The organism is Streptomyces spongiicola, assembly GCF_003122365.1.
GTDB classification, from domain to species: Bacteria; Actinomycetota; Actinomycetes; order Streptomycetales; family Streptomycetaceae; genus Streptomyces; species Streptomyces spongiicola.
In genome coordinates, this window is the sequence record NZ_CP029254.1 from 575193 (window position 1) to 805878 (window position 230686).

The 230686-nt window shown below is 73.6% G+C and carries 182 protein-coding genes, 1 tRNA gene, 4 pseudogenes and 1 riboswitch (2 of these 188 only partly in view); of the genes and pseudogenes, 71 read left to right on the forward strand and 116 right to left on the reverse strand.

The window, feature by feature from the left end; all coding sequences use genetic code 11:
* Positions 1-325, forward strand: partial view of an MFS transporter gene (locus DDQ41_RS02435; RefSeq protein ID WP_109292975.1) — the 3' portion only. The gene continues 983 nt to the left of window position 1, outside the view; only the last 325 of its 1308 coding nucleotides appear in the window; the start codon falls outside the window, past its left edge; it ends in the stop codon at positions 323-325.
* Here DDQ41_RS02435 and DDQ41_RS02440 read toward each other — a convergent pair.
* A complete protein-coding gene (locus tag DDQ41_RS02440) occupies positions 315-692 on the reverse strand; it encodes a cupin domain-containing protein (RefSeq protein WP_109292976.1) in 378 nt (125 codons plus the stop codon). The two genes, DDQ41_RS02435 and DDQ41_RS02440, sit on opposite strands and share 11 nt — an antisense overlap.
* Before the next feature lie 168 nt (positions 693-860).
* Between DDQ41_RS02440 and DDQ41_RS02445 the strand changes: the two genes are divergently transcribed.
* The 4 genes from DDQ41_RS02445 to DDQ41_RS02460 all read left to right on the forward strand — a co-directional run bounded on the left by DDQ41_RS02445 (position 861) and on the right by DDQ41_RS02460 (position 5245).
* Positions 861-1760, forward strand: a complete 900-nt coding sequence (locus DDQ41_RS02445; protein WP_245991241.1) for a C39 family peptidase — start codon at positions 861-863, stop codon at positions 1758-1760.
* A gap of 178 nt (positions 1761-1938) precedes the next feature.
* On the forward strand, positions 1939-3174 hold the full coding sequence (locus DDQ41_RS02450) for a hypothetical protein (protein ID WP_262508333.1): 1236 nt from the start codon (positions 1939-1941) through the stop codon (positions 3172-3174).
* Between the two features lie 197 nt (positions 3175-3371).
* Positions 3372-4280 (forward strand): pseudouridine-5'-phosphate glycosidase, encoded by a 909-nt coding sequence (locus DDQ41_RS02455; protein ID WP_109292977.1) that lies wholly within the window; start codon positions 3372-3374, stop codon positions 4278-4280.
* 47 nt (positions 4281-4327) lie between these two features.
* Positions 4328-5245 carry a carbohydrate kinase family protein gene (locus DDQ41_RS02460; RefSeq protein ID WP_162602607.1) on the forward strand — a complete coding sequence of 306 codons (918 nt, stop codon included), beginning with the start codon at positions 4328-4330 and terminating at the stop codon, positions 5243-5245.
* Between the two features lie 426 nt (positions 5246-5671).
* Here DDQ41_RS02460 and DDQ41_RS02465 read toward each other — a convergent pair whose 3' ends face one another.
* Positions 5672-6430 carry a winged helix-turn-helix transcriptional regulator gene (locus tag DDQ41_RS02465; RefSeq protein ID WP_109292978.1) on the reverse strand — a complete coding sequence of 253 codons (759 nt, stop codon included), beginning with the start codon at positions 6428-6430 and terminating at the stop codon, positions 5672-5674.
* 102 nt (positions 6431-6532) lie between these two features.
* Between DDQ41_RS02465 and DDQ41_RS02470 the strand changes: the two genes are divergently transcribed.
* Positions 6533-7744: a pyridoxal phosphate-dependent aminotransferase gene (locus DDQ41_RS02470; RefSeq protein WP_109292979.1), complete on the forward strand. Its 1212-nt coding sequence runs from the start codon at positions 6533-6535 to the stop codon at positions 7742-7744.
* A gap of 303 nt (positions 7745-8047) precedes the next feature.
* Here DDQ41_RS02470 and DDQ41_RS32855 read toward each other — a convergent pair whose 3' ends face one another.
* The 4 genes from DDQ41_RS32855 to DDQ41_RS02495 all read right to left on the reverse strand — a co-directional run bounded on the left by DDQ41_RS32855 (position 8048) and on the right by DDQ41_RS02495 (position 14960).
* Complete coding sequence (locus DDQ41_RS32855) at positions 8048-8689, reverse strand: chaplin (RefSeq protein WP_316681177.1); 642 nt, start codon at positions 8687-8689, stop codon at positions 8048-8050.
* 482 nt (positions 8690-9171) lie between these two features.
* Positions 9172-10563, reverse strand: coding sequence for an SWIM zinc finger family protein (locus tag DDQ41_RS02485; protein ID WP_109292981.1), 1392 nt, complete (start codon positions 10561-10563; stop codon positions 9172-9174).
* Positions 10560-13394, reverse strand: a complete 2835-nt coding sequence (locus DDQ41_RS02490; protein WP_109292982.1) for a DEAD/DEAH box helicase — start codon at positions 13392-13394, stop codon at positions 10560-10562. Before DDQ41_RS02490 ends, DDQ41_RS02485 begins: the two co-directional genes overlap by 4 nt.
* A gap of 618 nt (positions 13395-14012) precedes the next feature.
* The gene (locus tag DDQ41_RS02495) at positions 14013-14960 is read right to left on the reverse strand and encodes a slipin family protein (protein ID WP_109292983.1); all 948 of its coding nucleotides are present in this window, start codon (positions 14958-14960) and stop codon (positions 14013-14015) included.
* A 190-nt stretch (positions 14961-15150) separates the two neighbouring features.
* On the opposite strand from DDQ41_RS02495, the gene DDQ41_RS02500 reads away from it, so the two are divergent.
* Positions 15151-15486 carry a hypothetical protein gene (locus tag DDQ41_RS02500; protein WP_109292984.1) on the forward strand — a complete coding sequence of 112 codons (336 nt, stop codon included), beginning with the start codon at positions 15151-15153 and terminating at the stop codon, positions 15484-15486.
* 289 nt (positions 15487-15775) lie between these two features.
* Complete coding sequence (locus tag DDQ41_RS02505; RefSeq protein WP_109292985.1) at positions 15776-16051, forward strand: DUF6343 family protein; 276 nt, start codon at positions 15776-15778, stop codon at positions 16049-16051.
* 3 nt (positions 16052-16054) lie between these two features.
* On the opposite strand, the gene DDQ41_RS02510 is transcribed toward DDQ41_RS02505, so the two are convergent.
* The 4 genes from DDQ41_RS02510 to rpsA form a co-directional block, all read right to left on the reverse strand.
* Positions 16055-16417, reverse strand: coding sequence for a tetratricopeptide repeat protein (locus DDQ41_RS02510; RefSeq protein ID WP_109292986.1), 363 nt, complete (start codon positions 16415-16417; stop codon positions 16055-16057).
* A gap of 196 nt (positions 16418-16613) precedes the next feature.
* Positions 16614-17213 carry a dephospho-CoA kinase gene (gene coaE / locus DDQ41_RS02515; protein WP_109292987.1) on the reverse strand — a complete coding sequence of 200 codons (600 nt, stop codon included), beginning with the start codon at positions 17211-17213 and terminating at the stop codon, positions 16614-16616.
* A gap of 173 nt (positions 17214-17386) precedes the next feature.
* Entirely contained in the window at positions 17387-18325 is a 939-nt protein-coding gene (locus DDQ41_RS02520) for a PAC2 family protein (RefSeq protein WP_109292988.1), read from the reverse strand.
* A gap of 238 nt (positions 18326-18563) precedes the next feature.
* A complete protein-coding gene (gene rpsA / locus DDQ41_RS02525; RefSeq protein WP_109292989.1) occupies positions 18564-20057 on the reverse strand; it encodes a 30S ribosomal protein S1 in 1494 nt (497 codons plus the stop codon).
* 384 nt (positions 20058-20441) lie between these two features.
* On the opposite strand from rpsA, the gene DDQ41_RS02530 reads away from it, so the two are divergent.
* Together DDQ41_RS02530 and hrpB are read left to right on the forward strand one after the other, a co-directional pair.
* On the forward strand, positions 20442-21272 hold the full coding sequence (locus DDQ41_RS02530; protein WP_109292990.1) for a class I SAM-dependent methyltransferase: 831 nt from the start codon (positions 20442-20444) through the stop codon (positions 21270-21272).
* Position 21273: 1 nt separating this feature from the next.
* Positions 21274-23859 (forward strand): ATP-dependent helicase HrpB, encoded by a 2586-nt coding sequence (gene hrpB, locus DDQ41_RS02535; protein WP_109292991.1) that lies wholly within the window; start codon positions 21274-21276, stop codon positions 23857-23859.
* A 37-nt stretch (positions 23860-23896) separates the two neighbouring features.
* Here hrpB and DDQ41_RS02540 read toward each other — a convergent pair whose 3' ends face one another.
* The 3 genes from DDQ41_RS02540 to DDQ41_RS02550 all read right to left on the reverse strand — a co-directional run bounded on the left by DDQ41_RS02540 (position 23897) and on the right by DDQ41_RS02550 (position 27143).
* Positions 23897-24943: a DUF3068 domain-containing protein gene (locus DDQ41_RS02540; protein ID WP_162602608.1), complete on the reverse strand. Its 1047-nt coding sequence runs from the start codon at positions 24941-24943 to the stop codon at positions 23897-23899.
* Between the two features lie 22 nt (positions 24944-24965).
* Entirely contained in the window at positions 24966-25106 is a 141-nt protein-coding gene (locus DDQ41_RS02545) for an SPW_0924 family protein (protein WP_109292993.1), read from the reverse strand.
* Positions 25107-25265: 159 nt separating this feature from the next.
* Entirely contained in the window at positions 25266-27143 is a 1878-nt protein-coding gene (locus DDQ41_RS02550) for a lytic transglycosylase domain-containing protein (RefSeq protein WP_109292994.1), read from the reverse strand.
* Between the two features lie 224 nt (positions 27144-27367).
* Here DDQ41_RS02550 and DDQ41_RS02555 point away from each other — a divergent pair, with 224 nt between their 5' ends.
* Positions 27368-28216: a DUF4184 family protein gene (locus DDQ41_RS02555; RefSeq protein ID WP_109292995.1), complete on the forward strand. Its 849-nt coding sequence runs from the start codon at positions 27368-27370 to the stop codon at positions 28214-28216.
* 521 nt (positions 28217-28737) lie between these two features.
* On the opposite strand, the gene polA is transcribed toward DDQ41_RS02555, so the two are convergent.
* Positions 28738-31395 (reverse strand): DNA polymerase I, encoded by a 2658-nt coding sequence (gene polA, locus DDQ41_RS02560; RefSeq protein ID WP_109292996.1) that lies wholly within the window; start codon positions 31393-31395, stop codon positions 28738-28740.
* Positions 31396-31609: 214 nt separating this feature from the next.
* On the opposite strand from polA, the gene DDQ41_RS02565 reads away from it, so the two are divergent.
* Positions 31610-33889 (forward strand): FdhF/YdeP family oxidoreductase, encoded by a 2280-nt coding sequence (locus DDQ41_RS02565; protein WP_109292997.1) that lies wholly within the window; start codon positions 31610-31612, stop codon positions 33887-33889.
* Between the two features lie 63 nt (positions 33890-33952).
* Positions 33953-34444, forward strand: coding sequence for a PaaI family thioesterase (locus DDQ41_RS02570; protein WP_109292998.1), 492 nt, complete (start codon positions 33953-33955; stop codon positions 34442-34444).
* Between the two features lie 15 nt (positions 34445-34459).
* Here the strand turns inward: DDQ41_RS02570 and DDQ41_RS02575 are convergent, their stop codons facing one another.
* Positions 34460-36472: a Xaa-Pro dipeptidyl-peptidase gene (locus DDQ41_RS02575; RefSeq protein WP_174720249.1), complete on the reverse strand. Its 2013-nt coding sequence runs from the start codon at positions 36470-36472 to the stop codon at positions 34460-34462.
* A 945-nt stretch (positions 36473-37417) separates the two neighbouring features.
* On the opposite strand from DDQ41_RS02575, the gene DDQ41_RS02580 reads away from it, so the two are divergent.
* From DDQ41_RS02580 to DDQ41_RS02600, 5 genes are all read left to right on the forward strand, one after another.
* Positions 37418-38650 (forward strand): branched-chain amino acid ABC transporter substrate-binding protein, encoded by a 1233-nt coding sequence (locus tag DDQ41_RS02580; protein WP_109292999.1) that lies wholly within the window; start codon positions 37418-37420, stop codon positions 38648-38650.
* A 99-nt stretch (positions 38651-38749) separates the two neighbouring features.
* Entirely contained in the window at positions 38750-39679 is a 930-nt protein-coding gene (locus DDQ41_RS02585; RefSeq protein WP_109293000.1) for a branched-chain amino acid ABC transporter permease, read from the forward strand.
* Positions 39680-39684: 5 nt separating this feature from the next.
* Positions 39685-41511 carry a branched-chain amino acid ABC transporter permease gene (locus DDQ41_RS02590; RefSeq protein ID WP_109297495.1) on the forward strand — a complete coding sequence of 609 codons (1827 nt, stop codon included), beginning with the start codon at positions 39685-39687 and terminating at the stop codon, positions 41509-41511.
* A gap of 2 nt (positions 41512-41513) precedes the next feature.
* Positions 41514-42776, forward strand: a complete 1263-nt coding sequence (locus DDQ41_RS02595; RefSeq protein WP_109293001.1) for an ABC transporter ATP-binding protein — start codon at positions 41514-41516, stop codon at positions 42774-42776.
* Positions 42776-43492 carry an ABC transporter ATP-binding protein gene (locus tag DDQ41_RS02600; RefSeq protein ID WP_109293002.1) on the forward strand — a complete coding sequence of 239 codons (717 nt, stop codon included), beginning with the start codon at positions 42776-42778 and terminating at the stop codon, positions 43490-43492. The genes DDQ41_RS02595 and DDQ41_RS02600 overlap by 1 nt, the downstream gene beginning before the upstream one ends.
* Positions 43493-43618: 126 nt before the next feature.
* On the opposite strand, the gene DDQ41_RS02605 is transcribed toward DDQ41_RS02600, so the two are convergent.
* Positions 43619-44284: an ANTAR domain-containing response regulator gene (locus DDQ41_RS02605; protein WP_109293003.1), complete on the reverse strand. Its 666-nt coding sequence runs from the start codon at positions 44282-44284 to the stop codon at positions 43619-43621.
* A 93-nt stretch (positions 44285-44377) separates the two neighbouring features.
* Here DDQ41_RS02605 and DDQ41_RS02610 point away from each other — a divergent pair.
* Both DDQ41_RS02610 and DDQ41_RS02615 read left to right on the forward strand, forming a co-directional pair.
* Positions 44378-44461, forward strand: a tRNA-Leu gene (locus DDQ41_RS02610).
* Between the two features lie 79 nt (positions 44462-44540).
* Positions 44541-45329 (forward strand): hypothetical protein, encoded by a 789-nt coding sequence (locus DDQ41_RS02615; protein ID WP_109293004.1) that lies wholly within the window; start codon positions 44541-44543, stop codon positions 45327-45329.
* Positions 45330-45533: 204 nt separating this feature from the next.
* Here the strand turns inward: DDQ41_RS02615 and pyk are convergent, their stop codons facing one another.
* Positions 45534-46970 carry a pyruvate kinase gene (gene pyk / locus DDQ41_RS02620; RefSeq protein ID WP_109293005.1) on the reverse strand — a complete coding sequence of 479 codons (1437 nt, stop codon included), beginning with the start codon at positions 46968-46970 and terminating at the stop codon, positions 45534-45536.
* A 267-nt stretch (positions 46971-47237) separates the two neighbouring features.
* Here pyk and DDQ41_RS02625 point away from each other — a divergent pair, with 267 nt between their 5' ends.
* Positions 47238-49034 (forward strand): bifunctional metallophosphatase/5'-nucleotidase, encoded by a 1797-nt coding sequence (locus tag DDQ41_RS02625; RefSeq protein ID WP_109293006.1) that lies wholly within the window; start codon positions 47238-47240, stop codon positions 49032-49034.
* A 274-nt stretch (positions 49035-49308) separates the two neighbouring features.
* Here DDQ41_RS02625 and DDQ41_RS02630 read toward each other — a convergent pair whose 3' ends face one another.
* From DDQ41_RS02630 to DDQ41_RS02650, 5 genes are all read right to left on the reverse strand, one after another.
* Positions 49309-50736, reverse strand: coding sequence for a lysine N(6)-hydroxylase/L-ornithine N(5)-oxygenase family protein (locus tag DDQ41_RS02630; protein WP_109293007.1), 1428 nt, complete (start codon positions 50734-50736; stop codon positions 49309-49311).
* Positions 50733-52151 (reverse strand): pyridoxal phosphate-dependent decarboxylase family protein, encoded by a 1419-nt coding sequence (locus DDQ41_RS02635; RefSeq protein ID WP_174720250.1) that lies wholly within the window; start codon positions 52149-52151, stop codon positions 50733-50735. The genes DDQ41_RS02630 and DDQ41_RS02635 overlap by 4 nt, the downstream gene beginning before the upstream one ends.
* Positions 52152-52786: 635 nt before the next feature.
* On the reverse strand, positions 52787-55285 hold the full coding sequence (gene pepN / locus DDQ41_RS02640; RefSeq protein WP_109293008.1) for an aminopeptidase N: 2499 nt from the start codon (positions 55283-55285) through the stop codon (positions 52787-52789).
* A 45-nt stretch (positions 55286-55330) separates the two neighbouring features.
* On the reverse strand, positions 55331-55666 hold the full coding sequence (locus DDQ41_RS02645) for a chorismate mutase (protein WP_109293009.1): 336 nt from the start codon (positions 55664-55666) through the stop codon (positions 55331-55333).
* A 514-nt stretch (positions 55667-56180) separates the two neighbouring features.
* The gene (locus tag DDQ41_RS02650; protein WP_109293010.1) at positions 56181-56960 is read right to left on the reverse strand and encodes a S1 family peptidase; all 780 of its coding nucleotides are present in this window, start codon (positions 56958-56960) and stop codon (positions 56181-56183) included.
* Positions 56961-57230: 270 nt separating this feature from the next.
* On the opposite strand from DDQ41_RS02650, the gene DDQ41_RS02655 reads away from it, so the two are divergent.
* Positions 57231-58130: a hypothetical protein gene (locus DDQ41_RS02655; protein WP_109293011.1), complete on the forward strand. Its 900-nt coding sequence runs from the start codon at positions 57231-57233 to the stop codon at positions 58128-58130.
* A gap of 1379 nt (positions 58131-59509) precedes the next feature.
* Here the strand turns inward: DDQ41_RS02655 and DDQ41_RS33200 are convergent.
* Together DDQ41_RS33200 and DDQ41_RS02670 are read right to left on the reverse strand one after the other, a co-directional pair.
* A pseudogene (locus tag DDQ41_RS33200) lies at positions 59510-60117 on the reverse strand (SDR family NAD(P)-dependent oxidoreductase); the annotation flags it as partial.
* 199 nt (positions 60118-60316) lie between these two features.
* Positions 60317-61060, reverse strand: a pseudogene (locus DDQ41_RS02670) (SDR family oxidoreductase); the annotation flags it as partial.
* Positions 61061-61126: 66 nt separating this feature from the next.
* Here DDQ41_RS02670 and DDQ41_RS02675 point away from each other — a divergent pair.
* The 5 genes from DDQ41_RS02675 to DDQ41_RS02695 all read left to right on the forward strand — a co-directional run bounded on the left by DDQ41_RS02675 (position 61127) and on the right by DDQ41_RS02695 (position 66994).
* A complete protein-coding gene (locus tag DDQ41_RS02675; RefSeq protein ID WP_109293012.1) occupies positions 61127-61870 on the forward strand; it encodes an enoyl-CoA hydratase family protein in 744 nt (247 codons plus the stop codon).
* Positions 61871-61873: 3 nt separating this feature from the next.
* Positions 61874-62725 (forward strand): CoA transferase subunit A, encoded by an 852-nt coding sequence (locus DDQ41_RS02680; protein ID WP_109293013.1) that lies wholly within the window; start codon positions 61874-61876, stop codon positions 62723-62725.
* A complete protein-coding gene (locus DDQ41_RS02685) occupies positions 62722-63471 on the forward strand; it encodes a CoA-transferase subunit beta (RefSeq protein ID WP_109293014.1) in 750 nt (249 codons plus the stop codon). The genes DDQ41_RS02680 and DDQ41_RS02685 overlap by 4 nt, the downstream gene beginning before the upstream one ends.
* Complete coding sequence (locus tag DDQ41_RS02690; RefSeq protein WP_109293015.1) at positions 63468-64523, forward strand: NAD(P)H-dependent flavin oxidoreductase; 1056 nt, start codon at positions 63468-63470, stop codon at positions 64521-64523. Before DDQ41_RS02685 ends, DDQ41_RS02690 begins: the two co-directional genes overlap by 4 nt.
* A 371-nt stretch (positions 64524-64894) precedes the next feature.
* The gene (locus DDQ41_RS02695) at positions 64895-66994 is read left to right on the forward strand and encodes a HelD family protein (RefSeq protein WP_109293016.1); all 2100 of its coding nucleotides are present in this window, start codon (positions 64895-64897) and stop codon (positions 66992-66994) included.
* Positions 66995-67406: 412 nt separating this feature from the next.
* On the opposite strand, the gene DDQ41_RS02700 is transcribed toward DDQ41_RS02695, so the two are convergent.
* The 5 genes from DDQ41_RS02700 to DDQ41_RS02720 form a co-directional block, all read right to left on the reverse strand.
* A complete protein-coding gene (locus DDQ41_RS02700; protein WP_109293017.1) occupies positions 67407-69143 on the reverse strand; it encodes a DEAD/DEAH box helicase in 1737 nt (578 codons plus the stop codon).
* A gap of 89 nt (positions 69144-69232) precedes the next feature.
* The gene (locus DDQ41_RS02705; RefSeq protein WP_017947512.1) at positions 69233-69436 is read right to left on the reverse strand and encodes a cold-shock protein; all 204 of its coding nucleotides are present in this window, start codon (positions 69434-69436) and stop codon (positions 69233-69235) included.
* A gap of 248 nt (positions 69437-69684) precedes the next feature.
* Positions 69685-70842, reverse strand: coding sequence for an acetyl-CoA C-acetyltransferase (locus tag DDQ41_RS02710; RefSeq protein ID WP_109293018.1), 1158 nt, complete (start codon positions 70840-70842; stop codon positions 69685-69687).
* Positions 70843-71053: 211 nt separating this feature from the next.
* The gene (locus DDQ41_RS02715) at positions 71054-71668 is read right to left on the reverse strand and encodes a TetR/AcrR family transcriptional regulator (RefSeq protein WP_109293019.1); all 615 of its coding nucleotides are present in this window, start codon (positions 71666-71668) and stop codon (positions 71054-71056) included.
* A gap of 268 nt (positions 71669-71936) precedes the next feature.
* A complete protein-coding gene (locus DDQ41_RS02720) occupies positions 71937-72725 on the reverse strand; it encodes an SDR family oxidoreductase (protein WP_109293020.1) in 789 nt (262 codons plus the stop codon).
* Between the two features lie 49 nt (positions 72726-72774).
* Here DDQ41_RS02720 and DDQ41_RS02725 point away from each other — a divergent pair, with 49 nt between their 5' ends.
* Both DDQ41_RS02725 and DDQ41_RS02730 read left to right on the forward strand, forming a co-directional pair.
* Positions 72775-73926, forward strand: a complete 1152-nt coding sequence (locus DDQ41_RS02725) for an acyl-CoA dehydrogenase family protein (RefSeq protein ID WP_109293021.1) — start codon at positions 72775-72777, stop codon at positions 73924-73926.
* Positions 73927-74237: 311 nt separating this feature from the next.
* Positions 74238-75407, forward strand: coding sequence for an acyl-CoA dehydrogenase family protein (locus DDQ41_RS02730; RefSeq protein ID WP_109293022.1), 1170 nt, complete (start codon positions 74238-74240; stop codon positions 75405-75407).
* Positions 75408-75709: 302 nt separating this feature from the next.
* Here DDQ41_RS02730 and DDQ41_RS02735 read toward each other — a convergent pair whose 3' ends face one another.
* Positions 75710-75940 (reverse strand): DUF7848 domain-containing protein, encoded by a 231-nt coding sequence (locus DDQ41_RS02735; protein WP_109293023.1) that lies wholly within the window; start codon positions 75938-75940, stop codon positions 75710-75712.
* Positions 75937-76134, reverse strand: a complete 198-nt coding sequence (locus tag DDQ41_RS02740; protein ID WP_109293024.1) for a hypothetical protein — start codon at positions 76132-76134, stop codon at positions 75937-75939. Before DDQ41_RS02740 ends, DDQ41_RS02735 begins: the two co-directional genes overlap by 4 nt.
* Positions 76135-76290: 156 nt before the next feature.
* On the opposite strand from DDQ41_RS02740, the gene DDQ41_RS02745 reads away from it, so the two are divergent.
* A complete protein-coding gene (locus tag DDQ41_RS02745; protein ID WP_109293025.1) occupies positions 76291-77013 on the forward strand; it encodes a GntR family transcriptional regulator in 723 nt (240 codons plus the stop codon).
* A 529-nt stretch (positions 77014-77542) separates the two neighbouring features.
* Here the strand turns inward: DDQ41_RS02745 and DDQ41_RS02750 are convergent.
* From DDQ41_RS02750 to DDQ41_RS02760, 3 genes are all read right to left on the reverse strand, one after another.
* Positions 77543-79003 carry a glutamate synthase subunit beta gene (locus DDQ41_RS02750; RefSeq protein WP_109293026.1) on the reverse strand — a complete coding sequence of 487 codons (1461 nt, stop codon included), beginning with the start codon at positions 79001-79003 and terminating at the stop codon, positions 77543-77545.
* Complete coding sequence (gltB, locus tag DDQ41_RS02755) at positions 78996-83609, reverse strand: glutamate synthase large subunit (RefSeq protein WP_109293027.1); 4614 nt, start codon at positions 83607-83609, stop codon at positions 78996-78998. The genes DDQ41_RS02750 and gltB overlap by 8 nt, the downstream gene beginning before the upstream one ends.
* 564 nt (positions 83610-84173) lie before the next feature.
* Positions 84174-84902, reverse strand: coding sequence for a VIT1/CCC1 transporter family protein (locus DDQ41_RS02760; RefSeq protein WP_109293028.1), 729 nt, complete (start codon positions 84900-84902; stop codon positions 84174-84176).
* Between the two features lie 233 nt (positions 84903-85135).
* On the opposite strand from DDQ41_RS02760, the gene DDQ41_RS02765 reads away from it, so the two are divergent.
* The 6 genes from DDQ41_RS02765 to DDQ41_RS02795 all read left to right on the forward strand — a co-directional run bounded on the left by DDQ41_RS02765 (position 85136) and on the right by DDQ41_RS02795 (position 93339).
* On the forward strand, positions 85136-86131 hold the full coding sequence (locus DDQ41_RS02765; protein ID WP_109293029.1) for an ADP-ribosylglycohydrolase family protein: 996 nt from the start codon (positions 85136-85138) through the stop codon (positions 86129-86131).
* Between the two features lie 623 nt (positions 86132-86754).
* Positions 86755-88290: an ADP-ribosylglycohydrolase family protein gene (locus DDQ41_RS02775; protein ID WP_262508334.1), complete on the forward strand. Its 1536-nt coding sequence runs from the start codon at positions 86755-86757 to the stop codon at positions 88288-88290.
* A 73-nt stretch (positions 88291-88363) separates the two neighbouring features.
* On the forward strand, positions 88364-89530 hold the full coding sequence (locus DDQ41_RS02780) for an ADP-ribosylglycohydrolase family protein (RefSeq protein ID WP_109293030.1): 1167 nt from the start codon (positions 88364-88366) through the stop codon (positions 89528-89530).
* On the forward strand, positions 89527-91020 hold the full coding sequence (locus DDQ41_RS02785; protein WP_109293031.1) for an ADP-ribosylglycohydrolase family protein: 1494 nt from the start codon (positions 89527-89529) through the stop codon (positions 91018-91020). Before DDQ41_RS02780 ends, DDQ41_RS02785 begins: the two co-directional genes overlap by 4 nt.
* A gap of 271 nt (positions 91021-91291) precedes the next feature.
* Entirely contained in the window at positions 91292-92542 is a 1251-nt protein-coding gene (locus tag DDQ41_RS02790) for a CaiB/BaiF CoA transferase family protein (RefSeq protein ID WP_109293032.1), read from the forward strand.
* Positions 92539-93339: an HpcH/HpaI aldolase/citrate lyase family protein gene (locus DDQ41_RS02795; RefSeq protein WP_109293033.1), complete on the forward strand. Its 801-nt coding sequence runs from the start codon at positions 92539-92541 to the stop codon at positions 93337-93339. Before DDQ41_RS02790 ends, DDQ41_RS02795 begins: the two co-directional genes overlap by 4 nt.
* Positions 93340-93941: 602 nt before the next feature.
* Here DDQ41_RS02795 and lgt read toward each other — a convergent pair.
* From lgt to hisI, 11 genes are all read right to left on the reverse strand, one after another.
* A complete protein-coding gene (gene lgt / locus DDQ41_RS02800) occupies positions 93942-94991 on the reverse strand; it encodes a prolipoprotein diacylglyceryl transferase (RefSeq protein WP_109293034.1) in 1050 nt (349 codons plus the stop codon).
* Between the two features lie 694 nt (positions 94992-95685).
* Positions 95686-96519: a DsbA family protein gene (locus DDQ41_RS02805; protein WP_109293035.1), complete on the reverse strand. Its 834-nt coding sequence runs from the start codon at positions 96517-96519 to the stop codon at positions 95686-95688.
* Between the two features lie 107 nt (positions 96520-96626).
* Entirely contained in the window at positions 96627-97463 is an 837-nt protein-coding gene (trpA, locus tag DDQ41_RS02810; RefSeq protein WP_109293036.1) for a tryptophan synthase subunit alpha, read from the reverse strand.
* Positions 97460-98764, reverse strand: a complete 1305-nt coding sequence (gene trpB / locus DDQ41_RS02815; RefSeq protein ID WP_109293037.1) for a tryptophan synthase subunit beta — start codon at positions 98762-98764, stop codon at positions 97460-97462. Before trpB ends, trpA begins: the two co-directional genes overlap by 4 nt.
* Positions 98765-98833: 69 nt before the next feature.
* The gene (gene trpM / locus DDQ41_RS02820) at positions 98834-99049 is read right to left on the reverse strand and encodes a tryptophan biosynthesis modulator TrpM (protein WP_109293038.1); all 216 of its coding nucleotides are present in this window, start codon (positions 99047-99049) and stop codon (positions 98834-98836) included.
* 8 nt (positions 99050-99057) lie between these two features.
* Positions 99058-99867, reverse strand: a complete 810-nt coding sequence (gene trpC / locus DDQ41_RS02825) for an indole-3-glycerol phosphate synthase TrpC (protein WP_109293039.1) — start codon at positions 99865-99867, stop codon at positions 99058-99060.
* A gap of 173 nt (positions 99868-100040) precedes the next feature.
* Positions 100041-100616 (reverse strand): DUF2752 domain-containing protein, encoded by a 576-nt coding sequence (locus DDQ41_RS02830; RefSeq protein ID WP_109293040.1) that lies wholly within the window; start codon positions 100614-100616, stop codon positions 100041-100043.
* Between the two features lie 85 nt (positions 100617-100701).
* Positions 100702-100962 carry an HGxxPAAW family protein gene (locus tag DDQ41_RS02835; RefSeq protein ID WP_109297497.1) on the reverse strand — a complete coding sequence of 87 codons (261 nt, stop codon included), beginning with the start codon at positions 100960-100962 and terminating at the stop codon, positions 100702-100704.
* A gap of 301 nt (positions 100963-101263) precedes the next feature.
* Entirely contained in the window at positions 101264-101914 is a 651-nt protein-coding gene (locus DDQ41_RS02840) for a TIGR02234 family membrane protein (RefSeq protein WP_109293041.1), read from the reverse strand.
* A gap of 7 nt (positions 101915-101921) precedes the next feature.
* Positions 101922-103472, reverse strand: a complete 1551-nt coding sequence (locus tag DDQ41_RS02845) for an anthranilate synthase component I (protein ID WP_109293042.1) — start codon at positions 103470-103472, stop codon at positions 101922-101924.
* Between the two features lie 11 nt (positions 103473-103483).
* Positions 103484-103843 carry a phosphoribosyl-AMP cyclohydrolase gene (gene hisI, locus DDQ41_RS02850; protein WP_109293043.1) on the reverse strand — a complete coding sequence of 120 codons (360 nt, stop codon included), beginning with the start codon at positions 103841-103843 and terminating at the stop codon, positions 103484-103486.
* An 84-nt stretch (positions 103844-103927) separates the two neighbouring features.
* On the opposite strand from hisI, the gene DDQ41_RS02855 reads away from it, so the two are divergent.
* Positions 103928-104560, forward strand: a complete 633-nt coding sequence (locus DDQ41_RS02855; RefSeq protein ID WP_109293044.1) for a TIGR03085 family metal-binding protein — start codon at positions 103928-103930, stop codon at positions 104558-104560.
* A 341-nt stretch (positions 104561-104901) separates the two neighbouring features.
* On the opposite strand, the pseudogene DDQ41_RS32185 reads toward DDQ41_RS02855, so the two are convergent.
* The 9 genes and pseudogenes from DDQ41_RS32185 to hisD all read right to left on the reverse strand — a co-directional run.
* A pseudogene (locus DDQ41_RS32185) lies at positions 104902-105159 on the reverse strand (ABC transporter ATP-binding protein); the annotation flags it as partial.
* Between the two features lie 403 nt (positions 105160-105562).
* Positions 105563-106333, reverse strand: coding sequence for an imidazole glycerol phosphate synthase subunit HisF (hisF, locus tag DDQ41_RS02865; RefSeq protein WP_109293045.1), 771 nt, complete (start codon positions 106331-106333; stop codon positions 105563-105565).
* Positions 106330-106728, reverse strand: a complete 399-nt coding sequence (locus tag DDQ41_RS02870) for a RidA family protein (RefSeq protein WP_109293046.1) — start codon at positions 106726-106728, stop codon at positions 106330-106332. The genes hisF and DDQ41_RS02870 overlap by 4 nt, the downstream gene beginning before the upstream one ends.
* Positions 106725-107453 (reverse strand): bifunctional 1-(5-phosphoribosyl)-5-((5-phosphoribosylamino)methylideneamino)imidazole-4-carboxamide isomerase/phosphoribosylanthranilate isomerase PriA, encoded by a 729-nt coding sequence (gene priA / locus DDQ41_RS02875; protein ID WP_109293047.1) that lies wholly within the window; start codon positions 107451-107453, stop codon positions 106725-106727. Before priA ends, DDQ41_RS02870 begins: the two co-directional genes overlap by 4 nt.
* Before the next feature lie 2 nt (positions 107454-107455).
* Positions 107456-108097 carry an imidazole glycerol phosphate synthase subunit HisH gene (hisH, locus tag DDQ41_RS02880; RefSeq protein ID WP_109293048.1) on the reverse strand — a complete coding sequence of 214 codons (642 nt, stop codon included), beginning with the start codon at positions 108095-108097 and terminating at the stop codon, positions 107456-107458.
* On the reverse strand, positions 108094-108258 hold the full coding sequence (locus tag DDQ41_RS31560; RefSeq protein ID WP_167450231.1) for a hypothetical protein: 165 nt from the start codon (positions 108256-108258) through the stop codon (positions 108094-108096). The genes hisH and DDQ41_RS31560 overlap by 4 nt, the downstream gene beginning before the upstream one ends.
* Before the next feature lie 2 nt (positions 108259-108260).
* Positions 108261-108854 carry an imidazoleglycerol-phosphate dehydratase HisB gene (gene hisB / locus DDQ41_RS02885; RefSeq protein WP_109293049.1) on the reverse strand — a complete coding sequence of 198 codons (594 nt, stop codon included), beginning with the start codon at positions 108852-108854 and terminating at the stop codon, positions 108261-108263.
* Positions 108851-110020: a histidinol-phosphate transaminase gene (locus tag DDQ41_RS02890; RefSeq protein ID WP_109293050.1), complete on the reverse strand. Its 1170-nt coding sequence runs from the start codon at positions 110018-110020 to the stop codon at positions 108851-108853. The genes hisB and DDQ41_RS02890 overlap by 4 nt, the downstream gene beginning before the upstream one ends.
* Positions 110021-110496: 476 nt before the next feature.
* Positions 110497-111807 (reverse strand): annotated as a pseudogene (hisD, locus tag DDQ41_RS02895) (histidinol dehydrogenase); the annotation flags it as partial.
* A gap of 317 nt (positions 111808-112124) precedes the next feature.
* Between hisD and DDQ41_RS02900 the strand changes: the two are divergent.
* From DDQ41_RS02900 to ybaK, 4 genes are all read left to right on the forward strand, one after another.
* Entirely contained in the window at positions 112125-113732 is a 1608-nt protein-coding gene (locus DDQ41_RS02900) for an oxidoreductase (RefSeq protein WP_109293051.1), read from the forward strand.
* A 770-nt stretch (positions 113733-114502) separates the two neighbouring features.
* On the forward strand, positions 114503-115579 hold the full coding sequence (locus DDQ41_RS02905; RefSeq protein WP_109293052.1) for a hypothetical protein: 1077 nt from the start codon (positions 114503-114505) through the stop codon (positions 115577-115579).
* Positions 115580-115584: 5 nt separating this feature from the next.
* Positions 115585-116325, forward strand: coding sequence for an LON peptidase substrate-binding domain-containing protein (locus DDQ41_RS02910; RefSeq protein WP_109293053.1), 741 nt, complete (start codon positions 115585-115587; stop codon positions 116323-116325).
* A gap of 31 nt (positions 116326-116356) precedes the next feature.
* Complete coding sequence (ybaK, locus tag DDQ41_RS02915; RefSeq protein WP_109293054.1) at positions 116357-116869, forward strand: Cys-tRNA(Pro) deacylase; 513 nt, start codon at positions 116357-116359, stop codon at positions 116867-116869.
* 1150 nt (positions 116870-118019) lie between these two features.
* Here ybaK and DDQ41_RS02925 read toward each other — a convergent pair.
* The 4 genes from DDQ41_RS02925 to DDQ41_RS02940 all read right to left on the reverse strand — a co-directional run bounded on the left by DDQ41_RS02925 (position 118020) and on the right by DDQ41_RS02940 (position 122101).
* Complete coding sequence (locus DDQ41_RS02925; protein WP_245991230.1) at positions 118020-118643, reverse strand: ABC transporter permease; 624 nt, start codon at positions 118641-118643, stop codon at positions 118020-118022.
* A gap of 48 nt (positions 118644-118691) precedes the next feature.
* Positions 118692-119525 carry an ABC transporter permease gene (locus DDQ41_RS02930; protein ID WP_109293057.1) on the reverse strand — a complete coding sequence of 278 codons (834 nt, stop codon included), beginning with the start codon at positions 119523-119525 and terminating at the stop codon, positions 118692-118694.
* A gap of 295 nt (positions 119526-119820) precedes the next feature.
* The gene (locus DDQ41_RS02935; RefSeq protein ID WP_172607710.1) at positions 119821-120795 is read right to left on the reverse strand and encodes an ABC transporter ATP-binding protein; all 975 of its coding nucleotides are present in this window, start codon (positions 120793-120795) and stop codon (positions 119821-119823) included.
* A 37-nt stretch (positions 120796-120832) separates the two neighbouring features.
* Positions 120833-122101, reverse strand: coding sequence for an NYN domain-containing protein (locus DDQ41_RS02940; RefSeq protein ID WP_109293058.1), 1269 nt, complete (start codon positions 122099-122101; stop codon positions 120833-120835).
* A gap of 223 nt (positions 122102-122324) precedes the next feature.
* Between DDQ41_RS02940 and DDQ41_RS31565 the strand changes: the two genes are divergently transcribed.
* Positions 122325-122480 (forward strand): hypothetical protein, encoded by a 156-nt coding sequence (locus tag DDQ41_RS31565; RefSeq protein WP_167450299.1) that lies wholly within the window; start codon positions 122325-122327, stop codon positions 122478-122480.
* Positions 122481-122763: 283 nt separating this feature from the next.
* Here the strand turns inward: DDQ41_RS31565 and dnaE are convergent, their stop codons facing one another.
* Positions 122764-126303: a DNA polymerase III subunit alpha gene (dnaE, locus tag DDQ41_RS02945; protein ID WP_109293059.1), complete on the reverse strand. Its 3540-nt coding sequence runs from the start codon at positions 126301-126303 to the stop codon at positions 122764-122766.
* Between the two features lie 293 nt (positions 126304-126596).
* Between dnaE and DDQ41_RS02950 the strand changes: the two genes are divergently transcribed.
* The 4 genes from DDQ41_RS02950 (at position 126597) to DDQ41_RS02965 (ending at position 131808) form a co-directional block, all read left to right on the forward strand.
* Positions 126597-127922, forward strand: a complete 1326-nt coding sequence (locus DDQ41_RS02950; protein ID WP_109293060.1) for a DUF2252 domain-containing protein — start codon at positions 126597-126599, stop codon at positions 127920-127922.
* A 283-nt stretch (positions 127923-128205) separates the two neighbouring features.
* Positions 128206-128886 carry a hypothetical protein gene (locus DDQ41_RS02955; protein WP_109293061.1) on the forward strand — a complete coding sequence of 227 codons (681 nt, stop codon included), beginning with the start codon at positions 128206-128208 and terminating at the stop codon, positions 128884-128886.
* A 69-nt stretch (positions 128887-128955) separates the two neighbouring features.
* The gene (locus DDQ41_RS02960) at positions 128956-129768 is read left to right on the forward strand and encodes a DsbA family protein (protein WP_109293062.1); all 813 of its coding nucleotides are present in this window, start codon (positions 128956-128958) and stop codon (positions 129766-129768) included.
* Positions 129769-130107: 339 nt separating this feature from the next.
* Entirely contained in the window at positions 130108-131808 is a 1701-nt protein-coding gene (locus DDQ41_RS02965) for an alkaline phosphatase D family protein (protein WP_109293063.1), read from the forward strand.
* 263 nt (positions 131809-132071) lie between these two features.
* On the opposite strand, the gene DDQ41_RS02970 is transcribed toward DDQ41_RS02965, so the two are convergent.
* Positions 132072-132662 carry a dienelactone hydrolase family protein gene (locus DDQ41_RS02970; protein ID WP_109293064.1) on the reverse strand — a complete coding sequence of 197 codons (591 nt, stop codon included), beginning with the start codon at positions 132660-132662 and terminating at the stop codon, positions 132072-132074.
* A gap of 23 nt (positions 132663-132685) precedes the next feature.
* Here DDQ41_RS02970 and DDQ41_RS02975 point away from each other — a divergent pair, with 23 nt between their 5' ends.
* Entirely contained in the window at positions 132686-133777 is a 1092-nt protein-coding gene (locus DDQ41_RS02975) for a mechanosensitive ion channel family protein (RefSeq protein ID WP_109293065.1), read from the forward strand.
* Positions 133778-134087: 310 nt separating this feature from the next.
* Here the strand turns inward: DDQ41_RS02975 and DDQ41_RS02980 are convergent, their stop codons facing one another.
* The 5 genes from DDQ41_RS02980 to DDQ41_RS03000 all read right to left on the reverse strand — a co-directional run bounded on the left by DDQ41_RS02980 (position 134088) and on the right by DDQ41_RS03000 (position 139645).
* On the reverse strand, positions 134088-135674 hold the full coding sequence (locus DDQ41_RS02980) for a Na+/H+ antiporter (RefSeq protein ID WP_109293066.1): 1587 nt from the start codon (positions 135672-135674) through the stop codon (positions 134088-134090).
* A gap of 423 nt (positions 135675-136097) precedes the next feature.
* A complete protein-coding gene (locus DDQ41_RS02985) occupies positions 136098-136613 on the reverse strand; it encodes a GNAT family N-acetyltransferase (protein WP_109293067.1) in 516 nt (171 codons plus the stop codon).
* Positions 136610-137551: an RluA family pseudouridine synthase gene (locus DDQ41_RS02990; protein ID WP_109293068.1), complete on the reverse strand. Its 942-nt coding sequence runs from the start codon at positions 137549-137551 to the stop codon at positions 136610-136612. The genes DDQ41_RS02985 and DDQ41_RS02990 overlap by 4 nt, the downstream gene beginning before the upstream one ends.
* Before the next feature lie 109 nt (positions 137552-137660).
* Positions 137661-138221 (reverse strand): signal peptidase II, encoded by a 561-nt coding sequence (gene lspA / locus DDQ41_RS02995; RefSeq protein WP_109293069.1) that lies wholly within the window; start codon positions 138219-138221, stop codon positions 137661-137663.
* Positions 138222-138325: 104 nt separating this feature from the next.
* Entirely contained in the window at positions 138326-139645 is a 1320-nt protein-coding gene (locus DDQ41_RS03000; RefSeq protein WP_109293070.1) for a TraR/DksA family transcriptional regulator, read from the reverse strand.
* A 578-nt stretch (positions 139646-140223) separates the two neighbouring features.
* Between DDQ41_RS03000 and ileS the strand changes: the two genes are divergently transcribed.
* Positions 140224-143379, forward strand: coding sequence for an isoleucine--tRNA ligase (gene ileS / locus DDQ41_RS03005; RefSeq protein WP_109293071.1), 3156 nt, complete (start codon positions 140224-140226; stop codon positions 143377-143379).
* A gap of 466 nt (positions 143380-143845) precedes the next feature.
* On the opposite strand, the gene DDQ41_RS03010 is transcribed toward ileS, so the two are convergent.
* The 16 genes from DDQ41_RS03010 to rsmH all read right to left on the reverse strand — a co-directional run bounded on the left by DDQ41_RS03010 (position 143846) and on the right by rsmH (position 162108).
* Positions 143846-145024 carry a DivIVA domain-containing protein gene (locus DDQ41_RS03010; protein WP_109293072.1) on the reverse strand — a complete coding sequence of 393 codons (1179 nt, stop codon included), beginning with the start codon at positions 145022-145024 and terminating at the stop codon, positions 143846-143848.
* Between the two features lie 49 nt (positions 145025-145073).
* Positions 145074-145370: a YggT family protein gene (locus DDQ41_RS03015; RefSeq protein WP_109293073.1), complete on the reverse strand. Its 297-nt coding sequence runs from the start codon at positions 145368-145370 to the stop codon at positions 145074-145076.
* Positions 145371-145448: 78 nt separating this feature from the next.
* The gene (locus DDQ41_RS03020; RefSeq protein WP_109293074.1) at positions 145449-146093 is read right to left on the reverse strand and encodes a cell division protein SepF; all 645 of its coding nucleotides are present in this window, start codon (positions 146091-146093) and stop codon (positions 145449-145451) included.
* Positions 146094-146227: 134 nt separating this feature from the next.
* Positions 146228-146947, reverse strand: a complete 720-nt coding sequence (locus tag DDQ41_RS03025; RefSeq protein WP_109293075.1) for a YggS family pyridoxal phosphate-dependent enzyme — start codon at positions 146945-146947, stop codon at positions 146228-146230.
* Entirely contained in the window at positions 146944-147669 is a 726-nt protein-coding gene (gene pgeF / locus DDQ41_RS03030; RefSeq protein WP_373995467.1) for a peptidoglycan editing factor PgeF, read from the reverse strand. The genes DDQ41_RS03025 and pgeF overlap by 4 nt, the downstream gene beginning before the upstream one ends.
* A 28-nt stretch (positions 147670-147697) precedes the next feature.
* A complete protein-coding gene (gene ftsZ, locus DDQ41_RS03035) occupies positions 147698-148900 on the reverse strand; it encodes a cell division protein FtsZ (protein WP_109293077.1) in 1203 nt (400 codons plus the stop codon).
* 280 nt (positions 148901-149180) lie between these two features.
* The gene (locus DDQ41_RS03045; RefSeq protein ID WP_109293079.1) at positions 149181-149981 is read right to left on the reverse strand and encodes a cell division protein FtsQ/DivIB; all 801 of its coding nucleotides are present in this window, start codon (positions 149979-149981) and stop codon (positions 149181-149183) included.
* 21 nt (positions 149982-150002) lie between these two features.
* Positions 150003-151091, reverse strand: a complete 1089-nt coding sequence (gene murG, locus DDQ41_RS03050) for an undecaprenyldiphospho-muramoylpentapeptide beta-N-acetylglucosaminyltransferase (protein WP_109293080.1) — start codon at positions 151089-151091, stop codon at positions 150003-150005.
* 6 nt (positions 151092-151097) lie between these two features.
* Positions 151098-152558: a putative lipid II flippase FtsW gene (ftsW, locus tag DDQ41_RS03055; RefSeq protein WP_109293081.1), complete on the reverse strand. Its 1461-nt coding sequence runs from the start codon at positions 152556-152558 to the stop codon at positions 151098-151100.
* Between the two features lie 62 nt (positions 152559-152620).
* Positions 152621-154204, reverse strand: a complete 1584-nt coding sequence (gene murD / locus DDQ41_RS03060; RefSeq protein ID WP_109293082.1) for a UDP-N-acetylmuramoyl-L-alanine--D-glutamate ligase — start codon at positions 154202-154204, stop codon at positions 152621-152623.
* Entirely contained in the window at positions 154201-155271 is a 1071-nt protein-coding gene (gene mraY / locus DDQ41_RS03065; protein WP_109293083.1) for a phospho-N-acetylmuramoyl-pentapeptide-transferase, read from the reverse strand. Before mraY ends, murD begins: the two co-directional genes overlap by 4 nt.
* Positions 155268-156704 carry a UDP-N-acetylmuramoyl-tripeptide--D-alanyl-D-alanine ligase gene (locus tag DDQ41_RS03070; protein ID WP_109293084.1) on the reverse strand — a complete coding sequence of 479 codons (1437 nt, stop codon included), beginning with the start codon at positions 156702-156704 and terminating at the stop codon, positions 155268-155270. The genes mraY and DDQ41_RS03070 overlap by 4 nt, the downstream gene beginning before the upstream one ends.
* 4 nt (positions 156705-156708) lie before the next feature.
* The gene (locus tag DDQ41_RS03075) at positions 156709-158256 is read right to left on the reverse strand and encodes a UDP-N-acetylmuramoyl-L-alanyl-D-glutamate--2,6-diaminopimelate ligase (RefSeq protein WP_109293085.1); all 1548 of its coding nucleotides are present in this window, start codon (positions 158254-158256) and stop codon (positions 156709-156711) included.
* A 185-nt stretch (positions 158257-158441) separates the two neighbouring features.
* Positions 158442-160406, reverse strand: a complete 1965-nt coding sequence (locus DDQ41_RS03080) for a peptidoglycan D,D-transpeptidase FtsI family protein (RefSeq protein WP_174720251.1) — start codon at positions 160404-160406, stop codon at positions 158442-158444.
* Positions 160407-160410: 4 nt separating this feature from the next.
* Positions 160411-161067 carry an FtsB family cell division protein gene (locus DDQ41_RS03085; protein ID WP_394342120.1) on the reverse strand — a complete coding sequence of 219 codons (657 nt, stop codon included), beginning with the start codon at positions 161065-161067 and terminating at the stop codon, positions 160411-160413.
* Between the two features lie 60 nt (positions 161068-161127).
* Positions 161128-162108 (reverse strand): 16S rRNA (cytosine(1402)-N(4))-methyltransferase RsmH, encoded by a 981-nt coding sequence (rsmH, locus tag DDQ41_RS03090; RefSeq protein ID WP_109293087.1) that lies wholly within the window; start codon positions 162106-162108, stop codon positions 161128-161130.
* 303 nt (positions 162109-162411) lie between these two features.
* Here rsmH and DDQ41_RS03095 point away from each other — a divergent pair, with 303 nt between their 5' ends.
* The 4 genes from DDQ41_RS03095 (at position 162412) to DDQ41_RS03110 (ending at position 168229) form a co-directional block, all read left to right on the forward strand.
* On the forward strand, positions 162412-162954 hold the full coding sequence (locus DDQ41_RS03095) for a beta-class carbonic anhydrase (RefSeq protein ID WP_109293088.1): 543 nt from the start codon (positions 162412-162414) through the stop codon (positions 162952-162954).
* Between the two features lie 453 nt (positions 162955-163407).
* Entirely contained in the window at positions 163408-164460 is a 1053-nt protein-coding gene (locus DDQ41_RS03100) for an AAA family ATPase (protein ID WP_109297500.1), read from the forward strand.
* On the forward strand, positions 164460-165815 hold the full coding sequence (locus DDQ41_RS03105; RefSeq protein ID WP_109293089.1) for a DUF58 domain-containing protein: 1356 nt from the start codon (positions 164460-164462) through the stop codon (positions 165813-165815). The genes DDQ41_RS03100 and DDQ41_RS03105 overlap by 1 nt, the downstream gene beginning before the upstream one ends.
* Entirely contained in the window at positions 165812-168229 is a 2418-nt protein-coding gene (locus DDQ41_RS03110) for a transglutaminase TgpA family protein (RefSeq protein ID WP_174720252.1), read from the forward strand. The genes DDQ41_RS03105 and DDQ41_RS03110 overlap by 4 nt, the downstream gene beginning before the upstream one ends.
* 443 nt (positions 168230-168672) lie before the next feature.
* On the opposite strand, the gene DDQ41_RS03115 is transcribed toward DDQ41_RS03110, so the two are convergent.
* The 3 genes from DDQ41_RS03115 to DDQ41_RS03125 all read right to left on the reverse strand — a co-directional run bounded on the left by DDQ41_RS03115 (position 168673) and on the right by DDQ41_RS03125 (position 171004).
* Entirely contained in the window at positions 168673-169065 is a 393-nt protein-coding gene (locus tag DDQ41_RS03115) for a DUF3040 domain-containing protein (protein ID WP_109293090.1), read from the reverse strand.
* Positions 169066-169344: 279 nt separating this feature from the next.
* A complete protein-coding gene (locus DDQ41_RS03120) occupies positions 169345-170121 on the reverse strand; it encodes a methyltransferase (protein WP_109297502.1) in 777 nt (258 codons plus the stop codon).
* A gap of 307 nt (positions 170122-170428) precedes the next feature.
* Positions 170429-171004: an SAV_6107 family HEPN domain-containing protein gene (locus DDQ41_RS03125; RefSeq protein ID WP_109293091.1), complete on the reverse strand. Its 576-nt coding sequence runs from the start codon at positions 171002-171004 to the stop codon at positions 170429-170431.
* A 546-nt stretch (positions 171005-171550) separates the two neighbouring features.
* Here DDQ41_RS03125 and DDQ41_RS03135 point away from each other — a divergent pair.
* Positions 171551-172495, forward strand: a complete 945-nt coding sequence (locus DDQ41_RS03135) for an MASE1 domain-containing protein (protein ID WP_109293092.1) — start codon at positions 171551-171553, stop codon at positions 172493-172495.
* Between the two features lie 65 nt (positions 172496-172560).
* Here the strand turns inward: DDQ41_RS03135 and DDQ41_RS03140 are convergent, their stop codons facing one another.
* The 5 genes from DDQ41_RS03140 to DDQ41_RS03160 all read right to left on the reverse strand — a co-directional run bounded on the left by DDQ41_RS03140 (position 172561) and on the right by DDQ41_RS03160 (position 178690).
* Positions 172561-173538 (reverse strand): TniQ family protein, encoded by a 978-nt coding sequence (locus DDQ41_RS03140; protein WP_109293093.1) that lies wholly within the window; start codon positions 173536-173538, stop codon positions 172561-172563.
* Positions 173535-174593 (reverse strand): TniB family NTP-binding protein, encoded by a 1059-nt coding sequence (locus tag DDQ41_RS03145; RefSeq protein ID WP_109293094.1) that lies wholly within the window; start codon positions 174591-174593, stop codon positions 173535-173537. Before DDQ41_RS03145 ends, DDQ41_RS03140 begins: the two co-directional genes overlap by 4 nt.
* 39 nt (positions 174594-174632) lie before the next feature.
* On the reverse strand, positions 174633-176330 hold the full coding sequence (locus tag DDQ41_RS03150) for a transposase (protein ID WP_262508336.1): 1698 nt from the start codon (positions 176328-176330) through the stop codon (positions 174633-174635).
* Between the two features lie 372 nt (positions 176331-176702).
* On the reverse strand, positions 176703-178040 hold the full coding sequence (locus tag DDQ41_RS03155; RefSeq protein WP_109293096.1) for an MFS transporter: 1338 nt from the start codon (positions 178038-178040) through the stop codon (positions 176703-176705).
* On the reverse strand, positions 178037-178690 hold the full coding sequence (locus tag DDQ41_RS03160) for an ArsR/SmtB family transcription factor (protein ID WP_172607709.1): 654 nt from the start codon (positions 178688-178690) through the stop codon (positions 178037-178039). The genes DDQ41_RS03155 and DDQ41_RS03160 overlap by 4 nt, the downstream gene beginning before the upstream one ends.
* Positions 178691-179017: 327 nt before the next feature.
* On the opposite strand from DDQ41_RS03160, the gene DDQ41_RS03165 reads away from it, so the two are divergent.
* The 4 genes from DDQ41_RS03165 to DDQ41_RS03180 all read left to right on the forward strand — a co-directional run bounded on the left by DDQ41_RS03165 (position 179018) and on the right by DDQ41_RS03180 (position 184710).
* Positions 179018-179896, forward strand: coding sequence for an ATP-binding cassette domain-containing protein (locus DDQ41_RS03165; RefSeq protein ID WP_109293098.1), 879 nt, complete (start codon positions 179018-179020; stop codon positions 179894-179896).
* Positions 179868-181955, forward strand: coding sequence for a YhgE/Pip family protein (locus DDQ41_RS03170; RefSeq protein ID WP_109293099.1), 2088 nt, complete (start codon positions 179868-179870; stop codon positions 181953-181955). The genes DDQ41_RS03165 and DDQ41_RS03170 overlap by 29 nt, the downstream gene beginning before the upstream one ends.
* A 28-nt stretch (positions 181956-181983) precedes the next feature.
* The gene (locus DDQ41_RS03175; protein WP_109297503.1) at positions 181984-182592 is read left to right on the forward strand and encodes a TetR/AcrR family transcriptional regulator; all 609 of its coding nucleotides are present in this window, start codon (positions 181984-181986) and stop codon (positions 182590-182592) included.
* Positions 182593-183168: 576 nt separating this feature from the next.
* Positions 183169-184710, forward strand: coding sequence for a phytoene desaturase family protein (locus DDQ41_RS03180; protein WP_174720253.1), 1542 nt, complete (start codon positions 183169-183171; stop codon positions 184708-184710).
* Positions 184711-184900: 190 nt separating this feature from the next.
* Here DDQ41_RS03180 and DDQ41_RS03185 read toward each other — a convergent pair whose 3' ends face one another.
* The 6 genes from DDQ41_RS03185 to DDQ41_RS03210 form a co-directional block, all read right to left on the reverse strand.
* On the reverse strand, positions 184901-186106 hold the full coding sequence (locus tag DDQ41_RS03185; RefSeq protein WP_109293100.1) for a hypothetical protein: 1206 nt from the start codon (positions 186104-186106) through the stop codon (positions 184901-184903).
* A 51-nt stretch (positions 186107-186157) separates the two neighbouring features.
* Positions 186158-187075 (reverse strand): methylenetetrahydrofolate reductase [NAD(P)H], encoded by a 918-nt coding sequence (gene metF, locus DDQ41_RS03190; protein ID WP_109293101.1) that lies wholly within the window; start codon positions 187073-187075, stop codon positions 186158-186160.
* Between the two features lie 76 nt (positions 187076-187151).
* Entirely contained in the window at positions 187152-187802 is a 651-nt protein-coding gene (gene thiE, locus DDQ41_RS03195) for a thiamine phosphate synthase (protein WP_109293102.1), read from the reverse strand.
* Between the two features lie 199 nt (positions 187803-188001).
* Entirely contained in the window at positions 188002-188367 is a 366-nt protein-coding gene (locus DDQ41_RS03200) for an Rv2175c family DNA-binding protein (RefSeq protein WP_109293103.1), read from the reverse strand.
* Positions 188368-188679: 312 nt separating this feature from the next.
* Complete coding sequence (locus DDQ41_RS03205) at positions 188680-189864, reverse strand: NAD(P)/FAD-dependent oxidoreductase (RefSeq protein ID WP_262508638.1); 1185 nt, start codon at positions 189862-189864, stop codon at positions 188680-188682.
* 85 nt (positions 189865-189949) lie between these two features.
* Positions 189950-190291, reverse strand: coding sequence for a hypothetical protein (locus tag DDQ41_RS03210; RefSeq protein ID WP_109293105.1), 342 nt, complete (start codon positions 190289-190291; stop codon positions 189950-189952).
* A gap of 52 nt (positions 190292-190343) precedes the next feature.
* A riboswitch (TPP riboswitch) is annotated at positions 190344-190456 on the forward strand.
* Here DDQ41_RS03210 and thiO point away from each other — a divergent pair.
* The 5 genes from thiO to DDQ41_RS03240 all read left to right on the forward strand — a co-directional run bounded on the left by thiO (position 190454) and on the right by DDQ41_RS03240 (position 195786).
* The gene (thiO, locus tag DDQ41_RS03215; RefSeq protein ID WP_109293106.1) at positions 190454-191629 is read left to right on the forward strand and encodes a glycine oxidase ThiO; all 1176 of its coding nucleotides are present in this window, start codon (positions 190454-190456) and stop codon (positions 191627-191629) included. (Overlaps the previous riboswitch by 3 nt.)
* A gap of 101 nt (positions 191630-191730) precedes the next feature.
* On the forward strand, positions 191731-191925 hold the full coding sequence (thiS, locus tag DDQ41_RS03225) for a sulfur carrier protein ThiS (protein ID WP_109293107.1): 195 nt from the start codon (positions 191731-191733) through the stop codon (positions 191923-191925).
* 5 nt (positions 191926-191930) lie between these two features.
* The gene (locus DDQ41_RS03230) at positions 191931-192728 is read left to right on the forward strand and encodes a thiazole synthase (protein ID WP_109293108.1); all 798 of its coding nucleotides are present in this window, start codon (positions 191931-191933) and stop codon (positions 192726-192728) included.
* A gap of 264 nt (positions 192729-192992) precedes the next feature.
* Positions 192993-194918, forward strand: a complete 1926-nt coding sequence (gene pknB / locus DDQ41_RS03235) for a Stk1 family PASTA domain-containing Ser/Thr kinase (RefSeq protein ID WP_174720254.1) — start codon at positions 192993-192995, stop codon at positions 194916-194918.
* A 4-nt stretch (positions 194919-194922) separates the two neighbouring features.
* Complete coding sequence (locus tag DDQ41_RS03240) at positions 194923-195786, forward strand: deoxyribonuclease IV (protein ID WP_109293109.1); 864 nt, start codon at positions 194923-194925, stop codon at positions 195784-195786.
* A gap of 569 nt (positions 195787-196355) precedes the next feature.
* Here the strand turns inward: DDQ41_RS03240 and DDQ41_RS03245 are convergent.
* Complete coding sequence (locus DDQ41_RS03245; protein ID WP_109293110.1) at positions 196356-196988, reverse strand: sulfite oxidase-like oxidoreductase; 633 nt, start codon at positions 196986-196988, stop codon at positions 196356-196358.
* A gap of 155 nt (positions 196989-197143) precedes the next feature.
* Between DDQ41_RS03245 and bfr the strand changes: the two genes are divergently transcribed.
* Complete coding sequence (bfr, locus tag DDQ41_RS03250) at positions 197144-197623, forward strand: bacterioferritin (protein ID WP_109293111.1); 480 nt, start codon at positions 197144-197146, stop codon at positions 197621-197623.
* Positions 197624-197717: 94 nt separating this feature from the next.
* On the opposite strand, the gene DDQ41_RS03255 is transcribed toward bfr, so the two are convergent.
* Both DDQ41_RS03255 and DDQ41_RS03265 read right to left on the reverse strand, forming a co-directional pair.
* A complete protein-coding gene (locus tag DDQ41_RS03255) occupies positions 197718-197999 on the reverse strand; it encodes a (2Fe-2S)-binding protein (protein WP_109293112.1) in 282 nt (93 codons plus the stop codon).
* Between the two features lie 257 nt (positions 198000-198256).
* Positions 198257-199609 (reverse strand): class II 3-deoxy-7-phosphoheptulonate synthase, encoded by a 1353-nt coding sequence (locus DDQ41_RS03265; protein ID WP_109293113.1) that lies wholly within the window; start codon positions 199607-199609, stop codon positions 198257-198259.
* Between the two features lie 102 nt (positions 199610-199711).
* Here DDQ41_RS03265 and DDQ41_RS32970 point away from each other — a divergent pair, with 102 nt between their 5' ends.
* Positions 199712-199768 carry a trp operon leader peptide gene (locus tag DDQ41_RS32970; protein ID WP_138057791.1) on the forward strand — a complete coding sequence of 19 codons (57 nt, stop codon included), beginning with the start codon at positions 199712-199714 and terminating at the stop codon, positions 199766-199768.
* A 97-nt stretch (positions 199769-199865) separates the two neighbouring features.
* Positions 199866-201797, forward strand: a complete 1932-nt coding sequence (locus tag DDQ41_RS03275) for an anthranilate synthase family protein (protein ID WP_109293114.1) — start codon at positions 199866-199868, stop codon at positions 201795-201797.
* Between the two features lie 679 nt (positions 201798-202476).
* On the opposite strand, the gene DDQ41_RS03285 is transcribed toward DDQ41_RS03275, so the two are convergent.
* The 4 genes from DDQ41_RS03285 to DDQ41_RS03300 all read right to left on the reverse strand — a co-directional run bounded on the left by DDQ41_RS03285 (position 202477) and on the right by DDQ41_RS03300 (position 206464).
* A complete protein-coding gene (locus DDQ41_RS03285) occupies positions 202477-203505 on the reverse strand; it encodes a 6-phosphofructokinase (protein ID WP_109293116.1) in 1029 nt (342 codons plus the stop codon).
* Positions 203506-203682: 177 nt separating this feature from the next.
* A complete protein-coding gene (locus DDQ41_RS03290; RefSeq protein ID WP_109293117.1) occupies positions 203683-204372 on the reverse strand; it encodes a response regulator in 690 nt (229 codons plus the stop codon).
* Complete coding sequence (gene macS / locus DDQ41_RS03295; protein WP_109293118.1) at positions 204369-205673, reverse strand: MacS family sensor histidine kinase; 1305 nt, start codon at positions 205671-205673, stop codon at positions 204369-204371. The genes DDQ41_RS03290 and macS overlap by 4 nt, the downstream gene beginning before the upstream one ends.
* Before the next feature lie 38 nt (positions 205674-205711).
* Entirely contained in the window at positions 205712-206464 is a 753-nt protein-coding gene (locus tag DDQ41_RS03300; RefSeq protein WP_109293119.1) for a lysophospholipid acyltransferase family protein, read from the reverse strand.
* A gap of 188 nt (positions 206465-206652) precedes the next feature.
* Here DDQ41_RS03300 and DDQ41_RS03305 point away from each other — a divergent pair, with 188 nt between their 5' ends.
* Together DDQ41_RS03305 and DDQ41_RS03310 are read left to right on the forward strand one after the other, a co-directional pair.
* Positions 206653-207432, forward strand: a complete 780-nt coding sequence (locus tag DDQ41_RS03305) for an alpha/beta hydrolase (RefSeq protein ID WP_109293120.1) — start codon at positions 206653-206655, stop codon at positions 207430-207432.
* On the forward strand, positions 207425-208036 hold the full coding sequence (locus DDQ41_RS03310; protein WP_109293121.1) for a hypothetical protein: 612 nt from the start codon (positions 207425-207427) through the stop codon (positions 208034-208036). Before DDQ41_RS03305 ends, DDQ41_RS03310 begins: the two co-directional genes overlap by 8 nt.
* Before the next feature lie 1070 nt (positions 208037-209106).
* On the opposite strand, the gene DDQ41_RS03315 is transcribed toward DDQ41_RS03310, so the two are convergent.
* The 6 genes from DDQ41_RS03315 to DDQ41_RS03340 all read right to left on the reverse strand — a co-directional run bounded on the left by DDQ41_RS03315 (position 209107) and on the right by DDQ41_RS03340 (position 214416).
* Positions 209107-209976 carry an endonuclease/exonuclease/phosphatase family protein gene (locus DDQ41_RS03315; RefSeq protein ID WP_262508337.1) on the reverse strand — a complete coding sequence of 290 codons (870 nt, stop codon included), beginning with the start codon at positions 209974-209976 and terminating at the stop codon, positions 209107-209109.
* Between the two features lie 357 nt (positions 209977-210333).
* The gene (locus tag DDQ41_RS03320; RefSeq protein WP_109293122.1) at positions 210334-211275 is read right to left on the reverse strand and encodes an ROK family glucokinase; all 942 of its coding nucleotides are present in this window, start codon (positions 211273-211275) and stop codon (positions 210334-210336) included.
* 61 nt (positions 211276-211336) lie between these two features.
* A complete protein-coding gene (locus DDQ41_RS03325) occupies positions 211337-211837 on the reverse strand; it encodes a DUF5304 domain-containing protein (RefSeq protein WP_109293123.1) in 501 nt (166 codons plus the stop codon).
* A gap of 58 nt (positions 211838-211895) precedes the next feature.
* Positions 211896-213128 carry an ArsA family ATPase gene (locus tag DDQ41_RS03330; RefSeq protein ID WP_109293124.1) on the reverse strand — a complete coding sequence of 411 codons (1233 nt, stop codon included), beginning with the start codon at positions 213126-213128 and terminating at the stop codon, positions 211896-211898.
* An 11-nt stretch (positions 213129-213139) separates the two neighbouring features.
* Entirely contained in the window at positions 213140-213589 is a 450-nt protein-coding gene (locus tag DDQ41_RS03335; protein WP_109293125.1) for an SRPBCC family protein, read from the reverse strand.
* A 65-nt stretch (positions 213590-213654) separates the two neighbouring features.
* On the reverse strand, positions 213655-214416 hold the full coding sequence (locus DDQ41_RS03340; RefSeq protein ID WP_167450232.1) for a metallophosphoesterase family protein: 762 nt from the start codon (positions 214414-214416) through the stop codon (positions 213655-213657).
* 237 nt (positions 214417-214653) lie between these two features.
* On the opposite strand from DDQ41_RS03340, the gene DDQ41_RS03345 reads away from it, so the two are divergent.
* Positions 214654-216450: an AMP-dependent synthetase/ligase gene (locus DDQ41_RS03345; protein WP_109293127.1), complete on the forward strand. Its 1797-nt coding sequence runs from the start codon at positions 214654-214656 to the stop codon at positions 216448-216450.
* A gap of 42 nt (positions 216451-216492) precedes the next feature.
* Here the strand turns inward: DDQ41_RS03345 and DDQ41_RS03350 are convergent, their stop codons facing one another.
* Positions 216493-218133: a GMC oxidoreductase gene (locus tag DDQ41_RS03350; protein ID WP_174720349.1), complete on the reverse strand. Its 1641-nt coding sequence runs from the start codon at positions 218131-218133 to the stop codon at positions 216493-216495.
* Positions 218134-218769: 636 nt separating this feature from the next.
* The gene (locus DDQ41_RS03360; protein ID WP_109297507.1) at positions 218770-219912 is read right to left on the reverse strand and encodes a glycosyltransferase family 4 protein; all 1143 of its coding nucleotides are present in this window, start codon (positions 219910-219912) and stop codon (positions 218770-218772) included.
* Positions 219913-220034: 122 nt separating this feature from the next.
* Here DDQ41_RS03360 and DDQ41_RS03365 point away from each other — a divergent pair, with 122 nt between their 5' ends.
* Complete coding sequence (locus DDQ41_RS03365; protein ID WP_262508338.1) at positions 220035-221357, forward strand: glycosyltransferase 87 family protein; 1323 nt, start codon at positions 220035-220037, stop codon at positions 221355-221357.
* 745 nt (positions 221358-222102) lie between these two features.
* Here DDQ41_RS03365 and DDQ41_RS03370 read toward each other — a convergent pair.
* From DDQ41_RS03370 to DDQ41_RS03390, 5 genes are all read right to left on the reverse strand, one after another.
* The gene (locus tag DDQ41_RS03370; RefSeq protein WP_394342121.1) at positions 222103-223428 is read right to left on the reverse strand and encodes a hypothetical protein; all 1326 of its coding nucleotides are present in this window, start codon (positions 223426-223428) and stop codon (positions 222103-222105) included.
* A 52-nt stretch (positions 223429-223480) separates the two neighbouring features.
* A complete protein-coding gene (locus tag DDQ41_RS03375; protein ID WP_109293130.1) occupies positions 223481-224509 on the reverse strand; it encodes a C40 family peptidase in 1029 nt (342 codons plus the stop codon).
* Between the two features lie 359 nt (positions 224510-224868).
* Complete coding sequence (locus tag DDQ41_RS03380; protein ID WP_109293131.1) at positions 224869-225897, reverse strand: C40 family peptidase; 1029 nt, start codon at positions 225895-225897, stop codon at positions 224869-224871.
* Between the two features lie 322 nt (positions 225898-226219).
* Positions 226220-227578: an NYN domain-containing protein gene (locus DDQ41_RS03385; protein WP_109293132.1), complete on the reverse strand. Its 1359-nt coding sequence runs from the start codon at positions 227576-227578 to the stop codon at positions 226220-226222.
* 43 nt (positions 227579-227621) lie between these two features.
* A complete protein-coding gene (locus DDQ41_RS03390) occupies positions 227622-227864 on the reverse strand; it encodes a hypothetical protein (protein WP_109293133.1) in 243 nt (80 codons plus the stop codon).
* 126 nt (positions 227865-227990) lie between these two features.
* On the opposite strand from DDQ41_RS03390, the gene DDQ41_RS03395 reads away from it, so the two are divergent.
* Both DDQ41_RS03395 and DDQ41_RS03400 read left to right on the forward strand, forming a co-directional pair.
* Positions 227991-228716: a rhomboid family intramembrane serine protease gene (locus DDQ41_RS03395; protein WP_109293134.1), complete on the forward strand. Its 726-nt coding sequence runs from the start codon at positions 227991-227993 to the stop codon at positions 228714-228716.
* Positions 228713-228994 carry an Lrp/AsnC family transcriptional regulator gene (locus DDQ41_RS03400; protein ID WP_031069742.1) on the forward strand — a complete coding sequence of 94 codons (282 nt, stop codon included), beginning with the start codon at positions 228713-228715 and terminating at the stop codon, positions 228992-228994. Before DDQ41_RS03395 ends, DDQ41_RS03400 begins: the two co-directional genes overlap by 4 nt.
* Positions 228995-229380: 386 nt before the next feature.
* Here DDQ41_RS03400 and DDQ41_RS03405 read toward each other — a convergent pair whose 3' ends face one another.
* Positions 229381-230686, reverse strand: the 3' portion of a protein-coding gene (locus DDQ41_RS03405; RefSeq protein WP_394342122.1) for an aminotransferase class V-fold PLP-dependent enzyme. The gene runs 365 nt beyond the window's last position; only the last 1306 of its 1671 coding nucleotides appear in the window; its start codon lies beyond the right edge, outside the window; it ends in the stop codon at positions 229381-229383.

A 230686-nucleotide genomic window follows, 5' to 3' on the forward strand; every position in this document is an offset into this window, starting at 1 on the left:
GAGCCACGGCCGTGTCGCGGCGGGCCTGTTCCTGCTCGGCCTCGGCTGGTCCGCGGGCCTGGTCTCCGGTTCCGCCCTGCTGACCGACTCCGTGGAGGGGCCCGCCCGCGCCGCGGTCCAGGGCCTTTCGGACCTGACCATGAACGCCGCCGCGGGCGTCGGCGGGGTGATGGCCGGGCTGATCGTGGCGCGGGGCGGCTACGGTCTGCTCAACCTCGTCGGTGCCGTTCTGCTGCTGCCGCTCGCGGCCCTCGCCGTCCGCCGCGCCGCCGCCGGGAACGGCGCTGAGCGGGACCGGCCGCCCACCGACGCCGTCACCGGCTGATGTGGTAGGCCTTGCGCAGCGTCTCGTGCACCGTCCACGTCGTACGGTCTCCCTCCCGCAGGACACAGGCGTCGCCCGGCCCGACCTCCAGCGTCGCGCCGCCCTCTACCTCGACCGTGGCCCGCCCGCCGACCACGACGAACAGCTCGTCGGCCTCCGTGTCGGTGACGACCCCGGGAGTGATCTGCCACAGGCCCCGCAGCTGCCGACCGTCCTCGGACTGCCACAGCACCCGGCCCGTGACCACCGGGTCGCCCGAGACGATCCGCGCGGGGTCGAGGGGTTCGGGCTCCAGCTCCACGTCCGGGATGTGCACGACGAACGAAGGAGAAGAGGGCCCGGCAACTGAGTGATCAAAGGTCGTCATGGCGGCTCACCTCAGCGGGCGAAAGATCCGCGGCACGCGGCGAGCCGCCTCGGGCGGCACCCGGGCAGGGGGCACGGTCGTGGTACGCCCACGGCTGCCACGCGCGACGGCGTGCGACACCCACGGCAGCGCTTGCCCGAGTTCCCCCTCGTACAGGAGCGACCACCGATGTCAGCAGTGCGCACGGGGCGTCGTATCGCCCTCATCACGGCCGTCTGCCTCCTCTCCGCCCTCACGGCGGCCGGACCGGCCACCGCCGGGGAGACGGCCGGGACCCGCACGACGGCGGGGCATGACACCGACCCGTTCCCCGGCTCCCTGCCCGGATCCGACTTCCGGCGGGCACCCGGCGCCCTCTACAAGCAGGTCCTCGACACCCTGGGCCCGCAGCGGCTCACCGCCGAGCAGCACCGGACCACCGTCCGGAAGGAGGCGTCGGCGTCCGCGTGGTCCCGGCGCCCCGCCGTCCGCGCCCAGCGCGCCGGCTACGTCGTCTCGGGCGGGCTGCACCAGGCCCAGCAGACGTCGTACTGGTGCGGCCCGGCCGCACTGGTCATCACGCAGTCCGCGCACGACGAGGTCGGCGGGCGCTCCCAGCGGGCGGCGGCGGACCTCCTGGAGACCGACTCCAGTGGCACGGCCTGGTACGGGGTGGGCATCGACGTCCCGAAGCCGACCGGCTATCCGATGGCCGACGCCCTCAACCACCGCCTCCCGGGCGCCAACTACGTGCCCCGGGCGCTGCCGTACAGCCCGACAGCGGCCGATGTGGCGGACTTCCGCAGGCACATCGTCCACAACACCGACCACGACTACGCGATCGCCGGCAACGCCTGGGAGGTGCCGGGCGGACCGCACCTGGCCGGACACCCGAACATCGAGATCTTCCACTGGGTCGCCATCGACGGCTACAACAGCGACACCGACGCGCGGCAGGTCCGCTACCTGGACCCGGTCGGCGGGGTGAGCACCAGCATGATCTCGTGGGCCGGCGGAGTCCCCAAGTCCGCCAGGATCTCCGCGGACGCCATCACGACGATCATGGGTGGCCGTGGCTACGTCTGGTAGGTCCGGGCGGGAGCCCCTGCCCGGCGGGGGGCACCCGGAGGGTGGAACGGCACCGGACCGGGCGGTCCGGGAGGGCGGGCTCCGGGGCCGGGCAGGGGTACGGAAGGGCCCGGCGGACGGACGGAACGCCCCCGCGGGCGGACCCCGGGGCCGGGCGGGCGCGACGCTGGTCTCTGCCGTGCTGGGTTCGGCCCTGCTGGTGTCCGCGGGCCTCGGCTGCTCACCGGCCGACAGGTCCGGCCCCGCACAGCCCACGGCCGCCCCCGTCTCCTCGTCGTCCGCCCCGGCCCGGCCCACGCCCGTCCGGGCGGCCTGCAGGACGCCGCTGCCCGAGAGCTGGCGGGCGGCACTGGACGCGGGCGAATTCCGCGCGCCTAGAGGCCAGCGCGCGGTGCTGACCGAGGTCGGCCCCCGGGCCCGCTGGACCGTGGTGCAGCTCTCCGACGGGCAGAGCCGCCGGGCGGCCGTCGTCGAGGACGCCGAGGCTCCGCGCACGCTGCTGACGTTCGCCGACCCCGTCGAGCATCAGCTCCTGGCCGCCGATGTGTCGGCCGACGGGCGCTGGACGGCGTTCGCGGTGCTGGAGGGCCGCACGCTCGACAGTCCTTGGTCGCTCTACGTCCAGGACGCCGAGGGCGGTATGCGCCGGCTGGCGCGGTCCGCCGTCCCCGGGCCGCTCCCACAGCCCGTCGTCCGGGACGGCGCGGTCTTCTGGGCGCAGGGCACGGGCCGGGGACGGGCCACGATCTTCACCAGTCCGGTGCGGCCGCCCGGTTCCGGGGACACGGCGCCCGCGCCGCGCGCCCTGCACTCCGGTGTGATCGAAGCCCCGTTCGCCGCGGGCGGGCTGCTGGCCTGGCGGGAGGCGAGTGCGGACGGCCGGTCGACGAAGCTGTCGGCGCTGTCCTTCGCCACCCTGCGCCCGGCCGGGCTGCCGGGCCCCGTCGCCGCGCTGCGGGGTCTGCGGTCGCCCGCCTCCGACGGCACCACCTGGGCCTGGGTCGAGGACGGCGCGGACAGCGCGGACAGCGCGGACGGCGCAGACGGCGCAGACGGCGCAGACGGCGCAGACGGCGCAGGCGGCGGGGATCCGCGGCTGGTGGTCTGGCGGCAGGGGCAGCCGGCACCGGTGGCACGGCTCTCCGGGGCCCCGGCGGCCGAGGGGCTCGACCAGCTGCGGATCAGCGGTGAACTGATCACCTGGCGCACCCCGGAAGCCGCCTACGCCCTGGATCTGCGGTCCTCCGCTTACACGCGGATCACCCCGCGGTACGGATACGCCCAGGCCAGAGCGGGGGCGCTGGCGGTCGCCTATCACAAGGACCGGGCCAAGGGGCCGGACGCGCGGACCGTGATCCAGGTCGTACGTGCGGACCGGCTGCCCCGGCTGCCGACACCGCGGGACTGCGGCTGACGACCCGGTACACCGCTCGGGTGCGCCGTGCGGTGTACCGGGCCCGGGCCTGCGGAGGGGGCCTGTCCAGGGGTGGCGGAGTCGGCGGCGCGGGGGCCCGGATCCCGCAGGGCCTTGGCGGTCCGGATCCCGCAGGGCCGCGGCGGTCCGGCAGCCGAAACGTTTGCGCACGCCCCTGCCGTGCCAGGGATGTGGACATGCCCGAGACCACGCTGATGCCGTCCGAAGAGGTGCGGGAGGCGCTCTACGCGCGTCGGCCCGTCGTCGCCCTGGAGTCCACCATCATCGCCCACGGACTGCCGCGGCCACGCAACCTGGCCGTGGCCGAGGAGTTGGAGTCCCTGGTCAGAGAAGCCGGCGCGGTCCCGGCGACGGTCGCCGTACTGGACGGCCGGGCACGTGTCGGCCTGGAGAGGAGCGACCTGGAGCGCATCGCGACGGACCCGGAGGTACGCAAGTTCGGGCACCGCGACCTGGCCCCCGCCCTCGCCGCCGGGGCCAGCGGGGCGACGACGGTGTCCGCCACGGCCTTCCTGGCGGCACGCGCCGGGATCCGGGTCTTCGCCACGGGCGGGCTCGGCGGAGTCCACCGGGAGTGGACCGTCTCCCAGGACGAGTCGGCGGACCTGCGGCTGCTCGCCGGGACGGGGATCACCGTCGTCTGCGCCGGGGTGAAGTCCATCCTCGACGTCCCGGCGACACTGCAGCGCCTGGAGACCCTCGGGGTCGCCGTCCTCGGCTACGGCACCGGCTACCTCCCCGGGTTCTACCTGTCCTCCTCCGGGCTTCCGGTCGACTGGACGGTCCGCACCCCGGAAGAGGTGGCGGACGTGATGCGGGCGCAGCGCGCGCTCGGCGGACCGGAGACCGCGCTGATCGTGGCCCGGCCGGTGCCGGAGGACGAGCAACTCGACCCCGCGCTGCACGACCGGGTGCTCGCGGAGGCCCTGGACGAGTGCCGGGAACGGGGCATCGACGGCCAGGCGGTCACCCCGTTCCTGCTGGACCTGCTGGTGAAACGCACGGGTGGCGCCTCGCTCGAGGCCAATCTGGCGGCGGTCCGCGGCAATGTGCGGCTCGGGGCGCGGATCGCGGCGGCCCTGTGAGGACGCCCTCGGGACGGGAGGAGCCCTCAGGACGGGAGGAGACCTCGGTGCCGAGCGGAGGCGGGGCGCTGCTGGTGGTCGGCGACGTGGCCACGGACGTGGTGGCCCGGCACACCGGGGCGCTCATCCGCGGGACGGACACCGCGGCGGAGATACGGACGCTGCCGGGCGGAGCCGGCGCCAACGCGGCCTGCTGGGCGGCGCACTCGGGTTGCTGCGACGTGAGGCTGCTCGGCCGGGTCGGGGCCGGTGCCGCGGACTGGCACGCGACACTGCTGCGGGGCTCGGGAGTCCTCCCGATGCTGGTCCCGGACCGGGAGGCGCCGACGGCCACCGTCGTCGTACTGGTCGACGCGGAGGCGGAGCGGACCTTCCTCACCGACGGCGGAGCGGCGCTGCGGCTGTGCCCCGGCGACTGGTCGGCACGGCTGCTGGACGGGGTGGCCAGGCTCCATCTGTCCGGGTACCTGTTCTTCTCCGAGGCCAGTCGCGAGCTGGCATGCCTGGCACTCGCGGACGCGCTCGAACGGGGTGTTCCGGTGAGTGTCGACCCGGCGTCGGCGGGGTTCATCGCCGGCTTCGGTGCCGACCGCTTCCTCGCGGCGACGGCGGGTGCCGCCGTACTTCTCCCCAACGCCGACGAGGCCCGGCTCCTCACCGGACTGCCCGATGCGGCCGGTGCCGCGGCCCGGCTGAGCCGCCATGTCCCGCTCGTCGCCGTCACGCTCGACGCGGGCGGCGCGCTCGTGGCGGAGTCGGGCGCGGTGACCGCCAGGATCGCCGCCGTCCCCGCGGCACCGGTCGACTCCACGGGCGCGGGCGACGCCTTCACCGGCGCCTTCCTGGCGGCCCTGCTCGCGGGCGCGACCCCGGCCGCCGCGGCTTCGGCGGGATGCCGGGCCGGGGCCCATGCGGTCACCGTCCGCGGGGGCCGCCCGCCGGGGAGCACCGCGGCACCGGTGTAACCGCAGGCCCGGGGCACGGGGTGGGCGGGACGGGCCCGTACACCGCCGGGGAGTCCGCGAGCCGCTCGCCCCCGGCCAGGGCGGCAACCGGCGCCCTCGCCCGGGCAGAGCGACCGGACCGGCTCGCACCGGAGCGGCTCACACCGGAGCGGCTGGCACCGGAGGCCCACACCAGAGACCCACAGCAGAGACCCACAGCAGGGCGGCTCACACCGGCCGACGGTCCGCGGACGGCCGCCTCAAGGGCCGGCCGGAACCCGCGCCGTCAGGCCCGGAACGCGGCCGGCGGACCGCACCCCACCACCGCCGGAGGACCCTCATGCCGCGGAGCGCCGGCCCGCCATGGCGGCCGGGGCAGCCCGACGGCCTCGTCAGCCGTTCCCGGGCGATCCGTTCCCGGGCGACCGGTTCCCGTCGGCCGGCCCGTCAGCGCCCCTGGCCGCTGCCCTGGCCGCTGCCCTGTTCCGCCGCGCCTCGCGACGGGCCGCCGGACGCGTCGACGAGCACGCGCGCGTCCCGGGCGGCGCCCGGCGGCTCCGTCGCCAGCGTGACCGCCAGGGTCCCGCCGCCGGAGACGCGGATGTGCCCGTCTCGTACGCCCTCCTCGAGGCCGATGTCCCCCCGGCTGACGGCGAGGCAGGTCCCGCCGTCCAGCTCAAGCCGGGTGACCGGGCCCTGGGTGGGCGCCGGGCCGTCCCCGTAGCCGGCGGCCCTGCTCCCGTCCGGCGCGGGGCGCAGATGGAACTCCCCCTCAGGAAGGCTCACTTCGACGGTGTCCGTCACACCCGCCGCCTCCAGACGGCGCAGCAGCGGGACGGCGAACCAGTGGGCCCGGACCGCGTCGGTCGGCCGGGGCCCGTCGAGCACGGGCGCGCCCCATTCGGCCAGCGCCCCGACGAGGGGCAGCAACGCCCCTCCGCGTGCGGTGAGTTCGTACACATGGGCCGACGCCGGGGCTGGCAGCCGGCGCCGGGTCGCCAGCCCGTCTCGCTCCATGTCCTTGAGCCGGGAGGCGAGGACGTCCGTGCTGACTCCGGGCAGATCGGCGTGCAGGTCGGTGTACCGGCGGGGGCCGGACAGCAGTTCCCGCACGATCAGCAGCGTCCAGCGGTCGCCGACGGAGTCGAGGGCGCGCGCGACGGCGCAGAACTGGTCGTAGCTTCGGCGGCGCGGAGGACGGGGCATGGGAGGCAGTCTAGACCCGTTGTTGGACTTTCCAAGCTCTCACTTGGTAAAACCAAGTGCCATCGGGTACCACCGTCACGCCAGCCCTGGGGAGGCCTCCACATGGAGTTCCGGCAGTCGAGCAAGCTCAGCGAGGTCTGCTATGAGATCCGCGGCCCGGTGATCGAGCACGCCGACGCGCTGGAGGAAGCGGGCCACAGCGTGCTGCGGCTGAACACCGGCAACCCCGCGCTGTTCGGCTTCGAGGCCCCGGAGGAGATCGTCCAGGACATGATCAGGATGCTCCCGAAGGCCCACGGCTACACGGACTCCCGCGGGATCCTCTCCGCGCGGCGGGCCGTTGCCCAGCGCTACCAGGCCCTCGGGCTGACGGACGTCTCCGTCGACGACGTGTTCCTCGGCAACGGCGTCTCCGAGCTTGTGTCCATGGCGGTGCAGGCGCTGCTGGAGGACGGCGACGAAGTGCTCGTTCCCGCACCCGACTTCCCGCTGTGGACCGCCGTCACGACCCTCTCCGGGGGAAAGGCCGTCCACTACCTCTGCGACGAGTCGGCGGACTGGTACCCCGACCTCGGCGACATGGCATCGAAGATCACCGACCGGACCAGGGCCGTGGTGATCATCAACCCCAACAACCCCACCGGTGCGGTGTATCCGAGGGAGATCGTCGAGGGGATCCTGGACCTCGCTCGCCGCCATCGGCTGATGGTCTTCGCGGACGAGATCTACGACCAGATCGTCTACGACGACGCCGTCCACCACACCGCGGCCGCCCTCGCCCCGGATCTGGTCGTCCTCACCTTCGGCGGCCTGTCCAAGACATACCGGGTCGCGGGCTTCCGCTCCGGCTGGCTGGTCGTCACCGGTCCCAGGCAGCACGCGCGCAGCTATCTGGAGGGGCTCACGATGCTCGCCTCGATGCGGCTGTGCCCCAACGCGCCCGCCCAGTACGCCATCCAGGCCGCACTCGGCGGACGCCAGTCGATCCACGAGCTGACCGCACCGGGCGGACGGCTGCGCGAGCAGCGCGACCGCGCCTGGGAGCGGCTGAACGAGATCCCGGGCGTCTCGTGTGTGAAACCCAGGGGGGCGCTGTACGCCTTCCCGCGCCTGGACCCCAAGGTGCACCCCGTGCACGACGACGAGAAGTTCGTGCTGGACCTGCTGCTGCGGGAGAAGATCCAGGTGGTGCAGGGCACCGGTTTCAACTGGCCCCGGCCGGACCACTTCCGCATCCTGACCCTGCCGTATGCCGACGACCTCGACGCAGCGATCAGCCGGATCGGGCGCTTCCTGAGCGGCTACCGCCAGTAGACCGGACCGAGGCCCACCGGGTCGGAACTCCGGGCACCGCCTGACGGGCGGCACCGGAATGACCGGCGGCACCGGAATGACCGGCGGCACCGGAGTGACCGGCGGCACCGGAGTGACGGGCGGCGGCGTCCGGGGTGAGGGGCACGGCAGGGGCGGGGCACGGCGAGGGCTGGGTACGGCGAGGGCACGGGCTGGGGCGCGGCATCCCGGGGCGGGTATCCGGCCCGGCGTGCGATCCACGGCCCCGGGGACACCGGACGGGACGGGCAGGGGCGGCGCATCCGGTCCGGAACGTATCCGCCGCTACGCCATGGCACGGGCCCGGCGGTACAGCACGGCGCCACCGAGGACGAGGGCCGCGCCGGCCGGGATGGCGAGGCCGAGCGCGGACGGCGTGCCGGTCTCGGCCAGGTGGACGGGGCCCTGCTGGGGCTCCAGACCACGCGTGGCGGGACGGACCTCCGACGGCGTGGTCACCGCCGGAGGGGTCGCCGGCCGCGGCCGGGCCGGCGGGCCGGCGGAGTTCGAGGAGGAGTTGCCGACCGCCGGGTTGCCGACACCGACGACGTTCACGGAGTTGCCGGTGACGTTCACCGGGACGTCGACGGGCAGTTGGACGGCGCTCCCGGAGAGGATCCCGGGGGAGTCCTCCGCCTGCGTCACGGCGAGTGCGCCGCCGGCAGCGGTACCGCCGCCGGTGCCGTCCCCTTCGTTCGCACAGGAGTTGCCGGCCGCGGGGTTCAGCAGACCGATCACGTTCACCGTGTTGCCGCACACGTTCACCGGCACGTGGACCGGGACCTGCACCGTGTCGCCGGAGATCAGACCGGGGGAGCCGACGGCGCTCCCCTGCGCGCCCGAGTCGGCGTACGCGGCCCCGGCGGCGGCCAGCGCGCCACCCGTGACCATCGCCGCGACCAGGCCTGTTCGGCGAAATTGCCTCATGGATTCCTGCCTTCCGGTGGATGAACACGGGTGCTCACCCGCACCGGAGACAACGGACACGGAGCCGACCGGGTTATGGCCGCACACGGTTTCACCCCTTCGGGTGGGGGACGGAAGAACTGTTCAGCGCCGTCCGCGCGTTCGGCTGCCGGAACCGTGACCGCGAGCAGGCGCCCGGGTGCGCCAGGGGCCCCCGGGTGCGCGAGGGGCCCCCGGGTGCGCGGCGGGACGCCCGGGTGCGCGAGGGGCGGCTGGGAGGGGCTCTTCGCGCGCGGGAGAGTCCTGCGCCCGTCCCCGCCGGCCCACGTCCGGGCCGCCCGGACCGTACCCGGGCGGCAGCCGGTCGGTCCGGCGGGCGCCGGTCGGGTACGGTCCGGGCGGCAGCCGGTCGGGCGACATCCGGTCGGGCGGCGGGGCGGCGGGCCCGCCACCGGACTTCCCCCGGTGGAGAGCAGGCGGTGCCGGGTGCCCGGCGGCGGGCATCAGCGACGCAGAAGGGTCGTGAGCGCGCCGACCGGGTCCTCGTCCGGTGTGCCCCGCGGCCACCAGTCGTCCCGGCCGGCGTCGGACTCGTACCCGTACCACAGTCCGTCCCGCCCCAGGCGCAGTTGGAGGGACGGGGTGGAGAGGCGATTGCGCCGGGGGCGGAAGTGCGGGAAGTCCGCGGCCGCGAGGGCGGGACGCGCCCGGTCGAAGGGGCCGGCGGGCGGATCCCACTCCTCCTCCAGGGCCGCCAGGCCGGCGAGCCCGCCCTGGCGCCAGGCCGCCACGGCACGTGCCAGTTCGGTGGGGGTGCGGCCGCCCGCCCGGGCCAGCGCGGTGTAGAGCGCCCGGGTGGAGGCGGTCAGCCCCGATCCGGGGTGGGCGGCGGCGAGCCGGACGGCGTCCTGCCAGACGTCGAGCCCGCCGACCGGGTCCGCGCCCGTGTGGAGGATGGCGTGCGCACGGGCAGCCGCCTCGGTGGCGAGGAGATCGAGGGCGAGCGGGTCGGGGGCGCCGTCGGCCTGCGGGTACACCGGAGGGCGCCCGGGCTGCGGCGGCACCGTCAGCGGGGGTGGGAGCGGGGGTCGGACACGCCGGGTGAGGGCGTCGCGTGCGCGGACCGACGCGAGCGCGGGAGCCGTGCCGCTCCCGCCGTCACCGGGTCGCGGTGCCGTGGCGGGTGCCCCGCCCCGGGCCGCGCCGTCCTCTGCGGCCGCGAGGGCGGCGTTGCGCCGGGTGAGTTCGGCCAGGACCTCCTGTTCGCCGCGGCCGCGCATGAGGAACAGCACGAACGGGTCCTCGTCGAGGATCCCGGCGGTCTGGTAGCAGAGCGCGGCCGCGTGCTTGCAGGGGAGTCCGTCGTCGGGGCACGAGCAGTCGGGGACCAGGTCGCCGGGCGCGGGCAGCAGGTCGGCGGCGGCCGCGAGGGCGTGCGGGACGTCCTTGTCGAGCAGGGCCGCGATGTGGTCCGGGCGGGCCGCCGCGGCGTCCAGCAGCCGCTCCCAGTCGTCCTCGCCGAGGGTGCGCAGCCGGATCTCCGCGCGGTAGGGCCGGGGGCGGGAGCCGTGGACGTATGCGGTGACCCGGCCCGGCGTCACCGTGATCGCGTCGACATGGCCCTGTCCCGCGTACGCCCGGCCGCGGGCGAGACGGGCCGGGTCGAGGGCGCTGCCCTCCAGGGCGTCCACCCAGGCGTTGCCCCACCAGGAGGCGGCGAAGCCGTCGTCCCCCGGCCCACCGGCAGACGCAGACGCAGACGCAGACGCGGGTGCGGGTGCGGGTGCGGGGAACGTGCGGCGCCGGTCGTCCGGCCGGCGCGGGGCCTCCCGGCCTGGCCGCTCGGTGCGGCGCGGCACGGCCGGCCCGCCGGGGCGGTGCCGGGCGGGGCTCACGACGGCCTCCTCAGGGACACCAGATCGGCAAGCTCCCGGTCGGTGAGCTCGGTCAGCGCGGCCTCGCCGGAACCGAGGACCGCGTCGGCCAGCGCCCGCTTCGACAGCAGCAGTTCGGCGATGCGGTCCTCGACCGTGCCCTCGGCGATCAGCCGGTGGACCTGGACGGGCTGGGTCTGCCCGATGCGGTGGGCGCGGTCGGTGGCCTGGTCCTCGACCGCCGGGTTCCACCAGCGGTCGTAGTGGACGACGTGTCCCGCCCGGGTCAGATTGAGTCCGGTGCCCGCCGCCTTGAGGGAGAGGACGAAGACGGGGACGGAGCCCGACTGGAAGCGGTCCACCATCCTGTCCCGCTCCGGCACGGGGGTGGAGCCGTGCAGCAGCTGGGAGGGGATCGCACGGGAGGACAGATGGCCGCAGATGAGCCGCGCCATCGCCACGTACTGGGTGAAGACGAGTACGGATCCGCCCTCGGCCAGGATCGTGTCGAGCAGTTCGTCCAGCAGGGCGAGTTTGCCGGAGCGCGCCGTGAGCCGGGGGCGGTCCTCCTTGAGGAACTGCGCCGGGTGGTTGCAGATCTGCTTGAGCGAGGTGAGCAGCTTCATGATCAGGCCGCGGCGGGCGATGCCCTCGGCGGTCTCGATTCGGGCCATCGTCTCCCGGACGACCGCCTCGTAGAGCGAGGCCTGCTCCCGGGTGAGCGGGACGGGGTGGTCGGACTCGGTCTTCGGCGGGAGCTCGGGCAGGATGCCGGGATCGCTCTTCTTCCGCCGCATCAGGAAGGGCCGGACAAGCCGGGCGAGACGCTCCACCGCCTCCTCGTCGCCGACGTGCTCGTGGTTCTCCACGGCGCGGGCGTGGCGGGAGCGGAAGGACTTCAGCGGGCCGAGCAGTCCCGGGGTGGTCCAGTCCAGGAGGGACCACAGCTCGGAGAGGTTGTTCTCGACGGGGGTGCCGGTCAGGGCGACCCGGGCCGGGGCGGGGATCGTGCGCAGGGCCCCGGCGGTGGCGGAGAAGGGGTTCTTGACGTGCTGGGCCTCGTCGGCGACGACCATGCCCCACTCGCGGGCGGCGAGTTCCCCGGCGCTGGTGCGCATCGTGCCGTAGGTCGTCAGGACGAACTCCCCGGGGCCGGTGCCGAGGCTGCGCTGCGGACCGTGGAAGCGGTGGACGGGCGTTCCGGGCGCGAAGCGCGTGATCTCGCGCTGCCAGTTGCCGAGCAGGGACGCCGGGCAGACGACGAGCGTGGGGGCGGTGACGGCCCGGTGCTCGGCCCGGTGCAGATGGAGTGCGATGACCGTCACGGTCTTGCCGAGGCCCATGTCGTCGGCCAGGCAGCCGCCGAGCCCGAGTGAGGTCATCTGGTCCAGCCAGGCGAGTCCGCGAAGCTGGTAGTCGCGCAGGGTGGCGGCGAGGGCCGCGGGCTGGGCGACGGCGGCGGGACCGCGGGTGAGCCGGTCCCGCAGGGCGGCCAGCGCGCCCTCGGGGACGGCCTCGACGGTCTCGCCGTCGACCTCGGCGGTGCCGGTGAGTGCCACGGCCAGGGCGTCCACCGGTTCCAGCAGGCCGAGTTCCCGCTTGCGGGCCTTGCGCACGAGGGCCGGGTCGACGACCACCCACTGGTCGCGCAGCCGCACGATGGGCCGGTGGGACTCGGCGAGCACGTCCATCTCCTGCTCGGTGAGCGGGTCCCCGTCCAGCGCGAGTCGCCAGTCGAAGCGCAGAAGCCGCTCGCCGTCGAAGAAGGGTGTGCCGTTTGCGGCCGAACCGGGAGCGGGCGCCCGGACGACCGCCGTCGCGGTCAGGCTCCTGGCGAGCTCCCTGGGCCAGTGCACGGCGATCCCGGCGTCGGCCAGGCGGGTGGCGGCCGGGCCGAGCAGCTCGTACAGCTCGTCCTCGGTGACCGGGAGGACGTCGGGCACCTCGCGGTCGAGGAGCCGGCCGAGCGGCGGCCAGACGCGGGCGGCACGGCGCAGGGCCAGCACGGTGTCGATGCGGGCGCGGGGACCGAAGTGCCCGTCGCTCCTCCCCTCCCCCGCCCACAGCCCCGCGGCGTCGACCACGAGCGTCGGGTCGGCGAGGCTGTGCACCTGGACGAGGGCGGCCGCGGCCTGTCGTTCACCGCCGCCCTCCGCGGACACGTCGAACAGCTCGTGTGCGGGCAGGTCGAGCCGCAGGGAGATCCGCACGCCGGCGTCCATTCCGGCCGCGGCCTCGGCCGCCCATGCGCGGGCGCGGGGCAGGTGCTGCGGCGCCGTCGCGGCGAACGGCCCGCCCGCGGCGTACGCGGCCGCCGGGGTGCGGGGCAGGCTGTCCGCGACGGCGTCGAGGAAGGCCCTGATCAGCGCCTCGGGCTCGGGCAGCCGCAGCGGCCGCGGGCCGGGGAGCGGTGCGGCGTGCGCCTCGTACGGCATGGCGGCCGCGATGGCGCGGAGTTGGGCGATGTCGTCCGCGTCCAGCGGTCCGGCGCGCCAGGCGTCGTGGTCGGACGGCGTCAGACCGGGCAGCATCCTGCCGCGTGCGACGAGCTGAAGGGCGTGCAGGGCGGCAGCACCCCAGCACGCCGCGGCTGGATGGGCCGCCGTGTCGTGCCGGGCGGCGGCGAGCAGCGGGACGGCGCCGGCGACGGGCAGCACCAGCGCGGGCACCGTACGGCTGCGGACCCCGGTTCCGTGCCCGCGGACGACGGTGATCCGCGCCGGGGCGGCGGGGGCGGGCGCCCCCGCCGCGGTGCCGGTGGGCAGGGGCCGCCCGTCGGGGCTCCAGAAAGCGACGCTGCCGTCGCGGGGCAGTGCCGCCGGGAGGAACACCGCGGCAAGGGTGTGCAGCATGCCGGGTCGCCGCCTCCCTTCAGCTCGGTCGTACGAGCGGCGTGCGCCTTGGACGCCTTGGACGCCTTGGATGAACGACCATACGGGGAGGGTCTGACATCGAGGCGCGGCCGGTTCCGGTGGTCGCGGCTCAGGCCCTGGGGCACAGGGCCCGCGTTCCGGCCTGGCACCGCCGCGGAGGCGCGGGTGCGCGGGTGCGCGGGTGCGCGCCGGCGGTGCCCGCACCGGACGGCCGCTGCTGCCGCGGGTGCGCGGGTGCGCGGGGCACAGGCCCACAGCCCACAGGCCACAGGACGCAGGCCACAGGGACGCAGCACCGGGCGGGATGGAACCCTCCGGTGCGCGGACACCGGACGGGTTCACCGACGGGCACACCGGACCGATCCGCCGGACCGATCCGCCGGGCCGGCGCCCTGGGTCTGCCCCACCGGTGCGGGACGGTGCGGGACACGCGGGCGCGGACGGCACCCGGACGCAGCAGGATCCGGGCACCGGAACCGGCCACCGGGCGCGCAGTGCGGGAAACGGCCGGCTGTCCGCGCCGGGCCGGTGCTCCACCGTCCGCGGGCACGACACGGGGAGCGTCCGGTCGGAAGCGCTATGCGAACCGCCGGAGTCTCACACCCTCCCGTCGTCCAGCGACTCATGGCCGCCGTGCGCCGGGTCGCTCAGGGCCGCGGGGCTCTCCGGTACCACCGGCATCGGGAGGTCCGGCATGGCGGGCACGGCCGTGGCGTTGGTCACCGGCGTGTTCAGCGGCGGCTTCACCGAATGCGGCTCATGGTGGAACTCCTCTTCCCGGGTGGGGTCCGAACCGCGTTCGAGGAAGCGCAGGAGCTCCACCGGGATCGGCAGGACCAGGGTGGAGTTCTTCTCGGCGGCGACCGCCATGACGGTCTGCAGCAGGCGCAGTTGCAGCGCCGCCGGGGTCTCCGACATCTGGCGCGCCGCCTCGGCCAGCTTCTTCGACGCCTGGAGTTCCGCGTCCGCGTTGATCACGCGTGCCCGGCGCTCCCGGTCGGCCTCCGCCTGGCGTGCCATGGAGCGCTTCATCGTCTCCGGCAGCGAGACGTCCTTGATCTCCACCCGGTCGACGCTCACGCCCCAGCCGAGGGCCGGGCTGTCGATCATGAGTTCGAGGCCCTGGTTGAGCTTCTCGCGGTTGGACAGGAGGTCGTCCAGCTCGCTCTTGCCGATGATCGAGCGCAGCGATGTCTGGGCCATCTGGGAGACGGCGAAGCGGTAGTCCTCGACCCTCACGATGGCGTCGGCCGCGTCGACCACCTTGAAGTAGACGACGGCGTCCACCCTGACGGTGACGTTGTCCCTGGTGATTCCCTCCTGGGCGGGCACGGGCATCGTCACGATCTGGAGATTGACCTTGTGCAGCCGGTCCACGACCGGAACGATCATGGTGAACCCGGGCTCGCGGACCCGGTCGCGCAGTCGGCCGAGGCGGAAGACCACACCCCGCTCGTACTGCTTGACGACCTTGGCCGCGGCCATGGCATAGGCGAGGCACGCGGCCCCTGCCGCGACACCGAGCGCCACGAGATCCACATCCATCACGGCACCCCCTGCCGTTTCACACGTCCGGGAGTCTCGGTCTGTGCTTCAACGGTATTCCTGTCCGGTGCGGCGGTCGAGCGCCGTGCGGGGGCGGGCCGTCCCCTGAGCGGGCGCATCCGGCGTGCGGACCCCCGAGGAGTTCCGGCAGGGTCTGAACAGGAGTCCGCACCACAGACGGGGACCAGTCATGGCCGATCACCGGCGCCTCGGCATCGCCGCCGGGGCAGTGCTTCTGACCGCCGCCCTCACCGGCTGCTCCGGCCTGGGCCGGACCGCCGTGGGCACCGTCAACTACGAGGCCGGCGCCTTCCGCGCCGTCACGGTGTCCAACCCGGTGGTGACCGGCTGCCACAGACTGCTGCCGGCCGGTGCGGTGCGCATCGAGAACGCGACGCTGATCGACCTCATCGCCTACCGGACACCGGACTGCACCGGCGGCGACACGACCTACATCGCGACGACGCTGTTCGACAACATCGCTCCCGGCACCCAGCCCTGGCTCAGTTACCGCTGGGTCCACTGAGCCACCGCGCCGGTTCCTCCCGGCGCCCGGCCCCGGCCCCGCCGTCCATCCCCCGCCCGGGTTCGCCGCCTCGCCCCGCCGTCCTTCCCGCTCGGGCCTCCTGCTCGGGCCTCCCGCTCAGGCCTCCCACTCCGGCCCGGCACCGCACCCCCGCATCCTTCCCCGCCTCAGCCCGGCCCCCCGGGCCTTCTCCGGAGCCGCCCCGGAGCCGCCCCGGGGCCGCCCCTCCGCACGCGCCCTACCGGTCCCCGCGGTCCGGGTGGATGCTGGAGGGGAAGGGACGAGGCCCATGCGTACGGGAAACGAACCGGCCACGGCCCGCAGTCCGCTGCGGATGCGGTTCTGGCTTGGCGTCTGGGGGCTGCTGTGGGCGGTCTCCGGGACGGCCGTCTTCGCGCTGGCGGAACGCCCCGGGTGGGCGATCACCTGCGCGGTGCTGAGCCTGGTCGTCATGACCGACCTGATGATCGTGGTGCACCGGCTCCACCAGGGACCGCACTTCCAGCCCGGTCACGGCGTCCCGCCCTACGAGCCGGACCGCGGGAACGACCGGCGGCGCCGTTAGGGCTCAGGAGTCGAAGCGCGCGGCTTCCAGGTACTCCGGCCTGGGATCGAGCGCGGCGGCGAGCCGGAAGTGCCGCTGTGCCCGGTCCGGGCGGCCGGAGCGCTGGAAGGTGCGGGCCAGCGCGAAATGAGCGAAGGCGTTGTCGGGTTCGTGGTCGACTATGTGCTGGAACTCGCGCTCCGCCGCACGGAGTTGCGCGGACGCGAAGTAGGCGCGCGCCCGCATCAGCCGGGCCGCCCCGCTCTCCGGGTGGGCGGCGATGACCGAGTCCAGGAGCTTGATCGCCCCGCGCGGATCCCGCGAGGCGAGCAGTCGCTCGGCCGCGCGGAAGCCGATGACGTGGGTTTCCGGGTTGGTCTCGGGCACGCTCGCATCCTTCCCCGCCCCTGCCCTGTTCAATGTTCCGCCTTCGATGTCCCCCGTTCGGCATCCCCGGTCGCGGGCTTCCCCGTGCGCGCGCGACGGACCCGGCGCGCGGCGTGCCGTCCCCGCGGTCTGCGCGCCTCCGCCACCCGCGCGTGCCCGGCCTCGCGAGCCGGGAGGGACTCTCGCACGCCCCTGGCTAGGCCCCCGCGCGCCCCCTCAGCTCGGCCCAGACCTCGCGGACCCGGGGCTCCAGTGCCTCCAGCGGCCCGTCGTTGTCGATGACCAGATCGGCGACGGCCCTGCGCTGCTCGGGTTCCGCCTGCGCGGCCATCCGGGCACGCGCTTCCGACTCGGTCATGCCGCGCAGCCGTACGAGCCGGTCCAGCCGGGTCTCGGGGGCCGCGTCCACGACGACGACCAGGTCGTACAGGGGGGCGAGGCCGTTCTCCGCGAGCAGCGGCACGTCGTGGACGACCACCGCGTCCGGGCCTGCCGCGGCCTCCAGTTCGGCCGACCGCGCCCCGACCAGCGGATGCACGATGGCGTTGAGCCGGGCCAGCCGTTCCGCGTCGGAGAAGACGATCGTGCCGAGCCGGGGCCGGTCGAGGGTGCCCTCCGGTGTGAGGACATCGGGTCCGAACTCCTCGACGACGGCGGCCAGGCCCGGTGTGCCGGGCTCGACGACCTCTCGGGCGATCCTGTCCGCGTCGATCAGCACCGCGCCGTACGACACGAGAAGCCGTGACACTTCGCTCTTGCCGGCGCCGATACCGCCGGTCAGGCCCACCTTCAGCATGGGCGGAAGCATAGGCGCGCACCGGGGGCGACGGTCCGCCGGGCCCGATCCGAAGACCCCGACCCGAAGACCCCGACCCGAAGACCCCGACCCGAAGGCCGCGACCCGAGGGCATACGAGTCGCCCTGACGAGGGCGGTGCGGGCGGCGGTGGGCAGGGCCCGGCCCGCGGGCCTACGAGTCGCCCTCGCGTTCGGCCAGGAACCGCTCGAACTGCCTGCCGATCTCGTCGGCCGACGGGAGATCCACCGGCTCGGCGACCAGACTGCCCCGGGTGTCGGCACCGGCGATGGCGTCGTACTGGTGCTCCAGCCCTCTCACCAGCGCCGTCAGCTCCTCGTCACCCTCGCCGATCTGGCGTTCGATCTCGGTCTGGGTGCGCTGGGCACGGGCGCGCAGGGTGTGCGCGATACCGGGGAGCACCAGCCCGGTCGCTGCGGTGACCGCTTCGAGGGCGGTCAGCGCGGCGTCCGGGTACGCGGAGCGGGCGACATAGTGCGGCACATGGGCGGCGACGCCGAGCACGTCATGACCCCACTGCGCCAGGCGGTACTCGACCAGGGACTCCGCGCTGCCCGGTACCTGGGCCTCGTCGAAGGGACTGCGGTGACCGGGCATCAGGTCCGTCCGGGTGCCGTGCGGGGTGATGCCCACGGGACGGGTGTGCGGCACGCCCATGGGGATGCCGTGGAAGTTCACGGACAGGCGCACACCGAGCCGCTCGACGATCTGCCGTACGGCCGCGGCGAACAGCTCCCACTCGACGTCCGGCTCGGGACCGGACAGCAGCAGGAACGGTGCGCCGGTGGCGTCCTGGACCAGCCGGACTTCCAGCGAGGGGGTCTCGAAGGCGGTCCAGCGGTCCCGCCGGAAGGTGAGCAGCGGGCGGCGGGCCCGGTAGTCGACGAGCCGGTCGTGGTCGAAGCGGGCGACCACCTGGTGGGGCAGGGATCCGAGCAGGGCGGTGACGAGCTGCTCGCCCGTCTCGCCCGCGTCGATGTACCCGTCGAAGTGGTACAGCATGGCGAGCCCGGCCGACTCCTGTGCCAGCGCCACGTCGACGACCGCCAGGCCCTTCGGCTCCCACTCGTACAGACTCTGCGGATCTCGCACCGTTACCGCCCCTTCTCCGTGTCTGAGGTATCAACCCCGCACCCGCTGCGATCATTCCCGGCGGTGCCCGGGTCGCACCGCGGAGCCGGTCGGGCGGGGCATCGGCGCGTTCGCTCGGGGTCGGGGGCGCGTTCGCTCGGGGCGTGTTCGGTCGGGGCGCGTTCGGAAAAGGGCGGAGGCCCGCCCCCCGTGAAGGGGGCGGGCCTCCGCACCGGTTGCCCGGTGGCCGGCGGGAGCCTCAGCTCTGGCCGCCCGCCAGCTTCTCGCGGAGCGCGGCGAGGGCCTCGTCCGACGCCAGGGCGCCGGAGTTGTCGTCCGACTCCGAGGAGTACGAACCGCCCTGCGGCGCGGCGGCCGGAGCGGCCTGCCCGCCCTCGGCAGCGGCCTGCTCGTCGGCCTCGCGGGACTTGATGACCTGCGCCTGGTGCTGCTCGAAGCGCTGCTGCGCCTCGGCGTACTGGCCCTCCCACTCCTCGCGCTGCTTCTCGTAGCCCTCGAGCCAGTCGTTGGTCTCGGGGTCGAAGCCCTCGGGGTAGATGTAGTTGCCCTGGTCGTCGTAGGACGCGGCCATGCCGTAGAGGGTCGGGTCGAACTCGACCGCGGCCGGGTCGGCGCCGAAGGACTCGTTGGCCTGCTTGAGGGACAGCGAGATCCGGCGACGCTCGAGGTCGATGTCGATGACCTTGACGAAGATCTCGTCGTTGACCTGGACGACCTGCTCCGGGATCTCCACGTGGCGCTCGGCCAGCTCGGAGATGTGGACCAGACCCTCGATGCCCTCGTCCACGCGGACGAACGCGCCGAACGGCACCAGCTTGGTGACCTTGCCCGGGACGACCTGGCCGATCTGGTGGGTGCGGGCGAACTGCTGCCACGGGTCTTCCTGCGTCGCCTTCAGCGACAGGGAGACACGCTCGCGGTCCATGTCGACGTCGAGGACCTCGACGGTGACTTCCTGGCCGACCTCGACGACCTCGGACGGGTGGTCGATGTGCTTCCAGGACAGCTCGGAGACGTGCACCAGGCCGTCGACGCCGCCCAGGTCCACGAAGGCACCGAAGTTGACGATCGAGGAGACGACGCCGGACCGGACCTGGCCCTTCTGCAGGGTGGTGAGGAACGTCTGGCGGACCTCGGACTGGGTCTGCTCCAGCCAGGCGCGGCGGGACAGGACCACGTTGTTGCGGTTCTTGTCCAGCTCGATGATCTTCGCCTCGAGCTCCTTGCCGACGTACGGCTGGAGGTCGCGGACACGGCGCATCTCGACCAGGGAGGCCGGGAGGAAGCCGCGGAGGCCGATGTCGAGGATGAGACCACCCTTGACGACCTCGATGACGGTACCGGTGACGATGCCGTCCTCTTCCTTGATCTTCTCGATGGTGCCCCAGGCACGCTCGTACTGGGCGCGCTTCTTCGAGAGGATCAGGCGGCCTTCCTTGTCCTCCTTCTGGAGGACGAGGGCCTCGATCTCGTCACCGACGGCGACGACCTCGTTGGGGTCGACGTCGTGCTTGATCGAGAGCTCGCGGCTCGGGATGACACCTTCGGTCTTGTAACCGATGTCGAGCAGGACCTCGTCCCGGTCGACCTTCACGATGACGCCGTCGACGATGTCGCCGTCGTTGAAGTACTTGATCGTCTCGTCGATCGCGGCGAGGAAGGCTTCCTCGTTACCGATGTCGTTGACCGCAACCTGCGGGGTGGTGGCGGTGGTCTCGGTGCTGCTCGTCATGTGGGAAAGGGCTCCGGTACGGACATTGAAGTCGTAGGTACTGCTACGCCGTGAGCCCGTATCGCAGCTGCAGAAGCCGGACAGCCAAGGAAGCGCCAACCCCAGCAGGAATGGCGCCTCGACAACCGAGGGGACATACAGCAGATGCGAGCGCGGCCTGCTCCGTCTGAGGCGCGCAAGCCCGCAGCGCAACCTTTAGCATACGGGGGCGGCAGGGCACGGTCAATGCGCGAAGGCCCCCACCCGGGGCGGAACTCCGCATACCCGGCACAACCAGGGTTCGCCGAGGCCATGACGGCCGCGCCTCGCTCCCCGCGACACGGCCCCAGGGGGCCCTCGCGGCACTTCCGGGCGAGGCACCGGCAACGTACAACGACGGGCGAGATGATCCAAGAGCACGAACCGCAGGCGACCCGGCGCCCCACCGGCGGTGCGGAGAGCAGCCGCGCCAGCCGCGGCTGGTGGGACCGCAACGCCGACGAGTACCAGAGCGAGCACGGCTCCTTCCTCGGGGACGACCGGTTCGTCTGGTGCCCCGAGGGCCTGGACGAGGCCGAGGCCCGGCTGCTCGGTCCGGCGGAGTCCCTGCGGGGCGCCGACGTACTGGAGGTCGGCGCCGGAGCGGCCCAGTGCTCCCGCTGGCTGCTGGCCCAGGGCGCGCGTCCGGTGGCCCTGGACCTCTCGCACCGCCAGCTCCAGCACGCCCTGCGGATCGGCGCCGGCTTCCCCCTGGTCGAGGCGGACGCCCGCGCGCTGCCCTTCGCCGACGGCTCCTTCGACCTGGCGTGCTCCGCGTTCGGGGCCGTGCCGTTCGTGGCCGACCCGGTGCGCGTGTTCCGGGAGGTGCGGCGGGTCCTGCGGCCCGGCGGGCGGTGGGTCTTCTCGGTCACGCACCCCTTCCGCTGGGCGTTCCCCGACGAACCGGGCCCCGAGGGGCTCGGAGTCTCCGCCTCGTACTTCGACCGCATCCCGTACGTGGAGCAGGACGAGGACGGCCGGGCCGTCTACGTCGAGCACCACCGGACGATCGGGGACCGCGTCCGCGACGTGGTGGCGTCCGGCTTCCGGCTGGCCGACCTGGTGGAGCCGGAGTGGCCGGCCTGGAACAGCCAGGAGTGGGGCGGCTGGTCCCCGCTGCGCGGGAACCTGATCCCGGGGACGGCGATCTTCGTCTGCGAGCGGAGCGGGACCGGCCCCCTGGACGGGGCGACCTGACGTGGTCCGCGAGGAGGCCCTCGGCCTGCTTCCCGTAGGCACGGCCCTCCCCGCGCTGCGACGGGCCCTGGACACCCGCGGCGCCGCCGTGCTGTGCGCGCCGCCCGGCACGGGCAAGACGACACTCGTGCCGATCGCGCTCGCCGGACTGACGGACGACGCCGGCGCCGGCGCCCGGGGCCGGGTGGTGGTCGCCGAGCCGCGGCGGATCGCGGCGCGGGCGGCGGCACGGCGGATGGCGTGGCTGCTCGGCGAGAAGGCGGGCGGCCGGGTCGGCTTCACGGTGCGCGGAGAGCGGGTCGTCGGACCGGACACCGCCGTCGAGGTCGTCACCACGGGCGTGCTGCTCCAGCGCCTCCAGCGCGACCAGGAACTCCCCGGGGTCGGCACCGTGATCCTCGACGAGTGCCACGAGCGGCACCTGGACGCGGACACCGCGGCGGCGTTCCTGCTCGACGTGCGCGAGACCCTGCGGCCCGAACTGCGGCTGGTGGCGGCGTCGGCCACGACGGACGCGGAGGGCTGGGCCCGGCTCCTCGGCGACGCTCCGGTCGTCCGGGCCGAGGGCACCGCCCACCCGGTCGAGGTGGTGTGGGCGCCACCCGCCCGCCCGGTGCGCCCGCCGCACGGCACCCGGGTCGACCCGGCGCTGCTCGCACATGTGGCGTCGGTGGTCCGCGGGGCGCTGGCCGAGCGGACCGGGGACGTGCTCTGCTTCCTGCCGGGGGTGGCCGAGATCGCGCGGGTCGCCCGGCTGCTCGGGGACACCGGGGCGGAGGTGCTCCAGGTGCACGGGCGGGCACCGGCGGCCGTGCAGGACGCGGCGCTCTCCCCCGGACGGCACCGCAGGGTGGTGCTGGCGACCTCGGTCGCGGAGTCGTCGCTGACCGTGCCGGGCGTGCGGGTCGTCGTGGACGCCGGACTCGCCCGGGAGCCGCGCACCGACCACGCCCGGGGCCTCGGCTCGCTCACGACGGTACGGGCCTCCCGGGCCGCGGCCCGGCAGCGGGCGGGCCGGGCGGGGCGCGAGGCTCCCGGCACGGTCTACCGCTGCTGGGCCGAGGCGGAGCACGCCCGGCTGCCGCGATTCCCCGCGCCGGAGATCCGGGTGGCGGACCTGACGGCGTTCGCCCTGCAGGCGGCGTGCTGGGGCGATCCGGACGCGGCCGGCCTCGCCCTGCCGGATCCGCCGCCCCCGGGCGCGATGGCGGCGGCCCGCTCGGTCCTCGCGGCCGTGGGCGCGGTCGGCCCGTCGGGGCGGGCGACCGGCCGGGGGCGGCGGATGGCCCGGCTCGGACTCCACCCGCGGCTCGCGCGAGCCCTGGTCGACGGCGCGCCGGAGGTGGGTCCGCGGCGCGCCGCCGAGGTCGTCGCGCTGCTGAGCGAGGAACCCCCGCGGGAGTACGGGGACGACCTGGCGGCCGCCTGGCGCACGGCCCGTAGCGGCCGCGACGGCTACGCCGCCCGCTGGCGCGCGGAGGCGGACCGGCTGACCCGCTCGCTCGGCGGGGCGGGGGACACCCCGGCCGGCACCGCCGCCCCGGCCGACGCCGGGGACGACCTGGCCGCCCCCGGCCCCGGCCATGCTTCCGCTTCCGCCTCCGCCTCCGCCTCCGCCTCCGCCTCCGACGACACGGTCGCCGGGTTCGTGACCGCGCTCGCCTTCCCCGAGCGCATCGCGCGGGTGAGGAGCGGCACCTCGTACCTGATGGTCTCCGGGACCGGCGCGGAGCTCGGCGAGGGCTCACCGCTGCGAGGCTCCACCTGGCTGGCGGTGGCGGTGGCCGACCGGGCGGCGCAGGCCGCGTCCGCGCGGGTGCGGCTCGCCGCCGCCGTGGACGAGGGGACGGCACGCGCCGCCGCTGAGCATCTGCGCTCCCTCGGCGAGGAGGTGCGCTGGGCGGGCGGCGACGTCGCCGCCCGCCGGGTGGAGCGGCTGGGCGCGGTGGAGCTGTCCGTACGCCCGCTGCCGGAGCCGGCGGCCGGGCTGGTCCGGGACGCGCTGCTGGAGGGACTCCGGCGCGAGGGCCCGGGGCTGCTGGGGTGGTCGCGGGACGCCGTGGCGCTGCGGCAGCGGCTCGGTTTTCTGCACCGGGTACGGGGCGCCCCCTGGCCGGACATGTCGGCCGCGGCCCTGCTGGACCGCGCCGGTGAGTGGCTGGAACCGGAGCTTTCCCGGGCCCGCCGCCGGGCCGATCTGGCGGGGATCGACGCCGGGCCGTGCCTGCGACGGCTGCTGCCCTGGGCCACAGGCGAGGCGGCCCGCCTCGACGAACTGGCCCCGGAGCGGATCGAGGTGCCCAGCGGGTCGCGGATCCGGGTGGACTACACGGGCGAGCAGCCCGTGCTGGCCGTGAAGGTCCAGGAGTTGTTCGGGCTCCTTCAGACACCGCGCCTGGCGGGGGTGCCCGTGCTCGTCCATCTCCTCTCCCCCGCGGGGCGTCCCGCGGCGGTGACCGCGGACCTCGCCTCGTTCTGGCGCGACGGCTACCGGGCGGTGCGGGCCGAACTGCGCGGGCGCTACCCGAAGCACCCCTGGCCGGAGGACCCGGCGACGGCGGAGCCCACGCGGGGTGTGAAGCGCTGACGCCCGCCCCGCGGACCGGGAACCGCGGCGGTGCTCCTCACGCCCCGGCCGGCCCGGGCTCGCGGTCAGGCGCGCCGCCCTCGCCGCGACCCGGCGTGCCGTCGCCGTGGCGATCGGGCGCGCCGCGGCCGGCGCCGCCGGGTCGGCGTGAGCGTGCTTCGAGGAGGAGGGAGACCGCGAGGAGGCCCGCGCCGAGGCCCAGGAAGGTCCACGGCAGGCGGGAGACCAGCAGCAGCACGAGCCCGCGCTGGGACGACACCTGGGCGACCGTGCGGTCCACGTAGTCCTCGCGCATCCGGACGTGCCCGGAGAACGCGGTCACCCGGTCGCGGCCGCCGAGCAGCGAACCGCCGCGCAGTTCCTCGGTGTGGATCTCCTCGCCGTTGACGGGTGCCCCGGTGACCGGCTCGACCCAGAACATGCGTGTGGTGGTGTACCAGCGGGTGGTGCCGGTCCGCTCCTCCAGCGTCGCCGCGTCGATGCCGGGTATCGGCATCTTCTTCGGGTACGGCACCCGTGTCCACGGGACCGTCTGCTCGAAGTAGTAGACCTCCAGTCCGCGGAAGGTCCGGGTCCCCCTGTAGTGGATGGGGGCGGAGGTCCTGGTCTGGGCGTCGAAGTACGCGTAGTCCCGCTTCTCGGTGAGGAAGGGCCACTTGAACTCGATGCCCTCGCGCCGGACGGGGTCGCCGTCGACCATCTCCCCCGGGGCGTGCACGGGTGCCTGGGTGTGGGCGTCGAAGATGTACCGCTCGGGGATCTGGGAGACGGTCTTCCCGTCCGGCCCTTGGACGTGGGAGAGCGAGTCCCAGACCACCACGTCCCGGCCCGTGCGGCGCCCGATCCGCTCCGACTCCTCCACGTTGCCCCTGAGGGTCTGCACGATGGTGACCTTCTCCACCCGCTCGGCCCGCATGGTGTCGTACCGCAGCAGGGTCGCCGGTCTCGCCTCCAGCACCGTCTCCTGGTACAGGCCCGGGGGGATCTTGGCCAGTTGGGGGAAGGCGTACCAGCGCAGCACCGGCGCCAGCGCAGCGAAGAAGACGGCGAACGACAGGAGCACGAGACTTGCTCTGCGGCGCACGGCGGCTGCCCCTCCCGCTACTTCAAGACTTCAAGGGTCCGGGGACCGTGGTGAGGAGGGGTCTGGGCGAGGTCTGCCCGGGCGGCGCGTCGAGGACGGCGAGGAGCAGCACGACGAGCAGCACGGGGGCCAGCCCGGCGGCAACGGCGACGAGGGCGCGCATGGTCGGCCTCCCGGGTACGCGGACTGATGGTGCGTCAGGGCAGCGGGCGGGGGCACCGTAGCAACGGGGCATCGAGAAGAGAACACGTCGCACCGCACACGGCGCCGCCCCTGCGCGGGGATACACGCGGAGGGGCGGCGCGGTCTGCGGCCCGCCGGGTCAGGCGGCGGGGGATTCCGAGGCTGCCGGGGTGTCCGAGGCTGCCGGGGTGTCCGAGGCTGCCGGGGTGTCCGGGGCGGCGGGGGTGTCCGGGGCGGCCGGGGTATCCGTGGTGTCCGGGACGGCGACCCGGAGTTCGAGGGTCAGCACGGCGCCGCCCTCGGTCGTCAGGCGCAGCAGGAACGTGCCGGACCGGTCGTCCGAGAAGATCCGCGGCAGCACCAGCATGCCGTCGGCGTCGGTCCTCAGCTCCGTGAGCGTGCGGACCGGATCGCCCTCGGCGTCCTTGAAGTACGGGCCCCCGGGGTTCTCGTCCGGGTCGTCGGCCGCGCCGGCCATCGTGGCCGTGACGGCCACACCCGCGGCCGTCGCGCCCTTGAACGTGGCGGTGACCTCGACCGCGTGGGCGAACTCGGAGGACGGCGAGGCCGTCAGCTCCTCGTCGCCGGTCCGAGCGAGGGCGTCCGCCTGGCGGGGGGTGACGGTCGCGGTGTAGTCGAGCCGGGGCAGGGCCCGGCCGGCGACGGTCACCCGGATGGTGAAGTCACCGGTCTTCTCACCGGCCTTCAGCGCGGGCGCGGCGGCCAGGCCGCCCTCACCGGTGCGCACGACCGCGCTCGTGCGGTCACCGGAGAAGCGGGCGTCGGTCTCGCCGACGAGTTCGAAGACCAGGTCGGCGCCCACGACCGGCCGACCGGAGCGGCTCTTCGCGCGGACCTTCGGCAGCTCGGCGAAGTCCTCGCCGGCGGTGGCGGTGGGACGTCCGCCGCCGGCGTTCTCGATGCCGAACACCGTCGCGGACGTCGGAGGGGACGGGTGGGACGGCTTCGCCGGGGTGGTCGGGGTGGTCGGGCCCGGGGACGGCGTGCCGGGGCCCGGCTTCGCCGGGGGAGGCTTGGGGCTCCCGGTCGGGCCGCCGGGTGCCGAGGGGGACGGCGACGGCGCGGGAGCGGTGCCCGGTGTGGTCGGCTTGGCCGGTGCGGCGGGCACGGCCGGTGCGGTCGGCTTCGTGGGAGTGACGGGCGTGGTCGGCGTGACGGGCGTGGTCGTGGAGCCGCTGCCACTGCTCTCGACGGGCAGGACACCCGATCCGTCGGGGACCTCGTGGGTGCCCCGCTGGTAGTACTCGAACCAGGACAGGACCGTCCGCAGGTACTCCCTGGAGCGGTTGTAGCTCAGGATCGCCCTGTCGAGGTCCTCCTTGACGGACAGGTCGCGGCCGCCCGCACAGAGGTACTTCGCGGCGGCGAGCGCCGCGTCGTGGATGTTGTTCGGGTCCCTGCGGCCGTCGCCGTTGGCGTCCTGGCCCCAGGTGGCCCAGGTCGACGGGATGAACTGCATCGGGCCGACCGCGCGGTCGTGGGTGCGGTCGCCGTCGTACGCGCCGCCGTCGGTGTCGGGGATGTCGGCGAACCCCACCCCGTTCAGCACCGGGCCGAGGATCGGGGAGAACGTCGTGCCGTCGGCGTCGACCCGCCCGCCGCGCGCCTGGCCGGACTCGACCTTGCCGATCGCGGCGAGCAGTTGCCAGGGGAGGCGGCAGCCGGGATTGCTCGCGGCGACGGTCTGCTCGGCCTGCTTGTACGCGCCCAGCACCGTGGCCGGGATCCCGGCCTCCGCCTCGCCCGTCACGGGCAGCGGGGGCGAGGCACCGGGCTTGTTGGGGCTGTTCAGCGGCGGCAGGTCCGTGTGGTAGGGGGAGTCGCCGGTCGCCGAGGAGCCCGCGGGCGGGGTCGCTTCGGAACCTCGGGCGTCACCGCCGGTGGCGGTCGGCACGACACCCGGCGCCTGCGACGCGGAGAGCGCGGCCACGGCGACCGCCGCCACCGCCGTGGTGGTGGCCCCCTTGCGCAGCCGGCGGCCGAATTGCGCTGCCATACCCCTGGTCCCCTCCCCGTAGGCCGCTGTTCGCGCTCGCGCGCGATGTACCGTGCGACACTACGGCAACCCCCCGCACCGCGACACAGGCGCCCCGGCCACTCTCGCCGGGTGTTCACCCCGCGTCCACAGTCGGCATGCGGGCGTCCGGATCGCCCGGCGCACCGCCGGATTCCCGCATACTGGTTGGCATTTGCCCGAGCAGTCTCACGAGGCGGCCGACCATGCCTTTCACACTCAGCCACGCGGCGGCGGTACTGCCCTGCATCCGCAGGGACGGCACGGCGCGGGGGCCGCTGGTGGCCTCGGCGCTCGTCGCGGGCTCGTTCGCACCCGACGCGACCTACTTCACGGCCGGTGTGCTGCCCGGTGCGATGCGGTTCGGCGAAGTGACGCATGGCCCGCTGGGGGTGCTGACGGTCGACGTCGCCGTCGCGGCGGGGCTGGTGGGGCTCTGGCTGATGGTGCGTGAACCGCTGCTGGCCCTGCTCCCGCGGCGCCTTCAGGCACGCGCCCACGCCGTCGCGCGGGGCGGCGCCCGGCACGACCGGAGCCGGGCGGCACTGGCGCTGTGGTTCTGCGTCTCGGCGGCGATCGGTGCGGCGACGCATGTGGTCTGGGACGCGTTCACCCACCTCGACCGCTGGGGCACGCGGGCGCTGCCGGTGCTCGCGGAATCCGTTGCCGGAATCCCCCTCTACACGTACACGCAGTACGGGAGTTCGATCCTGGCGCTGGTGGCGCTGGGCTGGTTCACCCGGTCCGCGTGGCAGCACGCTCCGGGGAGCGCCGGCCCGGTGCCCGTGCCGTCGGTCGGCCGGCGGGGGCGGTGGGCCGCGGTGGTCCTGCTGACGCTGTGCGTACTGGCGTCGACGGTGCATCGCTGTGTGCGCTTCTACCACTACCGGGGCGGGATCGACACGCCCCTCGACATCGTTCCGACCGTGTGCTTCGGGGTGGGGGCCGGGCTCGCGGTGGGCGTGGTGCTGTACGGCGCGGCGGTCCGGGTGCGGTCGCGGCGGAGCACGGGCCCGGACACGGCGCCCCCGCCGGAGCGGGCGGGTGTGTCCTGACGGCCCCGGCCAACGGAGAGCCGGTCGAGTCCGGGCCGGTGCGGGCTCACGCCTACCGGACGCCGCATCGGGCACGAGCCCCAGCCCCGCAACGCCCCCGCGAGAGGGCCGGACCGGCCGAGGTCCCGGCCGGCGCCGGAACGCCCGCACCGGACGCCGCGTCAGGCACCCGCCGTCACCCGCGGCACCCGCGTCACCCACGGCACCCGCAACGCACGCGGCACCGCACGGAAACGCCGGCCCGGCGAAGGCCGCGCGGGATCAGCCGCCCATGGCGGCAGCGGCCCCCCGCAGCGCCCGCGCGGGAACGCCGGCCCGGAAGACGCGACGCCGGGCGGCTCACGCCCCGGTTCGCAGTCGCCGGACGAAGGGGCGACGCCGCGCACGCACGCCGGGTCCACCGCACCCCGGGCGCACAGCACGCCGGGCCCACCGCGCGGCGCCGCACGATCACTCGGCGCGCCCCGTGCCCGTCCGCGGCGCCCGCCCCGGTGGTGTCCCGCGGCCCCGCCCCGGTGGTGTCAGTGGGCGGCGGACTCCCAGTCCGGGCCGACGCCGACCGAGACGTCCAGCGGTGCGCGCAGCTCCGCCGCCGCGGACATCTCACGGCGGACGAGTTCCTCGACCCGCTCCCGCTCGCCCGGGGCGATCTCCAGGACGATCTCGTCGTGGACCTGGAGCAGCATCCGGGAGGTGAGCCCCGCCGCCCGCAGCCCCTCGTCGACCCGCAGCATCGCCATCTTGACGATGTCCGCCGCCGTGCCCTGGATCGGCGCGTTCAGCGCCATGCGCTCGGCCGCCTCGCGGCGCTGGCGGTTGTCGCTGTTGAGGTCCGGGAGGTACCGCCGGCGGCCGGACATCGTCGCCGTGTACCCCGTGGCCCGCGCCTCGTCCACGACACGGCGCAGATAGTCGCGGACCCCGCCGAACCGCTCGAAGTAGGTGTCCATCAGGGTCCGTGCCTCGGCCGCCTCGATGTTCAGCTGCTGGCTGAGGCCGAACGCGGAGAGGCCGTAGGCCAGTCCGTACGACATCGCCTTGGTCTTGCGGCGCATCTCCGCGTCGACCTCGGACCGGTCCACGCCGAAGACCTGGGAGGCCACCGTCGTGTGCAGGTCCTCGCCCGAGGTGAACGCCTCGATCAGGCCCTCGTCCTCCGAGAGGTGGGCCATGACGCGCAGCTCGATCTGGCTGTAGTCGGCGGTCATCAGCGACTCGAAGCCCTCGCCGACGACGAAGCCGCGGCGGATCGCCCGGCCCTCGTCCGTGCGCACCGGCACGTTCTGCAGGTTCGGGTCGGTGGAGGAGAGCCGTCCGGTCGCGGCCACCGTCTGGCTGAAGGTGGTGTGGATCCGGCCGTCCGCGGCGATGGTCTTGATCAGGCCCTCGACGGTGGAGCGCAGCCGGGCCTGCTCGCGGTGGCGCAGCATGATGACCGGCAGCTCGTGGTCGGTCTGGCCGGAGAGCCAGGCCAGCGCGTCGGCGTCGGTGGTGTAGCCGGTCTTGGTCTTCTTGGTCTTGGGGAGGTTCAGCTCCCCGAAGAAGACCTCCTGGAGCTGCTTGGGCGAGCCGAGGTTGAACTCGTGGCCCACCGAGGCGTGCGCCTCCTTGACGGCCTGCTGCACCGCCCCGGCGAACTGCTGCTCCATGGCCTCCAGATGGGCCCGGTCGGCGCGGATGCCGTGCCGCTCCATCCTCGCCAGGAGCAGCGACGTGGGCAGTTCCATGCCGTGCAGCAGCTCGCCGGCGCCGACCTCCTCGAGCTTCCCGCCGAAGGCCTCGCCCAGGTCGAGGACCGCACGGGCCTGCGCCATCAGGGCGTCGGCCTCGGCCTGCTCGTCCTCGGTGCCGAAGGCCAGCTGCCCGTCGGCGGCGGCCGGGGCCAGCTCGCGATGCAGGTACTCCACGGAGAGGGCGTCCAGCGCGAAGGACCGGCGGCCGGGCTTGACCAGGTAGGCGGCGAGGGCGGTGTCCATGGCGATGCCCCGCAGGTCCCATCCGTACTCGGGGAGGACCCTCAGCGCCTCCTTCGCGCTGTGCACGACCTTCGGCCGGTCCGGGTCGGCGAGCCAGGCGGCGAGGGCCCGCTCGTCGGCCTCGTCGAGCCGGGTCGTGTCGAACCAGGCCGCCTCTCCCCCGGCGGCCGCGAGCGCGATCTCGCTGACGCTGCCGACGCCCAGCGCCCAGGCGGCGACCGAGGCGACACCGAGGGGCTGTCCGCCGTGCCGCTCCAGCCAGGGCGCCAGCTCGCCGGGGCCGAGCACACTGCCGTCCAGCTCCACGCCGGCGGCCGGGGCCGGGACGTCGTCCTCGGCGGCGCCCGGGTCGACGGCGAGCAGCCGCTCGCGCAGGCTCGGGTTGCGGATCTCCAGGACCTCCAGGAAGCCCTTCAGCGCGGTCCGGTCGTACGGCGCGCGCCCGAGGTCGGCGACGGACTTCGGCAGCTCCACGTCACGGACCAGTTCCGTCAGGTGACGGTTGAGCCTGACGGCCTCCAGATGGTCGCGGAGCGCCTGGCCGACCTTGCCCTTGACCTCGTCGGCGCGCCCGACCAGCTCCGCGAACGAGCCGAACTGGCTGATCCACTTGGTGGCGGTCTTCTCGCCGACGCCGGGGATGCCCGGGAGGTTGTCGGACGGGTCGCCGCGCAGGGCGGCGAAGTCCGGGTACTGGGAGGGGGTCAGCCCGTACTTCTCCTGGACCTTCTCCGGGGTGAAGCGGGTCAGCTCGCTGACGCCCTTGGTCGGGTAGAGCACCGTGACGTGGTCGGAGACCAGCTGGAAGGAGTCCCGGTCGCCGGTGACGATCAGCACCTCGAAGCCCGCGGCCTCGGCCTGGGTGGCCAGGGTCGCGATGATGTCGTCGGCCTCGAAGCCGTCCACCGCGAACCGCACCGCGTTCATCGTGTCGAGCAGCTCGCCGATCAGCTCGACCTGGCCCTTGAACTCGTCCGGGGTCGAGGAGCGGTTGGCCTTGTACTCGGGGAAGTCCCGGGACCGCCAGGTCTTCCGGGAGACGTCGAAGGCCACGGCGAAGTGCGTGGGCGCCTCGTCGCGGAGCGTGTTCGCCAGCATCGACGCGAAGCCGTAGACCGCGTTGGTCGTCTGGCCGCTCGCGGTGGTGAAGTTCTCCGCGGGCAGGGCGAAGAACGCCCGGTACGCCAGCGAGTGCCCGTCCATGAGGAGCAGGCGCGGACGGGTTTCCTCATGGGTCTTCTTCGACGCTGTCTCAGCCACGCCCCCGATCCTGCCACGGCCCACCGACAGTGCCGCCCGTGCCCGCCCCCGGACGGGCACGGGCCGACGGCCGCCCGCCCGGGACCGGCGCCTCGTGACAGGATCGAAGGGTCACGTCACGTCCTCCCCCGACCGTCCGCGCCCGAAGGAGAACACGATGGCCACCAAGCCGCCCGAAGGCGACCCGGTGCAGGACGCGCCCCGGGTCGACGCCCCCCGGCACAGCGCGGCCGGCCTTCCCGCGATCGGGCACACACTCAGGATCGCGCAGCAGCAGATGGGGGTGGCGCGCACCGCCCGCACCCTGCTCAAGGTCAACCAGAAGGACGGCTTCGACTGCCCCGGCTGCGCCTGGCCCGAGGGCGAGCGCCGCCATGTGGCGGAGTTCTGCGAGAACGGCGCGAAGGCGGTGGCCGAGGAGGCGACGCTGCGCCGGGTCACACCGGAGTTCTTCGCCGCGCACCCGGTGTCCGACCTGGCCTCCCGCAGCGGGTACTGGCTGGGCCAGCAGGGCCGGATCACCCGGCCCGTGTACCTCGCGGAGGGCGCGGACCACTACGAGCCGGTGACCTGGGAGCGGGCCTTCGAGATCATCGCCGGGGAGCTGCGGGCGCTGGACTCCCCCGACGAGGCCGTCTTCTACACCTCGGGCCGCACCGGCAACGAGGCCGCCTTCCTGCTGCAGCTCTTCGCCCGCGAGTTCGGCACCAACAACCTGCCGGACTGCTCCAACATGTGCCACGAGTCCTCCGGCTCGGCGCTGACCGAGACGCTGGGCGAGGGCAAGGGCAGCGTCCTGCTGGAGGACCTGCACCGGGCCGACCTGATCATCATCGCCGGGCAGAACCCGGGCACCAACCATCCGCGGATGCTGTCCGCGCTGGAGGAGGCCAAGCGGTCCGGAACGAGGATCATTTCGGTGAACCCGCTGCCCGAGGCCGGACTGGAGCGGTTCAAGAACCCGCAGACCCCCCGGGGCCTGATCAAGGGCGTCCCGCTCACCGACCTCTTCCTCCAGATCCGCATAGGCGGCGACCAGGCCCTGTTCCGGCTGCTCGGCAAGCTGGTCCTCCAGGCGCCGGACGGGGTCGACGAGGCGTTCGTACGGCAGTACACGCACGGCTACGAGGAGTTCGCCGCCGCCGCGCGCGCCGCGGACTGGGACGAGACGCTCGCCGCGACCGGCCTGGACCGCGCGGACGTCGAGCGCGCGGCGCGCATGGTGCTCGCCTCCGAGCGGACGATCGTCTGCTGGGCGATGGGGCTGACCCAGCACAAGCACGCCGTCGCCACCATCCGCGAGGTCGTCAACCTGCTGCTGCTCCGCGGCTGCGTCGGCCGTCCCGGCGCCGGGGTGTGCCCGGTGCGCGGCCACTCCAACGTCCAGGGCGACCGCACGATGGGGATCTTCGAGCGCCCCTCGGAGGGCTTCCTGGACGCCCTTGAGCAGGAGTTCGGCTTCGCCCCGCCGCGGCACCACGGCCTCGACACCGTGCGGGCCATCCGGGCGCTGCGGGACGGCGAGGCGAAGGTGTTCTTCGCCATGGGCGGCAACTTCGTCAGCGCCACGCCCGACACCGGGGTCACGGAGGCGGCGATGCGCCGGGCCCGGCTCACGGTGCACGTGTCGACGAAGCTCAACCGCTCGCACGCGGTGACCGGGAAGCGGGCGCTGATCCTGCCCACGCTCGGCCGGAGCGACCGGGACGAGCAGCGGGGCGGCCGGCAGTTCGTGACGGTCGAGGACTCCATGGGCATGGTGCACGCGTCCCGCGGCAACCTGCCGCCGGCGAGCGGGCACCTGCTGTCCGAGCCCGCGATCGTGGCGCGGCTGGCCCGCGCGGTGCTCGGCCCGACCTCCAGGACCCCCTGGGAGGAGTTCGAGAGCGACTACGCCGCCATCCGGGACCGGATCTCCCGGGTCGTGCCCGGGTTCGAGGACTTCAACACGAGAATCGCCCGCCCCGGCGGTTTCACCCTCCCGCACGCCCCGCGCGACGAGCGCCGCTTCCCCACGGCGACGGGCCGGGCGAACTTCACCGCGGCGCCGGTGGAGTACCCGAAGGTCCCCGAGGGCCGGCTGCTGCTGCAGACGCTGCGCTCCCACGACCAGTACAACACCACGGTCTACGGACTCGACGACCGCTACCGGGGCGTCCGGGGCGGCCGCCGCGTCGTCCTGGTCAACCCGGAGGACGCGGCGGCGCTGGGGCTCGCGGACGGCGCGTACGCCGATCTCGTCGGCGAGTGGACGGACGGCGTGGAGCGGCGGGCGCCCGGCTTCCGCGTGGTGCACTACCCGACCGCGCGGGGCTGCGCCGCCGCGTACTACCCGGAGACCAACGTGCTGGTGCCGCTGGACGCCACCGCGGACACCAGCAACACCCCCGCCAGCAAGTCCGTCATCGTACGTCTGGAACAATCACCGACCGACTGAGCGTCCGCTCAGGCGGCGGAGTGCCCCCGCACACCGCAGACGCACGACGATCGGAGCCGGCCCATGGGTGAGCAGACGACGGTGAAGTTCCCGCAGGAGGTCGTCGACGAGTACGCCGCACTCGGCGTCGACCTGCCCGCGCTGTTCTCGGCGGGGACGCTCGGCAACCGGATGGGCGTGCGGATCGTCGAGGCCTCGGCGGAGCGCGTCGTGGGCACGATGCCGGTCGAGGGCAACACCCAGCCGTACGGGCTGCTGCACGGCGGGGCGTCGGCGGTGCTGGCCGAGACGCTCGGCTCGGTCGGCTCCATGCTGCACGGCGGCAGTTCGAGGATCGCCGTCGGTGTGGACCTCAACTGCACACACCACCGGGGGGTGCGCTCCGGACAGGTGACGGGCGTGGCCTCGCCCGTGCACCGGGGCCGCTCCACCGCCACCTACGAGATCGTGATCACCGACGAGCAGGACCGGCGGGTCTGCACGGCCCGGCTGACCTGCCTGCTCAGGGACGTCCGCCCCCAGGACGCCGGCCACGTCCCGGGGACGGCGGGCTGACGCGCGGCCGCCGCGCTACCCGGCGACCGGCAGGGTGACGCTGCTGACCCCGGCCCGGACGGCCAGCTCCGTCCCGGCCGGGTGGCGCAGGGTGTGGTCGTGGTCGGTGGAGATCAGCACCACGCCCAGCCGGTGGCCCTTCTCGAAGACGTGGTCCTGGGGCTGCATCGCCCACTCCAGCCGGTACTCGCGGCCCTCGACGACCCTGCTCTGCCGCTCCACCGAGTGCCGGTTGCGGATGTCCAGCCAGCCACGCGAGACGATCTTGAAGTCGGCGGTCTCGGTGCGGTGCCGGGTGCGGTAGGCGCATCCGGTGTCCCCGGGGACGCCCTCGCCGTAGCAGACCTGCCGGCTGATGTCCGTGACCGTGCCGGCCGTCGCCCGGGTGTCGGTCCCGTAGTCGACCAGCAGCGCGGTCACATACGGTGACGAGCCGTCGAGCGAGGCCCGTACCGACAGCTCCGGCACGCCGTTGACCCTGAGGTCGGCCGGCAGCGGGCCGGTGGTGTACGCGAGCCGGTCCGGCCGGGCGGTGCCCGGGTCCGCGACGAGGTCCTCGGCGGGTACGGTGCGGCCCCGGTCGGTCGCCGTCTGCCGCACGGGCCTCCCGGGCAGCGGGCCGAGCCCGCCCTCGTTCAGCCACAGCCGGACGTCGCGGGTGCCGCGGGCGGGCCAGTCGGACTGCCGCCGCCAGCTGAAGTCCGACTGCTCGACCTCGACGGGCGGTTCGGCGAGCGCGCCGTTGTCCAGCCCGTACAGCCAGTGGTCGAACCAGAGGTGCAGCCGGTCGAGCCACTCCTCCATGCGCAGCGGCATCGGGTTGACGTGGCCGGCCTGATGGAGCCACAGCTTCCGCGGGACGCCGTGCTTCTTCAGCGCCTCCCACAGCTGCCCGAAGTGCCCCGTCCGCACGTTCCAGTCGTTGCCGCCGTGGACCAGGAACACGCCCGCCTTGATCCGCCCGGCGTCGCGGAGGTAGTCCCGCTCCTGCCAGAAGGGGGTGAAGTCGCCCGTCACCCGGTCCTGTTCGCGGGTGAGCCGGTCGATGACGGGCCGGCAGACCTCCCGGTCGGCGCGGGTGTGCACGTACTCGGCCAGGACGTCGGCGTCCTCGCCCTGGTAGCCGCCGGGCGCCACCACACCGCCGCCCGCGCGGTAGTAGTCGTACCACGACGAGATCCCGGAGATCGGCACGATCGCCTTGAGCCCCTCGACGCCCGTCGTGGCGACGGCCGTCGGCAGGGTGCCGTTGTACGAGATGCCCATCATCGCCGTGTCGCCCGTCGACCAGGCCGCGCCCACCGGCCTGCCCTGCGGATCCCAGCCGCGGGCGCGGCCGTTCAGCCAGTCGACCGCGGCCTTCGCGCCGAGGGTCTCGTTGCGGCCGCCGGAGGTCGGGCAGCCCGTCGAACCGCCGGTGCCGAGACTGTCGACCTGGGCGACCGCGTAGCCGCGCGGGAGGAAGTAGTTGTCCGTGTAGCCGGGCCAGGGCACCGAGCCGGCCGCCTGCCCGGCGGCCGGCTGCCGCTGGTGCGCGGCCGGCCGCCCCTCGTACGGGGTCACCAGACCGGGGACCCGATCGCCGCGCGGCGGCCGGACCCCCGACGGCAGCCCGTCCACCTCCACGTCCACGTCGTGGTACCGGACGTCGTTGCCCCCCGCCCAGTAGGGGCTGGCCTCGACGATGGTGGCGACCTTCAGCCCCGCGTCGGTCTCCCGGGGGCGCAGAATCCGCATCCGCACGGTGTCCGGCCGGCCGTCGCCGTCGCTGTCCGCCTCGGTCTCGACGTCGACCTGCTGGTGCACCGCGTCGGCGCGGGAGAAGACCGGCTGGGTCCGGTCGTCCACGACGCTCAGCGCCGGCGCCGGGTCGTCCGCCCGCGCCACCGGTGCGGGCAACGCCGACAGCAGCGACACGGCCAGCAGGGCGGTGCCCCAGCCGTACGCCGTGCCGGGACTCTTGGCGCGGGCCCGTCCGGTGCGCGCACGCGCCGTTCCGGAGCCGCCTGTTCGGTCGGATCTCGCCATTCGTGCCCTCCAGGGACGGGGTCGTTGACGATCTGGGGACGGTCGCGCGATGGCACGGACACATTCCACCCTGTGCGCACCCGCGGCACCAGACTCAACACCCCTGCCGCCCGCACCCGTTGCCTCCCCCGGACCGGTTCGCGGCGCCCCGTACCGCCGTTCGGGTGGCGGTGCGCCGGCCCCGTTCGGGTGGCGGTGCGCCGGCCGGACCGGGCCGACGCACCGCCACCCGCGGCCCGCCCGGGCCGGGGCGGGGTGCCGCGGCCGGACACCCGCGGCGGTGTGCGCACTCGGCGGACTCCGTACACGGGGGTGTGCGCACGCGGCGGACTCCGTACACGGCGGTGTGCGCCCGGCCGGCGGGCCTTCGGCGGCGCACGGGCCGCGGGGCCGCGCCGCGGGAATCCGGACGGGGCGCCGCGGGGCGGGCCGTCGGGCCGTCGGGCCGTCGGGCCGTGCCAACCGGACCCGCGCCGGCCGTGCGGAGCACGAAGTGGCGGCATCGCCGGACCATCCCGTTTACGGCCGGAAAAGGCGAGTTGTGCGCACACGGCTCATCGCCGCCTCGCACGACCGTGAAAAGAGGGTCACGAAATGCCGGATTCCCATTCCCGAAGTAGCGCTCCGTAATGGGCATCCAAAACGAGACAGGAGCGCACCCTCCGGGGCACCGCACACCGGACCCGGCCCGGCCGGGAACGACTACGGGGAGCAACCACCACCGCTGTCATGACCAAAAGGCCGGACAGTCATGCACTCCACGCCGCAAATCAACTCGGGATAACAAGAGCGTCACAGCCTCAGTCAGACCAGTGCTTTGTTTCCATTTAGGCCCTTAGAGTCACCGCCAGTCACCGCGCCACCGGATTCCTTGCCAGTAAGGCTCCAGCGCTCGACTCGGCGCTCCATGGAGGAGCAGCCGTGCCAGGTGAAAGGACCAGATTCGTGCGTCAACGTTCGCTCATAGCCATGACCGCTGCTCTTGCCGCGGGGGCACTCACCCTCACCGCCTGTGGCTCGCGCGACGACAAGGGCGGAGACTCGGCGGCCGGTGGCGACACCACCGTGGTCATCGGTGTCGACGCGCCGCTGACCGGCGACCTCTCCGCGCTGGGTCTCGGCATCAAGAACTCCGTGGACCTCGCCGCCAAGCAGGCCAACGAGAAGAAGCACGTCAAGGGCGTCACCTTCAAGATCGAGGCTCTCGACGACCAGGCCCAGCCGTCGTCGGGCCAGCAGAACGCCACCAAGCTCGTCGCCGACAAGGACGTCCTCGGCGTGGTCGGCCCGCTCAACTCCTCCGTCGCGGAGTCGATGCAGAAGGTCTTCGACGACGCCAAGCTCGTCCAGGTCTCCCCGGCCAACACCAACCCGGCGCTGACCCAGGGACCGAACTGGAACACCGGGGACAAGAACCGCCCCTACAAGGCGTACTTCCGCACCGCCACCACGGACGCCATCCAGGGCCCGTTCGCGGCGCAGTACATCGTCAACAAGGCCAAGAAGACCAAGGCCTTCATCATCGACGACAAGAAGACCTACGGAGCGGGCCTCGCCGCGACCTTCAAGGCCGAGTTCGAGAAGCTCGGCGGCAAGGTCGTCGGCACCGACCACGTCAACCCCGAGGCGAAGGACTTCAGCGCCGTCGCCACCAAGGTCAAGAACTCCGGCGCGGACGTCGTCTACTACGGCGGCGAGTACCCGGCCGGCGGCCCGCTCAGCAAGCAGATCAAGGACGCGGGCGCCAAGGTCGTCATCGCGGGCGGCGACGCCCTCTACAGCGGCGAGTACATCAAGCTCGCGGGCGCCGGCTCCGCAGGCGACATCGCCACCTCCGTCGGCGCGCCCATCGAGGAGCTCGACTCCGCCAAGGAGTTTCTGGCCAACTACAAGAACGCCAACTACAAGGAGGCGTACGAGGCCTACGGCGGCTACGCCTACGACTCCACCTGGGCGATCATCGAAGCGATCAAGAAGGTCGTCGAGGACAACGACGGCAAGCTCCCGGAGGACGCCCGCGCCAAGGTCGTCGAGGCCATGCAGAGCGTCTCCTTCGACGGTGTGACCGGCAAGGTCTCGTTCGACGAGTTCGGCGACACGACCAACAAGCAGCTCACCGTCTACACGGTCGAGGGCGGCAAGCACAAGCCCGTCGAGTCCGGCACGTTCACCGGCTGACCCAGCACATCCCACTCCGCACACCCCTGGCCGCGCGGGGCGCTGCACCCAGCGCCCCGCGCGGCCTCACACCCGTCCACAGTCTCGGAGGACAATGCGGTGAACGAACTGCCGCAGCAGCTGGTCAACGGCCTGCTCCTAGGATCCATGTACGGGCTGGTCGCCATTGGCTACACGATGGTCTACGGCATCGTCCAGCTCATCAACTTCGCCCACGGCGAGATCTTCATGACCGGGGGCTTCGGCGCCCTCAGCGTCTGGCTGATCCTGCCCGGTGGCACCACCATGTGGGTGGCCCTGCCACTCATGATCATCGGCGCCGTACTCGTCGCCACCACCGTCGCCATCGGCGCCGAGCGCTTCGCCTACCGGCCCCTCCGCGGCGGCCCCCGGCTGGCCCCCCTGATCACCGCGATCGGGCTCTCCCTGGCCCTCCAGCAGGCCGTCTGGGCCTGGTACCCGGAAGCCAAGTCCGCGCGTACCTTCCCCCAGCTGTCCGGCGGCCCCTTCCACATCGGCAACGTCACCATCCAGACCGGCGACGTCTTCCTGCTGATCGCCGCCCCCGTCTGCATGGCCGTCCTGGCCTACTTCGTGAACCGCACCCGCACCGGCCGCGGCATGCAGGCCACCGCCCAGGACCCCGACACCGCCAAGCTCATGGGCGTCAACACCGACCGCATCATCGTGATCGCCTTCGCCCTCGGCGCCGTGTTCGCCGCGGTCGGAGCCGTCGCCTACGGCCTCAAGTACGGCATCGTCGACTACAAGATGGGCTTCCTCCTCGGACTCAAGGCCTTCACCGCCGCCGTCCTCGGCGGCATCGGCAACATCTACGGCGCCATGATCGGCGGCCTGGTGCTCGGCATCGCCGAGACCATGGCCACCGCCTACATCAACCACATCCCCGGCATGCAGCAGCTCGGCGGCCAGTCCTGGGCCGACGTCTGGGCCTTCGTACTCCTCATCCTCGTGCTCCTCTTCCGGCCCCAGGGTCTTCTGGGCGAGCGCGTCGCGGACAGGGCGTGAGCACCATGACCACACAGACCAGCACCACCGCCCCCGCCGACACCCGCCCGCTGCCCGAGCGCACCGCCCTCGTCCCGCTGCCCGAGCGCACCGCCCGCGCACTCGCCACCGCCGGCGGCGCCCTGACGGTACTCAGCGCCTTCCTCGCCTGGACGTGGACGGCCGCCTTCCCCGGAGACCTCACGGTCTACGGCTACCCCGGCGGGCTCCAGTGGCAGGTACTCGTGGCCGGTGCCCTCACCACCCTGTTCGCCCTGGCGTCATACGGAGTCAAGGGCACCCGCTGGCTCGCGCCCGCCGGTACCGACGCCGCCCTCCGGCTCTCCGCCCTCGCGGCCTTCGGCACCGCCTGGTACACCATGGCCGCCATCAGCATCCAGCTCGGCGGACCGATCAACCTCGAACCCGGCGGCGCCGTCGCCGGCGTGGCCACCCTCATCGCGCTGGTGGGCGCGTTCGCCCTGCCCTTCGAGCGGCCCGACCTGCACCCCGCCGACCCCGAGGACACCGGCTGGGACCGCTTCACCCACCACCTGGGCAACGGATGGAGCGTCTTCCGGGCCACCCTCTCCGCCGGGGCCCCGAGCCCCCTGCGCCCCCTGCCGTCGCACCTCGAGATCCTGATCATCACCGGGGTCCTCGCCCTCGCCCTCGGCGTCTTCACCTACGGCATCGGCACCGAGTACGACGAACTCTTCATCGGGTTCCTGATCACCGCCGGCTTCGGGTTCGCCGCCCTCACCAAGGCGGGGCTGATCGCGCGCGCGACCCAGCTCACCGGCAAGCACCAGAACCTCACCATCGCCGGGGCGTTCATCGCGGCGGCCCTCTTCCCCTTCACCCAGAGCGACGACCAGTTCGCCACCATCGGCGTCTACATCCTGATCTTCGCCACCGTCGCCCTCGGGCTGAACATCGTGGTCGGCCTGGCCGGTCTCCTCGACCTCGGCTACGTCGCGTTCCTCGGCGTCGGCGCCTACGCCGCCGCCCTCGTGTCCGGAGCCCCGACGTCGCCGTTCGGCGTCCACTTCCCGTTCTGGGCCGCCATCCTCGTCGGCGCCGGCGCCTCCCTCGTCTTCGGCGTCCTCATCGGCGCCCCGACACTGCGGCTGCGCGGCGACTACCTCGCCATCGTCACCCTCGGCTTCGGCGAGATCTTCCGCATCACCGTGATGAACACCGACGGCACCTCCGGGCCCGACATCACCAACGGCTCCAACGGCATCGCGTCCATCCCGAACCTCAACATCCTCGGGTTCGACTTCGGCGCCGAGCACACCATCGCCGGATTCACCATCGGACGGTTCGCCAACTACTTCTTCCTGATGCTCCTGATCATGGCCGTGGTCGTCCTCGTCTTCCGGCGCAGCGGCGACTCCCGCATCGGCCGGGCCTGGGTCGCCATCCGCGAGGACGAGACCGCGGCACTCGCCATGGGCATCAACGGCTTCCGCGTCAAACTGATCGCCTTCGCCCTCGGAGCCTCGCTCGCCGGTCTCGCCGGCACCGTACAGGCACACGTCACCTACACCGTGACGCCCGAGCAGTACCTCTTCGCCTGGCCCGTCCCGCCGAACTCGGCGTTCCTGCTGGCCGCCGTCGTCCTCGGCGGCATGGGCACCATGGCCGGCCCGCTCGTGGGCGCCGCCCTGCTCTACCTCATCCCCAACAAACTCCAGTTCCTCGGCGACTACCAGCTGCTCGCCTTCGGAGTCGCGCTCATCCTGCTGATGCGCTTCCGCCCCGAGGGCCTCATCCCCAACCGCCGCCGTCAGCTCGAGTTCCACGAGAACGAGGAAGCGCCCGCCACCCTCACCAAGGCAGGTGCCTGAACATGACCACCGACACGACCACCAGGGCGACCGCGTCCGCTCCCGCGGGTGAGACGGTCCTCGACGCCCGGGGCGTCACCATGCGGTTCGGCGGCCTCACGGCCGTGCGCTCCGTCGACCTCACCGTCAAGAGCGGCGAGATCGTCGGTCTCATCGGCCCCAACGGAGCCGGCAAGACCACGTTCTTCAACTGCCTCACCGGCCTCTACATCCCCACCGAGGGCGAGGTCCGGTACAAGGGCACCATCCTGCCGCCGAAGTCCTTCAAGGTCACCGCGGCGGGTATCGCCCGCACCTTCCAGAACATCCGCCTCTTCAGCAACATGACGGTGCTGGAGAACGTCCTGGTCGGCCGGCACACCCGGACCAAGGAGGGCCTCTGGTCCGCCCTGCTCCGCGGCCCCGGCTTCCACCGGGCCGAAGCCGCCTCCCGCAAGAGGGCCATGGAACTCCTCGAGTTCGTCGGCCTCGCGGGCAAGGCCGACCACCTCGCCCGCAACCTGCCCTACGGTGAGCAGCGCAAGCTGGAGATCGCCCGGGCACTCGCGAGCGAACCCGGACTGCTCCTCCTCGACGAGCCCACCGCCGGCATGAACCCGCAGGAGACCCGGGCCACCGAGGAACTCGTCTTCGCCATCCGCGACATGGGCATCGCCGTCCTCGTCATCGAGCACGACATGCGCTTCATCATGAACCTCTGCGACCGGGTCGCCGTGCTCGTCCAGGGCGAGAAGCTCGTCGAGGGCGACAGCCAGACCGTGCAGAGCGACGAGCGCGTCATCGCCGCCTACCTGGGCGAACCCTTCGAGGGCGCGCCCGGCGCGGAGGAGGCCGAGGAGGTCGCACGGGCCGAGGCCGCCGCCGAATCCACCACGGCGGAGCCGGAGGCCGGCCGTGCCGGGGCGGAGCCGGAGCCGCAACCCGCCGACCGGACCGAGACGTCCGCGGACGGCGACCCGGACGCAGCCCCGGACGCAGCCCCGGACGGGCAGACGGACGGGCAGACGGACGGACCGACGGACGGACGATCGGACAAGGCCACCGGCGTGCCCGCCGACCAGGCCCGAGCCGCCGACCGTGCCGAAGCCGCCGACGGCACAGAGGACACCGACGGGGACAGCGACGGCGGCAGCGGCGGGGACAGCGACGGCGGCAGCCACGGCGGGCCCGGCGACGAGGCGGCCGCACCCCGCGCCGACGCTCCGGAAGCCACCGGCGACGGCGGTACCGGCACCGCCTCCGGCACCCGCAAGGAGAACGACTGATGACCGCACTTCTCGAGGTCGAGGACCTGCGCATCGCCTACGGCAAGATCGAGGCCGTCAAGGGCATCTCGTTCAAGGTCGAAGCGGGCGAGGTCGTCACCCTCATCGGCACCAACGGCGCCGGCAAGACCACCACCCTGCGCACCATCTCCGGGCTCCTCAAGCCCGTCGGCGGACAGATCAAGTTCAACGGCAGGTCGCTGCGCAAGGTCCCCGCCCACCAGATCGTCTCGCTCGGGCTCGCCCACTCCCCCGAGGGCCGGCACATCTTCCCGCGCATGACGATCGAGGACAACCTCCTCCTCGGCGCCTTCCTCCGCAACGACAGGGAGGGCATCGCCAAGGACGTCCAGCGCGCCTACGACCTCTTCCCCATCCTGGGCGAACGCAGAAAGCAGGCGGCCGGCACGCTCTCCGGCGGTGAGCAGCAGATGCTCGCCATGGGCCGGGCCCTGATGTCCCAGCCCAAGCTGCTCATGCTCGACGAGCCCTCCATGGGCCTCTCACCGATCATGATGCAGAAGATCATGGCCACCATCGCCGAACTCAAGGCCCAGGGCACCACCATCCTGCTCGTCGAGCAGAACGCCCAGGCCGCGCTCTCCCTGGCCGACCACGGCCATGTCATGGAGATCGGCAAGGTCGTCCTGTCCGGCAGCGGACAGGACCTGCTCCACGACGAGTCCGTCCGCAAGGCCTACCTCGGCGAGGACTGACCCGCACCGGGAACACCGGAGGCCCGCACCCCCGGGGGGGTGCGGGCCTCCTCCGTTCACCGCCCCGGCCGCGAGCGACCGGAGGCCGCGGGCGGGCGCCCCGACAGCCCCGACAGCCCCGACGGACTACTGCCCGTCCTGGCCCCTGGCGGCCTTCTTCTCCTCGGCGTCCGCGATGACCGCCTCCGCGACCTGCTGCATCGACAGCCGGCGATCCATCGACGTCTTCTGGATCCACCGGAACGCGGCCGGCTCGGTCAGCCCGTACTGCGTCTGCAGCACGCTCTTCGCCCGGTCCACCAGCTTCCGCGTCTCCAGCCGCTGGGCGAGATCCGCGACCTCCTTCTCCAGCGCACGCAGCTCGGCGAACCGCGACACCGCCATCTCGATGGCCGGCACCACGTCGCTCTTGCTGAACGGCTTCACCAGGTACGCCATCGCGCCGGCGTCCCGCGCGCGCTCGACGAGATCGCGCTGGGAGAACGCGGTCAGCATCAGGACCGGCGCGATGGACTCCTCCGCGATCTTCTCGGCCGCGGAAATCCCGTCGAGCACCGGCATCTTCACGTCGAGGATCACCAGATCCGGCCGCTGCTCGCGGGCCAGCTCGACGGCCCGCTGCCCGTCCCCGGCCTCGCCGACGACCGTATAGCCCTCTTCCTCGAGCATCTCCTTCAGGTCGAGGCGGATCAGGGCCTCGTCCTCTGCGATGACGACACGGGTCGTCATGGGCGGGACGTGCGAAGCGTTGCCGTCGTCGGCGACGGGCTGGGGCGACTCGGGGGCGGTCACGGGAGCTCCTCGGTGCGGGGCCGGTGCTGCACGGGAAAGCCTACCTAGCTGAGACCTCCGCCCTTCACCCGGTACACTCCCAGCAGCGGCCTCGCCGGGTTGGCGGAAGTGGCAGACGCTGATGTCTCAAACACATCTGCCCGAAAGGGCGTGCGGGTTCGAGTCCCGCACCCGGCACGACAAGCGGATGCTCACGTTCTCGTGAACATCCGCCTTTCGTCACCCATCGCGATGGGCCATCGCGCATTGTAGTCACATGAAGCTCCATGGCACGGAGGTACGACTGAAGGCGCTGGCCCTGCTCAACGCCGGCGCCCGCAACGCCGACGTGGGCCGTCTGCTCGGGGTTCCGGCCGGCACCGTGGCGTACTGGCGGCACCAGGACCGGGCGGAGCGAGACGAGTGCCCCGGGAGGCACGCGCCGCTGTGCCCGAGATGCGACGGCCGGGCGCTCGACGGAGCCGCCTACGCCTACCTGCTCGGCCTGTACCTGGGCGACGGGCACATCATCCGGTACTCCGGCCACCGCGTGCCCAGCCTCATGATCACATGCGCGGATCAGTGGCCTGGCCTCATGGACGAGTGCGAGACCGCGATGCGGGCTGTTTTTCCGGACAACTCCGTTTGCCGGGCACGGAAGCAGGGCTGCCGCAACGTCAAGGTGTACTCGAACCACTTGCCGTGCCTCTTCCCCCAGCACGGCCCCGGCAGAAAGCACGAACGACGGATCGCCCTGGAACGGTGGCAACGGGAGATCGTGGACGCCCACCCGTGGAGCTTCGTCCGCGGGCTGGTTCACTCCGACGGGTGCCGGAACATCAACTGGACGACGCGGCTCGTCGGCGGTGTACGCAAGCGCTACGAGTACCCCCGCTACTGGTTCACCAACGTCTCCGACGACATCCGGCGTCTCTACACGGACACACTCGACAGGCTCGGAGTCGAGTGGAAGGAGTGCACACGGCACGGCAGGTCGTACAACATATCCGTCGCCCGGCGGGAGTCCGTCGCGCTCATGGACGCGCATATCGGCCCCAAGTACTGACCGGTCCCGGGTACTGAGCGGTCCCGAAACGCGAGCGGTCCCGAAACGCGATCGGCGGCGACGGGCACCGGGAAACCTGTTCGACGAAGACGCTGTGGCGCCGCAGGACGACGTGAAGCCGCTCCCCGCCGCCGCCGACCGGAGCGCGTTCCGCGTCCGGCGGGGCGCCGCGTGGGACACCGGGTCGCGGCGGAGCGGCCGCCGTCAGGTGCGCTGGATGTCGTCCTCGCCGATGTGGTGGACGCGTACGAGGTTGGTGGAGCCGGAGACTCCGGGCGGGGACCCGGCGGTGATGACGACGGTGTCGCCGTGCCGGCAGCGGCCGATGCGGAGGAGTTCCTCGTCGACCTGGGCGACCATCGCGTCGGTCGATTCGACGCGGGGGCCGATGAAGGTCTCGACGCCCCAGCTGAGGCTGAGCCGGGAGCGGGTGGCGGGGTCGGGCGTGAAGGCGAGCAGCGGGATGGGTGAGCGGTAGCGGGAGAGGCGTCGTACGGTGTCGCCGGACTGGGTGAAGGCGACGAGGAATCGGGCGTCGAGGAAGTCGCCGATCTCGGCGGCGGCCCGCGCGACGGAACCTCCCTGGGTGCGGGGTTTGCCGCGCACGGTCAGCGGGGGAAGGCCGTTGGCGAGGATCTCCTGTTCGGCGGCTTCGACGATGCGGCTCATCGTGCGGACGGTCTCGACGGGGTACTTGCCGACGCTGGTCTCGCCGGAGAGCATCACCGCGTCGGTGCCGTCGATGACGGCGTTGGCGACGTCGGATGCCTCGGCGCGGGTGGGCCGGGAGTTGTCGACCATCGAGTCGAGCATCTGGGTGGCGACGATGACGGGCTTGGCGTTGCGCCGGGCGAGCGTGATGGCGCGCTTCTGGACGAGGGGGACACGTTCCAGGGGCATCTCGACGCCGAGGTCGCCGCGCGCGACCATGATTCCGTCGAAGGCTGCGACGATACCGTCGATGTCGTCGACGGCCTGGGGTTTCTCGATCTTCGCGATGACGGGGAGGCGGCGTCCTTCCTCGTCCATGATGCGATGGACGTCCTCGATGTCGCGTCCGCTGCGGACGAAGGAGAGGGCGATGATGTCGGCGCCGGTTCTGACGGCCCAGCGGAGGTCGTCGACGTCCTTGCCGGAGAGGGCGGGGACGGAGACGGCGACTCCGGGGAGGTTGAGGCCCTTGTGGTCGGAGATCACGCCGCCTTCGACGACGGTGGTGTGGACACGGGGGCCGTCGACCGCGGTGACCTCCAGCGAGACGCGGCCGTCGTCGACGAGGATGCGCTCTCCGGGGCTGACGTCCTCGGCCAGGCCGGCGTAGGTGGTGCCGCAGATCTCGCGGTCCCCTTCGAGGGGTTCGACGGTGATGGTGAACGGATCGCCGTGTTCAAGGAGTACAGGGCCTTCGCGGAACCGTCCGAGGCGGATCTTCGGGCCCTGAAGGTCGGCCAGGACTCCGACGCTGCGGCCGGTTTCGTCCGAGGCCTTGCGGACGTGCCGGTAGCGCTCCTCGTGGTCGGCATGGGTGCCGTGGCTGAGGTTCAGGCGGGCGACGTCCATTCCGGCGTCCACGAGTGCCTTGATCTGCTGGTACGAGTCGGTGGAAGGCCCAAGTGTGCAGACGATCTTTGCTCGGCGCATGGCTTGAGCCTATGTCTTACCGGCCGGTAGAGAATTGGTCGGGCGTGACTACTCAACGACGGTTCCGTGAAACCTTGTTGACAAGTATTGAATTGTGCGGGAGGCCGCTCTTCTGAGCGTTCGGGCATGCCCCGGCCGGCGCCGCGGACCCTCTTCCGCCGAGACGCCCATCAGCCGGTCCCCGGCACTTCTCCCCGGGGTCGCCCTGAGGCAGACTCTACGCGCGTTGTTCCACGCGCGTAGCACCATCCGGACAAGGGAGACCACATGCCGCTCAACCGCAGGGCGTTGCTGGGCCGTTCGGCCGCCGTCGGGGCCGGAGCCGCGATCGCGGGCGGCCTCGCCGCCCCCGCCGAGGCCCACGGCCGCCCGGGGAAACGGCGAGAGCGGTACTCGTTCACCGTGATGGGGACCACCGACCTGCACGGGAACGTCTTCAACTGGGACTACTTCACCGACCGGGAGTTCGACGACAAGGCCCACAACGACGTCGGCCTGGCCAAGATCTCCACCCTGGTGAACCAGGTGCGCGAGGAGAAGGGGCGCCGCAACACCCTGCTGATCGACGCCGGTGACACGATCCAGGGCACGCAACTGTCCTACTACTACGCCAAGGTCGACCCCATCACCGCGCACCGCGGGCCCGTGCACCCCATGGCTCAGGCGATGAACGCCATCGGCTACGACGCGGCCGCGCTCGGCAACCACGAGTTCAACTACGGCATCCCGGTGCTGCGCAGGTTCCAGGAGCAGTGCGACTTCCCGCTGCTGGGCGCCAACGCCCTGGACGCGAGGACACTGCGACCGGCGTTCCCGCCCTACAGCATGCACCGGCTGCGCACCCCGCACGGACGGGATGTGCGGGTGGCTGTGCTGGGGCTGACGAACCCGGGCATCGCGATCTGGGACAGGGCCAACGTCAGCGGGCAGATGGTCTTCCCGGGGCTGGAGGAGCAGGCCGCGAAGTGGGTGCCGAAGCTCCGCTCGATGGGCGCGGACGTCGTGATCGTCTCTGCGCACTCGGGTTCGAGCGGCACCTCCTCGTACGGTGACCAGCTCCCGTACGTCGAGAACGCGGCTGCGCTGGTGGCCGAGCAGGTGCCGGGGATCGACGCGATCCTGGTGGGGCACGCGCACACGGAGATCGCCGAGTACACGGTCGCCAACCGGCGGACGGGCGCACCGGTGGTGCTGTCCGAGCCGCTGAAGTGGGGCCAGCGGCTCACCCTGTTCGACTTCGACCTGGTGCGGGAGCGGGGCCGGTGGACGGTGGCGAGGGTGGGGGCGAAGGTCCTCAACTCCAACACGGTCGCGGAGGACCCGAGGATCACGAGGCTACTGGGTGACGAGCACGAGAAGGTCGTCGCGTACGTCAACCAGGTGATCGGCACGTCCACGGCCGCGATGACGACGGCCCTGGCACCGTGGCGGGACGAACCGATCATCGACCTGATCAACCAGGTGCAGACGGAGACGGTACGCGAGGCGCTGGCGGGCGGGCGGTGGGCGGCGCTGCCGGTGCTGTCGCAGGCTTCGTGCTTCTCGCGCTCGGCGGCGATCCCGGCGGGCGAGGTGACGATCCGGGACGCGGCCGGGCTCTATCCGTTCGAGAACACGCTGGAGGCGCGGCTGATGACCGGCGCCCAGTTGAAGGACTATCTGGAGTACTCGGCGCGGTACTACGTGCAGACGCCGGCCGGGGCGCCGGTGGACACGGCGAAGCTGACGAACGCCGACGGCATACCGGACTACAACTACGACGCGGTGTCGGGCCTGACGTACGAGATCGACATCGCCAGGCCGGCCGGCTCGCGGATCGTGGACCTGTCCTTCGAGGGCGGGCCGGTCGACCCGGAGGCGCGGTTCGTGCTGGCGGTGAACAACTACCGGGCCGCCGGCGGCGGTGCCTTCCCGCATGTCGCGCGGGCCGAGCAGTTGTGGTCGAACTCGGACGAGATCCGCAACACGATCATCCAGTCGGTGCGGGCGAAGGGGACCGTGGACCCGGCGGCGTTCGCCTCGGTGGGCTGGAGGCTGACCCGGGACGGTGATCCGGTCTTCTGAGGGCTGCCCCGCCCGCCCCCGACTGCCCTGCGTGTCCCTGCGTGTCCCTGCGTGTCCCTGCGTGTTCACGCCTCTCCCCTGCGGATCGGCACGCGGCGTCGGACGCGGTGCGTCGCGAGGCGAAGCGTCGTCCTCCTACCGGGCGTCTGCGGGCTACCGGGCGTGTGCGGGCGATCCGGCGACGCCGAGAGGTGCCGCAGCCGTCGCCGCGCGCCCGCCGGCTGTCGGGGACAGGCCGCGGTGCCTCGACGGGGCAGGCCCGCCGCGAGGGGTGCTACAGCCGCTCCTCGAGCGGGGTGAGCCGGGGCGCCTGGCCGGGAATGCCGGGCGCCTCGCCCCGTTCGAGTCCGAAGCTGGTGAAGGCGGCGCGGGCGGGCAGCGGGTAGGGGTCCTTGCCGGTGAGGGAGTTGAGGATGGTCGCGCTGCGCCAGGCGGCCAGTCCGAGGTCGGGTGCGCCCACTCCGTGGGTGTGCCGCTCCGCGTTCTGCACGTAGACGGATCCGGTGACGGCGGGGTCCATGACGAGCCGGAAGTGCTCGTCGATGCGGGGCCTGCCGGAGGCGTCGCGCCGCATATAGGGGTCGAGGCCGACGAGGAGCCGGTCGAGGGAGCGCTCGCGGTAGCCGGTGGCGAGGACGACGGCGTCGGTGGTGAGCCGGGAGCGGACGCCCTGCCGGAGGTGCTCGAGGTGCAGCTCGACCCTGGTGGTGGCGACCCGGCCGGCGGTGCGGACCCGCACACCGGGGGTGAGGACGGCGTCGGGCCAGCCGCCGTGCAGGGTGCGCCGGTACAGCTCGTCGTGGATGGCCGCGATGGTGCCGGTGCCGATGCCCTTGTGGAGTTGCCACTGCCGGGGGACGAGGTCGTCCCGCACGGACTCCGGCAGTGCGTGGAAGTAGCGGACGTAGTCGGGGGTGAAGTGCTCCAGGCCGAGCTTGGAGTACTCCATGGGTGCGAACGCCTCGGTGCGCGCCAGCCAGTGGACCCGTTCGGCTCCGGCGGGCCGGGCGCGCAGTACGTCGAGGAAGACCTCGGCGCCCGACTGGCCGGAGCCGATGACGGTGATGTGCCCGGCGGCCAGGAGCCGTTCGCGGTGCTCGAGGTAGTCGGCGGAGTGGATCACGGGGACGCCGGGTGCGTCGACCAGGGGCTGGAGCGGTTGGGGCACATGGGGCTCGGTGCCGATGCCGACGGCGATGTGCCGGGTGCGGGCCCGGCCCGGTGACTCCGCTCCTGCTTGCGGGTCGAGCCGGGTGAAGTCCACTTCGAACACGGAGTGTTCCGGGTTCCAGCGGACGGCGTCGACCTGGTGCCCGAAGTGGAGGCCGGGCAGTCGGTCGCTGACCCAGCGGCAGTAGGCGTCGTACTCGGCGCGCTCGATGTGGAACCGCTCGGCGAAGTAGAAGGGGAAGAGCCGGTCGTGGTCCTTGAGGTAGCCGAGGAACGACCAGGGGCTCGCGGGGTCGGCGAGGGTGACGAGGTCGGCGAGGAACGGGACTTGGAGGGTGGTGCCGTCGATGAGCAGCCCGGCGTGCCAGTGGAACGCGGGGCACTGGTCGTAGAAGGCGGTGGTGAGGCCGTCCGCGGTGCTCCTGGTCCGCAGTCCGTGGGCGAGGGCGGCGAGGGAGAGGTTGAACGGCCCGATGCCGATGCCGACGAGGTCGTGGGGATGGTCGGTGCGGGGGGTGGGGGTGCCGGTCATCGGGTGCTGTGGCCTTCCACGAGTGCGATGAGGGTGTCGAGGTCGTCCGCGGTGGTGTGGGGGTTGAGCAGGGTGGCCTTGAGCCAGAGCCTGCCGTCCGCGTGGGCCCGGCCGAGGACGGCGCGGCCGTCGTGCAGGAGCCGGCGGCGCAGGCCGGCGACGGCGGCGTCGCTCGCGCCGCGGGGCCGGAACAGGAGCGTTGACAGTACGGGTCTGCGGTGGAGTTCCAGGCCGGGATGTCTGCCGATCAGGTCGGCGCAGTCCCGGGCGGCGGCGAGGGTGCGGTCGACGAGGTCCGCCAGGCCGTCGCGGCCGAGGGCCCGGAGGGTCACGGCGATCTTGAGGATGTCGGGCCGGCGGGTCGTCCGCAGCGAGCGTCCGAGGAGGTCGGGCAGCCCGGCCTCGGTGTCGTCGTCGGGGTTCAGGTAGTCCGCGGTGTGGGCGAGGGGTGCGAGCCGGGCGCTGCCGGGGACTGCGAGGATGCCGGCGGCGATCGGCTGCCAGCCCAGCTTGTGCAGGTCGAGGGTGACGGAGTGGGCGCGGTCCAGACCTCGCAGCAGGTTCCGGTGGCGGTGGCTGAACAGCAGCGGCCCACCGTAGGCCGCGTCGATGTGCAGTTCGGCTCCGTGGCGTTCGCAGAGGTCCGCGATGCCGTCGAGGGGGTCGACGAGCCCGGCGTCGGTGGTGCCGGCGGTGGCCGCGACGAGCACGGGGCCGTCGTGCAGTGCGGTGAGGGCGTCGTCGAGGGCGGTGAGGTCGGTGGTGCCGTCCGGGGCGGGGACGGTGACGGGCTCGGGCAGCCCGAGGAGCCAGGCGGAGCGGCGCACGGAGTGGTGGGTGTTCGCGCCGCAGACGATCCGGACCGGTCCGCGGTGCTCGCGGGCGAGGAGGACGGCGAGTTGGTTGGCCTCGGTGCCTCCGGTGGTGACGAGGGCGTCGGGGCTCGCGGCTCGCGGATACACCTCCGCGGCCAGGGCCCGGCTCACCTCGGCCTCCAGTGCGGAGGCCGCGGGCGCCTGGTCCCAGGAGTCCAGCGACGGGTTGAGCGCGGACGCGGCGAGGTCGGCGGCGACGGCGACGGCCAGGGGCGGTGTGTGGAGGTGCGCGGCGCAGCGGGGGTCGGCGGGGTCGGCAGCGCCGTAGGCGAAGGCCTCGACGAGGCTGCGGAGCGCTTCCTCGGCGCCGCGGCCGCGGTCGGGGATCACGGGGGTGACGGTCTCCGCCACGGAGCGGCCCAGGTGCCGTGGGCCGCCGGGCGGCAGCGGACCGCCCCGCGCGACGGCCCCCGTGCGGAGCGCGTCCAGGACCGTGTCGAGGAGGGGCCTGAGCGCGTCGGGGCCTTCCCTGCCTCCGGCGAGCGGGGGGAGTTCCCCTCCGGGTCTGCGGCTCGACGTCGGGCGCGGCGGCGTGGTCATGCGGGGTCCTCCGGGGACGTCGGCGTCGGCCCTGCGGGCGCGGAGGGGCCTCCCGCCAGGGTGTACGGGGTCGGGGTGGACTACCCGCAGAGTTCAACGATCCGGACCCGAAAGTGGTACGCGCCCCCTGCCGCGGGGCGGCCGTCGCGCCGGGTGGGTGGGCAGGGGACGAAAGGCACGAACGGCCTCGGCACGGGAAGGCACAGGAAGAAGAAGAGAAGGAGGGCACGGGAGGACACGCGAGGACACGGGAGGGCACAGGAGGGCGCGAGCCGGGACGACACGACCGGTCATGGCACGGGAAGGCACAGGAAGGCGCGAGCCGAGACGGGGCCGCGAACCTCCTCGGCACAGGAAGACGCGAGCCGGGACGACACGACCGGTCATGGCACGGGAAGGCACAGGAAGGCGCGAGCCGAGACGGGCGACGAACCGCCCCGGCACAGGAAGACGCGAGCCGGGACGGCACGACCGGTCATGGCACAGGAAGACACGGGCAGGCACAGGAAGACACGGGCAGGCACGGGAGGGCACGGGAGGGCGCGAGCCGGGACGGGGCCGCGAACCGCCCCGGCACGGGCTCTCCGCGGCACTCGACGGCGCGGCACTCGGCGGCACCGCCCGGGGCCTCCGCCCTACGCCCCGCGTACCCGAAGGGCCCGGCGCAGGTCGTCCAGCTGGTCGACCAGCTTGCGCCGCATGAGGGGGATCATCTCCGAGTCGCGCAGGCACTCCTCACCGAGGCGGAGTGTCTCCGCGTCCACGGCGTGCAGCGGGAAGGCGTGGCGTCCGGCCGCCTCCGCGATCGCGGGCCCGCGCCGGTCCGCGAGTGCGACGGCCGACGGGTAGAAGCGCGGCACGTACGCGCGGACGAGTTCGGCCTGTTCGGGCTGCCAGAAGCCCTGCGCGGTGGCGGCGAAGAGGTAGTTGGACAGGTCGTCGGTCTCGAAGAGCCGGGACCACGCTGCCGCCTTGGCCTCCGCGGTGGGCAGCGCGGCTCGGCAGCGGGCCGCGCCCTCCTGCCCGGTGGCGCTGGGGTCGCGGGCGAGTTCGGCGGCGATCTCGGCGTCGCCGGTGGCGCCGAGGACGGCGAGCCGGCCGAGGACGCGCCAGCGCAGCTCGGCGTCGAGGCCGGGCCCGCCGGGCACACTGCCGTCGGCGAGCCAGTCGTGCAGCCCGTTGGGGTGCGCGGCGGCGTCGATGAAGTGGCGTACGGCGGTGAGGCGCAGGCCGGGGTGGCTGCCGTCCTCGGTGCGGCGGATGAGGTCGCGGGTGAGGTCGGTGAGCAGGGCCAGCGCGGCGGGGCGGTCGCCGGGGGCGAGGTAGCGGTCGGCGATCTGGGTGCGGGCGAAGGCCAGGACGCCCTGGACGACGGCGAGGTCGTGCTCGTGCGGGAGGTGGGCGCGGGCGGTCTCCAGATAGGCGGCGGGTTCGAGCCCCCCGTCGCGGACGGTGTCGCGGAGGCTGTTCCAGACGACGGCGCGGGTGAGCGGGTCGGGGATGCCGGAGAGGCCGCGCAGCGCGGGTTCCGCGGACTGGGCGTCGAGCCGGATCTTGGCGTAGCCGAGGTCGCCGTCGTTGAGGACGACGAGGTCGGGGCGGCGGCCGGTGCGGACGGTGCCGCCCGGGCCCTGGGGGACGTCGACCTCGAAGCGTTCTCGGAGCACGAGCGCGCGGCCGTCGACGGGGTCGCGGTCGTAGGTGCCGACCGCTATGCGGTGCGGGCGGCTGCCGTCGCGGTCGATGTCGAGGCGCCAGGTGCCGGTTTCGGCGGTGATCCGCGGGGTGAGGGTGTCGACGCCGGTGGTGCGCAGCCAGGCGGCGGCCCAGGTGTGCACGTCGCGGTCGGTGGCCTCGGCGAGGGAGTCGATGAAGTCGGCGAGGGTGGCGTTGCCGAAGCGGTGGCGCGCGAAGTGGGTGTTGATGCCGGCGAGGAAGTCCTTCTCGCCGAGCCAGGCGACGAGTTGGCGGAGCGCGGAGGCGCCCTTGGCGTAGGAGATCCCGTCGAAGTTGAGCAGTGCGGAGGCGGTGTCGGGGACCTTGTCGGGGTCGGGGGCCACGGGGTGGGTGGAGGGGCGCTGGTCGGCGTCGTAGCCCCAGGACTTGCGGCCGATGCCGAAGTCGGTCCAGGTGTCGGTGAAGCGGGTGGCCTCGGTGAGGGTCTGGTAGCCCATGTACTCGGCGAAGGACTCGTTCAGCCAGATGTCGTCCCACCAGCGGAGGGTGACGAGGTCGCCGAACCACATGTGGGCCATCTCGTGGGCGATGACCATGGCGCGGGTCTGGCGTTCGGTGTCGGTGACCGCGGAGCGGTAGACGAACTCGTCGCGGAAGGTGACGAGGCCGGGGTTCTCCATGGCGCCGGCGTTGAACTCGGGTACGAAGGCCTGGTCGTAGGAGTCGAAGGGATAGGGCTCCTCGAACTTCTCGTGGTAGCGGTCGTAGCACTGCCGGGTGACGTCGAGGATCTCGTCGGCGTCCTCGTCGAGGTGGCGGGCGAGGGAGCGGCGGCAGTGGATGCCGAAGGGGAGGCCGCGGTGCTCGGTGCGGACGGAGTGCCAGGGGCCGGCTGCGACGGCGACGAGGTAGGTGGGGATGCGGGGGGTGGGGGCGGCGGTCCAGCGGCCGTCGCCGTGGTGGGTGGTGATGCCGTTGGCGAGGACGGTCCAGCCCTCGGGTGCGGTGACCGCCAGTGCGAAGACCGCTTTGAGGTCGGGCTGGTCGAAGGCGGCGAAGACGCGCTGCACGTCGTCCAGGAAGAGCTGGGTGTAGACGTATGTCTCGCCGTCCGCGGGGTCGGTGAAGCGGTGCATGCCCTCGCCGGTGCGGGAGTAGTGCATGGTGGCTTCGATGCGCAGCTCGTGTTCGCCCTCGGTGAGTCCGGTGAGCGGAAGCCGGTTGCCGTCGAGCCGCTCCGGGTCGAGGGGCCGTCCGTCGAGGGTGGCGGAGCGCAGGGTGGCGGGCTTCAGCTCGACGAAGGTGTCGCCGGCGGCGCGGGCGGTGAACCCGATCACGGTGCGCGACTCGAAGGTGTCGCCGGTGGTGAGGTCGAGTTCGACCGAGTAGTGGCGGACGTCCAGGAGCTGGGCTCGGGTCTGCGCTTCGTCGTGCGTGAGTACGGGCATGGGGGCCATGCTGCCCGATGGCCCCGGTCCCGTACACGGGGGTATCCGGATCGATCAGCCTTTGCCGGTTGTGCCGGGTGCGTCGGCGATGCCCTCGTGGTGGCGGATGACCTCGGCGATGATGAAGTTCAGCAGCTTCTCGGCGAAGCCGGGGTCGAGCCGGGCGCTCTCGGCGAGTTGCCTGAGCCGGGCGATCTGGCGGGCCTCGCGGGCCGGGTCGGCGGGCGGGAGGTGGTGTTCGGCCTTGAGGTGGCCGACCTGCTGGGTGCATTTGAAGCGCTCGGCGAGCATGTGGACGACGGCCGCGTCGATGTTGTCGATGCTCTCGCGCAGCCTGGTGAGTTCGGCCAGGACGGAGTCGTCGGTGCCGCTCGTCTCGCTGGTGGTCATGGAGTGGGAGCTTACGTCGGCAGGCGGGGTGGCGGTCAGGGCGCTCGGGATCCGGTACGCGGCCGCTCCGGCCGCCTGGGCCGGTTTGCGTTCTGGCGGGGCGCGCGTGGGGGCGTTCGGGATGCGGGAGCGCGGCGGGGCGCGCGTGGGGTCGTACGGGGTGCGGGAGCGGTCCCTCCGGGCGCAGCTGCGGTCGAACGGGTCCGGTGCCGGTCCCTCCGGGTACGCGTGGAGGCGTCCGGGGTGCGGGAGCGGTCCCTCCGGGCGCAGCTGCGGTCGAACGGGTCCGGTGCCGGTCCCTCCGGGTACGCGTGGAGGCGTTCGGGATGCGGGAGCGGTCCCTCCGGGCGCAGCTGCGGTCGAACGGCTCCGGTGCCGGTCCCTCCGGGTACGCGTGGAGGCGTTCGGGATGCGGGAGCGCGGCGGGGAGGAGGTGCGCCCGGGGTGGGTGTCGTCCCCGCCGCGTTCGCGGTTCAGTGCGCTGCCGGTGCGCCGCGAGGGGCGCGAGGCGGGATTACAGTGTCGCCGCGGCGGACTTGATCGCCGAGGCGAAGGTGGACACCTCGGTGTAGACACCGGGGTAGTCGGGCCGTGCGCAGCCCCTGCCCCAGCTGACGATGCCGACCTGGATCCAGGCGCCGGCGTCGTCGCGGCGGAACATGGGCCCGCCGGAGTCGCCCTGGCAGGTGTCGACGCCGCCCTGCGGGAAGCCCGCGCAGATCTCCTCGCCGGCGATCAGGCTCGGGTAGGACTGCTTGCAGGAGGCGTCGGGCACGAAGGGGACCTGTGCCTTGAGCAGGTAGCGCTGCTGGGCGCCGCCCTCGCGGGCCGCGCCCCAGCCCGCGACGGTGAAGGTGCCGTTGTCGTAGGCGGTGCTCTCGGCGATGTTCAGGGTCGGCAGGTTGATGGGCTGGGCGAGTTTGACGAGTGCCCAGTCCTTGCCGTTGCCGTTGTAGCCGGGGGCCCGGAGGACCTTGGTGGACCGGACCTTGACGGCGCTGGAGCTCTGGAGGTCGACGACGCCGGCGGTGGCGGTGATGCCGGTGTTGTTGCCGGAGGCGCCGACGCAGTGGGCTGCGGTGAGGACGATCTGCTGGGTGAGCAGGGAGCCGCCGCAGCCCATGGAGAGCCGGACCATGAAGGGGAACTCGCCCTGGGCGGCGCGGGTTCCGCCGACGACGGGCGGGGCGGCGGCGGAGGCGGCGGTGGCGGAGGCGGGCTGCAGGCTGGCGGCCGCGAGGATGACGGCACCGGCTGCCGCGCATCTCTTGAGGGCGCGAACGAGTGTGTTCAAGTTCTGCCTTCTTTCGTGGGGGGGGGTGGTGCGTGTGCGCGCGACGGGCCCGCGCCGTGGGTAGTGACATGAGCCCGTCAAAGCGTGGTCGGATTATGAGGAGCACCCCCGCGGTCCCACAAGGAGCACATCTCGGCCAGACACGGCGCCCGCGACGGCACCCCGGACAACCGTCGGGGCGCGTCGGCGCGCCGTAGAGTCGGGAGGGTCCGGCCGTCCTCCCGACCGGTGGCGAACCGGCCGGGGGCAGCACCCACAGGGGGTTCCGGCGTGGCGAACGGCAGCGAGGTCGTGCACGGCTTCCCGCATCTCGACACGGTGCGGGCCGCGATCACGGCGCTGCACAAGCGGCTCTCGTACGACGGCGTGCGGGCGTACGGGAGCAGCGTCCCGCCCGCGGACGTCGCCTTCGCCGACGGCGAGGACCTCCACCTCGGGGCGCAGCGGGTGGCCCGTGCGCTGGTCCGTCAGCTGCGGCTGCCGGATGCCCGGATGATCGTCGGCTTCCGGGAGATGCACCACGCCGCGAGCGTCGAACTCACCGCCGGCCCGGAGTACTTCATCGAACTCAACGACCGGTTCCGCCGCCATCGCCGCGACATCGGGGCGGCCCTCGCGCACGAGATCACCCATGTGCTGCTGCACCGGCTCGGGCTGGAGTTCCTCGGACTGCGGGACAACGAGATCCTCACGGACACGGTGACGACGTACCTCGGGGCGGGCTGGCTGCTGCTCGACGCCTATCGCGAGGACGGGGTTTCCAGCCAGAAACTGGGCTATCTGACCCCGGAGGAGTTCGGTTACGTCCTGGCCAAACGCGCACTGGTATTCGGCGAGGACCCGTCGGTCTGGTTCACCAGCCCGCAGGGCTACACCGCGTACACCAGGGGCAGGGACCGGGCGCTGCGGGACGGCCGGCAGCCCCCGCTCGCGGCGGCGGGGTGGAACGGGCGGCGCCGATACGCCAAGGACCGGCGGTACGCCGTGGAGCATCCGGGCTCGGCGCGGCCGGGGCACGGCTCCCCGTACGCCTTCGAGCACGCGCCGGGCGGCGGGCTGCGGGTGTCGTTCCCCTGCCCCACCTGCCACCAGCGGATCCGGGTGCCGGTACGCGGCCGGGTGAGGGCGCGGTGCGGACTGTGCCGGACGGTTCTCGAATGCGACACCTGAGGGGGCTTCCGCAGGGCGCTTTACACGAGCACCGTGGAGACCGAGGACGTCGGCAGACCGGTCCCCGGCCCGGCCGGAGAGCTCTTCGGGGGCTGTAGGGCGGCGACGCCGACGCGGTGGTGCGGGCGCCGCGGGCGGGAGCCCCGGCCGACGCGGTGGCGCGGGCGGGAGCCCCGGCCGACGCCGTCGACGGGGACGGCCTGACCGCGCTGTACACCGCCGCCGCCCGGGACCGGCCGGTCATGGTGCGTTGCTCTGCTGCGGGCGCGCCCGACCAGCGTCCGACGGGCCGGAGCTGCGCTGTGCGCGCTGCTGCGGCACGGCGCGGGCGCGGAGGACGCGCTGCCGAGCACGCGCGGCGGCGTCGACTCGAGGAGGAGCTGCGCGACCCGGCGAGGGCACGCGCGGAGCACGGGACGCTCGCGCCGGTGAGCCGCGTGCGGCGGTGGCGGAGGACGCGGGTCACGTGGTCCGGCTGCCCCGGACGGCGGCCGGGTCACCGGAGCCACAGCAGCGGCGCGCCGTGGGCGCTGCCGAGGAGGGCGGGACTGCGGAACCCGCGACGTCTGCGAGCGCGCCTGCGCACGGGACCGGACCGGGCACTGGCGAGCCGTGGCGGCCTCCAGCGCCGGCGGCGAGGAGTCTCCGCGCGGCGCCGCGGTGGGCGTGAGGACCGGCTGCGCAGTGCTCGCGCCGAGGCTGCCGACGACACGGATCGCCGGGCAGCCGTGCTGCGGAGCTGTCGCGAGCCCGCCACCCGAGGTGGACCGCGCGGTGGCGCGCTCGGCAGCACCGACCGGCGGGTACGCCTCGGCATCGCACCGGATCGAGGTCGCTTCACAGTGCGCGTGACGGGCTGGCCCGCGCACGCCGGACGGGTCGGCGTCATCGGGTGGGGCCCCGACGAGGGTCAGGCACCGACGCCGTCCTGCCGATTGACGAGGACCCCGCGATCCGGGCGCCGCTCCCGCGCCTGGACGAACGCCGTACCGCACGGCGGGTCAGCGGCGGCCCTGCGATGCGTCAGGCGCCGGGAGCCGCGCTGGCCCGCACTGGAGAGCGAGGCCCGCGGCACGCGTACTCACGACTCCCCGCGGTACGTGCACGACGGTGCGCGCGGTTGAGCGACTCCGAGCGTGACGCCGCGCGGAGGGCCCCCGGCCGCCGGGGCACAAGGCCCGCCCCAGTGCGCAAGGGCCGCAGGCCGCAGGCGAGGACGGCGGGCCGCAGCGCGCCCTCGCAGATTCCGGCGTGCGTCGGGGGGTCGCGCCCGCGCGTGGGCCCGCGCCGCCGCATACGATCGGACGAGACCCGGCCGCCGCTGCGAGCCGCGACCCAGCCCACCACCGCGCGCCGTTTCCGCGCCATCGCGCGAAGCCCGTCCGCGCGCCGCATAGCCTCGGCGAAGTCGCCTCCGTCATGCGCGCGGCCCGGGCGATCGCGTCACCCAGCCGAGCGGACAGCCCGCCGCGCGACGAGGTCAGGCCCAACACCGGCTGGCCGCGCGTCAGTTGCCTGCCGAGAACCAGCAGACGGCCCGCGACGTGTGACGACGGCGGCGGCCGCCGTCCCGCGGTCTCGGCCCGCCAGTGCGCCGCCGCGTGCTTCAGCGGCAGGAAGTGCCCCTTCAGATGGACCCGCACCACGCGTCCCAGTCGTCCTCGTCGAGGTTGACCAGCATCCGGTCGCGCAGGAAGCCCGCGTGTTGCCCGAGCGTGTCGAGCCGCCCGAAGGGCCGAGGCCGTCGCCACCAGCGAGGCGCGCCCCTCGGACGAGGCCACGTCGCCGGAGTGGCCACCGCCTCGCCGCCTCGGGCGCGGATCTCCTCGACGACGAGTCGGCCGGGCCGTCCGCCGGGCGTACCGTCCGGCCCGACGCCCAGATCGTTGACACGACCCGTGCGCCCTCCGCCGCGAACGCCAGCGCACGTGGGCGCGCCCAGCCCCCGGCCCGCACCCGTCACGGCCACGACCCGGCCCCGGCAGATCCCGGCATATGCGCTTCATCTCGCCCTCCTTGCGATCGGTGATGCCCGTGGGACCCGCGTGGGAGCCCGTGGGTGCGCCGGCCGGCGACCGGGGGAGCCTCCGTCGCGGCCGCGTCGCCCACCACCTCCTTCGCCGCCCCCGCCCCGTCGCCGTCGCGCCGCCGGTCGCCACAGCCCCTCCCGCCGCGCCCGCCGCGGCCGCGGCGCCGAGGTACGCGGGGCGCTCCCCTCCCCCGTGGACCAGCAGGGACGCCCCGCTGATGTAGGCGGCCCGGTCGGACGCGAGGAACACCGCCGCGTCGCCGATCTCGTCCGGCTCCGCGACACGGCCCAGCGGCACGGTGCGGCCCACCGCCGCGACACCGTGTTCGTCGCCGTAGTGGAGGTGCGACAGTTCCGTGCGGACCATGCCGGGCACGATCGTGTTGACCCGCACCTCGGGCGCCCACTCCACCGCCATGGTCCGGGCCAGGCTCTCCAGCCCGGCCTTGGCCGCCCCGTAGACGGCCGTCCCGGGTGACGGCCGGGTCCCGCTCACGCTGCCGACCATCACGACGCATCCGCGGGACGCGCGCAGCAGGCCGCGGGCGGCGAGCGAGGCGGTCAGCGGCGCCGTCAGGTTCAGCTCCAGCACTCGCGCGTGCCGCGCCGGGCCGCCGTCCCGCAGCAGCCGGTACGGCGCGCCTCCCGCGTTGTTGACCAGGACGTCGAGCCGGCCGTGGCGGTGGGCGACCCGGGCGAAGAGGTCCTCGACCGACGCCGGGTCCCGCAGGTCGACGGGCAGGAACCGGGCCGTGCGGCCGGCCGACCGGACGGGCGCGTCCGGTGGCCTGCGGGCGCAGACGACGACGTCCGCCCCGGCCGCCAGGAACGCCCGTGCGATGCCCGCGCCGACACCGCGGGTTCCGCCGGTGACGACGGCGACCCTCCCGTCCAGCTCCATCGGCTGCTACCTTCCTGACGAACAGTCACCTAACAAACGTTTGGTGGAAAGGTAGCTGATCCGGTGATGGGTGTCTCCACCGCGACCCCGGAGCGGGGCGTGTCCGTCGTGACGGCGGACTTCCCGCCCGTCAACGCCCTCCCCGTCCAGGGCTGGTACGAACTCGCCGGCGCCGTGCGCCGCGCGGGCCGGGACCCGGACGTCCGCTGTGTCGTCCTGGCCGCCGAGGGCCGGGGCTTCAACGCGGGCGTCGACATCAGGGAACTGCAACGCGACCCCGGGCACCGGGCACTCATCGGCGCCAACCGGGCCTGCCACGAGGCCTTCGGGGCCGTCTACGCGTGCGAGGTCCCCGTCGTCGCCGCCGTCCACGGCTTCTGCCTGGGCGGCGGGATCGGCCTCGCCGGGAACGCCGACGCCGTCGTCGCCTCCGACGACGCCGTCTTCGGGCTGCCGGAGCTGGACCGGGGAGCCCTCGGGGCCGCCACCCACCTCGCCCGCCTCGTCCCCCAGCATCTGATGCGCACCCTCTACTACACCTCCCGCACCGTGACGGCCGCCGAACTGCACGCCCACGGCTCGGTGTGGCGGGTCGTCCCGCGCGACGGGCTCCGTGCCGCGGCCCTGGAGCTGGCGCGCGAGATCGCCGCCAAGGACGGCCTTCTCATCCGGCTGGCCAAGGCCGCCATCAACGGCATCGACCCCGTGGACGTGCACCGCAGCTACCGGTACGAGCAGGGCTTCACCTTCGAGGCGGCCCTCGCCGGGACCGCGGACCGCGTCCGGGACACCTTCGGCAAGGAGGCATGACCCGTGGCGGACAAGACGATGACCGCCGACGACGTCGCGGGACGGCTGCGCAGCGGCATGACCCTCGGCATCGGCGGCTGGGGCTCGCGGCGCAAGCCGATGGCCCTGGTGCGGGCGCTGCTGCGGAGTGGGGTCACCGACCTGACCGTGGTCTCCTACGGCGGCCCGGACGTGGGGATGCTGTGCGCGGCGGGGCGGGTCCGCAGGCTCGTCGCACCGTTCGCGACACTCGACTCGGTGCCGCTGGAGCCCCACTTCCGGGCGGCGCGCGAGGCGGGCGCGATCGCGATGACGGAGCTGGACGAGGCGATGTTCATGTGGGGGCTGCACGCCGCCGCCAACCGGCTCCCCTTCATGCCCGTGCGGGCCGGACTCGGCTCCGACGTCATGCGGGTCAACCCGGAGCTGCGCACGGTCCGTTCACCGTACGGCGACGGCGAGGAGTTCGTCGCCGCCCCCGCGCTGCGCCTGGACGCCGCCCTCGTCCACCTCAACCGCGCCGACCGCCTCGGCAACGGCCAGTACCTGGGGCCCGACCCCTACTTCGACGACCTCTTCTGCGAGGCGGCGGACGAGGCGTATCTGTCGTGCGAGCGGCTGGTGGAGACGGGCGCGCTGACCGCTGACGCCGCCCCGCAGACCCTGCTCGTCCCGCGGCACGGCGTCTCGGGCGTCGTCGAGGCCCCGGGCGGGGCGCACTTCACCTCCTGCGCCCCCGACCACGCCCGCGACGAGGCCTTCCAGCGGATGTACGCCGCCACGCCCTGGGACGGGTTCGCCGGACGCTTCCTGTCCGGTCCGGACGAGCACGCCTACACCCGCGCGGTGCGGGCCTGGCACGAGGAGCGGCGGTGACCGCCGCCCGGCCCCCGGTCCCGGCGCCGTCCCGGGCCGAGTACTGCGTGATCGCCTGCGCCGAGGCGTGGCGCGACGCGGGGGAGGTACTGGCGAGCCCCATGGGGCCGATCCCCTCGCTCGGGGCCCGCCTCGCCCGGCGCACCTTCTCCCCCGACCTCCTGCTCACCGACGGCGAGGCGCTGCTCGTCGGGCCCGGCGGCGAGGTGGAGGGCTGGCTCCCGTACCGCCGCCATCTCACCATGGTCACCGGCGGCAGGCGGCACGTCATGATGGGCGCGAGCCAGCTCGACCGCCACGGCAACCAGAACATCTCCTGCGTCGGCGACTGGGCCCGGCCGGCGCGCCAGCTGCTCGGTGTGCGCGGCGCACCGGTCAACACACTCAACCATCCGGTCAGCTACTGGGTTCCCCGGCATTCGCGCAGGGTCTTCGTCGAGCAGGTCGACATGGTCTGCGGCGTCGGCTACGACCGGGCGGAGGGAGCGCGCTTCCACCGCATCCCGCGCGTCGTCACGAATCTGGGCGTGTTCGACTTCGAGACGCCGGACCGTTCGATGCGGCTGCGCTCCCTGCACCCGGGCGTGACCGTGGAGGAGGCCCGGGAGGCGACCGGCTTCCCGCTCGCCGTCTCCGGCCGCGGGCCCGTCCCGTGCACCCGCGAACCCACCGCCGAGGAACTGCGGCTCGTCCGCGAGGTACTCGACCCGGACGGACGGCGCGAGGGGGAGGTCGGTGCCCGATGAGGACGGCGCTCACCGAACTCACCGGTGCCCGCTTCCCCGTCGTCCAGACCGGCATGGGCTGGGTGGCCGGCCCCCGGCTGGTCTCGGCGGCCGCGAACGCCGGCGCCCTGGGCATCCTGGCCTCCGCGACGATGACGCCGGCCCGGCTGCGGCAGGCGGTCCGCGAGGTGAAGGGCCGCACGGACGCCCCGTTCGGGGTCAATCTGCGGGCGGACGCCGGGGACGCCCGGGAACGGGTGCGGATCATCGTGGACGAGGGCGTACGGGTGGCGTCCTTCGCCCTGGCCCCCTCCCGGGAGCTGATCGCGGAACTCAGGGACGCGGGCGTGGTCGTGATCCCCTCCGTCGGTGCCCGCCGCCACGCCGAGAAGGTCGCCGCCTGGGGCGCGGACGCCGTGATCGTGCAGGGCGGCGAGGGCGGCGGGCACACCGGGGACGTGGCGACGACCGTGCTGCTGCCGCAGGTGGTGGACGCCGTGGACATCCCCGTGGTCGCGGCGGGCGGTTTCCACGACGGGCGCGGCCTGGTGGCGGCGCTCGCGTACGGGGCCGCGGGCATCGCCATGGGCACCCGATTCCTGCTCACCTCCGACTCGACCGTGCCGGACGCGGTGAAGGCCCGCTATCTGGCGGCGTCCGTCGGGGACGTCACCGTCACCACCGCCGTCGACGGCCTGCCGCACCGGATGCTCCGCTCCGAACTCGTCGAGACCCTGGAACGGGCGGGCCGCGCCCGCGCCCTGCTGCACGCGCTGCGCAGGGCCGCGGGCTTCCGCGAACTCTCCGGTCAGTCCTGGCGGGAGACGGTCCGCGACGGCCTGGCGCTGCGGCACGGCAGGGATCTCTCCTGGAGCCAGGTGCTGCTCGCCGCCAACACCCCGATGCTGCTGCGGGCGGCGATGGTCGAGGGCCGCACCGACCTCGGCGTGATGGCGTCCGGCCAGGTCGCGGGCGTGATCGAGGATCTGCCGAGCTGCGCCGAACTGGTGGGCCGGGTGATGGCGGAGGCGGAGGGAGTGCTGCGCGGGCTGGACCCGGGGTCCACGGGCTGAGCCGCCCGGGCCGGGCGGCATACGCCGTGACCCGCTCGCCGCCCCTGGCCCGCCGCAGGGCCCCGGACCGGAAAGGCCCCGCGGGCCGTCCGGCTTCCCCGTCCGGTAACCCGTCCCCCCGCCCGGTTTCCCCGTCCCCCCGCCCGACTTCCCCGCCCGGTATCCCCGTCCCCCCGTCCGGCTTCCCCGTCCGGCTTCCCCGTCCGGGCCGGGACGGCCACGGCACCACTGCCCCGGGGCGGACGTCCGGCCTCGGCCGAGACCCGGAAGGGCGCTCGGGCGGCCGACCCGGACAGGTAAGTCAAGCCTTACCTTTCAGGCGACCTGCCCGCATAGTGGAAGGCCGGGCCGGGCCGGAAGGAGAACCACCCTTGTCGCAGTTCCATGCGGATGCCGTGCAGCAGGTCGAGAGGGAGCAGACACAGGTGACCGCCGTGTACGGGTTGCTGGACGAGCGGCTGACGGAGGTACGGGCCCAACTGGCGGACGTGCTCAGGTCGCCCGCCGCCGGCGCCGGCGAGGTGTACGCGCGCGAAGTCGCAGCGGAGCGCCTGGCGCGACGGCTCCGCCTGCTGGAGGGTGCCGAGGAAGGGCTGGTGTTCGGCCGGATCGACGGCGCCGACGGAACCGTCCTGCGCATCGGACGGATCGGCCTGCGCACGGGCGGGCAGGACCTGCCGCTGCTCGTCGACTGGCAGGCCGAGGCCGCACGGCCCTTCTACGCCGCCACGGCCGTCCACCCGATGGGGCTGCGGCGACGCCGTCATCTGCGCGTCGAGGACCGCCGGGTACGCGCGGTGAGCGACGAACTGCTGGACGGTTCCGCACCCGTCGCCGGCGACATCGTCGGCGACGGCCCGTTGGCGGAGGCGCTGGAGGCGCGGCGCACGGGGCGGATGCGTGCGGCGGTGGCGACGCTGCAGGCGGAGCAGGACGCGATCGTCCGCTCTCCGCACCAGGGGGTGACGGTGGTGCAGGGCGGCCCCGGCACCGGCAAGACCGTCGTCGCCCTGCACCGCGCGGCGTACGTGCTGTACGCGTCACCGAACGCCGCTGGGCGCGGTGTGCTGGTGCTCGGGCCGAACGCGCGGTTCCTCGACTACGTCTCCCGGGTGCTCCCGTCGCTCGGTGAGAACGACGTGGTCCTGACGACGTGCGGGGAACTGACCGGGGTGGTGCCCGCGGCGGTGGAGCCGTCCGATGTCGCGCGCCTCAAAGGGCGTTCGGAGCTGGCCGGGGCGCTGGCGGGACTGGTGCGCTCCCGGCAGGCACCGGGCGGAGGGCTCGCGATGCGTGTGGGGCGGGAGCGGGTCCGCCTGAAGGGCGCGGACGTCGCAGCGGCGCGGGAGGCCGCGGTGGCGAGCGGCCTGTCGCACAACCGGGCACGGGAGGTGTTCAAGGACCATCTGATCGGCGCTGTCGTGGCCGCGCTGCGGCGCGGCGCCGTCGAGGCCCTGGCGCACATCGACGCCGAGGTCGCCGAGAGCACGGGCGTGGATCTCGATGCCGCGGCCGAGGCCGACCTGCGGGCTCTCGGCTTCGACGGCGGGCCTGCCGTGGACCCGGCCGAGATGTTCGACGCGGACACGCTCCGCGACGGCCTCGTGGGCGACGCCCACGTCGAACGCGCGGTGGAGTCGCTCTGGCCGCGACTGACACCGGAGGCGGTCGTCAGCGCCCTGCTGACGGACCCTCACACGCCCGCCGGGTGTCTGCCGTCGTTCACGAGTGGCGAACGCGCCCGGCTGACGCGCTCCCCTGATGCCCCGGAGTCGTGGACCGATGCCGACGTACCGCTGCTGGACGAGGCGGCGGACCTGGTCGACGGGCCTGAGGAGGCAACGTTCGGGCACGTCGTCGTGGACGAGGCCCAGGAACTCACCGCCATGCAGTGGCGGATGGTGATGCGCCGCTGTCCGGCCAGGTCGATGACGCTGGTGGGCGACTTCGCCCAGGCGGGCCCCGCGACGACGGCGAGCGACTGGTCCCAGGCGCTGGGCCCGCATCTCGGCGGCCGGTTCGCCCTGCACACCCTGACCGTCGGATATCGCACGACCCGGGAGATCCTGGCGACCACCCACGGCCTGCTCGCGCGGATCGCCCCCGGTCAGACGCCGAGCCGGTCGATCCGCCGCGGCGATGCCCCCCGCAGCCTCACCGCGTGCCCGCGGACACTCGCCGACACCGTGGTCGAGGAACTCCGGGCGCAGTCGGCGGCACACCCGGGCGAACTGCGGGCCGTGATCTGCGCGGACGGCCTGGTCGGGGAGATGGCGTCCGCGGGCGTCGAACGGTGGGCGCGCCTCGTGCCGGCTTCCGAGGCCCGGGGCCTGGAGTTCGACGCGAGCGTGGTCGTCGGCCCGGAGGAGATCGTCGCGGCCCACCCCGGCGGCGAGCGGGAGCTGTACGTCGCCCTGACGCGTGCCACCAAGAGACTGTGCACGATCGCCGTGGCCGTCCGTCCCGCCTGACGGGCCGGACCGCCTCCCCGCCCGCCTCCCCGCCCGGCTCCGAGGCCGGCCCGCACCACGCGGGAGATCGGGGAGGGAGGGCATCGGGGACGCAGGACGTGCGGACGCGACGTGCGGACGCGACGTGCGGACGCGACGTGCGGACGCGACGTGCGGACGCGACATGGGGACGGGGGGCATGGGGACGAGGCATGGGGACGGGGCATCGGGGACCCGGCGCGGGCGCCCTGCGGCGGCCGACCCGGCACGGTCCCGGGTGGCTCGCCGCCCCTCGACCGGCCGCAGGGAGCCGCGGCACGAGGGACGGCAGGCGCCCCGACCGCCGGTAAGCCGCGTCGGGCGACGTTCCGCCCCGTCGCGACGTTCTCCCCGCCGCGCCGCCGCCGACGGGCAGACCCCGCCTGCCGCGGCGCTAGCGCGCCGCGGCCCTGCCACCCCTCGTGCCGCCCCTCGCCGCGCCCTGCGGCCGGTCCACGGCGCGTCCGTGCTTCTGCCGTGCGCCGTCCCCGGTACGCCCGGTGTCGCCGGCACGTCGGGCCTCCCCGGTACGCCCGGTGTCGCCGCGGGCCGCACGCCCGGTTCCGGCACGCCCGGAGTCGGCTGATCCGCCGCCCTGCTTGCGGCCGGCCCGTCCGGTATCGGCGGCGCCCCGCCGCCGGCCACCGGCCTCGGCGCGCCCGCCGTCACCTCGTCCGCCCCCGGTACGCCCGCCGGTGTCCTCGCGGACCGCCTCGGCGCGGCCTCCGCCGCCCCGCGGACGCCTGCGCTTCGGCCGGGACTTCGCGGCGGGAGGCTGCGGGGTGGGAGGTGCCTCGACCGTCACCGCCACACCCGACGGCTCCCGGGCTCCGGTCAGCCGGGCCAGCTCCTCGTCGCCGGACCTGACCGCGACGGTGCGCGGGGAGATTCCGGCGTCCGACATCAGCCGGGTCATCTCGCGCTTCTGGTCCGGCAGGACCAGGGTCACCACGCTGCCCGACTCGCCCGCCCTCGCGGTCCGGCCGCCTCGGTGCAGATAGTCCTTGTGGTCCATCGGCGGATCGACGTTGACGACCAGATCCAGATCGTCGACGTGGATGCCGCGGGCTGCGACGTTGGTGGCCACCAGTGCGCTGACCTGACCGTTCTTGAACTGGTCGAGGGTGCGGTTGCGCTGCGGCTGGGACCGGCCGCCGTGCAGACCGGCCGCTCGTACGCCGCTCGCCAGCAGCCGCTTGACCAGACGGTCCACGGAGCGCTTGGTGTCGAGGAAGAGGATGACGCGGCCGTCCCGGGCCGCTATCCGCACCGTGACGGCCTTCTTGTCCGTCTCGTCGGCGACGTGCAGCACATGGTGCTCCATGGTGGTGACGGCGCCGGCGGACGGGTCGACCGAGTGCACCACGGGGTCGCTCAGGAAGCCCCGTACCAACCGGTCGATGTTCCGGTCCAGGGTGGCCGAGAACAGCATGCGCTGCCCACCGGGCTCCACCTGCTTCAGCAGGGCGGTGACCTGCGGGAGGAAACCCATGTCGGCCATCTGGTCGGCCTCGTCCAGCACCGTGATCGCCACCTCGCCCAGGCGGCAGTCGCCGCGGTCGACGAGGTCCTGCAACCGTCCCGGGGTCGCCACCAGCACCTCGGCGCCGCGCCGCAGGGCACCGGCCTGCTTGCCGATCGACAGTCCTCCGACGACGGTCGCCAGGCGCAGGTTCACCGCGGTCGCGTAGGGGGTGAGGGCGTCCGTCACCTGCTGTGCCAGCTCCCGCGTGGGAACGAGCACCAGGGCGAGCGGAGCCCCCGGCTCCGCCCGGCGCCCGGCGGTGCGGGCGAGCAGCGCCAGCCCGAAGGCGAGGGTCTTGCCGGAACCGGTACGCCCGCGCCCGAGGAGGTCGCGGCCCGCGAGCGAGTTCGGCAGCGTCGCGCCCTGGATCGGGAACGGCGCCGTCACGCCCTGCGCGGCGAGGGCCTTCAGCAGCGCCGCCGGCAGGCCGGTCAGCTCCTCGAAGGCCAGGACGGCGGGCAGGGCGGGGACACGGGGCTCCGGGACGGTGAAGTCCTGCGGGGCCGTCGCGGGGCGGGCGCCGCCGGGCCTCTTCGGGGCCCGCTTCGCGGTGCGCTCGGCCGGCCGCCCGCGGGCGGGGCGTGCGGGGCGTGCGGAACGAGTCATGAATTGCCTTCCTGGTGCTGGGCACAGCACAAGCCGGGGCCCGCACCGCGAGGGTGCGGGCCCCGGCCGCGTGGTACGCGTCCCGAGGGTCAGGCGGGGACGATGTTCTCCGCCTGCGGGCCCTTCGGGCCCTGCGTGACGTCGAAGGTGACCTTCTGGCCCTCCTGGAGCTCACGGAAGCCCTGGGTGGCGATGTTGGAGTAGTGGGCGAAGACGTCGGCGCCGCCGCCGTCCTGCGCGATGAAGCCGAAGCCCTTTTCCGAGTTGAACCACTTCACGGTGCCGGTGGCCATAGTCATTCTCCTGAACAGGTAGGAGGCCCCATCCGGAGATGCCGGTGAAAACAATAAAAACGCCTGCGGATCATTCCCGTCAGGCGCGCATAAAGTTCATGGGTACCAAACTGCAACCCCCACAACGTAGCATGCTTCGGCGCGCACCCCCGGCTCCCGCGCACGGTGTGTCCCGCCGGGGGCGGCCGATCGCGGGCCGGGACAGGCCCGCGATCGGCCCCGCGCGGGAGCCCGGGCGCGATCCGGTCCTACACCCGTTCGATGATCGTCACATTCGCCTGACCGCCGCCCTCGCACATCGTCTGGAGCCCGAACCGGCCTCCCGTGCGCTCCAGTTCGTGCAGCAGCGTCGTCATCAGCCGGACACCGGTGGCGCCCAGGGGGTGCCCGAGGGCGATGGCGCCGCCGTTGACGTTGACGCGGGCCGGGTCGGCGCCCGTCTCCTTCAGCCAGGCCAGCACCACGGGGGCGAACGCCTCGTTGATCTCGACGAGGTCGATGTCGCCGATGGCGAGGCCGGTCTTCTCCAGCGCGTGCGCGGTCGCCGGGATCGGCGCGGAGAGCATCCGCACGGGGTCCTCGCCCCGCACCGAGAGGTGGTGCACCCGGGCGCGCGGGGTCAGCCCGTGCACCCGTACGGCGCGTTCGCCCGCGATCAGCATCGCCGCCGCGCCGTCGGACACCTGGGAGGAGCAGGCGGCGGTGATCGTGCCGCCCTCGACCACGGGCGGCAGGGCGGCCATCCGCTCCAGGGTGGTGTCGCGGCGCGGGCCCTCGTCCGCGGTGACACCGCCGCAGGCGACGGTCTCCCGCGCGAAGCGGCCCTCGTCGGCGGCGCGCACGGCCCGCCGGTGGGAGGCGAGGGCGTACTCCTCCATCTCCCGCCGGGAGACGCCCCACCTGCGCGCGATGAGTTCGGCGCCGTGGAACTGGTCGACGGGCGCGTCGCCGTACCGGGCCCGCCAGCCCTCGCTGCCGGCGAAGGGGCCCTCGGCCAGCCCCAGCGGCCCGACCGCCTGCCGGGAGGCGAACCCGATGGGGATCTGCGACATGTTCTGCACACCGCCGGCGACGACCAGGTCCTGGGTGCCGGACATCACGCCCTGCGCGGCGAAGTGCACGGCCTGCTGCGACGAGCCGCACTGGCGGTCGACGGTCACGCCGGGCACCTCCTCGGGCAGCCCCGCGGCCAGCCAGCTCGTCCGGGCGATGTCGCCCGCCTGCGGGCCGACCGTGTCGAGGCAGCCGAACACGACGTCGTCCACGGCCGCCGGGTCGATCCCGGAGCGGTGGAGCAGGGCCCGCAGGACATGCGCACCGAGATCGGCGGGGTGCACGGCCGCGAGACCGCCCCCGCGCCGGCCGACCGGGGTACGGACCGCTTCGACGATGAACGCCTCGGTCATCGGATCTCCGTAGGTTGTCAGGCGGCCCGGGAGGGCCGGATGCGGCTGGTCGGGTCCTGCCGGTCGTGGCTTCGGAGAAGTGGCCGTCCGGCTCCCCGATCACGCGGACCGCTTGACCTCGTCATCGAGACTCGTTCGTGGACGCCCCGGGCTCCGGGCCGGAGTGGGGGCGGGCTCCGGTCGCGTTCCCGGAGCCCCGTGGACGGGCGGGTCAGTCCCTCACGGCGATACCGTCCAGGACCATCGACAGGTACTGCCGGGCGATCTCCCCGGGGCCGTGGTGCCCGCCCGGCCGGTACCAGGACGCGGCGACCCAGACCGTGTCGCGGAGGAAGCGGTAGGTGAGCCGGACGTCCAGGTCGTCCCGGAAGGCACCCGACGCGGCCCCGCGCTCCAGCGTCCCGAGCCAGGCCTCCTCGAACCTCTGCCGGGAGTCGGCGAGGTAGCGGAAGCGGGGGCGGGCGGAGAGGTGCCGGGACTCCTTCTGGTAGATGGCGACGGCCGCACGGTGCCGGTCGATCTCCCGGAATGACTCGGTCACGAGCGCCTCGAGGGTCTCCCTGGGCCCGAGCCCGGCGGCGAGGACGGCGTCGTATCCCGTCCACAGCTCGTCGAGGAAGGCGGAGAGGATCTCGTCGACGATCGACTCCTTGGAGTCGAAGTGGTAGTAGAGGCTGCCCGCGAGCATCCCCGCCTCGTCGGCGATCCTGCGGACGGTGGTGGCACTGTAGCCGTGGGCGGCGAACACCTCGGCGGCCGTGCCGAGCAGTTCGCGGCGCCGTTCGGGCGAAGCGCTCACCTGGGTCTTCTTCTTGGTCGTGGCCACGTGTCCATTCTGGTCCCGCCGGGTCCCGCCCGGAGCCGCCCGCGGCGTCCGCGGCGTCCGCGGCGTCCGCGGCGTCCGCGGCGTCCGGCCGGGCCCGGACCCTCGCGGCGCCGGGTCCGGGGCGGATACCGCGCAGGCCCGGCCCGCGCCGGGCGGGCGTCGCGGCCGCTTCCGGCCCCGCGCACGCGCGATCCGGCGCGGGGGCCCCGGACAGCGCGGGTGCCTCGGGCACCGTGGACACCGTGGACACCGTGGACATCCCGGGCCCCTACGGGTGCTGGGAGCTGACGGACACGGTCTCGCCGGTCATGTACGAGGAGTACCCGCTGGCGAGGAAGACGATCACGTTGGCGACCTCCCAGGGCTCCGCGTACCGGCCGAACGCCTCGCGGGCGGTGAGGTCCCGGAGCAGTTCGGCGGACGCGGCCCTCACCAGGTGCGGATGCATCGCGATACTGGGGGCCACGGCGTTGACACGGACCCCGAACTCCGCCGCCTCGACGGCCGCGCACCGGGTGAGGGCCATCACCCCGGCCTTGGCGGCCGCGTAGTGGGCCTGCCCTGCCTGGGCCCGCCAGCCGAGGACGGAGGCGTTGTTGACGACGACGCCCCCGCGGCCGGAGTCCCGGAAGGCGCGCAGTGCGGCCCGGGTGCAGCGGAAGGTGCCGTTCAGGGTCACGTCGAGGACGCGGGACCACTGGTCGTCGGACATGTCGACCAGCGCGGCGGTCCCGCCGAGCCCCGCGTTGTTGACGACGACGTCGGGGCCGCCGTGCAGGCGCGCCGCTTCGCCGAACAGGGCCCGCACCTGGGTCTCGTCGGTGACGTCGCAGAGCAGTGAGGCGACGGCGTCCGGACCGAACTCGGCCGCGAGCGCCTCCTCCGCCTGCCTCAGCCGGCGGGCGTGCGCGTCGGCGATGAGGACGCGCGCGCCCTCCTCCAGCAGGCGCCGGGCGGTGGCTCCGCCGATCCCGGCCCCGGCCGCCGCGGTGACGACGGCGGTCCGGCCGGCGAGGAGGGCGTGCCCCGGGACGTACTGAGCCTTGTTGTCCGTCACATCGGCACGTTAACCTACCAAACACTTGTTAGGGAACCGAGGTGCGCTGATGGACCTGACGCACACGGCGGACGAGGACGCGTTCCGCGCCGAGGCCCGCGGCTGGCTGCACGCGCACGTCCCGGACACCCCGCCGCCCTCGCTGGAGACCGAGGAGGGCTTCGCCGCGCACCGCGCGTGGGAGGCGGAGCTGCAGGCCGGCCGCTGGTCGGCGGTGGCGTGGCCGGAGCGGTACGGCGGCCGGGGCGCGGACATCTTCCACTGGCTGGTGTTCGAGGAGGAGTACTACGCGGCGGGCGCTCCCGGCCGGGTGTCCCAGAACGGCATCGGCCTGCTGGCCCCGACCCTGTTCGAGCACGGCACGGAGGAGCAGCGGGCCCGGATCCTGCCGCCCATGGCGAGCGGTGAGGTGGTCTGGGCCCAGGCCTGGTCCGAGCCCGAGGCCGGCTCGGACCTCGCTTCGCTGCGTTCCCGCGGGGTCCGCACGGCGGGCGGCTGGCTGCTGTCCGGGCAGAAGACGTGGTCGTCGCGGGCGGCGTTCGCGGACCGGGCGTTCGGCGTCTTCCGCACCGCGCCGGACGGGGAACGGCCCCACCGGGGCCTGACGTATCTGATGTTCGACCTGCGGGCGCCCGGGGTCACGGTCCGGCCGATCAACCGGCTGGACGGGAAGCCCGCGTTCGCCGAGGTGTTCCTCGACGAGGTGTTCGTCCCCGACGAGGACGTGATCGGCGAGCCGGGGCAGGGCTGGCGGATCGCCATGTCGACGACGGGCAACGAGCGCGGCCTGACGCTCCGCTCCCCCGGCCGCTATCTGGCCGCGGCACGGCGCCTGGTCGGGCTGTGGCGCGCCACCGCCGACCCGTCCGACACGGCGCTGCGCGACCGAGTCGCGGACGCGGTGATCGGGGCGCGGGCGTACCAGCTCTTCACGTGCGCCGGGGCCTCCCGCTTCGCCGCGGGCTCGGCGATCGGCGCGGAGTCGAGCCTGAACAAGGTGTTCTGGTCCGAGTACGACATCGCCCTGCACGAGACGGCCCTCGATCTGCTGGGCGCGGAGGGCGAACCCGCGGACGGACGGGACGGCTGGGCCGAGGGGTACGTCTTCTCCCTCGCGGGACCGATCTACGCGGGTACGAACGAGATCCAGCGCGACATCATCGCCGAGCGGTTGCTGGGCCTGCCGAAGGGGCGCCGCTGATGCGGGGCGTCCCGCGCGGGCGCGGGCGCGGTCCCGTTCCGCGTACCGGGTGGGGGACGGGGCGTCCCGCGCGGGCGCGGGCGCGGTCCCGTTCCGCGTACCGGGTGGGGGACGGGGCGCCCCGCGCGGGCGCGGGCGCGGCACGAACCAGGCTCCGGCCGGCCGGCAGCTCGCGACGCGTCCCGGGCGGCCGCGGTGGTGCGGCCCACCGGGCGCCGGACGGCCCCCGGGGCGGCCCACCGCACCGCGCGACCGGCAGGACCGTGCGACCGGCAGGACCGTGTGACCGGCCGGGGAGAGGGAGGCGCACCGTGAGGTTCCTGCCGACGGACGAACAGCGCGCGTTCACCCGGTCGTTGCACACGATGCTGACGGCGGCCCGCCCACCGGCGGCCGCCCGCGCCTGGGCGGCCGGGGACCCCGCACCGGGGCGCGCCGTCTGGACCGGCCTCGCGGAAGCGGGAGTGTTCGCGCTGGCCGTACCGGAGAACCACGGCGGCCTCGGCCCGCTCCCGGCCGAACTGGCCCTCGCGTTCGTGGAGCTGGGGCGCCACGCGGTACCGGGTCCGGTGGTCGAGACGGTCGCGGCGGCGGCGCTGCTGACGGCCCTGGGAGACCCGGCACCGGCGGAACGGCTGCTGCCGGGCATCGCGGCGGGCGAGGTCATGACCACCCTGCGGCTGCCCGGCACCGGACCGTACGCCCTGGACGCCGACGCGGCGACGAGCGTCCTGGTGGTGGACGCCGCCCCCGCCGTCCCCGGGCCCGGTTCGCCCGGCGACAGCGACGCCGACGCCGACGCCGACGTGAAAGGACACGCAGACGCAAGCGAAGGCGCACACGGCGGCGACCACGCCCGCGACAGGAACGGGAAGGGGACCGGGAAGGGGACCGGGAACGGAGCCGGGGACGCGTCCCGCCCCGGACCGAAAGCCACCCGCCCGCCGACCCTGCGGATCGCGCCCGGCCACGGCCCGGTCCGGGCGTCGGCGGACCCGGTGCGCCGGCTGTCCGTGCCGGAGGGGGGCGGTGAGGTGCTGGCCGCCGGCCCCGGCGTGGCGGCCGCGGCGGCCCATGCCGAGGACTGGGCCAGGCTGGCCACCGCCGCCCAGGCCCTCGGCGCGGGGCTTGCGCTGCTGGACCGGACCGTGGAGCACGTCGGGCGGCGCGCCCAGTTCGGTGTGCCGATCGGCTCCTTCCAGGCGGTGAAGCACCGGCTGGCGGACACCCTGATCGCCCTCGAGTTCGCCCGGCCGCTGGTCCTCGGCGCCGCCGTCACCATGGCCCGCGCCGACATCGCCGCGGCGAAGGTCGCGGCCGGGGAAGCCGCGTACGGTGCCGCCCGTACGGCCCTCCAACTGCACGGCGCGATCGGCTACACAGAGGAGCTGGACCTCGCCCTCTGGCTGCGCAAGGCACGGCCGCTGCGGGACGCCTGGGGGACCCCCGCGCAGTGCCGGGCTGCGGTCCTGCGGCCGTAGGGGCGCGTCGCGGGCGTCCCACCCGTCAGTGAGCGTCCGGCACGCACTCCCCCGTGCCCCTACGGGAAAGGAGGGTCTGCAAGGTTGAGCGGTACGGAGGTGTCCGCGGGCCCGGCGGGTGGGTGACGCAGCGTGTCCGCAGCCGTTGGTTGTCGGCATGACGAAGGCCGAACCCTTACAAGAACCGGACCATCCGTCTATTCGGCACATCCGACACCGGTGACGCCTCGACGACCCACCCACCGCGGCTGTCGTCCGCTGACGTTGCCGTCAGCCAACCCAGAAGGGCCGGCGACGGGTTTCTACTCCGCTCGGGTGACCTGGGCGTGGTCGGTGAAGACCCGTCTGAACAGGTCGTGGCCGGTGCGTCCGGAATGGCGGAGTGCCCAGTCCTGTGCGGCTTCCTGCTCGGCGTGGGGTCCGGATTCGGCTCCGCAGTTGGCAGCGGTGCAGAACGCCTCGTAGGTGATGCCGCCTTCGGGCGCGTGGCAGATGGTGTGAACGACGTGCCGGTATACAGCGCGGGGGCTCATTGGTGGCCCTCCGGGTGGCGTCGCAGGTAGACGTTGCAGTCGCTGACGGTGGTCATATCGCCGACCACGCGAGCCCGGTCGCGCACGTTGGCCAACTCCGCGCACCCCGCACAGCCCTCTACGGGTACCGGCTCCACCTCCAGGCGCAAGGGGAGTTCAACTGGCGGGGTCGAGTACCTGGTCGGCTCCGTCACTGCACATCGCCACCTCTCGAACATCACATGGCCGACCTCTTGACAGTTCGGCGCTCTAGTTCAGTATTCGAGTGACCGAAGCACTCCCGCTACAGTTCGCAGTGCACTAGTGTGCCCTCACTGACATCACGTCAACTCGACAGAAGGGCAAGCCTTATGCCCAGTCCCAAGACGTTCACGAAGATCGCGGATCACTTCCGGGAGCGCATCCTGTCGGGAGAGCTTGAGCCCGGCGCCAAGCTGCCGACGAACCGGGAGATCGCCGGCCAGTGGCAGGCCGCGGCCGCCACGGTCTCGCGGGCCTTGCAGGCTCTCCAGGTGGAGAACTTCATCCGCACCACCCCCAGGGGCACCTACGTCGCCGACGACCCTCGCTGGACGTTGTCAGCGCGGGACCGGCTGACCCGGGTCCAGCGGGTGAAGTCGTTCCTGGCCGAGGGCGAGACGAGCCGGGTGACGGCCGCCGAGCTGATCATCCCGCCGCTGTACGTGGCGGAGATCTTCGATCTGGAGGCCGGGGATCAGGTGGTGCGGCGCGAGTGGCTGGCGGGCCGGGGCAAGACCCGGACCGTGTTCGCGGTGACCTGGTACCCGGCCCCGTTCGCCGCCCTCGTGGCGGATCTGCTGAACACGGCCCCGGGCCGCAATCACGGACTGTCCACCCGGGTTCTGGAAGCCACCGGGCGCACGATCACCCACGCCCGCGACGACATGCACGCCCGCCCCGCCGACGCCCGAGAGGCGAGCGCGCTGGGGCTGCCGGTCGGCTCTCCGGTCCTGGCCGGCGTCCACCGCTGGTCGGACACAGAGGGGATCATCGAGTACGGGGAATGGTGCCTGCCGCCCCGCTTCACCATCGGCTACGACTACCAGCCCTGACCGATCCACACGAAGCGCCCCCGGAAGCCGGCCTGCGACCTTCGGGGACGCCGTCGCGTGGATGTCCGCGACGGTCAGATTGCAGGTCGTCTGGTGCTGGGCGAAGGAGCGGTTCTGCCGTATCTGGGTGGTCGACTCGTCGTTGCCGAGGAGAGTCATGCCCGGCTTGAGGGCTCCGGCTTCTATCCATTGCTCTTCCGAAGGGCTCCAGAACGGGTGGTCGTAGGCTGCCGTGAGCTTGCGCGGGCCGGCCGCGGGTGGGAATCGTCAGCTTCAGCTCGTTGAAGCGCTTGTCGTCCTGGGTGATGATCTGGCCTGTCACCTCTCGGACGGCTGTGCGCCGCGTGGCCGGTCGGCGGAGACCTCCCACGGGCGGTGATGCTACGTGCGCGTACCGTCACTGCCGGAGATGCCGCGACGCCCGCCCATCATCCGGTCGGGGACGGGGGCAGGCGCCGCGTCTGTTCCGTACGCCTTTGTACGGGACGTCTATGGGGGACCGTCAGCGCGGTCCGCGGTGTTCGCCGGGTCAGACCGTCAGGGCGCGGTCCGTCGGGCGGATGGGGGCGGGCAGTTCGCTCGCGCCCGTGAGGTAGCGGTCCACCCCGCGTGCCGCGGAGCGGCCCTCGGCGATGGCCCAGACGATGAGGGACTGGCCGCGGCCCGCGTCGCCGGCGACGTAGACGCCGTCGATGTTGGTGGCGAAGTCCGCGTCACGGGCGATGTTACCGCGCTCGTCCAGTGCCAGGCCGAACTGGGTGACCAGGCCGTTCTCGACGTCGGTGCCGGTGAAGCCCATGGCGAGGGTGACCAGCTGGGCGGGGATGGCCCGCTCCGTGCCGGGCTTCGGGGCGGGCCGGCCGTCGGCGAACTCGACCTCGACGAGGTGCAGCGACCGGACGTCGCCGTTCGCGTCGCCCTCGAAGTGGGTGGTGGAGACGGAGTAGACCCGCTCGCCGCCCTCCTCGTGCGCGGACGTCACCTTGTAGAGCATCGGGAACGTCGGCCAGGGCTGGCCGGTGCCGCGCTCCTCGCCCGGGCGGGGCATGATCTCCAGCTGGGTGACGGAGGCGGCGCCCTGGCGGTGGGCCGTGCCGACGCAGTCGGCTCCGGTGTCGCCGCCGCCGATGACGACGACGTGCTTGCCCTCGGCGGTGATCGGCGGGGTGACGAAGTCGCCTTCGACGACCTTGTTGGAGAGCGGCAGGTACTCCATCGCCTGATGGATGCCGTTCAGTTCGCGGCCGGGCACCGGCAGGTCGCGCGCGGTGGTGGCACCGGCGGCGATGACGACCGCGTCGAAGCGCTTGCGCAGGTCCGTCGCCGTCAGGTCGCGGCCGATCTCGATCCCGGTGCGGAACTTGGTGCCCTCCGCGCGCATCTGCTCGATACGGCGGTTGATGTGCCGCTTCTCCATCTTGAACTCGGGGATGCCGTAGCGCAGCAGACCGCCGACGCGGTCGGCGCGCTCGTACACGACGACGGTGTGGCCGGCGCGGGTCAGCTGCTGGGCGGCGGCGAGGCCCGCCGGACCCGAGCCGATGACCGCGACGGTCTTGCCGGACAGCCGCTCCGGCGGCTGCGGTGTCACGTCACCCGTGTCCCACGCCTTGTCGATGATCGAGACCTCGACGTTCTTGATGGTGACGGCGGGCTGGCTGATGCCGAGGACGCACGCCGCCTCGCAGGGGGCGGGGCAGAGCCGTCCGGTGAACTCCGGGAAGTTGTTCGTGGCGTGCAGCCGCTCGCTCGCCGCCTGCCAGTTCTCGCGGTAGGCGTAGTCGTTCCACTCGGGGATGAGGTTCCCGAGCGGGCAGCCGTTGTGGCAGAACGGGATACCGCAGTCCATGCAGCGCCCGGCCTGCTTGCTGATGATCGGCAGCAGGGAGCCGGGGACGTACACCTCGTTCCAGTCCTTGACGCGCTCGGCGACGGGCCGGGTCTCGGCGACCTCGCGGCCGGTGGTCAGGAAGCCCTTGGGGTCAGCCATGGGTCGCCGCCTCCATCATCTTCTCGGTGGTCTCCCGCTCGGAGAGACCGGCGAGCTCAGCGGCGTCCTTGGCGGCGAGCACGGCCTTGTACGTGATCGGGATGATCTTGCTGAACCGGTCCGCGGCGGCGGGCCAGTCGGCGAGGAGCTTCTCGGCCACGGTGGAGCCCGTCTCCTCGTGGTGGCGGCGCACGACGTCGTGCAGCCACTCCCTGTCGGCCTCGCCCGGGGTCTCGACGGCGTCGGCGTTGCCGGCGTTGACGTTGTCCTCGTCGAGGTCGATGACGTAGGCGACACCGCCGGACATGCCGGCCGCGAAGTTGCGTCCCGTCTCGCCGAGGACGACGGCGTGGCCGCCGGTCATGTACTCGCAGCCGTGGTCGCCCACGCCCTCGGAGACCACCAGCGCACCGGAGTTGCGGACGCAGAAGCGCTCTCCGGTGCGGCCGCGCAGGAACAGCTCGCCGCCGGTGGCGCCGTAGGCGATGGTGTTGCCCGCGATGGTCGAGTACTCGGCCAGGTGGTCGGCGCCGCGGTCGGGGCGGACGACGATCCGGCCGCCGGAGAGGCCCTTGCCGACGTAGTCGTTGGCGTCGCCCTCCAGGCGCAGTGTGACGCCGCGCGGCAGGAAGGCGCCGAAGGACTGGCCGGCGGAGCCGGTGAAGGTGATGTCGACGGTGTCGTCGGGCAGGCCGGCGCCGCCGTACCTCCTGGTCACCTCGTGGCCGAGCATGGTGCCGACGGTCCGGTTGATGTTGCGGATCGCGACCTGTGCGCGGACCGGCTGGGCCTCCTCCGCGGTGGCGGCGGACAGCGCGTCCGCGGCCAGCCTGATCAGCTCGTTGTCCAGGGCCTTCTCGAGGCCGTGGTCCTGCTCGACGAGCTGGTGGCGGACGGCGCCCTCGGGCAGGTCCGGCACGTGGAACAGCGGTGCCAGGTCCAGGCCCCGGGCCTTCCAGTGGTTCACGGCCCGGGTGGTGTCCAGCAGCTCGGCGTGGCCGACGGCCTCGTCGAGGGTGCGGAAGCCCAGCTCGGCGAGCAGTTCGCGGACCTCCTCGGCGATGAACTCGAAGAAGTTGACGACGAACTCGGCCTTGCCGGTGAAGCGCTCGCGCAGGACGGGGTTCTGCGTGGCGATGCCGACCGGGCAGGTGTCCAGGTGGCAGACGCGCATCATGATGCAGCCGGAGACGACGAGCGGCGCGGTGGCGAAGCCGAACTCCTCGGCGCCCAGCAGCGCGGCGATGACGACGTCGCGGCCGGTCTTCAGCTGGCCGTCGGTCTGCACGACGATGCGGTCGCGGAGGCCGTTGAGCAGCAGCGTCTGCTGGGTCTCGGCGAGGCCGAGTTCCCAGGGGCCGCCGGCGTGCTTCAGCGAGGTGAGCGGCGAGGCGCCGGTGCCGCCGTCGTGGCCGGAGATGAGGACGACGTCCGCGTGGGCCTTGGAGACGCCCGCGGCGACCGTGCCGACGCCGACCTCGGACACCAGCTTCACATGGATGCGGGCGGCCGGGTTGGCGTTCTTGAGGTCGTGGATCAGCTGCGCCAGGTCCTCGATGGAGTAGATGTCGTGGTGCGGCGGCGGGGAGATCAGTCCGACGCCCGGGGTGGAGTGCCGGGTTTTGGCGACCCACGGGTAGACCTTGGGGCCGGGCAGCTGGCCGCCCTCGCCGGGCTTGGCGCCCTGGGCCATCTTGATCTGGATGTCGTCCGCGTTGACCAGGTACTCGGACGTCACGCCGAAGCGGCCGGAGGCGACCTGCTTGATGCTGGAGCGGCGCGCCGGGTCGTACAGGCGCTCCGGGTCCTCGCCGCCCTCACCGGTGTTGGACTTGCCGCCCAGCTGGTTCATGGCGATGGCGAGGGTCTCGTGCGCCTCCTTGGAGATGGAGCCGTACGACATGGCGCCGGTGGAGAAGCGCCTGACGATCCCGGCGGCCGGCTCGACCTCGTCGAGGGGGACGGGCGGGCGGCCGGACTTGAAGCCGAACAGGCCGCGCAGCGTCATCAGGCGCTCGGACTGCTCGTTCACCCGGTCCGTGTACTTCTTGAAGATGTCGTACCGCCTGGTGCGCGTGGCGTGCTGCAGGCGGAAGACGGTCTCCGGGTCGAACAGGTGCGGCTCGCCCTCGCGGCGCCACTGGTACTCGCCGCCGATCTCGAGCGCACGGTGCGCCGGGGCGATGCCGCTGGCCGGGTAGGCCTTGGCGTGCCGGGCGGCGACCTCGGCGGCGATCACGTCCAGGCCGGCGCCGCCGATCTTGGTGGCGGTGCCGTCGAAGTACTGGGCGACGAAGGCGTCGTCGAGGCCGACGGCCTCGAAGACCTGGGCGCCGCGGTAGGAGGCGACGGTCGAGATGCCCATCTTGGACATGACCTTGAGGACGCCCTTGCCGAGGGCCTTGATCAGGTTGCGGATCGCCCGCTCGGGCTCCAGGCCGTCGATGAAGGTCCCGGCGCGCAGCAGGTCCTCCACGGACTCCATCGCCAGGTACGGGTTGACCGCGGCGGCGCCGTAGCCGATGAGCAGCGCGACGTGGTGCACCTCGCGGACGTCGCCGGCCTCGACCAGCAGGCCCACCTGGGTGCGCTGCTTGGTGCGGATGAGGTGGTGGTGGACGGCGGAGGTGAGCAGCAGCGACGGGATCGGCGCGTGCTCGGCGTCGGAGTGCCGGTCGGAGAGCACGATCAGCCGGGCGCCGCCGTCGATGGCGGCGTCGGCCTCGGCGCAGACCTCGTCCAGCCGGGCGGCGAGGGCGTCGCCGCCGCCGGAGACCCGGAAGAGGCCGGACAGGGTGACGGCCTTCATGCCGGGCATGTCGCCGTCGGCGTTGATGTGGATGAGCTTGGCCAGCTCGTCGTTGTCGATCACCGGGAACGGCAGGGTTACCGAACGGCAGGACGCCGCGGTCGGCTCCAGCAGGTTGCCCTGCGGGCCGAGGGAGGAGAGCAGCGAGGTGACGAGTTCCTCGCGGATGGCGTCCAGCGGCGGGTTGGTGACCTGCGCGAACAGCTGGGTGAAGTAGTCGAAGAGCAGCCGCGGGCGCTCGGACAGGGCCGCGATCGGCGAGTCGGTGCCCATGGAGCCGATCGGCTCGGCGCCGGTGCGGGCCATCGGCGCGAGCAGGACGCGCAGCTCCTCCTCGGTGTAGCCGAAGGTCTGCTGGCGGCGGGTGACCGAGGCGTGGGTGTGGACGATGTGCTCGCGCTCGGGCAGGTCGCCCAGCTCGATGATCCCGGCGTCGAGCCACTCCTCGTAGGGGTGCTCGGCGGCCAGTGCGGCCTTGATCTCGTCGTCCTCGATGATGCGGTGCTCGGCGGTGTCGACGAGGAACATCCGGCCGGGCTGGAGGCGGCCCTTGCGGACGACCCTGGCGGGGTCGATGTCCAGGACGCCGACCTCGGAGGAGAGGACGACCAGGCCGTCGTCGGTGACCCAGTAGCGGCCGGGGCGCAGGCCGTTGCGGTCGAGGACCGCGCCGACCCGGGTGCCGTCGGTGAAGGTGACGCAGGCCGGGCCGTCCCAGGGCTCCATCATCGTGGAGTGGTAGCGGTAGAAGGCGCGCCGGGCCGGGTCCATGGAGTCGTGGTTCTCCCACGCCTCGGGGACCATCATCAGCACGCTGTGGGGCAGCGAGCGGCCGCCGAGGTGCAGCAGTTCCAGGACCTCGTCGAAGGAGGCGGAGTCGGAGGCGTCCGGGGTGCAGACCGGGAAGATCCGCTCCAGGTCCCTCTCTCCGAACAGCTCGCTGACCAGCTGCGACTCCCGGGCCCGCATCCAGTTGCGGTTGCCCCTGACGGTGTTGATCTCACCGTTGTGCGCCACGAAGCGGTACGGGTGGGCGAGCGGCCAGCTCGGGAAGGTGTTGGTGGAGAACCGGGAGTGGACCAGGGCCACGGCGGTGGCGAAGCGGCGGTCCGAGAGGTCCGGGAAGAAGGGCTCCAGCTGGCCGGTGGTCAGCATGCCCTTGTAGACGACGGTGCGGGCGGAGAGCGACGGGAAGTAGACGCCCGCCTCGCGCTCGGCGCGCTTGCGCAGCACGAACGCCCTGCGGTCGAGGGCGAGGCCGCTGATCCGGCCTTCCGCGGAGCCTTCCGCGGAGCCTTCCGCGGAGCCTTCGGCCCGGGAGGCGGCGCCGCTCACGAAGAGCTGACGGAAGACGGGCATCGTGGAGCGGGCGGTGGCGCCCAGCAGCTCGGGGGCGACGGGGACGTCGCGCCAGCCCAGGACGTCCAGGCCCTCCTCGGCGGCGATCGTCTCGATCCGCGAGACGGCCTGGTCCTCGGCGCCCTGGGGGATGAAGGCGATGCCGACGGCGTACGAACCGGCCTCGGGGAGTTCGAACCCGGCGACCTCGCGCAGGAAGGCGTCGGGGACCTGGAGCAGGATGCCCGCGCCGTCGCCCGAGTCGGGCTCGGAGCCGGTGGCGCCGCGGTGCTCGAGGTTGCGCAGTACGGTCAGCGCCTGCTCGACCAGCTCATGGCTGGCAACACCGGTGAGGGTGGCCACGAACCCGACACCGCAGGCGTCGTGTTCGTTACGGGGGTCGTACATCCCCTGCGGGGCGGGGCGACCGTCCATGGGCGACCAGGCGTCGGAACGCATCGGCTCTCCCGTCGTCGTCGTGGCATATGGCGGTGCCGAGGGACGACGTTGGCCCTCCGCTGAAATTTCGTGCAGGTTACATGATGGAGTGCTTCTCGGGAAGCGGACAACCCATTCCAGCATGCGGACACCGCGCAATGGGATCTGGTAGCGGCGCGGATGGGGCGGGTGCGGACGGATCGGCTTGGGATCGGTGTCCGCGGGCCCGGATACAGAGCAGGCGTCGTTGCCCGCAGCGCTTGTGGCTCATGCCCGGCGGTCATGGATTCGAAACCGCCGGGTAACGGCCCATGATGTGTGGCCAAGGACAAGTGTCGCATCTCACGGCCCGATAGGGGAGCAGGGCCGCGACGAGAAACACGTCACGGCCTCCGGAAGGATCTCCCGGAGGCCGCGGGCACGGTCCGCCCGTCGGGGAGCGGTGCCCGGCGCGGTGCATCGCCGGGCGCCGGACCGGCCTCGTGACGGGCCTACTCGGCGGTTCGGCGGCACACGTCCCACCGGGCCGGCCGCGCCCGGCACCGCGACGGGGCGGACGCTGCCCGACCCGGCACCGGACAAGCGCTACACGGCGGCCCCGACCAGGCTTCCGATCCCGTATGTCACGGCCGCGGCGGCACCGCCCAGGGCCAGCTGCCGGAGCCCGCTGGACCACCAGCCGCGGGCGGTCACCCTGGACACCAGCGCCCCGCAGGCGAACAGTCCCAGGAGCGCCAGCAGCACCGCCGGCCACAGCGACGTCGCACCCAGGAGGTAGGGCAGGACCGGCAGCAGCGCACCCAGGGCGAACGACACGAAGGACGAGACGGCGGCGACCGTCGGTGAGGGCAGGTCGTCCGGGTCGATGCCCAGCTCCTCGCGGGCGTGTATCTCCAGTGCCCGCTCCGGGTCCCTGGACAGCTGCACGGCCACCTCGCGGGCGAGCCGGGGCTCGACACCGCGCGCCGCGTACAGCGCGGCCAGCTCCTCCATCTCGTCGACCGGGTGCTTGTGCAGCTCGCGGCGCTCGACCTCGAGTTCCGCCTGGACGAGTTCGCGCTGCGAGGCGACCGAGGTGTACTCGCCGGCGGCCATGGAGAAGGCACCCGCCGCCAGACCGGCGAGACCCGTGATCACCATGGTCTGCGGGGACGCGGAACCGCCCGCGACACCGCTCATCAGGGCGAGGTTGGACACCAGCCCGTCCATCGCGCCGAACACCGCGGGGCGCAGCCAGCCGCCGTTGACGTCCCGGTGCGTGTGGTTGTCGCGGTGCGCCTCGTGCAGCGCCGCCTCGGTCTCGATGATGGACACGGTTCTCCCCTCGCTCCCGGGGCGGTCCGCGTCCGCGCCCCGCCCCCGTTTCCGCTCCCGAAAGTACGCGCAATGTAAGGGGCGCGCCAGCAAGGCAGGCTTTACTTACCTGGTCAGGGCGGTGGGCTCCGCCCTGGTCCGGATGTATGAACCGGGGTTTCCCGCGCCCGCACCCGCCGTCCCGCGTGGGACAGATCGGGGAACGGGCCCGCAGGGGCGTAAGGAGTGGCGCGGTGGACTGGACTGCATGCGATCGGGCCCGCGGCGCGCTCCTGGGGCTGGCCGTGGGCGACGCCCTCGGCGCACCGGCGGAGAACATGCGGCCCTCCGAGATCCGCCGCCGCTGGGGCCGTATCGAGGGCTTCGTGACCGACAACCCCGCGGGCACGGACGACACCGAGTACGCGATCTTCTCCGGGCTGCTGCTCGCCCGCCACGGATCGGCGCTCACCGTGGCGCACGTCGAGAAGGCGTGGCACCACTGGATCGCCGACCTGGACGAGGGCCCGTTCCGGGGGGCCGGCTTCAGCGAGCGCGGCACGCTGGAGAACCTGCGCCGCGGGCTGGCGGCGCCCATCACCGCGCAGCACCGGCACGCCTGGAGCGACGGGCTCGCCATACGGGCGGCGCCGTTCGGGGTGTTCGCCGCGGGCTCCCCCCGCGAGGCGGCCCGGCTGGTGGCCGTCGACGGTTGCGTGAGCCACGACGGCGAGGGCATCTACGGCGGGCAGGCGGTGGCGGCCGGGGTGGCCGCCGCGATGGCGGGGGCCGGTCCGGCGGGAGTGATCGGCGCCGCCCTCTCCGCCGTGCCCCTGGACTCCTGGACGTCGCGCTCCATGCGCCGGGCGGTCGTCGCGGCGGAACGCGCGGGAACGGATCCGCTCGGCCGGGAACGGACGGTCCGTTCCGCGGTCGTCGTCGGCGGCTACCCGTGGACCGACCTGGCGCCCGAGGCGGTCGGACTGGCCTTCGGCGCGTTCGCCGCGGCCCGGGGCGACTTCCGCACATCGGTGCTGACCGCGGTCAACATGGGCCGCGACGCCGACACCACCGCGGCGGTCGCGGGCGCGCTGGCCGGGGCGATGTCGGGCGCCACCGCCATCCCGCCGGACTGGGCCGCCGCGATCGGCCCGGTCCGGGGCAGCTGCCTCCCCTCCATGCGGGGCTACCACGTCCTCGACATCGCGGACCTGCTCACTCCGTACGACGACACCGAGGCCCCGTCATGACCCCCCGCCCACTCGACTCCACCAGTGCGGACCAGCCCGCTCCCGACTCCCCGGAATCGCCGCCGGACCCGGCACCGGACCCGGCACCGGACACCCGGGACGCCCCGGGCGACGGGCCGGGGGCGGTCGCACCCGGCGCGGGGCGGGCCCCGGGCCGGGAAACGCGACCGGAGCCGGAGAAGACCCCGGAAGAGGAGACGCGACCGGACCACGAGAAGACCCCGGACGCGCGGCAACCGCGGGACCCGGCGGACGCGGGCGCGGCCGGGCCCGGCCCGACCCACGCGCCCCGGGCCGAGCCCGCAAACACGAACACGAACGCAGACACGAACGCAGGCACGGGCACGGGCACGGGCACAGGCACGGGCACAGGCACAGGCACAGGCACAGGCACAGGCACAGGCACAGGCACAGACGCAGACACAGACACAGACACAGACACAGGCGCGCACGTGCACGCGCGCCCGGACCACGCCGCACGGAACCGGTCCGGCCCCGACGACTCCCCCGCGACCCCCCGGCCCCCGGCCGCCCCCGCGGGCGCGGACCCCGCCGCACGGCACCGCCCGGACCGGCCGGAGCACTCACGCCCGGCGGGGCGGCCGGAGTACGGGGCGGGACGGATGCCACTCCGTCCGCAACCCAGCGGCCGGGAGTCCGCCGCGGCGGCGGACGGCGGCACGGCCGCCGCGCGGACCCGGCGCCCGGACTCCCCCCGTGCCGGGGCCGGGAGCCTCGGCCCCGGTACGGGGTGGGGGTACTCGTGCCGGCCGCACCGCGCGGCGGCCCGCCCCGGCGAGTCGGCCTCCACGGGCACGCGCACCGCTTCCCGTACCCGCGACGGATACCGCAAACGGCTCGAGGGGCTGCTGCTCGGGCTCGCCGCCGGTGACGCCGCGGGGTGGCCGGCGGCCCGGCACCGGGCCGCGCGGATGCCCGAGTGGACGCGGCGTCTCACCCGTGAACTCGACACGTTCGCCGAGCAGAACGCCACGACCACGCTGCCGGTCCCGATCGCCCTGAACCAGCCCCCGGAACCTCTGCGCCTCGGCCCGTCCGACGACGCGGAGTGGGCCGCCTTCGCCGCCGAGACGGTCCTCGCCTCCGCGGGTGAGCGGTTCGACGGCCTGGCCCCCGGCCGCCGGGTGCGTACCGCGGTCGACCTCGCCTGGAACACCCTCGCCGGAGAGATCGCCGCGGCTGAGGCCCGGGCACCGGAGGTCGAGGCGGCCGTGCCTCCCCTGCGTGCCCGGATCTCCGTACGCGCGGGGCTGGGCAATCTCGCCACCGGACTGCGCCCGCCCGCCACCGGCCACGACAACCCGCACTACTTCGACGACGCCGCCTGCGTGCGCGCCGCCGTGCTCGCCGCCGTCCACCCGGGCGACCCCCGGGCCGCCGCCGAGCTGGCCGAGTTCGACGCGCGCTACACCCAGGACGGCGACGGTGTGCACGGCGCCCGCGCCATGGCGGCCGCGGTCGCCGCGGCGCTCGGCGGCGCGACCGCGGACGCGGCTGTCGGCGCCGCCCTGGCCGAACTCCCCGAGGCCACCGAGATCGGCCGCAACGCCCGGCACGCCCTGGTGCTCGCCCGCCGCGCGGAGGACGCCTTCTCCCTGGTGCCCCTGCTGGAGCACCAGATCGTCGACCACGTCTACAGCTACGGCATCGCCGCGGCCGAGACGGTGCCCGTCGCCCTCGCGTTGGTGACGGCGGCGCGCGGCCGGATGAGCGGGGCCCTGCCCGCGGCCGCGTGCCTGTCACGGGTCGCCGACTCCGCGCCCGCCCTCGCCGGCGCGCTGACCGGGGCCCTCGGCGGGGCGGCGGCCGTGCCCGCGGCCTGGCGGGACGCCTGCCGCACCCTGGCCGGCTGCGCCCTCCCCCGGCTCGCCGGCACGGACCTGGTGGAACTCGCCGGGCTGCTGGCCCGCGTCACCCACCCGACGGACGCCGCCCCGGCCGCGCCGCACACCCCGCCGTCCTCCGCCTCGGCGGCCCCGGCGACCTCGGCGACCCCGGCGGCCTCGGCGACCCCGGCGGCCTCCGCCGCTGCTCCCGCTCCCGCTGCCACCGCCGCTGCCACCGCCACCGCCACCGCCACCGCCGGAGCAGGAGCAGGAGCAGGAGCAGGAGGTGCCGGCCGGACCGCGGGTCCGTAACTCGCCTCTCCCGGACGCGAATCCCCGACGCCGCCTGCCTCACCCGCGCCCACCCCGGGTGGACAATTCCGGCATGACACTCTCAGCGCACGCGGTCGCCACGCTCGACGACCGGATCACCGGCTCCCTCGTCGGCGCCGCGGTCGGCGACGCGCTCGGCGGGCCGGTCGAGGGATACACCCCGGAGCAGATCGTGGAGCGCCACGGCGGCCGCGTCCGGGGGGTCGTCGGCCCCTGGCACGGCGGCGACTGGCGCACCGCCCGCCCCATCGCGCCGTACCACAAGGGGGACGGGCACGTCACCGACGACACCCTGATGACACACGCCCTCGTCCGCGTCTACGCCGCCGTCCGGGACCACCTCGACGCCTACTCGGTCGCCGACCACCTCGTACCGGACCTCGTCTCAACGCCGCGCTGGATCCCCGAACTGGAGGCCGAGGCCCTGCCGCTCCAACGGGTGTTCCTCGCCGAGAAGTGGCTCGCGGCCCGGCTGCACTACGGCCATGTCGACCCGCGCGAGGCCGGCACCGGGAACATCGTCAACTGCGGTGCGGCCATGTACATGGCCCCGGTCGGGCTGGTCAACGCGGCCAACCCGGCCGCCGCCTACGCGGAGGCCCTGGACGTGGCGGGCGCCCACCAGTCCTCGTACGGACGTGAGGCCGCGGGCGTCCTCGCCGCCGCCGTCGCCGCGGCCTGCGCACCCGGGGCGAGCCCGGAGTCCGTCATCGAGACCTGCCTCTCGCTCGCCAAGGACGGCACCCGCTCGGCGATCGAGGCGGTGTCCGAAGTCGCGTCCCGCCACGACGACTTCGAGCCCGCGCTCCGTCCGCTCCGGGAGGCGGTCGCACCGTTCGACACCGTCGGGCCCGACTACCGCGCCCCATCCCTGGCCGCCCGCCGCCCCTCCCGGCTGCACTCCGTCGAGGAACTCCCCGTCGCGCTGGGCATGCTCCTCATCGGCGGCGGCGACTACCGCAGGACCGTGCTGGGTTCCGTGAACTACGGCAGGGACTGCGACTCGATCGCCACGATGTCCGGGGCGCTCGCGGGCGCGCTGCACGGCGAGGGACCGGTCCCGGCCGACTGGGTGAAGACCGTCGCCGAGGCCAGCCGCCTCGACCTGCACGCCCCGGCCAGGACGCTGACGGAGGTCGCGTACGAGATCTTCGCCCGCGACACCAGGCGCCGCCGGGCGCACGAGGCCGCCTTCGCCGGACTGGCGGACGCCCGGTGAACCTCCGGCTCACCTGGGTCCAGCCCGAGGACCTGGTCGGCCACGAGCTGCGCCAGGCCGCCGAGGACGGCCGGGACGCCTCGGCGGTCGCCCACCGCTGGCGGGCGGCGGGCGGCACTCCGGCGCCCCCGGCCGCAGGCGCATCGCCGCGGCCCGCCCCGCCGCGGCTGCGAGCGCTGGCGACCCGGCTGCTGGACGAACTCGACGCGCTCCCCGCTCCGTTCGCCGACCGCGAGCCGACGGGCCTGCCCGCCATCAGGGCGGCGTGCCCCGACTGGCCCGTTCCGCGGCCGCGGGACCTGCCCGGGCGGGAGGGGCACGGCACGGACGACCGGACCCGGCGCGTCCACCGGCACGGCACGGACGGCGCGCCGCGGACCGGGCTCGGGCACGCGACGAGCAGCCCGCCGGAGCAGCGACTGCACGCCGCCTGGCTCGGCCGGGCGGCGGGCTGCCTGCTCGGCAAACCCGTGGAGAAGCTCCCCCTGCACGCCATCCGCGCACTCGCCCGCGCGGCCGGCAACTGGCCGCTGTCGACGTGGTTCACCGCGAAGGGCGTGCCTCCCGGGCTGCTGGCCGCCCACCCCTGGAACCGCCGCTCGGCCGCCACCTCGCTCGCCGAGAACATCGACGGCATGCCCGAGGACGACGACCTCGACTACCCACTGCTGAACCTGCTCCTCCTCCAGCGGTACGGAAGGGACTTCGGCACCGCCGACGTCGCCCGGCTCTGGCTGGACGAACTCCCCGCCGGGCGTACGTTCACCGCCGAACGGGTGGCGTACCGCAACCTCCTCCAGGGTGTGGAACCGCCGGAGACCGCGACCCGGCACAACCCCTTCCGGGAGTGGATCGGCGCCGCCATCCGGGCCGACGTGCACGGCTGGACCCACCCCGGCGACCCGGCCGCGGCGGCCGAGCAGGCCCATCGCGACGCGGTGCTCACCCACACCGCGAACGGCGTCCACGGGGCCATGTTCGTCGCGGCGGCACTGGCCGTCGCGGCCGGCGGGGCCGCGGACGTGCACACATGCCTGCGCGAGGGGCTCCGTGTCGTCCCGCCCCGCTCACGGCTCGCCGCGGCCGTCCGCCACGGCATCGCCACCGCCGCCGCGCACCACGACTTCGACACCGTCGTGGACCGGCTGCACTCCGCGTACGGTGCCTACCACTGGGTGCACGCCGTCCCCAACGCGGCGCTGCTCGCCGCCGCGCTCACCCACGCGGACGGCGACTTCACCGGCAGCATCTGCCGTGCCGTGTCGGGCGGCTGGGACACGGACTCCAACGGCGCCACCGCCGGCTCGCTGACCGGACTGCTCGCCGGGAGCCCCGGCCGCCTGCCCGAGTCCTGGACCGCTCCGCTCGACAACCGTCTCGCCACCACCGTCGGCGGGTTCGACGGCGTCGGCTTCGACACACTCGCCCGCCTCACGTACGCCCACTCCACCGATGCCGACGCAGACGCAGACGCCACCCGGACCCCCTGAACCACCCGAACCGCCCGAACCACCCGAACCACCCGAACCACCGAGGCCACCCGGACCCCCTGAACCACCGAGTCCACCCGAGCCATCGACGCCAACCGCACCGCCCGCACCGCCCCTACCGACCGCACCGCCCGTACTCACCGCACCGACCGCACCGACCGCACCGACCGCACCGCATGAGCCCTGCGCCCCCGCACCCCCGCGAAGCCCCCGCACCCCCGCGAAGCCGCCGCACCACGCACGACCCGCAGGAGACTCGCAAGGAGCCCCCATGCACCACCCCGACACCACCGGTGCCGCCGCCCGCCCCTCCGTCCCGGCCGATGCGCCCGCCGCGAGCGGGCCGCTCGCCGGGCTACGCGTCCTCGATCTGGCCACCCTCTTCGCCGGGCCGCTCGCGGCGACGATGCTGGGCGACTTCGGCGCCGATGTGATCAAGGTCGAGCACCCCCGCAGAGCCGACCCGTCGCGCGGCCACGGCCCCGGCAAGGACGGCATCGGTCTGTGGTGGAAGCTGCTCGGCCGCAACAAGCGGACCATCACGCTCGACCTGTCCGCCCCCGGCGGCCGCGAGACGTTCCTGACGCTCGCCGCCACCGCGGACGTCGTCATCGAGAACTTCCGCCCCGGCACGCTGGAGCGGTGGCGGCTGGGCTGGGAGGAGCTGAGCGCCGCCAGTCCCCGGCTGGTACTGGCCCGGGTCACGGGCTTCGGCCAGTTCGGCCCGTACTGCCACCGGCCCGGTTTCGGCACCCTCGCCGAGGCCATGAGCGGGTTCGCCGCGCTCACCGGTGAACCGGACGGCCCGCCCACGCTGCCGCCCTTCGGTCTCGCCGACTCCATCGCGGCGCTCGCCACCTCCTACGCCGTGATGACCGCGCTCACCGCCCGTTCCGCCACCGGTCGCGGCCAGGTCGTCGACATGGCCATCATCGAGCCCATCCTCACCGTGCTGGGGCCGCAGCCCATCTGGTACGACCAGCTCGGCTACGTCCAGCCCCGCACCGGCAACCGCTCACGCAACAACGCCCCCCGCAACACCTACCGCGCGGCCGACGGCAGCTGGCTCGCCGTCTCCACCTCCGCGCAGTCCGTGGCCGAACGCGTGATGCGGCTCGTCGGCCGACCTGAGCTGGTGTCCGAGCCGTGGTTCGCCTCGGGCAGCGGCCGGGCGGAGCACGCCGAGGTTCTCGACGAGGCCGTCGGCGCCTGGATCGCCCGCCACACCAAGGAGGAGGTCGTCGCCGCCTTCGACAAGGCCGAGGCCGCGGTCGCCCCCGTCTACGACGTAAGGGACGTCATGGCCGACCCCCAGTACCGGGCACTCGGCAGCGTCACCGAGGTCCCCGATCCGGAACTCGGGCCCATCCGCATGCAGAACGTCCTCTTCCGCCTCTCCGAGACCCCGGGCGGCATCCGCTGGGCCGGCCGTCCGCACGGAGCGGACACCGACTCCGTACTCGGGGAACTCGGGCTCACCCCCGGCAGAATCGCCGCCCTGCGCGCGGAAGGCGCCCTGTGACCCCGCTCACCTGGCTGTACGCACCCGGCGACCGGCCCGAGGTGGTCGGCAAGGCGCTCTCCTCGGGTGCCGACATCGTGATCGTCGACCTGGAGGACGCGGTCGCGCCGCACCGCAAGGCGTACGCCCTCGCGGCCACCGCCGAAATGCTCTCCTCCCCTCAGCCCGTGCCGGTCCACGTCCGCATCCACACGGAACGGGACATCGCCCCGCTGGCCCGCCTGCCGGGCCTGGCGGCTCTGCGCATCCCCAAGGTGACACACGCCACCGACATCCGGGGCCCGGCGAGACTGGCTCCCGGCAAGGGGCTGTACGCGCTGCTGGAGTCGGCGGGCGGGGTGGAGCACGCCTTCGCCATCGCGACGGCCGACCCCGCGGTGCGCGGCATCTCACTCGGTGAGGCGGACCTCCGGGCGGACCTGGGAGTACGCGACGACACCGGACTGGACTGGCCGCGCAGCCGCGTCGTCGTCGCCGCCCGCGCCGCGGGGCTGCCCCCGCCGACGCAGTCGGTGTTCCCCGACATCCGCGACCTGGACGGCCTGGCTGCGTCCTGCGCCCACGGCCGCTCCCTGGGGTTCCTCGGCAGGGCCGCCATCCACCCCCGGCAGCTCCCGGTGATCGAGCGCGCCTACCTGCCCAGCGCCGAGGAGGTGGAGGCGGCCGAGGAGGTCGTCAAGGCGGCTGCGGCGACGGACGCGGGCGCCCTGGCCCTCCCCGACGGCCGCTTCGTGGACGCGGCGGTCGTCGCCGCGGCCCAACGCACACTCTCCCTCGCCGGCCGCGACGGCGCGTGACGCACCGGCGGTCGGGCGCCCCGGCCACCGGTGCCGCCCCGGCGGCCCGCGGGCTGCGGGCTGCGGGCTTGCGGGCTTGCGGGCTGCAAGGGCGGCGGCGAACCGCAGACGGGGCCGGCACCGCGGGGGCCGGGTGGCGGTTCCCCACGGCACGACTCCACCGCACGACTCCGCAGCGCGGTCCGGCAGAGGCGGTCACGCACCGCGTCCTCGGGGTCCCCGGGACGCCCGGGACGCCCGGCCTTCCCGCCCCTGCGGACCGCTCCAGGCCGCGGACCGGCACGACGGGATCCCCCGGTCATCGCGCGCAGAGCCGGAGGGACGCCGAAGCCCCGGGGCACTCGGCCGTGGCGGCCGGGCGGCCCCGGGATCGCGTCCCGCCGGGTGGTGTAGGGGATCAGGACGGCGGAAGCCGCAGGTCGGAGACGGTGACTCGGCCGGATTGGATGTTCAACCCGTTTCAGCGGGACGCTTCGTGGGTTGCCGTCCCCACGGAGATCGCCATGGGCCTCGAACCGGAACGTGAAGCACCTGATCACCTACACCACATCGCGGGGCACGACCTGGTCCGGGGCACTCGGCGCACGGGGCCGTGCCCCCGGTCAGTTCCTGTTCGCGGACCCGGAGTCGGCCGGGTCGCCCTCGGCTTCCCTGCCCGGTGACGGCGTCCCCGAGCCGGGAGTCCCGCCGGAGTCGGACGAGGAGTCGGGGTCCGCGCCGGCCGCGTCGCCCGGAGTGTCCCCGGTACCGCCCCCGCCCTTCTCGCCGTCCTCGTCCTTCTGGCCGTCCTCGTCCTTCTGGCCGTCCGCGCCCTTCTCGCCGTCCTCGCCCTGCCGCACAGCCGCGGGCTCGACGGTCTCCTCGCGGCCCGGGCGAAGCCGGGCGGAGACCACGATGTAGACCACGGCCAGGACGAAGACCAGCATCGCCGTCCAGACGTTCAGCCGGAGGCCGAGGACGTGGTGCGCCTCGTCCACACGCATGTACTCGATCCAGGCCCGGCCCGCGCAGTACGCGGCGACGTACAGCGCGAACGCCCTGCCGTGACCGAGCCGGAAGCGGCGGTCCGCCCAGATCACCAGCAACGCCGTACCGACACACCACAGCGACTCGTAGAGGAACGTCGGGTGGTAGAGCCCGGCCTCCCGGTTCACACCCTCGCTGATCTCGAGGGCCCACGGCAGGTCCGTCGGCCTGCCGTACAGCTCCTGGTTGAACCAGTTGCCCCAGCGGCCGATCGCCTGTGCGAAGGCGATGGCGGGCGCGATGGCGTCGGCGTACGCGGGCAGCGGGATACCGCGGCGGCGGCAGCCGATCCACGCACCGACCGCGCCGAGCGCGATGGCGCCCCAGATGCCGAGGCCGCCCTCCCAGATCTTCAAGGCGTCGACCCAGTTCCGGCCCTCGCCGAAGTACAGCTGGTAGTCGGTGATCACGTGGTACAGGCGGCCGCCGACGAGGCCGAAGGGGACGGCCCACACGGCGATGTCCGCCACGGTGCCGGCTTTGCCGCCGCGGGCGATCCAGCGCTTGTTGCCGTACCAGACGGCCACGAAGACGCCGATGATGATGCAGAAGGCATAGCCGCGCAGCGGAAGCGGTCCGAGGTGGACGACACCGGTGGACGGGCTGGGAATGTAGGCAAGGTCCATGGCAGGTCCGACGCTACCCTGCCGGGCCCCGGGCACGGCAACCGACCGCGCAACGTCTGCATAACAGGCCCCGCGGCCCGCGCGGGCGCCGTCCGAGGGGCCCCCGCGCGACCGGCCCGCGCGCACACCGCCGCCGCGTGCAGCCCCTGGGGGTAGAGGGAAGCGCCCGGGACCGGCCCGCGCGCACGCGGCCGCCGCCCACGGGCCTGTGCGCACACCAGCGGGGCCGGACTCGACCGGCCGACGCCGCCGAAACCCCCGAAGCGGAGCCACGGGACACTCGACGGAACGCTGGGGGACTCCGGGGGACGCCGGGGGGACGTACAGCCTTCCGGACGCACGAACGCCCAAACGCACAACGCACGGACACGCGGACACGCGGACACGCGAACCCACGAACGCACGGACGCACGGACGCACGGACACGGCGACGCACAGACTCCCGGGACGCACAGGTACCCGGGGCGAGCACCCGGGACGCACCGGCACCCGGGGGCGAGCACCCGGGACGCACAGGCGCCCGGGGGCGGGTGGGCATGCGCGACCGCGGAGCCGGGGGAGCACTTCCACCGGGAGTTGTTCGGCTGGGACGGTGTGCATGCGCGACCGCGGAGGCGGGAGGGACGGACGCGCCCCCGTTCGCCCCGACCCTGCCGCCGCCGCCGCCGCGGATTGCACACCGGATGCGGCCGCGTCAGGAGGCGGCCGGGCTCGGCTGCCCCGTGCGCCGCTGCTTGTCCCGGTCGGCCTCGGCGACCCACTTCCGCAGGTTCTCGGGGCTGAGCTGCTCGCCGTCCTTCTGCGGGAACACGGACTCGCCGTTGAGGAGCACCGTCGGGGTGCCCCGGAAGTTCTTCTCCTCGAAGGCCTGGTCGGATTTCGCCACCCAGGCGTCGTGCCTGCCGGACTCGACGCACTCGGTGAACGCGGGGGTGGCCAGGCCCGGCACCTCGCCCGCCAGTTCGATCAGCCGCTCGTTGTCCGCGAAGGCGTCCTCGGTCTCCGGAGGCTGGTTCTGGAACAGCACGTCGTGGTATTCCACGAACTTCCCGGCGTCCTGCGCGCACGCGGCGGCGTTCGCGGCCCGGAGCGAGCCGCTGCCGCCCATGCCGCCGTCGATGATCGTCGCGAGGTGGTACCTGACCCTGAGCTGACCCGAGTCGGTCAGCTCGTGGATCGTGTCCCTCATCACGTTCTCGAACTGGGCACAGGCGGGGCAGCGGAAGTCCTCCCAGACCGTGAGCGTGGACGGCGCTCCGTCCGGGCCCGCCGGAAGCGCGAGCGCGTCCTCGCCCTGGGCTCCGCTCGGGGCGACCACCGGGCCGCCCGCGGTGGACCCCTCGTCCTTCCCGCCACCGCCCGCCGCGATCACACCGACCACCGCGGCCAGGCCCAGCACGCCGACCACCGCGGCGGACACGATCAGCAGGCGCCGTCGCTTCTCGCGGTTCTTGTGGAGTTCGCGTTCGCGCTTGAGCCGCTCGCGCGCGGCCCGCATTCCGTCTTGGTTGTTCTCGCTCACGACCACAGCAACGAACCGGGGAGGCGCGCAGGCGCCTCCCCGGTCTCATGTCCACCCGTTCGGGTGAGCCGGCCGACCGGATCGCTCGTCGCGGCGGCGGGCGGCCCCGCCGGTCACCGCTTGCGGACGCCCTCCGCGAGTTCACCGGCCAGTGCCCGCACCGCCTCGACTCCGGCCGTGTGGTCACCGGCGTCGAGCAGCCGCTTGACGAAGGCCGAGCCGACGATCACGCCGTCGGCGAAGCCCGCGACCTCGGCGGCCTGCTCGGCGTCGGAGACGCCCAGCCCGACGCACACCGGGAGGCCGCCCCGGCCGGCGGCGGTGGCCCGGGTGCGCCGCACCAGGTCCCGGGCCTGGGTCCCGACGGACTCGCGGGTGCCGGTGACGCCCATCAGCGAGGCGGCGTAGACGAAGCCCGAGCCCGCGGCGGTGATCTCGGCGAGCCGTGCGTCCCGGCTGCTGGGCGCCACGACGAACACCGTGGCGAGCCCGTGCTTCGCGGCGTGCTCGCGCCATGTCTCGGATTCCTGGACCGGCAGGTCGGGCAGGATGCAGCCCGCGCCGCCGGCCTCGGCGAGTTCGGCGGTGAAGCGCTCGACGCCGTACCGGTCGATCGGGTTCCAGTAGGTCATCACGAGGACCGGTTTGCCCGTGGCGGTGTGGGCCTCCCGCACGGTGCGCATCACGTCCGCGATCCTGACGCCGCCGCGCAGGGCGATGTCGTCGGCGGTCTGGATGACCGGCCCGTCCAGCACCGGGTCGCTGTGCGGCAGGCCCACCTCCACGATGTCGGCGCCGCCGTCGAGGACGGCCCTGATCGCCTCGATGCCGCCGTCCACGGTGGGGAAACCGGCCGGGAGGTAGGCGATCAGGGCGGCCCGGTCCTCGGACTTCGCCCGTGCGAGGGTGTCGCTCAGCAGCCTGATGTTCCCGCTCGTGTTCCCGCTCACGTGGCGTCTCCCTCGATCTCCGCGACCTCGCCCGCGGCGTCCGCCGCCACCGAGGCGTCGGTCGCGGCACCGCCGTCGGCGTCGTACAGCCCGAAGTAGCGGGCGGCGGTGTCCATGTCCTTGTCGCCCCGGCCGGACAGGCTGACCAGGATCAGCCCGTCCTTGCCGAGTTCCTTGCCGACCTCGATCGCGCCGGCCAGGGCGTGCGCGGACTCGATGGCCGGGATGATGCCCTCCGTGCGGGAGAGCAGCCGCAGCGCCTGCATGGCGGCGTCGTCGGTCACGGCCCGGTACTCGCCGCGTCCGGAGTCCTTGAGGTAGGCGTGCTCGGGGCCGATGCCCGGGTAGTCCAGACCGGCCGAGATCGAGTACGGCTCGGTGATCTGCCCCTCGTCGTCCTGGAGGACGTAGCTGCGCGAGCCGTGCAGGATGCCCGGCTCGCCCGCGGTCAGGGTGGCCGCGTGCTCGCCGGTCTCGACGCCGTGGCCCCCGGGCTCGCAGCCCACCAGGCGCACGCTCCCGTCCGGGATGAACGCGTGGAACAGGCCGATGGCGTTGGAGCCGCCGCCGACGCAGGCGACGGCGGCGTCCGGGAGGCGGCCCGTGCGCTCCAGGATCTGGCGCCGGGCCTCGGTGCCGATGACCCGGTGGAAGTCGCGGACCATCGCCGGGAAGGGATGCGGGCCGGCGACCGTGCCGAAGAGGTAGTGGGTGTGGTCGACGTTGGCGACCCAGTCGCGGAACGCCTCGTTGATGGCGTCCTTCAGGGTGCGGCTGCCGGACTTCACCGGCACGACCTCGGCGCCGAGCATGCGCATCCGTGCGACGTTCAGCGCCTGGCGCTCGGTGTCGATCTCGCCCATGTAGATGGTGCAGTCGAGGCCGAAGAGGGCGCAGGCGGTGGCGGTGGCCACACCGTGCTGACCGGCGCCGGTCTCGGCGATGACGCGGGTCTTTCCCATGCGCCGGGTCAGCAGCGCCTGCCCCAGCACGTTGTTGATCTTGTGCGAGCCGGTGTGGTTGAGGTCCTCGCGCTTGAGGAAGACCCGGGCGCCGCCCGCGTGCCCGGCGAAGCGGGGCACCTCGGTCAGGGCGCTGGGCCGTCCCGTGTAGTGGACGAGCAGGTCGTCGAGTTCGGATGCGAAGGCCGGGTCGGACCTGGCCTTGTCGTACTCGGCGGCCACCTCGTCGACGGCGGCGACGAGCGCCTCGGGAATGAACGTTCCGCCGAAGTCGCCGAAGTAGCCGGCGGCGTCCGGCACCCGGCCCTCGGGGTCGGGTACGAAGTATTGGCTGGGCATGCCAGGACTCCTCGTGTGCGGGTGAGCCGAAGAGATGATGGGTGACGGCGTGCGGTGCGAGCGAATCGCTCAGCGGCGCCATCGCATGCCGTTGACCTGGCCGGGCTCGTCGCCGATGACGTATCTGACCCGCCGTCCGTGCACCCGCCGGGCCGGGGCGCGGCAGCCGCGCGGACGGCAGCCGCGCGCCAGTGGGGCATGCGGTTCGCCGGCACCCGCCGCCGCCCGGCCCGGCCGTTGGAGGCCGGGGGCGGCGGTGGGCGTGCGGCGGGCGACGGCGGTCATGGAGCGGGTCAGTCCCTGCCCTGCCGAAGCGCCGGGTGGGCGCCGGCGGCGACCAGATCGGCCACCGCGGACTTCGGGTCACGGCCGGTGACCAGGGACTCCCCCACCAGCACCGCGTCGGCGCCGGCGTTGGCGTAGGCGATCAGGTCGTGCGGGCCGCGGATACCGGACTCGGCGATCTTGACGACTCCCGCGGGGATCTCGGGCGCGACCCGCTCGAAGGTGGACCGGTCGACCTCGAGGGTCCTGAGGTTGCGCGCGTTGACCCCGATGATCCTGGCTCCGGCGTCCACGGCACGCTCGACCTCGTCCTCGTCGTGGACCTCGACGAGCGGGGTGAGCCCGATGGACCCGGCGCGCTCGATCAGGGAGACGAGGGCCTGCTGGTCGAGTGCGGCGACGATCAGCAGGACCAGGTCGGCACCGTACGCACGGGCCTCCCACAGCTGGTACGACGTGACGATGAAGTCCTTGCGGAGCACCGGCACGTCCACCCGGGCCCGCACGGCCTCCATGTCCTGGAGCGAGCCGCCGAAGCGGCGCTCCTCGGTGAGGACGGAGATGACGGCCGCGCCGCCCGCCTCGTAGTCGGCGGCCAGCCCGGCGGGGTCGGCGATGGCGGCGAGCGCGCCCTTGGACGGGCTGGAGCGCTTCACCTCGCAGATGACCTTCACGCCGTCGCCGCGCAGCGCGGCGACACCGTCCTTGGCCTGGGGCCCCTTGGCCGCACGCTCCTTGAGTTCGTCGAGGCTGACGCGCGCCTGCCGCTCCGCGAGGTCGGCGCGCACGCCGTCGATGATCTCGTCGAGCACACTCACGCGAGCGGCCCCCTTCCGGGAGGTTGATGATGGATCACTGTCGGCAATCCCGATGGTATCCGGATACGGGCGATGGCTCCGCATCCGGTTGACGCCGTTCCCGGCGCCTGGGCCTTCTTTCGCCGTCTCACCTGGGACTTTGCCGCGGATCGGCCCGAGGGCCCGCCCGGGAGTCAGGGTGCGAGTCCCGAACCGAACGGCAGGTTCCGGACAACCGTGAAGACGGCGAGGACCGCGCCGAGGCCCCACCACCAGGCGGGTCCCAGCGTGATCCGCACCGGTCTCGCCCTGACGGCGCGGACGAGCCAGAAGGCCCAGAGCACCGCGAAGAGCAGATAGCCGGCGACGGCGAGCGCATTGGCGCCGAAGGCGGTGCCGAGTTCGCCGTGGACGAACGCGTGGGCGCTGCGCAGCCCGCCGCAGCCGGGGCAGTAGATGCCGGTCAGCTGAAGCAGCGGGCAGACGGGGTAGTGGCCGGGCTCGCCGGGGTCGACGGCGCCGACGTAGATGAAGGCCCCGGCGACGGCGGCCAGCGCGGCCGTCGGCGCGGCGAGCCTGCGGTGGAGTGGCGGGGGGCGGTCCGGGCGCGGGGACGGCGGAACCGGGGGGTGACGGTGCCCGGGCGGGTGCGCCGGCACGGGCCCGGGTCCGGGCGCGGCGGAGGACGGTCCCCATGCGGGGAACGGTCCCTGCGCGGGGGCGGACGACGGTCCCGGCCCGGCGGCAGACGCCTCCGCTCCGCGGTTCATGGCTTCCACCCCGCGATTGTCCACGGTGGTACGCAGCGGCGCAGCCCGGGCTCGCCGGGCCGCGCCGCGGACGGGGACCCCGCGGTCAGGAGGCCGTCGCCTCGGCAGCCACCGGCTGCCCCGCCGGGGTGCGGGCCGGGACGGCCGCGGCCTCCTCCTTCTGCCCGAGGCCGGCGGCCTTCATCGCTGCACCGACGACACCGCCGACGAGGACCACGACCATGCCGGCCCAGAACCCGAGCGGGTTCGCGGCCACCATGAAGACGCCCGCGATGCAGAAGCCGATGAAGGAGATGGTGACGCCGGTCCAGGCGGCCGGGGTGTGTCCGTGGCTGCTGCCCGCCATGAAGTGCTCCTCGTTGGTGTTGCGCTGGGGGTGGTGGGTCGGTTGGTCCCGCCCCATTGTCCCGCACCCGTGGGGCTGCCGGGACGTGGGGGTCGTCACTGATCGCGAGGCGACGAAGCACCTGCCGCCCCGCCGGGCTCCGGCACTTCGGCTGCCGCCGACGAGGTCGCCCCCGCCGGCCGCCGACGGGCTTCTCCCGCCGGTCGCCGGCGGGGCCCCCACCGGGGCCTCCTGACCGAGGCCTCCCCACCGGGGCCTCCCGACCGGGGCCTCCCCACCGGGGCCTCCGGCGGGAGCCTCCTCAGCGGTCGCCGGTGGGGTCCTCACCCCGGTCGAGGGCCTTCCACAGCTCCTCGGGCCGGTCGGGGTCGGCGGTGGCCGGGCGGCCCCCGCGCGGGGCACCGCCCTCGCGCTCGTAGCGCCCGGACATGGCGGGCCAGGAGGCGCCGTACCGCAGGGCGAGCAGCCCGGCGGCCAGGATCAGCAGTCCGGCGAGTCCGGTGACATACGGCCAGGCGGTGTGGGTGAGTTCGGCGGCGGCCGCCGCCGTGTCACCCGTGGTCTGCCGGGCCCGCTCGTCGAGCGCCGCGCTGTCCCGGGCCCCGAGGAAGGCGGCGGCCGCGGCTCCGGCCCCGCTCAGCGCCAGCAGTGCGGAGACGATCGCACGGCCCGCCCGGCGGACCGCGAAGACGGCGACGAGGGCGGCGAGTCCGACGACGGCGAGCGCCGCGGGAAGCCCGGTGACACCGCGGCCGTCGGCCCGGATCGGCACGCTGCCGGCCCCGACGGCGGCCGTGCCCTCGGCCCAGGTCTGCCCGGAGGCGAGCAGCACCGCGGCGGCGCCGACGGCGCCGAGGAGCAGGGCCGCCGCGAGGCTGCGCCGGCCGCGCGCGGCCGCACGGGCCGTCCGCTCGGTCTCGGCGCCGGACTGGGTTACGGGTACGGCGGTCACGCCCCCACTATCCCTCACGCGTCCCGCCGCCGCGGAGCCGGTTCGCGGTGTGCACCGCGCGCAGCACCGCCGCCGCCTTGTTGCGGCACTCGATGTCCTCGGCGACCGGGTCGGAGTCGGCGACGACCCCCGCTCCGGCCTGCACATGGGCGGTGCCGTCGCGGAGCAGCGCGGTGCGGATGGCGATCGCGGTGTCGGAGTCGCCGGCGAAGTCGAGATAGCCGACGGCGCCGCCGTACAGCCCGCGCCGCGACGGCTCCAGCTCCTCGATGATCTGCATCGCGCGGGGCTTGGGGGCGCCGGAGAGCGTGCCGGCGGGGAAGCAGGCGGTGAGCACGTCGAAGGCGGTACGCCCCTCGGCGACCCGGCCGGTCACGGTGGAGACGATGTGCATGACGTGCGAGTAGCGCTCGACCGACATGAAGTCGACGACCTCGACGGAGCCGGGCTCGCAGACCCGGCCCAGGTCGTTGCGGCCGAGGTCGACGAGCATGAGGTGCTCGGCGCGCTCCTTGGGGTCGGCGAGCAGTTCCTCGGCGAGCGCCTGGTCCTCGCGCGGGGTCGCGCCGCGCGGGCGGGTGCCGGCGATGGGGTGCAGCATGGCGCGCCCGTCCTCGACCTTGACGAGGGCCTCCGGGCTGGAGCCGACGACGTCGAAACCGCCGTCCTCGTGGGGGAAGCGCAGCAGGTACATGTACGGGCTGGGGTTGGTGGCCCGGAGCACCCGGTAGACGTCGAGTGCGCTCGCCTCGCACGGGGTCTCGAACCGCTGCGACGGCACGACCTGGAAGGCCTCGCCGGCGCGGATGCGCTCCTTGACGTCCTCGACGGCCGCCCGGAACTCCTCGCCGCTCCACATCGGCCCGGTGTACGGGGGCAGCTCGGAGGGCGGCAGCGCGTGCGGACTGCTCTCGACGGGCCGGGCCAGGTCGGCCTCCATGGCGTCGAGGCGGGCGACGGCGTCCGCGTACGCCTCGTCTACGCCGGTGTCGAGGTCGTTGTGGTTGATCGCGTTGGCGATCAACAGCACGGAACCGTCCCAGTGGTCTAGGACGGCGAGGTCGGAGGTGAGCAGCATGGTCAGCTCGGGAAGCCGCAGATCGTCCCGGCCGTGCTCGCCGATCCGCTCCAGGCGGCGGACGATGTCGTACCCGAGGTAGCCGACCATGCCCCCGGTGAACGTCGGCATGCCCTCGTCGAGGTCCTGCCGCGGGGTGTGGAGGGCCTGGACGGTCGCCCGCAGGGCGTCCAGCGGGTCACCTTCCGTGGGGACGCCCACGGGAGGGGTGCCCAGCCAGTGGGCCTGCCCGTCGCGGACGGTGAGGGCGGCGGCGGACCGTACGCCGACGAAGGAGTAGCGGGACCAGGAGCCCCCGCCCCCGCCGCCCACGGTGTGGGAGGTGCCGCCGTCGGCGGACTCGAGGAGGAAGGTGCCGGGGCGCTCGCCGGCGAGCTTGCGGTAGAGGCCGACCGGGGTGTCGCCGTCCGCGAGGAGGCGCCGGCTGACGGGGATGACGCGGCGGTCGGCCGCCAGCTTGCGGAAGGTCTCGGGATCCATGGCGAACGACCCTACCGGCCCAGGGGGAGCACGTCGTTGTCGAAGCAGGTGCGGTCGCCGGTGTGGCAGGCCGCCCCGACCTGGTCGACCTTCACCAGGACGGTGTCCGCGTCGCAGTCGAGGGCGACGGCCTTCACGTGCTGGACGTGACCGGAGGTGTCGCCCTTGACCCAGTACTCCCGGCGGCTGCGGGACCAGTAGGTGGCGCGTCCGGTGGTGAGGGTGCGGTGCAGTGCCTCGTCGTCCATCCAGCCGAGCATCAGCACCTCTCCGGTGTCGTACTGCTGGGCGATGGCCGGGACCAGGCCGTCGGCGCTGCGCTTGAGCCGGGCGGCGATGGCGGGGTCGAGTGCGCTGGGTGTGCTGGGCATGCCGCCATTGTGCCGCGCCGGCCGGGCCGTGACCGAAACACCTCCACTGGGCGGACGCGGCGCGCCGGTCGTAGGCTGGCCGCCATGTCGACCCATGCGAAGCGCGAACGACTTCTGCTCGCCGACCTGCTGGAGGCGGCGGGCCCGGACGCACCGACACTGTGCGAAGGATGGAGCACCCGGGATCTCGCGGCGCACGTCGTGGTGCGCGAACGGCGCCCGGAGGCCGCCGGGATCGTGCTGGGGCCCCTGAAGAGCCGGCTGGACCGGGTACAGGCCGAGTTCGCCGCCAAGCCGTACGAGGAGCTGATCCGGCTGATCCGCACGGGCCCGCCGAAGATGTCGCCGTTCGCGATCAAGCAGGTGGACGAGGCGTCGAACACGGTCGAGTTCTATGTGCACGCCGAGGACGTGCGGCGGGCGCAGCCCGGCTGGACGCCGCGGGAGCTGGACCCGGTCTTCGCGGACGCGCTGTGGTCCCGGCTGGAGAGGTCCGCCCGGCTGCTGGGGCGCAAGGCTCCGGTGGGGCTGGTGCTGCGGCGTCCCGACGGGCAGACGGCGGTGGCGCACCGCGGTGCTCCGGTGGTGACGGTGACCGGTGAGCCGGGTGAGCTGACCGTCTACGCCTTCGGTCGGCAGGACGCGGCGCAGGTGGAGGTGGAGGGCGACAAGGAGGCGGTCGACCGGGTGGGCAGGGCGCAGCTCGGGATGGGCTGAGCCGGGGCGGCGGCGGCCGCCGCCGAACCCTGCCGTCGAGCGCCACCGCCGAACTCTGCCGTCGAGCCCTGCCGTCGAGCGCCACCGCCGAACTCTGCCGTCGAAGGTGCTCCGGACCCGTGCCGGACGACGCTGCTGTGGGACGCGCTCCGGACCGCGCCGGACGCATACCGCACCCCTGCCGGGCCGCCGGGCGCATGCCCACCACGGCCCGGTTGACGCCTGCCCCACCACGGCCCCGCCGCCGCCCCTCGGGGGTCGGATCCGCGCGCCCGGACCGTGGCTGCCCTCGATGGCCGCCGCGGCGCCGCCGGGTGACGCCGTGCCCGCGAGCGGTGCCTCAGCGCCTGGGCATGCCGGAAGATCCGGCCGCGCAGGTCGAGCAGGGCGTCCTGGTTGACCCGGGCCGACGCGCGGATGAAGGCGTACTGGAACGCGCCCGAACCGAGAGCGCACACCGCGTACCCGGCACCGATCACGACCAGGGGCCCGCGGTCGCCGTCGCGCAGCGCGGGCACGCCGCGGTCGATGGCGAACGCGACGAGCAGCGGACCGGCCTGGGCCGCGGCCTGCTGGAGCAGCAGCAGGACCGCGGCGACGACCGGCGATCCCGTCTCACGATGCCGGGCGGTACCGCCCTCGGGGTCGTCCTCGCCCCGGGCCGCCGCGACGGCCCACGCGACGGCGGTCGCGGGCCGTACGGCGGGACAACTGCCGGACCGCGGCGGAGTACTGCCGGACCGCGGCGGCCGCGGACGCCGTGCCGCCGGTAGCCGCCCGCGGGCGTGGGTGCCCGGGACGAGGGGCCTCGGCGATCCCGTCTCACGATGCCGGGCGGTACCGCCCTCGGGGTCGTCCTCGCCCCGGGCCGCCGCGACGGCCCACGGGACGGCGGTCGCGGGCTGTACGGCGGGGCAACTGCCGGACCGCGGCGGAGTACTGCCGGACGGCGGCGGCCGCGCAACCGGAAGGGCCGGGCGAGCACCGGACGAGGACCGGGGCTCAGCGGACGGGGTGCCCCGCCTCCCGCAGCGACTGCTTGACCTGCGAGATCCGCAGCTCGCCGAAGTGGAAGACGGACGCGGCGAGCACCGCGTCCGCTCCGGCCGCGATGGCGGGGGCGAAGTCGCCCAGCCTGCCCGCGCCGCCGGAGGCGATCACCGGGACCGTGACATGCCCGCGGACGGCCTCGATCATCCCGGTGTCGTAGCCGTCCTTGGTGCCGTCCGCGTCCATCGAGTTCAGCAGGATCTCGCCGGCGCCCAGCTCGGCGGCGCGGTGGGCCCATTCGACGGCGTCGATACCGGTGCCGCGGCGGCCGCCGTGGGTGGTGACCTCGTAGCCGGACGGTGTGGAGGTGCCCTCCGGGGTGCGGCGGGCGTCGACGGACAGCACCAGCACCTGGCGGCCGAAGCGCTCGGCGATCTCGCGGATCAGCTCGGGCCGGGCGATGGCCGCCGTGTTGACGCCGACCTTGTCGGCGCCGGCCCGCAGCAGCTTGTCGACGTCGTCCGCGGAGCGGACCCCGCCGCCGACGGTGAGCGGGATGAACACCTGCTCGGCGGTGCGGCGCACGACGTCGTAGGTGGTCTCCCGGTCACCGGACGAGGCCGTGATGTCGAGGAAGGTGAGTTCGTCGGCGCCCTCCGCGTCGTACAGCTTGGCCATCTCGACGGGGTCGCCGGCGTCGCGCAGGTTCTGAAAGTTGACGCCCTTGACGACCCGGCCCGCGTCCACGTCCAGGCAGGGGATGACTCGGACGGCGAGAGTCATGCGGCCCCTCCCCGGTACGCCTCGACCTCGACCTCGACGACCAGCCGGGGGTCGACGAAGCCCGAGACGATGAGCATCGACGCGGCCGGGCGCACCGCGCCGAACAGTTCCTTGTGGGCCCGGCCCACCTCATCGACGTCCCGGGCGTGCGTGAGGTACATGCGGGTGCGTACGACGTGCTCGCTGCCCAGGCCGAGCCGCTTCAGCGCGCCCAGCGCCGCGTTGAAGGAGTTGACGGCCTGCTCGTACGGGCCGCCGTCGACGACCGCGCCGTCGACGACCGACGTGCAGCCGGAGACCAGCACCAGGCCGTTCGGCAGCTCGACCGCCCGGGAGTAGCCGAAGGCGTCCTCCCAGGGGCCCGCGGAGCCGACGCGCCGGATCTCGTCGCTCACCGGGACACCGCCTCCAGTGCCTCTACCAGGGTGAACGCCCCGGCGTAGAGCGCCTTGCCGACGATCGCGCCCTCGACGCCCAGCGGGACCAGCCCGGCGAGCGCGCGCAGGTCGTCGAGGCTGGAGACGCCGCCCGAGGCGACGACCGGCTTGTCGGTGGCGGCGCAGACGTCCCGCAGCAGCTCCAGGTTGGGCCCCTGCAACGTGCCGTCCTTGGCGATGTCGGTCACGACGTACCGCGCGCAGCCCTCGGAGTCGAGCCGGGCGAGGGTCTCGTAGAGGTCGCCCCCGTCGCGGGTCCAGCCGCGGCCGCGCAGGGTGGTACCCCGTACGTCCAGGCCCACCGCGATCTTGTCGCCGTACTCGGCGATGACCTTGGCGACCCACTCCGGGGTCTCCAGGGCGGCGGTGCCGAGGTTGACCCGGGTGCAGCCGGTGGCGAGGGCGGCGGCGAGCGAGGCGTCGTCGCGGATGCCGCCGGACAGCTCGACCCTGAGGTCCATGGCCCCGGCCACCTCGGCGACCAGCTCCCGGTTGTCGCCGGTGCCGAAGGCGGCGTCCAGATCGACCAGATGCAGCCACTCGGCGCCCGCGCGCTGCCAGTTGAGGGCGGCCTCCAGCGGCGATCCGTAGGAGGTCTCCGTGCCGGACTCGCCGTGGACCAGGCGGACGGCGCGGCCGCCGCGGACGTCTACGGCGGGGAGGAGTTCAAGCTTCTGGGCCATGATCAGAGGGTCTCGATCCAGTTGGTGAGCAGCTGGGCTCCGGCGTCGCCGGACTTCTCGGGGTGGAACTGGGTCGCCCACAGAGCGCCGTTCTCGACGGCCGCGACGAAGGGCTCGCCGTGGGTGGCCCAGGTGACCTTCGGGGCGGCCATCGCCGCGCTGGTCACCTCGAAGTCCCACTCGCGCACGGCGTAGGAGTGCACGAAGTAGAAGCGGGCTCCGGCGTCGAGGCCGGCGAACATCTCCGAGTCCCCGGGGGCCTTGACGGTGTTCCAGCCCATGTGCGGCACGACCGGGGCGTCCAGCGGGCCGACGACGCCGGGCCACTCGTCGAGGCCCTCCGTCTCGACTCCGTGCTCGATGCCGCGCCCGAAGAGGATCTGCATGCCGACGCAGATGCCCATGACGGGCCGGCCGCCGGAGAGCCTGCGATCGACGACCCAGTCGCCGCGGGCCTGCCGCAGCCCGGCCATACAGGCGGAGAAGGCGCCGACGCCGGGCACCAGCAGCCCGTCGGCGTTCATGGCCGCGTCGAAGTCGCGGGTGATCTCGACGTCCGCGCCGACCCGGGCGAGGGCCCGCTCGGCGGAGCGGACGTTGCCGAACCCGTAGTCGAAGACGACGACGCTCTTCCGTCCGCTCATGACCACACGTCCAGTCGCAGGACGCCGGCGGCCAGGCACATCGCGGCAGCGGCGGACAGCAGCACGATGACGCCCTTGGGCATCTGCTGCCTGGCGAAGGAGATGATGCCGCCGACCAGGAAGAGCCCGACGACGATCAGCACCGTGGAGACACCGTTCACGGCTACAGGGCACCCTTCGTGGACGGCAGGATCCCGGCCGCGCGCGGGTCGCGCTCCGAGGCGTAGCGCAGCGCCCGCGCCAGCGCCTTGAACTGGCACTCCACGATGTGGTGGGCGTTGCGTCCGTACGGGACGTGCACGTGCAGCGCGATCTGCGCCTGGGCCACGAAGGACTCCAGGATGTGCCGGGTCATGGTGGTGTCGTACGCGCCGATCATCGGCGCCATGTTCTCCGGCTCGGTGTGCACCAGGTAGGGGCGGCCGGAGAGGTCGACCGTCACCTGGGCGAGCGACTCGTCCAGCGGCACGGTGCAGTTGCCGAAGCGGTGGATCCCGACCTTGTCGCCGAGGGCCTGCCTGAAGGCGGCGCCCAGCGCGAGCGCGGTGTCCTCGATGGTGTGGTGGCTGTCGATGTGCAGATCGCCGTCGGTCTTGGCGGTGAGGTCGAACAGACCGTGGCGGCCGAGCTGGTCCAGCATGTGGTCGAAGAAGCCGACCCCGGTCGACACGTCGACCTTCCCGGTGCCGTCGAGATCGATCTCGACGACGACGGACGTCTCCTTGGTGGTCCGCTCGACGCGTCCTACGCGGCTCATCGCTTCTGCTCCTTCGGGGGTGTGGGGATGTCCCCCACGGAACTCTTCAGTGCGCGCACCGCATCGAGGAACGCGTCGTTCTCTTCGGGGGTGCCCGCGGTCACCCGCAGCCGGCCCGGTACGCCGTTGTCACGGACCAGCACGCCCCGGTCGAGGATCTGCTGCCAGGCGGCGTGGGCGCCCCCCTCGCCGTCGAACCGCCCGAACTGGACGAAGTTGGCGTCGGAGTCGGTCACCTCGTAGCCGATGCCGCGCAGCCCGGCGACCAGCCGGTCCCGCTCCTCCTTGAGCTGCTCCACGTACTTCAGCAGCGTGTCGGTGTGCTCCAGGGCGGCCAGCGCGGTGGCCTGGGTGACGGCCGAGAGGTGGTACGGGAGCCTCACCAGCTGCAGGGCGTCGACCACGGCGCGGTGCGCGGCCAGATAGCCGAGGCGCAGTCCCGCGGCGCCGAAGGCCTTGGACATGGTGCGCGAGACCACGAGGTTCGGCCGGCCCTCCAGCAGCGGGAGCAGGGAGGGGCGGTGGCTGAACTCGACGTACGCCTCGTCCACGACGACGAGCGCACCCGCCGCGTCCGCCCTGGCCCGCTGGGCGGCGTCGTACAGCGCGACGACCGTCTCCGGGGCGACGGCGGTGCCGGTGGGGTTGTTGGGCGAGGTGACGAAGACGACGTCCGGCCGGTGCGCGGCGATCGCGTCCACCGCCGCCCGCTCGTCGACGGTGAAGTCCTCGCGGCGCGGGCCGGAGATCCAGTCGGTGCCGGTGCCGCGCGCGATCAGCGGGTGCATCGAGTACGACGGCTCGAAGCCGATGGCGGTACGCCCGGGCCCGCCGAAGGTCTGCAGCAGCTGCTGGATGACCTCGTTGGAGCCGTTGGCCGCCCACACGTTCTCCGGCCCGACCGGGTACTTCCCGGTGCGGGTGAGGTACCCGGCCAGCTCGGTGCGCAGCTCGACCGCGTCCCGGTCCGGGTAGCGGTTGAGGCCGCGCGCGGCCTCGCGCACCCGCTCGGTGATCCGCTCGACGAGCGCCTCGGGCAGCGGGTACGGGTTCTCGTTGGTGTTCAGCTGCACGGGCACGTCGAGCTGCGGCGCGCCGTACGGCGACTTGCCGCGCAGCTCCTCGCGGACGGGCAGATCGTCGATGCCGATGTCGGTCGTGCTCACTTGCTCGGGGGCACCTTCCAGTCACTGGGCTTGTCCGGGTCGCCTCCGCCGCGGCGCGCGTCCTGTCCGGTGCCGGTGCCGGTGCCGTCTCCGGTGCCGGTACCGCGCGTGTTCTGTCCGGTGCCGGTACCGCGCGCGTCCTGTCCGGCTCCGATAACGGCTCCGATATCGGCACCTGTACCGGTATCGCGCCCGTCCTGTCCGGCACCGGCACCGCGCCCGTCCTGTCCGGCACCGGCACCGGCACCGGTATCGCGCGCGCCCTGTCCGGCACCGCCGCGCCGCCCGTCCTGTCCGGCTCCGGTACCGGCTCCGACAACGGCACCTGTACCGGTATCGCGCCCGTCCTGTCCGGCTCCGCCGCCGCGCCCGTCCTGTCCGGCACCGGCACCGGCACCGGTATCGCGCGCGCCCTGTCCGGCACCGCCGCGCCGGTCCTGTTCGGCTCCGCCGCCGCGCCGGTCCTGTTCGGCTCCGCCGAAACGCACCTTCACCGCGGCGCCGTGCGCCGGGAGGTCCTCCGCCTCGGCGAGGGTCACCACGTGGTGGGCGACGTCGGCGAGCGCCTCGCGGCTGTAGTCGACGATGTGGACGCCGCGCAGGAAGGACTGGACGGACAGCCCGGAGGAGTGGCAGGCGCAGCCGCCGGTCGGCAGCACGTGGTTGGAGCCGGCGCAGTAGTCGCCGAGGGAGACCGGCGCCCAGGGGCCGACGAAGATCGCGCCCGCGTTGCGGACCCGGCCGGCCACGGCGGCCGCGTCGGCGGTCTGGATCTCCAGGTGCTCGGCGCCGTAGGCGTCGACGACGCGCAGGCCCTCGTCGATGCCGTCGACCAGGACGATCGCGGACTGCCTCCCGGACAGGGCCGGGACGATCCGGTCCGCGACGTGCTTGGTCGCGGCGATCTGCGGCGCCAGCTCCCGCTCGACCGCGTCCGCGAGTTCGGGGGAGTCGGTGACCAGCACGGCGGCGGCCAGCGGGTCGTGCTCGGCCTGGCTGATGAGGTCGGCGGCGACATGGGCGGGGTCGGCGGTGGCGTCGGCGAGTACCGCGATCTCGGTCGGGCCGGCCTCGGCGTCGATGCCGATACGGCCGGTGAAGTAGCGCTTGGCGGCGGCCACCCAGACGTTGCCCGGACCGGTCACCATGTTGGCCGGCGCACACCCGTCGGGGCCGGAGGTCCCGTACGCGAACATCGCGACGGCCTGGGCTCCGCCCACGGCGTACACCTCCTCGACGCCGAGCAGCGCACAGGCGGCGAGGATGGTCGGGTGGGGCAGCCCGCCGAAGTCCTTCTGCGGCGGTGAGGCGAGCGCCACGGACTCGACGCCGGCCTCCTGCGCCGGCACGGCGTTCATGATCACGGATGACGGGTAGACCGACCGGCCGCCGGGCGCGTACAGGCCGACGCGTCCGACCGGAACCCACTTCTCGGTCACCGTGCCGCCCGGCACGACCTGGGTGGTGCGGGTCTCGCGGCGCTGGGCGCGGTGCACGGTCCGCGTCCGGCGGATGGACTCCTCCAGGGCCTCACGGACGGCGGGGTCGAGCCCCTCCAGCGCCTCCACCAGGGCCTTCTCGGGCACCCGCACCCGGTCCAGCGTGACGCCGTCGAACCGCTCCGCGTACTCGATCAGCGCCGCAGTCCCGCGATGACGCACGTCCTCGCAGATGGGCCGCACCTTCTCCAGGGCGGCCTCCACGTCGAACTCGGCACGGGGAAGCAGGTCGCGCAGCGCGGCGCCCTCGGGGAGGGCGTCGCCGCGGAGGTCGATACGAGAGATCACGGCTCAATTCTCTCAGACGGGATCCGCGGACCCGCCGTCCGTATCACCGACTGATACAGACCCACCCGTCGAGCGGTCACCGGTCACCCGTCGAGCGGTCACCGGTCGCCCGCCGGACGGTCACCGGCATCCACCGGACGGTCACCGACGGTGAGCGTACCCGCCACTCCCGCCCGCCCCCCGGGACACCGGTCGGCAGCCCCGCCCCGCACGGCGCGGGCGGCGGTTGTGACCGTTCGCGTTCAGCCGGTTACCCAACGGGAAGAACGGCAGTACGGGACCGGGTGGTCGGACCGGGCGAAAGCGAGGGAGCGGCATTGACCGAGCCCCAGGGCATCGACATGCCCAACGATCTCAGCACCGCGGAACGCACGATGTGGACCTCGTTCGAATACGGGATGACCTGCGACCTCCGCGACGGCGATCCGCTGCTGAACGATCCCTTCTCGGAGCTGGAGTGGGGCCCCGGGCGGACCGTGCGCGCCGACGTGATCGCGCGGCTGCTGCTCAGCGGCCCGCCCGCGCGTCCCGGGCGGGTCTGCGCACTGAAGCTGCTGGGTGCGTACGTGACGGGGAAGCTCACCCTCGCGGGCGGCACGATCGGCCCGTATGTCGAGCTGACCGGGTGCCGTTTCGAACGCGAGCTGACGCTGCCGGAGTCGCGGTTCACCACGCTGCGTCTGGTGGGGTGTGCGATACCGCGGCTGGAGGCCGCCCGGCTGCACACCGAGGGCGATCTCCATCTGCCGCGCTGCCGCGTCGAGCACGGGATACGGCTCACGGACGCCCAGATAGGCACGGATCTGCTGATCAACCAGATCCGGGTACGGCCGGACCGGCTCGGCCGGGCCATCACCGCGGACGGCCTGTCCGTGGCGCAGGACCTCCAGGCCGAGCTAATCGAGACGTACGGCGAGATCAGTCTGCGCGGCGCGAAGGTCGGCGTGTCGCTGAGCCTGCGCGGCAGCCGGCTGCGGGCGGTCGAGGGCCGGCGCGCGCTCAACGCCCCCCAGCTGACGGTGGAGCGCTCGCTGTATCTGACCAAGGCGTGGGTGGACTCCGCCGGCGACCAGGGCGCCACTCCCCCGTTCGGCCTCCCCTTCGACACGCCGGGGCAGGGGGCCGACGCGCTGGAGCAGCGCTTCGAGTGCCACGGCGCCGTGCGGCTGGACGACGGCCGCTTCGGCGACGCGGTCGACCTCCACCACGCCCGGTTCGTGCTGTCGGGGGCGCGCCGGGAGGAGCTGTCGCTGCGCCGGATCGTCACCCCCGAACTCCGCTTCACCGCGGAGCGGCCGGAGCAGGGCCGTGTGGTGCTGAACGGCGCGAGGGTCGTGACGCTCATCGACCTGTCCACGAGCTGGCCCGGGCCGGGCGGGCTGGCCATGGGCGGTTTCGTCTACGAGAACCTCGTGCCCTACAGCCGCTTCCCGCTCTCACGGCGGCTGGAGTGGGTCGCGGCGGCCACCCCCGAGTACCAGCCGGAGCCCTACGAGCGGCTGGCGACGGTGCTGCGCGGCAGCGGTGAGGACGCCGACGCGCGGGAGGTGCTCCTCGCCAAGCAGCGACGCCGCCGGGAGACGCTGCCGCTCGCCGCGAAGCTCTGGGGCTACGTCCAGGACTGGACCGTGGCCTACGGCTACCGCCCCGGCCGCGCCGCCCTGTGGATGGCGGTGCTCTGGGCGGCCGGCGCGTTGGCCTTCTCCCGCTCCGCACCCGAGGCGCTGAAGCCGGGCGAGCAGCCCGAGTGGAACCCCTCCCTCTACGCCCTCGACCTCCTTCTGCCGGTGATCCACCTCGGGCAGGACGGCCACTGGCGGCTGGAGAGCCACTTGCAGTGGCTCGCCGCGGCACTGGTACTGCTCGGGTGGATTCTCGCCACGACGGTGGCGGCGGGCACATCCCGGCTGCTCAGGCGCGGCTAGGCGCTCCGCCCGGGGAGGTTCGCGGCAGGTGCTCCGCGCGGGGAGGTCGTCGACGGTGCTCCGTGCGGGGAGGTCGTGGACGGTGATGCAGGTCTCGGCCGAGTGGCGCTGGAACCGGGTGAGGGCCCCTGGCCCGGTGTGGATCGCGACATCCGCACCGGCGACCGGAGAGGCCCTCGCGTCCCACCGCGACGCACCCCTGACCGGGACCGGACGTCTGCGGCCGGCCCGCGGTGCGGTGGCGGACGACCGGCCGGTGCGGCGGGGCCCGCGGCGTCCGGTGCGTGCGACAGCGAGGCGGAGGAACATCCTCGCACCGGATACACCGGACACACTGGATGCATCAGACACACCGGACGCATCAGACGCACTGAGCACACCGGACGCACCGGACGTACCGGGATGCCTCCGGCAGCGCGGCGCGGGGGCACCTCCCGCGCCCGAAGGGCGACGGGGGAGCCCGCGCCAGGCGCCGCGGGCCCAGGAGGGACTTCACCACACGCCCTGGCCGCGGCCGGCGCCGCGCCTGCGGGGGTCCGGGGGCAGGGAGGCAAAGGGGCAAGGGGGCAGGGAGGCAGAGGGCAGGGGCGCGCGAGTGCGCGTAGGAGCGTGCCGGGCATGCGGGGGCGTTCGCCGGAGACCGCCGAGCGCCTCCCGCACCGCCAACGCGCCCTCCTTTACGCTTTCTTGACCCGAGTCGGGACAACCATTCCACCTGCTACCAAAACTTCACAGATGCCCTCTGGCGCGGCCCCTACCTGCGGCTTTCAATGGTCCGCACCATGTCTCTGCTGCGCGCCCTGATCGGCACCGCCCGCATCGTCCGGCACACCCCGAGGCTCGCCGACGGACTGCCCCCGGACGACGCGGTCCTGCTCGACGCCCCGGACGGGGAACTCGGCCCGGCGCTCGTGGCCGCCGCTTCGGGCGACCACGAGCCGGCCGCCAAGCTGCTCGCGGCCACGCGGGGTGCGGCCGAGTGGGAGAACCGCGACCGCCACGTCATGCGGCTGGCGGCGTTCGCGTACAGCCGGGACGGCTGGCTCGCCGGATGGCTCGCCCTCTCCCCGCATGATCCCGACGCCCTGCTGGTGAAGGCCGAACTCGAGGTCCGAAGGGCCTGGGAGTCACCCGCGAGGGCCGAGCGGCTGCGCGAGGCCGGACCGCTGGTCCGCGCCGCGGCCGAGGCCGATCCGCGCGATCCGGTGCCCTGGCGGCTGGCCCTGGACCACGCGCGCGGTGTACGCGCCGGGCACACGGCCTTCGAGGCGCTGTGGGAGCAGGCGGTCCGCCGCTCCTCGCACCACTACGGCTGCCATGTGGCGGCGCTCCGGTACCTGTCGGCGGTCTGGCGCGGCTCGCACCGGGAGTGCCTCGACTTCGCCGAGCGCGCGGCCGAGGACTCCCTGCCCGGCTCGCAGGTGCAGGCCCTGCCGGCGCGCGCGGCACTGGCGCCGCTGCTCGAGGGGGCCGTGGCGGCCGCGGGGGCGGACCGGATCGACGCGGCCGCCGACCGGGCGGCGGAGCTGTCCGCCCGCTACCGGACCGGCGACCCGTGGCCCGCCGAGGTCCGGAACATCCTGGTGTACGTGCTGATCGCCCGGGGCCGCTGGCACGAGGCCCTGGAGCAGTTCCGGCTGATCGGCCCGCACGCCACGTCGTTCCCGTGGGAGCGGGTGACGGACGATCCGCTGGGCCAGTTCCTGGAAGCGCGTGACGGGGTCCGCATCGAGGTGGCGTCCTCCACGCCGCTCCGCCGCGGCCGCCGGACCCGCTCCGCGGGCACGGTGGGCGCCGGCCGCGGGCGGGTGGCCGGACGGGCGGTGCCCGGCGACCATTACGCTTGACCGCTGTGACCACCGCTCGCCTGCCGCTGTTCCCGCTCAACGCGGTGCTGTTCCCCGGCCTCGTGCTGCCGCTGAACGTCTTCGAGGAGCGCTATCGCGCCATGATGCGCGAGCTGTTGAAGACGGACGAGTCCGAGCCCCGCCGATTCGCCGTGGTCGCCATCCGCGACGGCCGCGAGGTCGCGCCGACGGAACCCGGGATGCCCGACCAGACCGCCCGGCCCGAGAAGGGCCCGGCCGCGGGGTTCGGCCCGGACCCGATCCAGGCGTTCCACCCCGTCGGCTGTATCGCGGACGCCGCGACCATCCGGGAACGCGCCGACGGCAGCTTCGAGGTGCTGGCCACCGGCACGACCCGGGTCGCACTGCGCTCGGTCGACGCCGGCGGCCCGTTCCTGACCGCCGAACTCGAGGAGATCCCGGAGGAGCCGGGCGAGGGCGCGGGCACCCTGGCCGAGGGCGTGCTGCGGGCCTTCCGCAACTACCAGAAGCGGCTGGCCGGAGCGCGGGAGCGGTCGCTGTCGACGGCCTCGGAGCTGCCCGACGAACCGTCCGTGGTCTCGTATCTGGTGGCAGCGGCCGCCGTGCTCGACACGCCGTCGAAGCAGCGGCTGCTACAGGCTCCGGACACGGCGACCCGGCTGCGCGAGGAACTGAAGCTGCTGCGCTCCGAGACCGCGGTGATACGGCATCTGCCGTCGCTCCCGGCGATCGATCTGACCCGCTCGCCGACGAGCCCGAACTGAACCGGACCGAACCGGGCGAGGGAGAAGGACCTTGGCGAAGAAGACCGGAAGGCAGCAGGGCGGAAGGCAGCAGGGCGGGACGCCGGCGACGGTGGCGCTGACGGCCGCCGGCACGGCCTTCACCGTGCACGCGTACGAGCACGATCCGGCCTCCGAGTCGTACGGGGAGGAGGCTGCGCGGGTACTGGGCGTGGCACCGGAGCGGGTCTTCAAGACACTCGTCGCCGACGTGGACGGCGAACTCACGGTGGCCGTCGTGCCCGTCGCGGGGCAGCTGGACCTCAAGGCTCTGGCCGCGGCCGTCGGCGGAAAGCGGGCGTCGATGGCCGACCCGGCGGCGGCGGAGCGCACCACGGGCTACGTCCGGGGCGGCATCTCCCCGCTGGGGCAGCGCAGGCGTCTGCGCACCGTGCTGGACTCCTCGGCCTCCGCACACCCGACGATCTGCGTCTCGGCGGGCCGGCGCGGGCTCGAGGTGGAGCTGGCACCGGCGGACCTGGCCTCGCTGACGAAGGCGGTCGTGGCACCCGTCGGGCGCGCCTAGTCCCATCCTCCGCATATGGGGGAAGAGGTCGATTGCCGGCTGGCGGTGAGGACAACATCTCACGATGTGGACGCCAAGCCGGAGGGTAAAACCCTCCCATAGCCGGGCTAGTGATGCATTCGATCTTCACTCGTCCGAGTGACGTGCGGAGGACGGGCCCAGTGCCGCGTCAGGCGGGGTCCGCCCGTCGGCGGCGGCGCGGAGCGACGTCCGGTGCGGTGGATCGCAGGGCGCCGGATCGGCCCCGTGGTGGGCCTGCTCGATTGGTTCGGCGACGCGGCGAGTCGCCGTGCCGGGCGTCGCGACGGGGCGAACGTCGCCCGACGCGGCACCAGCCAGGGCGTGTCGGGGAAGTCCCCGCTGGCCCGCGGGCGCGCGGAGCCACCTGTGCGACACACCCCAGGCCACCGGTCACCGGTCACCGGTCACCGGCCGGTGGCCGGTGGCCGGTGACCGGGTGCCCGGCCTATCGGCTCCGGCCCGCGGCCCGCGGTTGTCAGGTCCGGCCGCCCGGGAGTACCACTGCGCCCGCGCCCGCGCCCGCCGGCCGCCCGCAGATATGGCCCGCGCACCCTCTCGACGGCGTGCCCGTCCTCGGCTACCACCGAAGGACGTCCCGTCCCGAGGGGGTGCCAGTGTCCAAGCGCACACGCAAGCGGAAGTGGCGGCTGAGGAAGCGCCGGGCGAACCACGGCCGCCGGCCGGCCTGACGGAGGTGCCGGGCACGAGGGCGTGTCGCGAAAGCGGCTCCGTCCGCCCGCAGGGCGGGGCCCGCGGCGTCCGGTGCGTGCGGTCGCGGGGCGAAGGAACATCCTCGCACCGGACGCACCGGACGCACCGGACGCACCCGACGCACCCGACGCACCCGACGCACCCGACGCACCCGACGCACCCGACGCACCCGACGCACCCGACGCACCCGACGCACCCGACGCACCCGACGCACCCGACGCACCGGGCTTACCGAACGCACCCGGCTGACTCCGGCATCGCGGCGCGAGGCACCTCCCGGGCCCGAAGGGCGACGGGGGGTGCGTGCCAGGGGCCACGGGCCGGGAGGCACTCTCGCAGCACGCCCCAACCGGCACAGTCGTCCGCCGGGCCCCTCTCCTCCCGGGCGGCGGGGGCCGGCCCGCTCCGGTCCCGAGCATCAACCCCGGTGGTCCGGGCCCGGCGGCAGCCACTCGGGCTCGGGGTCGCGCGGAGCGAAGAGCGCCGTGAGACCGAGGTGCACGATCATCGCGGCGACGGGCCAGGCCAGCAGGGCGCCCTTCGCCCGGAGGCCGAGCGGCGCGTCGAAGACGACCCCCCGGCCGACCTCGCGGGCGTGGGCGACGACGTCCTGTTCGGGGCCGAGCAGATAGCCGGTACCCCAGGCCAGCAGGGATCCGAGGATCCCGCCCAGGGCGAGCGCCACGACGGTCGCGATGCCCCCGCGACGGTTGAACCAGAAGACGACAGCGGCACTGAGCACGCCGAAACCGAGCGCCAGCAGCACGAACGTACCGTCCACGCCCGCCGACTCCTCGCCCTCGATGTCGGCGGCGAAGACCGCCTTGCCGTTCGAGATCATCGGCACCCGCGGAGCCAGCCACAGCCACAGCAGTCCGAGCGCGATCCCGGCGAGGGTCACACCCGCCAGGACGACCGCCGCCCGGCGCAGTTCGCTCCTCATCTCCAGCCCCTCTCCGTCCGGGTGGTGCGCGGGACGCGGGTGGTTGCGGGGGCTGTCGTGCGGGGCGGGCCGGTGGGGCGGCGTCAAGGGTGCTGTCACCCTGACATCGTGCCAAACGTCCCGGTGGCCCGCCTCACCGGCAGCGGGTCAGCGGACCGCGGCCCGCCGGTACGCCAGGGTCGCGGCGGCCAGCGAGACCACGCCCACGACCGCGCAGACGGCGAGGTCCAGCGCGACCGACGGCCAGTGCGGATGCGCGTCGAAGGTGCGTGCGAACGCCTCCACCCCGTAGGTGGACGGCAGCAGATCCCGCGCGAAGGCGATCGGCTCGGGCAGCCGCCCCGCCGGGAGCACCCCCAGCAGCAGGGCCGCCGACATGCCCAGCTGGCCGAGCAGCGTCGCCAGTTCCTGTCGCGGCGCGAGCAGTCCGAGCGCCGCGCCGAGCCCGGCGAGCGCGGCGCCCGCCAGCGGGATCACCGCCGCCAGCACCCACAGATGGGTGAGCGGCAGCCCGAAGAGCACCGACCCGGCGACGGCCGTCACGGCCGTACCCGGCACGGTGAAGGAGGCGTACGCCCCCGCGGCCCCGAGCACCACCGCGGCCGGTGGCACCGGCAGCATCGCATAGTGGTCCAGACCTCCGGAAGCGCGGAGCTGGCCGAAGTACTGGGCCAGCAGATTGAGCGCGACGAACGCGACGACCAGGACGGACGACCCGGCGACCACCGCCCGCGCCTCGGCCCCGCCGTCCACGACCCCGCGCATCAGCACCATGATCCCGACGGACTGGAACGTGGCGACGAAGAGCAGCGGTATCCGGGCGACGCGGGCCCGGGACAGCTGGGCTCGGTACACCGCCGCGAGGGCCGGCAGCAGCCGGGCTCGCGGAGCGAGCGGCGCGACCCGCCCGTCGCCCCCGCTGAGGGCGTCGTCCGCCCTTAGCACACGCGCGGACGCGGCCTCCGCAGGCACGATGCTCACCTGGCGCTGCTCCTGTTCAGTGCGGACGACGACGGTACGGACGACGACAGTACCGGCGACGGCGGCACAGCTACCCGCACCGGCACAGCTACCGGCACCGGCACCGGCACCGGCCCCGACGCGGGCGGCACCCGCACGGCCACAGGCCCCGGCACCCGCACCCGCCCCGACGCGGGCGGCCCCGGCACGAGCGGCGCATATGCGAGCGACGCTCCTGCGGGCGGCACCGGATCGGACCGCACGGGTACGGACCGTACGGGTACGGACCGCACGGGTACGGGCGACGGCGCACGGCTCACGCCTTCACCAGCCCCTTCGTCGCGTGCCCGCCGAGCGAGAGATAGACGTCCTCCAGGCTCGGCGTGGCCAGGGTGAAGTCGTCGAGGGCGGCGAACGCCTCGCCGCCGGTCACTGCGGCGACGGCCGCCCTGGCCTCGTCCGGGGCGAGCCGGAGGACCCAGCGGCGCCCGGACTCCTGCGCGGACTCCCGGAGCGCCGCGACCTCGGGCACGTCGAGCGGGGCCCGTTCGCGCCACACCAGCTCCACCCGGACCTCGCCGGCGACGCGCTCCTTGAGCCCGGCGGGCGTGTCGCAGGCGATGACCCTGCCCCGTTCCAGCACCGCGACCCGGTCGAGGACCGTCTCCGCCTCGATGACGTTGTGGGTGACGAGGAGGACGGTCACACGGTGCTCGGCGCGCCGCCGGTCGACCGCCGCCCAGACCGCACGCCGGGCCACCGGGTCCATGCCGGTGGTGGGTTCGTCGAGCACGAGCACCGGCCGCTCCCCCACCAGCGTGGCGGCGAAGCACGCGAGCCGCCGCTGGCCGCCGGAGAGCTTCTTCAGCGGGCGCCCCGCGAGGCCGGTCAGACCCAGCTCCTCCAGGACCGTGTCGCGTTCGGCACGCGCCTGCCGCACCCCGAGCCCGCGCAGCCGGCCCGTGGTCTCGGCGGCGAGCGCGACGGTCAGCTCGTCGAGGGCGGTCGACTCCTGGCCCAGGTAGCCGATGAGCCGCGACGCCCGCTCGGGATGGCGTACGAGGTCGTGGCCGAGCACTTCGACGGTGCCGGAGTCCGGACGCATCAGACCGGTGAGCTGCCGGACGAGGGTCGACTTCCCGGCGCCGTTCGGGCCGAGCAGCCCGAAGATCTCCCCGCGCCCCACGACGAGGCCGATCCCGTCGTTGGCACGCACCTCCGGTGTTCGGGGAAGACCCCGCCGGGCGCGCGCGGCGGGGTACGTCTTGACCAGATCCCGCACCACGCACACCGTACTCACGAGGGACGAGCCTAAGGGGTCGCCCCGCCTAGTCCCCGGCCGGGGCGCGTTCCGCGGCCGCTCGGACATCGATCTCCCGCCAGAATCCGGCCCTGATGGCATAGCGGTCGCGCTCGTCGATCTGGTCGTCCTTGTGCGCGAGCAGCCCGAAGCGCGCCGCGTACCGCAGCAGTTCGCCGTCGATGCGGTGCGGGACGCGCGGGTACATGCCCGACAGCTTCTCCACGTGCGCCGCGTCGGGCAGCCGCTCCATCCAGCGCCGGGCGAAGACCTGCCCGACCTCGAACGGGTCGCCGCCCACGGTGGTGATGTCCTCCTCGCGGTCCGCCCAGCGCTGTTCGGCGCTGGTGAGCTGGGCGAGGGTCGGCAGGGACGCCACCTCCGGGGACTCGGCGGGCACGCTGCCCGGGCGTTCGATCCAGCCCCTGTCGGAGGACCAGCGCAGTGTCGCCCCGGCGGCCGGATGGCGTTCCGCCTGGCCGGCGGGACCGCGCAGTCCGGCCAGGTCCTTGGGGGTGGGGACGCCCCTGGGGTGCTGCTGGGCGGCGGGGGTGCCGGTGCCGTCGCCGGTTCCGCTCGCCGCGGGCGGGGCGGGGCGCGCCGTGCCGTTGCCGCCCGGCACCGGGGTGCCCGTCTCCTCCGAGCGCTCCGCCGCGGTGGGCGACTCGGGCAGCGGGGCGGACAGGATGGCCGCGATCTCGGGCCGGGGCGCGGGCGGCGGGGCGCAGACTCCGGTGAGTTCCCTGGCGCGCACGGCCCGGGTGATCCAGGCGCGGTCGAGGACGCGGCGCTCGTCGGCCTCGGCGACCAGGTCCTCGGACTGGTTGTAGTCGCCGTCGGCGGCCTGGACGGCCCAGAGGTGGACGGCGACGCCGTGCTCCTTCGCGGACATCAGTCCGGGGAGCAGATCGCCGTCCCCGGTCACCAGCACCACGTCGGAGCAGGCCCGGTTCCTGGCGAGTTCGGTGAGTTCGGCGTGCATGGCGGCGTCGACGCCCTTCTGCGCCCAGCGGCCGTCGCTGCGGGTGAGCGCGCCGAGCCGTACGGTGACCCGGGGCATGACCCGCAGGCGCCGGTGCTCCGGCTGGGGCACCCGGTCGGGGGCTCCGTCGAACCAGTAGATGCGCAGCAGCGGGCGTTCGGTGTCGGCCTCGGCGCGCTCGCGCAGGGCCTGGATGAGGGCGGCGTGGTCGACGGTGATGCGGGAGCGGGCCGGTTCCCCGGCGAGGAGGCTCGCGGCGGCTCCCAGCAGATAGCCGGCGTCCACCAGCACGACGCAGCGGTCCACGCCTTCCACCCTCTTTCGGGAACCTCGGGATCGGAGTTGCTTCGGGCTTCCTTCGAGTCTGCCCGAACGCCGGAGGGTTGACCGCCGGAACTCGATCATCGGCGTGGCGGGGAGTGAAGCCGCACCGTAACAGCAGCCGGTTACTCACTGCAATGATCCGACATGCGCAGAGTATTCGGCTGTGTGAGGCTGAGGACGGCCCTGGCCCCTACATCCCACGGGAGGCATCACCATGGCCAAGAACAAGAACCGAGAACGCAAGGCCCCGAGCGGCTCCCCCGCCGAGCGCGGCACCCAGGAGGCCCGTACCCCCGAGGTCCAGGCGGAGGCGCCGATCGGGACGGGCGCGCCGCACAAGGGGCGGCAGAAGCGCTTCGGCCACAACTGACGCACCGGGACCGGCCGGCGGACCCTGCCGTGACGGGCGGACCCTGCCGTGACGTATGCGCGAGGGGCGCGCCCGTTGACCGCGGGCGCGCCCCTCACGAACGCGCTCCCCTCACGAACGCGCGCCCCTCGCGGACATGCGGGCCGCGCGGGCCGCGCGGGCCGACAACTCCCGGGCCCCGCCGACGGGAACGGAAGCCGCCGACGGGAGCGAAAGCCGTCGGCGGTGTCCGGGAGCCGCCGTCGGCGTCCGGCACCGGTCGCGGCGCCGCGGGGGCCCGGCCTCAGCCGGCCAGGCAGGACGGGCCGAGCAGCACCTTCAGGTCGCCGAACAGTGCGGGATCGGGCTGGACCCGGTGCCGGTCGAGACGGAGCACGGTGGTCTTGCGGGCGCCCTGGAGCTTGATCCGCACCTCCGTGTTGCCCCGGTGGTGGCCGAGGATCTCGCCGAGCCGGCTGACCATGGGCGGGGTGACCTTCACCGTCGGAATGGTGATCACCACGGGTGCGTTGGTGCCCGCCGACGACAGGTCGGGGACCATCAGCTCCATCGCGACCAGCCGCGGGACGTCCTCGCGCTTGTCGAGCCTGCCCTTCACGAAGACGACCGTGTCCTCGACCAGCTGGGTGGAGACCAGCTGGTAGGTCGCCGGGAAGAACATGCACTCGATGGAGCCCGCCAGGTCCTCGACGGTGGCGATCGCCCAGGCGTTGCCCTGCTTGGTCATCTTCCGCTGGAGGCCCGAGATGATCCCGCCGATGGTGACGACCGCGCCGTCGGCGTGCTCACCGCCGGTGAGCTGGGCGATGGCCGCGTCGGTCTTGTCGCTGAGGACGTGCTCGATACCGAAGAGCGGGTGGTCGGAGACGTACAGGCCGAGCATCTCCCGCTCCTGGGCGAGCAGATAGGACTTCTCCCACTCCACGTCGGAGAACTCGACGTCGAGTCCGAAGCCCGGCTCACCGCCCGGCTCGTCGCTCATCCCGCCGAAGAGGTCGAACTGGCCCTCGGCCTCCTTGCGCTTGACCGCCACCACGTTGTCGATCATCGGTTCGTGCTGGGCGACCAGGCCCTTGCGGGTGTGGCCCATCTCGTCGAAGGCGCCGGCCTTGATGAGCGACTCGACGGTCCGCTTGTTGCAGACGACCGCCTCGACCTTGTCCAGGAAGTCCGGGAAGGTGGCGTACTTCCCCTTGGCCTTGCGGCACTTGATGATCGAGTCGACGACGTTCTGCCCGACGTTCCGGACGGCCGTGAGGCCGAAGAGGATCACGTCGTCGCCCTGGGCCGCGAAGTTCGGCTCCGACTCGTTCACGTTGGGCGGCAGGACCTTGATGCCCATGCGGCGGCACTCGTTGAGATAGACGGCGGACTTGTCCTTGTCGTCCTTGACCGAGGTGAGCAGGGCCGCCATGTACTCGGCCGGATGGTTGGCCTTGAGGAAGGCGGTCCAGTACGAGACGAGGCCGTAGGCGGCGGAGTGGGCCTTGTTGAAGGCGTACCCGGCGAAGGGGACCAGCACGTCCCACAGCGCCTGGATCGCCTCGTCGCTGTAGTCGTTCCCGCGGGCGCCCGCCTGGAAGATCGTGAAGTTCTTCGCCAGTTCCTCGGGCTTCTTCTTGCCCATGACGCGGCGGAGGATGTCGGCCTCGCCGAGCGAGTACCCGGCGATGATCTGGGCGGCCTTCTGCACCTGCTCCTGGTAGACGATCAGGCCGTAGGTGACGTCCAGGACCTCCGTGAGCGGCTGCTCCAGCTCGGGATGGATCGGGGTGATCTCCTGCTGGCCGTTCTTGCGCAGCGCGTAGTTGGTGTGCGAGTTCATGCCCATCGGGCCCGGCCGGTAGAGGGCCGACACGGCGGAGATGTCCTCGAAGTTGTCGGGCTTCATCAGCCGCAGCAGCGAGCGCATGGGGCCGCCGTCGAACTGGAACACGCCGAGGGTGTCGCCGCGCTGCAGCAGCTCGAACGTCGTGGGGTCGTCGAGCGGCAGGCTCAGGAGGTCGATGTCGATCCCCTTGTTGGCCTTCACCATCTTGACGGCGTCGTCCATGATCGTGAGGTTGCGCAGGCCCAGGAAGTCCATCTTCAGCAAACCGAGCGACTCGCAGCTCGGGTAGTCCCACTGTGTGATGGTGACGCCGTCGGTGTGCCTCACCCACACCGGGACGTGGTCGGTGATGGTCTCGCTGGACATGATCACGCCGGCGGCGTGCACGCCCATCTGCCGGACCAGTCCCTCCACACCGCGGGCGGTGTCGATGACCTTCTTGACGTCCGGCTCGTTCTCGTACATCCCGCGGATCTCGCCGGCCTCGCCGTAGCGCGGGTGCTGGGGGTCGAGGATGCCGGAGAGCGGGATGCCCTTGCCGAGGACGTCGGCGGGCATGGCCTTGGTGAGCCGGTCGCCCATCGCGTACGGGTAGCCGAGCACCCGGGCGGAGTCCTTGATCGCGTTCTTGGCCTTGATGGTGCCGTAGGTGCCGATCATGGCGACCTTGTCGGCGCCGTACTTCTCCGTCACGTACCTGATCACCTCGACGCGCCTGCGCTCGTCGAAGTCGATGTCGACATCGGGCATCGAGATGCGCTCGGGGTTGAGGAACCGCTCGAAGATCAGGCCGTGCGGGATGGGGTCGAGGTCGGTGATGCCCATGGCGTACGCCACGATCGAGCCCGCCGCGGAACCCCGTCCGGGGCCGACGGCGATGCCCTGGTTCTTGGCCCACATGATGAAGTCGGCGACGACGAGGAAGTAGCCCGGGAAGCCCATCGAGATGATGGTGTCCATCTCGTACTCGACCTGCTGCATGCGGTCGTCCGGGATCCCGTCGGGGAAGCGCCGGTGCATGCCGCGCATGGTCTCCTCGCGGAACCAGGAGACCTCCGTGTGCCCCTCGGGGATGTCGAACCTCGGCATCAGGTCGCGCTTCTCGAACATCCCGGCCGTGTCGACCTGCTCCGCGACCAGCAGGGTGTTGCGGCAGCCCTCCTGCCAGGCGTCGGAGGCGTCGATCGCGTACATCTCGTCGGTCGACTTCAGGTAGTAGCCGGTGCCGTCGAACTTGAAGCGGTCCGGGTCCGAGAGGTTCTTGCCGGTCTGGATGCACAGCAGCGCGTCATGGGCGCCGGCCTCGTGGGCGTACGTGTAGTGCGAGTCGTTGGTGACCAGCGGCGGGATGCCGAGCTTGCGGCCGATCTCCAGCAGCCCGTCGCGGACGCGGCGCTCGATCTCGATGCCGTGGTCCATCAGCTCCAGGAAGTACCGGTCCTTGCCGAAGATGTCCTGGTACTCGGCCGCCGACTTCAGGGCCTCGTCGAACTGGCCGAGGCGCAGCCTGGTCTGGAGCTCGCCCGAGGGGCAGCCGGTGGAGGCGATCAGGCCCTCGGACCACTTGGAGATCGTCTCCTTGTCCATCCGCGGCCACTTCTGGAGCCAGCCCTCGGCGTACGCGTCCGAGGAGAGGCGGAAGAGGTTGTGCAGACCCGTCGCGTTCGCCGCCCAGATCGTCTTGTGGGTGTAACCGCCGGAACCGGACACGTCGTCCCGCTTCTGGTGCGGCTGCCCCCACTGGATCTTCCGCTTGTTCCGCCGCGACTCGGGGGCGACATAGGCCTCGATGCCGATGATCGGGGTGATCCCGGCCTTCTGCGCGGAGTGGAAGAAGTCGTAGGCGCCGTGCAGGTTGCCGTGATCGCTCATGGCGATGTGCGTCATGCCCATCTCGTTGCAGGCGTCGAACATGTCCTTGAGCCGCGCGGCACCGTCCAGCAGCGAGTACTGGGTGTGGACGTGAAGGTGCGTGAAAGGCGGCTTGGTCACGGCGGGAGGCCTCCAGGACGGTCCGGTTCGACAGCGTGGAAGTCTATGCCTCCGCACCGACAGAAGGCGGCCGGGTGCCCCGGCCGGCGGGGAGTGGCGGGCGGACGCGCCGGACACCCGAAGGCCCGAGGGCGGGCGGACGCGCCGGACACCCGAAGGCCCGAGGGCGGGCGGACGCGCCGGACACCCGAAGGCACGGAGTGCCCCGCGCGCCCGGGCACTCCGCACTACCGTCGTGCGTTGACCCGGGCGGACACCCGTCCCCCACCTGACGCACCAGGAGGCACCCAGCGATGTCGGTCCACCAGCCCCCGGCCGGCGAGCGCGGCGAGGAGATCCTCGCCGTGTTCGGCACCGCCTTCGGCGAGCTCCTGGCCGCCGACCCGGCCGCGTTCCGGGTGAAGTTCCGCAAGATGGCGGCCTCGGCCTTCGCCTTCTACCGGGGCTCGGCGAGCCTGTTCTACGCCGACCTGGAGCGCGAGCAGCACTCCGGCCCGTACCTGGACGACCGCACCGGCCGGGTCTGGATCCACGGCGATCTGCACGCCGAGAACTTCGGCACCTACATGGACTCCAACGGACGGCTGATCTTCAACGTCAACGACTTCGACGAGGCGTACGTGGGCCCCTTCACCTGGGACCTCAAGCGGCTCTCCGCCTCGCTGGCACTGATCGGCTACACCAAGGCGCTCAGCGACGAGCAGATCACCGGGCTGGTACGGGTCTTCGCCGCCGCCTACCGCGAGCGCGTCCACGCACTGGCCACCGGCGCGAAGAACGACGAGGTGCCGCCCTTCACCCTGGACACCGCGGAGGGCCCGCTGCTGGAGGCGCTGCACAGCGCCCGCTCGCTCACCCGCTTCGGGCTGCTGGACTCGATGACCGAGATCCGCGACTTCGAACGGCGCTTCGCCGGGGGCGGCGGGGCGGTCGAGCTGGACGCGGCGACCCGCTACAAGGTGCTGGCGGCGTTCGACGGCTATCTGGAGACCCTGCCCGAGTCCAGCCTCGACCGGCCCGACTCGTACCGGGTGAAGGACGTGGTCGGGCGGCGCGGCATCGGCATCGGCTCCGCCGGCCTGCCGTCGTACAACATCCTGCTGGAGGGCAACAGCGACGCCCTGGAGAACGACGTCGTGATCTATCTGAAGCAGGCGCAGACCCCGGCGGTGTCCCGGCACGTCACGGACGAGCGGGTGCGGAGCTACTTCCACCACGAGGGGCACCGTACGGTGATCTCGCAGCGCGCCCTCCAGGCGCACGCGGACCCGTGGCTGGGCTGGACGGAGCTGGACGGCTCGGGTCAGCTGGTCGCCGAGGTCTCCCCGTACGCGGTGGACCTGGACTGGTCGGACATCGACGACCCGGAGGAGATCGCCGCGGTCGTCGCCGACCTCGGCCGGGCGACGGCGGCCATGCACGCGGCGGCGGACGACGAGAGCGGCCACGCCCTGGTGCCCTTCTGCACCGAGCGGGCCATCGACGCGGCGATCGCGGCGGACGAGGACGGCTTCGGGGAACTCCTGGTGGACTTCGCGCACGACTACGGCGCCCGGGCCCGCGCCGACCACCAGATCTTCGTGGACCTGTTCCGCAACGGCAGGATCCCCGGGCTGTAGCCGGCCGGTCACGCGCGGGAGGGCGGGGCCGCGGGCAGGCACACGCCGGTACGCCGGTACGCCGGTACGGCCAGCCCCTTCGGAGCGTGGCCGCGGGATCCCGGTCACCGCGGGATCCCGTTCACCGCGCAGTGCCGTACCGCTCGCCGCCGAAGACGGGAAGGCCGGATCCTTAGGGGCCTCCTACCGAACGGCATGGCACACTCCAGACGATGCCCGGATTCCCCGCGGGCCCCGCCGGGGAGCCGGAGTCGCAGAGGACGTTCACCCAGTCAGGAGCCCCGTGCACATAGGCGAGACCCGCCTCAGAGGGCTGCGGGCGGCGGTCTTCACGGCATTCGCCGTGACGCTGTCCGTGGCCTCCCATGTGCTGCTCTCCGGGGTGCCGCTGCCGGTGCCGGCCGTCGCGGCGGTCGCCGGCGGAGTGTTCCTCGTCACGTACGCCCTGGCGGGCCGGGAGCGTGGGTACGGGCCCATAGCGGCCGTGCTGGTCCCCCTGGAGCTGGCGGCGGACACGGTCTTCACGGCCGGCCAGCACGTCTGCTACGGCGCCGCGGGCGGGCCCGTCGCCGGTTCGCTCCGGGCGGTCGGGGTAGACGTCTTCTGCGGCGGCGCCGCCGGGACGCGGCTGCCCGGAGTGGCGGCGGCCGACGGCCGGCTCGCCGCGCTGGTCGACTCCCCCGACCCGCATGTTCCCTGGCTGCTGCTGGCGGCCCATGTCTCCGTCGGACTGGCCGCCGCGGCCTGGCTGCGCCGCGGCGAGTCGGCGCTCGCGGGTCTGCTCCGCGCGGCGGCCCTGGCCGCGTTCCGGCCGCTGCTGATCGCCGTCGCGGTCGTCCGCCGGCGCACCGCCGCCCGTCCCCCGACGCGGGTGGCGGCCCGCCCGTCCACCGCACGCGCCCATCACTTCGTGCACTCCGTGCGACGCAGGGGACCGCCTCGGCCGGCTGCGGCTCCCGTCTGAGGCCCGGCACGTCACCGCACGGCCTCTTCCCCGCCCTTCCCACGGACTTCCACCCGGAGAGAACAAGTCATGAGTGCACGAAACAGCCGCGCCAACAAGGCCGCCGCCCGCGAGCGTCTGCGTCTGGAGCGCGAACGCCAGGCGAAGAAGGACAGGATCAGGCGGCAGCTCGTCGTCGCCGCCTCGACCGTCGCGGTCCTGGCGGCCGCCGGCGGCATCGGCTACGCCGTCATGCAGGCCAACAAGCCCTCGGCCTGGGAGGCGGCGAAGGACGCGAAGGTCGTCGAGCCCCGGAACACCGAGGGTGAGAACGGCACCACGGTCGTCGTCGGCAAGCCGGCCGCCGAGAAGACCCTGGAGGTCTACGAGGACTCGCGCTGCCCGGTCTGCGCGACGTTCGAGCAGGCGGTCGGCGAGACCATGAAGAAGGACGTGGACGCGGGCAAGTACAAGCTGCGGTACGTCGGCGCGACGTTCATCGACAACAGCGACAACGGCGAGGGTTCCAAGAACGCCCTCTCCGCCCTCGGCGCCGCGCTCGACGTGAGCCCCGAGGCGTTCCTGGACTTCAAGGCGGCGCTCTACTCCGAGAAGTTCCACCCGGCGGAGAGCGAGGACAAGTTCGCCGAGGACGCGTACCTGCTGGAGGTCGCCGACTCGGTGGACGCGCTGAAGAACAACGCCGAGTTCAGGAAGAACGTCGAGAACGGCACCTTCGACGCCTGGGCGCTGAAGATGTCCGAGACGTTCGACGACAGCGGGGTGACCGGCACGCCGACCCTGAGGATGGACGGCAAGAAGGTGGTCGCGGAGGGCAGCGAGAACGCGCCCATGACGGCCGAGCAGTTCAACGCCGCGGTCGACAAGGCTCTCAAGGGCTGACGCCGCACCGCAGCGGACTCGGACGTGGGCCGTGCGCCGGGACTTCCCGGCGCACGGCCCACTCGCCGTAGCAGCCCCGGTACAGACGGCCGGAGCGGGCCGCGTCCGGGCCCACCGCCTCCCGGCAGGACCCGACGCCCGCAGCCAGCCCGTCAGCCGTCTGTGCCGCCCACCGCCCGCCGCCCGCCGCCCGCAGTCAGCCTCAGCCGTCAGCCGTCAGCCGTCTGCTTCCGGGCCGCCCCCGCCGGGTGGCGGACGGGCGGACAGTCGGGATCCGGCAGGCGAACTTTCCTGAATTCGCCTGCCAGTTCGCACTACCGGTCAGTAGTCTGACCGCCCGTGACCAGTAGACTCACCTCATCCCCCAGCCGCCGCTCGGTCGTCAAGGCCGCCGCCGCCACCGCCGCCGCCACCGCCGCCGCCACCGCCGCCGCCACCGCCGCCGCCACCGCCGTCGCCACCGCCGCCGTCCCCGCGCTCGCGGCCTCCTCCCCCGCCTTCGCCTCGGAACAGGGCACGGCCTTCCGCCACGGGGTCGCCTCGGGCGACCCGCTCCCCGACGGCGTACTGCTGTGGACCCGTGTCACCCCGTCCCCCGACGCACTGCCCGGCTCCGGCAAGGGCCCCGCCGCCGAGGTGGGTTGGGAGATCGCCGAGGACCAGGGCTTCACCAGGGTCGTCGCAGGCGGGCTCGCCACGACCACCGCGGCCGCCGACCACACCGTCAAGGTCGACGTCAGGGGCCTGCGCCCGGCGACCGCCTACTACTTCCGCTTCGCCTCCGGCGGCAACGTGTCCGCGACCGGCCGTACCCGGACCGCGCCCGCGGCGGACGCCGCCGCGCCGGGGGTGCGCTTCGGCGTGGTGTCCTGCGCCAACTGGGAGTCCGGGTACTTCGCCGCGTACCGCCATCTCGCGGCCCGCGCCGACCTGGACGCGGTCCTGCACCTCGGCGACTACATCTACGAGTACGGCACCGGCAGCTACCCCGCGGACAAGTACGTGGTGCGCCGGCACGAGCCCGCCCACGAGATCACGACGCTCTCCGACTACCGAGCCCGGCACGGCACGTACAAGACCGACCCCGACCTCCAGGCGATGCACGCCGCCCATCCGCTCGTCGCGATCTGGGACGACCACGAGATCGCCAACGACGCCTGGTCCGGCGGCGCGCAGAACCACACTCCCGGCACCGAGGGCGACTACGCGGCCCGGGCCGCCGCGGCGAAGCAGGCCTACTTCGAGTGGATGCCGGTGCGCACCTCCACGGAGGGCACGGTCTACCGCCGGCTGCGCTTCGGCAGGCTGGCCGATCTGCATCTGCTGGACCTGCGGTCCTTCCGCTCCGAGCAGGCGTCGGTGGGCAGCGGCAGGGTCGACGACCCGGAGCGCACGATCACCGGCCGGGCCCAGCTCGACTGGCTGAAGGCGGGCCTGGCGTCCTCCGACGCCGCCTGGAAGCTCGTCGGCACCTCGGTGATGATCTCACCGGTGGCCTTCGGTTCCGTACCCGCCCATCTGCTGGGGCCGATAGCCGGACTGCTCGGGCTGCCGCGGGAGGGGCTCGCGGTCAACGTGGACCAGTGGGACGGCTACACCGACGACCGGAGGGAACTGCTGAGGCATCTGACCGACCGGGGGATCGAGAACACCGTCTTCCTCACCGGCGACATCCACATGGCGTGGGCCAACGACGTGCCGGTCACGGCGGCCACGTACCCGGTTTCGAGGTCGGCGGCGACCGAGTTCGTGGTGACGTCGGTGACCTCCGACAACCTCGACGACATCCTGCGTGTCGCCCCCGGCACGGTGTCCCTGGTGGCGGCCACCGCCGTCAGGGCCGCCAACCGCCATGTGAAGTGGCTCGACATGGACCACCACGGCTACGGCGTGCTGGACGTGACCGCCGAGCGCTCGCAGATGGACTACTACACCCTCTCCGACCGGACGCGACAGGACGCCTCCGCGGTCTGGGCGCGCTCGTACCGGACGCTGAGCGGCACCCAGCAGGTCGAGCGCGTCAGCCGGCCGGTGCGCTGAAGCCCACCCTGACCGTGCGGGACCCTGCGGCCGGCCCGCCCCCGCGCTCCCGGGGCCCGGGGCCCGGCCGCTCCCCGCCCCGGAGGTCCGGGGCCATTCGGCCCGGAGTCCCTCCGGTTCCCGCCTCCGGTTCGAGGGGTCCTCACAGCACCCGGAAGGCCCGGTGCCGGCCGCACCGCCCCGGGGCCCGGGGGCCGGAGGCCGGAGGCCGGGGGCCGGCCGCCTCCCTCGCCGTCACCGTTACCACCGCGACGGTCCCTCGGCTACGCGGGATCCGCCGGCTCCTCGAGCGTCTCCAGAAAGCCGAGCGCCACGCGCCACGTCCGGCCCGCCGCCTCCTCGTCGTGGTCGGGGAGGCCGGGGTCGGTGTACAGATGCCCCGCACCGGGGTAGCGGTGGACCTCGACGTCCGCCCCGGCCCTGCCCATCCGCAGGTACCAGGCGGTGAGCCAGTCGTGCGGCTCGAACGGGTCCGGATCGGCGACGTGCAGTTGTACGGGCAGGTCCTGCGCGTACGCGTGCTCCGCGATATCGGAGGTGCCGTGCAGCAGCAGGAGCCCGCGGGCCCTCACGTCGCCGAGGGCGAGGTTCTGGGCGACGGCGGCGCCCAGCGAGAACCCCGCGTACACGAGCCCGCGCTCGGAGTGCGGTGCGGCGGCGGCGATCGCCCGCCTCAGCAGCTCGTCCACTCCGACCTCGTCCTGGTACGCCCTGCCCTCCTCCTCACTGGAGTGCACCCGGCCGTCGAACAGGTCCGGGGTCCACACCCGGTGGCCTGCCGCTCGCAGCCGCCCGGCGGCGGCGGGCACGGCGGGGCGCAGGCCGTGCGCCGAATGGAAAAGCATGATGTCCATCCGGTCAGGTTACGTTCGAGGGCATGGAGAACGTGCTTCGCCCGTTGATCGTCCTCGTCGGTTCCGTGCTCCTCACGCTGCTGCTGGGGTGGCTCACCGACCGGCTGCTGCGCCGCGCGGACGTCCGGCACAGCGATACACCGCTGTGGGGCCTGCTGCGGCGCTGCCGGGTGCCGTTGCAGGTGGTGGTGCTGGCCGCGCTGCTGCGAGGGACCTACACGGAGACCGCCATCACGCTCATCGAGGAGAACGAGGGCCTGATAGGCCATGTCCTGACCCTGGTCCTGATCGCCGCGTCGGCCTGGCTGGTGGTGCGGATCGCCGCCGCGGTGGTGGAGGCCTCGTACTCCCGCTTCGCGGCGACCTCCCGGGACCTGGCACGGGTGCGCCGGGTGCGCACCCAGGTCGCGCTGGTCCAGCGGATCGTCACCGCCCTGGTCGCCGTGGTCGCCGTGGCGGCGATGCTGCTCACCTTCCCCGGCATGGACAAGCTGGGCGCCTCGCTGCTGGCCTCCGCCGGTGTCCTCGGCATCGTCGCCGGTGTGGCGGCCCAGTCCACTCTGGGCAACCTGTTCGCCGGCTTCCAGATCGCCTTCGGCGACATGGTGCGCATCGGGGACACCGTCGTCGTCGACGGCGAGTGGGGCACGGTGGAGGAGGTGACGCTCACCTTCCTCGCGGTGCGGACCTGGGACGAGCGGCGGATCACGATGCCTGTGTCGTACTTCACCAGCAAGCCGTTCGAGAACTGGTCGCGGGGCGGCGTGCAGATGACCGGCACGGTCTTCTTCCACCTCGACCACACGGCACCGGTACACGAGATGCGCGAGAAGCTGCACGACGTCCTGCGCGGGTGCCCGGCCTGGGACGGCCGCGACTGGTCGCTCGCCGTCACGGACACCACCCCGAACACCATGGTCGTCCGGGCCGTGGTCACCGCGAAGGACGCGAACGACATCTGGACGGTACGGTGCGTCGTGCGCGAGCAGCTGATCACCTGGCTCGGCGACCACCACCCCTACGCACTCCCCCGCATCGCCACGTCCCAGGCGGTCCCCCCGCCGGCGGTGCACACCCAGCCGGAGACGCCCGCCCAGCGCACCGGGCGGGGGTAGCCGGGGCCGGGCGGTGTGGCGTGCGGGGGCCTCGCGGACCCGAGTGCGGCCTCCTCCAGCGGGTCCTCGAACGCGGCGCACCGGTCACCAGGGTGCGCGCCGCGCACCGGCCCTGCGGCTCCGCCGTCTCCCGGAGCCGGTGCGAGACCGTCGGCGGCCGGCCCGGGACGGAACGGGACGGAACGAGACGGAACGGAGCGCGACCGGACGGGATGGAGCGGGACGGAGCGCGACCGGACGGAGCGGTACGGGATGGAGCGCGACAGGGCGGGACGGAGCAGGACGGGACGGAGCGCCGGCAACGGGCCGTTCAGCGCAGACTGCGCACGTCCAGGTGCTGGAGGACGCGGTCGACGACCTCGGGGTCCACGCCCGGCTCGCTGCGTGCGGCGAGCACCTCGTGCCGGGCGGCCGACAGCAGCTCGCGCTGCACCCGCAGAAATGTCCGCTGCCGGCCCGCCCGCCTGGTGAACCACTCACGGCGCTCCTCGTCGACGATGTCCGGACTGATCCGGGTACCGATGTCGTACGCCGCCCGCTGAAGCCGGTCCGCGATGTCCTCCGGCAGCTCCTCGACCTCCTCGATCTCCTTCAGCCGGTGCTTGGCCGCCCGCGCCGCGCGCAGCGCGAGGTCGCGCTCCAGCGCACGTTCGGCGCCGGTGTCGGCCCGTACGCCGAGCCGCTTGACGAGCCAGGGCAGCGTCAGTCCCTGGAGGACCAAGGTCGTCATGATCACCGCGAAGGCGATGAAGACGATCACGTCCCGGCCCGGGAACGGTGACCCGTCCTCGGTACGCAGCGGGATCGCCAGGGCCAGCGCGACCGAGGCCACGCCCCGCATCCCGGACCACCACATGACCACGGTCTCGCGCCAGCCGACGGGAATCTCCTCGTCGTAGTCGCGGCGCCGGTGGAGCCGCCTGGTGAGCCAGGCGGCTGGCAGCAGATACAGCAGCCGTACTCCGATGACGGTGGCGACGACGAGCACGGACCCCGCCACCAGCCGTCCGCCCGGGCTGTCGGCGGTGCCGAACACGTGGTACAGCTCCAGCCCGATGAGGCCGAAGGCGACACCGGTCACCAGGGTGTCCACGACCTGCCAGAAGGTGTTGCCCGCGAGCCGCCAGAGCACGTCGTCGGCCTCGACTGCGTGCTCGGCCAGGTAGAGGGCGGTGACCAGCACCGCGAGCACACCGGAGCCGAGCAGGTCCTCGGCGATCACATAGCTGACGAACGGCACGAGCAGGGTGAGCCCGATCTGCAGGGTCGGGTCGTCGAGCAGGCCCATCAGCCACTTGGAGAGCCGGCCGAGCGCGAGTCCGACGACGACGGCGACGACTGCGGAGAGCACCAGTTCACCCGCGGCCCCGGGCCACGAGAACGTGCCGCTGACGACCGCGCCGACCGCCACGTGGTACAGCACGATCGCGGTGACGTCGTTGAACAGCCCCTCGCCCTCGAGGATCGACACGAGTCTGCGGGGCAGCCCGAGGGATCCCGCGACGGCGGTCGCGGCGACCGGGTCCGGCGGGGCCACGAGCGCGCCCAGGACGACCGCCGCGGCGATCGGCAGCGCGGGGAAGACAGCCTGCGCGACGGCCGCGACGGCAGTGGTGGTGACGAGGACCAGCGCCACGGCGAGCAGCAGGATCGGCCGGATGTTGGCGGTGAACTGCCGCCAGGACGTGCGCTGGGCGGCGGCGTACAGCAGCGGGGGGAGCAGCAGCGGGAGGATGAGATCGGGCGGGAGGGCGACGTTCGGGACGAAGGGCAGCAGGGCGAGGACGGCTCCGAGGAGCGTCATCAGCACCGGCGCGGGCAGCCCGAGCCGCTCCCCGAGCGGCACGGTGACCACGGCCCCCAGCAACAGCACGAACAGCAGAGCCAGTTGGTCCACGAGCGCCCCTCGACGGTCTGTCCTGCGACGATCACCGCCTCCAGCGTGCCATGCGTTTGACCTGATTCATCCGCATAGGCCCAGCCCGAGGGCCTGCTGAACACCCGTCAAGGGGCCGGCCACGGCGGGCTCCCGCCGCAGGGCGGCGCGTCGACGGCGCACCGGAACGGGGCCGCGGCGGACCCTGCGGACCCTGACCGGACACGGCGGACCCGGCAGACCCGGCGGACCCGGACCGGACACGACGGACCTGCGGTCGCACCGGCCCGGGAACGCCGGACACAACGGACCCGGCAGACCCAGCAGACCCAGCAGACCCGGACCGGACACGACGGACCCGGACCGGGCACGACGGACGCGGCAGACCCGGAAGGCGGGGCCCGGGCACGACGGACCTGCGGTCGCGCCGGCCCGGGAACGCCGTCAGAGCGCTCGGCGCATGGCGCGGTGGGGGATGCCCGCGTCCGGGAACTCCGGGCCGTAGGCCTGGTAGCCCAGGCGCTCGTAGAACGGCAGCGCATGCGTCTGCGCGTGCAGGTCGACTGCGGTCAGCCCGCGTCCGCGGGCCGCGGACTCGATCGCACGGACCAGCGCCGCCCCGACGCCGAGGCCGCGGGCGGCCCTGGTCACCGCGAGACGCCCCAGGGAACCGACCGACGGGTCGCCCCCGGTCTTGCCGGCCGCCGCCGGGCCGTACAGCAGCCGCCCCGTGCCCAGCGGGCCCTCCGGGCCGACGGCCAGGACGTGGACCGTGTCCGCGCCCTCGGCGTCGTACGCGTCGTACTCGATCTCCTGCGGCACTCGCTGCTCGACCACGAAGACCTCCTTGCGCACCGAGAAGCACGCCTCGCGGTCCGCGGGGTCCGTCGCCTCGCGGACGGCGTAACCGCCCGGGGCGCCGTCCGGCGGCGGGAGCCCCGCTTCCGGGTGCCCGCTCACGCGCTCTCCGCGGCGATCCGGTCCAGCGCCGCCTGGAGATCCTCGGGATAGCCGCTGGCGAACTCGACCCAGCGGCCGTCCGCCGGATGCTCGAAGCCCAGGCGCACCGCGTGGAGCCACTGGCGGGTCAGCCCCAGCCGCCGCGCCATCGTCGGGTCGGCGCCGTAGGTGAGGTCGCCGACGCAGGGGTGCCGGTGGGCGGCCATGTGCACCCGGATCTGGTGCGTACGGCCGGTCTCCAGTTTGATGTCCAGCAGCGACGCGGCTCGGAACGCCTCTATCAGGTCGTAGTGCGTGACGGAGGGCTTGCCCTCGGCGGTCACGGCCCACTTGTAGTCGTGCTGGGGGTGCCGGCCGATGGGCGCGTCGATCGTGCCGCTCAGCGGGTCCGGGTGGCCCTGGACCAGTGCGTGGTAGCGCTTGTCGACCGTGCGCTCCCGGAACTGCTGCTTCAGCAGGGAGTACGCGCGCTCCGACTTGGCGACCGCCATCAGCCCGGACGTGCCGACGTCCAGCCGGTGCACGATGCCCTGCCGCTCCGCCGCGCCCGACGTCGAGATCCGGTACCCGGCCGCGGCCAGTCCGCCGATCACCGTCGGCCCGGTCCATCCCGGGCTCGGGTGGGCGGCCACCCCGACCGGCTTGACGACCACGACGACGTCCTCGTCGTCGTGCACGATCTCCATGCCCTCGACCGGCTCGGCGACGACCTGCACCGGTGCGGGGGCCTGCGGCATCTCCACCTCGAGCCAGGCCCCGCCGCGCACCCGCTCGGACTTGCCCACCACCGAGCCGTCGACCTGGACCTTGCCCGCGGCAGCGAGCTCGGCCGCCTTCGTCCTGGAGAAGCCGAACATGCGCGATATGGCGGCGTCGACGCGCTCGCCCTCGAGGCCGTCGGGAACGGGCAGGGTGCGGGTTTCGGGAATCGTGCTCACCCGTCGAGTATGCCCTGCCGGTCCCGGTCGCCGGGCCCGCCTGTGGACAACCCGCCTCCGTCCGCCGGGCCGGGGAACCCCGGTCCTCGCGGACCGTACCGTCGCGGTCTCAGTCCTTGTGGACGGTGCCGTCCGGGTCCAGGCCCCGGAACGACAGGATCACGATCAGGATGCCGCCGCAGACGATCGCCGAGTCCGCCAGGTTGAACACGGCGAAGTGCTTCGGCGCGATGAAGTCGACGACCGCGCCCTCGAAGACCCCCGGCGAACGGAAGATCCGGTCCGTGAGATTGCCCAGCGCCCCGCCCAGCAGCAGTCCCAGCGCGATGGCCCACGGAAGGCTGTAGAGCTTGCGCGCCAGCCGCACGATCACCACGATCACCACCGCCGCGATGATCGTGAAGATGATCGTGAACGCCTCGCCGAAACCGAACGCGGCACCGGGGTTGCGGACCGCCTCGAACGTGAGCCAGTCGCCGATGACCCGGATCGGCCGGTGGTGCTCCAGCTTCGCGACGACCAGCATCTTGCTGGCCAGGTCCAGCGCGTAGGCCACGGCCGCCACCGAGAACAGGACGAAGATCCGGCGCCTGCCCCTCGGCCGCTCGGCGGGAGCCGCGGCCCCGTCGTCTACGTCCGGCGTACCGATGATGCGCTCCGCCTCTGCCACGTGAGTCCCTCAACCTAGGTGCTGACTGGTCACGAGGGTACGGCACGCACCTGGCGCACCCGGCTCCGGACACCGTGCGGACGGACCGGAGCCGGGTGCGCGGGTCAGCCCCGCCGCTCCTGCTTCTGCTTGTCCTCCACACACAGGGTCGCCCGGGGGAACGCCTGCATCCTGGCCTTCCCGATCGGGTTCCCGCACACCTCGCACAGGCCGTAGGTGCCCGCGTCCAGCCGGTGCAGGGCACGCTCGGTCTGCTCGACCATCTCGCGGGAGTTGGCGGCGAGCGCCATCTCGTGCTCGCGCGTGATGTTCTTGGTGCCGGTGTCGGCCTGGTCGTCCCCCGCACCGTCCCCGGAGTCACGCATCAGCCCGGTCAGCGCCTCCTCGGAGTGGCTGATCTCCGCCAGCAGCCGGGCCAGCTCGCTCTCCAGCTCGGCGCGCGCCTCGGCGACCTCTTCGGGCGTCCACGGGTCCTCCCCCGGCCGCACCGCGAGGTCCCCCGGTGCCGCGGCCACACGGGTCCCCGGCACCGGCGGCGCGGTGCCCCCAGCGGCCGTGGCGGACCCGCCCGCGCTCTTCTTGGCTGCCACCGTCCTGGCTCCTGTCTGCTCCGCGGCCTCGACCGCTTCCTCGGCCGCCCCGGCGGCCTTCCCGGCGCCTGCCCTCGCAGCCGCCCTCCGGCCGGTCGCCTTCCCGGCCTGCGCCTTCCCCGCGGCGGCCGCCTCACCGGCCGCGGTCCTCCTGCCGACCGCCGTCTTCTTCCCTGCCGCGGCCTTCTTCCCGGCTGCGGTCTTCTTCCCGGCTGCGGTCTTCTTCCCTGCCGCCGTCTCCTTCCCGGCCGCCGCGGTCTTCTTCCCGGCCGCGGTCTTCCTCGCCGCCGACGTCTCCTTCCCGGCCGCCGCGGTCCTGCCCGCGCCGGAGGCCCTCGGGACCGCGTCCGCACTCCGCGCCTCGCCGGTGCCCTTCGAGCCGGCGCCCGCCTTCGCCGCGGCCCGGGCCGTCGCCTTCCTCGCCTGCTTCCGGCCACCGGGCTCCTTCGCGGGCTCGGCGGTCGCTCCACCCCGCCCGTCCGCCTCCTCGGCCGGGTCGGCCGGGTGCTCCCGGGCCCGGCCCTTCGGGCTCCCCGCCGCCGCGGGCCGCCGGGTGCCGGCGGCCCGGGCCTTGGCGGACCGCCCGGTGGCCGTCGTGCTCTTCCGCGCGGTGCTCCTCGGGGGCTCGGCAGCCTGCCCCGCGGGCTCCGCGGAGGCCCCGGCACCGGCCGGGGCGTGCGCGTCCGCACCGGAGGCGACCTCCTCGGCCACCCTCCGGGCGGTCTTCTTCGCGACGACGCGCTTCCTGCCGTTCGTCTCCTCGGCCGCCGCCCCCGCAGCGGCGGTGGACCTCGCTGACGCCGTCTTCTTCACGGCGGTCTTCTTCGCCACCATGGCCGCGGCCCCTTCACATATTGTGATCTTGCTCGCGCATCGTGCTGGGACGATAAATCGACCCCAGCGCCGCGGCAACGGGGCACGCCGCTCATCCGGCCCGCCCCGCGCCTTCCCCAACGCGAGCCTGCATCCGTTGTGCCCAGCTCCCCGCCCCCTAACCCGCCGGGCGCGCGCCGCCGGGACCGACCCGGCCCGATACGGCCGTCCGGGTCGTCCGCAGGACCGGTGCCGGCCGGTCCGAGCACCCCGGAAATCCGGTCGGCCCCGTGGGCGCCGGGCCCGTACACTGGGCGAAGCGAAAGGCATGGATGGGGACGAGTAGCGTCGTACGCGGCCATGAGCGACCCGGGGACGGTGAGAGCCCGGGGGCGAGCGCGGTGCGAAGGATCACCCCGGAGCCGCCGGAAGAACGCCCGCGGGGACACCGGGGGCCGGTAGAACCGGCATCGCTGCCCCAATGAGGGGGCTCCCCGGCCGCGCGCCGGAGAGCCAAGGAGGGTGGTACCGCGGGAGCGCAGCGCATCGGCTCTCGTCCCTCCGACGGAACAGACACACTCCGTTGGAGGAGCCCGTACATGACGCCGCCGCAGTACCGCCAGGTACCCGCCCAGGTCGACCTCCCCGCGCTCGAACACGCCGTGCTCGACTTCTGGCGCGAGAACAAGGTCTTCGCCAAGAGCCTCGACCAGTCCGAGGGCCGCCCCGAGTGGGTCTTCTACGAGGGCCCGCCCACGGCCAACGGCATGCCCGGCGCCCACCACATCGAGGCCCGGGTCTTCAAGGACGTCTTCCCGCGCTTCCGGACCATGCGGGGCTACCACGTGGCCCGAAAGGCGGGCTGGGACTGCCACGGCCTGCCCGTCGAACTCGCCGTCGAGAAGGAACTCGGCTTCAACGGCAAGCAGGACATCGAGGCGTACGGCATCGCGGAGTTCAACGCGAAGTGCCGCGAGTCAGTGACCCGCCACACCGACGCCTTCGCCGAGCTGACGACCCGCATGGGCTACTGGGTCGACCTCGACGAGGCGTACCGGACCATGGACCCCGAGTACATCGAGTCCGTGTGGTGGTCCCTGAAGCAGATCTTCGACAAGGGCCTGCTGGTCCAGGACCACCGAGTCGCCCCCTGGTGCCCGCGCTGCGGCACCGGCCTGTCCGACCACGAGCTGGCGCAGGGCTACGAGACCGTCGTCGACCCGTCCGTCTTCGTCCGCTTCCCGCTGACCTCGGGCCCGCTCGCGGGCGAGGCGTCGCTGCTGGTCTGGACGACGACCCCGTGGACCCTGGTGTCCAACACCGCGGTGGCCGCCCACCCCGGTGTCACCTACGTGGTGGCCACCAACGGCGAGGAGCGGCTCGTCGTCGCCGAACCGCTGCTGGAGAAGGCCCTCGGCGAAGGCTGGGAGGCCACCGGCCAAACCTTCACGGGCTCCGAGATGGAGCGGTGGGGCTACCGCCGCCCGTTCGAACTCGTCGACTTCCCGGCGCCCGCCCACTACGTGGTCAACGCCGAGTACGTGACGACGGACGACGGCACCGGACTGGTCCACCAGTCCCCCGCCTTCGGCGAGGACGACCTCAGGGTCTGCCGCTCCTACGGGCTCCCCGTGGTGAACCCGGTCCGCTCCAACGGCACCTTCGAGGAGGACGTGCCGCTCGTCGGCGGCGTCTTCTTCAAGAAGGCCGACGAGGGCCTCACCCGGGACCTGGCCGCACGCGGCCTGCTGTTCCGGCACGTCCCGTACGAGCACAGCTACCCGCACTGCTGGCGCTGCCACACGGCGCTGCTCTACTACGCGCAGCCGTCGTGGTACATCCGCACCACCGCGATCAAGGACCGGCTCCTCGCGGAGAACCGGAACACCAACTGGTTCCCGGAGTCGGTCAAGACCGGCCGGTACGGAGACTGGCTCGACAACAACATCGACTGGGCCCTGTCGCGGAACCGCTACTGGGGCACCCCGCTGCCGATCTGGCGCTGCGAGGACGACCACCTCACCGTCGTGGGCTCGCTCGCCGAACTGAGCGCGCTCACCGGGGAGGACCAGTCGGGCCTGGACCCGCACCGCCCCTTCATCGACGCGGTCGCCTTCGACTGCCCGCAGTGCTCCTCGACGGCCACCCGGGTTCCCGAGGTCATCGACGCCTGGTACGACTCGGGGTCCATGCCGTTCGCCCAGTGGGGCTACCCGTACCGGAACAAGGAGATCTTCGAGAAGCGCTACCCGGCGCAGTTCATCTCCGAGGCGATCGACCAGACCCGCGGCTGGTTCTACACGCTGATGGCCGTCGGCACGCTGGTCTTCGACAGGTCGTCGTACGAGAACGTCGTCTGCCTCGGCCACATCCTCGCCGAGGACGGCCGCAAGATGTCCAAGCACCTGGGCAACATCCTGCAGCCGATCCCGCTCATGGACCAGCACGGCGCCGACGCCGTGCGCTGGTTCATGGCCGCCGGGGGATCGCCCTGGGCGGCTCGCCGGGTGGGGCACGGCACCATCCAGGAGGTCGTACGCAAGACGCTGCTCACGTACTGGAACACGGTGGCCTTCCAGGCGCTGTACGCCCGCACCTCCGGGTGGGCGCCGTCGGCGGCCGACCCGGCGCCGGCGGAGCGCACGGTGCTCGACCGCTGGCTCCTCTCGGAACTGCACGCGCTGGCCGACCGGGTGACGCAGGCGCTGGAGGCGTACGACACCCAGCGCGCCGGCAAGCTGGTCGCGTCCTTCGTGGACGATCTGTCGAACTGGTACGTCCGCCGCTCCCGCCGGCGGTTCTGGCAGGGCGACCCGGCGGCGCTGCGCACCCTCCACGACGTGGTCGAGACCGTGACGCGGCTGATGGCCCCGCTCACCCCGTTCATCACCGAGCGCGTGTGGCAGGACCTCGTGGTGCCGGTGACGCCGGAGGCCCCGGAGTCCGTGCACCTCGCGACCTGGCCCGAGGCCGACCTGTCCGCCGTGGACCCGGAGCTGTCCCGGCAGATGGCGCTGGTCCGCCGGCTGGTGGAACTGGGCCGTGCGACCCGCGCGGAGTCGGGTGTGAAGACCCGGCAGCCGCTGTCGCGGGCACTGGTCGCGGCCCCCGGCTTCGAGTCCCTGCCTCCCGAACTGCACGCGCAGATCACCGAGGAACTCAACGTCTCCGCCCTGGCGTCGCTGACTGACTCCTCCGTTGGCCCGGCGGGCGGCGGCTCCCTCGTCGACACCACGGCGAAGGCGAACTTCCGCGCGCTGGGCAAGCGCTTCGGCAAGGGCGTGCAGGACGTCGCCAAGGCCGTGGCCGCGGCGGACGCGGCCGGGCTGTCACTGGCGCTGCGGTCCGGTTCGGCCGTGATCGAGGTCGCCGGCGAGCAGGTGACCCTCTCCCCGGAGGAGGTCATCATCACGGAGACGCCCCGCGAGGGCTGGTCGGTCGCCTCCGACCAGGGCGCCACGGTCGCGCTCGATCTGGAGATCACTCCGGAGCTTCGGCGGGCGGGGCTCGCCCGTGACGCGATCCGGCTGATCCAGGAGGCGCGCAAGAACAGCGGGCTGGACGTCGCCGACCGCATCGCGCTCCGGTGGTCGTCCCCGGACGCCGAGGTCGCCTCGGCGCTCACCGAGCACTCCGGGCTGATCGCCGACGAGGTCCTGGCGACGGACTTCGCGACGGGCGAGGGCGACGACGCGTACGGATCGCCGTTCACGGACGAGGGTCTCTCCCTGACGTTCCGTCTCCGCAAGGCGTGACGCGTACCGCGCCGCGCGTCGAGGGTCCGGCCCCTTCCGGGGGCCGGACCCTTCGCGTCGGCACCCACCCGCGTCCACGGGCGTCTTCCGCCGTCCACCGCCGTCCACCGCCGTCACCACCGTCACCGCCGTCACCACCGTCACCACCGTCACCGGCATCCGACGGCATCCACGGACCGGTACCGGGCATCCCCGGCGGCCGGCGCGCTGTTACGGCGGCAGTCGCGGCGGTGCGGCCGGCCGCGGGTCGGGGGCCGGTCGCACCGGGCCCGCGCCACTCGGAGGGACAGCGGAGCGGTGGGCGGCGCGCGGGCGCCCCGGGTTCGTGTGCGGCAGCGGGCGCGGCGCCCGCTGCCGGGCCGGCGCCGCCCTCCACGCCCAACGGGCCGGGCCCGGGACTGAAGTCCCGGGCCCGGCCCGTTGCGGCCTGCCGACGGCCGAGCGCGCTTCGCGCCCTAACCCGCCGTCAGTTGTCGTCCTCGTCGATCAGGAATCCGCGCATCGGCGACGGCGCCTGCTGCATCGGCTGCGGGCCGCCCTGCGGCCGGACCGGTGCCATCGGCTGCGTCATCGCCGGGGACATCTGCTGCTGACCGCCGTAGGACGGGGCACCGCCCATGCCCTGGTTGCCGCCCATGCCCTGGTTGCCGCCCATGCCCTGGTTGCCGCCGAACGACGGGGCACCGGCGCCCGCCGGAGCCATCGAAGGGGACGGGGGCAGCGAGGCGGCCGCCGGTGTCCGCGGCGGGGCCAGCGAGTCGTCGGCCTGGGTCTCCAACTGGCGCAGCTGGCTCTCGAGGTACGACTTCAGGCGTGTGCGGTACTCGCGCTCGAAGCCGCGCAGGTCCTCGACCTTGCGCTCCAGCGTGGCGCGGGCGGACTCCAGCGAACCCATCGCGACGCGGTGCTTCTCCTGAGCGTCCCGCTCCAGCGCGTCCGCCTTGGCACGGGCGTCCCGCTCCAGGCCCTCCGCACGCGAACGGGCCTCGCCGACGATCTTGTTGGCCTCGGAACGGGCCTCCGCGATCGCCTGGTCGGCGGTCTGCTGGGCCAGCGACAGCACACGTGCGGCGCTGTCCCCGCCCGGGCCCTGGCCCGGGAGCTGCGGACCGCCATGACCGCCGTGACCACCCATGGGGCCGCCCATCGGGCCGCCCATGGGACCGCCCTGCATCGGGCCGGGACCCATCGGACCACCCTGGGGGTGGCCCTGCGAGTGGCCCTGGGGGTGACCCTGCGAGTGGCCCTGCGGGTGACCCTGGGGATGGCCCTGCGGGTGGCCCTGAGGACCGTGACCACCGGGACCGGCCGGCAGCTGAGGCGCACCACCGGGCAGTTGGGGGGGACCCATCTGCGGGGGCTGCTGCTGGACCGGGGGACCGGATATGGCGGCTGGAACGGGGGCGCCGGGACCGCGGCCGTCCTGCGGCTCCGGCGGCTTGCGCATCCCCTGCTGCTGGTTCTGCGCGGCCGCCCGGGTCGCCGCCGCCAGCTTCGCGCGGAGGTCCTCGTTCTCCCGGAGGAGGCGCGTCAGCTCGGCCTCGACCTCGTCTAGAAAGGCATCGACCTCGTCCTCGTCGTAGCCTTCTCGGAGGCGGACGGTCGTGAACTGCTTGTTCCGCACGTCCTCAGGGGTCAGCGGCATCTCTACTTCACCTCTACGTAGTCGTCGGCAGTCGGCAAGACCGTACCGTTCACATCCCTCTCCCCACGCTGCTCACGACGGAGATCAGGATGTAGACGATGATCATCAGAACGAAGAAGGACAGATCGAGTGCCACGCCCCCGAGACGCAGCGGCGGAATGAACCGCCGCAGAAGCTTGAGCGGTGGATCGGTGACAGTGTAGGTGGCCTCCAGGACGACCACCATCGCCCTCCCGGGTTGCCACGAGCGGGCGAACTGGAAGACGTAGTCCATGACCAGCCGGAAGATCAGCACGATGAGGAAGCACATCAGCGCGATGTAGACCACCTGCAGTGCGACGCTCATCCCGCGCTTCCCTCTCCCCTGGCTCTCGTTGTCCGGCCCTGCGGCCGGGTCGTTCCCTCGGTCGTGCTCTGGCTCGTTCTAGCTCTGGTTGAAGAACCCGCCCTCTGCGATGCGGGCCTTGTCCTCCGCCGTGACATCGACGTTAGCAGGCGAGAGGAGGAAGACCTTCTGAGTCACCCGCTCAATGCTGCCATGGAGACCGAAGACGAGCCCCGCCGCGAAGTCGACAAGTCGCTTGGCGTCGGTGTCGTCCATCTCGGTCAGATTCATGATCACCGGGGTGCCCTCGCGGAAGTGTTCCCCGATGGTACGGGCCTCGTTGTAGGTCCGCGGGTGCAGCGTGGTGATGCGGTAGGGCTCCCGCTCGGACACGACCTTGGGCATGATCACCGGTGCGTTCTTCTCCAGACTGGGACGTTCAGGTGTGATGGATGCCACGGGGGCGATTCGCGCCGGACGTCCGGATTCTGCGGCGAGGGCCGCCGGGGACGGGGACGCGGCGGCCGGTCGCGGCGCGGACTCGCGCGGGGCCGGCGGCTGAACCACGCGCACCGGCTCCTCCCGTTCCACCTGATGCGGGGGCTGGTGCCGGCGACGGTCCCGCTCGGGCTCCTGCTCCATCTCGGGTTCGAAGTCGTCGTCGGGGTCGAATCCCCGGCCGTCGTACCCATCGTCCTCCACGAGGCCGAGGTAGACCGCCATCTTGCGCATAGCGCCGGCCATTCTCTGAGTCCTCCGCTCTGTGGTGGATCGGCTTCGTTCGGCTACGTCACCAAGTACCCGCGATCCACTGGGCCCGTCCGCCTTTCGACGGAAATGACCATATTTTCTACTGTGGTCCGACTTGCTTCGCGACGTTACCCGAGCCGGGGTCGGACTCCGAGTACCGCCGTACCGACGCGCACATGTGTCGCTCCGGCCGCCACGGCCTGCTCGAGGTCCCCACTCATCCCCGCCGACACCATGTTCGCAGCCGGATGGTTCGCGTGCAGGCGGGATGAGAATTCCATCAGCCGCTCGAAAGCGGCCTGTTGACGCCCGGTGTACGGCCCCGAGAGGGGGGCGACCGCCATCAGCCCGTCGAGCCGGAGGCCCGGGGCCCCGTCCACGGCTGCGGCCAACTCCTCGACGCCGTCCGGCGCCACGCCCCCCCGGTCGCCCTGCCGGCCGGACTCCGCGTCGAGGGCGACCTGGACCAGGCAGCCCAGTTCGCGTTCGGCGCGTACCGCCGCCGCCGAGAGGGCGCGTACGAGCTTGGGTCGGTCGACCGACTGCACGACATCGGCGTAACCGGCCACGGAACGGGCTTTGTTGGTCTGGAGTTGACCGACGAAGTGCCAGGTGAGCGACAGATCCGAGCAGGCGGCCGCCTTCGGGGCCGCCTCCTGGTCCTTGTTCTCGGCCACGTGGCGCACCCCGAGTCCGTGCAGCAGACGGACGTCGCTCGCCGGATAGGTCTTGGTGACCACGATCAGCGTCACCTCCTCCCGCTTGCGCCCGGCCGCGGCGCAAGCGGAGGCGATACGTTCCTCCACCCGCGCCAGGTTCTCGGCGAGTTCGGTTCTGCGGTCGGTCATGCGTCGTCTTCCTCGCGGTCCAGCCAGACATATCCGGCCAGCCGCCCGGTGGTGCGGTCGCGCCGGTAGGAGAAGTGGTCTCCCGACTCCAGTGTGCAGACCGGCGACGCGCTCCGGTCGCGCACACCGAGCGCCCCGAGCTGCGCGTGCACTCCGGCGGCGACATCCACTGCGGGGGTGCCCCAGGCGGTCTCGGACCACGCCGCCGGCTCGGCCGCGGCGACCTCCGCCCGCATCTCCGCGGGCACTTCGTAGCACCGCCCGCAGACCGCGGGACCGGTCCGGGCGGTGATACGGGAGGGGTCGGCGCCGAGGGCGACCATCGCCCCGACCGCCGCCGGCACCACTCCGGCGACCATCCCGGGGCGTCCGGCGTGCACCGCGCCCACCACCGCGGCGACCGGGTCGGCCAGCAGCACCGGGGTGCAGTCGGCGGTGAGCACCGCGAGCGGGAGTCCGCGCCGGGCGGTGACCACCGCGTCGACGGCGGGGACGTCCGTGCCGGTCCAGGGGCCTTCGGCGACGGCGACCTCCCGGCCGTGCACCTGGTTCATCCAGACCACGAGTGCCGGCTCGACGCCCAGCCGCCCGGCGGCGAGTTCCCGGTTCGCACGCACGGCGGCGGGGTCGTCACCGACCGCGCCGCCGAGATTGAGCTCGTCGTACGGAGCGGCGCTCACCCCGCCCCACCGGTCGGTGAAGGCGAAGTGGGCGCCGCCCACCCGGTTGTGCTCCGCTATCACTTCAGGATCACTTCAGGAAGTCCGGGACGTCCAGCTCCTCCGCCGAGCTGTCGTACGGCCGGGCCGGCGGCACCTGCGGCGAGGAGGAGTGCGTCACGGGGATCTCGTTCGCCGCGGGGGCCGGCTCGGGGGCGGTCTCCTCGCGCGGCGTCACGGTGCCGAGTCCGCCGAGGGAGCGCGGCGGCTCCGGCCGGGACGCCGGGGCGGGCTCCTCGCGCTTGGCGGAGGCGGCACCGATCACGTTGTCACGGCGGGCGGGGGGCTGGCCGCCGTCGAACCCGGCCGCGATGACGGTGACCCGCACCTCGTCGCCCAGCGCGTCGTCGATGACGGCACCGAAGATGATGTTGGCCTCGGGGTGGGCGGCCTCGCTCACCAGCTGGGCGGCCTCGTTGATCTCGAACAGGCCGAGGTCGGAGCCGCCGGAGATGGAGAGCAGCACACCGCGGGCCCCGTCGATGGAGGCCTCCAGCAGCGGCGAGGAGATCGCCATCTCGGCCGCGGCCACCGCGCGGTCGTCGCCGCGGGCCGAGCCGATGCCCATGAGGGCGGAGCCCGCCTCGGACATGACGGACTTGACGTCGGCGAAGTCGAGGTTGATGAGACCGGGTGTGGTGATGAGGTCGGTGATCCCCTGGACGCCGGACAGCAGCACCTGGTCCGCGGACTTGAAGGCGTCGAGCACGCTCACCTGGCGGTCCGAGATGGACAGCAGCCGGTCGTTCGGGATGACGATGAGGGTGTCGACCTCCTCGCGCAGCTCGGCGATGCCGTCCTCGGCCTGGTTGGCGCGGCGGCGGCCCTCGAAGGTGAAGGGCCGGGTGACCACACCGATGGTCAGGGCGCCGAGCGAGCGCGCGATGTTGGCCACGACGGGCGCGCCGCCGGTGCCGGTGCCGCCGCCCTCACCGGCGGTGACGAAGACCATGTCGGCCCCCTTGAGGACCTCCTCGATCTCCTCTCGGTGGTCCTCTGCCGCCTTGCGACCGACGGCCGGGTTGGCTCCGGCCCCGAGGCCGCGGGTGAGTTCGCGGCCGACGTCGAGCTTGACGTCGGCGTCGCTCATCAACAGTGCTTGCGCGTCCGTGTTGATCGCGATGAACTCGACGCCCTTGAGACCGACCTCGATCATTCGGTTGATGGCATTGACACCACCGCCGCCGACACCGATGACCTTGATGACTGCGAGGTAGTTCTGTGGTGCTGCCACGTCGAAGGCCTCTCGCCTCGAGTTACGAGTCGCCGCTCCGCGGTGGTGGCCGCGCCGCGACGACGGATGCCGATTGGGACGGTCCGAAATGCCGACCCGAACCCTAACGTTGAAGTTTAGGGTTACCAGTGTCCCTGCTTCCTGGACTCTCTCGGACGAGACACTAAGTCGACACGTGGCGTGCGTTCAACGAACACGCCGAACCTCCCGTTTTTCTTTTCACCCTATGTGATCAGCCGTTGCGCTGACCAACCAGGGTGCTGGCCTGCGTGTTCGTGCGTCAACTCGCCGATGCCGCAGGAGCGGTGGGGACACTCACGTCGTAGCGTCCGGCGCGGGGGGCGGCTTTCATCAGGGCACCCAGCGCGCGGGCCTTGAGTTCGCCGTCCTCGCTGCTGCCCCACATCACCTCGCGGTCGCGCGTCAACTTCAGAGTAAGCGAATCGTACGAAATGACTTGCACACTCAGGAGATCCCTGACGATCGGGGCCGGGAGACGTGAGACGGCCAGGGCCGCCTCCCTCAGCAGGCGCTGCCCCCCGAACCGCCGGGCGCCCGGCTGCTGATTGGCCGTCAGTTCCGCCAGCGGTACGGCCTCGGGCGCTTTGTCCACCGTGGCGAACCGGACGCCCTTCGCGTCGACCTCGACGTACCGGGCGCCCTTGCGCATCAGCAGGACCGGCTTCCGCTCCGTCACACGCAACTCGACGCCGTGCGGCCAGGAGCGCTCCGCCTCCACCGAGTCGATCCGGGCGAGCCGGTCGCGGAGCCTGCCCTCGATCCCTTCCAGGTCCACGGAGACCACGGGGCCGCCGAGCGGGACACCGGCCGCCAGCTCGACCTCACGGGGCGTCAGGACCCGGGTGCCGGACACCTCGACACGCTCCAGCCGGACCCAGGAGGAGCCGTACAGCACCCAGAGGCCGCCGCCGGTGAGCACGGCGGCGGCGAGCAGGGAGGCCAGGAGCCGGGGGGCGGGGAGCCGGCGGCGGCGCGGAGCCGGGCCCTTGGGATCCCGGCCGCCCGGCGGCCGGCCGCCGGGCTTGCGGGTGCCGCGTTCGGCGGTCGTCGGTCCGGCCATGCTCCCTGCCCTTCGCCGTGCCTATCGGCGTGAGGCGATCGCCTCGTACACCATGCCGACAAGCAGATCGTCCGCGTCCCGGCGCCCGAACTCGGAGGCGGCGCGGGACATCTCGTACAGCCGGTGCGGATCGGCGAGCACCGGGAGCACCCGGCCCTGGACCCACTCGGGAGTGAGTTCGGCGTCGTCGACCAGCAGTCCGCCGCCGGCCTTCACCACGGGCTGCGCGTTGAGCCGCTGTTCGCCGTTGCCGATCGGCAGCGGTACGTACGCGGCGGGCAGGCCCACGGCGGAGAGTTCGGCGACGGTCATGGCGCCCGCGCGGCACAGCATCATGTCGGCGGCGGCGTACGCGAGATCCATCCGGTCCACGTACGGTACCGGGAGATACGGTGGCATTCCGGGCATGTTGTCCACGTGTGGCAGTTCGTTCTTCGGCCCGACCGCGTGCAGGATCTGGATGCCCGAGCGCTGGAGCAGCGGAGCGACCCGCTGGACCACCTCGTTGAGCCGGCGCGCGCCCTGCGAACCGCCGGAGACCAGCAGGGTCGGCAGGTTGGGGTCCAGCCCGAAGGCGGCACGCGCCTCGGGCCTGAGCCGGGCGCGGTCGAGGGTGGCGATGGAGCGGCGCAGCGGGATCCCGACGTAGCGGGCGTCCCGCAGCTTGCTGTCGGGGGTGGACACGGCGACCGCGGCCGCGTACCTGGAACCGATCTTGTTGGCCAGGCCCGGGCGGGCGTTGGCCTCGTGGACGACGATCGGCACCCCCAGCCGCTTGGCGGCGAGGTATCCGGGCAGGGCGACATAGCCGCCGAAGCCCACGACGGCGTCGGCCCCGGTGCGCTCCAGGACCTGCTCGGCGGCCTTGATGGTGCCGCGCAGCCGGCCCGGGACGGTGATCAGCTCGGGCGTCGGCTTGCGCGGCAGCGGCACCGCGGGGATCAGCGCCAGTTCGTAGCCCCGCTCGGGGACGAGCCGGGTCTCCAGGCCGCGCTCGGTACCGAGGGCCGTGATGCCCACCGCCGGATCCCGCCTCCGCAGGGCGTCCGCGAGGGCGAGCGCGGGCTCGATGTGACCGGCGGTCCCCCCGCCTGCGAGTACGACATGCACCGAAATTCACCGCTCTCCGGACGGACGTTCCTTGACGCGCCGTCTCATCGTCTTCCATCTCATCCCGGGCCGCACGGCCAGGGCCGCCTTCGCCGCGGGGTCCTCCCGCGCGAAGGCGATCAGCAGTCCGACCGCGAACATGGTCGGCAGCAGGGCGGAACCCCCGTAGGAGAACAGCGGCAGGGGGACACCGGCGATCGGCAGCAGCCCGAGCACCGCACCGATGTTGACCACGGCCTGGGCCGTGATCCAGGTGGTCACACCTCCCGCGGCGTATCTCACGAAGGGGTCCTCCGTGCGTCCGGCCACGCGGATACCCGCATAGCCTAGAGCCGCGAACAGCGCGAGTACCGACAGCGTCCCCGCGAGGCCCAGTTCCTCCCCGGTGATGGCGAAGATGAAGTCGGTGTGCGCTTCGGGTAGTTGACCCCACTTTTCCACACTCGCCCCGATTCCGGAACCGAACCATCCGCCGGAGGCCAGGGCGTAGATCCCGTGCACGGCCTGCCAGCAGCTGTCGTCCGGGCCGGGGTCGGTGGCGCCGACGCACTGGAAGCGGGACATCCGGTGGGGGTTGGTCCCGATCAGGACGGCTCCGATCACCGCGGCGACGGACAGCACGCCCGCGAACAGCCTCGTCGGGGCGCCGGCCAGCCAGAGCAGCCCGAAGAGGATCGCCGTCAGGATGATCGCGGTGCCCATGTCACCGCCGAGCATGATCAGCCCGAGCAGTGTGAAGGCCACCGGGACGAGCGGGACGAGCAGGTGCTTCCACTGCGCGAGCAGCTGCTTGTCCTGCTTGCGGGCCAGCAGGTCGGCACCCCAGAGGATCAGGGCCAGCTTGCCGAACTCGCTGGGCTGGAGCTGGAAGGGCCCGCCGAGCGAGATCCAGTTCTGGTTGCCGTTGACCGACTGCCCTATCCCGGGAATCTGCACCAGGACCATCAGGCAGGCGCTGACGACGAGGATCGGGTAGGCGAGGGCGCGGTGGAGCCGGAGGGGCATCCGGGAGGCGATCAGCAGCAGTCCGGCTCCGATGACGGCGGCCAGGAACTGCTTGCGGAAGAAGTACGAGGACGGCAGCGAGTACTTCAGTGCCGTGATCATCGAGGCGGAGTAGACCATCACCAGGCCGAGCACGGTGATCAGCAGGCCGGCTCCGAGGATCACGTAGTAGGCGGTCAGCGGCCGGTCCCAGGCCCGGCGGGCCTGCTCGTACAGCTGCCGCAGTCCACCGCCGCGGGGCGGTCGGGACCGGCCGCCGCCGCCCCCGGCCGAGCGGCGCACCGTCCGCGTCGCGGACCCGGCGGTCCGGCCGCGCAGCGCGACCCCCGGCAGCCCGGCGAGGGCGGGCCCGGCGGCCGGGCCCCGGCCGAACGCGCGCACGCCCCCGGTGAGCGGCCCGTGCCGGACGGCCCGGGGGCCGGGCCGGCGGGGGTCGGGCGTCGTGGTCGCGTCGGGTGGCATGTCGCTGTCCCCTCCAGGTCGTGGCCCGCGCCGCCGGGTCGTGACGGCGGGGCCAGGGCCGGTCAGGCGCGCTCGGCGGCGAGGGCGCGGACCGCGTCCGCGAACGCCTCGCCTCGCTTGTTGTAGTCGGCGAACATGTCCATGGAGGCGCAGGCGGGGGCCAGCAGGACCGTGTCCCCGGGCCGCGCGAGCCGGGCCGCCTCGCGGACCGCCGCCGGCATCGCCCCAGTGTCGGTCCGGTCGAGGCCGACGACCGGGACCTCGGGGGCGTGTCGCGCCAGGGCTTCGGCGATCAGCGCCCGGTCCGCTCCCATCAGCACCGCGCCGCGCAGCCGTTTCGCGGACTTCCCGACGAGTTCGTCGAACGTCGCGCCCTTGGCCAGACCGCCCGCGATCCAGACGATCGGCTCGTAGGCCGCCAAGGACGCTTCCGCGGCATGGGTGTTGGTGGCCTTGGAGTCGTCCACGTACGCGACGCCGCCGACGTCGTCGACGTACTCGATGCGGTGCGGGTCGGACCGGAACGCCCTCAGCCCGTCGCGTACCGCTGCCGCCGGGACCCCGAAGGCGCGGGCCAGGGCGGCCGCGGCGAGGGCGTTGGCGATGTTGTGCGGGGCCGGGGGCCCGGCGCCCGGCCCCCGGGAGGAGGACGCGCCGATGTCGGAGACCTCGGCGAGTTCCTGCGCCTGCTTCTGCCGGTTCTCGACGAAGGCGCGGTCGACGAGGATGCCGTCCACGACGCCGAGCTGCGAGGGGCCGGGCGTGCCGAGGGTGAAGCCGACGGCGCGGCAGCCCTCGACGACGTCCGCCTCCCGCACCAGGGCCTCGGTGGCGGGGTCGGCGGCGTTGTAGACGCAGGCGACCGTGTTGCCCTCGTAGACACGGCCCTTGTCGGCCGCGTACGCGCCCATGGAGCCGTGCCAGTCGAGGTGGTCCGGCGCGAGGTTGAGGACGGCGGCGGAGTGGGCGCGCAGCGAGGGGGCCCAGTGCAGCTGGTAGCTGGAGAGCTCGACGGCGAGGACGTCGTACTCCTCTCCGCCGAGCACCGCGTCCAGCAGCGACACCCCGATGTTCCCGACGGCCGCGGTCTTCAGCCCCGCGGCCGTGAGGATCGAGGCGAGCATCCGCACGGTGGTGGTCTTGCCGTTGGTGCCGGTGACCGCGAGCCAGGGTGCCGCCCGGCCGCCGGCCGTCCCGCGCAGCCGCCAGGCCAGTTCGACGTCGCCCCATACCTCGGCGCCCGCCTCGGCGGCCGCCGCGAAGAGGGGCTTGCCGGGATTCCAGCCGGGCGCGGTGACGACCAGTTCGGTGCCCTCGGGGAGGGTGTCGCCGTCGCCGAGCCGGACGGTGATGCCCGCCCGCCGGCCGCCGCGGTCGCCGGGGTCCCCGGGGTCCCCGCGGTCGCCGGGGTCGCCGGGGGCACGGGAAGCGCCGGGGTCGTCGGGGTCGTCGGGGGCGCCGGAAGCGCTGTGCGCCGCCCCCCAGGACTCCAGCTCCGCCGCCTGTGCCCGGGCGCGCTCGTCGTCGCGGTCGTCGACGACCGTGACGACCGCGCCGAGGCCGTGCAGGACGCGGGCGGCCGGGATGCCGCTCACGCCCAGCCCGGCGACGGTGACCTGCCTGCCCCGCCAGTCCCGGATGCTCACTTCTCGGCCGCCCAGCCCGCGTAGAAGATACCCAGTCCCACGATGACGCACATGCCCTGAATGATCCAGAAACGGACCACCACCAGGACCTCTGACCATCCCTTGAGCTCGAAGTGGTGCTGTAGCGGCGCCATCCGGAAGACGCGCTTCCCGGTGAGCCGGAACGAGCCGACCTGGATGACCACGGACATGGTGATCAGGACGAACAGGCCGCCGAGGAGCGCCAGGAGCAGCTCGGTACGGGAGCAGATCGCCAGGCCGGCGAGTGCGCCGCCGAGCGCCAGGGAGCCGGTGTCGCCCATGAAGATCTTCGCCGGCGAGGTGTTCCACCAGAGGAAGCCGAAGCAGGCGCCCATCAGCGCGGAGGCCACGACCGCGAGGTCGAGGGGGTCGCGCACCTCGAAGCAGGCGGCGGGGTTGGTCAGGGTCATCGCGTTGGCACAGGACTCCTGGAACTGCCACAGACCGATGAAGGTGTACGCGCCGAAGACCATCACGGAGGCGCCGGTGGCCAGGCCGTCCAGGCCGTCGGTGAGGTTCACGCCGTTCGACATCGCGAGGATCATGAACAGCGCCCAGACCACGAACAGCACCGGCCCGATCGACCAGCCGAAGTCGGTGACGAACGACAGCTTGGTGGAGGCCGGCGTGTTGCCCCGGTTGTCCGGGAACTGCAGTGCCAGCACGGCGAAGGCGATGCCGACGATCAGCTGGCCGGCCATCTTCGCCTTGGCCCGCAGTCCCAGCGACCGCTGCTTGACGATCTTGATGTAGTCGTCGAGGAAGCCCACCAGTCCCATGCCGGCCATCAGGAACAGGACCAGCAGGCCCGGGATGGTCGGGTCCTCGCCGGTGATCACCTTGGTCAGGGCGTACGCGATCAGCGTGGCCAGGATGAAGGCGATGCCGCCCATGGTGGGCGTGCCCTTCTTGCTGCCGTGGCTGCGCGGGCCGTCGTCGCGGATGAACTGGCCGTAGCCCTTGCGGGCCAGCAGCTTGATCAACAGCGGCGTACCGATGAGCGTCAGGAAGAGCCCGATGGCTCCCGCGAAGAGGATCTGCCTCATCGGCCGGCGACCTGCCCCTCGGCCGGACCGGCGTCTGCGAGCAGCGCCTCGGCGATCCGCTCGAGCCCGGCCGACCTGGAAGCCTTCACCAGCACGACGTCTCCCGGGCGCAGCTCTCTGCGCAACAGGTCGACCGCCGCCCGCGCGTCGGACACGTGCACCGACTCCTCACCCCACGAACCCTCGTTATAGGCGCCCAGTTGCAGCCAGGACGCTTCCCTGCCCCCGACCGCGACGAGCTTGCTGACGTTGAGCCGGACGGCGAGCCGTCCGACCGCGTCGTGCTCGGCCAGCGCCTCGCCGCCGAGCTCGGCCATCGGACCGAGCACCGCCCACGTGCGCCCCCCGGCGGCCTCGGCGGCCGCGCCCATGGCGGCGAGCGCACGCAGTGCGGCTCGCATGGACTCGGGGTTCGCGTTGTAGGCGTCATTGACGATCGTGACGCCGTCCGGACGCTCGGTGACCTCCATACGCCAGCGGGAGAGGGTGCCGGCCTCCGAGAGCGCGGTGGCGATCTCGTCGACGGACATGCCCAGCTCATGGGCGACGGCGGCCGCGGCGAGCGCGTTCGACACGTGGTGCTCACCGTACAGCCGCAAGGTCACGTCGCTGCACCCGGAGGGTGTGCGAAGCAGGAACGCGGGCCGTCCGCCGGGCAGCAGGCGGACGTTCTCGGCGCGTACGTCCGCTTCGTCCGACTCCCCGAACAGCACGACACGTGCCTTGGTGCGGGCCGACATGGCGCGGACGAGGGGGTCGTCGGCGTTGAGGACGGCCACCCCGCCCGCTTCGGCGGGGGGCAGCGTCTCCACCAGCTCGCCCTTGGCCTCGGCGATCTGCTCGCGGCCGCCGAACTCGCCGATGTGGGCGCTGCCCACGTTCAGCACCACTCCGACGCGGGGCGGGGTGAGCTGGGTGAGGTAGCGGATGTGGCCGATGCCGCGGGCGCCCATCTCGAGGACCAGGAACCTGGTCTCGTCGGTGGCGCTGAGCGCGGTCAGCGGCAGGCCGATCTCGTTGTTCAGCGAGCCGGGGGTCCAGACGGTCGGCGCCTCGCGGCGCAGCACCTGCGCGACGAGGTCCTTGGTGCTGGTCTTCCCCGCGGAGCCGGTGAGGGCCACCAGGGTGGCGCCCAGGCGCCGCACCACGGCACGGGCCAGCGCGCCCAGAGCCCTCGGGACGTCGTCCACGACGACGGCGGGCACACCGACGGGCCGCGAGGCCAGCACGCCGGCCGCACCCGCGGCGACCACGTCCGCGGCGTAGTCGTGGCCGTCGACGCGGGCGCCGGCGAAGGCGACGAAGAGGCTGCCGGGCACGACCTCGCGCGAGTCGCGGACGACGGGCCCGGTGACGCGTACGGACGGATCCGGTATGTCGTGCGGCCGCCCGCCCACGATGTCGGCGATCTCGGCGAGGGAGAGGCTGATCACGGATTCATCCCCCACTGTTCTTGCGGCTGTGCTCGATCGCCTCGCGGAGCACCAGGCGGTCGTCGAAGGGGCGGACCACGCCGGCGATGTCCTGCCCCTGCTCGTGCCCCTTGCCCGCGATCAGCACGGTGTCACCCGGCGCGGCGCGGGCGACGGCCGCCGCGATGGCGGCGGCCCGGTCCTCCTCCACGAGCACGTCGCCGCGCTTGTGCGCGGGCACCTCGGCCGCGCCGGCGAGCATGGCGGCGAGGATCGCGAGAGGGTCCTCGGAGCGGGGGTTGTCGGAGGTGAGGACGGCGGTGTCGGCGTAGCGGGCGGCGGCGGCGCCCATCGGGCCGCGCTTGGTCCGGTCGCGGTCGCCGCCGCAGCCGAGCACGATGTGCAGTCGGCCCTCGGTGACCTTGCGCAGGGAGCGCAGGACCGATTCGACCGCGTCCGTCTTGTGCGCGTAGTCGACCAGCGCCAGATACGGCTGGCCGGCGTCGACGCGCTCCAGCCGGCCGGGGACGCCCGGTACCGCGGCGACGCCGTCGGCCGCGGTCTGCGGGTCGACGCCCGCGACGGCGAGGGTGACGATCGCGGCGAGCGTGTTGGCGACGTTGAAGGGGCCCGGCAGCGGGGCCCTGGCGCGCACCCGCTCGCCCTCGGGGCCCAGGGCGGTGAACGTGGAGCCGAGCGGGCCCACTTCGACGCCTTCGGCGCGCCAGTCGGCGTCGGGGTGGCCCTCGGCGGAGAACGTGACGACGGGGATCGAGGACTCCCCCACCAGCCGCTGCCCGTAGTCGTCGTCGAGGTTGACGACGCCCCGCCGGGCGCGCTCCGGGGTGAACAACCGGGCCTTCGCCTGGAAGTAGTCCTCCATGCCGGAGTGGAACTCCATGTGCTCCGGCGAGAGGTTGCTGAAGACGGCGACGTCGAACACGCAGCCGTCGACCCGGCCGAGCACCAGCGCGTGGCTGGACACCTCCATGGCCACCGACTCGACGCCGCGCTCGCGCATCACGGCGAACAGGGCCTGCAGATCGGTGGCTTCGGGTGTGGTGCGCTCCGACTTGATGCGCTCCTCGTCGATGCGCATCTCGACCGTGCCGATCAGCCCGGTGCGGCGGCCGGCGCCGCGCAGACCGCCCTCGACGAGGTACGCCGTGGTGGTCTTGCCGGAGGTGCCGGTGATGCCGATCTGGAGCAGCGCCCGTCCGGGGCGCCCGTAGATCTCGGCGGCGAGTTCGCCCATGGTGCCGCGCGGGTCCCCGGTGACCAGGACGGGCAGCCCGGTCCCGGCGGCGCGCTCGGCGCCCGACGGGTCGGTGAGGATCGCGGCGGCGCCGAGATCCCTGGCCTGGGCGACGTAGTCGGCGCCGTGCAGCCGGGCGCCGGGCAGGGCGGCGTAGACGTCTCCGGGGCGCACCGCGCGGGAGTCGTGCGTGATGCCGGTGACCGCGCCGGAGCCCGGGGACTCGACCCCCAGCAGGGCGGCCAGCTCTGCGAGGCCGGTCGGGCGGACCTCGGCCGGACGGGGAGAGGCGGTTCGGTACTGATCAGCTTGTGGCACGGCGGTGAGCGTACCGGCAGTACCGGGACCGGCGCTAAATGAGGGGCCTTCCCGGGGGCCGCGGGCGCCCGGGGAGGGGGTGCCGGCGGACGGGGAGGGGGTGCCGGCGGGCGGGGGCGGGGCGGACCCCGGTGAGCGGTTCCCGGGGTCCGGCGTGACGGTTCTCACTGGCTGTCCCTCCCGGGTCACGCGCCGGGGTCGAAGCTGACCGGCAGCCGCGCGGGAGCCGCGCCGGTCGGCGCGACCTGCTGGGTCTTGAGCGCGAACTCCATGACCTTCTTGTAGACGGGTCCGCAGATCTGGCCGCCGAAGTAGCTGCCCCGCGTGGGGTTCTGGATGGCGCAGTAGACGGTGATCCGGGGCTTGTCGGCGGGCGCGAAGCCGGCGAAGGAGGCGGTGTAGCCCCGGTAGCGGCCGAGTTCGGGATCGACCCGGTTGGCGGTGCCGGTCTTCCCGGCGACCCGGTAGCCGGGGATCCGGGCCCTGGTCCCGGTGCCCTCCTCGTTCCCCACGACCGACTCCAGCATGGTGGCGAGGGTCTTCGCGGTCTTCTCGCTCACCACGCGGGTCCGCTCCGGCGTCTGGGCCGGGACGAAGCGTCCGCCGGGACCGCGGGTGCCGCGCACCAGGGTGGGTTCGACGCGCACGCCGCCGTTGGCGATGGTCGAGTAGACGGAGGCGGCCTGCATGGCGTTGATCGACAGGCCCTGTCCGAAGGGGATCGTGTACTGCTGTGAGGTCGACCAGTCCTGCGGCTCGGCGAGGATGCCGGGGCTCTCGCCCGGGTAGCCCAGGCCGGTCGGGCTGCCGATGCCGAACTTCCTCAGGTAGGAGTACAGGACGCGGTTGGCCTGTGCCTGGGTCTTCCCCAGCTGCCCGGTCGCCAGGATCGTCCCGATGTTGCTGGACTTGGCGAGGACGCCGTTGAGCGTCAGGTACCAGGTGGGGTGGTCGACGTCGTCCTTGAAGAGCCGGTCGCCGCGGTGCAGCCGGTTGGGCACGGTGACATGGGTGGCCGGGGTGGCGGCCCGCTCCTCCAGCACCGCGGCGATGGACATGACCTTGCTGGTGGAGCCGGGCTCGTAGACGTCCTGGAGAGCCGCGTTGCCCATGGCGGCGACGTCGGCCCTCGAGATGTCGTTGGGGTTGAAGCCCGGCGCGTTGGCCATCGCCAGGACCTCGCCGGTCCTGGTGTCCTGCACCAGCACATAGCCCCGGTCCGCCTTGGACTTCGCCACCTGCTCGCTGATCGCGCGCTGCGCGGCCCACTGGATGTCGCGGTCGATCGTCAGCTCGATGTCGGAGCCGGGGACGGCGGGCTTCTCCCGGGTCCCGGCGGTGGGCACCCGGCGCCCGCCGGACTGCGCGTAGGTGATGCTGCCGTCCCTGCCCGCGAGTTCCTTGTCCAGCATGGACTCCAGACCGCCGGCGCCGCGGCCCTCGGCGTTGACCCAGCCCAGTATCCCGGCCGCGAGATCGCCGTTGGGGTAGACCCGCTTGCTGCTGGACTCCTGGAAGACCCCCGCGAGGACGTTGGCGCCGGGACCGCCCCTGGTCCTGTCGGCGGCGGCCTTCTCGGCGAAGGCGCCCTTGAGGTCCTTGATCTGCTTCCAGACCTGCGGGGTCTGGCGGCGGGCGAGGACGGTGTAGCGGGACTTCGGGGCCTTGAGCTTGTTCGCGAGCACTGCCGGGTCGGCGCCCAGGATCGGTGCGAGCAGCGCGGCGGCCTGCTCCGGCGCGTCCGGTGCCCTGCTCTCCTCGGGTGTGAACATCTTCGGGTCGGCGGTGATGTCGTGCGCGTCGACGCTGGTGGCGAGCGCGATCCCGGCACGGTCCGTGATCCGGCCGCGCTCGGCCGCCAGCGTGTGGCTCGTGTAGCGGTTCTTCTCCGCCATGGCGGCGTACGTACCGGCGTCGACGGCCTGCACCTGCAGCAGCCTGACCACGAAGGCCAGCATGACCAGGGTCAGGGCAAGGCTGACCAGCCTCAGCCGGGGGCGGGGGTTGCCGAGCCGGATCCGGCCGGGTGCCGCGGGCCGCCGCGGCGGCGCGGTACGGCGGGGGCGGGGAGCGGGCCGGCCCCGCCCGGCCGGTCCGCCGCGGCGCGCGGGGACCGGCACACGGCGCCGCGGAGGTTCCTTGGGTGGCACTGCGTCACCTGCCGGGGGTCGTGGGGGGCGGCTGCGGCACGCCGGACGCGGGGGGCGGCTGCTGCGCGGAGGGCACCGCGGGCACCGCGGGCGCGCCGGCGGCCGACGGCTTCGGTGGGACGGGAGCCGCCGGGGTCCCGCCGGACGGCTGTGCGGGCGCGGACGGCTGTGCGGGTACAGGCGCGGACGGCTGTGCGGGCGCGGGCGGTTGTGCGGGCGCGGGCGGTTGTGCGGGGACGGGCGGGCCGACCGGGCGGGGCGCCGGTTCCGTACGCCGGACGGCGGAGGGGTCGGCCTTCGCCCGCTTCGGGACCCCGCGGACCGTGCCGTCGGGGCCGAGGAAGGCGGGGCTGCCGCCCGGCACCATGCCGAGTTCACGCGCCCGACGCTCCAGTGCGTCCGGGGCGGAGCGCTCGTCCACGTCCCGCTGAAGCGCCTGTTCCCGGTCGGTGAGTTCGGTGGTCTTCTTCCTGAGTTCGCTCAGTCTGAACGAGCCCTCGTTGAGGGAGGTGTTGAGCAGCAGCAGGGTGATCAGCCCGCCGCCGAGCAGCACGACGACCAGCAGGACGAAGGGGGTACGGGCCGCGGTGCTCGGCCCGGAGGGCATGAGCCGGGCGAGCCGGGCGGCACGCCCCTTCAGCTGTCCGGCAGGCGTCCTCACCCCTCGCCCTCCTTCACCGCGGTCGTGGTCACCGGCCCCGCTCCCCCGGCGCGGCCACCGTCACCGCACGTCCTCGCGGATGCGCTCGGCGCCGCGCAGCCGCGCGGGGGCCGCCCGGCGGTTCCGGGCGACCTCTTCCTCGGTAGGGAGTTCGGCGCCGCGGGTGAGGAGCTTGAGCCGCGGCTGGTACCGCTCGGGGACGACGGGCAGTCCGGGCGGTGCCGTCGTCGCCGCCCCCTCCGCGAAGACCTGCTTGACCAGCCGGTCCTCCAGCGAGTGGTACGAGAGGACCGCGATCCGGCCGCCCACGGCGAGGGCCTTCACGGCGGCCGGCACGGCCCGCTCCAGGACGGTCAGTTCGCCGTTGACCTCGATACGCAGGGCCTGGAACGTGCGCTTGGCAGGGTTGCCGCCCGTGCGCTTGACCGCCTGCGGGAGCGCGTCGCGGATCAGCGCGACGAGCCGGGCGCTGCCGGTGAACGGTTCCTTCTCGCGCTCCCGCACGATCGCGGCGACGATCCGTCTGGCCTGCTTCTCCTCGCCGTACGCCCGCAGGATCCGGACCAGTTCGCCGGCCGGGTAGGTGTTGAGGACCTCCGCCGCGCTGACGCCGGCCGTCTGGTCCATCCGCATGTCGAGCGGGGCGTCCTGGGCGTAGGCGAAGCCCCGGCCTGCCTCGTCGAGCTGCATTGAGGAGACCCCGAGGTCGAAGAGGACGCCCTGGACGGCGGGGATGCCGAGCCGGCCGAGGACGTCGGGCAGCTCGTCGTAGACGGCGTGCACGAGGGTGGCGCGGTCGCCGAACGGCGCGAGCCGCTCGGCGGACAGCCGCAGCGCTTCCCCGTCCCGGTCGAGCGCGACGAGCCTCGCGGCGGGGAACCGGGTCAGCAGCGCCTCGCTGTGTCCGCCGAGGCCGAGGGTGCAGTCGACGACCACGGGCCCCGGGCCCCCGGCGGCGCCGGTCCCATCCGGACGCTCCAGGGCGGGCGCCAGCAGGTCCAGGCACCGCTGGAGCATCACCGGGACGTGTCGCTGGCTCAATGCGCCCTCTCAGGTCCGGCGCTGGCGGTGGCCGGGCCGTACGTTTGCCGCACCCGCGCCGAAAACGCGGAAATGTGCTGGATGTGTCCGTGAACTGCGCGTCACTTTAGTCCACCTGCCGTGCCGGTCAATCAACCGGCTGGCGCGTCGCCGCGCCGCCGCCGAGGGGCCCCGGGGAGGGGCGGCTCACCCGAACGGGCCCGGCCGCCCACGCCTGTGGGTTGGCTCACAACAAGTCGCGTTGACGTTCTTTGTCCGCTCTCACGGCGGGCCGGCCGGGCCCGTGGCCATTACCGTCGAGACATGTCGACTTCCCCGCAGCCCCCCGCAGAGTCCGCCGTCACGGACGGCACGGTCACCGACCGGCTGGTCGAGGCGAACCAGCACTACGCCTCGGACTTCACCGACCCCGGCATGGACGCCCGGCCCGTGCTCCGGGTCGCCGTGGTGGCCTGCATGGACGCCCGTCTCGACCTGCATGCGGCGCTGGGCCTGGAACTCGGCGACTGCCACACGATCCGCAACGCGGGCGGAGCGGTCACGGACGACGTGATCCGCTCGCTGACCATCAGCCAGCGCGCGCTGGGCACCCGCAGCGTCGTCCTCATCCACCACACCGGCTGCGGCCTGGAGATCCTGACCGAGGACTTCCGGCACGAGCTGGAGGTCGAGGTGGGCCAGCGGCCGTCCTGGGCCGTGGAGGCGTTCCGCGACGTCGACCAGGACGTGCGGCAGTCGATGCAGCGGGTGCGCACCTCGCCGTTCCTGCTGCACACCGACGATGTGCGCGGGTTCGTCTTCGACGTCAAGTCCGGTCTGCTGCGGGAGATCGAACCCACCGGGTGAGCCCGCCCCGTACGGGGCCGCGCGGTCCGGCGGGGCTGCCCGGCGGCGCGGTCCGGCGGCGCGAGCGGGTGGGTGGGCGCGAGCGGTCCGGCGGGGGCGGTCCGGCGGCGCGGGCGCGGGCGGTCCGGTACGGGCGCGGGTGGGCGCGAGCGAGCGGGAGCGGCAGCGGACTTCCTCGCTCCGCAGGGGACGGCGGGACGCCGGCGGGGCGTCCCGCCGGTCCCCGTTCCGGTCGGCGTGGGGCGGATCACAGCACTGCGTGAACCGCAAAACACGGCAACCCCGGACATATGACGCCCACTTGTCCACAGGCGAGTGACACGACGCGGCAACGGCAACAAGAATGCGGGTGGTGACACCTTCGCGGATCCGACCGGAGAGGGTGTCCGTGTTTCGGGGTGGGCCGTGCCGCAAGCAGTGCACCGGTCCATGGAACGGGCCGAGGAGGGCCGGGTGACGACCTATGACGATCGAGCGAGCCTCACGGATCTGACCACCACAGCGGAGCGTGTCCGCAGATCGGTGGAGGGTGTGATCGAGGGCAAGCCTGAGGTCGTACGGCTCTCGCTGACCGTGCTGCTCGCGGAGGGCCATCTCCTGATCGAGGACGTGCCCGGTGTGGGCAAGACGATGCTCGCGAAGGCACTGGCACGGTCGATCGACTGCTCGGTCCGGCGCATCCAGTTCACACCGGACCTGCTGCCCTCGGACATCACCGGCGTGTCGATCTACGACCAGCAGAGCCACGACTTCGAGTTCAAGCCCGGCGCGATCTTCGCCCAGATAGTGATCGGCGACGAGATCAACCGGGCATCGCCGAAGACCCAGTCCGCGCTGCTCGAGTCCATGGAGGAGCGGCAGGTCACCATCGACGGCCAGACGTACGAACTGCCCGCGCCCTTCATGGTGGTGGCCACCCAGAACCCGGTCGAGATGGAGGGCACGTACCCCCTGCCCGAGGCCCAGCGGGACCGCTTCATGGCCCGGGTGTCGATGGGCTATCCGACCCCCGAGGCCGAGCTTCGGATGCTCGACGTGCACGGCGAGGTGTCCCCCCTCGACGACCTCCGGCCGGCGGCGCACGCCCACGACGTCGTGAAGCTGATCGACGCGGTGCGGACGGTCCATGTCGCGGACTCCGTGCGGAGGTACGCGGTGGAGCTGGTGGCGGCCACCCGCAACCACCCCGATCTCCGCCTGGGCGCCTCGCCCCGCGCCACCCTGCACCTGCTGCGGGCCGCCAAGGCGTCGGCGGCGCTGAGCGGCCGGGACTACGCTCTGCCGGACGACGTGCAGTCGCTCGCCGTGCCGGTCCTCGCCCACCGCCTGCTGCCGACGGCCCAGGCCCAGCTGAACCGCCGCACCGCCGAGCAGGTCGTACAGGAGATCCTGCAACGCACGCCCGTGCCGACCTCGGGCAGCGACCCGGCCTACGGGACCGGCGCCCGCCAGGCGCCCGGCGGCCCGGTCTTCGGCGGGCAGCGGCCCGGCGTCCGGCGGATCTGATGACGGCCGGGAGTCCTGCCGCCGGCGACGACGAGGAAGAGGGCGGCATCCGGTCGGCCCTCGGCGGGCTGACGACACGCGGCCGCTCGTTCCTCGCCGCCGGGGTGGCCGCGGCGCTGTGTGCCGTGGTCCTCGGGCAGAGCGACCTGCTCCGGGTCGGGCTGCTGCTCGCCGTGCTTCCCCTGCTCTGTGTGGCCGTGCTGCACCGGACCCGGCACCGGGTGGCCGGCAGCCGGCGGCTGTTCCCGTCCCGGGTGCCCGCCGGATCCGAGGCGCGGGTACATCTGCGCCTGGACAACGTCTCCCGGCTGCCCACGGGCCTGCTGATGCTGCAGGACCACGTGCCCTATGTGCTGGGCCCCCGGCCCCGGTTCGTACTGGACCGGGTGGAGCCGGGCGGCCGGCGCGAAGTGTCCTACCGGGTCCGGTCCGACCTGCGCGGACGCTATCCGCTCGGTCCGCTGCAACTGCGGCTCAACGACCCGTTCGGCATGTGCGAGCTGACCCGTTCCTTCAGCGCGGCCGACACCCTCACCGTGATCCCCCGGACCGAGCCGCTGCCGCCGGTGTCCCTGCCGGGCGATGCCGCGGGCTACGGCGACGGACGGCAGCGCACGCTGGCCCTGGCCGGGGACGACGACGTGATCCCCCGGACCTACCGGCACGGGGACGACCTGCGCCGGGTGCACTGGCGTTCCACGGCGCGCTACGGCGAGCTGATGGTCCGCCGCGAGGAGCAGCCGCAGCGGCCCAGGTGCACGGTGCTGCTGGACACCCGGCGCGCGGCCTACCGCGGGGCCGGGCCCGACTCGGCCTTCGAGTGGGCGGTCTCGGGTGCGGCGTCCGCCGTGGTGCACCTGCTGGAGCGGGGCTTCTCGGTCCAGTTGCTGACGGACACCGGCACCTCGCTGCCCGGCGCCGGGGACGGCCCCGCCGGCTCGCCGCAGGAGTCCGCCGGCCTGATACTCGACGCGCTCGCCGTCGTGCACCACTCGGACGGCACGGGGCTGTCGCGCGCCTGCGACGTGCTGCGCGGCGGCGGAGAGGGGCTGCTGGTCGCCTTCCTCGGCGACATGGACGAGGAGCAGACGGCGGTGGCGGCACGGATACGGCGGCGCAGCGGGAGCGCGATCGCGTTCGTACTGGACAGCCGCGTATGGACGGCGGACGGCACGGCGGACGGCACGGCGGACGAGACCGCACGGGTGCGACTGCGCGCGCTGCGCGAGGCCGGGTGGACGGCGGTCCCCGCCGGACCCGGCGCGGCACTGCCCGGGCTGTGGCGCGAGGCGGGGCGCGAGCGCGCCCATCCGGCCCCGGCCGGTACGGCGGGTCCCTCCGGGAGGTGGTCATGAGCGGGCGAGGAAGGCTGACCCTGTGCGCCTACGCCGCCACGCTGCTGGCGGCGGCCGCGATGACGCCGCTGGTCGATCCGTGGACGTGGCTGCTTCAGGCGGCGTTCCTGTCGGCGGTGGTCAGCGGGGCCGGCGCCGCGGCGCGGCGGGTGCCGCTGGCGCGGCCGCTGACCGTGGCCGCCCAGGCCGCACTGAGCCTGCTGATACTCACACTGCTCTTCGTACGCGAGGACGCGGTGCTCGGGCTGGTCCCCGGGCCGGACGCCGTCGCCGGGTTCGGCGAACTGCTGGCCACGGGCGCCCAGGACGTCAGCCGGTACGCGATCCCGGCACCGGCCACCGACGGGATCAAGCTGATGCTGATCGGCGGGGTGCTGCTGATCGGGCTGGCCGTGGACGCACTGGCCGTCACCTACCGCAGCGCCGCACCCGCCGGTCTGCCGCTGCTCGCGCTGTTCTCGGTGGCCGCCGGCCTGTCCGGCGGCGGGGCGGGCTGGTGGTGGTTCCTGCTGGCGGCCTCGGGCTATCTGGCGCTTCTGCTGGCGGAAAGCCGCGACCGGCTGTCCCGGTGGGGCCGGGTCCTCGGCGGTGCTCCGCCGAGCGGCGGGGCGGGGTTCGTCCGCGAGGACGGGACGGCACACTCGCCGATGCGCACCGGCAGGCGGATCGGTGCGGCCGCGCTGGGCGTCGCCCTGGTCGTCCACTGGTCCCTCCCCGCGCTGGGCGGCGGTCTGATCGGCCAGGGCGGTGGCGGCTCGGGGACCGGCCCGGGCGGCGGCACCATCAACGCGGTCAACCCGGTGGTGACGCTCCAGGACAGCCTGAACCAGCCCGAGAGCCGGGAGTGGCTCAAGTACAAGACCGACGCGAAGAGCACGGGTGACATGTATCTGCGGATCATGGCACTCGACCGGTTCGACGGCGGGGCGTGGAAGTTCTCCGTCCGCAAGATCACCGACGTCCCCGCCGAACTCCCGCGCCCGGAGGGGCTGGCCGACGAGGTCGCCACGACGGAGATCAGGACGAACATCTCCGCGGCGGGCGCCTACCGGCAGGGCTGGCTGCCCATGCCGTACCCCGCCTCCGAGGTGGCCGTGGAGGGCCGGTGGCGCTTCGACCCGGCGCGGCGCACGATCGTCGGCGACCGCGGTCAGACGACCGGGGGCCTGCAGTACTCGGTCACCAGCCTTCAGGTCAGGCCCACCGCGCGGCAGCTCGCGGAGGCGCCGAAGGCCCCGGCCCCGCTGCTGGAGGAGTACACCGAGGTGCCGGGCACACTGCCCGCCGACGTGCGCTCCACGGCGCTGCGGGTGACGCGGGGAGCCGCGAACGACTACGAGCGGGCGGTCGCGCTCCAGGACTGGTTCGCCTCGGACGGGGGTTTCACCTACGACACCCAGGTGGACTCGGGCGGCGGTGTCCGGGCGATCTCGCGCTTCCTGAAGAACAAGGAGGGGTTCTGCGTCCACTTCTCCTTCTCCATGGCCGCGATGGCGCGGACACTGGGGATACCGGCCCGCGTCGCGGTGGGCTTCACTCCCGGCTCGCCCGCCGCGGACGGCGCGATGTCGGTCAGCAACCAGGACGCCCACGCCTGGCCCGAGCTGTACTTCGAGGGTGTGGGGTGGACCCGGTTCGAGCCGACGCCGACGCGCGGCAACGCCCCCGGCTACGCACGGGCGGCGACCCCGTCCGGAGGGCCGAGCAGCCCGGCGGAACCGGAGGCCGGCGCGTCGGAGGAGGTGCCGGTCGCCCCGTCCCGGTCGGCCGACTGCTCCAGCCAGGAGCGCCGGCTCGGCGAGTGCGGTGCCACGGCGCCGCAGGACGTCCCGGCGACCGGGGACGAGGGCCCGACGCTCGCTTCGGTCCTGATGTGGACCGGGGGGATCGCCCTGCCGGCGGCGGTCCCGGTGCTGCCGATGCTGTGGCGGGCGAGACTCCGCAGGCTCCGGCTCGGTGCCGGCGGGCGCACGGCGGAGGACGCCGCCGCACGGACGCTCCTGGTCTGGCAGGAGATCACCGACACCGCCTGGGACCACGGCATCGTGCCGGACGGCTCCCTCTCGCCGAGGAAGGCGGCCGCGCGCATCGTCCGGCTCGGCAGGCTGGAGGGCGCGCCCGCGGACTCGGTCCACCGGGTGGCCCGAGCGGTGGAACAGGTGCTCTACGCCCCGAGGCCCGCCTCGGCCACCGGGCTGGCCGAGGACGCCGGGCGGGTGCGTGCGGGCCTGCGGGAGCGGGCCGGACGTGTCGAGAGCATCCGCGCGCTGCTGCTTCCGCGTTCCAGCGTGCGGGTGGTGTGGGCGTGCTCGCAGCGGTGGACTGCCGTCGCGGGCCGCGTCGCCGCCGCCCACCGCCGGCTCCTGGACCGCGCGGCGGCACAGCTGCGCAGGCCGCTGAGGCAACGGGGCTGACGGGGTCCACCGGGACGGGGCGGGGGACGGGCCGGGACGGGAGGGGCGGTGCGGGGACGGGAGGGACGGTGCGGGGAACGGGCCAGGACGGGACGGCCCGCGCCGTGGCGGCCCCGGCCCCGGTCTCGGCCGAACCCGTAGGACCGCGGGGCGGTAGGACCGCGCGGCCTGCTGCGGAGGGCCGGCGGCGGGACCCGTACCGGCCGCGTCGGCTGGGCTCCGTGCCCAGGCCGCCCGACCCGGACGCATACGGGCCCCGCGGTCCTACGGCCCCGCGGCACGGGCGGGCGGGGAGAAGACGACCTCACCGGCTCCGGACGGCCCCACCGGGGCACGTACTCGGATCGGATACGCACGTACCCGGATCGGATAAGGCTGAGGGGCGACCGCGTCGCGGTCGCCCCTCAGCCTTATCCGAGTTCGGATGTACACGTCACATGGGCTCAGTGGCCCTGCTCGTCGCGGCGGCGCTGCCACCGCTGCTCGATCCGGTCCATCAGCGACCGGCGCTGCCTGGGCTGTCGGCCGGTGGCCTCAGCCCCGGGGCCGCTCTGCTCACCCGGCTTCGGCGCCTTGCGCCAGCCGGTGACCGCCAGGACCGCACAGCCGAGCATGACGAGGAAACCCACCACGCTGATCCAGATCTGCTGGGCGACCATTCCGGCCATGAGGAGCGCGATACCCACCAGGAAGCCGGCGACCGCTTGGTAGACCCGTCGTCGGGTGTACGTACGCAGCCCGCTTCCCTCAAGCGCTGTCGCGAACTTGGGATCTTCGGCGTACAGCGCTCGCTCCATCTGCTCGAGCATTCGCTGCTCGTGCTCCGAGAGCGGCACGGAGTCCTCCTAGTCGTCGGTCGCGGGGGGCGACCGGTATGCGGCCCTTTCAGGATAGGCAGGGAATCGCCCCCGTGAAACCCGCCGGGTGCCCGATTGCCTTCGGGGCCTGCCATGCCGGATCGACTGCTGAGGCGTTGATTCCCCAACCGCCCGTCCGTCATGCCGGATCGCGTCACCCGATCATACGGGGCGAACGCCTCGGCCGGGGGACCTGTGGCGTACTCCATCTGCAGCTGCGTGGCTGATCAGCGGCGGGCACCGCGCCCGGGCCCGTGATCAGCCGCGCTTCTCGCCCAGGACGTGGAGCTGCGTGGCCACCGCGTGGAACGCCTCCGACTCGGCGGCGGCCTCCTCCAGCTTCAGCAGGGCCTCCAGCGCCCCGGGCTCGGTGTCCACGAGCGCCCCCGGGACCAGGTCGGCGAAGACCCGGACACCGTGCACGGAAGCGATCTCCAGCCCCGCTCCGCCGACGAGCCCGGTGAGCTGCCCGGCCGTGAAGCGGCGCGGCGTCGGGTCGCCCTCGCCCCAGCGCCCCGCCGGGTCGCCGAGCGCCTGCCGGGCCTCGGTGAAGTGCCCGGCCAGCGCCCTGGCGAGGACGGCGCCGCCGAGCCCGGCGGCGAGCAGGCTGAGGGCGCCTCCGGGGCGGAGCGCCGCCACCGCGTTCCGCACGCCTTCGGCCGGGTCCTCGACGTACTCGAGCACGCCGTGGAACAGCACGGCGTCGAAGCCGCCGCGCTCGACCACGTCGAACAGCCCGTGGACATCGCCCTGCACCCCTCGGACCCGGTCGGCCACCCCGGCCTCGGCCGCCCGGCGCTCCAGCGCGAACAGCGCGTTGGGGCTGGGGTCGACCACGGTGACGCGATGGCCGAGCCGAGCGGCGGGCACGGCGAAGTTGCCGGAGCCGCCGCCGGTGTCGAGGACGTCAAGGGCATCCCGTCCGGTCGCCTTGACCCGGCGGTCCAGGGCGTCCCTGAGCACCTCCCAGACCACTGCCGTGCGAAGGGAGGCGCGGGACGGGGTCTCCCCGCGGCGAGACCGAACGGGGGGCATCTGGTCCGACACTGCTGGTGACTCCTCGGCGCGGGTGCCGCCCCTGCTGAGGGGGCGTGAACGGTGCAGGCTGGCTCCACCCTATTGCCTCGGCAGGGCGCGGCGGCCTTCCCAGGGTGTCCCCGGACCGCCCCGGTTCCCCAGGCCCCCGACATCCGCGCCCCGGGTCCGCGCGCCGGCCCGAGCCCGAGTCCGCGTCCGAGTCCGCGTCCGGTCCTCGGCCGTCCTCGGCCGTCCTCGGCCGTCCTCGACCGACCTCGGCCGTCCTCGACCGACCTCGGCCGTCCTCGGGCTGCCCCGGTGCCGCTCAGTCCGCAGCGCCCTCCGGCCGCCCGCCCTCGGGCCCCGGCCCCTCCGGCCCGGGCTGCGGCTGCGGCTGCGGCTGCACCAGCCGGAGCGCCGGCAGCCGCTCCACCAGCCTCAGGAACACGGCCGCGTCGCGCATCAGGTCGTCCGCGTCGCGACTGCCGGCGGCACCGCGGATGCCCGCCTCGGCTCGGGCCCGGCGCTCGGCACCGGAGGCGAACAGCGCACTCCACTCGGTGAGCTCGGGGGCGATCTCCGGCAGGACCTCCCAGGCGGAGCGTATGCGTGCCCGGCGGCGCGGGCCGGTCTCGGGCCGCCCGCGGGCGGCGAGGACGGCCGCAGCGGTGCGCAGCGCGGCGAGATGGGCGGTGACGTACCGCTCGTTGGGCGTCTCCAGACGCGCGGCCTCCTCCAGGCCCGCCCGCGCCTGGGCGAGCAGGTCGAGTGCGGCAGGGGGAGCGGACGAGCGCCGCGGCACGGGGTGGACATCGCTCGCGGGTCCGGTGGTGGGTGACGGGGCGGGGCGAGGGCCGCCTGCGCGGAGCCGGCGTGCGGCAGCGGCGTACGAGCTGGCCATGACGAGCCTCCTGTCGTCGGGTGACGGCACTCCGGCCGTCCGTGGACCATGGTGGGGGCAGCCACTGACAATTCGCCCCGACCTGGGGTTGTCCGGGGCGAAGGGGGTGCGCTGCCCGGCGGCACCCGGGCCAAGGTGATGCGAGGCGAACGGCGGAACATGTGGGACACCCCGGAGCGGTCCTGCGGGAACGACGCGGTGACCCGCCCGGCGGTGCGCAGGACCTCCGCGTCGCCCTCGGGCGTCCCGTGGACCGGGCCCTGGAGCGGATCAGGCTCCGGCAGGCCCGTGTCGAGTTCGCCATGGCCGTGCGGCGGCACACGCTCCCCGGACCTCCCGCGGCTTCCGGGCCTGCGCGTCGCCGCCCGCTACCCGCCCGCCAGCCAGCCAAGGGCTGGACGTGGGCGGTCGCTGGTACGACACCTTCGTGACGACGGACGGGTCGCCGGGTCCGGCGATCGGCGACGTGCAGGGGGAGCCCCCTCCGCCGGCCCGGTGTGACGCTCCCGAGTCGCCGCTCCCCCACGGGCGCAGGAGACTGCTGTCGTGCGCGATGAGAAGGTCAGGCGCTACGGTTGGCCGGCGTTGCGCATCCTCGCGGTGGCCGCGCTCTACTACGGCTCCGCCAGGCTCGGGCTGCTCCAGCACCTGGTGCGCGGCCAGATCACCCCGCTGTGGCCGCCGACCGGCCTGGCGCTGGCCGGTCTGCTGTTCTTCGGGTCGCGGATCTGGCCCGGCATCGCGCTCGGCGCGTTCCTGGTCAACCTCTCCATCGGCCCGAGCGCCGCCGCCGTACTCGCCATCACCGCGGGCAACACGGCCGCGCCGGTCTGCGCCTACCTGATGCTGCGCCGGGCGGGGTTCCGGCGGGAGCTGGACCGGCTCCGGGACGCACTGGCACTCGTCTTCCTGGGGGCGCTCGGCGGCATGCTCGTCAGCTCGACGGTCGGGGCCGCGACGCTGGCCCTGTCCGGGGCGCTGGAGCGCGGATTCCGGCCCGCGTGGTCGGTCTGGTGGACGGGCGACGCGATGGGCGTGCTGGTGGTCACGCCGTTCCTGCTCGTACTGCGCCGTGCGCGGTGGCCCGTCCCGGCCGACAGGGCCCGCTGGGTCGAGGCGGCGGCGCTGGGGGTCTGCACTCTCGGCGTGACGCTGCTCGCGGTCTCGGTGCGCAACTCGCCGCTGCTCTTCCTGGTCTTCCCGTGCCTGATCTGGGCCGCCTTCCGGTTCCAGCTGGCGGGGGCCGCGCCGTGCGCGCTCGCGGTGTCGACGCTCGCGGTCACGGCCGCGGCCGGGGAGTTCGGGCCGTTCGCAGGGCGGGACCTGTTCGCCAACATGGTCACCCTGCAGGCCTTCAACGGCGCCACGGCCCTGACGGCGCTGCTGATGGCGGCCGTGATCACCGAGCGGAACCGGACCTACGAGGAGATCAGGCGCGCCTGCACCCGCCTCGCGGAGATCGTGTCCGGAACCGAACCGCGCGACCGCTGAACGCCGTTGTTCTTTCTCGGCGAGGGTGGCGAGAGGGGCATCTTCTGAGCTGCGGTTCGCCATGATCACTGGGAGGTTCGCGGTGTCGCTGTCTCAGTGATCATGGCGCTTTTGGGGTTCCGCCAGCGGGCTCGGTCCGTCTGAACCGCGAGAAAGAACTTGTTGATGGGGTCGCCCGTGGGCTGGCGCCGAGGGTCAAGACCGAGGCGGAGCCGCAGATGCCTTTTGAACTTCCACTCCCGGATGCCGGGGCGCTTGAAGAAGAGGGGGTCGAGGTAGATCGGGACGAGTGCGCAGGCGAGGGTCACGACTTCTGGGTGGGCCATGATGTGGGTGGTCAGGTCCCAGCTGCGGAACCAGTGGGGCAGGCCCAGCTTGATGCGGCGGTGTTGCCAGAGCTCTTCGAGCATGGGTTCCCGGCTCGGGATGCTGGCCCAGCCGCTGATGATCCAGCGGGCGTCGCGGACGCAGCAGGCCATGATGTGGCTGCCGTGAGTTTTGCGGAGCTTGCGAAGTCTTCGTTGCGCTCGGGCGATCTCCGGGACCGCCGAGATGTCCTTGGGTTCGGGGGTCTGCCAGGTGTGGTGGCGGTGACACACAATGTCCGGCAGAGACAGGTGCGCTCGGACCTGGGTGCTGATGCTGCGGCGGAGGGTACACTGGCGGCAGATGACCGCGTTGGGTGAGTGTGCCTGACGCATCCAGAACGTGGGAACGTCCGTGGGCAGGGCCGATGCCTCGCGGATCGACCAGGACAGTCCGGGCAGCGCCTTCCGCAACCGTTCGACGGGAATCCCGGACATGACGGCGAGTCGCGCGACGGCAGGCTGGTTGAGCGTGGCTTCCCAGGGCAGAGTGGTGCTGCTTGCTCCGGCCCTGTGGGGCACTCCGATGCATCTCCAGAGGGCGGTGTGCGGGATGCGGTTGGCCTGGGCGAGGCGGGCGACATAGGAGGGCAGCGACTCCCCTCCCCAGGGGCGGACGGGGATGCACAGACTCCGGGCGACGCTCAGGGCTTCGGGAGCGTGCTTAACGCGGCTCATCCGGCGCGTCGCTGTGCGGTGCGGGCTCGGCGCGAGCGCGCGGTTAGCGGTGCGCTCGTCTCGGCTGCGGTGTCCAGGGGGATCTCCGCCAGCACCTGCTTGGTGATTTTCTCGGTGCCGGAGGCCATGGCCCGCAAGGCTGCGGCCCGGATCAGGTGCGCGAGGCTGCCGATCATGCCGGAGGTCCGCTGGTAGAGGAAGTCCGCGTGAGCGGCCAGCATGCCAGGGGTGTGCCGGTGGAGCCGTAGGGACTGTTCCATGGTGGCCAGCAGGGCGAGCCATTCCTGCCGGTGGGCGGGGGTGGCGATGGTGAAGGCTTCGGCGTGGATGCTGACGAAGCGGCCCGCGATCTGCTTCCCGCGGGTGCCGGCGAACAGTCCGGCGGACTCGACGTCGATTCCCGTGTAGACGAAAGTGGCCGCGATCCGCTCGGAGAGGTATTTGAGCTGGTCGGACACCTCGGCGCCGGATCTGGTGGTGAGCGAGATGTTGTGGATCTCGTCGACCAGGACCAGTTCGCAGCGCAGTTCGGCCAGGACCTCACAGACCGCGTTGGTGATCTCGGTCTGGTTCATGCGGCGCAACAGGGGGATGCCGAGGAACCGAGCGAATTCGATTGCGAGCATCTTCGGGGTGGCGGCCGGTGGGACGGTCACGTAGGCGACGGGCAGCCGTGGCCCGCTGTCGGCGGGCAGTCGGCGGCGGACGTGCTGTTCGTGGGCCTTGCCGAGCTGGGTGATCGCGGTGGTCTTGCCGGTGCCGGCCGCGCCGGAGACGATCAGGCCACGGCGGGCGGAGACCTGGCGGCGGTTGAGGAGGGTCAACTCCCGGCCGGTGCGGATCACTTCCATCACGGTCGGGGTCTTCGCGACGAACAGCTGGGTGTGGTGCTCGGCTCTTGCCTCGTCGTAGAGCTCGCGCTCGATGTCGCTCAGCGCCAGCAGCGCGGGGCGGTCGAGCAGGGGTGCGGTGACCGGGACGTGCTGGACGAAGCGGCTCCACCCTTCCTTCGTGGTCAGGGGAAACTCACGGTCGGCCGGGTCACTGTCGGTCACCGGTAGTCCTCCTCGCTGAAGACTCTGTTGCTGAATTCGTCAGCCGGCGAGTTGGTGGCTGAGGCGTTCGAGTCGGCTGGTGCGAGGCTTGCGTAGTGGGTCGGTGGTCCACCAGGCATCGAGGCGGATGATGTTGAGGGCGGTGGCGGAGTAGATGTGCTGGAGGGTGACTTTCGGCAGGCCGCGGTAGCGGGCACGGCGGATGCCGGTGACGTCGAGGGCCTGGTTGATGGTGCCCTCGATGCCGGCGCGGAGGGCGTACTTGGTTCTCCAGGAGTCGGTGTCCTGTTCGGTTCTGGCCGCAGTGGTGCGTTCGTGGAGTTCACGGGGGCGCAGGGTGAGCATGCGGGCGCCGCGGACGGAGTTGGTGCACTTGGTCCGGGAGGGGCAGGGGCGGCAGTCGGTGCGGGCGAAGTCGATCACGATGGCGTCGCGGCCGTGCTGGGTGACCGGATACCAGCCGGCGCTGGTGGTGCCCTGGGGGCAGCGGACCTGACGGGCTTTCCAGTCGATACGGAAGGCGCTCTTGGCGAAGCCTTCGGCGGCCTTGGCCTGGGGCGAGTGGTCGGCCAGGAGCGGGGTGACCATGCTGATGCCCCGGCCCGCCGCTTCCACGACCAGATCGACGGAGGGATATCCGGAGTCGAGGTAGTGCTCGCCCGGGGCGACCTGCCGCCCGGCCAGATTCTGCTGGATGGGCGCGGTGGCCTTGACGTCGGGAACCGTCGCCAGGGTGGTGTGCACGTCGGTGATCAGCCGCAACACACTCGTACCAGCTTCGGCTTCGGCTTCGGCTTCGGCTTCGGCTTCGGCTTCGGCTTCGGCTTCGGCTTCGGCTTCGGCTTCGGCTTCGGCTTCGGCTTCGGCTTCGGCGGGAGTGTCGCAGGTCTCGGTGAGGTGGACCTTGTAGCCCATCCAGAAAAGGTCGTCGCCCTTGGCCGACCAGCGGGCATCGGGGTCGTAGGGGGAGGCCAGGCGGATATGGCCGGGCGGGACGCCCTCGTCGTCGGCGTCCCGCTTGGTGATCACCTCCCGTCCCCGGGCATCGGTACGGATGCTGTAGGTCTGCACCAAGACCTGCCGCAGCAGGGCCACCGCCTCGATCTCGCGGACCCACACCGGGGCGGTGTCGGACCAGGCCGCCCGGCACAAGGCCAGCGCGTCCTGGCCGAAGACCTGGGCAAGCCGGTCCCGGCCGGTCTTCGAGCCCGGCATCGTCCAGCCGTCGACACGCGGCCCATAGCGTTCGGCAAACTCGGCGACATCGACCACCCCGGCCAGCCAGGACGGCGCCGCCACCGCCAGGGCCTCCAGAGCGGCCCGCACACTCTCCCCGGCCAGCTCGGTGCGGTTCAGGTCACGGACCGCGCTGATCACGTGGGTGGAGTCGGTGCGCTGCTTGCCACCGGCCTTGATCAGCCCGGCCTCGCGGCAGTGCCCGACGAGCCTGTCGAAGAGCGTCCGTTCCAGGCCGTGCCCGACGAGCCGGGCACGGAACCTCGACAACGCGGAGAAGTCGAAGCCGGCATCGGACAGCTCCGTGCCCAGCGCGTACTTCCACGACAGGCGGTCCCGTGACGCGTCCGCGGCCTGCCGATCGGTGAGGTTCTCGGTGAACTGCAGCACCGTCACCAGGGCGAGCAGCGCCGGGGACTGGGCGGGAGCCCCACGGTCGGGAAACGCATCGGTGAACAACGAGTCGTCGAAGACCTCGGCAAGGTGGTCACGCAGGCGCATGGGCAGGCTGCCACCGGGGAAGGCGGCGCGAGCCGTCCTGACGGTCTGTTCAGGAACGGGCGGTAATCCCCCCGGTCGCATGGACACTGCACCGACCCCCTACGGCCGGAGCAGACAGAACGACCGCACCAACGATCATGCCGGGCCGTCCCGCACCCCTGCAGGCAATTCAGCAACAGAGTCGCCACCACCTGCAAAACAGCACCCACACCTCCACAGTGACGAGCCACAGGCCACCCCGTTCGCCAACTCCGCCAAGTTCACCGAGACGAGTGGTGCCCGGCTCGCCAGTGTTTGTGAAGCGTGGGCGACGTCGGAAGGAACGGTGTGAGGGAGACGAAGGCCAGATGGTCCGCCTCCCTCCCGTAAAGGTCATGCCGCCACATTCGCACCGCTTTGTGAGGTGTCTTCCTTGGAATGCGGCTTCACGACGCCCCGCCCACGTGTGCGGTCTATCTCGCGCCATTCCGGCCGAAGTCCGGCTAGATTCGTGGTGAGGAAGTACGCGACGCCGCAGGCGACCAGCACCGGCACGAGTCCGGCAGCGGTCACCGCCGCCCCGGCAAGCAGCCCGCCGAGAGGGATACCGACCCAGGCCAGCGAGTCACCGAGGGCGTTGACCCGGCCCAGCATCCGGCGCGGCACCCGCTCGACGAGGACGGCCCCCAGCACTGGGTTGACGAAGCCGGCACCGAACCCACTGACCGCGAAGACAGCCAGTACCGCCCCCAACGGGGCATCGAAGGCGAGGATCAGGAACCTCGGTGCCCCAGCCAGCAGGAACCCGGTGAGAACCACCACTCGCCGCCGCAGCCGGTGCGCGACCATCGCGGCGATCAGGCTCCCGCCGACTGCTGCGGCCCCCATGACGCTGCCCATCAGGCCGATCGAGGTCGGCCCGTTGCCGGACTCCCTGGCCCAGACAGGTACGAGCACTGAGGTGATCGCCGCGTCCAGCAGGTTGGTGATGCCGCACATGACGATGACGGTGAGCAGCAGCGGCTCGCCGCGCAGGAAGGTGAAGCCTTCACCGAACCGCCGCCAGTAGCCCGGTTCCGCTTCCCCGGCGGGCGAGGGGGCTTCCTCAACCGCGTGCCCCATGCCGCGAGGCAGCGCGAGTTTGATAATCACCGATCCGAGGGCGAAGCAGCCCGCGTTGACGGCGAGTCCGGTCAGGGGACCGAGCAGCGCCACCAGGGCTCCGCCGACCGCCAGGCCGACGGTAGAGGCGAGCCGCTCGATCACACCGGCCAGACCGGTGGCCCTCTCCAGCGGCACCCGGCTGCGCTCAGCCGCCTCCGGGACCATCACCTCCTTGGCCAGGTCGCCAGGTCCCCGGGCCGCGCCGATCAGAGCGACCAGAACCAGCAGAAGGGGAAAGGACAGCAGGCCCAGGGCGTGGAGCAGGGGAACCGCGGCGGCGGCGGTCGCGCTGGCCAGATCGGTGGTCCAGGAAACGGCCCGCGGGCCGATCCGGTCCACCAGCGGCCCGGTGAACGCCTTGACCACCACGTAGGGCGCCATCTCGCAGAAGGCGACCAGTCCGGTCTGGGTGGCGCTGCCGGTGGTGACGAGGACGAACCAGGGCAGTGCCACAACGGATATCCGCGTGCCGGTCAGCGACACAATCATGGCCGCCAGCACTCCGCCCAGCGGTCGTAAGGACCTCTTGCCGGGTATGCCGCCGGCCTCCGAGGTGTCGTGGGTCATGACGTCGGGCTTCCTTCCTCTTCCTGCGGGCCGGAAGGGAGCGACGACGCGGCAGGCGCATCCAGTTCGGGCAGCATCTGCGTGATAACGCCGACCCGCTCGGCACCCTCCGGGGCACTTGCCGCCGCCTCGGGCGTGTCTCTGCGGTACCGGGAGATGACGGCCCTCAACTCCTGCCGCAGGGCGACAGCCTCTTCGGGCGTGAGCCGCAAGGCCCAGTCGCTCATGTCGAAGGTGTCCCGCCACGCCCGGGGCATCGTCTGCAACTCGTTCAGCGTCTGCTGAGTGCGCAAGGTGTAGGTGGTGGCGACGGATTGCAGGAAGGCCAAGATGGCCTCGGGCTCTCGATCGGCCAACTCCCGGTCGTTGAGCTCCGTCATCTGATGTACCGAGCGCCACCAGCGCTCTCGCGCGTTGCCGCGCTCAGCGTCCTCCTCAACGAAACCAGCCGAGCCGAGCTGGCGCAGGTGATAGCTAGCTGTCCCGGAATTAACGCCCAGCCGCTCCGCGAGACGGGTGGCTGTCGATGGGCCGTACTTCCGCAGCAGCCCCACCAGCTGCACACGCACTGGATGCGCCATGGCACGCAGCCCCTTGGCATCCAGGACAACGGAGTCCTCTTCAAGGTTCAGGCCCTCTGGCCTCTTCATCGCGTCGGTCACACCACACAGGCTAAACCGCAAAGAGTTCTTCGCAAAGAGTTCTTCGCGAAGAACTCTTTGCGATCTCCTTCGCGTACGGGGACCACTGCACTCATCTAGAGCGATTGACGAGCAAGATCAGAAAGCGGCGGTACGCAACCGTTGCGCATGACGTTCGCCACCTTCGCCAACCTCACCGAGACGACCGGCGTACAGCTCGCCAACTACAGCGGACATTCGCCAGGTCAACAGAGACCGGACAGCCGTGTTTTGCCTCGGCGCGGCCCCTCCGAGTAGTTTTTGCACTGACCAGTCAGTACAAATGAGGGGGGGCGCGTGGACAGCCCGCACGGGGCAGCCGTACGAGCCCGGGGCTTCGGCCTCAGAGGACCGCGCGGCTGGGCGTTCCGGAAGGTGGACATCGAGGCCGGCCCGGGTTCGCTCGTCGCGATCGAGGGACCGTCCGGCTCCGGACGCACCTGTCTGCTGCTCGCGCTCAGCGGGCGCATGAAGGCGGCGGAGGGGCACGCGGAGGTGGGCGGGCTGCGGCTGCCGCGCAAGATGGCGGCGGTCCGCCGCATCAGCGCGCTGGGGCCGGTTCCGGGGGTGAGCGACCTCGACCCGGCGCTGACCGTCGCCGAGCATCTGCGGGAGCGGGTCCTGCTGCAGCGGCGGTTCGACGGCTCGCTGCGGGCCCTGCTGCGGCCGCCCGCGGAACGGGCCGCGGCGGCACGGGCGCGGCTGGGCGAGGCGCTGGGCCTCGCCGGGCTCGACGTGGACGCCCTGCCGAAGGCGGGGCGCACGGCCGTACGGGATCTCGGGCGGCTGGAGGCGCTCCGGCTCTCCGTGGCCCTCGCCATGGTCGGCCGCCCGCGGCTGCTGGCCGTCGACGACGCCGACCTCAAGCTCTCCGAGGCCGACCGGGCGGAGGCGTGGGGGCTCCTGCGCGGCGTCGCCGCCGGGGGGACGACCGTGCTCGCGGTCTGCGGCGAGGCGCCCGGGGACGCCGTGGTGGTCCGCACGGACGCGGAGGCCTCGCACGCACCCGCGCCCGGCACCACTCCGGACCCCGACAGCCGCCCCCGTGCGCACGACGCCGGGAACGGGACCGGGACCGGGACCGCCGACGAGACCAGAACCGCCGGGGAAACCAGGACCGCCGACGAGACCGAGGAGGGGGCGGCCGATGCGCTCGCCGAAACTCGCCGCGCTTGAGCTGAAGCGCTTCGGCAGGGGCCGGCTGCCAAGGGCCGCGCTGGTGGCGATCCTGCTGCTCCCGCTGCTCTACGGCGCCCTGTACCTGTGGTCGTTCTGGGACCCGTACAGCCGCCTCGACAGGCTTCCGGTGGCACTCGTCAACGACGACCGGGGCGCGACCGCCGCCGGGAAGAAGATCGCGGCCGGCGACGAGATCGCCGAGGGGCTGCGCGAGAGCGACGTCTTCGAGTGGCACGAGGTGAGCGCCCGGGAGGCCCGCAGGGGCGTCGAGGACGGTACGTACTACCTGTCGCTGACCATGCCCGCCGACTTCAGCGAGCGCATCGCCTCCGCCTCCGGCGACGCCCCCGAGACCGGGGCGATGGAGGTCCGGACGAACGACGCCAACAACTACATCGTCGGCCAGATATCCCGCACGGTCTTCGCCGAGGTCCGCGAGTCCGCGTCCAGGGACGCCTCGCGCTCCTTCCTCGACGGGATCTTCATCTCGTTCTCCGACATCCACGACGCCACCGCGGAGGCCGCGGAGGGCGCCGGCCGGCTCCAGGGCGGCATCGGCAGGGCGAAGGAGGGCTCCAGGGAACTCGCCGACGGCCTGAAGGACGCCAAGGACGGCAGCGGCAGGCTCGCCGGCGGTATCAGCCGTCTGGAGGACGGCGCGGGCGAGCTGGAGAAGGGAGCCCGTGAGCTGGCCGCGGGAACCGGGCGGCTGGCCGGGAAGGTCAACGCGGTGGCGGACGGCGCCCGGCCCTACCTCGAGGGCGACGGTGCGGCGATCGCTGAGCACGCGCGGTTCGTGGAGCACGGCGCCCGCGCCGCGCGCGACCGGCTGGACCTCCTCGTGGCGACCGCTCCGGCCGCCGCGGCCAAGGCGCACGAGGCGGCCGGCGAGGCGGACGAACTCCACAGGTCGCGCTGCGGGGAGGCCGCGCCGCCCGATCCCGCCGTCTGCCCGGTACTGGAGAAGGCCAAAACCGCCACGGCGGACTCCGCCGCGGTCGCCGACGACGTCGTCGCGCTGGTGAAGGGCAACAGCGCCGAGCTGAAGCAGCTCGACACCCGTCTGGCCGAACTCCAGAAGCTGGCCGAGGACCTCGCCGAACGCTCCCCCACCCTCGGCGACGACATCGAGAAGGCCGTCGCGGACGTCAACCGGCTGGACTCCGGGGCGCACAAGGTGGCCGAGGGAGCCGGCGACCTCCATCGGGGTCTGGGCACCGCGCGCGCCGGATCCACCGACCTCGACACCGGGGTGGGCAGGCTGGAGAACGGCGCCCACGACCTCGACGGCGGCATGTACAAGCTCGTCGACGGTTCGGGCGAACTGGCCGGCGGGCTCAACGACGGCGTCGGCAGGATCCCCGACTACGACGAGCGGGAGCGCGACCGCCGCACCGCGGTGATGGCCGACCCCGTGCGACTCGCCTCCCAGTCACTGCACAAGGCGGACAACTACGGCACCGGCTTCGCCCCGTACTTCATCCCGCTCTCCCTGTGGGTGGGCGCCATGGTGGCGTACATGCTGATCCAGCCGCTCAACCGGCGGGCTCTGGCCGCCGGCGCGTCGGCCTGGCGGATCGCCGTCGTCGGCTGGCTGCCGGTGGCGGCCATCGGACTGCTCCAGGCCGGCGCGCTGATGGCGGTGCTCCACTGGGGGCTCGGGCTGCAGATGGCCCGCGCCGCCGGGACGGTCGGATTCCTGGCCCTGGTCGTGGGCTGCTTCGCCGCGATCATCCAGTGGCTCAACGCCCGCTTCGGCGCGGCCGGCCGGATCCTCGTGCTGGCGCTGCTGATGCTGCAGCTGACCTCGGCGGGCGGCACCTACCCCGTCCAGACCAGCCCGCCGTTCTTCAACGCCGTCCACCCCTTCCTGCCGATGACGTACGTGGTCGAGGCACTGCGCCGGCTCATCACGGGCGGCGGCACCGGACCGGTCTGGCAGGCCGTGGCCGTCCTCGTGGCGTTCACCGCCGGGGCACTGGCGCTGACCGCGGTGTCGGCGCGGCGCAGGCAGGTGTGGACGTTCGACCGGCTTCACCCCGAGCTGAGCCTGTGAGACGGGTGGACCTGTGAGAATCGGCACCATGAACAGCGGCAGCACCCGGAGACAGGCCACCCGCGCCAAGCTCTACGAGGCGGCGGTGACCCTCATCGCCGAGCAGGGCTTCTCCGCCACCACGGTCGACGAGATCGCCGAGCGGGCCGGCGTCGCCAAGGGCACCGTCTACTACAACTTCAGCAGCAAGACCGAACTCTTCGAGGAGCTTCTGCGGTACGGGGTCGGCCTGCTGACCGCCTCGCTGCGCGAGGCCGCCGACGAGGTGGAGCAGCGGGGCGGGAGCAAGACGGAGGCCCTGGACGGGATGATCCGCGCCGGGCTGGTCTTCATCGACCGCTACCCCGCCTTCACCCAGTTGTACGTCGCCGAGCTGTGGCGCACCAACCGGGCCTGGCAGTCGACGCTGACGGTGGTCCGCCGGGAGGCGGTCGCCGTCGTCGAGACCGTGCTCCGGGAGGGTGTCGAGCGGGGCGAGCTGAGCGGGGAGATCGACATTCCGCTGACCGCGGCCGCGCTGGTCGGGATGGTGCTCGTGGCGGCGCTCGACTGGCAGGCGTTCCAGCGGGAGCGGTCGCTCGACGATGTGCACGCGGCCCTGTCCCGGCTGCTGCACGGGAGGGTCGGCGGCGGCTGACGCCTTCCGGTCCCGCGGCGGGCGGTGCGGGTTCGGGACCCCGTGGCGGGCGGTGCGGACTCGGGACTCCGTGGCGGGCGGTGCGGACACCGGCCGCCACGGGTGCCGCCGGCGCACACGGCAGGGAGACGCGGGTGCGGCGAAGTCCGACTGCCCGAGCCCCGCCGCACCGGCGTCTCGCCGCCGTTCGCCCGCTGCCCCGTACCGCTGTCCCCCGGGTCCGGGCAGCTCCCCGTTCCGCAAGGGGCGCGGCGCCGTTCCGCCGCCCCGTGTCGGCGGTGCCGGCGCCGCGCCCTTCCCGTGTTCTCCACTCTGCCGTCCGGGCAGGTCGGCCCCATCCGCGCGGCTACTCATCTCCCGCACTAGGTACGGATACTCAGAGACTCGTGCTCACCCCGGCCACTGCGGGTGGGGGCCGATCACGTCCCGCCCGGGTCAGCGCCGGGCCGCCCGTGCCCGTACCCCCGGACCGCCCGTGCCCGTACCCCCGGGCCGCCGGTGGCCGGGCCGCCGGTGGCCGGGCGTGCGGGACCACCGCCCCGACGGCTGCCGGAGGCGGCCGATACAGTCCCTGGCATGGCACGGATTGTGGTGATCGGCGCCGGGATGGGCGCCATGGCGGCCGCTGCCCGGCTGGCCGTGGCGGGCCACCGGGTGAGGGTGTACGAGCGGGCGGGCACATACGGCGGCGCGGTGCGCCGGTTCGAGCGCGACGGCTTCTCCTTCGACACCGGGCCCGGTCTGCTGCATCTGCCCGCCGTCTGGCGGGACTTCTTCGTGAAGACCGGCAGGGAGCCCCTGGAGCAGTGCGTAGACCTGGTCCAGGTGGACCCTGCGGGCCGTCATGTCTTCGCCGACGGAACGGCCGTGACGCTGCCGAACGCCTCGCGCGCGGGAGTCGTCTCGGCGCTCGACGGAGCGCTCGGTGCCGGTGCGGGCGAGCGCTGGGGCGACTTCCTGGTGCGGGCGAGGGAGGCCTGGGACCGCTCGCGGCGGCCGCTGCTGGAGGAACCGCTGCCCGCGGACGCGTCCCGCCTCGCCCGGGACCCCTATCCGGCGCTCGGCGGCGGGCTGCTGCGCCGCCCGGCGCGCACCCTCGCCGAGGTGGGCCGGCGCGAGCTGCGCGATCCGCGGCTGGCCGCGCTGCTGGAGAGCCACGCCCTGGCGTACGGCTTCGACCCCGCCGGCGCGCCCGCTTCCGCCGCCGTCCTGCCGTACATGGAGCAGACCTTCGGCAGCTGGTACGTGCGCGGCGGGATGCGGGCCCTCGCGGAGGCCGTGCACCGGCGTTGCCTCGCACGCGGGGTGGAGTTCGTCCTCGGCGCCGAGGTGGTGGGGATACGGATCGAGGGCGGCCGGGCGGCCGGGGTGGAGCTGGCGGACGGGGGCACGGCCGCCGCCGACCATGTCGTCGCGGGCGCCCCCGTGCCCGCGCTGTACCGGGACCGGGTCCTGCCGTGGCGCTCCCGGGACGAGTGGCCGCACCACCGGTCGGCGCCGCGGACCGGGCGGGTCACCGTCTGCCTGGCACTGCGCGGCGCCCGGGAGGCGGAGGCGGCGCACCGCACGGTGGTGCACTCGCCCGACCGGGCCGGGGAGTCGGCGGCGCTGGCGACCGGGCGGCTGTGCGACCGGCCGACCGTCGTGGTGCTCCGGCCGGACGACGAGCGGCTGCGGCCCGGCGGCCACGAGGCGGTAACCGTGACCGCGACCGTGTCCACGGCCCTGCCCGCCGGGGCGCCCGTGCCCGCCGGGGCCGGCGGCCGGTCGCCGGAGAGCCGTTGGGGCGCGGGCGAGGCGCAGGTGGAGGCCTTCGCCGACCGGATGGCGGCAGCAGCGGAAGCGGCCGTTCCGGACCTGCGGGAGCGGCTGCTGTGGCGCGAGGTGCGCACGCCCGAGGACACCCTCAGGGAGACCGGTGCCCACGAGGTGCCCGGACCGGCGCTGGCCGGAGCGGGCGGGACGCTGCTGCCCGCCGCGAACGTCTCACCGGTGCCCGGGGTGTACTTCGCCGGCGGCTGGTCGCATCCCGGCGGCGGGCTCGCGCACAGCGGAATGTCGGGTGCGCTGGCGGCCGGCCTCATCGTGGAGGGGGCGGACTTCCGCGGCTCGCGGTGACGTGCCCGGCCGGCGGTGACGTGCCCGGCTCGCGCCGACGTCCACGGCGGCGGTGGCGTGCCCGGCCGGCGGTGACGTCCGCGGCCGGTGCCTCGGGGCAGGGACCCGGGAGCGGGACCCGGGAGGCGGGACCCCGGAGCGGGACCCCGGAGCGGGACCCTGAAGGCGGGACCCGGGAGGGCCGGTGGCCTCACTGGCGGTAGGTCTGTCCGTCGGGGTCGTTCCGGTAGCCCTGGTCGTAGTCGTACTGCGGCGGCTGCTCCGGCGGCGGGACCTGGTCGCCGTCGCGCTGAAGCGGCACCCACACACCGCCCGGCGGCGTGTCGTTGTAGCCCTGCGAGGCGTACGGGTCGGTGTACTGCTGCTGGCCGCCGTAGCTCCCGTACGCCTCGTAGCCCTGCGCGGCGCCGCCGGCGTAGGGGTCGGAGTAGGCGGCGTACTGCTGGCCGGTTCCGTAGCCGTACGACTCGGCGTATGTGTCATGGGTTCCGGCCTGCTGCTCGTAGCCGTGGCCCTGGGAGTAGGCGTCGGTGTAGCCGGAGGAGTAGCCGCCGTAGGAGGCGTCCTCACCGCCGTCCCGGCCGTGCTCGGCGGCGCCCTGGCCGTAGCCGTCTGCGTCCCGGCCGTGCTCGGCGGTGTACTGCGCATCCGGGTAGACGCCGTCACCCCGGCCGTAGTCGCCGCCGTCCCGGCCGTAGCCGTCTGCGTCCCGGCCGTGCTCGGCGCTGTACTGCGCATCCGGGTAGACGCCGTCACCCCGGCCGTAGTCGCCGCCGTCCCGGCCGTAGCCGTCTGCGTCCCGGCCGTGCTCGGCGCTGTACTGCGCATCCGGGTAGACGCCGTCACCCCGGCCGTAGTCGCCGCCGTCCCGGCCGTAGCCGTCTGCGTCCCGGCCGTGCTCGGCGCTGTACTGCGCATCCGGGTAGACGCCGTACTGGTTGGTGTCGTCCGGCAGCGGCTGCGGCTCGTATACGGCGGTGGTCTCGGCGGCGGGGGCCTGGTCGGTGGCGGGTCCGGACGGACCGGGGGGGACGCGGTCGTCGTAGGAGTACGAGTCCCCGTAGTCGATGCCCGTCACCTGGAGCACGGGGTCCCGGTCGGCCGATGCGGCGGAGGGCCGGCGGCGCCGGCTGGAGCCCGGACTGCCGCCCAGCGCCCAGCCGGTGGAGAAGCCGCGCCGGAAGGAGAGCGTGACGTACGTCTGGCCCACCGCGAAGGCCGCGGCGCCGATGCCGATCACGATGACGTTCGGCATCAGCACTCCGACGACCACCCCCAGGAAGCCGGCGAAGGCGACCAGCCGCCAGCGCAGCCGCGCCTTGTACTGCAGCAGCACCTCGCCGAGCAGCCACAGCGCGACGATGCCGAACGCGATGTAGAGCACCGTCCAGCCCATGCCCGCCCCTCTCCTGCGGCCTCCCGCCCGGGGTTGCGGCGGGTGCGGCCTTCACGACTGCTGGTGCAGTCCGAGATTCTCGTGGATTTCGAGCGTGGCGGTGGAGTTGTTGAGCGTGATGAAGTGCAACCCGGGGACACCCTCGGAGAGCAGTCGCGCGCAGAACTCCGTCGCGAACTCGATACCGATGGAGCGTACAGCGGCGGGGTCGTCCGCGACGGCGCGGATCCTCGCTTCCAGTGCGGCGGGGAACGACGCGTTGCTGAGCCGGGCGAACCGTTCGATCTGCTTCACGCTGGTGACGGGCATGATCTCGGGGATGATCGGGGTCTCGCAGCCGGCCTCGGCGACGCTGTCGCGCAGCCGCAGATAGTCCTCGACGTGAAAGAACATCTGGGTGATCGCGTAGTCGGCACCGGCACGGCACTTGTCCACGAAGTGCCCGATGTCCGCCTCGCGGTCGCTGGACCGGGGGTGCATCTCGGGGAAGGCCGCGACGCCGACGCAGAAGTCGCCCGACTCCTTGATCAGCCGGACGAGTTCCGCCGCGTACCGCACGCCGTCGGGATGCTCGACCCACTCGCCCATCGGGTCGCCGGGCGGGTCGCCGCGGACCGCCAGGATGTTCCTGATCCCGGCGTCCGCGTACTGGCCGATCATGTTGCGCAGCTCCGCGACGGAGTGGTTGACCGCGGTGAGATGCGCGACCGGGGTGAGCGTGGTGTCGGCGGCGATCTGCTGCGTGGCCTTGACCGTGCCCGCCCGGGTCGACCCTCCGGCGCCGTAGGTCACCGAGACGAAGCTCGGCCGCGCCGCCTCGACGCGCCGCAGCGCGTTCCAGAGGTTCCGCTCGCCCTTCTCGGTCTTGGGCGCCCAGAACTCGAAGGAGTACGAGGTCTTGCCGGTGGCGAGCATCTCGCGCACGGTGCGCGCGCGATCCGTCCTGGTGGAAGCTGTGCCGAGGGCCATGCTCGCAGGTTATCCACGGGACGGCGGTCCCCCAACCCGATTCCACCCATCGGACATGGACCGCCCGGGAAACGGCCTACTGCGGGTAGGCCCGTATCCGACCGGCGAGACGGGCGGCGGCCTCGGCGGGGTCGGCGGCCTCCGTGACGGCCCGGACGACGACGACCCGGCGGGCGCCCGCCCCGAGGACCTCGTCGAGGTTGCCTTCGTCGATGCCGCCGATCGCGAACCAGGGGCGGTCCCGGGCGAGGGACGCGGTGTACTCGACCAGGTCGAGGCCCGGGGCCGGCCTGCCCGGTTTGGTCGGCGTGGGCCAGCAGGGGCCGGTGCAGAAGTAGTCGGTACCGGGCTCGGAGGCGGCCGCGGCGGCCTCCTCCCGGGTGTGGGTGGAGCGCCCGATCAGCACCTCCTCGCCGAGGATCGCCCGTGCGGCCGGCACCGGCAGATCGCCCTGGCCGAGGTGCAGCACGTCGGAGCCGGCGGCGTGGGCGACATCGGCCCGGTCGTTGACCGCGAGCAGCTTCCCGTGCCGGCGGCAGGCGTCGGCGAACACGGCGAGGTGCTCCAGCTCCTCCCCCGCCTCCATGCCCTTGTCGCGCAGTTGCACGATGTCCACTCCCGAGGAGAGGACGGCGTCCAGGAACTCCGGCAGGTCGCCCTGGCGCCTGCGGGCGTCCGTGCAGAGGTAGAGCCGGGCGTCGTGCAGCGCGGCTCGGGATGCGGACATGGGTGGTACCCCCGGGTGGATCGGCGGTGCGCGACCGGGGCCGGACGGCCCGGCCGCGGTGCGCGCACCGCGTCGGAATCGGTATGCCAGGACGCCGACGCCGACGCCGACGGTGTCGGCGACGGCGACGGCGACGGCGACGGCCGTCGGACGGCCGTCACACGCCCGCCGTCACACGCCCGCCGTCACACGCCCGCCGTCAGACGGCGAGCGCCTGGGCCCGGCGCTTCACCTCCGTGCCGCGATTCTCGCTGAGCGCCTCCGCCGGGGTCCCCGGCAGGCTGGGGTCCGGAGTGAAGAGCCACTCCAGCATCTCCTCGTCCGTGAAGCCGTCGTCCTTCAGGAGCGTCAGGGTGCCGGAGAGGCCCTTGACCACCCTGCCGCCCTTGATGAAGGCGGCGGGCACCTGGAGCGTCCGGTTCTCACCGCGGCGCACGGCGATCAGCTGGCCCTCCTTGACCAGCTGCCGTACACGTGTCACCTCGACGTCGAGTCTTTCCGCGACGTCGGGCAGGTGGAGCCAGGCGGGGACGAGAGCATCGATCTTTGCGTCAATCTCGGTCACGGGACCAAGCGTGCCATCCCGGACCGACAGCCGGTAGCGGGGCCCGGTAGCGCTGCGGCCTTCAGAGGGAAGGTACGGCCCTCCGAGGGAGGGTACGGCCCCTCGGAGAGCCGGCTCTCCGGGGTGCTCCCTCGGAGGTGCGGCCCTCCGGGAGACGGGAGACACGTGGCCCCGGGCGCGGTAGGCCGGGGCCGCGCCCGGGCCTACGGCGCCACGCGCGGCCCGTACGACCCCGGCCACACGCGGCCCCGTACGACCCCGCCGTACGCGGCCACGCGCGGCCCCGTACGGCGGCCCGGGGCCCGGCGCCGTTCAGAGCACCGCGGCCTTCAGGGGGACGGCCGGGTCGGCGGCGCGCCCCGGATCGATCCGGGCGCCGACCTCGACGAGCCTGCGCCCCTGGGCGAGGTCCCTCGGCCGGCCGACCGTCAGTACGGCGACGAGCACGCCATCCAGCAACCACAGGACCGACCAGGCGGGGGCGTCCGGGTCGCCCCGCCGCAGGAGCGCGTCGGCCGCGCCGTGGTGTCCGGCGTACTGCACGAACCGGCCGAACTGCTCCGACCAGAAGTACGGCACCGGGTCGTAGATCTCCCCCGGCTGGCTCCCCTCCCCCGTGTCCGCGCCGACGATGCCGGCCGCGACGGTACGGGGGCCCTGGAGCGCGTTGTCCCAGTGGTGGACCAGCAGCCGCCGCCCGTAGCGGCCCGACGGGAAGGACGCGCAGTCCCCGACCGCGTACACGTCGGGCAGCGAGGTGCGCAGCCGCTCGTCGGCGGTGACCGCGCCGTCGGGGTCCAGACCGATGCCGGAGCCGGCGAGCCAGCGTGTCGCCGGCCGGGCGCCGATGCCGACGACGACGGCGTCCGCGGGCAGCCGCCGGCCGCCCTCGACGACCACCGCGCCCTGCTCGACCGCGGCGACCCGCGCGCCGGTGAGCAGTTCGGCGCCCGCCTCGGCGTACCAGCGCGCCATCGGGGCCGCGACCTCGGCCGGCAGCGCTCCGGGCAGCGGGCGGTCGGCGGCCTCGACGACGGCGACCTCGCAGCCCGCCTCGCGGGCGGCGGTGGCGAACTCCGCTCCGATCCAGCCCGCGCCGACGACCACGATGCGGTGGCGCTTCGCCAGCACCGGGCGCAGCCGCTCCGCGTCGTCGAGGGTGCGCAGCAGATGGACCCCGGGGACGCCCTCGGCGCCGGGGAGGGTGACCGGCTCCGCCCCGGTGGCGATGACGAGGACGTCGTACGGGACGGGTCCGGCCGGTGTGTCGAGTTCGTGCTCTCCGGCGCGCAGGCCGCCGACCTCGCGTCCGAGCCGGAGGTCGACGGACAGCGCGTCGAAGTCGACGTCGAAGGCCGAGTGCTCGGCGTTCCCGAGCAGGACGGCCTTGGACAGCGGGGGCCGGTCGTAGGGCTGGTGCGGTTCGGCGCCGATGAGGGTGATGGTGCCGGTGAAGCCCTGTTCGCGAAGCGCCACGGCGGTCTGCACCCCGGCCATGCCGGCCCCGACGACGACGACACGGCGGCCCGGCGCCGTCTGCTCGTTCTCACTCACCCGGCCACCCTAACCAGCTGACGACACGTCAGTACGGCAGTTGCTCCACGACGCTCGTGCCGCGCCCCCGCCGGGACTCCCACTCCCAGGCCTCCTCCAGCCGCACCCGACCGTCGGGGAGTTCGACGACCGTGGACACGCAGTGCCCGGAGGCCGTCGTCCCGTCCCGCCTCAGCTGGACGTAGCGGAAGTCCAGCCGGTCCCCCTCGCGGGTGCCGACGAGATGGCCGCGGACCACGTCGCCGCCGGCGTACTCGGCCCAGACGCGGCCCCGCTCCTCGTGGTAGGCGAACCGTGTACCGGTGCCGACCTGGCCGGGCGCCTGGTCGGCCACGGGGGCGAGGACGAGTCCTTCGAGCGAGCGGGCCACGGCGGCGGCTCCCTTACGGGCGATCGGCGACGGCGGTTAGGCTGGCCACCGTACTGCCACTCGCGGGAGCCCGGCGCACCGGGCTGAGAGGGAGGCTGACGCGGCCTCCGACCGTACGAACCTGATCCGGGTCATGCCGGCGAAGGGAGGGTCCGGACGCGCATGCATCCAGGACATTCATCAGCACGGTCCCCGGACGTCCTCGTCATCGGCGGCGGCGTCATCGGCCTCGTCACCGCCTGGCGGGCGGCACAGCGCGGACTGCGGACCGCGCTCGCCGACCCCGAGCCGGGCGGCGGGGCGGCACAGGTCGCCGCGGGCATGCTGGCGGCCGTCACCGAACTCCACTACGGCGAGGAGACACTGCTCGGGCTGAACCTCGCCTCCGCGGGCCGCTATCCGGGGTTCGCCGCCGAACTCGAGGAGGCGAGCGGAGAGGACACCGGCTACCGCTCCTGCGGGACGCTCGCCGTGGCACTCGACGCGGACGACCGGGCGCACCTGCGCGAACTGCACACGCTGCAGAGGCGCTTCGGCCTGGAGTCGGAGTGGCTCACCGGACGGGAGTGCCGGCGGCTGGAGCCCCTGCTGGCGCCGGGGGTCCGCGGCGGGCTGCGGGTCGACGGCGACCACCAGATCGACCCCCGCCGGCTGGCCGGGGCGCTGGTGGTGGCGTGCGAACGGGCCGGCGTGGTCTTCCACCGGCGGTGGGCGGAGCGGCTCTCGGTCGTACGGGACCGGGCGGCCGGGGCCGTGCTGGCCGGCGGCGTCTCCGTCGCGGCCGACCGGGTCGTGCTGGCCGCGGGCAGCCTCAGCGGCCGGCTGGAGGGCGTGCCCGCGCAGGCGCTGCCCCCGGTGCGCCCGGTCAAGGGGCAGGTGCTGCGGCTGCGTGTGCCACCCCGGTACGCCCCGTTCCTGTCGCGGACGGTCCGGGCCGTGGTGCGCGGCAGCCACGTCTACCTCGTACCGCGGGAGAACGGCGAACTCGTGGTGGGAGCGACCAGCGAGGAACTCGGCTGGGACACCGCCGTCACCGCGGGCGGGGTGTACCAGCTGCTGCGCGACGCCCACGACCTGGTACCCGGCATCACCGAGCTTCCGCTGACCGAGACCCGGGCCGGACTGCGCCCGGGCTCACCGGACAACGCCCCGCTGCTCGGCCCCGCGGAACTGCCCGGTCTGCTGCTCGCCACCGGCCACTACCGCAACGGCGTCCTCCTCGCCCCGGTGACCGGCGACGCCATCGCGCACGCCCTGGTCACCGGTGAACTACCCGACGAGGCCCGCCCCTTCACCCCCCGCCGTTTCTCCCACACCCAGCAGAAGGCGTCCGCATGACCTCTTCCTCCTCGGTTCACCATTCCCTTTCCGCGTCCCCTGCCCCTGCCCCTGCCCCTGCCCCTGCCGCGTCTCCTGCCCCCGGCTCTTCCACGCACACCGTGTCCGTCAACGGGCAGCCGCGCGACGTCGCGGCGGGCACCACGCTCGACACTCTGGTGACCACGCTCACCGCCGCTCCCTCCGGGGTCGCGGCCGCCGTCAACGAGACCGTCGTCCCCCGTGCCGAGTGGCCGGGGACACTGCTCGGCGAGGGAGACCGCGTCGAGGTGCTCACCGCGGTGCAGGGAGGCTGACCGGCATGGCCGACGACCGCTTCGTACTGGGCGGGGTGGAGTTCTCGTCCCGGCTGATCATGGGGACGGGCGGGGCACCCAGCCTCGACGTGCTGGAACGCGCGCTGGTCGCCAGCGGCACCGAACTGACCACCGTCGCGATGCGCCGCCTCGACCCGACCGTCCAGGGATCGGTGCTCTCCGTCCTGGACCGCCTGGGCGTCCAGGTCCTGCCGAACACCGCGGGCTGCTTCACCGCGGGCGAGGCCGTGCTCACCGCACGGCTGGCCCGGGAAGCGCTGGGGACCTCCTGGATCAAGCTGGAGGTGGTGGCGGACGAGCGGACACTGCTGCCGGACCCGGTCGAGCTGCTGGACGCGGCGGAGGTACTGGTGGACGACGGCTTCGTGGTGCTGCCGTACACCAACGACGATCCGGTACTGGCGCGGCGGCTGGAGGACGTCGGGTGCGCCGCGGTCATGCCGCTCGGCTCACCGATCGGCTCCGGGCTCGGCATCCGCAACCCGCACAACTTCCGGCTGATCACCGAGCAGGTCCGGGTCCCGGTGATCCTGGACGCGGGCGCCGGCACCGCATCGGACGCCGCGCTGGCGATGGAACTGGGGTGCTCGGCGGTGATGCTGGCCTCCGCGGTCACCCGAGCACAGGAACCGGTTCTGATGGCCGGGGCCATGCGGCACGCGGTCGAGGCGGGCCGGCTGGCGTACCGGGCGGGCCGCATCCCGCGCCGCCACCACGCCGAGGCGTCGTCCCCGGCCGAGGGGCGGGCGGCGCTGGACCCGGAGCGCCCCGCCTTCGGGTGACGGCGGCCGGGAGGCCGGCCCCGCGGCCGGCGCCCGGCCCCCACCCGGTCACAACCCCACCCGGCCCCCACCCGGTCCGACCACAACCCCGCCCGCACCCGGTCCGACCACAACCCCGCCCACACCCGACACCCGGCCACCGCCCCACCGCACCCGGCCCGCGCCCGCGCCCGTGCCCGTTCCTCCGATGACGCACGTCACAGCTCCGCTCCAGCTCCGGCGGCCGGGGCCGGGCCGGGTGTCCGGGCTCGTAGACTCGCCTGCGTGGACACGACCCTTCAGGACCCCCTCGTCGGGCAGGTGCTCGACGGCCGATACCGCGTCGACGCGCGTATCGCCGTCGGCGGGATGGCCACGGTCTACCGGGCCGTGGACACCCGGCTCGACCGGCTGATCGCCCTCAAGGTGATGCACCCGGCGCTCGCGGCCGACGCCTCGTTCGTCGAGCGCTTCATCCGCGAGGCGAAGTCCGTGGCTCGGCTCTCCCACCCGAACGTGGTGGGCGTGTACGACCAGGGAGCCCAGGGCGCGTACGTCTACCTGGCCATGGAGTACGTGGCCGGCTGCACGCTCCGCGACGTCCTGCGAGAGCGGGGGGCGCTCCGGCCGCGGGCCGCGCTGGACATCCTGGAGCCCGTGCTGGCCGCGCTCGGCGCCGCGCACCGGGCCGGGTTCGTCCACCGGGACATGAAGCCCGAGAACGTCCTGATCGGGGACGACGGATGGGTCAAGGTCGCCGACTTCGGCCTGGTCCGGGCCGTGGGCTCGGTGACCAGCAGTACGGGATCGCTGCTCGGCACCGTCTCGTACCTCGCACCGGAGCAGATCCAGTCCGGCACCGCCGACACCCGCGCCGACGTCTACGCCTGCGGAGTCGTGCTCTACGAGATGCTCACCGGCGCCAAACCGCACTCCGGCGACACCCCGGCCCAGGTGCTCTACCGGCACCTCGGCGAGGACGTGCCGCCGCCGTCGGCCGCCGTTCCCGGGCTCGCCCCGGAGCTGGACGGCCTGGTGGCGGCCGCCACGGCCCGCGACCCCGAGTCGCGCCCCGGCGACGCCGTCGCCCTGCTCGGCCGTACCCGCGCGGCCCGTGCCGCGCTCGGCGACGACCAGCTCGACGCCGAGCCGCCGCAGGCCCGGTCGCCGGTCGCGGGGACCGCCACCGGTTCCGAGGACCGGACGAGCGTGATCGCGCGGCCGCTGCCCACCGCGGGCGGGGCCGTGGACCGGACGAGCCGGCTGGAGATGCCGCCCACCGGGCCCCCGCCGTCCCGCCCGGGGGGCCGCCTGCTCCCGGCGCCGCGCCGCGGGGTTCTCGCCGCCGTCGTCGCCGTGCTGCTGCTCCTGGGTGCGGGCGCGGGCGTCTGGTACGTCAGCTCCGGGCAGTTCACGCGTGTGCCGACCGTCCTGGGCCAGACCGAGGCCGCTGCCAGGCAGCGGCTCTCCGCCGCCGGGCTGGACGTGGCGGCCGTGCGGCAGGGTTTCAGCGACGCCTACGACCGCGGCACCGTCATGGACGTGACTCCCGACCCGGGACAGCGCGTACGCCACGACGGCTCGGTCGTCCTCGTCGTCTCGCGCGGCCCCGAGATCGTGGAGGTGCCGAAGCTCCAGGGGCTGAAACTCGCCGACGCCCGGAGCGCCCTCCGCAAGGCCGGACTGGCCCCGGGCGTGATCACCAGGGAGTTCAGCGACGAGGCGGCCCGGGACACGGTGATCGGCTCCGACCCGGCCGCGGGCACCGAGCGCCGCCCGGACTCCGCGGTCGCGCTCGTCGTCAGCAGGGGCGCCCCGATCGACGTCCCCGACGTCACCGGCGAGTCCGTCGAGGACGCCACCGGCGCGCTCGAGGACGCCGGGCTGAAGGTGCGGGTGTCGCCGGAGCGGGTCCACTCCCCCGAGGACGCGGGGACCGTCGCCCGGCAGTCCCCGGCGGAGGGCGGACGGGCCGCCGGCGGCGACACGGTCACCCTCACGGTCTCCCTGGGACCGCGAATGGTCGAGGTCCCGGACGTCACCGGGGAATCCCTGGACGACGCCAGGCGCGAGCTGGCGGCGGCGGGCTTCGAGGTCGAGGTCGAGCGCTCCTTCCCGTTCCTCGGCGACACCGTCGGGAGCCAGTCCGTCGAAGGCGGCGAGCGGGCCGCCGAGGGCAGCACGATCACGATCACGACCAGGGGGCTCTAGCGAGGTGCGCAATCCCGTCGGCGCCCATGTGCCCGTGGCCGGCGGCCTGGCCAGGACCGGTCTGGCCTACGCCCGGGAGATCCAGGCCGAGGCGGTGCAGGTCTTCGTCGCCAACCCGCGAGGATGGGCGACCCCGGCGGGTGACCCCGCGCAGGACGAGCTGTTCCGGGCCGGGACGGCCGGCGCCGGCACACCGGTGTACGTGCACGCCCCGTATCTGATCAATTTCGGCTCCCACAGCGCGGCCACCGCCGGGCGGTCCGTGGAGTCGCTTCGCCACTCGCTGCGCCGCGGCCGGGAGATCGGCGCGGCGGGGGTGGTGGTGCACACCGGCTCGGCGACCGGGGGCCGGACGCGCGAGGCGGCCCTCGCCCAGGTGCGGGAGCTGGTGCTGCCCCTGCTGGACGAGCCGGCCCACGACGACGACCCGCTGCTCTTGCTGGAACCGACGGCCGGGCAGGGCTCCTCCCTCTGCTCACTGGCCGGGGACCTGGGTCCGTATGTCGAGGCCCTGGACGCCCATCCCCGGCTGGGCGTCTGCCTGGACACCTGCCACGCGTTCGCGGCCGGCCACGACCTCGCGGCGGCGGGCGGAGCCGGGCGGACGCTGGATCTCCTCGAGGCGGCGATCGGCCCGGGCCGGCTGAAGCTGATCCACGCCAACGACTCCAAGGACGTCGTCGGGGCGCGCAAGGACCGCCACGAGAACATCGGCGCCGGTCACATCGGCGAGGAGGCGTTCCGCGAGCTGATGCGGCACCCGGCGGCGGAGGGTGTGCCACTGATCATCGAGACGCCGGGCGGGCGGCACGGCAGGGAGGCGTACGCGGCCGACGTGGCACTGCTCAAGAAGCTCCGCGACGGCTGAACCGGGCACCGCGAACGAGCAGGACGAACACAGACGGACGCATACAGGCACGGGCCAACGCAGACAGACACAGACGGACACAGACGGACACAGACCGGCGGATACCGGCGGACGAAGGCGAGCCCGGACGAGCCCGGACGAGGGGACGAGGAGACGAGCGCGGCCGGGGCTCCGACGCCGCGACCGGCCCGGACCCGCACGACCGCCCGGGGGCGCCGTCCTGCCGCACACCCGCGAGACGGCACGGCCGGGGTTCCCGCAGCCGAGCCATCGCGGCTTGCCGGACGGCGCGGCGGGGCCGCCCGCCGGACCGCGACGTAGGGGCGAAGCACCACGGACGAGTAACGGACGGGTAGGGGCACAGGGGCGGAGCACACCGGGCGGGCAGGACCATCCTCGCACTGGACGCACCGGACGCACTGGCTGCACTGGACGCACCGGACGTACTGGCTGCACTGGACGCAGTGAGACGACTCCGACAACGCGGCAAGGGGGCACCTCTCGCACCCGAAGGACGACGGGGGGTGCGGGCCGGACGTCGCGGGCCGGGAGGGACTTCACCACACGCCCTAGAACTCGGGCCCGTCGCCCGGCTCCTCCTGGTACGAGTAGCGCTGCTCACTCCACGGGTCGCCGATGTTGTGGTAGCCCCGCTCCTCCCAGAAGCCCCTGCGGTCGGCCGTCATGTACTCCACGCCGCGCACCCACTTCGGCCCCTTCCAGGCGTACAGGTGCGGGACGATCAGGCGCAGCGGGAAGCCGTGCTCGGCGGTGAGCAGTTCGCCGTCCTTGTGGGTGGCGAAGATCGTGCGCTCGGAGAGGAAGTCGGAGAGGCGGAGGTTGGCGCTGAATCCGTACTCGGCCCAGACCATGACATGGGTGACCGCCGGGGCCGGCGGCGCCAGCTCGACGACCGTCGAGGCGGGTACCCCGCCCCATTCGGCCCCGAGCATGCTGAATTTCGTCACGCAGTGGAGGTCGGCGACGACCGTGGAGAACGGCAGTGCCGAGAACTCCTCGTGGTTCCAGCAGCGCTTGTCGCCGTCGGCGGTGGCGCCGAAGACCCGGAACTCCCAGCGGTCCGGTTTGAACCTGGGGACGGGTCCGTAGTGGGTGACCGGCCAGCCGCGCTGAAGCCGCTGCCCCGGAGGTAGCTCGGACTGTTCTGACGCCCGGTGTTCCCGGCTCTCCGGCTGACCCATGCCTCCAATGGTGACAGACCGGGAGGGGTGGTCATGACCGGGTCTGGGCCGATTCGGGCAACTCCTACTAAGGAGGCACTTACTGGACGCCGCTGGATCACGGTGCGAGGATGCGCGCATCCTGCCTGAGCCACCTGTGCGGAAGGAGCGCTGCGATGCAGGGCGATCCCGAGGTCCTCGAGTTCCTCAACGAGCAGTTGACCGCCGAGCTCACCGCGATCAACCAGTACTTCCTGCACGCGAAGATGCAGGAGAACTTCGGCTGGACGAAGCTCGCCAAGTACACCCGGGCCGAGTCGTTCGACGAGATGAAGCACGCGGAGGTGCTCACCGACCGCATCCTGTTCCTGGAGGGGCTGCCGAACTACCAGCGGCTGTTCCATGTGCGGGTCGGGCAGACGGTCACCGAGATGTTCCAGGCGGACCGGCAGATCGAGGTCGAGGCGATCGACCGGCTGAAGCGCGGGATCGAGGTCATGCGCGCCAAGGGCGACATCACGTCCGCGAACATCTTCGAGTCGATCCTCGCTGACGAGGAGCATCACATCGACTACCTGGACACCCAGCTGGAACTCGTCGAGAAGCTCGGGGAGCCGCTCTACATCGCCCAGGTGATCGAGCAGCCGGAGTCCTAGTCCGGCTGGTACCGTCCCGGCCCAGCTGGTCCGGAATCCGTGCGCGCCGCACTCCGCGGGCCCGGGAGAGCAGGGCCTCCTCGCGGAGGGGAGGCTAGGCCGCTTCGCGCAGCCCTCCGGGGGAGGCCGCCTCCGCGCCCACCGGGGTCATCTCCCCGGACACCGCGCCGGCGCCGCCGCCCCGCTCCAGCAGCTCGCGGCGCGGGCAGGAGCCGCGGCCGAGAATCCCCTGGATCCGGCGTACGCAGGAACCGCAGTCCGTGCCGGCCTTGGAGACCGAGGCGATCTGGCGGGGGGTGCAGGCACCCGCCTCCGCGTGCTCCTTGACCTGCTTCTCCGTGATGCCGAAGCACGAGCAGACGTACACGCGGTTCACCTCCCGGTGGATCGAGATCGACTGTGGCGCCCACCCCGAAGATCGGTGAGGCTAACCTAACCTTACCCCCGGCTCGCCGGTCGCAAAAGCCCGGGTACGGCCGTGGGGCGCGGATCACACGGATCCACGCCCCACGGTCGGAGCCGTCGCCTCACCGGTCGCGGCGCCAGCCTGTCACCGGTCCTGTCAGCGGCCGCGGCGCCAGCCTGTCACCGGTCCCGCCACCGGTCCTGACACAGGTCCCGCCACCGCTCCCGTCACTGGTCGCGGTACATCTCCGCCACCAGGAACGCCAGGTCCAGCGACTGGCTGCGGTTCAGCCGGGGGTCGCACGCCGTCTCGTAGCGCTGGTGCAGATCGTCGACGAAGATCTCGTCACCGCCGCCCACGCACTCGGTGACGTCGTCGCCGGTGAGTTCGACGTGGATGCCGCCCGGGTGGGTGCCGAGCTCCTTGTGGACCTCGAAGAAGCCCTTGACCTCGTCGAGCACGTCGTCGAAGCGGCGGGTCTTGTGGCCGGACGCCGCCTCGAAGGTGTTGCCGTGCATCGGGTCGGTCACCCAGGCGACGGTCGCACCGGAGGCGGTGACCTTCTCGACCAGCTCGGGGAGCCGGTCCCTGACCTTGTCGGCGCCCATCCGGACGATGAAGGTCAGCCGGCCGGGCTCGCGGTCCGGGTCCAGCCTCTCGACGTACTGCAGCGCCTCGTCGACCGTCGTCGTCGGGCCGAGCTTCACCCCGATGGGGTTGCGGATCCTCGACGCGAACTCGATGTGCGCGCCGTCCAGCTGGCGGGTGCGCTCGCCGATCCAGACCATGTGGCCCGAGACGTCGTACAGATCGCCGGTACGCGAGTCGACCCGGGTGAGGGCCGACTCGTAGTCCATCAGCAGGGCCTCGTGGGAGGCGTAGAACTCGACGGTCCGGAACTCCGCCGGGTCGGTGCCGCAGGCCTTCATGAAGTGCAGCGCGTTGTCGATCTCGCGGGCCAGCTGCTCGTAGCGCTGTCCGGACGGGGACGACTTCACGAAGTCCTGGTTCCAGGCGTGCACCTGGCGCAGGTCGGCGTAGCCGCCGGTGGTGAAGGCGCGCACCAGGTTCAGCGTCGAGGCGGACGCGTGGTACATCCGCTTCAGCCGCTCCGGGTCCGGCACCCGGGCCGCCTCGGTGAACTCGAAGCCGTTGACCGAGTCGCCCCGGTACGTCGGCAGCGTCACACCGTCACGGGTCTCCGTCGGCTTCGAACGCGGCTTGGAGTACTGGCCGGCGATCCGGCCGACCTTCACGACCGGGACGGACGCGGCGTAGGTGAGCACCGCGCCCATCTGGAGCAGGGTCTTGAGCTTGTTGCGGATGTGGTCGGCGGACACCCCGTCGAAGGCCTCGGCGCAGTCGCCACCCTGGAGCAGGAACGCCTCGCCCCTGGCGACGGCTCCCATCCGGGCGCGCAGCTGGTCGCACTCGCCCGCGAAGACGAGCGGCGGATACGACTCGAGGTCCGCGATCACATCGCGCAGAGCCTCGGCATCGGGGTACTCGGGCTGCTGCGCCGCGGGAAGGTCTCGCCAGGTGTTGCCACCGGCCTCGGTGGACTTAGCGTTCACGGTCACCCCGACAACACTACGTGGTGAATCGACCGGTCCACGCCGCCGCCCGGAGAATGAGACGACGGACACCGGCGGGCGGGGAACGGGTGGGGTATGGTTCACGGCATGTTCGCGCAGACGACCCAGAACCGGTGGTGGACCGCTCATCCGGCGGCCCACTGATCCGATCGCGCGCACAGAAGTTCCGCGAAGGCCGCCCGAGGGGCGGCCTTTCCCGTTTCCACGGGCCGTTCCTCCCACCACGGAAGGAACCCCCACCATGCACGTCCTCGACCGGCTGCTCGCCCCCGGCGGGCCACCGTTCGCCCTGCTGCGCCGGCTCACCCCGGGCCGCGACCACGACACCGTCGAGGTGCTGACCGGCCCGGTCCGGGAGGTCGGGCTGCTCGCCGACATCCCGGTGGGCGAGCGCCCGTCGCTGGCGCTGGTGCCGTTCCGGCAGATCCGCGAGCGCGGCTTCGACGTACGCGACGACGGCACCCCGCTGTCCGTGCTGGTCGCCGAGGAGTCCCACGAGCTCCCGCTCGGCGAGGTGCTCGACCGGCTGCCCGCGCACCCGGTGAGCGTCGAAGGGGGCGGCTTCGACGTCGGCGACGAGGAGTACGCGGAGATCGTCCGGCGCGTGGTCGCGGACGAGATCGGACGCGGCGAGGGCGCCGACTTCGTCATCCGCCGCACGTTCACCGGCCGGGTGGCGGGCTTCGGCAGGGCGGACGCCCTCGCGCTCTTCCGGCGGCTGCTCGCGGTCGAGCGCGGTGCGTACTGGACGTATGTCGTGCACACCGGGGACGGGCGGCCCCGAGCCGGCGGGCGGGGCACGGACGCGGGCGGGCGCACGCTCGTCGGGGCGAGCCCGGAGGTGCACGTCCGGATGTCCGGCGGCACGGTCGTGATGAATCCGATCAGCGGGACCTACCGCTACCCGGCGGGCGGCCCGACGGTCGACGGGCTGCTGGACTTCCTCTCCGACCGCAAGGAGACCGACGAGCTGTCCATGGTCGTCGACGAGGAACTCAAGATGATGTGCAGGGTCGGCGACATGGGCGGTGTGGTCGTCGGGCCCCGCCTCAGGGAGATGTCCCATCTCGCGCACACCGAGTACGAGTTGCGGGGGCGGTCCTCGCTCGACGTCCGCGAGGTGCTGCGCGAGACGATGTTCGCGGCCACGGTCACCGGCTCGCCGGTGCAGAACGCCTGCCGGGTCATCGAGCGCCACGAGCCCCCGGGCCCGGACGGCGGCGGGCGCGGGTACTACGCGGGGGCCCTCGCCCTGCTCGGCACCGGCGCGGGCGGCGCGCAGACCCTCGACTCCCCGATCCTGATCCGTACCGCCGACATCTCCGCGTCGGGCGAGGTACGGGTGCCGGTCGGCGCGACGCTGGTCCGCGACTCGGACCCGGCGTCCGAGGTGGCGGAGACGCACGCCAAGGCGGCGGGGGTGCTGGTCGCGCTGGGCGTCCGTCCGGAGGCCGCGAGCGGGGAGGCGGCGCGGCCGCGGCTGGTGGACGATCCCCGGGTGCGGGCGGCGCTGGACGCGCGCCGGGCGGATCTCGCACCGTTCTGGCTGCGGATGCAGGCATCGCCGGAGCGGGTCCGGGGGCATGCGCTGGTGGTGGACGGCGAGGACACCTTCACCGCGATGCTGGCGCATCTGCTCCGGGGGGCGGGCCTCGGCGTGACCGTGCGCCGCTACGACGAGCCGGGTGTGCGGGAGGCGGCACTGGCCCACGGCGGGCCGGTCGTCCTGGGCCCGGGACCGGGCGACCCGTCGGACACGGCCGATGCGAAGATGCGCTTGCTGCGCTCGCTCACCGCGGAACTGCTGGGCGGCCACCGGGGCGGTCTGCTGGGGGTGTGCCTGGGACACGAGCTGATCGCCGCCGAACTGGGGCTGGACATCGCCCGCAGGGAGCGGCCGTTCCAGGGGACCCAGCTGCGGATCGGGCTGTTCGGCGCGGAGGAGACGGTCGGCTTCTACAACAGCTTCACGGCCGTCTGCGACGACGAGTCGGCGGAGGAGCTGGCGCTGCGCGGCGTCGAGCTGAGCCGCGAGCCGTCGGGTGAGGTCCACGCGCTGCGCGGGCCGGGTTTCGCGGGTATCCAGTTCCACCCGGAGTCGGTGCTGACCCTGCGCGGGCCGGAGATCGTGCGCATGCTGCTCGACACGGTCGTCCCGGAACGGGCGCCCTGACCGGGGCCGGGCCACGCCACGCGCCCCGCGAGTTACGGGCACGGGCGCCCGGCAGGCACCGGGCCACGCCCTGACCGCCTCGGGCCCGCGCCCCTGACGGGTCCCGGTCCGGGCGGCGCCGGCTGCTGCCGTGGCCCGGGCCGGTATGGACCGGGCCGGTAGCGGAGGCCGGAGGGCGCCCGGAGGACCGCGGCGGGCTCGTACGGGAGCCCTGGCGGTGCCCTCCGGGGCGGACCGGCGGCGGACGGCGGCGTGTGTCAGAAGCGCCGGATGACCCGCAGGCTCCCGCTGTACAGCTCGGTCCCGGCGTCCAGCACGGACAGCGCTCCGAGATCCGCCATCGTCGGCCCGTCGGGTGTCTTGCGGCTGGACGCGAAGCGGTGCCTGCCGTGCTGGTCCCGGCCGAGGTAGATGCCGACGTGCCCGGGCCTCGGCCGAGGCGGGGAACCACGTCGGTGCGGTCGCCGGCACACCGGCGACCGGAGCCGGACGGCGCACCGGGCCGTCCGGCCGTTCACGGCGGCAGCGGGGCGGACGCGGACGGACCGGCGGCGGACGGCGGGGGCGGGGGCCGGTGGGCGGGCCGCGGGAGCGGTGTGCGGTCGCCGTGCCACCGCCCACCGCCCGCCATCAGCCAACCGCCAACCGCCAACCGCCAACGGCCGTCAGCCGTCAGCCGTCAGCCGAAGAAGACGCCGACCTCCTCGTAGAGGGCCGGGTCGACCGTCTTGAGCCTCGCCGTCGCGTCGGCGATCGGCACGCGGACGATGTCCGTGCCGCGCAGGGCGACCATCTTCCCGTAGTCGCCGTCGCGCACCGCCTCGATCGCGTGCAGGCCGAAGCGGGTCGCCAGCCAGCGGTCGAACGCGCTGGGCGTGCCGCCGCGCTGGACGTGGCCCAGTACGGTCGTCCTGGCCTCCTTGCCGGTTCGCTTCTCGATCTCCTTGGCCAGCCACTCCCCGACGCCCGAGAGCCGGACGTGCCCGAAGGAGTCCAGCGTCCCGTCCTTGAGGACCATGTCGCCGTCCCTCGGCATCGCGCCCTCGGCGACGACGACGATCGGCGCGTAGGAGGCGCGGAACCGGGAGGTGACCCAGGCGCAGACCCGGTCCAGGTCGAACCGCTGCTCCGGGATGAGGATGACGTTCGCGCCGCCCGCCAGTCCCGAGTGCAGCGCGATCCAGCCCGCGTGACGGCCCATCACCTCGACCACGAGAACCCGCATATGGGACTCCGCCGTGGTGTGCAGCCGGTCGATGGCCTCGGTGGCGATACCGACGGCCGTGTCGAAGCCGAAGGTGTAGTCCGTGGCGGACAGGTCGTTGTCGATGGTCTTCGGCACACCCACGCACTTGACTCCGTACTCGCCGGACAGGCGCGCGGCGACCCCGAGGGTGTCCTCGCCGCCGATCGCGATGAGGGCCTCCACCTCGTGCTTGGCGAGGTTCTCCCTGATCCGGCGGACCCCGTTCTCCGCCTTGAGGGGGTTGGTCCGCGAGGAGCCGAGGACGGTGCCGCCGCGCGGGAGGATGCCCCGGACCGCGGGGATGTCGAGGCGCACGGTGTCGCCCTCCAGCGGCCCGCGCCAGCCGTCCCGGTAGCCGGTGAACTCGTATCCGTACTCCTGCACGCCCTTGCGGACGATGCCGCGGATGACCGCGTTGAGGCCGGGGCAGTCGCCGCCCCCGGTCAGTACTCCGACCCGCATGGAAGGTCCCTTCGCCGTCGGTGGCCGCATTCACCGGCAACGCTAGTGGTGACCCAGGTCACTCCGGCACGGCACAAAAGGTGAATTCCGGTCGGCGAAAGGGTGGTTGGCGTCCGGCGATTCACTCCATCGAGTGGATGGAACATCGAATCCGGGACAACTGCCCGGCACAGGGGGTCAAGCGTCGTCGAGGCCGCGCTCGATCGCGTAGCGCACCAGCTCCACCCGGTTGTGCAGCTGGAGCTTGCCCAGGGTGTTCTGCACGTGGTTCTGCACCGTGCGGTGCGAGATCACCAGCCGCTCCGCGATCTGCTTGTACGAGAGGCCCTTGGCCACCAGGCGCAGCACCTCGGTCTCCCGGTCGGTGAGCTTCGGTGCCGACGGATCGCCCGGTCCCGCCGCGGGCGCGGGCTCGCTCGCCAGCCGCCGGTACTCCCCCAGCACCAGCCCCGCGAGGCCCGGGGTGAACACCGGGTCGCCGGCCGCGGTGCGCCGCACGGCGTCGACCAGCTCCTCCGTGCTGGCCGACTTCAGCAGATAGCCGGTGGCCCCCGACTTCACCGCCTCCAGCACGTCGGCGTGCTCCCCGCTGGCGGAGAGCACCAGGACCCGCAGGGCGGCGTCAGCGCCGACGAGTTCCCGGCACACCCGGACGCCCGGCATCCCGGGCAGATTGAGGTCCAGCACGAGGACGTCCGGCGCCGCGGCCCTGGCCCGGCGCACCGCCTGCGGACCGTCGCCCGCGGTCGCCACCACCTCGCAGCCCGCCGCGGACAGGTCGCGGGCGACCGCGTCCCGCCACATCGGGTGGTCGTCCACGACCATGACCCGCACGGGCCGGCGGGCCTCCCCGCTCGTCTCCGTCATCGCTCCGGCCTCCCCCGGGTCCCCCTCGGGACCGTCAACTCGACTTCCGTACCCTGCCCCGGCACCGAGAGCAGCTCCGCGGTGCCGCCGATGTCCCGCAGCCGGCCGCGGATCGAGAGCGCGACACCGAGCCGCCCCTCGCCCTCGGCCTGGGCGAGCCGGCCCTCCGGGATCCCCGGTCCGTCGTCCCGGACCGTGACGACCACCTCGTCCGGCCCGTCCTCGACCAGGATCCACGCCCGCGCGCCCTCGCCCGCGTGTCTGCGGACGTTGTCCAGGGCGGCACCGACAGCGGCCGCGAGTTCGCTCGCCGTGCGCGCCGGGAGCAGCACCGGGGCGCCCGGCTCGGACAGGGTCACCCGGCTGCCGGCCCGCGGCGCGAGCAGCGGGCGCAGGTCCACCGGCGGGCGCGCCCCGGCGCTTCCACCGTCGGACCCGTCCGGCCCGTTCCGCAAGTCCCGCCCGTCCCGCCCGTCCCGCAAGTCCGACCCGTCCCACAAGTCCGGCCCGTCCGGCTCGTCGACGAGTCGGACGACCGCGCCGCGGGCCGCGTCCTCCGACACCCGGGACGCGGGGACCAGCCCGCCGGCCACCAGGGTCCGCAGGGCGACCTCCTGCTCGCCCGCCATCCGGCCGAGTTCCGCCGCCTCGCCCCCGATCGCCGTACCCCGCCGCTGCACCATGGCCAGCACCTGGAGCACACCGTCGTGGATGTCGCGGGCCAGCCGCTCCCTCTCCCGGGTCGCGGCCTCGATCTCCAGGGCGCGGGCCAGGGTGCGCTCGGAGGCCCGGGCGACCTCGACGACGTACCCGATGGCGATGGACGCGACCCACACCAGCAGCACGTTGTGGATCGTGTCCCGGCTGGGCTCGCCGCGCTCGACGATGTTGGCGACGGCGACCAGGGAGGACGCGAAGCCCGCCCAGCGCCAGCCGCCCTTGATCGCGAAGGCGAGTACCGAACCCGCCGTCCAGATCGAGGGGAGCGTGGGGCCGTCGATCTGCTGCGCGTGCGCGTCGGCGAGCGGGGTGAGCAGGATGCCGGTGAGGGCGACGGTGAGATCGGCGCCGAGGAAGCGCCTGGTGCAGGCGGTCGCGTTCGCCACCCTGGGGAGCGTCGCCAGCGTCCAGACGGCCATCACGGCGAGGAAGCCGACGGCCACCCAGGGGCGTTCGTACCTGTCCCCGGCGAAGGCGAGGAGGAGGATCGCGTACCCCGCGGTCAGCACGCGGTACGCGGCCAGCGCACGCCACAGCGGCAGCTCGACCGACATGCGTACGACCCGCTCGCGCCTGGCCATTGCCCGATCCCCCAGTCCGTCCGGTCGGACGGGCGACGCTACCGGTCGCCGGCCCGCTCCGCCCCGCCGGCCCCCTTCGCGGCCCGCTCCGCCTCCTTGGCGGCCTCCTTCGCCGCCTTCTCGGCGTCCGCGATCTGCCGCTTGGCCGCCGTGGCGTAGATGTCCACGTACTCCTGGCCGGAGAGCTTCATGATCTCGTACATGACCTCGTCGGTCACCGAGCGCAGGATGAAGCGGTCGTGCTCCATGCCGTGGTAGCGGCTGAAGTCGAGCGGCTTGCCGATCCTGATACCCGGGCTCATCAGCTTGGGGACGACCTGGCCGGGGGGCTGGATCTTCTCGGTGTCGATCATCGCGACCGGGATGACGGGCGCGCCGGTGGCGAGCGCCACGCGGGCCAGGCCGCCCGGCTTCCCGCGGTAGAGCCGGCCGTCCGGGGAGCGGGTGCCCTCCGGGTAGATACCGAAGAGCTCGCCGCGCTCGATGACCTCGATGCCGCTCCTGACGGCCGCCTCGCCGGCGCCGCGCGCCCCGGAGCGGTCGACCGGGAGCTGGCCGACCCCCTTGAAGAAGGCCGCGGTGAGCTTGCCCTTCACACCCGGCGAGGTGAAGTACTCGGCCTTGGCGATGAACGTGACCTTGCGGTCCAGGACCGCGGGCAGGAAGAAGGAGTCCGAGAAGGACAGGTGGTTGCTCGCGAGGATCGCCGGCCCCTCGGCGGGAACGTTCTCCAGGCCCTCCACCCACGGCCTGAAGGCGAGCTTCAGCGCCCCGCCGATGGAGAACTTCATAGCGCCGTAGATCAACTCGAGTGCCTTCCTGGTGTCCGTCGGAAAGACCTTAACCCCTGGCGGGACCGGGCTCCCCACAGCGGTCCCGTGCCGCGCGGGCTCAGCCCTGGTCGGTGCCGGTCCCGTCGCGTACGGTGAATCTGCCCACCGGGGGGACGCCCCCCGGGCCGCCCTGAAAGGAGACCCCGGTGCCGGTCCTTCCTGGAGCCGAGCCGTACCGCCACGAGGGTGGCGAGGTCGGCGTACTTCTCTGCCACGGCTTCACCGGTTCCCCCCAGTCGCTGCGCCCGTGGGCGGAGTTCCTCGCGGAGCGCGGACTGACCGTCTCGCTGCCGCTGCTGCCCGGGCACGGCACCCGCTGGCAGGACATGGCGGTCACCGGCTGGCAGGACTGGTACGCGGAGGTGGACCGGGAGTTCCGGACGCTGGGCGGGGAGTGCCGCCAGGTCTTCGTGTTCGGGCTGTCGATGGGCGGCGCGCTGACCCTGCGGCTGGCCGCCCGGCACGGCGACGCGGTCAGCGGTATCGCGGTGGTGAACCCGGCCAACAAGGTGCACGGCCCGGCGGCGCACGCGCTTCCGGTGGCCCGCCACCTCATGCGCACCACGAAGGGCCTGGCCAACGACATCGCGAAGGAGGGCATGGACGAGGTGGCCTACGACCGCGTCCCCCTGCACGCCGCCCACTCGCTGCGGAACTTCCTCCGGCTCGTCGACGGCGAGCTTCCCCAGGTCACCCAGCCGATGCTGCTGCTGCACAGCCCTCAGGACCATGTGGTGCCGCCCGCGGACTCGGCCCGGATCCTCGGCCGGGTGTCGTCGACGGACGTCCGGGAGGTCCTGCTGGAACAGAGCTACCACGTGGCGACGTTGGACCATGACGCGGAGCGGATTTTCGAGGAGAGCCACGCGTTCATCGGCCGCCTCGCTCCGAGTGTCGGCGAGAAGGGAAGCACGACCGGTGGCTGAGCAGCACGACGCGGACCGGGACCGGGACCGGGAACCGCAGCCCGTCGACGAGGAGGCCGCCTGGGCCGCGATCGTCGCGGGCTACGGGCAGGAGCCCGCGGACCCGCCGGGGGCGAAGCCGTTCAAGTCGGTGGAGGACCTCGCGGGCCTGCAGAAGACCGTCCGGAACGACGGGCCGGCCGGCGGGGCCGGTGACCGTTCCGACGGGGGCGAGGGCGGGAGCGGCGAGGAGGACGAGGGCCCGCGGCCGGAGAAGCCGCTGGGCAGCTCCGTCGTGTTCGCGCCCGGGGTGGGCGGGGGGCCGCGCGACTACACGATCGCCGAGCCCGGCGGCGAGGAGCCGGACGACGGCGACGAGGGCCATTTCGTACCGCCTGAGCCCCCGCCGCTGCCGGAGGCCGACACGACCGCGAAGTTCGCCTGGCTGGCGGTGATCGGCGGACCCGTGCTGCTGCTGCTCGCCGTGATCCTGCGGTGGGACATGACCTGGTGGCTGACCACGCTCGGCGTCGGCGGCTTCCTGGGCGGCTTCGCCACACTGGTGGCGCGGATGTCCCACGGGGACGACGAGGACGACGACCCGGGGCGCGGGGCGGTCGTCTAGCAGTGCACTGACGATCTTGAAAACGCGCCCGGCTCACACCGGATCGCCCCGATCGGCGTTTACGGGTGAACCAGGACAAGGCGGGCGACCGGAGCGAGATCTTCAGCGGACTCCCGGCCAGAACCAGGTGTTCTGGGTGTTCTGGGTGTTCTGGGTGTTCTGGGTGTTCTGGGTGTTCTGGGTGTTGGTCCGGGGAGGTCGCGAACGCAGCTCCGCCCGCCCGCAGGGCGGGGCCCGCGGCGTCCGAGGCGGGCGATCGCAGGGCGCCGGATCGGCCGATCGGCCCCGGACCGGGCGCCTGCTCGGACGACTCCGGCAACGCTGCACGGGACATCCCCCGTGCCCGATGGGCGACGGCAGCGAGCGAGCCGGGCGCCGCGGGCCAGGAGGGACTTCCACAACACGCCTGGCCAGTGCCGCGTCAGGCGGGGTCTGCCCGTCGGCGGCGGCGCGGAGCGGGTCCGGTGCGGTGCGGCGTCCGAGGCGGTGCGGCGTCCGAGGCGGGCGATCGCAGGGCGCCGGATCGGCCGATCGGCCCCGGACCGGGCGCCTGCTCGGACGACTCCGGCAACGCTGCACGGGACATCCCCCGTGCCCGATGGGCGACGGCAGCGAGCGAGCCGGGCGCCGCGGGCCAGGAGGGACTTCCACAACACGCCTGGCCCGTGCCGCGTCAGGCGGGGTCTGCCCGTCGGCGGCGGCGCGGAGCGGCGTCCGAGGCGGTGCGGCGTCCGAGGCGGGCGATCGCAGGGCGCCGGATCGGCCGATCGGCCCCGGACCGGGCGCCTGCTCGGACGACTCCGGCAACGCTGCACGGGACATCCCCCGTGCCCGATGGGCGACGGCAGCGAGCGAGCCGGGCGCCGCGGGCCAGGAGGGACTTCCACAACACGCCTGGCCAGTGCCGCGTCAGGCGGGGTCTGCCCGTCGGCGGCGGCGCGGAGCGGGTCCGGTGCGGTGCGGCGCAGGGCGCCGGATCGGCCTAGCAGTGGGCCTGCCCGGTTGGTTCGGCAAGGCGGCGAGTCGCCGCGCCGGGCGTCGCGACGGGGCGAACGCCGCCTCACGCGGCACTACCGGCCAGGCCGGCTCGTGCCGTGGCCGCGCGGGCCCCGTTCCGGGGCGGGGCCGGCCGCGGACGCCGCGGACGCCGTGGACGCCGGGGATGCCGCGGACGCCGGGGGCTCGGGGGGCACCCGCAGGGCGGCCAGGACCGGGAGATGGTCCGTGGCCGCCTCCAGGTCCGCCTCGCCGACCCCGGGGAGCCCCACGGGCACGCCGCAGCCGAGTACCTCGACGCCGGGGGTGACGAAGACCGCGTCGATCCGCTGATGCGGGTCCGCGGGGGTCGAGGTGTACTCGCCGCCCCAGGGACTGACGGCCCGGGCGTCCCGGAGAGCGGTGGCGAGGCGCCGGAAGCTGCGCCCGCCGGGTCGCTCGTTGACGTCGCCCGCGGCGATCGCGTACGGCACGTCCATCGCGGCCAGACGGTCGAGCAGCATTCCGGCCTGGCTGTGGCGTTCGTCGGCCCGCAGGCTGAGATGGCAGCTGAGCAGCCCGATCCGGGCCGCCCCGACACGCACGACGGCGGTGGCGAAGCCGCGCCGGTGCAGCCCCGGGGTGAGCGGCAGCAGAACGTCCTCGGTGCGCTCGGCCCTCACCCGCAGCGAGCACAGCAGCGCCGGTCCCGCGGCGGTCGCCCCGCCGCTCAGCACCACCAGCTCGCTCTTGGCAGCGAGTCGGGCGAGGTGCTTGCGCCACCGGAAGAAGCGCGGTGCCTCCTGGACGAAGACGAGATCGGGCCGGCAGGCGCGGATGACGCGGGCGAGGGCGTCCTCGTCGTCGCGCATGGAGCGGATGTTGTAGCCGAGGACCCGGATGACGGCCGAACCGTCCGGCTCGGTCCGGGAGTTGGGCAGCGGTCGCGTCGCCGACGTCACCATGTGCCTCAAGATAACGGGCCCCGGCCCGCCTTTCCCGCCCCGGGCACCGTGCGGCGCGCCGCACGGTCGGGATCCGTACGGCCGAGCCGGGGCCGCGGACGCCCCGCGCGGCCGGGGCGGGAAAGGCGGGCCGGGGCGGGCGCCCCGCGCGGCCGGGGCGGACTCCGGACGCCCCGCCCGCGCGGCGGCCGGGGCGGAGTCAGTACGCCGGGCCGGCCGGCGGCTCGTCTCCGAGCCGAGGGGACTGCCGCCCCCGGAGGAACCCGGAGGAACCCGAAGGAACGCCGAGCACGGGCCTGCCGACACGGACGCCTGCCGCCCCTCGGGGGCGGCAGGCGCCGGCGGCGGTCGCGGGCGTCAGCCCTGGCGGGCGAGGTCCGCCGCGCCGACGAGGCCCGCCTTGTTGCCGAGCTGGGCGGCGAGCACCTGGGCGTGCGGGCGCCACTGACCGCCGATCAGCCACCGCCGGAAGGACTTGCGGATCGGGTCCAGGACCAGCTCGCCCTCGTCCGACACGCCGCCGCCGACGATGAACGCCGAGGGGTCGAACAGCGAGGCCAGGTCGGCCAGTCCCGCGCCGGCCCAGCGGGCCAGCTCGCGGAAGGAGTCGACGGCCACCTTGTCGCCCTGCCTGGCCGCCTCGCTGACGTGCCTGCCCTCGACTCCGCCGGGGGTGCCGTCGCCGAGGCCGAGCAGGATCGCCGCGTTCTCGGGGGTCGCGGCGGAGCGCTGGCGGGCGTAGCGGACGAGTGCCCGCCCGGACGCGTACTGCTCCCAGCAGCCCTGGCTGCCGCAGCCGCACAGCAGGCCGTCGGGGACGACCCTGATGTGCCCGAACTCCGCCGCCACGCCGAAGCGGCCGCGGCGCAGCTTGTTGCCGATGATGATGCCGCCGCCCAGGCCCGTGCCGAGCGTGATGCAGATGACGTCGCTGTGGCCCTGGCCCGCGCCGAAGCGGTACTCGCCCCAGGCCGCCGCGTTGGCGTCGTTCTCCACCACGACCGGCAGGCCGACGCGCTGCTCCACCTTGTCCTTCAGCGGCTCGTGCCGCCACTGGATGTTCGGCGCGAAGAGGACGGTGGCGCGCTTGTCGTCGACGTAGCCGGCGGCGCCGATGCCGACCGCCTCGATGTCGTGCCCCTTACCGGCTCCGGAGACGGCCGAGCAGATCGCGTCCACGATCCCCTCGGCGGTCGGCGGAGTGGGCACCGTGTGCGTCTCAAGGATGGTGCCCTCTTCGTCGACCACGCCGGCCGCGATCTTCGTGCCGCCGATGTCGACGCCGATGGTGAGTCCCATGTGTCCCTCAGTTTTCGGTCGAGCCCCGCTAGGCCCAACCGTACCGGAGGGAGTCCGCGCCTCAGTCCAGATCGATCTTCTCGCTCGGGCCGGGGCCCTCGTCCCGGCGGTCCCGGCGGCTCTTGCCGTCCGTGCCCTCGCCGCCGCCCGTGCCCTCGCCGCCGCCCGGGCCGTCCGCACCTCGCGGCGGCTCGTTGCGGGTCCAGCGGCGCTCATGGCCCTCCACGGCGGAGCGGTACGCGGCCAGCAGTTCGCTGCCCGCGGCCGCGAGGTGGCCGAAGACCTGCGGGTTGCGCTCGATGACCGGCTCGACGGCCGACTTGGCCTGGTCGACCAGCTGCTGCACGGTCCCCTGCCCGGCGAGGCCGAGCAGCGGGTTCGGCAGCGACGACACCTTCTCGGCGACCGCGTCCAGCAGCTTGCGCAGCTCGTCGCCCGCGGTGCCGGCGCCGTGCGGCCCGTACCGCTCGCCGCGGCGGGCCCGCTCCTCCTCAAGGTCCTCGGCGCACGCCGTCGCCCAGGCGTCGGCGTCGACGGCGGGACGTTCGGTCGCATCGCTCATGGCGTACTCCTCGGAAAGTTCCTCGTACGTCGACGGTACCCGACGGGGAGGCCGCCCTTCAGCGGCTCCGCGGCCACAGCTCGGGGTCGGGCTCGAAGCGGATGCGCAGCTCCCCGTCGCGCAGGGCGGCACCGCTGACGGCGCAGCGGCGCAGTGCCGACGGCAGGGTGAGTACGCGGCGGAACGGGCCCGCGGTCAGGAAGAGTTCGTCGTCCCTGCGGACCAGTTGCAGCTGGTCCCGGGCGGCTCCCGGCAGGGGCAGCCGCCAGACCAGCACTCCTTCCCCGGACCGGCGGTCCTCCACCGTCGGGCGGTTCCCCCGGGGCGGCCCGGGCGTGCTGCCGGCCGGCCCGTCGAGCAGCTCGGCGAGTTCGCCGGGCTGCCGGGGGTCGCGGCCGGTGTGCGGCACCTCCCGTACCGGTACGTCGCCGAACTCCTCGCGCCAGCCCTTGAGCGCGCTCTGCTGCCGTCCCGAGAGGGCCGCGAGGAAGGGGTCGCCGGAGCCGGCCGGGACGATCCGGTTGGCGATCACCATGTCCGGGGCGGGCCCGTGCAGGGCGAGGCCCAGCCGGGCGGTGCGCAGGGCCCGGTCGGCGGCCTCGGGGCCGGGTTCGGCGACCAGGCGCACCGAGGCTCCGGGGCTCTCGATCAGCGCCTGGACGACGGCCAGCTCCTCGTCCCAGCGGGCGGCCGTCTCGTACAGCCACCGCGCGGGCATCGGCACGCCCGCGAGCTGGGCGAGCACCGGGCGCAGCGAGCGGGCGGCCTGCCGCTCGGCGGGGAGCAGCCGGCGCAGATAGCGGCGCAGCTGCTCGGGGAGGGCGAGCAGGGCGACGGCCTGGCGCACCGGGGGGAGGTCGACGACGAGGAGGTCGTGGCCGCCGCCGGCGGCCCGCTTGAGGGCGCGGAGCAGCGCGAACTGCTCGCTGCCCGGGAGTTCCGTCAGCTCGCCTTCCTCGAAGGGCACGGCTCCGAGGAGGTCGAGCGCGGCCCCGGCCCGCTCCTGGAAGCCCAGGAACTCGCGGCGGAAGTCGGCGCCCGCTTCGAGGCGGGCGACGGTGGGGCCGGGCGGCCCGGTGTCCGCGCCGCCCGGCCCGGGGGCTCCGGGTCCGGTACTGGTGCCGGTGCCGGTGCCGGTGCCGGGTCCGGTGCCGGCACCGGTGAGTGCCTCGGGCGGCTCGCCGGACAGCAGCAGGACCCGTTCGCCCCGCCGTGTCCCGGCGAGGGCGAGGGCGGCCGCGACGGTGCTCCGGCCGGCCCCGCCGGTGCCGGTGACGAAAACGGTGCGCATGAAGGGGGGCTTCAGGCCTTCGGACCGGACTCGACGCGCTTCTTCAGGCCGGCCAGGGCGCGGTCGATGATGACCTTCTCCGCCTTGCGCTTGATCATCCCGAGCATGGGGATCTTGACGTCGACGGTCAGCCGGTAGGTGACCTCGGTCCGCTCGCCTCCGGCGACCGGCTTCAGCGTGTACGAGCCGTCCAGCGCGCGCAGCATCTGGGACTTGACCAGCGTCCAGGAGACCGTGTCGTCGCCGGTCCAGGTGTAGGCCAGGACGTGGTCGTCCTTGATCGCGCCGGCGTCGAGCACCAGCCGGACCTGGAGCGCGCGGCCCAGGCCGTCCTTCTCCAGGACCTCGGTCTCCTTCACCTCGCCGGTCCACTCCGGGTAGCGCGCGAAGTCGGAGATCACCCCCATCACATCGGCCGGTGCCGCGTCGATGGTGATGCTCGAGCTGGTGTGTTCCGCCATCGCCGTGGCTCCTCAACTGAACGCCGGACGGGGTTGCGGTGTGCAATCTACCGCGCCCCCGTCGGTCACCATTCCAGGGCCCACGGCCGCCCCGTCGCCGCGAAGTGCCCGACGTTCACGCACTCGGTCGCGCCGATCCGCATGCGCCGCGCCAGCGGCTGATGCACATGCCCGAAGAGCGAGTAGCGGGGCCGGGTCCGGCGGATGGCGTCGAGCAGGGCCCGGCTGCCGCGCTCGAACCGGCGGGCGACGGTGTCGTACGCCAGCTCGGGCACGTCCGGCGGGATGTGCGAGCACAGCACGTCGACCTCGCCGAGCGCCTCGACCTTCGCCGCGTACTCCTCGTCGGAGATCTCGAACGGGGTGCGCATGGGGGACCGCAGCCCGCCGCCGACGAAGCCGAAGACGAGACCGCCCAGCTCCGTCCGCTCACCGTCGAGGACGGTGGTGCCCGGGCCCGCGTACTCCGGCCAGAGGGCCGGCACGTCGACGTTGCCGTAGGTGGCGTACGTCGGGGTGGGGAACGCGGCGAACATCTCGCGGTACTGCTTGCGCACCGCGCCGATGATCACGGCGTCCCGGTCGAGGCCCGCCCAGAGGCTGCGCCCGAGCGCGCGGGCCTCCTCGAAGCGCCGGGCGGTGCGCAGCTCGACGATCCTGTGCGCGTTCTCCACGCCGAAGAGGTCGGGGAAGATCCCGCGCGAATGGTCGGCGTAGTCGAGGAAGAGGACCAGGTCGCCGAGGCAGATCAGGGCGTCGGCGCCCTCTCCCGCCCTGGCCAGATCCGTCGCGTTGCCGTGCACGTCGCTGACCACATGAACTCGCATGCCGATCACCCTAGAGCGGTCTTCCGATTCCCAGTAGAGGTCACCGGACCTGCGGTTACTTCCGAGTCGTCCGGCCGGTGGACTAGGGTTCGCGATGCCGCGGCGCGCAGGTGTGACGCAGGGAACATCTGGCCGGTACCCCCTATCCGGAACTGAGTACTGATGGGTAACGTCCGGGCAGTCCGCGGTGCGTTCGCACAGAGCCGTGGCGCCGGCGCCCGATGAGGAGCAGCAGTCTTGCGTGAGTTCAGCCTTCCGGCCCTGTACGAGGTCCCGACGGACGGCAATCTGACGGATCTCATCCGCCGCAATGCGACGCAGCACCCCGAGGTCGCGGTCATGGCCAGAAAGGCCGCCGGGAGCTGGACCGACGTCACCGCGGCCGAGTTCCTCGCCGAGGTGCGGGCCGCCGCGAAGGGCCTGATCGCCGCGGGTGTGCGGCCGGGTGACCGGGTCGCCCTGATGTCCCGCACCCGCTACGAGTGGGTGCTGCTCGACTTCGCGATCTGGAGCGCCGGCGGCGTGACCGTCCCGGTCTACGAGACCAGCTCGCCCGAGCAGGTGCAGTGGATCCTCGGCGACTCCGGCGCCGTCGCGGTGGTCGTCGAGAGCGGGGCGCACGCCGCCGCCGTCGAGTCCGTGCGCGACGCCCTCCCCGCGCTGCGGCACGTGTGGCGGATCGAGGACGACGGCATCGCGCAGCTCACGGCGGCCGGGGCGGAGATCCCCGACGCCACCGTGGACGAGTACAGCGCGTCCGCCAAGGCGGACGACCCGGCCACCATCGTCTACACCTCGGGCACCACGGGCCGCCCCAAGGGCTGTGTGCTCACCCACCGCGCGTTCTTCGCGGAGTGCGGGAACCTGGTCGAGCGCCTGAGGCCGCTGTTCCGCACCGGCGACAGCTCGATCCTGCTCTTCCTCCCCGCCGCACACGTCTTCGGGCGCATGGTCGAGGTGGCGGCCGTGATGGCCCCCATCAAACTCGGCTGCGTACCGGACGTCAGCAACCTCACCGACGAACTCGCCTCGTTCCGTCCCACGCTGATCCTCGGTGTGCCGCGGGTCTTCGAGAAGGTCTACAACGCGGCGCGCGCCAAGGCGCGGGCGGACGGCAAGGGCAGGATCTTCGACAGGGCCGCGACCACGGCGATCGAGTACAGCCGCGCGACCGGCACCGGGAAGGGCCCGTCGTTCGGGCTGCGGCTCCGGCACAGGGTCTTCGACCGGCTCGTCTACGGCAAGCTGCGTGCGGTGCTCGGCGGGCGCGGCGAGTTCGCGGTCTCCGGCGGCGCCCCGCTGGGCGAGCGGCTCGGCCACTTCTACCGCGGTATCGGCTTCACGGTGCTGGAGGGCTACGGCCTCACCGAGTCCTGTGCGGCGACGGCGTTCAACCCCTGGGACCGCCAGAAGATCGGTACGGTCGGGCAGCCGCTGCCCGGTTCGGTGGTGCGGATCGCCGACGACGGAGAGGTGCTGCTGCACGGCGAGCACATCTTCGCGGGCTACTGGAACAACGAGGCGGCGACGGCGGAGGCCCTGGCCGACGGCTGGTTCCACACCGGCGACATCGGCACCCTCGACGAGGACGGCTACCTCTCGATCACGGGCCGCAAGAAGGAGATCCTGGTGACCGCGGGCGGCAAGAACGTCGCCCCGGCGGTCATCGAGGACCGCATCCGCGCCCACGCGCTGGTCGCGGAGTGCATGGTGGTGGGCGACGGGCGGCCGTTCGTGGGCGCGCTGATCACCGTCGACGAGGAGTTCCTGGCCCGCTGGGCCGCCGACCACGGCAAGCCGGCCGGCTCGACGGCGGCTTCGCTGCGCGAGGACGAGGACCTGCTGGCGGAGGTCCAGCGGGCGGTGGACGCGGGCAACGCCGCGGTCTCCAAGGCCGAGTCGGTGCGGAAATTCAGGGTTCTCAGCTCCCAGTTCACCGAGGAGGCCGGTCACATCACGCCTTCGCTGAAGCTCAAGCGCAACGTGGTGGCCAAGGACTTCGCGGACGAGATCGAGTCGATCTACCGGTCGTAGGGGCTGCCTGCGAGCGCCTGCGGCGCGCGCCGCGGGCCGCCGCTACCTCTGGTAGTCCTCGGCGAGGACCCGCTCGATGTTGCGCTCGGCGAGCGCGGTGATGGTGAGGAACGGGTTGACGCCGATGGAGCCCGGCACGAGGGCTCCGTCGGTGACGTACACCCCGGGGGCGCCCCGGACCCGGCCGTGGTCGTCGGTGGCCCTGCCCAGCACGCAGCCGCCGAGCGGGTGGTAGGTGAAGTCGTCGGCCACGGGCCGGTTGCCGCCGAACAGGTCGTACCGGTAGATCGTGGCGTTCCTGAGGTTGATGCGGTCGAACAGCTTCCTGGCCGCGTCGCCGGAGACCCTGCTCTGCTCGGGCGTCCAGTCCAGCCGCATCGTGTCGGTGCCGGCGTGGTAGGTCAGCGTGCCCCGCTCCGGGTTCCTGGTGATGGCCAGGTACAGGCTGATCCAGTGCTCGAACCCCATGGGCAGCGGGGCGATCTCGGCGAAGACGGGGTTGGCGGTGTTGGACCAGTCGTCGATGCCCATCACCGGCATGGTCGCCTGGTGGGCGCCGACGGTGTCCCAGAGGTGGTTGGCACGGGCCGTCATGACGTTGCCGTTGGCCCCCCAGCCCGCGCCGATGTGCTCGCTGAGGTCCGGCAGGGCGCCGGACTCCCGGGCGCGCAGCAGGAGTTCGGTTGAGCCGAGGCTGCCGGCCCCCAGGAACAGCCGGGTGCAGCCGATCTCCCGGGTGGCGACGACCCTGCCGGCCGTGTCCATGCGGTCGGCGGTGACGACGTAGGTGCCGTCCGGCTGCGCCCGCAGCGCGCGGACCCGGTGCAGCGTGTCGACGGTGACGTTGCCGGTACCCAGGGCTGCGGCGAGATAGGTCCGGTCGAGACTGCGCTTGCCGTGGTTGTTGCCGTAGATGACCTCGCCGGCGAGTGCGGAGCGCACGGCCTGCCCGGCGGCCTCGCGCCGCATGTAACCGAAGTCGTAGACGTTGGGCACGAAGACGGTCCTGAGGCCGGCCTTGGCGGCGTGCTTCCGGGAGATCCGCGAGAAGCGGTACCACTCGGTGGACTCGAACCAGGCCGGGTCCACGCTGTTGACGCCCAGCATCTGCCGGGCGAGCGGGAAGTACCGGTCGTACATCCCGGCGGCGTCGACGGTCGGCAGCATCTCGGAGAAGTACTCCCGTTGCGGGGTGACGGCCATTCCGCCGTTGACGAGCGAGCCGCCGCCGACGCCGCGGCCCACGTACACCGACATGGCGTCGAAGCTCACCCGGTCCAGCACGCCCGGGTAGGGGCTGATGTCCTTGTTGACGACGTCGAGCCAGAGGAACTGGGCGAGCGGGGCCTCGGTGCGCGTGCGGAACCACATCGAGCGGTGGTCCGGGGCGCGGGTGCTGCAGAAGACCTTTCCGTCGGGCCCCGGGGTGTCCCAGAGCCGCCCCATCTCCAGGACGAGGGTGGGGATCCCGGCCTCACCGAGGCGCAGGGCGGTGACGGCGGCACCGTAGCCGGAGCCGACGACGAGGGCGGGGGTGTGGTCGGCGGCCGCCGCCCGGGAGGCCGGCGCGGGGGTCGCCGCGCGGGCCGCGGGCACGGGGCCGATACGGGTGAGGCCGAGGGCGGCCGCGGTCTGGAGGGCGCCGAGACCCAGGAGGTGACGGCGCGTCAGATTTGGTGTCATGGTGCGCAGCATGTGCGGATTTTCCGGTTCCGCCTATCCGTCGCGGGGACCTTTTCCCGCGGGGCGCAAGAGGGCGGTTCGCGCCGCGCCGGCGGGGCCCCGGACCGGGACCGTGCGGACCCCGGCAGCCGCGCGGGCCCCGGTGGCGGTCCGGACCACCGCCGGACCGCCACCGGACCGCCACCGGTCCACCGCCGGTCCACCGCCGGTCCACCGCCGGGCACATGGGCACCCGTCAGGACCGGGCATCCGGGGACGGGGCGCCACCCGGCCCGGCCACCGCCGACGCCCGGGCCCTGGGGTGCGGGCCCCGGGGGCGCGGGGGCGCGGGGGTGCGGGCCCCGGGGCGCGGGGGTGCGGGCGGAACCGCCGGACGGTGCGGGGCGGCATCTGCCGGCGGGGTACCTGCGGGCGCCGGGAGGGCAGGCGGTCCCGGCGCACACCACGCGAGCCGCCGGGCGGCCCCGGACCGCCCCGGTCACGCCCCTCCGGACCACCCGGATCCGGACCACCCCGGTCACGCCCCTCCGGACCACCCGGATCCGGGGCACCCGGGGCCCCTGAGGTCGTGCCCGTCCGGATCCCCCGGTCGCACCCGTCCCGCCAGGGCGGCCCGAGCGGCCCGGGCGGCCCGGGTCACAGCAGCTCCCTCAGCCGGTCCGCCAGCAGGTCCCAGCGCCAGCGCTCCTCGACCCACTCACGGCCGCGCTCGCCCATGCGGCGGCGCAGCGCGGGATCCAGGAGGAGGGTGGTGACACGCTCCGCGGTCTCCTGCGGGGAACCGCCGCGGACGACCCAGCCCGACTCGCCGTCGAGCACCGCGTCCGGTGCCCCGCCCGAGTCACCGGCGACGACCGGGAGTCCCGTCGCGGACGCCTCCAGGTAGACGATGCCGAGGCCCTCCACGTCCAGCCCGCCGCGCCGGGTGCGGCAGGGCATCGCGAAGACGTCACCGGCGCCGTAGTGCGCGGGCAGCTCCTCCCAGGGGACCGCGCCGGTGAAGCGGACCGACTCGGCCACTCCCGTGGTGCCGGCGAGCTTGCGCAGGTCCTTCTCGTAGGGCCCGCCGCCGACGATCAGCAGCACCGCCTCCGGCACCTCGGCGAGGATCGCGGGCATGGCCCTGACCAGGGTGTCCTGGCCCTTGCGCGGCACGAGCCGGGACACGCAGACGACGACCGGGCGGTCGGTGAGCCCGAGCCGCTCGCGCACCGCCTCGCCACCCGAGCCCGGGTGGAAGGCCTTCTCGTCGACGCCCGGCGGCAGCTGCACCATCCGCCCGGCCGCCTCGGGCGTCAGCGCGGCGGCGATCCGCGAACGCGTGTACTCGCCGAGGTAGGTGACGGTGTCCGTGCCCTCGCCGATCCGGCGCAGCAGCCGCCGGGCTCCGGGCAGCTGTGCCCAACCCGCCTCGTGGCCGTGGGTGGTGGCCACCAGGCGCCGCGCCCCGGCCCGGCGCAGCGCCGGGGCCATCAGCCCGAGCGGGGCGGCGGCGCCGAACCACACCGACGTGCAGCCGTGCTCCCGCAGCAGTCCGGCGGCGCGCCCGGTGACGCGCGGGGTGGGCAGCAGCATGGTCGTACGGTCGCGGACCACCCGGTAGGGCTGTTCGGCGTCGAAGGCGGCCGTCGCCTCGGCGCCCTCGCGACCGCGCTTCCACGTGGAGGCGTAGACGACGATATGTTCGGGGTCCAGCCGCAGCGCGATGTTGTGGAGGAACGCCTGGATGCCGCCGGGACGGGGCGGGAAGTCGTTGGTGACGATCAGGGTCTTGTCCATCGCCGCCGACAGTACCAACGGCCGCCGCGCCTGATCGCGGGCGGACGGGCGTCCGGCATGATGGCGGCCGGGCCGGCAGGGCGGCGGCGCTCAGGGGCACGGAACGGATCGGACGGCACGGGGTGGTCATGACAGGCACAGGGCGTTCCGCCGGGTCGGGGCCCGAAGCGTCCGGGGCCGTGGCGGGAGGGGCCGTGACGGGCTGGGCCGTGGCGGGAGGAGCCGTGGCGGGAGGGGCCGTGGCGGCCTTCGCCCTCTCCAGAACGCTGCTGCTGCTCTGGGTCCTGAAGGTCCTCCCCGTCCGCGGCCCCGATGTGACCAGCGACGTCGCCGTGATCTACCGGGGCTGGTACGAGGTGCTGAGCACCGGCACCTACCCGCTGGACGACGTCACCTGGCAGTACCCGCCCGCGGCCGCCCTGGCGATCCTCTCCCCCGGCCTGGTGCCCTCCCTCGACTATGTGCACGCGTTCTTCGCCCTGGTCCTGGTGTGCGACGCGGCGGTCCTGGGGCTGCTGCTGTACGCGGGGCGGCGGCCCGGGAAGTCGGTGAGAGGCGTCTGGTTCTGGATCGCGGGGCTGCCCCTGCTGGGTCCGACGGCCTACGCCAGGTACGACCTGATGGTGACGGCGGTCGCGGTGGCCGCGCTCCTCGCCGCCGCCCGCCGCCCGGGGGTCGCCGGGGCGCTCGCCGGGTTCGGCGCGATGCTGAAGGTGTGGCCGGTGCTGCTGCTGGCCGGGCTCCGGCAGCGCCGCGCATGGGCCGCGGCCGCGGTCACGGGGGCGGCCCTGCTGCTGGTCCTCACGGCGTCGATGCCCGGGGCGCTGGCCTTCCTCGGTTTCCAGCGGGACCGGGGCACGGAGGTCGAGTCGCTGGGCGCGCTGGTCTTCCACGTCGCCCGGCACTTCGGCTGGGAGGGGCAGGTGCTGCTGAACTACGGCTCGGTCGAGTTCCTCGGCCCGTACGTCCCCCTGGTCAGCGGTGCGGCACTCGGTCTCACCGCCGCCGCGTTCGGCTGGCTGGCCCTGTGGCGGCTGCGGGCGGCGGAGTTCTCCGCCGCCACCCCCGCCGACGCGGCGTTCACGGCCGTGCTGCTGTTCACGACCACCAGCCGGGTGATCAGCCCCCAGTACCTGGTCTGGCTGCTGGGACTGGCCGCGGTCTGCCTCGCCTTCCGGGGGAGCCTGATGGCCCTTCCGGGCCTGCTGGTGCTGGCTGCCACCGGGCTCACCTTCCTGGAGTTCCCCGTCTGGTTCGACAAGGTGGTCGCGAGCGACCCCGCCGGGATCGCGGTCCTGGCGGCCCGCAACGGCCTGCTGGTGGCGGCCGCGCTGCTGGCGTGCCGCCGCCTGTGGACGGACACCGTCCCGCCGGGCCGGCGCCGGGGCGGCGGGCGGTCGCTCCCGGCCCGCTCCGGCCGCGACCGGGCCTCGGTCGGGTCCTGACCCTCCCCCCGGGGACCGCGCCACCGGGCGGCACGGGCGGCACGGGCGGCCGGCTCCGTCCGGGACGCTCCGGACCGTCCGTCCGGCGGGGACGGGAGCAGCGATACGGAGTCGCACGCGCCACCGCCCGACGAGCCGTCGGGCACCTGCGCGAAACCGGATACGTGCGCACCGTTCCTCAGCGCGGCTCATACGTCATCAACCGGTCGCAACCACATTCGATCGAGTGACCCATGCCCGTCCGCCCGCCACGGGGGAACGGCGGACGGACGGGGCGGCATGGAGGCTGACAGCCCACGGTCGCGCCCGGGTGAGGCGTTGTCCGTCGGGGCCGACGTGCAACCGCCGCAGACGGTCGGCAGGCAGGCACCCGTCCGCCCGCCGGCCCCTGCCGGGGGTGGTGTGGGAGAACCGTGAACGGGTCATCCCCGGCAGGGGGCGGACCCTTCACGGGCAGACCCGTCGTCACGGGCAGACCCGTCGTCACGGGCAGATCTGTCGTTTGCGGGCCCGGCAGTACGTCGTGCCGGCGCGCTTCTCGGTCTGCCGGTGCCCACACGTCCTGGTCGTGGTCATCGCGCCACCCCTGCGGGCAGGGGTACGGGGTACGGGGTACGGGGTACGGGGTACGTCCCCGGCTCGGTGCCCGGTGAATGCCGCCGGAACCGCCCGCGGGCAGCGCGCGCGGCGGGGGCACGTGGGCAGGCATGGCCGGCGTGGTGGACCGCGCGGCGCGGGCTCCGGATCACCGGCCCAGCCGCTCGACCAGGTACTCCCGCCAGTCCGCGGTAAAGCGGTCCCGGCTCGTGCCCAGGACCTCGCCGAACGCCGAGTCCACCGCTCCGTCGCGCGACTCCGCGGCGCCCACCGCCCGGTAGAACGCGCGCAGCCGGTCCTCGCCCCAGCGGGCGGCGATCAGCTCGCAGGCCAGCAGGCCGCCCTCGTACGCGCGGCCCAGCGCGCGTTCACCGCCGCCGAAGCGGAAGTCGCCGTCTGCGGGGAGGGCGCCGGGAAGGTCGCCGCCGAGGACCGCGCGGCGCAGTTCCGGTGCGGTCTCCCGGGCGTCGCGGCCGGTGCCGCGGTAGGCGGCCCAGTCGGCGAATCCCTCGGAGAGCCAGAGCGGGGTGGCGGCCGAGGTGTGCGCGCGGGTCGCCACGTGTGCGGTCTCGTGGGTGAGGACGAAGCGTCGGCCGTGATCGCCGAGGGCCTCGTACGCCTCGGGGTTGACGGTCACCCGGTCCGCGGGCGCTGGCCCGCCGGCCTCGCCGGGAGCCGCCGCGAGGCCCGTGGTGACCGCCGCGACGCCCCGGTACTGCTCGGCCGGGGCGCCGAGCAGCCGGCCCATGGCGTCCAGCGAGCCGGGCACCAGGACCACCACCCGCCCGGGCCAGGCCCCGCCCCAGGCGGCCGAGACCGCGGGGACGGCCCGGTCCGCGTCCGCCGCGATCTTCCGGAGCCGCGCCTGCTGCTGCCCCGCGCCGAGGACCAGGCTGTGCGTGCCGCGCACCACCTCGATGTCGCCCTGCTGCCACAGCGGCTGTGCGGCGCCGGGGCCCGGGCGGTCGGCGGTGATGTACCAGCGGCCGTCCCGCTCGGCGAGTTCCAGCCGGCGCCCGGCGGTCGCGGGCGAGGCGTCGAATCCGTCGAGCCGGTAGCGCAGTTCGGCGTCGGCCGCGGCCCGGTCGCCGGAGCGCCGCACCTCGGTGAGCCGGTACTCCCAGGAACGGAGCGGGAGGGCGGAGAGGTTCGCGAACTCCGCCCTCCCGGCCGCTGTCAGCTGCCGCGCGGAGGGGTCGACCGCCGAGAGGTAGCCGGCCTCGTCGTGGCGGAGCACCGCGGCGGCGCGGTCGTCGAGCATCCGCTGCACCTCGCGGCCGGTGGTGTCGCGCCCCGGTGCGCCGGCACAGCCGCCCGCCGGCAGCGCCCCGGTCAGGACGAGCACGACCAGGACGAGCACGACCAGGACGCGCCCGGTCGGGAAGCGCCCGGCCACGACGCGCCCGGCCGGCAGGAGGACCGCCGCGCGCCCTCGTCTCGCCGCCGTCCATCCGAGGAATCCCTGACCGGCCACCCCGCCGATGGTAGGCGAGCGGGAGAGCGGAACCGCCCCGTCCGCGGTCCGCTCAGGGCCGGGTCACCGAGGCGATCGGCATCATCCCCACCGGGTCGTAGCGCACGGCCGCACCCGGGTAGGGCGCGTGGACCACCTGGCCGTTGCCGACGTACATGGCCACATGGCTGGCGTCGGAGCGGTAGGTGACCAGGTCGCCGGGCCTGGCCCGGGACAGCGGCACCTGCTGTCCGGCGTACCGCTGCGCCTGGGAGGTGCGGGGCAGTCCCACCCCCGCCCGGGCGTAGGACCACTGGGTGAGACCGGAGCAGTCGAAGCCGTTCGGCCCGTTGGCTCCCCAGACGTAGGGCTTGCCGACCGCGCCCCGTGCGGCCGCCACGGCGGCGGCGGCGCGGGCCGACGAGGGGCCCGCCCCGCCCGACAGGTCGGGGACGGCCCGGCCGGAGCGCGACCCCCGGTCGTACGCGGCACGCTCCACCGCGGGCAGGGACGACAGCAGCCGCTCGGCCGTCGCGAGCTTCGCCTCGACGGCCCGCTTGTGGCGGGCCAGCGCGGTCCTGGTGCGTTCCAGCTCCGCCAGCTTCCGGGCTGCCTCGGAGCGCTCCTGGCCGAGCCGCCGCTGGGCCCGCCGGAGGTCGGCCAGGGCGGCCGCCTCCCGGTCGCCCAGCCGGTCCAGCACCGCGGCCCGGTCCAGGAACGTGTCAGGGTCGCCGGAGAGCAGCAGGGCGAGCGCGGGGTCCACCCCTCCGGAGCGGTACTGGGCGCCGGCCACGGAGCCGAGCGCGTCCCGCGCCCGGTTGAGGTCCTCCTGGCCGCGGGCCGCCCGCTGCCGGGCCCGGGCCACCTGGTCGCCCAGTTCCTCGGCGTGCTCGGCCGCCTCGTTGTAGCGCTCCGTCGCCTGCTCGGCCTGCTCGTGCAGCCGGTCGACCATGGCGCGGGTGGCGGCGGGGCCGGTGGACGGGTCGGCTCCGGCGGGTGCGGTACCGAGCGCGGCCGCGGCGGTCGCCACCGTGGCGGAGAGGAGGGCGACCCGGGCACCTCCGTGGAAACCGGACACCGGGGCTCGGCGATGGGACGCCACAGGAGCCGTACTCCCTTCCGCTGGACGCAGCCTGGGCGGCTGCTGCGCGGCAGACAGTAGCGGCGGGGGAAGCGAACGGCCAAAACCGGCATCGGGCACCCGAGGTGACGCCCCGCGGGAGACCGACAGGTCACCGGCGGGGCGCGCGGTCAGCGGCGCATGCCGTAGTTCGCCCGAACGGACGCCGGTCCGAGGGGCACCGGCCCGAAAGACGTCGGCTCCGGCCGCCGGACCGTGGGGATGTCAGACCCGTACGCCGGACCGGAAGTACGTCAGACCCGTACGCCGGACCGGAAGTACGTCAGACCCGTACGCCGGACCGTGGGGACGTCAGCGTCGGTCGCCGGACCGGAAGTACGTCAGACCCGTACGCCGAACTGGAAGGTGCCCATGTAGTCCATGGACTCGTAGCGGACGACGGTACCGGGCTTGGGGGCGTGCAGGATCTGGTTGTTGCCCGCGTACAGGCCCACGTGCGAAAGGCCGTTGAAGAAGACCAGGTCGCCCGGCTTGAGCTGGCTGCGCCCGATCTTCACACCGTCGTTCTGCTGGGTGTAGGTGGTCCGGGTGAGGCTCACGCCCGCCTGCCGGTAGGCCCACTGCGTCAGCCCGGAGCAGTCGTAGGAGTTGGGGCCCTCGGCGCCGGAGACATACGGCTTGCCCAGCTGGGTGGCGGCGGCGTTGAGCGCGGCTGCGCCGCGCTGGGAGGCCGGCACCTCGTTGCCGAGGCTCACCCGGTCGCCGGCGGCGCGGCTGGCGCGCTGCTCCTCCTCCTCCATCTCCGCCCGCTCTTCGGCGGTCAGGGTGTTGAGGAGCTTCTGGGCCTCGGAGAGCTTGCCCTGGATCTTGCTCTTCTTCTCGCCCAGGGTCTGGCGGACGTCCTGGAGGTCGGCGAGCTTGCGGGTGGCCTCGGCGCGCTGCTGGGCGAGGTCCCGCTGCTTCGACTGGATGTCCTCGAGCGCGGCGGCCTGCTTGGCGCCGAGCTGGTCCATCGCGGAGGCCTTGTCCAGGTACGTGTCCGGATCGCCGGAGAGGAAGAGCTGGACGGACGGGTCGATGCCGCCCGAGCGGTACTGGGCGCTGGCCACCGAACCCAGCTTGTCCCGCATGGTGTTGAGCTCGTCCTGCCCGCGGGCGACGCGGTCCTGGATCGCGTCGACCTCCTTCTGGAGCTTGGTCTGCTGCTCCTTGGCGAGGCTGTGGTCCTCGGTGGCCTTCTCCGCCTCGTGGTAGAGGGCGTCGACCTTGGCCTTGACCTCGTCCTTGCTGGGCTTGGCCGGTGCGGCCTGAGCGGCCTGGGAGGTGAGGGCGACGGCCGCGGCCGCGGTCGCCGTGAGCACGGTCACACGAGTGCGGCTCGGCTGCTTGGGACGACGGTGGGACGCCACGAAGGCGAGCTCCTTCTTCCTCCAGCCGCCTGCCGGGCCACGGAGTGGCTCCCCGGCTCCGCGCACACTCGGACTCCCGCAAAGCAGAACGGAGCTGAACAGCGCGAATTCGGCGGTTCCTTCGCTGTCGCCCCGGATGGGCGATCAACCGCGCGAAGGTTCGAGGCCTGACCCTAGTGACCTTCCTGTGATCAGTTCAAATCCTCATCAGAAAAATCTGGCCCACCAGGCGCATTCTTTACACACGGCACACGGCCCGTAGCGGTGACTTGACGGTACGTTCCGCGAAATCGGGCATTGCGCGCAGGAGTTGCGAGTCGCACTAGACGCGCGAAAGCCTCTTCAGGAGCATCGCGGACGCCACCGGCCGCGCACCCGCCTTCGCCACCCCGTCCGCGACCTCCCGGTCCGTCGACACCACGACGACGGGCCGGCCCGGCGGTTCCGCCCGGACCAGCTGGCGGATCAGCTCGTCCGCGGTCACCCCTGGCTTGGAGAACAGCACCCGCACCCCGCGCGGCGGCGCCAGCAGCACGGGCGCGGCGAGTTCGGCACCGTCGAAGACGCAGGTGATCTCGGCTCCGGTCTGCGCCGCCAGCATCGCCAGACCGCCGAGCAGCCGCAGCCGCTGCTTCTCCAGCGGCATCGTCGGATAACCGGTCTTCGTCACGTTGTAGCCGTCCACGAGCAGATGCACCTGGGGCAGCGCGAGCAGCTGGTCCAGCATCGCCGGGTCGGTCTCGGACAGCGCGCGCGCCGCGATGTCCCTGGGGGTCATCCGGCCGGGCTGCACCGCCTCGACGGTGTCGGCCGGGTGCAACGAGGCGGGCGGCAGGGCCAGTTCCCGGCGCAGCCCGGAGGCCGCGTCCAGCACGGTGTCGAGCAGCAGACGCACCCGCATGTCCTCGATCGACCGGCCTTCGCGGGCGGCCCTGCGGCTCGCCTCGACCGCGGCCTCCGCCTCGGCGAGCCTGGCCTTCAGCCGGCGCGCCTCGCTCTCGGCCGCGGCCACCTGGGCCTGCGCCTCGGATCTGGCCCCCTCGTGCTCGGCGTTGCCGCGGCGCACCGCCGCCTCGGCGCGCTTGACGTCGCTGTGGGCGCTGCGGAGCTTGCGGTGCAGCGCGTCCGACTCCTTGCGGACCGCGTCCAGCTCGGTGCGCAGCCGCTCGGTCTCGGCCTTGTGCTGGGACTTCAGCCGGTCGAGTTCCTCGCGGAGCCGCTGCAGCTCCCGCCTGCTCTCCTCGTCCGCGCGCTCGGCGTCCGCGCGCTGGGCCTCCTCGCCGGCGGCGGCCACCAGCTTGACCCAGCCCGCCGGGCGCAGCACGAAGGCGGCGGCCGCCACGTCGACGGGGTCGGCGGCCGCGGGCGGCGTCCCCGCGTCCAGGGCGTCCGCCAGCTCGGGCTGGGAATCGCGGAGCCGCTCACCGATGCGCTGCCGGAAGACGGGGTCGCCCTCCAGGGCCGCGGCCATGGCGTTGCCCGCGTACTTCGCCCGGCGGGTAGGGGTGAAGCGGGCGTACTGCCGCAACTGGGCGGGGAGTTCGGTGACGGTCAGCCCGCCGAAGGCGTCCGAGACCAGGGCGACGACCCGTCGCCGCACACCCTCCGGCAGCGGGCGGTCGAGCGCCTCGGCGGCATCGCCGGCACCGGCCGGCCCGGCGCCGCTCTCGGACTGCTCCACGATCGGTCACCCCACTGTCTTCCCGCGGGTCCGCACGGCTCCGTCAGGAGCCGCCGCCCGGCCTGTCCACCAGTTCGATCTGGTCCACGGCGTTGCACCAGCGGCAGCGGACCGACTCGATGGTCTCACTCAGCACCTCGCGTTCCTCCACCTTGGGCTCCCCCGCGAGATCCAGATGCACATACTCGACGGCCTTGGAGGACCGGGTCACGTCGAACCGGGTGAGGTTGCCGCACAGGGTGCAGCGCCACCGGGTGGCGTCCGTCGGCATGGGTACCGTCGTCATCGAGCCGTCCTCGTCTCCTCGTGCGTGTCCTGGCGCCTACTGCCCGCAACCCTACGACCTCACGGGTCCGCGGTGACACGGCGAGGCGGTCTGCCCGCTCCCGTCCCGGTGCGCCATGCTCTGAGCATGATCGATCGGTGGAAGGCGGTACGGGGCGCGGCGACCGGCCCGGTGGTGACCTACGGAGCGATCGGCCTGTGCTGCCTCCTGTTCCTCGTCGGCCCGGTCTCCGGGCTCAGCACGTCGTACGGCACCGGAGGCACCCTGCTCACCGCCCAGACCGCCCACTTCGAGCGCTGGGGCGTGATCCCGAACGAGCTGCTGGAGGGCTCCCCGAGGACCCTGCTCACCCCGCTGACCGCGCTGTTCGTGCACGGCAGCTGGCTGCATCTGCTCGGCAACATGCTCTTCCTCCACGTCTTCGGCGCCATGGTCGAGGAGCGCATGGGCCGTCTGGAGTTCGCCCTCTTCTACCTGGTCTGCGGTTATCTGGCGCTCCTCGCGTACGCGGCGGCCAACGCGGAGTCCGGCCACACGCTCGTCGGGGCGTCCGGAGCCATCTCGGCCGTGCTGGGCGCCTTTCTCTGCCTCTTCCCGAGGACGCGGGTGACAAGCCTCTATCCGTTCCTGTTCTTCCTGCCGCTGCGCTTCCCCGCCTGGATCGTGCTGGTCTTCTGGTTCGTGCTGCAGTGGCTGGCGGAGGCGCAGAACTCCTCCTCGGGCCCGGGGGTGGCGTATCTGGCGCATCTGGTGGGCTTCGGGATCGGCTTCCTCTACGCATGGGGCCGCTTCCGGCAGGCCGCTAGAGTGAAGGCCCAGACAGCGGCCACCGAGGGAGAAGGACAGCCGTGATCACCGCGATCGTGCTCATCAAGACCAGCGTGGACCGCATCCCCGAGATCGCCGAGTCGATCGCGGCGCTGGACAGCGTCAGCGAGGTCTTCTCGGTCACCGGCACCTACGACCTGATCGCGATGGTCCGGGTCGCGAAGCACGACGACCTCGCGGATGTCATCCCGGGCCGGATCAGCAAGATCCCGGGCGTCGAGGCGACCGACACGCATGTCGCGTTCCGCACGTACTCCCAGCACGACCTGGAGGCGGCCTTCGCGATCGGGCTCGACGCGTAGGGCCGGACACGGCCAGGCCCGGGAGCGCCGCCGGGCGCCGTCCCGGCGCGGTCCCGGCACTGTCCCGGCCCGTCCCGCGCGGGGCGCGCCGGGTGCGCCGGGTGCGCGACCGGTGTCGGGGCCGGGCGGGCGCCTGCGGACTCGCCCTGCGCTGGTCCTGCCGGTACTCCCAGGGCCCCCGGGCCGGGCGGGCGCCTGCGGGCTCGTCTGCCGCCAGCGCCGCTCCCCGGCCGCCCGGCCGGAGTGGGGCGGGCCCCCGGCCGCTGCTCCCCGGCCCCTCGGCCGCATGCGGCGGGACCTGCCCCGACGGCGGATGCGCGGGCGGATGCGCGGGCCGGTGCGCCGGCGGATCCGCCGGCCGGGCGCCCCGCCCCGGTCCGCACCTCTCACACCGCGGGCACGCAGCGCCCGTCCTCGGTGCGGTAGCTCCACCGCGCGCCGTCGCGCACCAACTCCCCGACCGCGCGGACGAACCGCTCGACGTGCTCGTCCGGCGTACCGGCGCCGAAGCTGACCCGGATCGCGTTGAGCGGCGCCCCCGCGCCCTCCGCCGGGCGGACCCCGGTCTCGCCCCGCTCGCCCCGCTCGCCCTCCGGGGCGCCGCACTCGCCGGGCTGCTGCGGATCGCCGCCCAGCAGCGTCCGCACCAGCGGGTGGGCGCAGAAGAGCCCGTCGCGCACACCGATGCCGTACTCGGCCGACAGCGCGGCGGCGAGGTGCGAGCTGTTCCAGCCCTCCACGACGAAGGAGACGACACCGACCCGGGCGGGGGTCCGCCCGCCGGAAGCCGACGGCGTGCCGCCGCCGAACAGCGACAGCACCCTGACCCCGGGTACCTCGGCCAGCCCGGCGAGGACCTTCTCGACGAGGTGCCGCTCGCGGTCGACGAGGGCGTCGAACCCGGCCTCCGTCAGCGCCCTGCACGCGGAGGCGATGGCATAGACGCCGATGACGTTCGGGGAACCGGCCTCGTGGCGGGCGGCGGTGGTGTGCCACTCGACGTCCACGCCGCCGCCGGCGCGGCGGGAGACCTTCCGCGAGGCGCCGCCGCCCGCAAGGTAGGGCTCGGCGTCCCGGAGCCAGTCCGCCCGCCCGGCGAGCACACCCGATCCGAACGGCGCGTAGAGCTTGTGGCCCGAGAAGGCGACCCAGTCGACCCCCAGCTTCCGGACGGAGACGGGGTGGTGCGGGGCGAGCTGGGCGGCGTCCAGCACGATACGCGCGCCGTGGGCGTGCGAGACGGCCGCCAGCTCGCGGACCGGCCACAGCTCGCCGGTCACATTGGACGCACCGGTCACACAGACCAGGGCGGGGGCACCGAGGTCCCGGCCGGAGAGCGCCGACTCCAGCGCCCTGACCGCCTGCTGCGGGGTGCGCGGGGCGTCCAGGTACGTCACACGCGCGTCCGTCCAGGGCAGCAGGGAGGCGTGGTGCTCGGTCTCGAAGACGAAGACCTCGCAGCCGCCGGGGAGCGCACCGGCCAGCAGGTTCAGCGAGTCGGTCGTCGACCGGGTGAACACGACCTGGTCGTCCTCGCGGCAGTCGAGGAACGCGTGGACGGTGGCCCTGCTGCTCTCGAACAGGTCGGTGGACAGCTGCGAGAGGTACCCGGCGCCGCGGTGGACGCTGCCGTAGTACGGGGCGTACGCGGCGACGTCGTCCCACACCCGTTGCAGGGCCGGGGCGCTGGCC

What these genes read in the sequence shown, in the direction of transcription:
- DDQ41_RS02845 (WP_109293042.1), bottom strand. Translation starts at nt 103,472, where the DNA reads ATGGATCCCGAGACCTTCCGCAAGCTGGCGGCCGACCGCCGCGTCATC.
- ftsW (WP_109293081.1), bottom strand. Translation starts at nt 152,558, where the DNA reads ATGCCACCCGACGCGACCACGACGCCCGACCCCCGCCGGCCCGGCCCC.
- DDQ41_RS02635 (WP_174720250.1), bottom strand. Translation starts at nt 52,151, where the DNA reads ATGACCACGCCGCCGCGCCCGACGTCGAGCCGCAGACCCGGAGGGGAA.
- DDQ41_RS02960 (WP_109293062.1), top strand. Translation starts at nt 128,956, where the DNA reads ATGAGTGCACGAAACAGCCGCGCCAACAAGGCCGCCGCCCGCGAGCGT.
- DDQ41_RS03025 (WP_109293075.1), bottom strand. Translation starts at nt 146,947, where the DNA reads ATGACCGACCGCAGAACCGAACTCGCCGAGAACCTGGCGCGGGTGGAG.
- DDQ41_RS02905 (WP_109293052.1), top strand. Translation starts at nt 114,503, where the DNA reads ATGGTCCGCACCATGTCTCTGCTGCGCGCCCTGATCGGCACCGCCCGC.
- DDQ41_RS02830 (WP_109293040.1), bottom strand. Translation starts at nt 100,616, where the DNA reads ATGAACCGCGGAGCGGAGGCGTCTGCCGCCGGGCCGGGACCGTCGTCC.
- DDQ41_RS03150 (WP_262508336.1), bottom strand. Translation starts at nt 176,330, where the DNA reads ATGCGCCTGCGTGACCACCTTGCCGAGGTCTTCGACGACTCGTTGTTC.
- DDQ41_RS02440 (WP_109292976.1), bottom strand. Translation starts at nt 692, where the DNA reads ATGACGACCTTTGATCACTCAGTTGCCGGGCCCTCTTCTCCTTCGTTC.
- DDQ41_RS03275 (WP_109293114.1), top strand. Translation starts at nt 199,866, where the DNA reads ATGCACGTCCTCGACCGGCTGCTCGCCCCCGGCGGGCCACCGTTCGCC.
- DDQ41_RS03315 (WP_262508337.1), bottom strand. Translation starts at nt 209,976, where the DNA reads ATGGTGACGTCGGCGACGCGACCGCTGCCCAACTCCCGGACCGAGCCG.
- DDQ41_RS02505 (WP_109292985.1), top strand. Translation starts at nt 15,776, where the DNA reads ATGCGTACGGGAAACGAACCGGCCACGGCCCGCAGTCCGCTGCGGATG.
- hisH (WP_109293048.1), bottom strand. Translation starts at nt 108,097, where the DNA reads ATGAGCGGACGGAAGAGCGTCGTCGTCTTCGACTACGGGTTCGGCAAC.
- DDQ41_RS02950 (WP_109293060.1), top strand. Translation starts at nt 126,597, where the DNA reads ATGTCGGTCCACCAGCCCCCGGCCGGCGAGCGCGGCGAGGAGATCCTC.
- DDQ41_RS03230 (WP_109293108.1), top strand. Translation starts at nt 191,931, where the DNA reads ATGGCCGACGACCGCTTCGTACTGGGCGGGGTGGAGTTCTCGTCCCGG.
- DDQ41_RS03175 (WP_109297503.1), top strand. Translation starts at nt 181,984, where the DNA reads ATGAACAGCGGCAGCACCCGGAGACAGGCCACCCGCGCCAAGCTCTAC.
- DDQ41_RS03185 (WP_109293100.1), bottom strand. Translation starts at nt 186,106, where the DNA reads ATGGGCTGGACGGTGCTCTACATCGCGTTCGGCATCGTCGCGCTGTGG.
- DDQ41_RS03105 (WP_109293089.1), top strand. Translation starts at nt 164,460, where the DNA reads ATGACGGCCGGGAGTCCTGCCGCCGGCGACGACGAGGAAGAGGGCGGC.
- DDQ41_RS03140 (WP_109293093.1), bottom strand. Translation starts at nt 173,538, where the DNA reads ATGAGCCGCGTTAAGCACGCTCCCGAAGCCCTGAGCGTCGCCCGGAGT.
- pyk (WP_109293005.1), bottom strand. Translation starts at nt 46,970, where the DNA reads ATGCGCCGAGCAAAGATCGTCTGCACACTTGGGCCTTCCACCGACTCG.
- DDQ41_RS02545 (WP_109292993.1), bottom strand. Translation starts at nt 25,106, where the DNA reads ATGCGCGCCCTCGTCGCCGTTGCCGCCGGGCTGGCCCCCGTGCTGCTC.
- DDQ41_RS03000 (WP_109293070.1), bottom strand. Translation starts at nt 139,645, where the DNA reads ATGGTGGCGAAGAAGACCGCCGTGAAGAAGACGGCGTCAGCGAGGTCC.
- DDQ41_RS02490 (WP_109292982.1), bottom strand. Translation starts at nt 13,394, where the DNA reads ATGCTGCACACCCTTGCCGCGGTGTTCCTCCCGGCGGCACTGCCCCGC.
- DDQ41_RS02575 (WP_174720249.1), bottom strand. Translation starts at nt 36,472, where the DNA reads ATGGCGAGATCCGACCGAACAGGCGGCTCCGGAACGGCGCGTGCGCGC.
- DDQ41_RS03300 (WP_109293119.1), bottom strand. Translation starts at nt 206,464, where the DNA reads ATGAAGTTCTCCATCGGCGGGGCGCTGAAGCTCGCCTTCAGGCCGTGG.
- priA (WP_109293047.1), bottom strand. Translation starts at nt 107,453, where the DNA reads ATGGCCCAGAAGCTTGAACTCCTCCCCGCCGTAGACGTCCGCGGCGGC.
- DDQ41_RS02710 (WP_109293018.1), bottom strand. Translation starts at nt 70,842, where the DNA reads ATGACCGAGGCGTTCATCGTCGAAGCGGTCCGTACCCCGGTCGGCCGG.
- lgt (WP_109293034.1), bottom strand. Translation starts at nt 94,991, where the DNA reads ATGGACCTTGCCTACATTCCCAGCCCGTCCACCGGTGTCGTCCACCTC.
- DDQ41_RS02775 (WP_262508334.1), top strand. Translation starts at nt 86,755, where the DNA reads ATGCCACTCCGTCCGCAACCCAGCGGCCGGGAGTCCGCCGCGGCGGCG.
- thiO (WP_109293106.1), top strand. Translation starts at nt 190,454, where the DNA reads ATGCATCCAGGACATTCATCAGCACGGTCCCCGGACGTCCTCGTCATC.
- DDQ41_RS02970 (WP_109293064.1), bottom strand. Translation starts at nt 132,662, where the DNA reads ATGGACATCATGCTTTTCCATTCGGCGCACGGCCTGCGCCCCGCCGTG.
- DDQ41_RS02495 (WP_109292983.1), bottom strand. Translation starts at nt 14,960, where the DNA reads ATGGATGTGGATCTCGTGGCGCTCGGTGTCGCGGCAGGGGCCGCGTGC.
- DDQ41_RS03155 (WP_109293096.1), bottom strand. Translation starts at nt 178,040, where the DNA reads ATGACCCACGACACCTCGGAGGCCGGCGGCATACCCGGCAAGAGGTCC.
- DDQ41_RS02645 (WP_109293009.1), bottom strand. Translation starts at nt 55,666, where the DNA reads ATGACCACCAGCGAGACGAGCGGCACCGACGACTCCGTCCTGGCCGAA.
- macS (WP_109293118.1), bottom strand. Translation starts at nt 205,673, where the DNA reads ATGGCCAGGCGCGAGCGGGTCGTACGCATGTCGGTCGAGCTGCCGCTG.
- metF (WP_109293101.1), bottom strand. Translation starts at nt 187,075, where the DNA reads ATGGCCCTCGGCACAGCTTCCACCAGGACGGATCGCGCGCGCACCGTG.
- DDQ41_RS02705 (WP_017947512.1), bottom strand. Translation starts at nt 69,436, where the DNA reads ATGGCCACCGGCACCGTGAAGTGGTTCAACTCGGAAAAGGGCTTCGGC.
- mraY (WP_109293083.1), bottom strand. Translation starts at nt 155,271, where the DNA reads ATGAGGCAGATCCTCTTCGCGGGAGCCATCGGGCTCTTCCTGACGCTC.
- rpsA (WP_109292989.1), bottom strand. Translation starts at nt 20,057, where the DNA reads ATGACGAGCAGCACCGAGACCACCGCCACCACCCCGCAGGTTGCGGTC.
- DDQ41_RS02595 (WP_109293001.1), top strand. Translation starts at nt 41,514, where the DNA reads ATGACCACCGACACGACCACCAGGGCGACCGCGTCCGCTCCCGCGGGT.
- DDQ41_RS02530 (WP_109292990.1), top strand. Translation starts at nt 20,442, where the DNA reads ATGATCCAAGAGCACGAACCGCAGGCGACCCGGCGCCCCACCGGCGGT.
- polA (WP_109292996.1), bottom strand. Translation starts at nt 31,395, where the DNA reads ATGGACGGGCACTCGCTGGCGTACCGGGCGTTCTTCGCCCTGCCCGCG.
- DDQ41_RS03010 (WP_109293072.1), bottom strand. Translation starts at nt 145,024, where the DNA reads ATGCCGCTGACCCCTGAGGACGTGCGGAACAAGCAGTTCACGACCGTC.
- DDQ41_RS02465 (WP_109292978.1), bottom strand. Translation starts at nt 6,430, where the DNA reads ATGCCCCGTCCTCCGCGCCGCCGAAGCTACGACCAGTTCTGCGCCGTC.
- DDQ41_RS03125 (WP_109293091.1), bottom strand. Translation starts at nt 171,004, where the DNA reads ATGGCCAGCTCGTACGCCGCTGCCGCACGCCGGCTCCGCGCAGGCGGC.
- DDQ41_RS03160 (WP_172607709.1), bottom strand. Translation starts at nt 178,690, where the DNA reads ATGAAGAGGCCAGAGGGCCTGAACCTTGAAGAGGACTCCGTTGTCCTG.
- DDQ41_RS02735 (WP_109293023.1), bottom strand. Translation starts at nt 75,940, where the DNA reads ATGAGCCCCCGCGCTGTATACCGGCACGTCGTTCACACCATCTGCCAC.
- hisF (WP_109293045.1), bottom strand. Translation starts at nt 106,333, where the DNA reads ATGACTCTCGCCGTCCGAGTCATCCCCTGCCTGGACGTGGACGCGGGC.
- DDQ41_RS02855 (WP_109293044.1), top strand. Translation starts at nt 103,928, where the DNA reads ATGTCGACCCATGCGAAGCGCGAACGACTTCTGCTCGCCGACCTGCTG.
- DDQ41_RS03120 (WP_109297502.1), bottom strand. Translation starts at nt 170,121, where the DNA reads ATGCCCCCCGTTCGGTCTCGCCGCGGGGAGACCCCGTCCCGCGCCTCC.
- DDQ41_RS02790 (WP_109293032.1), top strand. Translation starts at nt 91,292, where the DNA reads ATGCACCACCCCGACACCACCGGTGCCGCCGCCCGCCCCTCCGTCCCG.
- pepN (WP_109293008.1), bottom strand. Translation starts at nt 55,285, where the DNA reads ATGGCCCCCATGCCCGTACTCACGCACGACGAAGCGCAGACCCGAGCC.
- DDQ41_RS02555 (WP_109292995.1), top strand. Translation starts at nt 27,368, where the DNA reads ATGCCTTTCACACTCAGCCACGCGGCGGCGGTACTGCCCTGCATCCGC.
- DDQ41_RS02745 (WP_109293025.1), top strand. Translation starts at nt 76,291, where the DNA reads ATGCCCAGTCCCAAGACGTTCACGAAGATCGCGGATCACTTCCGGGAG.
- DDQ41_RS02615 (WP_109293004.1), top strand. Translation starts at nt 44,541, where the DNA reads ATGAAGCTCCATGGCACGGAGGTACGACTGAAGGCGCTGGCCCTGCTC.
- DDQ41_RS02445 (WP_245991241.1), top strand. Translation starts at nt 861, where the DNA reads ATGTCAGCAGTGCGCACGGGGCGTCGTATCGCCCTCATCACGGCCGTC.
- DDQ41_RS03205 (WP_262508638.1), bottom strand. Translation starts at nt 189,864, where the DNA reads ATGGCCGGGGTGCAGACCGCCGTGGCGCTTCGCGAACAGGGCTTCACC.
- DDQ41_RS03020 (WP_109293074.1), bottom strand. Translation starts at nt 146,093, where the DNA reads ATGGCCGGCGCTATGCGCAAGATGGCGGTCTACCTCGGCCTCGTGGAG.
- DDQ41_RS02835 (WP_109297497.1), bottom strand. Translation starts at nt 100,962, where the DNA reads ATGGCGGGCAGCAGCCACGGACACACCCCGGCCGCCTGGACCGGCGTC.
- DDQ41_RS02600 (WP_109293002.1), top strand. Translation starts at nt 42,776, where the DNA reads ATGACCGCACTTCTCGAGGTCGAGGACCTGCGCATCGCCTACGGCAAG.
- DDQ41_RS02500 (WP_109292984.1), top strand. Translation starts at nt 15,151, where the DNA reads ATGGCCGATCACCGGCGCCTCGGCATCGCCGCCGGGGCAGTGCTTCTG.
- DDQ41_RS03395 (WP_109293134.1), top strand. Translation starts at nt 227,991, where the DNA reads ATGATCGATCGGTGGAAGGCGGTACGGGGCGCGGCGACCGGCCCGGTG.
- DDQ41_RS03350 (WP_174720349.1), bottom strand. Translation starts at nt 218,133, where the DNA reads ATGACACCAAATCTGACGCGCCGTCACCTCCTGGGTCTCGGCGCCCTC.
- DDQ41_RS02470 (WP_109292979.1), top strand. Translation starts at nt 6,533, where the DNA reads ATGGAGTTCCGGCAGTCGAGCAAGCTCAGCGAGGTCTGCTATGAGATC.
- DDQ41_RS31565 (WP_167450299.1), top strand. Translation starts at nt 122,325, where the DNA reads ATGGCCAAGAACAAGAACCGAGAACGCAAGGCCCCGAGCGGCTCCCCC.
- hisB (WP_109293049.1), bottom strand. Translation starts at nt 108,854, where the DNA reads ATGAGCCGCGTAGGACGCGTCGAGCGGACCACCAAGGAGACGTCCGTC.
- DDQ41_RS03015 (WP_109293073.1), bottom strand. Translation starts at nt 145,370, where the DNA reads ATGAGCGTCGCACTGCAGGTGGTCTACATCGCGCTGATGTGCTTCCTC.
- hisI (WP_109293043.1), bottom strand. Translation starts at nt 103,843, where the DNA reads ATGCCCAGCACACCCAGCGCACTCGACCCCGCCATCGCCGCCCGGCTC.
- gltB (WP_109293027.1), bottom strand. Translation starts at nt 83,609, where the DNA reads ATGCGTTCCGACGCCTGGTCGCCCATGGACGGTCGCCCCGCCCCGCAG.
- DDQ41_RS03245 (WP_109293110.1), bottom strand. Translation starts at nt 196,988, where the DNA reads ATGGGTCAGCCGGAGAGCCGGGAACACCGGGCGTCAGAACAGTCCGAG.
- DDQ41_RS03290 (WP_109293117.1), bottom strand. Translation starts at nt 204,372, where the DNA reads ATGACGGAGACGAGCGGGGAGGCCCGCCGGCCCGTGCGGGTCATGGTC.
- coaE (WP_109292987.1), bottom strand. Translation starts at nt 17,213, where the DNA reads ATGCTGAAGGTGGGCCTGACCGGCGGTATCGGCGCCGGCAAGAGCGAA.
- DDQ41_RS03320 (WP_109293122.1), bottom strand. Translation starts at nt 211,275, where the DNA reads ATGGGACTCACCATCGGCGTCGACATCGGCGGCACGAAGATCGCGGCC.
- DDQ41_RS03390 (WP_109293133.1), bottom strand. Translation starts at nt 227,864, where the DNA reads ATGACGACGGTACCCATGCCGACGGACGCCACCCGGTGGCGCTGCACC.
- DDQ41_RS03360 (WP_109297507.1), bottom strand. Translation starts at nt 219,912, where the DNA reads ATGGACAAGACCCTGATCGTCACCAACGACTTCCCGCCCCGTCCCGGC.
- trpM (WP_109293038.1), bottom strand. Translation starts at nt 99,049, where the DNA reads ATGACCGCCGTCGCCCGCCGCACGCCCACCGCCGCCCCCGGCCTCCAA.
- DDQ41_RS03110 (WP_174720252.1), top strand. Translation starts at nt 165,812, where the DNA reads ATGAGCGGGCGAGGAAGGCTGACCCTGTGCGCCTACGCCGCCACGCTG.
- DDQ41_RS02780 (WP_109293030.1), top strand. Translation starts at nt 88,364, where the DNA reads ATGACACTCTCAGCGCACGCGGTCGCCACGCTCGACGACCGGATCACC.
- DDQ41_RS02550 (WP_109292994.1), bottom strand. Translation starts at nt 27,143, where the DNA reads ATGGCAGCGCAATTCGGCCGCCGGCTGCGCAAGGGGGCCACCACCACG.
- DDQ41_RS02675 (WP_109293012.1), top strand. Translation starts at nt 61,127, where the DNA reads ATGGGTGTCTCCACCGCGACCCCGGAGCGGGGCGTGTCCGTCGTGACG.
- DDQ41_RS03330 (WP_109293124.1), bottom strand. Translation starts at nt 213,128, where the DNA reads ATGCGCACCGTTTTCGTCACCGGCACCGGCGGGGCCGGCCGGAGCACC.
- DDQ41_RS03325 (WP_109293123.1), bottom strand. Translation starts at nt 211,837, where the DNA reads ATGAGCGATGCGACCGAACGTCCCGCCGTCGACGCCGACGCCTGGGCG.
- DDQ41_RS02570 (WP_109292998.1), top strand. Translation starts at nt 33,953, where the DNA reads ATGGGTGAGCAGACGACGGTGAAGTTCCCGCAGGAGGTCGTCGACGAG.
- DDQ41_RS03335 (WP_109293125.1), bottom strand. Translation starts at nt 213,589, where the DNA reads ATGGCGGAACACACCAGCTCGAGCATCACCATCGACGCGGCACCGGCC.
- DDQ41_RS02625 (WP_109293006.1), top strand. Translation starts at nt 47,238, where the DNA reads ATGCCGCTCAACCGCAGGGCGTTGCTGGGCCGTTCGGCCGCCGTCGGG.
- DDQ41_RS02565 (WP_109292997.1), top strand. Translation starts at nt 31,610, where the DNA reads ATGGCCACCAAGCCGCCCGAAGGCGACCCGGTGCAGGACGCGCCCCGG.
- DDQ41_RS03045 (WP_109293079.1), bottom strand. Translation starts at nt 149,981, where the DNA reads ATGGCCGGACCGACGACCGCCGAACGCGGCACCCGCAAGCCCGGCGGC.
- DDQ41_RS03285 (WP_109293116.1), bottom strand. Translation starts at nt 203,505, where the DNA reads ATGCGGGTCGGAGTACTGACCGGGGGCGGCGACTGCCCCGGCCTCAAC.
- trpB (WP_109293037.1), bottom strand. Translation starts at nt 98,764, where the DNA reads ATGCCCAGCCAATACTTCGTACCCGACCCCGAGGGCCGGGTGCCGGAC.
- DDQ41_RS02975 (WP_109293065.1), top strand. Translation starts at nt 132,686, where the DNA reads ATGGAGAACGTGCTTCGCCCGTTGATCGTCCTCGTCGGTTCCGTGCTC.
- DDQ41_RS02455 (WP_109292977.1), top strand. Translation starts at nt 3,372, where the DNA reads ATGCCCGAGACCACGCTGATGCCGTCCGAAGAGGTGCGGGAGGCGCTC.
- DDQ41_RS02630 (WP_109293007.1), bottom strand. Translation starts at nt 50,736, where the DNA reads ATGACCGGCACCCCCACCCCCCGCACCGACCATCCCCACGACCTCGTC.
- bfr (WP_109293111.1), top strand. Translation starts at nt 197,144, where the DNA reads ATGCAGGGCGATCCCGAGGTCCTCGAGTTCCTCAACGAGCAGTTGACC.
- DDQ41_RS02700 (WP_109293017.1), bottom strand. Translation starts at nt 69,143, where the DNA reads ATGACTCGTTCCGCACGCCCCGCACGCCCCGCCCGCGGGCGGCCGGCC.
- DDQ41_RS02690 (WP_109293015.1), top strand. Translation starts at nt 63,468, where the DNA reads ATGAGGACGGCGCTCACCGAACTCACCGGTGCCCGCTTCCCCGTCGTC.
- DDQ41_RS03095 (WP_109293088.1), top strand. Translation starts at nt 162,412, where the DNA reads ATGTCGACTTCCCCGCAGCCCCCCGCAGAGTCCGCCGTCACGGACGGC.
- DDQ41_RS02750 (WP_109293026.1), bottom strand. Translation starts at nt 79,003, where the DNA reads ATGGCTGACCCCAAGGGCTTCCTGACCACCGGCCGCGAGGTCGCCGAG.
- DDQ41_RS02725 (WP_109293021.1), top strand. Translation starts at nt 72,775, where the DNA reads ATGGACCTGACGCACACGGCGGACGAGGACGCGTTCCGCGCCGAGGCC.
- DDQ41_RS32855 (WP_316681177.1), bottom strand. Translation starts at nt 8,689, where the DNA reads ATGAGGCAATTTCGCCGAACAGGCCTGGTCGCGGCGATGGTCACGGGT.
- DDQ41_RS02590 (WP_109297495.1), top strand. Translation starts at nt 39,685, where the DNA reads ATGACCACACAGACCAGCACCACCGCCCCCGCCGACACCCGCCCGCTG.
- thiE (WP_109293102.1), bottom strand. Translation starts at nt 187,802, where the DNA reads ATGTCCGCATCCCGAGCCGCGCTGCACGACGCCCGGCTCTACCTCTGC.
- DDQ41_RS03180 (WP_174720253.1), top strand. Translation starts at nt 183,169, where the DNA reads ATGGCACGGATTGTGGTGATCGGCGCCGGGATGGGCGCCATGGCGGCC.
- DDQ41_RS03170 (WP_109293099.1), top strand. Translation starts at nt 179,868, where the DNA reads ATGCGCTCGCCGAAACTCGCCGCGCTTGAGCTGAAGCGCTTCGGCAGG.
- DDQ41_RS03340 (WP_167450232.1), bottom strand. Translation starts at nt 214,416, where the DNA reads ATGCGAGTTCATGTGGTCAGCGACGTGCACGGCAACGCGACGGATCTG.
- ileS (WP_109293071.1), top strand. Translation starts at nt 140,224, where the DNA reads ATGACGCCGCCGCAGTACCGCCAGGTACCCGCCCAGGTCGACCTCCCC.